This window comes from Flavobacterium sp. MR2016-29 (assembly GCF_015350695.1).
Taxonomy (GTDB): domain Bacteria; phylum Bacteroidota; class Bacteroidia; order Flavobacteriales; family Flavobacteriaceae; genus Flavobacterium.
Map to the genome: position 1 here is coordinate 1,095,755 of NZ_JADKPU010000001.1, position 229,659 is coordinate 1,325,413.

Consider the following 229,659-nt stretch of genomic DNA (forward strand, 5'->3'; position numbering starts at 1 on the left):
TAGAAAAATTAATGTCGGCGATTAAAGATGCCGAGACGGGCCAGAGAGGGTATATTATTACCCGAAATGGCAGATTTTTAAGTCCGTATCTTTATTCGCGCGACAAGGTAAACGCCTCTTTTATTACCTTAAAAAAATTAACTGCTGACAACCCTGTACAGCAGCAAAACTTGGAACGATTATTCAAATTGATTATTCAGCGATTCGTTTCTTTTGAGAATTGCCTAAAATATGCCGATCCTAAAACATACGATAAAAGAAAACTCGACAATCATATGTTTGGGGGAAGAATCCTAATGGAAAATATTCGCTTTCAGGTAGACAAAATGAATGATATCGAAAAGAAATATTTAGACAAAAGACTAAAAATTTATGATGAAGAGATCTCATTAAGTCCGGTCTTTTCTATTTCTTTATTTTTAACAGCTCTTCTTTTTATTTTATTAGCTTACAGACAAATCAGCAGAGATATTGAACGATTGAAAGTCTACAATAAAAAACTTTTAATTTCGAGCGGCTTAATGGCCGAATCTGAAATTATAGGTAAATTCAGTACTTGGCAGTGGGATTTAGATTCTGATAAAATCGATTACTCAGACAATCAATTTCGTTTACTGGGAGTTGAACCTGGCTCTTTTGTTCCAGAAAAAGAAAGTTTTCTAGATTTTGTACATCCTGATGACAAAGATGCTATTGCTAAGTCGATGGCAGGCATTATAGAAAAAAAACAATTGCCATTTATATACTATAAAGTTTCTCGTCCTGATCTTGAAATCAGATATTTTAAATCGACTGGAAAATTATTGACAGATCAGCAGGGGAGCAAAATCTTACTCGGAATTAATTTTGATATTACAGACGAGCATCTTTTAAATATTGAACTTCAGGAACGAAATAGAGAATTAGAAAAAAGCAATAAAGAACTCGCATCTTTTAATCATGTTGCAAGTCATGATTTGCAGGAACCGCTTAGAAAAATTCAGACTTTTATTTCGAGAGTTCCAGAAGCTGACAAAGCAGTTATGTCTGACAGTGCGCGCGATTATATTTCTAAAATTGAAGTATCGGCGAAGAGAATGCGTGTTTTAATTGATGACTTATTACTATTCTCGAGAACGAATACAACGAAAAAAGAATTCATAAAATCGAATTTGAATGAACTGTTCGAAAATGCTGAATCTGAATTAACAGAAATCATCCAAGAAAAAAAAGCGGTTATTCAAGTTTCAAAATTGCCAAAACTTTCGGTGATACCGTATCAAATTGAACAACTTTTCATCAACCTGATTGGAAATTCTTTAAAATACAGCCAGCCTAATACTATACCAGAAATTACGATTGAAAGTGAAAAAGTACTTTCTGCAGATTACCCTGATTTATTAGATCAGTCTGTGAAAAAATTTCATAAAATTATTTTTACAGATAACGGAATGGGTTTTGATCCTCAATTTAAAGAAACCATTTTTGTTTTGTTTCAGCGGCTGCATTCAAAAACAGATTACCCAGGAACCGGAATTGGTTTAGCGATCTGTAAAAAAATTGTCGAGAATCATAAAGGATATATTTTGGCAGACAGCACTATCGGAAAAGGGTCAATATTTACCGTTTTTCTTCCCGAATAAAACATAGAATTTGTAAGACAAGCGTTTACTGTTAAAGGAGTTATCTTTTAAAGTAAACGCTTTTTTTATGTATTAAAACCTACCTGAAAAAAAGCGTAAAAAGCGTTATATAAATCCATTATGGGAATTATATAACGTTTCTTTTTTATGCTGTAAAGCAAAAGAAGGTATTCGTTAGCATCTTTGTAATGTAATACTTTATGAAGTAATAATGAAAGCAATGCGCCTGTTAAGAGCAACTATTTTTAAAGTCCTTTTCTTATTGATTTTCGTATTTTCTTTTTCATGTAAAAGGAAAGAACATCAAAAGATAAACCCTTTAAAATCGGAAACTTTTAATAAGAATGATACAGAGCAAGCTGAAACTTATTTTTTTATAACAGTCGCAAATGTAAGTAATTCAATTATTTCAAAAAGTAAAATTGCACAACAAAAACGTTCAGAAAATTCGATACAGGAATTAAGCAAAAAAATTGAAAATCAACAGAATCAATTGCTGCAGACAGTAAATGAAATGGCTAATAAAAGGCTCATTATAATTACAGATATAAATGCAGCTCATAAAAGAGATTTATACAAATTGATTGATACTAATGATTCAAATTTTAATACCACGTTTCTTAATTTGATTTCAGAAGATTTATCAGAACAGATTAAAGTGTTCGAAAAAATTTCAACTGAAACTAATGATGAAACCATTTTAAAATTAGTGCTTCAATATTTGCCTCAACAGTACGAATTGATACGCGAAATTGAAACAATTAAAAACAGAGTTTAATTAAAAGCCTTTATACAAATTATTATTAACTAAATTTTTTAACTATGAAATTGCAATCAAATTTTTTATGCGCCTTAACCCTTTTTATGACAGCTTCATTTGGAATGCTTCACGCTCAGGACAATAATGTAAATACCGAGTTTGGTATAAAAGGAGGTTTTAATATGTCTAATTTTTTATCAGACGATGATGAAGCAACTGACGAAAATATTTTATATGGTTTTAATGCCGGTGTTTATGCCACATTGCCAGTATCAGATTTTGTCGCTATTCAGCCAGAAATTTTGTTTACCACAAGAGGTTCAAAATTAGAATATAACAATGATGCAGCTAGTGGAAACGCAAAATTCAAATTAAACTATATCGAAGTTCCATTATTAGTAAGAGTAAATATTACTAAAAACTTTAATCTTCAGGCTGGTGGATATGCATCTTACCTTGTAAGTTCTAAATTAACCGGAGACGGATCAGCTAATTTTGATGAGGATATCGATACAGATGACTTAAACAAATTTGATGCAGGTATTGTAGCAGGTGTTGGAGTAGATTTTAGTCCAGTTAGTATTGGTTTACGTTACAACTACGGATTAACAACTATTGGTAAAGAAAGAACTGTTCTAGGACAAACTTATACTTTTCCAGATGCTAAAAACAGCAACTTATCATTATACTTATCGTATAAATTGAATTAAGAATAATTAATTAACCCCTTAAAATATAAATACCATGTCAAATTTATTATATACAATCGCAGTGATTTTGGTTATACTTTGGGCCCTTGGGTTCTTCGTGTACAGCTTCGGAAGTATCATTCACATATTATTAGTAATTGCTATTATCGCAGTACTATTCAGACTTATCAAAGGTCGAGACATTTAAAAACAAATATTATTAAATAATTTATATTAATCACTAAATCAAATATTATGAAAACTAGTAACACAATTTTAGGAATTTTAGGAGCTGCAGCTGCAGGAGCATTTTTAGGTGTATTATTCGCACCAGACAAAGGGTCAAACACAAGAAAAAAAATCTCAGATAAATCTAAAGATTACGGAGATAATTTAAAATCAAAATTTGATGGAGTTGTAAGCACAATTACTTCTAGCGGAAAAGATATTATCGAAGAAGGAAAAGCAAAATTCAATCAAGCAAAAGAAGACTTCAACACTATTAAAGATGAAGCAAAAACTGTAAAATCGAACTATTAAAAAGTGAAATTTTTAAATCATAAATACCCTCTATTATGGAAACAAATGCAACAACAAACGACAATTTAAATCTTTATGAAAAAGCAGAGAATTATACTAAAACGAGTTTAGAATTACTTAAACTTAAAACAGTCTCTTCTGTAGCTGATGTTGTTTCATCACTAACTTCAAAGATAGCAGTTGGAGCTGTTGTTGCATTTTTCACCTTATTCCTTAACATCGGACTTAGTCTGTGGATTGGAAAAGAACTTGGAGAGTATTATTACGGTTTTTTTATCATGGCGCTTTTTTACTTAGTTGTGGCAATTGTATTGCTTAAAACACAGCATAAGCTAATAAAAACACCTCTTGGAAATATGATTATTTCCAGCATATTAAAAGAAACAAAAGACTGATTTAATAATTGATAAAAAAAGACTGTAATGGAAACTGTTTACACAATTGAAACATTAAATCAGCAAATAGCACTGTTAGAAACTAGGCAAGATGCCGAATGGTGCGCTATAAAGGATGAAATTGATGGCATTAAAGAGAATTTAAAACCTCTTAATCTTATCAGAAATACGGTTGAAGAAATTAATGAGACGGTAGGTTTTAAAAGTCATGTAGCCCAAACTGCAATAAGTATTGGATTAGGGTTTCTGGCAAAAAAACTAGTAGTAGGAAAAAGTGATTCAATGCTTAAAGGCGTTTTTGGTTCTCTTTTACAATTAGTTGTTACCAATTTGGTATCAAAACCGCATCATCAATCTCCTAACCAAGAATCATCACAACACGAATCATCAGAAGAGTAATTGTATAACTTTAATTTATTATGTATTATGGAAAAGTTTAGCGAAATAGTATTGAAAAATGGTGTATACGTTTACTCGAATCTATATAAATGTTTTGAATTTACACGAGTATTTCTAGGTATCTAACTTGCTTTATACGTTTTGAAAATTTTAAATTTAAACAACGGTTAAACAGTTAATATCCTTCACTATATTTTATCACAAAAAAGGTTCTAAGATACTAAGACACTAAGTTGCTAAGTTTAAAAAGCTTAAAGATTTACCTTAGTCTGAACCACAAAAGAGACTGTCTCACATTAGTGAAACAGTCTCTTTTCATTTAAATAATCTTACTAACCCAGTCACTAAGCTTCAGGATAGAAACTTAGTATTTCTAATTGTAATTTTGATAAATCGGAAGTTTTAATCCAACATACAAATTACAGGCTTTCGCATCATTTGAAAATAAATTAGAAATCAGTGAGCCAGAACCAATAAATATCGGACCCGCTCTAAAACCGGTTCCTACTTGAGTACCGCTGTATTCCATCCAGGTTACCGGAAGATAAAAACTAAACTGTCTTGTTTCATATCTTGGCGTAAACGAAACCGAATTGGCAATAGCGGTTGCATTTATTTTTTTCGCATCGACCAATCCGATATCTGTACTTAAATTCAAATAAAATCTATTATCAATATTCCAGTCAAAATTAGTGTGCAGGGCTGTTGGCAAATTCGCTTGAACTCCTTTTCTTGATGAAGTTTTGGTATAATGCGTATTAAAAAATTCGAAAATATCATCAGAACTGTCGATATCATCCTGCGTTACGCTTCCGGTTAGGTTATAGGTGTTTTCTATTGCATTTTTATAATTCAATTTTCCGATATCTGTTATAGAAACCGCTGCTTTCAATTTATATCGGTTTCCAATACACGTGTGGCAGTTTGTGCGGTATTCATACGTAAAACCCAAATCAACGCCTACTCCTGCAGAAGTCGCGTCAAACTCAGGATTTTTTCCGTTTTCATAATCATAACTTGCAGACGTTCTAAGCGTTCCTGTTGAGTAATATTGGCTCAAAGCTGGATTAGCATCATTTTTATTAAAAGCAATACTCAAATCGTTTCCGTTGATGTATCCATTGGTTCCTGCCATTAAATATTTTAAAGTAATACCGGCTTTTATAAAATGATCTTCGCGATCTAATAAGACGGTCGCATAGCTGGCGCCAATTTCAGCCCAAGAATTACTGACTGCATTCGGACTTCCACCTGTAAATAAAAAACTCTTAGATCCGTCGATATCCTGATTTACCTGATTAACAAGTTCTCCGTTTACATCCAATACATTGGTTACGCTGCGAACTCTCGAAAAGAGTGCAATAGCATGAGTCGGTGCCAGATTCAGCATAAAAGAAGGCCCTAAAATATCGGCATTAAAATTTCCTCTATTATTCGATTTAATGTGTTTGTTTGCATCCGTCTGCAAATCATAACTGCCGTCTAAAAGTTCTGGAAAATTAAGACCGTACAAATCATTTTGTACCGTCGCGCTTGCTGAAGCTACAGTTACATCGGCTTTGTATTTAGAATCTACGATCGCAGACGGGTTAAATAATACAGCCTGAATTCCAGCGTAATTATCATCTCTAAACCCAAAATACGATTGCCCGCGCGCATAAAAAAAGCTTCCAAAGAAGCAACATAATAATAAAGTTCTCTTCATAAATTTTAATTGGTTGGTTGGTTGATAAATTCTGTTACTAATAATAGAAAAGAACTTAACAACAAAAAAAGCAAAAAAAATACAACTTCCTAGAGATTTATTAGGATTTAATGTTAAAACGCTGATTTTCTTAAAATTTTTAAGAAGGTTCTTGCAAATTGGAAGGTATTGAGATACTGAGGTATTAAGTTTGCAAAAATAAAAAAATAAAAAAGCCGAACAAAAGTTCGGCTTAATAGTATCTAAAGTCTAAGAAGTCTGATATCTATAACTCTAAGAAGTCTAAAAAAAATTAGAAAACTTCAGACGCCTCTTTCAATTTCTCCATGTTGTTTACCAATTGTAATTCGGCAACAATTTTCTGAATGTCGCCATTCATGATATTTCCTAAATCGTATAAAGTCAAACCAACTCTGTGATCTGTTACACGACCTTGAGCGTAGTTGTATGTACGAATTTTAGCCGAACGGTCACCAGAACTTACCTGAGAGGTACGTTTTGTAGCATCTTCCGCTTCTTTCTTTGCCAATTCTTGTTCGTACAAACGAGAACGCAAAACGTTCAACGCTTTATCTTTATTTTTATGCTGTGATTTCTGATCCTGACATTGCGCGACCAATCCTGTCGGAATGTGCGTTAAACGTACTGCAGATTTCGTTGTGTTAACCGATTGTCCTCCAGGTCCTGATGAACAGAAGAAATCTACACGAACATCATTCATATCGATTTGAACATCAAACTCTTCTGCTTCTGGTAAAACCATAACCGTTGCTGCAGATGTATGCACACGGCCTTGCGTTTCTGTCTGAGGAACACGCTGTACACGGTGCACACCAGCTTCAAACTTTAAAGTTCCGTAAACATCTTCTCCAGAAACTTCAAAAATAACCTCTTTGAAACCTCCAGAAGTTCCTTCGTTCATATCGACAACCGAGGTTCTCCAACCTTGATTCTCGCAATATTTAGTATACATTCTGAATAAATCACCAGCAAAAATACTAGCCTCGTCCCCACCCGTTCCGGCGCGAATCTCAACCATAACATTTTTAGCATCTTCAGGATCTTTAGGAATCAACATAAATTTAATTTCTTCCTCAAGTTCCGGCAATCTTTCTTTTGCTTCGTCTAATTGCATTTTGGCCATTTCGGTCATATCTGCATCACTTCCATCCGCAATAATTTCGTTTGCCTCATCTATATTAGCCATCAAAAGCACATATTCATCACGCTTTTCAGCCAATGCTTTTAAATTTTTGTACTCTTGATTCAATTGCACATAACGTTTCTGATCAGAAATAACATCCGGCTGGATAATCAAATCTGAAATCTCGTCAAAACGTTGTTTTACTATTTGAAGTCTATCTAACATTTTATAATTCCTTTTATTGGAGTGCAAAATTACAAAAAAAAAGTAATCAGTTCACAGTTTCAAGTAATCAGATTACGATTATGATAATTTGTCGGGATTTTGTTGGTTTTAGCAGGCTGAATTCTCCCGAGACTTCGGGATCCGTTAAACACGAGCGATAGCGAACTGACGAAGTAATCTTTTATGCCGAACCCCGGCACAAAAGGATTTTCACTTCTATCAGGGCTAGGGAAATCGTTTTGAAAGAAAATATATAAAATTATTTATTGCATTTTGAAAATTTTAAAAGTTCTTAGTTTTAAAATCAGACTTAGTTTTAATTCTATTTTATACAAATACCGTATAAATACTCGCTATTTTTTTTTAATTATTATCTACACTTGTTGTAGGCATTTTTTACGTATTATGGATTTCCGTAAAATAATTGATAATTAAAGAGTAATCTTTGACAATTATAAAACAAATGATCTCGAATAGATGTGTCAAAGTTTCTATTAATCCTAAATAATAATTAACAGATTATGTTTGATCCTACAAATAGTCGTTATCGCTTTAATGAAATGAAAAGCAAGAAAATTTACCGACGATATAAACAAGAAGATAAAAGCATTAACTTAAATATATTAGAACCAATTACAATAGAAATACCATCACATGGTAGCTATGGTTCTTTATTATTTACTACTGAATGGAAAAATAAAAGAATTCAAATTCTTGATCGTGATCAAAAATGTCTAATTTGTTTTTCGATTGAAAATCTTCAAGTACATCATAGACAATATCACTTTATAGTTCGAGAAAATAAATTTAAACTTCCTTGGGAATACGACGAATATTTACTGATAACGCTATGTGAATCATGCCATAGACGTGGTCACTCAAAATATAAGGTACCAACAATAAACATTTAAATTTCAAAAATATGGGTCTATTTAATCTTTTCAATAGTAAACAAAATTCAAGTGGTAACTCAATGAATTATAAACAAGATAACTCGAATTCACTTGTAGAAATTCCGGAAAAAGTCTTTCTTGAAAAAGAAAAACTGACAACAGACTCAACTCAAACTGATCGTACAGTATCAAATTATGAAAATGGAATATCTCTATTATTTACTTTTATCGAAAAGAACTATGAAGGAAAAGGTTATGACGATGCCTTAATCAATCCTGATAATATACATTTAGAACAAAACATTGAGGCATTAAAAAATGATTTAGAAAGAACAATCAGAAAAATAAAAACATTTTATGAAGATTTTATCCGTGAAATAAATTTTCATATTGAAACCAGAAGCCGAAGTGGAATGGTAGATACTGTTGAAGAATTAACTGTAAAAAAAGATACAGCGGAAGAACACATAAATCAAATATTGGTAATTGAAAAAGATGCAAAAGAAAATAAAGGTATTGGCTATGGAATTATCTTAAGTTATAAAAGAGGATTTCATAATGGCTTAGCAGCAATTTCTCATCATTCTATAATGAAAAAGAGCTTTTAATTATGAAAAACATATGGGTAAGATTTGGTTGTTTCCTTACAGGATATAACTATGCAATTGTGCAGAATTGCAGTGAAATTTCAGTTAAGGCTGTAAAAAGATATACTTCTGCATTATTAATAGTTTGCCTTCTTTGGGCATTTATTGGATTTTCTTTTACAAGTAGATATCTTACGGGAAGTCTGGCTGCATCACTTTCTGGATCAATAATTTTTATAATAGTTATTATACAAATTGAAAGACAAATAATATTAGCAATTAATCCAAATAAATGGCTTTATTTAACTAGAGGGATAATTGCAGTAACCATGGCAATTATTGGATCAGTTATTCTTGACCAAATTATTTTTCAACAAGATATTGAACTTGAAAAAATCACCTTTATTGAAGCGAGAGTTAACAAAGTCTTGGATTCTAAAACTCGAGAACTGAGAACTCAAATTGATGATTTACAAAAAGCAATTATAAAAAAAGAAACTGAAAGAAAAAATTATATTACTGAAATTGCAAGAAATCCTACATCAATAATATATTCCACCACCTCCAGTAATCGAACTGAAAAAAATGTCACATTTGATCCAATAACTGGAAATAATGTCACAACTGAAAAATCAGTCCCTGTTAAAGTTATTAATAGTTCAAATATGCCCAATCCAAAAATTTCTATGATTGTTCCATTAGAAAAATCTATTAATGAATTAAATATTCAAAAATCAAAGAAAGAGTCTGCTCTTCTAAATATTCGTCCTCAATTAGAAAAAGATATTTCTAGTAAAATAGGTTTTTTAGATGAATTAGAAGTAATGTGGAGTTTAATTTCGAAATCTGGTGTTGCATTAGCAATATGGTTAATTTGGTTTGTACTTCTTTTTGGAATTGAAATGCTAGTTTTAGTAAGCAAACGTTTCGAGGATGAAAATGATTATGATCGAATTGTTAAGCATCATATGGTACTACAAATGAAAAAACTTGATTTATTTGAACAAATGGCTAAAAATTATACACGATAGCGCGTATTAAAATAAAAACAGTGCTATGCATTGTATATCCCCATTATCTTATCCAGTATATCAAAATATAAAAAAATACAATGCAAAAAATTTTATTTATAGCTTTTCTGTCTATATTTTTTTCAGTTAATGGACAAAATAGGATAAATGATAAATTGCCCATCATTTCAAAAAAGAATAATGCATTAATAAATGCTAATGGTTGGTTAAAAAATCAATCCGGGCAATGGATTAGTGGTAAAAATAAAATCCCGCAAGATTTAGGTGAAAATCAGAAACTACTTGGTAATTACGAAAGTTACGGCCTTGGTAGTGACAATTTTACATCACTTGAAATTAAAGATATTACTATTTCTGACAGTACGTATGCTATTTTAATAAAAAAATACAAAGATGGATTTTATACTTATTCATCAATACAAAAAGGTTGGAATAATCGTATCAGTTGTAAGTATTTTGTATTTTCAAAAAGCGAGCTACAAAAAATTAAGAGCATAAAAAATGATACTTTAAATAGAATATACTTCAAAATAATTTATCAAGGTGATTTGTTATTTACAAATCCAAATACATTTAACGATCTTGTCATTGCAAAAGATATTTTAAAACAAGTAAAGGATAAAACAAATTTTGACTATACAGAATTGTTGACTCAACAATTGGGAGTTAATATATATTATTTTAAAACCAAAAATATTGTACAATTTTATTTTTATGATGCATTCCGATATTTTCTGGAAGAAATGAACGAAAAAACAAATTTAGAAAAAGACGATGAAAATAAATATTATGAAATCGATGCAATAACTTTTAAAAAGTTTATAAACTTTTAAAATACACTAACCAGATCGCATGGATAATTTTTAAGTTCCATAACTTGGATTTACAACCAGATTGCGGATATCTTTTCACATTCGACAGCGCGGATTTGCAATCCGTGCCTACAACAATGAGATACAATATAATATTCTAAGTAAAAAAGCCGAATTCGTATCTTTTCTCTTTTATGTTATTCTATTATATAACTTGATTCGACCTGAACGTATCTCTTTTTACCATTCACATCTTTAACTAAAACTATGGTAAAATCCGTAAGGTATTTCCAAAGGGTATAATCATTTAATTTTGGGTTTTTGTTTTTATTATAAAACTTAGAAGAGCGTATAAATTTTTTAAGACAGATTTCCTTTGATTTTACACTTGGATTTTCCAAAGTTTTTATTTCAGTAAAATAAAAATTACCATTATTAGAACCGCCGCCATCTTTTATATAAAAATGATTTGGAATCTCAACATAGGTTTTAATATACTTATCATCGTAAGTGAAAAATAGTGTGTCTTTTGGTTTTTCTTGCGCCTTAATAAAGGTTGAAAATAGAGATAGTAAAATAATAATGGCTGTTTTCATATATGTTGAAACTGTTTTAGTAATTAACCAGATCGCGCGGATTGCAATCCGTGCCTACAATGAGATACAATATAAATATTTAAAGTAAAAAAGCTACAAAGATCATGTAGCTTTTTTATATTTATAAAAAATTAATCTTTGCGGGCACGGATTGCAAATCTGCGCTATCGAACTAAATGTCTTAATTCAAAACCAGCCAAATACAAATGAAAATTATCTACACTTTACTTTCGTTCTTTGTTTTACAAACTATTTTTTCGCAAGCTGCTATTAAATCTAAAAGTTATGGAACTTTAAAACTTAAAGAACTTGACTACGGCTTGGCAAAAGTCGAAGATGGCACAACGGAACAAGTTAACAATACTCCAACAGGCACTCATGGATGGTTAAAGGATTTTGTTATAATCAAAAATACCGATTCGATTAAGGCTATAAAAAAAGCAAATTTTGGAGTGGTTTATATCGTAAAAGCCAAAGACACTGTTAATCTAGCGATCGACATTGAAAGTAACAAACAATAAAGGAGAATAATTTAAAAGTATAAAATATACCACTCAAAGACCAACAAATATTCCTTCTGCTTCTTCTTACAGCTTAGACGAACCTTATGAGTTAATTAAAGGAAAATGGGAAATGAATCTTTATATCGAAAATAAACGTGTGTACAGCAAGACATTTATTTTGTACTAACAGATTTTGATTCATTAATGTAAGGTATCTTATTTAACGAAATCTATCAAAATACCTACACCACTAATTACCAATCATTTCATGAACTGGAAACGTATATTTAAATTACTCCTAACCCTATTTTTAATTTGGTTTATTGGCCACACCGTATTTATAACCGTTGATGGTTTGAGCGATAACGGAAAAAATGCTGATGTTGCGGTTATTCTTGGAAACAAGGTAAACGAAGACGGAACACTCTCAGAACGTCTTAAAAAGCGCTTAGAATGCGGACTCAGTTTATACCAAAATCACCGCATAAAAAAAATAATAGTAAGCGGCGGTTTAGGCAAAGAAGGCTTTTTTGAAGGAAATAAAATGAGAGCTTTTTTAGTGGCAAATAAAGTCCCTGATTCGTTAATTATTGTCGACAACTTCGGAAATAATACCCGCGCAACAGTAAATAATACAATGAAACTAAAAGATAGTCTGCACTTTAAAAGCATTATTGTCGTATCGCAATATTTTCATGTAACGAGAACAAAAATGTTATTTAAGAAACAAGGTTTTCAGAATGTGAGCAGTGCAAGTCCCAATTATTTTGAAATTAAAGATGTATATTCGATTATCAGAGAATTTGCAGGGTATTATACACAGTAATTTAAATAGCGCGGATTGGCAATCCATATTATCGAAACACAAAAATTATTAAACAGATATTATGGAAAAAATATACTTTAACTTTTTATTGCTTTTTATTCCCTTTTCTTGCTTTTGTCAGCAAAAACAAATTAATCCTTCGAATAAAAAGCTACAAAAATCATGTAGCTTTTTGTTTACATTTACCAGCAAAACAAACTTTGAAGGCATAGATTACAAATCCGGGCTATCGGAAATCCTATAATTAATAGTTAAATGAAACTAGAAGACCATCCATTTTTCAAAAAATATAGAGTTCTTAAATATATATTATTAGCTCATCTAGCATTTTCGCTTTTTATTTTTGTTTCACATTTAGTGCATGGCATTACAGACAAAGATATTTTAAGACCTTTTGAAATAACTTTTGAAAATTATAAAGCATTTCACGATCCTCAAAAATACCTCAAAAAAGAGTTTTTTGTGGTAGATACCGCTTTTATTGCCACAGAAACATCTTCGAGTCAGGGAAAATCTACTTTTAAAGATATTACAGTAATTAGAGGCAATCTATTGAATTCAACAAAGAAGCAAGAATTAATATATAGAGGATTCAATGGAAATTTCTTTAATGATAACAACATTTTTAACGAAAATATAAAAACCATTAAAGTGTGGAGAAACATTATTAATGATGAAGTTTTTTTAGGAAACGAACAGGAGTTTGAAAGGAAAAAAGATAGTGCTACTGGACTTATATACTTTTATTTTTCACTTATTCCACTTATTATAATTCTACTAATTTTAAAAAAGAAATCAGAAAAACAAGCCTGATGTATCCCCCGTGAGCTTGAGCGCCCCGCCCGCGCATGCAATGAAATATGACACAACAATAAAAAACAACTACCAGAGTTATCCTTTCGTTAGCGATAAAATCATTCCACATCCAAATAAGGATTTAAAACTTCGGCCAATTTATTCAGCCAATAAAAACTATTTTCCAGATTTGCTCTATTGTTTTGAAGGGTTTCATGTTCTCTCATGACTCCTAAAGAAACGATATAATTGAGCTGTCTTATTGCCTTTGCCATTACTTCCGGCTCAACAGATTTATTAAAAAAATCAATTAGTTTCTTTTCGGTTTCTTTTGAAAGAGTGTTTATGCTCATAATTCTAAATTTTGAAATATTAATTTCCTTTTTTCATGGCAACGAAATTATAAATAAGCGATTAGTTATATGTGATCGTATACGCCTGATTGTATACAACTGATGCCTTGTTTATGATTGACGAAAATCTTCATTTTTTTGTCATCCTGAGGAACGAAGGATCACACTAGAAATTCGACAAAGATTGGCATTCGCCGTTTTTCAAAAACCACAATTTTTGAATTGCTTTGTCGAAATACTTTGCGTAGTTTCTTGTGTGATCCTTCCTCCGTCAGGATGACAAATATTGTGTTGAGAATTTTTTTGCCGAGTTTCTTGTGTGGTCCTTCGTTCCTCAGGATGACAAATGTTTCGTTTTGAATTGCGTTTTGCGTTACTTTGCTGTAATTGTACTTTGTTCAGGATTGCAAAACCAAATAGCGGAGGCTTTCCTTACTTGCCTACAAAAATCATCAAAACAAAAAGCTTATATTGCATTGCATAAAACTTAAAAAATGAAAACGTACTTTGTAGACTCCTTTACGAATGAAAAATTTAAAGGAAATCCGGCTGCTGTCTGTTTACCCGACACAGAACTTGATAGTAAAACGATGCAAAGCATTGCAACAGAAATTGGCTTTTCTGAAACTGCTTTTATAAAACAAATCTCAGATAACGTTTACAGCATTCGTTTTTTTTCTCCAAAGACCGAAATTCCGTTATGCGGGCATGCTACACTGGCTTCGTCTAAAATCATTTTCAATACGACTTCATTTCAAAATATAAAATTCATCAACTGCAATAATGTTGAATTACGTATTGAAAAAGAAGGCAATAAAATCAAAATGCAATTTCCTGTTTACGAAACAGAAGAAATTGAGGTCCCTCAAAATATGCTGAAAGCACTCGGAATTGCTGAAATTGAAGACCGAAGATACAGCCCAAATAATAAAATCATTTTAATCGAAATTAAGAGTGCAGTTGAACTCGCTAATTTAAAACCAGATTTTACAGCATTGCTAAATTCGCACGCAGGAATTAGCGGAGTGCTTGTAACTGCTGTTTCAGACCATGAAAATTTCGATTTTCATTACCGTTATTTTTGGCCATGGGCCGGAACGAATGAAGATCCGGTAACAGGCGGTATTCAAACCTTTTTGACAAAATATTGGGCTAAAAAATTGAATAAAACAAAATTCAGAGCGTTTCAGTCTTCATTACGAACAGGAACAATGAGTACGGAACTTGTAGATGAAAAAGTTTTTATTTTAGGAGAAGCTGTAATTGTTTTGGAAGGGGAATTTGTTTTATAATTACGTTTGGTCTAAAAAACCATTTAAAAATAGAAAGACTTCTATGAACATCCAAAAACTAAAAATTCAACCTGACGAAAACTTTGATAATTTTAGAATTGCTCTTTTGAAAGAATTGAATTTATTTGATTATAATAAAAACTGTCTGCAGGATTTTGAGGACAGAATTGACAATTACTTTAAAAGAAATAAAAAACTGAAAGTCGAAATTGAAATTGACGCTGTAAGATTATTTGATGAAATTTACGAGAAAAAATTCTGGAATATAAAGGAATACAAACAAGAAATTCCAGAAGACTATCCGTGGGGCAGATCTAATATGGAAACTCAGAATTACGCTAATCCATATGTTGTCGATAATACATTTCGTGACAATCAGGAAAAAACAAAAAAGGAAACACAGCTACTTGTAGATTCAATTCTTAAAGAACTCAAAAAGCTGAATAAAAAAGAAAACATCGAAATAAAATTAAAAGGTAAAAACATAAATATAGAACCAATAAACCCAAAACAGCATTTTGAAATTCTCGACGGTTTAAGAGGAATCGCTGCTTTAGCCATTGTTGTTTTTCATTTTATGGAAATCGTTTATACGCCAGAAAAAAATTTTATTGCTCATGGATTTTTAGCCGTTGACTTTTTCTTTTGCCTTTCTGGATTTGTCATTGCGTATGCGTATCACGATCGTATTGCCAAAATGAAATTTACCGATTTTTTTAATTTCAGATTAATCAGATTGCATCCTTTGGTTATTTTTGGCTCGGTTTTGGGTTTGCTGGCTTTTCTTTTTGATCCGTTTGGCGGACATGCTCAAACGTACCAAACTGGTAAAATAGCATTGCTGTTTTTGAGTTCGATTCTCTTGATTCCGTTTCCGGTAATGGCAGATCGTTATTTCAATTTGTTTGGCTTAAATGCGCCTGCCTGGTCTTTGTTTTGGGAATATGCTGCTAATATTCTATACGCGGTTTTTCTTTACAAATTAAGCCGTCGTTCCCTATTTATATTAACTGTTTTTGCTGCAGTCGGAATTTGTTTTGTCAGCAATCGCGCAGGCGGTTCGTTATTGGGCGGTTGGAGCGGCGAAACCTTTTGGGACGGCGGAGCGCGAATTTCCTATTCTTTTTTAGCCGGTATGCTGCTTTACCGTTCTAATTGGATAATTAAATCAAAACTGGGTTTTATAGGTTTATCTGTATTGTTGCTCCTAGCCTTTTTACTTCCTTTTTCAAATTTGAATTGGCTGACAGAACCTGTAGTCGTTTTGCTCTATTTTCCATTATTAATTGCATTAGGAGCCGGAGCAAAATTAAGCAGCGGATTCAGAAAAATATGCGTCTTTTTCGGAAAAATATCATACCCGTTATACATGACGCATTATGCCGTCATGTGGATGTTTGCGAACTATTACGCAAAGTACAAACCAGATGCAAATCAACTGTTTTTTATTATAACTTTAGGCACAATTATCCTGCTTGGTTTTGCTTATTTAACCATGATTTTTTATGATATTCCAATTCGAAAATATTTAACAGAAAGAAAAAAGAAAGCTTAGTTTTATAAAATTCACGCTTAATCTTGTCATCCCAAGTAACGAGGGATGACATAAAATGGATATAATTAAAACCAATAAAAAACTGCTCTTTGCGGTAAAATCTACAACAACAATGAACAACCACTTCCATTACAGATTCATCGTGCCAGAAAAACCACTGGCTGACTTTGTAGAAAACATTGGAATGTTTCAGAATCTGTCAGATAAACCTAAAGAAGTCGTATTAATGCCTGACGGAAGAATTGATTTGTTTTTTCTGCAATCTGAAACAGCAGCTTTTCATGTCACCTTAATCGGATTAGAAACAGTTCCAGAACAACGCGCTATTCCGCCACACACCATTGCCTTCAAAGTCAGTTTTAAACCTTTGGGAGTTGAATATATTTTACAGACTTCTATTGCCGACATAGTAAACAGCGCAAAAAATCTCTCAACAGATTTTTGGAATGTTAATGTCAATGATTTAAAAGATTTTGATGCCTTTCATCAAAAAATAATCTTAAAACTAAGCGAACTTTTACCAAGCAAAATCGACGAAAGAAAATGCCAGCTTTTTGATTTAATTTACGCTTCAAACGGCGAAATCAAAGTACAGGAGCTTTCTGAAAAAATAGCTTGGAGCAGTCGAGAAATCAATCGTTATTTCAATAAGAAATTCGGACTTTCATTAAATGCTTTTTGTAAAATTCTACGTTTCAAAGCGTCTTTAGAACATATTGCTCAAGGCCGACTTTTTCCAGAATTAAACTTCGCAGATCAAAATCATTTCATCAAGGAAATCAAAAAATTCTCTGGCGTTGTACCGAGCGAACTGCTAAAAAATAAGGATGACCGATTTATACTATTATCCGTTCTAAAAGAGCAATAATTTTGTCCCGATACAAAGCTGAAAAGCTGACCGGATAAATTAAATCTAAAAAAAACGGAATGTTACTAGAAAATAAACAAGTCGCTATTATTGGCGGCGGTCCAGGCGGACTTACTTTAGCCAGACTTTTGCAATTGAAAAATGTAAATGTAAAAGTGTACGAAAGAGATTTAAATAAAGAAGCAAGAGTACAAGGCTCGCCATTAGATTTGCATGACGAATCAGGTTTGGCAGCGATTCGCAAAACCAATTTATTTAATGAATTTAAAAACAACTTTATGCCGGGTGCTGATAAAACATTGATTTTAGACGAACAGGCAAAAATATTTTACAGCGACCACGAAACAAATCTTGAAGAAGATTTTGACAATGAATATTTTCGTCCTGAAATTGACCGCGGTGTATTACGAAAAATTTTACTGGAATCCTTAAAACCCGAAACGATCATCTGGGACAGTCATTTTATTTCGATGGAAAAACAAAATGGAGGCTGGTTATTGCATTTCAAAAACGGCTCATCAGTTTATGCAGATATTGTCATTGGTTCTGACGGTGCCAATTCGAAAATTCGTCCCTACATTACTGATATCAAACCATTTTATTCAGGCATAACAATGCTGGAAGGCAATATTTATGAATCTAAAAAAACGGCACCGCATATCGATTCGTTGCTGAATGGCGGAAAAATAATGGCTTTTGGAAATGAGAAAAATATCTTGTTGGGACAAAAAGGAGACGGCGCTTTAGGTTTCTACGCCAGTTTTAAAGCCGATGAAAATTGGGTGCAGAACAGCGGTTTAGATTTTTCTGACAAATCTCAAATAGTAGAATGGTTTAAAAAAGTATATCCAGAATGGAGCAGTACTTGGTATGAACTTTTCGAAAATGTTTCTGCAGCGTATATTCCGCGTCCTATTTATTGCATGCCTTTAGATCAAAACTGGGAAACGCTTTCTAATACAACTATAATTGGAGATGCTGCACATGTTATGCCTCCTTTTGCCGGCGAAGGTGCTAATATGGCGATGCTGGATGCTTTAGAACTGAGTGAATGTCTTACATCTGATCAATATTCTACAATTCAAGAAGCTATTGCTGTTTATGAATCAAACATGCGTAAAAGAGCTTCAAAAGCAGCACAAGAGTCACTTGAAAATGGTGAGAAAATGCATTCGAAAGACTCATTAGAAACAATGTTGGCGTTTTTTAGCAGAGAATAAATAATAAAAGAAAAACTTTGCGCTTTTGCGAGATTATTTTTGCTTTAATCACAATGCACAATTTTCTCGCAAAGTCGCCAAGACGCTAAGTTTAAAATTAATAAGGGAAAACTTTGCGCTTTGGCATGAGCCCAAATAAACCTTTGTCCCTTTGTCCCTAAAAACCTTTGTCCCTTTTCTTATAAAAAATTCCTAATTTCGCCTTTAAATCAAAATAAGAAATGAAGGTCTGTATTGCCGAAAAACCAAGTGTAGCACGTGAAATAGCATCCGTTTTGGGCGCCAATACCAAACACGATGGCTATTACGAAGGAAACGGTTATGCCGTAACATATACTTTTGGACATTTATGTACCCTGAAAGAACCGAACGATTACAAACCACATTGGAAAAGCTGGGATTTAAATAATCTGCCTATGCTTCCTGAAAAGTTTGAGACAAAAGTGGTTCAAAATTCAGGAATCCAAAAGCAATTTAAAATTGTAAAAAGCCTATTCGACAAAGCCGAAGTCGTTATAAACTGCGGGGATGCCGGACAAGAAGGAGAATTGATTCAGCGTTGGGTGATGAATGAGGCGAATTATAAAGGCGAAGTACAGCGCTTATGGATTTCATCTCTAACCACCGAAGCCATAAAAGAAGGTTTTGAAAACTTAAAACCATCGAATAATTACGATAATCTCTTTTACGCCGGATTTTCGAGAGCGATTGGCGACTGGCTATTAGGCATGAATGCCACACGTTTGTATACCGTAAAACACGGCGGTTATAAACAAGTATTGTCTATCGGACGCGTGCAGACCCCAACATTAGCAATGGTTGTCGACCGTTTTAAAGAAATTGAAAATTTTAAGCCCCAACCCTATTGGGAATTACAGACTTTATATAGAGAAACACTTTTTAGTTATGAAGAAGGCCGTTTTTTAAATAAAGAAGATGGAGAAGTTTTAGCGAACAAAGTCAAAGAAAGCGATTTCGAAATTGTTTCAATTGATAAAAAAAACGGAAATGAATTTGCTCCAAAACTTTTTGATTTAACTGGCCTTCAAGTATATTGCAATACAAAATTTGGATTTTCGGCAGATGAAACGCTTAAAATTGCGCAATCGCTGTACGAGCAAAAAGTGGTAACGTATCCTAGAGTTGATACGACTTTTTTGCCAAATGATATTTATCCGAAAGTACCTGGAATTTTGCAAAAACTGACGAAGTATGCAGCTTTGACGCATCCCGTTTTAGAAAAGAAGATTAAAAAATCACCAAAAGTTTTTAACGATAAAAAAGTTACGGATCACCACGCTATTATTCCAACCGGAATCGAAAGCAATTTACCGTACAATCAGCAACAGGTCTATGATATTATTGTAAAACGTTTTATTGCCGTTTTTTATGATGATTGTTTGGTTGCAAATACAACAGTAATTGGAAAAGCTGACGATGTAATGTTTAAAGCAACGGGAAAAGAAATTCTAAAAAAAGGATTTCGAGTAGTTTTTGAAGATCCAAATGCCAAAGAAAAAGAAGCTGATTTATTGCCCAGTTTTGTTGTTGGAGAAAAAGGTCCGCATGAACCTTCATTTTTAGAAAAAGAAACCAAACCGCCAAATCAGTTTACAGAGGCAACTCTGCTACGCGCCATGGAAACCGCGGGAAAACAAGTTGATGACGAAGATTTGCGCGAACTAATGAAAGAAAACGGAATTGGACGTCCGTCAACACGCGCGAATATTATTGAAACGCTTTTTAAACGCCAATATATTGTTCGAAATAAAAAGCAGGTTTTGCCAACTCCAACGGGAATTCAGCTGATTGATACGATTCAGAATGAACTGATCAAATCGGCAGAACTTACAGGTTCCTGGGAAAAACAGCTAAAAGATATTGAAAAAGGTACTTTTACAGCCGGTGCGTTCATAAAAAACATGAAACGCATGGTAGAGGCTTTGGTAACAGAAGTTAGAAGTGAAACCCGACACGCCAATATTTCGCACGCTGCAACGATTCAAAAGCCAATCGTAAAAGCGGAGAAAAAGAAAGCTTCCGGAATTTTGGCAGAAACGTGTCCCAAATGTAAAAAAGGCAATCTGATAAAAGGAAAATCGGCTTTTGGATGCAGTGAATATAAAGCCGGTTGTGACTTTGTACTGCCGTATGTTTTTGCCGGTAAAAAAATCACAGAAAGTCAGTATTTAAGATTGGTTCAAAAAGGATCGACAGTAAACATAAAAGGTTTTAAAACCGATTCTGGAACTGTTGAGGGTTTGATTCGTTTTGAAGAAAACTATAAACTCAAATTAGAACCGAAGAAAACAGCAGTAAAACCAGCTCCGGCCTCAACATCAGATTCTTTAACTTGCCCTAAGTGCAAAAAAGGAACTGTTATGAAAGGAAAAACTGCTTATGGTTGTGGCGATTATAAATTAGGCTGTGATTTTAAAGTCACTTTTGATGATGTCAGGGCAAAACTTAAAGATCAAAAACCGACTAAAGAACTGGTGCATTCTATTTTACAGGAAAGCGTTTAATTTTTGGTTCAAGAATCAAAGTGATTTTTTTTCACGCAGATTTAAAAAGATTTAAGCAGATTCACGCTGATTATAATCAAAATTAAAATCTGTCTAAATCAGCAGCATGTGGTGGGAAAAATAAAAAATTAGCGTAATTACTGGCTAACTTTTTTTTCATACTTTAGTACTTCAGTTTAACATCAAAAAACCAAAAATATGTTTCAGAAAATAACTCTTTTAGCACTTGTATTGGCATTTGTTTCTTGTCAAAAAAAGGAATCTACAGAAAAAGATAAAATCAAAATAGCCGACTGGCTAATCGGAAATTGGGAAAATAAGTCAGATGATGGCGTACTTACCGAAAACTGGGAAAAAGTAAACGACAGTACTTTTAATGCGACTTCGTATTTTATAAGATCAAAAGACACTTTGCATTTCGAAAAAATAACTTTGTCTCAGCATGGCGAAATGCTAATGTACAGCGCAACTGTAAACGGACAAAACAATGACAAAGCAATCGATTTTCCATCTACTACAGAAACCGCAAACAAATTGGTTTTTGAAAATCCGTCACACGATTATCCTCAAAAAATAACGTATACAAAAGGGGCAAATAATACTCTAACAGCTGAAATTTCTGGGAATTTGCAAGGAAAAGTGACTAAGGAGAAGTTTGTTATGACGAAGAAGTAGATTATAGTATCTTAGCTTCTTAAAAAGTTCAAAAAAAAAAAAACTACTCATTCTCCCCGATCTTATTCACCATAAAAATCATCAGAATTCCTAAAATTGCCATAATTAAGAATGCCCATTTCATACTTAAATATTCAGAAATAAAACCAACCATTGGCGGCACCAATAAAAATCCTAAATAACCAATAGTTGATATCGATGTTAACGCAGAACCACTGCTTAATTTTGAAGATCTTCCTGCAATACTAAACACTAATGGAACCACGCAGGAAACTCCAAAACCAATTAAAACGTAGCCAAAAATCGTTGGGTAAGCATACGGCAGGATAAAACAAATGCCAAAACCAACAGTAATTAATATGCCGCTGTAAAGCAGAATTTTTTTAGTTCCAAATTTCATTACACCATAATCTCCAACCAGACGTCCTAAGGTTACAGCCGTTGCAAAAAATACAAATGCAGCACTAGTTAACTTTGGCGAAGCATGCAGTATATTTTTAAAATAAATACCGCTCCAATCGTACATCGTATTTTCGCAAGCCATAGAAACAAAACAAATCAGGGCAAATTTGATCAAGTTTTTTTCAGGCATCGAAAAGAATTTCTTTTTAACTGGTGTTGGTTCATTATGAATACTTAATGGATAAAAACAAGCTGTAAGCGCCATCATAAAAACACTTACTCCTAATAAATGATGAGATGGTGCAATACGTTGTGTCACCATTACATACCCTAAACCTGCTCCTGAGAAAACAGCAATACTCCAAACCGCATGAAAACGGGTTATAATAGATTTTGAATATAATTTTTGAACCTCGAGCGATTGTGCATTAATCGATAAATTGAAAATATTTCGAGAAGCTCCAAAGATTAAAAGTACAATTACAAGCTGCCATACAAAAGCAACTAAACCAGGCAACGATAGAACAATATTAAACATAATAGCACCCAACAGCATAATATAACGACTGCTGTACTTATTTAATAATCTTCCTGTAAAAGGCATTGTCAACATCAAGCCAATTGGAAATGCGAATAAAACAGCTCCAAATTCGGCTTCAGACAAATGCAATTGTGCTTGTATGTGCGGAATTCTCGAAACCCATGAAGAATATCCGAATCCGGACAGGAAAAAAAACACAGTATTTGCTATTCGGAAACCTCTTGGTGTATTTTGAATTCTTTTAAAGAAAGGTAAAATCATGAAGCCAATTTTTCAGATTGCAAATTTATGGTTTTTAAACCCAATTTTTAGCCTTTTAATTTTTTGTCTCATTTAATCAGAAACAGATTTTCAAGCAAATAGATAAATATCAGCACTTTATGCAAGAAGACTTTTATTAGAAACTTTCAACCCAGTTTTAATTCAGAAAAATTAATTTCGCATTAAATGCGTTTCTCAAAGAAATATTGGTTTTTTATTTTTAATTATTCTAAATAAGGCTTAAGTTTGCAAAAACAATCTCAATTTATTCAACTTAAACTTCATATTATGAAATCTAAAACTTTAAAAAAACTAGCATTTTTACTTTTAATGTTAGTTGCAACTCCACAACTATTTGCTCACGCCCTCTGGATAGAAACTAAAGCAACAGGAACAAAAGGAAAAGCACAGGAAATTTCAGTTTATTTTGGAGAATTTTCAGAGAATGATATTACGAAAGCGGACAAATGGTTTTCAGATTTAAAAGATTTTTCTTTGGTCGTAATCACTCCATCAAAAAAAGAAATCAAACTTACAGCAAAGTCTTTAGAGAATAAATACCAATCTTTTTTTACACCAGATGAAGATGGTGTTTATACAATAATTATGCATCACAAAGTAAAAGATGTTTACGGAACTATGGTTTTAGATTATAATTCTAGTGCTACCGTTACAGTTGGCAATGCGGCAAAAGGAAATGAAGCTGTAGCTAACTCAAACATTATTAGTTTATTTTCTAAAGATGTTTTAGCGGCGAAACAAAATACAAAAATTAGTGTAAATGCCTTGTATGATGGCAAAATCGCTAAAGAGCAAAAAATGAAAGTAATTGCTCCAAACGGATGGGAAAAAGAATTATGGAGTAACGAGAATGGGGAGGTTTCATTTACGCCAATCTGGCCCGGAAATTATATGGTTGAATTCGCGTATACAGAGAAATCATCTGGAGAACACAATGGTAAAAAATATGATGAAATCTGGAAAATGGCTACCTACCTGATTTCAGTAAAATAGTAATACCCTTTATTTAATACAATTGTTTAGTTAAAAAAAACCTTGTTCTTGAGCAAGGTTTTTTTATGGCAAAAGTTTAAAATTTAACATTCCTAGATTAAAAAAAACAAACAATAACGATATTTTTCTTACTAATTAAAAAATCAAAAAACTATTAATCAAACTGTTACATTATTAATAATAATTAATCTAAATAAACTTTGTTAAAAAGAATACAGCTATTTATCTTTGCGCCATTATTTTTAATTATTCTTAATAAACGATATGAAATACATTTTACTCATCTCAGTAGCACTTTTAAGTTTTACTTCATACAGTCAGGAATATTCAAGTACAGATAACGGAATTTCTATAAATGATACCGTAAAAAATAAAAAAGGAGAAACTCTTAACGAAGTTTTAATTACAGCGAATAAGCCTAAAAAACCAATTGAAGCCGCACGTTCAGGAATAAAAGTGATGGACTTGCCACAAAGCGTTCAAATAATTGGAAGCGAAGTAATAGAACAGCAACAAGCCATCAGATTAAGTGAAGTTGTAAAGAACTTAAACGGTGTTTATGTAGGATCTGCTCGTGGTGGTGCGCAGGAATCCTTCTTTTCGAGAGGATATGATATGTCGGCAAACAATATGTTTAAAAATGGTTTTCGTTATAACGCGGGTTCAATACCAGAAGTTTCATCTTTAGAAAAAGTTGAATTCTTAAAAGGAGGTTCAGCTTTACTATACGGAAATGTGGCACCGGGAGGTATTATGAACTTGGTTACCAAAACACCAAAATTTACAAGCGGTGGGGAAATTTCCATGCAAATGGGAAGCTACAATTATTACAAACCTTCTATTGACTTTTACGGACCTTTAAATAAATCAATAGCATATCGATTTACAGGATCTTATGAAAACTCAGAAAGCTTTAGGGATTTCGTGAAAAACGAACGTATTTACATCAACCCTTCGTTTCTTTTTCATATCTCAGATAAAACTCAAATTACATTACAAGGAGATTATTTAAGCGCAGACTGGACGCCGGATTTTGGTACGGGAATCTATGGAAAAACAATTTTAGACTTGCCTCGCAACGAATTCTTCGGAGCGCTTTGGTCGACAGCAAACACTAAATCTTCTAGTGCGTCTTTATTGTTTAATCACGATTTTAATAAAAACTGGAAATTAAATTTCAACTCTTCTTATCAATCTTACAGAAGAACACAAACCTCTACAGCGCAATTAAGTACAATTGAAACCAATGGAAACTGGAAACGCGGTTTAACAAAGTCTGATGGTGCCGAGCAAATTTTTGGTGATCAGTTAAGTTTGCAGGGAACTTTCAATACGGGAAGCATCAAACATCAAATCTTTACCGGAGCTGATTACGAAAATTCGATGGCTCCTAGTTATACGTATGGTTTTTATGCAACACCAACTGGTACAACTGCCATTACAACCGAAGCTACAGCAATAAATCTTTATACTTACGATTATAGTACACAAAGTCGTGTTATACCTTACCCAACAAGAGCAACGCAATTGGCTACTACCAATACACAGCGTTTTGGTGCTTATGCTCAGGATTTAATTTCGGTTACAAAGCATATTAAAGTTTTAGCCGGATTACGTTGGTCATGGCAGGAAAGTTATGTTACAACTTCTAAAGAAGTAGTTACAAAAGGGGTTATCACAACTTCGCTTGAAAATGCAGAAGCAGTAGAAGGACTTAAAACCGTAAACAAAGCTTTTTCTCCTAAAGCAGGATTGGTTGTACAGCCAACTAAAGATTTATCGCTGTTTGCAAGTTATTCCAACTCTTTTACCCCAAATACGGGAACTACAGCAGATTTAAAACCTTTAGACCCTTCGATTATTGATCAATATGAAGTGGGTATTAAAAAAGATTTCTGGAAAGGTTTATTGAGTACAAACGTAACCGTTTATCAAATAACGAATAACAATTTAGCGCAGACTGCACAATTTTTAGCAGATGGAGTGACGCAAAATGCTAATACTGCTATAAAAGAATTGGTAGGAGCTACAAAAGGAAAAGGGGTCGAAATAGACATTACGGCTACACCTGTTGAAGGATTGAATATTATGGCCGGTTATAGTTTTAATGAAACTAAAGTATCTAAATCATCCGGAACAAACGGAAGTCTTGTTGTTGGAGATGTATTGGCAAGAACTCCAAAAAACACTGCCAACTTAAGCTTTTTCTATAAATTACAAGACGGATTCTTTAAAGGAGTAACTTTTGGAGCTATCGGAAATTATGTTGGAGATCGTACAGGAGGCTGGAATGATGATTATTTATGGACTGCTGTTGTGCCTGCAACCAATCCGCCAACTTATACAGTAACGATTAGAGATCGCGATATTCCGTTGGAAGGATATGTTACAGTAGATGCTTCTCTTGGTTACGAATGGAAAAAATTCTCTATCCTTTGCAGATTATCAAACATTACAAATGAGCTGAATTATACTGTTCACGAAAATTATAGTGTGAATCCAATTGCGCCTCGTCAAGTCATGACAAGTTTGAGATATAAATTTTAAAATTTGAATTAGATTTTTTTTATTCCAAAGCTTTCTGCATTTCATTTTTGAAAAATAAAAGGAGTTTTGGTTTTAGATTCAAAAACCTCATTTAGCAATAGATGAGGTTTTTTGTTTTGATAAAAGAAAGTACTCTAATTATATTTACTTTTGTGACACCATTTCAATTCTAACAAAAACAAAATTCTACCTATGTCAGATTCCACAAAAAACCAATTAAAAAAAAGCCTAGGATTAAGTTTTAATATTGCAGTATTGATTGGAGGAACAATTGGAGTTGGAATTCTAAGAACACCCGGAAGTATTGCTGGTCTTCTAGAAAATTATTGGCTTATCATTGCTTCCTGGCTTTTTGGAGGTTTGTATATTTTAATTGGTGCTAATTCTTATGCTGAATTGGCTACAATGTTGCCAAAAGCGGGAGGATCATATAATTATATTAAAAGAGCTTTCGGAGATTATGCAGGATTTTTATCAGGTTGGTTTGATTATATCACAAATGTGATTCCGCCAGCTTTTTATTGCATTGTAATTAGCGAATATTTAATTATTCTGTTTCCAGATCTGCGCAACTACTCTACTGTAATGGCCATTTCATTATTAATTGCTTTTTTATTGCTGCATTTAAGCGGTGTAAAAAACGGAAGTGCTTTTCAGCAGATTACCAGTTTTATTAAAGTAATCTGTTTTGTTTGTTTAGTTGTGGCGTGCTTTATGTATTCTGGAGTAAAATTAGCACCAATTCAAACCGATAATTCCTTCTTTCAAATCGGATTAGTATTTGGATTTTTCAAATCATTGCAGCTTATCATCGGAACTTATAATGGCTGGAACAGCGTTTGCTTTTTTGCAGAAGAAAATGATGATCCGAGCAAAAATATTCCAAAATCATTATTTAGCGGTGTATTGCTTGTCATAGCGATTTATGTTTTGGTAAATGTTGCCTTTTTTTATGTGCTGCCTGTTGAAACTGTCGCTAAATCGAGCTTGGCCGCTGCCGATGTTGCTAAAATTCTTTTTGGCGAAAACGGAGCCATAATTGTAACGGTAATTTCTATTTTCTCTTTAATTAGTATTCTGAATGCTTTTATGATGATTCCGCCAAGAATTTTATACGGATTAAGCCGTGACGGATTTTTTATAGAAAAAGGAACAACAGTCAATAAAGGTGGAACTCCTATTGTATCGCTGTTAGTTTCAGCTTTTATCAGCTTATTATTAATAATCTGTATTGGTTCTTTTGAAGTCTTATTTTCATTTGCCGCTTTTATCTCTATTATTGTTTGGGGATTAGCGTATGCTTCGCTTTTAAAACTTAGAAAATCAGAACCTGAATTGGCAAGACCTTACCGCTCAGCCTGGTATCCGTGGACAACGATAATTGCTATTGTCGCTTCTATTGCTTTATTGATGGGATTTATTTACAGTGATCCTACCAGTTTTATTGTTATTATTGGAATTACGATTGTATCTTATCCTTTATTTTTGGTTTTGAAGAAGAAGAATAAAAGATAATTGTGTCATTTCCAGAAACTAGTAATAACACGCGAATTCAAGAAGGAGTGTCACCAATCTTTGTAGAGTTACTAGTGTGATTCCTCGTTCCTCGGAATGAAAAAACAAAAAAAGCTGTCCATTGGACAGCTTTTATAATAATAAAAATGTAAATCTAATTCTTACTTCAAACCAGCAATACTCTGCTCAATTGTAGCAATTTTTGCTAAAGCATCTGCTTCTTTTTGTTTTTCGTTTGCTAAAACTTTCTCTGGCGCTCCGGCAACAAATTTTTCGTTTGATAATTTTGCCTGAACCGATTTTAAGAAACCTTGCGTGTAAACCAACTCTGCAGTTAGTTTTGCAATTTCTGCTTCAACATCAATATTTCCTCCCGAAATCGGAATGAAATATTCATTTGATTTTACACGGAAAGATAACGCTCCGTCTACTTTAGCAGAAACATATTCGAAAGCTGAAATGTTTCCTAATTTCGTTACAATTGTATCAAAATAAGTTGAAATGTTCTCGCTGTTAATTGCTTTTAATTCGATAGCATCTTTAAACGGAATATTTTTATCTTTTCTGATCGTTCTAATTCCGGAAATTACTTCGATTGTATTTTCGAAATCAGAAATTAAGCTCGCGTTAAAAGGTTTTAATTCTGGCCATGTTGAAACGATTAAAGCTTCTTCTGCAGTTCTGTCAGCAATTAAATGCCAGATTTCCTCCGTTAAGAAAGGCATAAATGGGTGAAGCAATTTCAAGTTGCTTTCTAACATTTCGATTGCTTTATCAAACGTTGCTTTATCAATTGGCTGTTGATACGCCGGTTTGATCATCTCTAAAAACCAAGAACAGAAATCATCCCAAACCAATTTATAAATTGCCATAAGAGAATCTGAAATTCTGTATTTCTCAAAATTATCCTCAATATCAACTAAAGTCTGTTGTAACTTCGCTTCATACCACTCGATTGCTACTTTTGATGATTCAGGCTGTGCGATAGTTTCAGAAACTTCCCATCCTTTAATCAATTTGAAGGCATTCCATATTTTATTAGAGAACGCTTTTCCTTGGTTACATAATTCTTCATCAAACATAATGTCGTTTCCTGCAGAAGCGCTTAAAAGCAATCCTACACGAACACCGTCAGCTCCGAATTTATCGATCAAGTCTAAAGGATCAGGAGAATTTCCTAATGATTTAGACATTTTACGACGTTGTTTATCACGAACTAAACCAGTCAAATATACATTTGTAAATGGTTTTTCGCCTGCATATTCATAACCTGCGATAATCATTCTCGCAACCCAGAAAAATAAAATATCTGGACCTGTTACCAAGTCATTTGTTGGATAGTAATATTTGAAATCTGGACTTTCTGGATCCATAATTCCACCGAAAACTGACATTGGCCACAACCAAGATGAAAACCAAGTATCTAGAGCATCAACATCTTGTTTTAAGTCAGCTGTTGTAAGTGAGTTGTTAGATGTTTTTTCTTTTGCTAAAGCTAAAGCATCTTCGATATTTTCAGCCACTACAAAATCTTCTTTTCCGTCTCCGTAATAATAAGCCGGGATTTGTTGTCCCCACCATAATTGACGAGAAATGTTCCAATCACGAATATTATTTAACCAGTGCGCATAAGTGTTTTCAAAACGTTTTGGATGTAATTTAATATCTCCTGTTTCTAAAACAGACTTAATTGCCGGTTTTACCAATTCTTCCATTTTCAAGAACCATTGATCCGATAATCTTGGTTCGATTACAGCTTTTGTTCTTTCTGATGTTCCTACTTTATTCAAGTGGATTTCTGTTTTTGCTAAAGCTCCAATTTCTTCTAATTCTTTTGCAATTTCAGTACGAACTACGAAACGATCTTTTCCTTGATAATGCAATCCGAAACTATTTAAAGTTGCATCTTCATTAAAGATATCAACGATTTCAAGATTGTGCTTCTCTCCTAACGTTTTATCGTTCATATCGTGCGCCGGAGTTACTTTCAAACATCCGGTTCCGAATTCTACATCAACATATTCATCTTCGATAATCGGAATTACTCTTCCACAAATTGGAACGATCGCTTTTTTACCTTTTAAATGTGTAAAACGCTCATCGTTCGGGTTGATACAAATTGCAGTATCTCCGAAGATAGTTTCTGGACGTGTTGTTGCAATCGTCAAGAAATCTTCTGAACCTTCAATTTTATATTTTAAGAAAAATAATTTTCCTTGTTGTTCTTCGTAAATAACTTCTTCGTCAGATAAAGTTGTTTTAGCTTCTGGATCCCAGTTCACCATTCGGTATCCTCTGTAGATTAATCCTTTGTTGTATAAATCTACAAACGATTTAATTACAGATGCAGACATATCTGGATCCATTGTAAATTTGGTTCTTTCCCAGTCGCACGACGCTCCAAGCTTTTTAAGCTGATCTAAAATTACCCCACCATATTTATCTGTCCATTCCCAAGCGTGCGCCAAAAATTCTTCACGCTTTAAATCATTTTTATTGATTCCTTCTGCTTTTAATTTTGCTACAACTTTTGCTTCAGTTGCAATAGAGGCGTGATCCGTTCCCGGAACCCAGCAAGCATTGAAACCTTTAAGACGTGCACGGCGAATTAAAACATCCTGAATAGTATTGTTCAGCATATGTCCCATGTGCAATACTCCAGTGACATTCGGCGGTGGAATTACAATAGTATAAGGTGTTCTATGATCTGGCTCAGAATGAAAATAGTTATTTTTCATCCAGTAATCATACCATTTATTCTCGATCGTCTTAGCGTCAAATTGTGCTGGAATTGTCATTTTATAGTGGATATGTTTAATCGTTAATTTGTTGATTTGTTAATATCTGATTTGTTTATCAGTTCTTTATTAATCGTTATTTTGCGAATTAATAAAAAGACAAACAGTCAAACAAAATAAACCAAAAAAAACTTTGGTTCAATTTTTGTAATTATAATTGACAGCAAAAGTAAATAATTAAAGACACTATAAAAAGCGATTTAATAATTTGTGTGTTAATTAAAAGAATGTATATTTACTTACAACTTAAAAACAATTTCAAAATGAAAAATGTTGCCTCTTTTATTGCTATCGTATTGTTTAGTGCAATAGGTTATGCACAAAACGGCCCAAAAATTGAATTTGCAGCCCAAGATAATACTATTGATTATGGAAAAATTTCTAAGAGTGACAACGGAGTTCGCTCCTTTGAATTTACTAATACCGGAGATGCGCCTTTGCTTATCCTTGGTGCAGAATCAACAGTAAGTTCTATTATTGTTACAAAGCCTGCGACAGCTGTAATGCCAGGAAAAAAAGGAAAAATTGATGTTAAGTATAATATGGTTTCTGGTCCTATTCGCAAAACAATAACAGTTGAAACTAACGCTGTCAATTATCCTGACGGAAGAGTAGCCTTAAAAATTAAAGGTGAAGTTTTATAAAAAAATTAAAGTTTAAAATAGCAAAAGCCGTTTCTTGAATAAGAAACGGCTTTTTTTGTTTTTCTCTGATCCGTTTTTATTTTTCAACGCAATCAACAGTTTCAAATTTATATTTTACGCGGTCAAAATCGATAGGCTTATCTTTAACCAAATAAGTTACTCCCATAGTAGTCTGCATTGTTCCGTTTCCTAAAATAAGCTGTTTGTCTTTTTTAAGAAATGCCATTGGGTTCTTGAAGGTTTTATTTTTATTAGTTACTTCAATAAAAGTATAATCTACAAATAAGGTATCACCATGAAATTCTCCACTGATTTCACCAGTTTTCTCCGTTGCTGCAGCTGCCTTCATTACCATTTTTCCACTTATTTTACCGCTTTTTAAAGTATTCAATTTTAAATCAATAGTATCTTTTTCATAAATGGCTTTGTAACATTGGGTACTTACAACCTTTTCAGCATCGGCAGGAACAGCATCAACTTTTTGGCTTTGCTCTTTTTTACAGCTTTGAAATCCTATGCAAGCTAAAAGCAAACAAGGTATTACTAGATTTTTCATAATTTATTATTTTAAGTAGATTGTTATCTTATAAAATTAAATAAAAAAGAAGCCAAAAAAAAGGCTTCTTAATTAAAATCGTATTTTTTAATTCATTATAAATTTTTAATTACAAATTCACTTCTTCTGTTCAATTCGTGGTCTTCTTCAGAACAAGCATCATCTGTTTTGCATTTCACAATTGGCACTGATTCGCCATAACCTTTAGCAACAACTCTTTTTGCATTTATACCTGACTCTATGATAAATTCTCTGGTTGAGTTGGCTCTTTTTTGAGATAGATTTTCATTAAACTTAGCATTTCCACGTGAATCTGTGTGTGAGCCAATTTCAATAACCATATCAGGATATTTATTCATCAAAGCTACTACTCTTCCTAAAACCACTTTAGATTCTTTACGAATGTACCACATGTTGTAATCAAAATAAATAGGATCTGTTTTAATTATCAGCCTGTCTTTATTATCTTTTACTACATCTTTTTCCTGTGCAATAATTTGTTTTACTTTCTCTTTTTTCTTGGCTTCTGCCGCAACGATTTCATCTGCTTTTGCCTTTTTAGTTGCTTCATTTAAAGCAATAATAGCCAATGCATCTTTTTTCTTCTTTTCTTCTTCTAGAATAATTTCTTGTTTTCTTTTATTCTCAGCAATTTCTTTTTCTTCTAATTTTATTGCTTCTAAAGATTTCAATGCTAAAGAACCGTCATTCGTTACATTTCTAACTTTTCCTATTACAAAAGATTTAGATTCGTTAGTATATTTTTCTTTAAAAGCTACAACGCTATACGAACTTTCGCAGGCAACTGTAAAACTGAATTTTCCATCTGCCGAAGTTGTAATAGTATTTAAAGTATTTTTGTTTGCATCTTGTAAAATTACCGTCGCATTTTCTAGAACTAAATTAGTATCAACGTCTGAAATTGTACCAGCAATAAACTGTTTGCAGTCTTCTACAATTAAATCTTTAATTTCTTTAAATTGATAAATATCGTCTTTTCCCTTTCCTCCTTCTCTATTTGAAGCAAAATAGCCTTCTTTTGTATTTGAATCAATATTAAATGAAAAATCATCTAAATTAGAGTTTAGTGGTAAACCAATATTTACCGGTTCAGAATACTCATTCCCTTTTATATCAGAAACAAAAACATCAAGTGATCCGTACCCTAAATGTCCATCTGAAGAAAAATATAGCTTGTTGTCATTTGAAACAAACGGAAACTGTTCTCTTTTTTCTGTATTAACAATTGGCCCTAAATTTCGAGGCGTATCATATGCTCCTTTATTAATATTTACCGAGTAAATATCAAAAGAACCTATTGTTCCTGGCATATCAGAAGCAAAATACAATACTTTTTCATCAGCACTTAAAGCTGGGTGTTCTACAGAATAATTTGGACTGTTGAATGGAAGCGAAACAATATTTTTCCATTTTCCTTCAACCAACTCCGCTTTAAAAATTTGAAGATTTGAAACTTTTTGATCATTTCTTTTCTTCGTTCCGTTTTTAGAATTATTACGCGTAAAATAAACGGTCTTGCCATCTTTTGTAAAAACAGCGTTTGCTTCGTGCATTCCTGTTTTTAATTCATCAGCAAAATAACTAACAAGTACATCTGGAGTATTTATACTTTCAAGTGGAACTGAAACTAAATTCAAATATGTTTCATTATCCCATTTATATTTTTTATCAAACAATCCTGGTTTTAGCTTTACGCCAGCAAATACTAAATTGCCGTTAAACTTTACAGCTCCAAATTCAGAATTTGGTGTATTTATAGCCAGATTTTTAATCTCAAATCGATTTCCAATAGCCGAAACATTTTCAAGCTCTTTCAGTTCATTTCTAAAATAAATAGAGTCTTTGCTTGTAGTTGATTTTGCATAATACTCTTTTAAGACTGCATTTGCATCAGCATAACTATTGCTTGCTTTTAAAGTTTGAGCATATCTAAAATAGTATTCTCTATCTAAATTTTGATTGTAATTCTGAACTAAAAGACGATAATAACGCTGTGCCTTAATCAAATCATTTGTGTAATAATAAGAATCCGCCAAGTTTTTTATTACTTCTTGAGATGGACTTTCGTCAGCTAATTTTTGATATAAAAGAATAGCCTCACTGTAATATGTTTTATCAAAAAATCGCTTCGCTCTTGTTAACTCTTTGCTTTGGGCGTTTATAAACTGTATTGAAAATACGAATATAATAACTAGTAGTTTTTTCATATTTTTCATTTTAAAAGAATCTAGGTGATTTATCATATCCTTTTCCTAATAAATCTAAATCAAAAAGAAGCATAATTTCATGCGTTCCAGAATTAAACTGACCTAAGTTTGAAAGTGTATAATCGTATGCATAACCAACTCTCAAAGAAGGCGTAACATTGATATTTGCTAAAGCACTTATACCATCATTAATTCGATACGCTGCACCTAACTCAAATTTTTCATTGTATAAAACATTAGCCGTAATATCTACAGAAACCGGAGCACCTTTGACAAATTTTGCCATAGAAGCAGGTTTGAATTTCCACATATCATTAAGCTGAAAAACATATCCGGCGGTTAAGTAAGTATGAATTTCTTCAGATCCGTAAGCGTTTATTCCTGATTTTTCTTCAATTTGTTTTGATTTTAACAAATTGGGAGCTGATAATCCTACGTAGAAATTATCTCTAAAATAGTACGCGCCTATTCCAATATTTGGTTTAGTTACGTTGATATCTTCTGCAAAAGCTGCATCGGTTGCTGCGTTTCCGCTTTGGAGCACAAATCCGTTAAAATTAGTCTGCAAAGCTGAGAAACCTGCCTTAAGTCCGAGGGAAAGTTTATTTTTTCCGCCTAAATTCAGCACATAAGCAAAATCTGCATAGAAATTATTTTCTTTTTTGGCTCCGTCACCAATATCATCAGATACTAATGACAACCCCACTTCTATTTTTTCGCTTAAGGCAGTATGTCCGAAAAACGTGAAAGTCTTTGGTGCTCCAACTGCTCCAACCCATTGTGTTCTGTACAAGCCTCCAAAATTCATCATAGCCGGAGTTCCAGTCGCATACGCCGGATTTACAACACTCATATTATACATGTAGTGTGTATATTCAGGATCTTGCTGGGCGGAGGCTGTCGTTATGTAAAAAAGAAAACTTATAAAGAATATTATTTTTTTCATTTGAAAATTGTATTAAATAATGTAAAACGGAATTATCTATTTAAATAAAGGCGGCCTTGTTTAGGAGGCTTGTTATCTTTATTAAAATGGAGAACATAAAAATAAACTCCGTTTGGCGCAATTCCATGATTTAGGCCTTGCGTTTCATAATTTAATCCGTCCCAGCCTGGTTTATCTTTTCCGCCTCTGTACATCCCGTTTCCATATCTATTGAAAATTTCAATAATATAATCAGGATACAGAAAGTCAATATCCGGAATAACAAAAACATCGTTTACTCCATCTCCGTTTGGTGAAAATCCATCAGGAATAAAGAAAGTACTAGGCACTTCAGGACAATTAGTTAGTGAAACTATAACTTTCAGGCTATCAAAAGAACGACAGCTTGGTGTTGCTGTTGAAAAATCGTATCCAATATATTCCTTTTTATCAATTAGAGGATTTGTTGACGCCTGTAAAATTCCATTCGAATCGTACCAAACTATTGAAGATGATGCGTTTGTATTATTCGATAAATCGGCAATAGTTGGTGAGTCTAATCCGCAGAATTTTTCCCCATCCTGATTTAATTCAGGAGCCGGAATATCATTTAAAGTAACTGAAATTTTTGTTGCCTCAGATGTACATCCCAAAGCAGTTTCTTTCACATAATAATCTTCTGATTTTAATAGATAAGCACTTGCAAGAGGCGTTGTTGCAGTGGCAGAAATGTACCAGCTAAACTGCGCACCATTTGGCACTAAATTGGCAACGGTAGGGAGATCATATTTACAAAAAGATTGATTGACAGCAACTGGTGCAACTGGAATAGGATTCAATGAAAAAGGATCAGACGCTCCGGTAACATCAGCAGAACAGCCTGTAACATTGTTGATTAAATTTGTAACTGTAGCAGTTGTCAAGCCAGTATTTAGAAGCAAATTTGCTGGAATTGTAAAGGTAGCATTTCCGTTTACAGGACTTAAGTCAATTGTCTGCACCGTGGCTGTATTACTGCCAGAAAGGACATATGATAATTTTACATTCGTTAAAGTTCCTAATCCTGAAACTGAAGCGTTCACTGGAGATCCTAAGCAAATAGCATCAGGAATCTGTATTTTTACATTCGACGCATTTGGAAGTGAATTTACAAGCAAATCGCCTCTTATATTAGCGGTATTTGTACATCCTCTAATTCCAGAATCTACATGTGTTATATTAGTGATAACAATTACACTGCCACCACTTTGAGAAGTTAGAGAAGACGGGATCGTAAAAGGTGTGGCAATACCACCAGTAAAAGTAATTTGAGCTGAAAGTGAAGATCCATTATTGACCCCTGAAACATTATAAAGAATTTCATAAGTACCATCTCCCATTCTATTCGCATCATATATATTTACTGAAGGACTTGTGTTCTGGCAAGTAGTTACTGTTGCAATTTTAGCTCCTATTAAATCAGGAATTGGAACTATACTCAATACATCTGACAAATTCATTATATTTTGACATGCTTTAGCACTATCAGATAAATACATATTATAAATACTTACTGTATAATTTCCAATTTGTTGAAAATATTGAGACTTAATTGGAAAAATAAGAATTCCATTAGTAAAACTTGCTTCTATAATCTCTGAACCTCCATTTCTTCCAGAAACAGTAAAACCGACAATGTATTTTCCATCAGGAATTACAGCTGTTTTTCGATCAATTGTAACATAATAAGTAGCTGTTGCAATTTCAGTTTCACAGATATCAGAATTCACTTTAATAGTAGCCCCAGTAAAATCTAGCTTTTTTTCAATTATTATTTGAACAGTAGCTTCGTCATCTGAGCAAATAGAATTTTTTGTAGATAAAACTTTATATTTAAATCTATAAGTTCCTAATCCAAACTTGTTGAATATTTTTTGAGCATCAACAAAGTGATCTCCAGTAAAAGTTAGCTCGCCTGTACCGCTTTCATCTGTCCATGTACCATCAGGATCTTGTCCAGAAAGCAAACTTTCCAAATCTACATTCGTATAACCTGATAATCCGTCTGTGGAGCATAATAGTAAACTTGTTGCATCTCCCGCTTCAGGTGCTTCAAAAATAGATATTACCACACTTGATGAAACTGCTGGGCATGTACCAATAGCTGGCATTGTATAAGTAAATGGATAATCTCCTTCTTTTAATCCCTCAACATTAATATAGGATACACCCGGCGGCAAATCTTCATTTTTAGTATCATCATGCCATATTCCATTAGATTGGGCTCCTAAATAAAGACCGTTAAAAGCTTGAAAAAGATTATACATTTTAGTAGAAGTACAGACAACTGCATTAGAAGGAACTCCTGCATAACCACCTACTGTTACTGTTACTGTTGCGGCATTATCAGGACAAAGACCAATTCCGTCAACTGTATAGGTATAATGATATATACCACTTCTGCGGATTTGCTGTACATTTAAAACTCCTGTAGTACTATTTAGTCCCCCCGAGCTATTATCATCGTTCCAAATTCCTCCAGTAAGTGGCGATCCTGTTAATTTACTGAATAGATCAATTGTCTTACTGCTGGGATCTGTAATATTACAAACAGTAAATTGTCCGTCTTCACCTGCACATTGTGCAGACATAGTATTGGGCATTAAGGATAAAAAAACAAAAATTAAGGTTATTTGTAAGAAATTAATGTATTTTTTGGCCATAAAGTTATATTTTGCTATAAACTTAATAAATTAATACCGCTAGATAAACAAAAAAACGATTTTAACAGTTAAATTTTCACAAAATTTAATTAATATCAAAAATTAGCTCATAATATTAATTTAAAAATCAAAACAAGTTTTATATTAAAAACATCTTTTACAATTCATCTTCTAATTTAAATCTAAATTTTAAGACCAGACTATTTCTTTCTACTTCCATTGTTATCCAGACATCATCTTCTGATTTTAAGAGATTATTCAACTGTTGAAGAGAATATTTATAGGGCAAAGTATTGTTTATGCTTACTATAATATCTCCTTTTTGCAAACCACATTTTTCAGCAGTAGAATTTTTACGAATATTTACAATTTCGTATACTGGTTTTAATGAAAATTTGTATTTAAAATTATCATCATTTTTAGCATCATAACCCACATCTGACATAGAATTAACCACTTGTACTGTCTCTAAATGAACCGTTTCCTGTACCCACTGCAAACCATTATGCTGAATGGTAATCCCACTTTTATTATAAGTAAATGGTTCTGAAAATTTATTGTTTTTTTTGAGATAGAGTTTTTCGTCTGTGTAATCCAAAACTAAAGTGAAGCGTTTTAAAACTTCTCCTCCTATCGAACCTATTCGACCAGGAACCATTGCAACATTTCGGATAGAAGTCGAATCTGGAAAAGAAACAATCGGATTTTTAAAGTCGAATTCATCTATTGAAATTTTGGCAATCTTAGCCCGGTGACCTTCAATATCGCCACTAAAACCTTTTCCTAAAAAGTCAGGAAAATTCTTTTTAGGCAATTTGATTTTATTATTTTCGAAAATCCAAAACGCATCACTATTTCCAATATCAATAAGTAATTTAGCTGATACACTAACGCTATCCACAATTGCTGTAGTAGTGATGTAAGGCTTAGATTTTTCGATAGAAATTGGAACCGATTTGAATTTTTTTTGCAATTTTTCCTTAATTTTTCTATCGTTTTGATATACGTATACCTTTTTCTTTAGATAATTAATTTCTACCAAATTGTTTTTAAAAAATTTATACCCAATTATGCCGTTTACCGGAATTCCGATGTGTGATGATAAATTAAAATTTTGATCTAAAATAATATAGACCAAATGATTTTTAGAAATTAAACCATGCGTTTCTAAAATATTGTTAGTCGATTTCAACCCTTCTATTTCCTCTTCACTTCCTAAACCTCTTAATCTTATTTTTTCAACATTATTAAAGCTAACCTCTTGTTTTTCTTCCATACTAAACAAAATAGTTTCCTCTACACCAGAATCAAGTAAGAAATTCAATTCGACTCCATTTACTTTTATCGGAATAAAAACAAGATTATTTATCAATTTAAAAGGAATTGTAGTCTTAGTACTATAACCTGCAAGGTTAAAATCCTCTTGAGCATAACTGTTAAAAGACAAGAAAAGCCCAAAAAACAATACTAAATATTTTTTCATTTATGGTTTTTATTATAAAATTACTAAAAATAATGTTAATTGTTACATTTTTACGAGTACCTCTAATGTTTAGATTAAATTCGAAAAAAAAATGCAAATTTGCACTTCAATAATTTAATCTCATGCCAACAATTTCAAACAAAGGCAGAAACATGCCCGAATCTCCGATACGCAAGCTTGCACCTTATGCAGATATCGCAAAGCAAAAAGGACACAAAGTGTATCATCTAAACATTGGTCAACCGGATATCAAGACACCCGAAGTGGCCATCGAGGCGGTAAAAAATATTGATTTGACTCTTATAGAATACAGTCCATCTGCCGGATATGAAAGTTATAGAAAAAAATTAGCGAAATTTTACCAGCGCCAAAATGTAAACGTAAACGCAGAAGACATCATTATTACTACTGGTGGCTCTGAAGCCTTGTTGTTTGCACTGGCCACTATTACAGATCCTGGAGATGAAATCATTATCCCAGAACCTTTTTATGCTAATTATCATGCGTTTGCATCGTCAACGAGCGCAACAGTAATTCCTGTTATTTCTACAATTGAAAGCGGATTTGCCTTGCCAAGTATTGAAGATGTTGAGAAATTGATTACACCAAAAACTAAAGCAATTTTAATTTGCAATCCAGGTAATCCAACAGGTTATCTATATTCAGAAGCTGAAATTAAGCAATTGGCAAGCTTGATCAAAAAACACGATTTGTATCTAATTGCAGATGAAGTATATCGTGAATTTTTATATGATGGAGATGATGTGCACTATTCAGTAATGAATTTAGAAGATGTACAGCAAAATGTAATTATGGTAGACTCTGTTTCAAAACGCTATAGTATGTGTGGCGCAAGAATAGGCTGTTTAGTTACAAAAAATAAAGATGTGCTGTCAACCGTAATGAAATTTGCACAGGCTCGCTTGAGTCCACCAACAATTGAGCAAATTGCATGTGAAGCGGCTATAGATACACCTCAGAGTTATTTTGACGAAGTAATTGCAGAATACAAAAGCAGACGTGATACTTTAATTACAGAATTAAATAAAATCGAAGGCGTAATAGTTACCAAACCAAAAGGAGCCTTTTATTGCATTGCTCAATTGCCAATCGAAAATTCTGATTATTTTGCGCAATGGCTTTTAGAAAGCTACGATTTGAATGGAGAAACTGTCATGGTCGCTCCTGCAGCTGGTTTTTATTCCACTCCAGGAATGGGACTCAATCAAGTAAGAATAGCTTATGTATTGAATAAGCAAGATTTAACAACAGCTGTTAATATTTTAAAAGAAGCGCTTTTAGCTTATAAAAAAAGATAAAAGCTAACAAAATAAAATCTTAAAAGGCAATAATGTATTACCTTATTGCCTTTTCATGTCTAAAAAAACTTCCTTTTTATTTTATTTTAAATTATATCCTAAAAGGAGCAATTAAATAGTAAAAACCATAGAAAAGGTTTCCTTTTTATTAATTATCTTTACCGCCTTAAAAAGATATACCCATTATAATAGTAGTTTTTAATGATAAATAACGAAGATTTTTTAGACGAAATTGGTGACAGTCATTTCAGCAGCAACGCGAAAAACCCTGTAAGACAGGACGCTTTTGACTTAAGCGATGACGAAAAAATAGAAAAAATAAAAAAAGATGTCGAAAACATTCTCCAAACACTTGGAATGGATTTAACAGATGACAGCATAAAAGGTACTCCAAACCGAGTAGCAAAAATGTTTGTAAAGGAAATTTTTGGTGGTTTAAATCCTTCAAAACAACCAAAAGCATCAACTTTTGAAAATAATTACAAATACGGTGAAATGTTAGTTGAAAAAAACATTACCGTTTATTCTACCTGCGAACACCATTTACTTCCAATTATTGGAAGAGCTCATGTAGCTTATATTTCAAGCGGTAGAGTTATTGGTTTATCTAAAATGAACCGAATTGTAGAATATTATGCAAAAAGACCTCAAGTGCAAGAGCGCTTAACAATGCAGATTGTTCAGGAACTTCAAAAAGCTTTAGGAACAGAAGATGTTGCCTGCGTTATCGATGCAAAACACCTTTGTGTTAATTCAAGAGGAATTAAAGATATCGAAAGCAGTACAGTTACATCTGAATTTGGCGGAAAATTTAAAGACCCTCAAACTAAAAGAGAATTTCTAGATTACATTAAATTAGAAACTCAATTTTAGTTTATCTCGTTACCACCAACCAAATCAGATATAAACAATTAAACGATTAAACAGCAAAAATAAATATGCCTTTATATACAAGTCAACATCTAAAAATATACAATTCACTTTCGGGTGAAAAAGAAAATTTCAGCCCAATTCATGAAGGAAATGTTGGAATGTATGTTTGCGGACCTACGGTTTATAGCAATGTACACTTAGGAAATGTTAGGACTTTTATGTCTTTTGATGTAATATTCAGGTATTTTTTGCATCTTGATTATAAAGTCCGCTATGTTCGAAATATTACCGATGTTGGTCATATTGTAGACGATGTTGATGAAGGTGAAGACAAAATTGCAAAAAAAGCACGTTTAGAGCAGTTAGAACCAATGGAAGTTGTACAGCGATATACTGTTGATTTTCATGAAATCCTAAAAGCTTTCAACTTTTTACCGCCAAGTATTGAGCCAACTGCTACGGGACATATTATAGAGCAAATAGAAATTATCAAAAAGATTATTGATACCGGAATTGGCTATATTGCCAACGGTTCAGTTTATTTTGATGTGGTTAAATACAATGAAACAAACAATTACGGAGTTTTAAGCGGCAGAAATATCGAAGACATGCTTGCTAATACCCGTGATCTTGATGGCCAGTCTGACAAGAGAAACCCACAGGATTTTGCACTTTGGAAAAAGGCAGAACCAGAACATATCATGAGATGGCCTTCACCGTGGAGCGATGGTTTCCCTGGATGGCACTTAGAATGTACTGCAATGAGCACAAAATATTTAGGAAATCATTTTGACATTCACGGAGGCGGAATGGATTTAAAATTTCCTCACCACGAATGTGAAATTGCTCAAAACGAAGCTTGTACTGGTCAATCACCAGTAAATTACTGGATGCATGCCAATATGCTTACTTTAAACGGTAAGAAAATGGCAAAATCAACTGGAAATAATATTTTGCCAGGTGAAATCTTAAGCGGAGACAACAATATTCTAAGCAAAGCTTTTTCAGCTTCTGTAACACGTTTTTTTATGCTGCAGGCACACTACAGAAGTATTTTAGATTTTTCTGATGACGCCATTGTAGCTGCAGAAAAAGGTTATAAAAGATTGATGGAAGCTGTTGACGCATTACCTAGTATCTCAGCAAGTCCGACTAGCTCTCTAGATATTGCTTCTTGGAAACAGTTGTCTTACGATGCTATGAATGACGACTTTAATACACCTATTTTAATTGCACAATTATTTGAAGCAGTTCGATATATCAATTTATTGAAAGAAGGAAAAGAAACTATTTCTGCCGAAGATTTAAAAACATTTTCGACAACAGTAAATGCTTTTGTTTTTGATGTTTTAGGCTTGAGCGATGACAAGGCTTCTGACAGTCATAATGATAAATTAGAAGGCGTTGTAAACATGCTTATCGGAATGAGAAATCAAGCAAGAGCTGATAAAAACTTTGCCCTTTCTGATCAAATTCGTGATCAATTGATTGCTTTAGGCATTCAGCTGAAAGACGGAAAAGAAGGAACAAGCTTCTCTATATAATTTATTTAGCATCTAATAAACCATGAAAGCAACTACTCCATTTGTTTTATTAGTTCGGTTTTATCAAAATGCAATTTCGCCATTTACTCCCGCATCATGTCGCTTCGAGCCAACGTGTTCGAGCTATATGATTGAGGCACTGCAAAAACATGGGTTATTCTACGGAGGATACCTTGGAGTCAAGCGTATTTTAAGCTGTAATCCTTGGGGAAAAACAGGATATGATCCGGTTCCTGAGAAGAAATGTTCACATAAACATTAACTTTTTATAAAGACGAACTCTACTTTAAATATTTATTTTTACAACTAATAAAAAACATAATACTACATGGCACAAGCTTTAAACATCGTTTGGAATCCCTCAGAAGGAATCGATTTAGGATTTTTTATGATTCGTTATTACAGTTTAATGTTCGTAATCGCCTTTGGATTAGGATGGTTTATAATGAAAAAGATTTTCGAACGCGAAAATGAATCGATAGACAAATTAGATTCTTTATTTGTTTGGACTGTTTTAGCAACTTTGCTTGGTGCTCGTTTAGGACATGTTTTCTTTTACGATTGGGAATATTTTAGAAATCATCTGCTTGAAATCTTTTTACCATTCAAATTTGAACCTAAATTCGAATTTACAGGCTTTCAGGGCTTAGCAAGCCACGGTGCTGCAATAGCAATCATTCTTGCTATGTACTATTACAGCAAAATGATCTTAAAACGTCCTTTATTATGGATTTTAGACCGTGTTGTTATTCCAGTTGCAAGTGGTGCTATTTTTGTTCGTTTGGGGAATTTTTTCAATTCTGAAATAATTGGGCATGAAACTACTTCTGCATTTGGAATTCGTTTTTTACACGATCAATTTAGCAAAGCCGAAGCTGTAAATGCAACTCAGATAGCGAACCCAAAAGATGCATACACTGCTATTGCAACTGACCCTAAATTTGCTGATTTATTAGCACAAGTTCCCGCAAAACATCCTACTCAGTTATATGAAGGAATTTGCTACATCTTTGTATTTGCAATTTTGTATTTCTTATATTGGAAAACGAATGCAAGACTTAAATCAGGATTGTTATTTGGATTATTCTTAGTTCTTTTATTCGTAGTGCGTTTCATCGTAGAATTTGTAAAAGAAAGCCAAGGCGGTTTTGAAAACGAATTAGGTATTTTCTCTACGGGACAATGGTTAAGTATTCCTTTTATCATTATTGGCCTTTTCTTTATCATTAGAGCACAAAGAAATCCTTTAGCCACTTCTTAAAAACAGAATTCAAAAATAAAAGCGCCCAGTATCAAAATATGATATTGGGCGTTTTTTTTTACAATTATCTTAGGAGCAGAAATAGTCATTTCAAAAGAATGTTATGTCCCGCTGTACACTATATCTTTTTCTGTCTAAAGAAGCCAGAAAAAGGATACCGTTCCCATCGGGGCTAAATGAGAGAGTCTAATTTTCATAAGCTATTTAAAACCTTAAATCATGTCTTTAATTAAGTATAAAAATATTAGCAAACAAAATTATACAAACAGAAATATCTCAGTACAAAATCATTCAATTGGCGTTTTGAAGTATTATATCAATATTTCAAACCTTAGTTTAAAAAAAGTTAAAAAAAAAGATCCAACTTTCGTTGGATCTTTTTTAGTATTTAAATTGAAAGCAATTATGCTTTATTATGCTTGTCTTCAATTGTGTGTTTATCATCTTTAGAAATCGTATCAACCAATACTGGCGTTGCGATAAATAATGAAGAATAAGTTCCTACCACAATACCAATTAACATTGCAAAGATAAATCCTCTAATAGATTCTCCACCAAAGATAAACATCGTTAATAATACAATGATCATCATTAATGAAGTATTCAATGTTCTTGATAATGTAGTATTAATAGAAGCATTTACGATATCTTCAAAAGTTCCTTTACGGTTTCCGATGATGAACTCTCTAATTCTATCAAATACAATTACAGTATCGTTCATAGAGTAACCAATTACAGTAAGAATGGCAGCAATAAAGTGCTGATCCATTTCCATGTGGAAAGGCATGAATTTATAACATAAAGAGTAAATTCCTAATACAAAGATTACGTCATGCGCAACAGCTGCAATCGCACCTAATGAATATTGCCATTTACGGAAAGAGATCATTAAGTATAAGAAAATAACTCCCATCGCACCAAGAACTGCCCAGTATGAGTTTGTTTTAATATCTTCAGAAATAGAAGCTCCAACTTTAGAAGATTGTAAAACACCTATTTTTTTACCATCAAAAGTGTTCGTGAATTTATCATAAGTTACATTAGGGAAATACTTCGATAATGCAGCATATAATTTTTGGTTCACTTCCTCATCAACAGCTACACCATCTTCTTTGATTTTGTATTTAGTGGTGATTTTCAATTGATCATCATCACCTAAAATTTTAGCTTCAACTGGAGTACCAAAAGCAGCAGACAATTCATCAGAAATTACAGTAGCATCGATTGGTTTTTCAAATTTAACTTGAAAAGTTCTACCTCCAACAAAATCAACACCTTCATCTAATCCATTAACGAAGAAGATCGAAATTAAACTTACAACAACTACAATTGAAGAGAAGATGTAAGTGAACTTTTTGATTTTGATAAAGTCAAAGTGGAAATTAGTAAACCAGTTTTTAGTGATATTTGTAGAGAAAGTTAAATCACCTTTTCCAGCAATATTTCTGTCAATAAAAATTCTAGCAATAAAAATTGATGTAAACAATGAAGTTACGATACCAATAAGTAATGTTAAAGCAAAACCTTTAATTGGTCCTGTTCCAAAGATAAACAAGATTGCTCCAGTTAAAACGTGAGTTACGTTCGCGTCGATGATAGAACGCATTGCTCCGTGCCATCCGTATGAAGCAACAACTGCTTCTGATAATGACTTGCCTTCACGTAATTCTTCTTTTGCTCTTTCAAATATAATAATGTTGGCATCTACCGCAGTACCTAGTGTTAATACGATACCTGCAATACCTGGTAATGTTAATACAAAACCAAAACTTGCCATAATTCCGAATAAGAAAAGTAAGTTTAATAATAATGCAAGGTTAGCGTACCAACCTGCTTTACCATAATAGAAAACCATCCATAAACAAACTAATAAAAACCCTAATACAGATGAAACTGTTCCAGCATCAATTGCAGCTTGGCCCAAAGATGGCCCAACAACAGTTGATTGAATAATATCAGCAGAAGCTGGTAATTTACCTGCATTTAATACGTTAGCTAAATCTTTAGTTTCAGCAACATCAAAAGAACCTGTAATTTCAGATCTTCCTCCAGCGATTGGACCGCTTGTAACACCAGGAGCAGAATAAACAATATTATCTAAAACAATAGCAATATAACTTTTTTGAGAAAAAGCTCTACCTGTTAATTCTTCCCAGATTTTAGAACCTTGACTGTTCATTTGCATAGAAACAGCTGGTTTTCCTAATTGGTCGAAAGTATCTTTCGCATCAGTTACAACACCACCGCTCATTGCAGGAGAATTGTCTCTGTTACCTTTTAAAGCATATAATTCTACTGCTTCAACTTCTTTTCCTTTAGCATCTTTTAATGTAGTTGGCTTACTCCAAACAAATTTTGCATTGTGTTGGTCAGCAGCCAATAAAATTCTAATTTCTGGTCTTTTAAAATAAGCATTTACAGTTGCAGTATCTTTTGGTGCAAAATAACCTAAAACTGGTCCGCCACCTTGACCGATCATTTTGTCAAATAATGGATTGTTCCCTTTTTTAGTATCAACAGAATCTTTAGCATCAGTTAATAAAGCATTCAATGAATCTTTAGCAACAGTTTTAGTTTCTGTTTTTTTGATTTCAGTCTTTTTTAAAGCTTCATTAGTCGCTACTAAAAAATTTCCAATTTCTTCAATTTTAAAAGTTTCCCAAAACTCTAATTGAGCTTTTCCTCCTAATAATTTTTTAATTCTATCAACATCTTTAGCACCTGGAAGTTCTACTAAGATTCTTCCTGTTTCTCCTAATTTTTGAACATTTGGCTGTGTAACACCAAATTTATCGATACGCTCTCTTAGTACTTTATAAGCACTTTCAACAGACTCATCAACTTTTCTTTTAATTACTTTTTGAACTTGCGCATCAGACATTTGAAAATCGATTCCACCTTCTCCTTGTAAACTTCTGTTTGCAAAGATATCTGGCGAAGCTAATTTTGTAGTTCCGTTTGAGTTCGCTTCAAAAGCTTCGAAAAACTTATTTAAATAGGTTTTGTTTCCTTCTAAATTTGCACTTGCATCGGCTAATGATTTATTAAATACTGGATTTTTAGAATTGTTAGATAATCCCTTTAAAACATCTTTAATAGAAATTTGAAGAATAACGTTGATTCCGCCTTCTAAGTCAAGACCTTTATTAAGCTGTTTGTTTTTTACTTCATTATAAGTAAAATCCGTAAACCCAAGATTTACCACTTTTTCTTTACCAATAGAATCTAAATATTTTAGCTCTTTATCAGGATTGTCTCCTGCAAAAGCTTTAGCCTCACTTTTGACGTTATTTGCCACAAAAGTGAAAGAAAGTTGGTAAATACTTACCAATGCAAATAGAATTGCGAAAAATTTAATAAGTCCTTTATTCTGCATTATTACTAAAAATTAATTATGTTTTATTGTTTGTTTTTGTTTTAAAGTCCCATAAAATAAGCCCTGACATGAGTTTTTAAAACTAAAAAATCGAGATCACGAATTACCACATTTTTTTTAAACCGAGCAAATATATAATTAACGAAAAGATTAACCAATTTATTTATTAATTAATCTCAAAAAAAAGACTGCAAAAGTGCAGCCTTTCTCTTTTTTTTACCAAATCGTTATTATAAAATCGATTTTAAAGCATCATTCATTCCACGAACAGCATCTGCACTTTTAGCAAATAATGCCTTCTCCTGATCGTTTAACTGAATATCCAAAATTTCTTCAACTCCGTTTTTACCTATTATACAAGGTACTCCAATACAGATATCTTTTTGTCCATATTCTCCTTCTACAAAAACAGAACAGGCAATCATTTTCTTTTGATCATTTAAAATACTATCTACTAGATAAGCAACAGAAGCTCCTGGCGCATACCAAGCAGAAGTTCCTAAAAGACCTGTAAGAGTAGCTCCACCAACCATTGTGTCAGCAGCTACTTTCTGCAATACTTCTTCTGAAAGAAATTCAGTTACAGGAATTCCGTTATAAGATGCCAAACGTGTTAATGGAATCATAGTAGTATCACCATGTCCTCCTATAACCATTGCTGAAATATCGTTTGCTGGTTTATCTAAAGCCAAAGAAAGATAAGTTCTAAAACGAGAGCTGTCTAAAGCACCGCCCATACCTATAATTCTGTTTTTTGGCAATCCAGTTGATTTTAGTGCTAAATATGTCATAGTATCCATCGGATTCGAAACAACAACTATTATAGTATCAGGAGAATATTTCAATACATTTTCAGCAACTGTTTTTACAATTCCTGCGTTTATACCAATCAATTCTTCACGAGTCATTCCTGGTTTTCTTGGAATTCCAGATGTAATAACTACTACATCACTTCCAGCAGTTTTAGAATAGTCGTTAGTTACACCAGATACTTTGGTATTAAACCCAGTATTTGTTGCACATTGCATAATATCCAATGCTTTCCCTTCGGCAAAACCTTCTTTAATATCCAACAACACTACTTCGCTTGCAATTCCTCTATAAGAAATAACATCTGCACATGTAGCTCCAACATTTCCTGCTCCTACAATGGTAACTTTCATATTTTATACTTTATCGGTTATTAATTAGTTTGTTTATTTGATAAATCGACAATTCGTTTAATCGTTTAAGTAAATTTAAACAATTAAACGAATTGAAGGTTAAACTTTGTTATGCATCTATATTTGCGTAAACTGCATTTTTCTCAATGAATTCTCTACGTGGTGGCACTTCGTCTCCCATTAACATAGAGAAAACTCTATCAGCCTCAGCCAAACTGTCAATAGTTACCTGACGTAAAGTTCTGAAGTTTGGATCCATTGTAGTTTCCCATAATTGCTCCGCGTTCATCTCTCCAAGACCTTTATAACGTTGGATAGCTGCACTTCCTCCCATTCTTTCGTTAGCTTGATCACGCTGTACATCATTCCAAGCATATTCTTTTTTATTTCCTTTTTTAACTAAGTATAAAGGCGGCGCTGCAATATAAACGTGACCTTCTTCGATCAATTCTTTCATAAAACGGAAGAAGAACGTTAATATTAAGGTAGAAATGTGACTACCATCGACATCGGCATCACACATGATAATTACCTTATGATATCTTAGTTTCTCAAGATTTAAAGCCTTACTATCTTCTGCGGTTCCAACTGTAACTCCTAAAGCGGTGAAAATGTTACGAATCTCTTCGTTTTCGAATACTTTATGGTGCATCGCTTTTTCAACATTCAAAATCTTACCACGTAATGGCAAAATCGCTTGAAAATTACGGTCACGACCTTGTTTTGCTGTTCCTCCAGCCGAATCTCCCTCGACAAGATAAACTTCACATCTTGCAGGATCTTGTTCAGAACAATCAGATAATTTCCCTGGTAATCCTCCACCGCCCATAACGGTTTTACGTTGTACCATTTCACGTGCTTTTTTCGCCGCATGACGAGCCTGAGCCGCTAAAATTACTTTTTGAATAATGATTCGGGCATCATTTGGATTTTCTTCCAAATAATTTTCTAGCATTTCTCCAACTGCTTGAGAAACTGGAGAAACTACTTCTCTGTTTCCAAGTTTAGTTTTTGTCTGACCTTCGAATTGTGGTTCCGCAACTTTTACAGAAATAATAGCTGTTAAACCTTCACGGAAATCATCTCCTGCAATTTCGAATTTTAATTTATCCAACATTCCAGAGGCATCTGCGTATTTTTTAAGGGTTCTTGTTAAACCACTTCTAAAACCTTGTAAATGCGTTCCTCCTTCATGTGTATTAATATTATTTACGTATGAGAAAATATTCTCTGTATAACTTGTATTGTAAATTAAGGCAACTTCAACAGGAATTTCACCTTTTTCGTTATCCATGCTGATTACGTGAGAGATAATTGGCTCACGGTTTCCATCTAAATAACGGATGTATTCTTTAAGACCTTCATCAGAATGAAAAACTTCAACTTTAAATTCTCCTTTTTCGTCTACTTCTCTTTTGTCTGTAAATGTGATTGTTATTCCTTTGTTTAAGAAAGAAAGCTCACGCATACGAGCTGATAACGTATCATAAGAGAACTCTGTAGTTTGAGTAAAGATGGTATCGTCTGGGTAAAAAGTCTGACGTGTACCCCTTTTATCTGTTTCTCCGATTTGTTTTACCGGATACATTGCTTTACCTCTTTCGTATTCTTGCTCGTAGATTTTTCCGTCTCTGAAAACTGTCGATTTCATGTGAACCGAAAGTGCATTTACTACAGAAACCCCAACACCGTGCAAACCTCCAGAAACTTTATAAGAATCTTTATCAAATTTACCTCCGGCACCAATTTTAGTCATTACTACCTCAAGAGCAGAAACTCCCTCTTTTTTATGTAAATCAACTGGAATACCACGACCGTTATCTTCAACTGTTACCGAACCGTCTTCGTTAATTGCAACACCAATGGTATCACAATGTCCGCCCATCGCCTCATCAATAGAGTTATCAACAACCTCATAAACCAAATGATGCAGCCCTCGAACCCCCACATCTCCAATATACATCGACGGACGCATTCTTACGTGCTCCATTCCTTCTAATGCCTGAATACTATCTGCTGAATAATTGTTCTTCTTGATTTCTTCGCTCATATAATTTATTCTAAAAAATGTAATTATTGTCTAACACGCAAATATATAAAAACGCAAATTATATATCCGTTAAAATACGATTTAAAGCACTTAAGTTATTAACACAATTGTCTGAAAAACCAAAAAATAAATTCCAAATTCAAAAAATTGGTGTCTTTAAAAAACCAAATTCCAAATTCTTGCCAAAATTCCAAATTCATAAAGATAAAACAATATATAAAATCAAATAATGAAACTCCATTTTAAAAAAACAAAATCCGAAACAACCAAATGTCATTTCGGATTTTATATTTTAAAACTAACAAACAATGCAATCCAATTGGAATTTGGAAGTCACGATGTTTGGAATTTCTTTTTATTATCTTTTATTAAAATCTCCAGCGTAAACAGATGTCATTTTATCTAAGGTTAAATATTTCTTTAAAACAGCATTCACTTCTTCTACTTTTAATGCTTTAACTTTATTTTCTAAAGTATCATAATCTTCTAAAGGAATTCCGTATTCTAAATAAGTATTCACTAAATTCATCAAAGTGTCATCATTTCCTAATCTTGTTTTTCTTTCATTTTGCCAGCTTTTTAAGTTTGATTTTAGCTCTTCATCTGTAAAACCATCTTTTAGCGCTTTTGCAATTTCTTCTTTAGTCGCCACTTCTACAGCACTCTTTTTTGTCGGATTTAAAAAAGCATAATATTCCCAATACGCTACATCATTTGTAATAGGCACATCAATGAAAGAACCTGCTCCATAACTTATCCCTTCTTTCTCTCTCAACCTCATTGGAATTCTAGCACTCAGAAAACCACCGCTTCCTAAAATTTCATTTGCCATAACAAATGCAGGAAAATCAGCACTGTTTCTGTTCATTTTAAAACTTATTTTTCCTAACGCTACAGCATTTTCTTTGTCTGGCGTAACAAAATCTTTATCTAGTTTTTTAGTTTCAAAATAAGTAGGTTTCGCAAGTTCGTATTTTGATTTAGAATTCCACTTTCCAAAAGTATTTTCTAAAATTTGTACTGTAGATTTTGATTCTAAATCTCCAACTACACTTCCTACTCCGTTGTTTCCTCCTAAAATATTTGCATAAAAATCAACCAGCTCTGATTGTTTTATTTTTTTATAAGCATCTATTTGTTCCTGAACTGTCGATGTATAAAAAATACTTTCTTTAGGATACGAAGATGTTTGTCTTGCTATCTCATTTACAGCAATAGATTGCGGATCATTAAGATTAGCCTCAAGATAGGTATTGTATTCACTAATTGTTTTAGTTAATTCGTTTTGTGGAAAAGTTGAATTTACAAGCAAATCGCCTAAAATCTCCATCACTTCTTTAAAATTCTCCTTGTAAGTATTGATGCTAACACCTAAAACCTGCCCAGAATAACTAAAATAGATACTAGATTTTAATTGATCTAATCGATCCTGAATCTGTTCTTTGCTTTTCGTTTTAGTGCCTGTTTTAAGAAGCTGTGCCATGATAGCTCCAACATCTGTTTTTCCTTGTAAATCTTTTTCGTTACTTACTGGAAATTTAAAATTAGCCTGAACTTTCCCTCCTTTTATTTCTTTTTTAATCAATCCGTATTTTAAGCCATTGCTAAGTTTTCCTTCTGTTAAGTTTTGTTTTAGATTTTTGATCGAAGCTTCAAATGGAGCCGCTTCTTTCTCCAAAGCTTTTCCTTTATAATCTTTCGTTAAAGCCACAACTTGCTCATCTGTATACTCAATAGATTTTACTCTTTGTTCGTCTTTCGACGGAATAAATATTCCAACTGTTCTATTATTGCTTCTAAAATATTTCTCTGCAACTCGCTGCACATCTTCTTTTGTCAATTTTTCAACAGCATCTCTGTACAAATATCCCAATCTAAAGTCACCGGCACCAATAATTTCGGTAAGATTAATAGCAAAAGAAATGGTATTATTTTTTATTCCATCTATTTGTTTTATAAGCTTCGCTTTAGCTCTCTCTACATCTTGATCTGTGTATTTGGTCGTCGCAATTTTATCCAATTCTCCTCTCACAATATCTTTTGTAGTTCTAATATCCTTATCGTTTGGGACTGCAACTCCAAAATACATAAAACTTGCATCTCTAACATTTGGCTGCCATACATACAAACTTGAAACTTTTTGGGTTTCTACTAAAGCTTTATATAAATATCCTGATGGATCTGAGGTCAGAATTTCACCCAACGCATCAATCGCAGCAAAATCTTTATCTGCATACGGCACTGTATGGTATAAGGCTCCAACATTTTTGCTGTCTCCTGCTCTATTTAACTCTACAAATTTTTCTCCATCTTGTGCTGGTTCAATAGTATACGTTTTATCCAAAACTCTTTTAGGTTTCGGAATAGCTCCAAAATATTGCCCAACATACTGCAAAGCTTTTTGCTCATCAAATTTACCAGCAATTATTAAAGTCGAATTATCTGGCTGATAGTACTTTTCATAAAAAACTCTAAGTCTATTTGCTTTTACTCTTTCTATATCTTCTTTACTTCCAATGGTGCTTCTGCCGTAATTGTGCCATAAATAAGCTGCAGAAAGAATTCTTTCCTGCAAAACACCATCTGGATTATTTTCTCCTATTTCAAATTCGTTTCTTACTACTGAAAATTCTTTGTCAAGATCAGTTTGTAAAATAGTAGCATTAATCATTCTGTCAGCTTCCATTTCAAGGCTCCATTTTAAGTTCTCATCGCTTGACGGAAAAACTTCGTAATAATTAGTTCTGTCCAACCAAGTTGTTCCGTTGGCATTTCCTCCTTTGTCTGAGAGCATTTTTTTAATGTCACCTAAATTTTTAGTGCTTTTAAAAAGCATATGCTCTAACAAATGCGCCATTCCTTTTTCACCATATCCTTCATTTCGAGAACCAACACTATAAACAATATTGACTACCATATTGCTTTGAGAAGCATCTGGAATTAAAAGAACTTTCAATCCATTATTTAATGAATATTCTTTAACACCTTCGACATTTGTAATGTATTTGGGTGTTTCAGCTTTTTGCGCATAAACTGAACTCAACGAAACGAATGAGCAGTACAAAATTCCACTTAGTATTAGGTTTCTCATAGATTGTGTTTAATTATTTGGATTTAATTATTCTTGGTAATCAAATATAGTATTTTTCCTAAACACGCTAAACTGAAATTAACTTAGTTTTAATAATTTAGCTCAAAATAAAATGGCAATATTAAATTCTAATTTTTGAAATTCGAAATTCCAAAAATTGATTAAAAAAAAAATCCGAAACAACATTTCAAATGTTAGTTTCGGATTTTGTATTTCTTTCCTAATTGGGATTTGTAATTTAATTTTTTTTTAAATTTAATCTAAATGCTAATAATAGATTTCAAAGCATCAGCTCTTACGTGTGCAGCATTTGCTCTTCCGCTCGGATCAAGATTGTCTTGCCATTTCGGAATCCATTTGCGAACCGTTTGCGCCGCACTAACCTGTGGATAAAATTTATGAAAAATGGATCTGTATAAATAAGCTTCTTTTGTTGTTGGCGAATTATACGGAAATTCAGCAGCAGCGCCAGCCAATTGTTCATCTGAAACTTGAGAAGCACAATATTCGATCAATTCATCAACCCAGCTGTAACCAACTCCGTCAGAAAACTGCTCTTTTTGACGCCATAAAACTTCCGCCGGCAAGTACGGGTTTTCGGGTGTATCAAAAGCTTTTCTTAAGATATATTTTTCAATTCCATCATACGTTTTTGGCTGTTTCTCCTCTGTTTTAATTCGGATTGATACATCTAAAAAGGCTGCGTCTAAAAAAGGAGTTCTAGCTTCTAACCCATGAGCCATTGTTGTTTTATCCACACGCAATAAATCGGCAGTAAATAATTTTTGAACTCTTTCGATTGTTTCATCTTGAAATTCTTCTGTTGAAGGGGCGTTTCTAAAATACAAATGTCCTCCAAAAATCTCATCAGCACCTTCTCCAGATAAAACTACTTTTATTTCTTGTTCAGCAATCGCTTTAGAAAGCAAATACATTGGAACTCCCGATCTTACCGAAATAATATCATAAGTTTCTATATGATAAATTACTTTTTCTAAAATCTGGACCCCTTCTTCTACCGTAAAATGAACTTCATGATGTTCTGTTCCTAAAAACGCCGCTGCTATTCTTGCAGCTTTATTATCAGGAGCATCTGCATCTAAACCAATAGAAAACGAATGCAGCTTTTCGCCTTTATCTTTTAACAATCTCGAAGCAATTGATGAAATTAAAGAAGTATCTAAACCGCCTGATAACACAACTCCAACTGGAACTTCGCTCATTAAACGTTTACGAACCGCCTCGATTAAAGTTTCGCGTATTAAATCTAAATCAAGATTTTCAACCGCATTTCTGTGATCTTCGTATTCAGGCTGGTAATATTTTACAAAACCTGTTTTAGCAGTATAATAATGTCCCGGAGGAAAAGTCGAAAATGATTTACATTGATCTGCAATTGATTTCATTTCTGAAGAAAAATAAATTCTTCCTCTTTCATCTAAACCATAATACAAAGGCTTCACACCAATCGGGTCTCTTCCTGCAATATAATCATCACCGTCAATTATGACGAAAGCAAAATCTCCATCAAGTTTGTTACAGAAATTATAACCGAATTCCTCATACAAATGCACGATCACTTCAGAATCGGATTGCGTTCTAAATGTATGTTCTTTTAAAACCGTGTTTTTTAATTCCTGATAATTATAAATCTCACCATCGTGTACCATCCAAGCTCGGTTTGTTCCTTGAATTGGCTGTTTTCCAGAATGCAAATCAATAATTGATAAACTTTCATGGCAAATAACACTGCCGTTATCCATAATATGCAAGTCACGTTCATCAGGCCCTCGATGTGACATTCTGTTAGAAAGCTCTTTTACGAGTTGCGGGTCTTTTCCTTTACCAATAACGGCCAATAATCCAGACATACTCTTCTATTTTTTATTTATTATTTTTTTAATCGCTTCCCAAATAAAGCGAAGACTTATAAAACTGATTATAATTATGCAATATTTCGCAAAACTAATATTATTTTCTATTTTTCTTTACTATCAATATTATAATCTCACCGATTTAACTTTATTTAAGCAAATGCCAAATATAAAAAAGTAAAGCCAAATAATTGCCGAAAATTATTTTTAAGTAGTTGAAATAATAGAATTTAACAATTTAAGACACAAAAGACGTTCTCGAGGAGAACGTCTTTGCTTAATATATACTAAATTCAAAAATTAATTATTATACTTTGGCATAGGCATCGTCATGTACACTTGCTACAGCTCTGCCTGACGGATCGTTCATGTTTTTGAAAGCTTCATCCCACTCTAAAGCGATTTTTGTACTGCAGGCAACACTTGCTTCCTGAGGTACGCATAAAGCGGCCGCATCACTTGGGAAATGTTCAGCAAAAATAGAACGATAGTAATATTCTTCTTTAGAAGTTGGCGTTTGAAGCGGGAATTTATATCTCGCATTTGCCAATTGTTCATCTGAAACTTCTTTAGCTACAACTTCTTTCAAAGTGTCAATCCAGCTGTATCCTACACCATCAGAAAATTGTTCTTTTTGTCTCCATGCAACACTTTCTGGAAGCATATCTTCAAAAGCTTTACGAACTACCCATTTTTCCATCGGGTGTTCTTTGTTGATCATTTTATCTTGTGGATTGATGCGCATTGCAACATCCATAAATTCTTTGTCTAAGAAAGGAACACGGCCTTCGATTCCCCAAGCTGCTAAACTTTTGTTGGCACGCAAACAATCGTACATATGAAGTTTTCCTAATTTACGAACGTTTTCTTCATGAAATTCTCTAGCATTTGGCGCTTTGTGGAAATACAAATAGCCTCCAAATAACTCATCTGCGCCTTCTCCAGACAATACCATTTTAATTCCCATTGATTTAATAACTCTAGCCATTAACCACATAGGAGTTGAAGCTCTAACTGTAGTAACATCATACGTTTCTAAGTTGTAAATAACATCACGAACCGCATCTAAACCTTCTTGAATTGTAAATTTAATTTCGTGGTGAATCGTTCCGATATGCTTTGCAACAATTTGAGCAGCTGCTAAATCAGGTGAACCATCTAATCCAACTGAAAAAGAGTGCAATTGTGGATACCAAGCCTCTGTAGTATCATCAGACTCAATACGTTTTTGTGCAAATTTTTTGGCAACAGCCGAAGTGATAGACGAATCTAGACCTCCAGAAAGCAAAACTCCATAAGGAACGTCACTCATCAATTGTCTGTGAACTGCCGCTTCTAAAGCTTCTTTAATAGCAGGAATACTTGTTTCGTTGTCTTTTACAGCATCGTATTCTGTCCAGTCTCTTTTGTACCATTGTACAAATTCTCCGTCCTTGCTTGTCATATAATGTCCTGGAGGAAACAATTGAATTTTTGTGCAATATCCTTCTAATGCTTTTAGCTCAGATGCTACATAAAAAGTTCCATCCTGATCCCATCCAATATATAATGGAATAATTCCCATATGATCGCGGGCAATAAAATACTCGTCTTTCTCAACATCATAAATTGCAAATCCAAAGATTCCGTTCATTTCATCCACGAAATCAGGTCCTTTTTCTTTGTAAAGAGCCAAGATAACCTCGCAGTCGCTTTCAGTTTGAAAGTTATATTTTCCTTCAAATTGTTTACGCAATTCTCTGTGGTTGTAAATTTCACCATTTGCAGCCAAAACCAATTTTTTATCTTCTGTAAATAAAGGTTGTTTTCCTGAAGCTGGATCTACAATTGCCAAACGCTCATGAGATAAAATTGCTTTATCATTACTGTAAATACCGCTCCAGTCTGGTCCGCGGTGACGAATGATTTTAGACATTTCTAATACTTGAGGTCTTAAGGTTTCGGCTTTTTGTTTTAGATCAAAGGCACATACGATTCCACACATAACTATATATTTTTATTTTTAAATTTTATTTTGATAGGGCAAAGATGCAGTATTGGTTATAATTGAAAAACACAAATACGCATTTCAGTTATAATTTTAAATCATTGTTTTGTTTTTACATATAAAATGTAAAATTTTAACAGCAAAAAAAGCCTTGAACTTGAAAATTTCAATTTTCAGGCCAAACCACGAGTTAAATTGAAGGTTTTGAAGAAATCTTTGAATTAAATCTTAAGATTTAAAATAAACGGTAAAGAATTTTCAATAGGAAGGACAAATCTTATTTTGAAATTATTTTATGCTCAATATTTTCAAACTTGTCACAAGGTTAATTTAAACTATTCAATACTTTGAATAATGTAATGAGTCTTATTAATTTCGAATTGAAACCCAACTTTATTTCCCATTAAATGCGAACCCAAAGGAGATTGTGGAGAAAGTGCAATAACATTAATACCGTCAATGGTAATTTTTGGCAATGCTACACTTACATATAAATAAATTCCGTTAGCCTTAACCAAACTTCCAGAAATGATGTTTTCAGTAATTTTAGCATCATCTATTTTATCTAAAATTGCTTTTTGATTTATAGCTTCTTTTAGTTTATTTGTCAATTTTTCTTGTTCGATATGCATCATAGACAAAGCAGTTTCGTGTTTGTCTCCGGCAGAACCTTTTGCATCATTTTTAGAATCTTCTGTCAAAGCCGAAATCATGTCTCTAAAAACATCTATTCGATCTTGAACCATTTGCAAATAATAAGAATGTATTTTTTGTTTGAAAGTCATTTTTTTGAATAGTGAGGTTCTGAGTTACAAAGATGCAAAGGTTTTTGAGGATGCAAAAAAAAATAGCCACGAATTCACGAATTTACTCCAAAAAATTCATGAACTCATGGCTGAAAGGCACTTTTATAAAAAACTTTGTGCCTTAGTTTCTTCCTGGCAAAACCTTCTTAAAAATCGAATTTATAATTTCCTCCAACTAAAACTTGGAATCCTTGAACTGGGTAGTTCAACCATCTTTCGTAGGCTTGATTCCCAATATTATTCAATTTCAAAAAGAAAGTCAAACGTTCGTTATATTTGTATCCTAAATGTGCATTTGCATCAAAATAACTTTTTAAAGTAACCGGAACTCCAAGAGTTGCCACATCAAAATTAGTCTGCATATCTTTACGTTCTCCAACAAAGAAAACATTCAAACCAGCATACCATTGTTTTGTAATATTTACATCTAAATTTGAGCTTAATTTCATCGATGGCAAGTTCCAAGCTTCTAAACCGTCTGTTTTATAACTATTAAAAGTTCCGTTGATTCCGAAAGAAACATTTTGAGAGAAATCAGCTTTTAATTCTGCATAAAAACGAAGTGTTCTTACGTCATCATAAACCACTCCAAACGAGTTTCCAAAGGCATAATTTTGATTTGAAAAATCTTCTGTATAATCATTGCTTTTAAACAATGCTTTATCTTTTTCATTCAAATATGAACCTGTCAAATTATAACTGATATTATTGGCTAATTTTCCTTTTAATCCAGCAAAAACATTATATTGAGTACTGCTTGGTCTCATATTTAAAGTTGGAGATAAAAACGGATTGTCAGTAACAAAATCAGCATAAGAATTTTGATTTAAACTACCATTTACACCTGTGTAAAAAATCATTAAATCGCCTACTAATTTATACGAAGCATTTACTTTTGGATAAATATAAAATTTGTTGCCACTGTTCTCAGAATCTAAGCCGTAAAATAATCCAGCTCCTAATTCTAATGTCCAATCGTTTTCATGAACCACAAAACTTGGTTCAATTCCAAAATTAGTCAAACTGTATTTTACAGGTTCAATATTCGTTAAAGCATAATTATTTTCAAAAGATCCGCTAACGTGATCTACGATAATATTTGTGTTTATTGATTGATCCATTACATCCACTTTAAATGAAGGTTTCAAATAAAAACGATTTTCTGAAGAAGAAAAACTATCTGAAAAGTGTGTAAATCTGGTTGAAATTTTATTAAAAATCCCTTCATTAAATTCGATGTTTCCTCCTAATGAAATCGTGTTATAAGAATGATTTGGGTTAATTCCCCTAATTAAATCTTCCTGCTGTTCTGGTGGTAAAGTCATTCCGAAATCAGCCGGCAATCCGTACCAATTGTATATTTGATTTTGATAACCCAAATCGACACTCCATGACATATCACGATTGTTTACGCCATAACCAACATTTAAGGCAGTATCATAAAATTCGTCGTTTAGGTTCACATCTTTAATTCCGCCCTGAGACGAATGATGACGAAACATTCCAGCCACATAATCATTATTACCTAAATCTTGTGTTACAAATAATTCTGCATTCAGTGTTCCGTAATTTCCAACTCCTAAAGTAGCATAATTATTAAACAATCTTTCTTTTTTAGATTTTTCAACACCTTCAGCTTTCCCTTTTGAAGGGGTAAAAGTCGATGCAACAGGAACAGACAGAATACTATATTTAATAGTTTCTTTAGGCTGATTTCCTGAATCGTCAAGCGAAGGTGTTTCCTTTACTTTAAACGCATCAGATATTGTTGGCGAATATGGTTTTACTACGTTTACCGTTTCAGTTCCAATTGTTTCATTTTTCTTTTGAGAAAACGAAAGCTGAACAACAAACAACAGCAGTAAAATGATAATTTTATTTTGGCAATTAATTTTCATATTTCTTTATTTTTTTCAGAGAAAAGAAAATCGAATAAAGAGAATATACTTCTCTCTCTTTCTACAATTTTCTTATTTCTTGACTCTATTTTCTTTTTCTAAAATCTATATTCTATTTTCTAAAATCTTTGTTCTTGGCTCTATTTTCTAGTTTTCCCACTCGCCTTTTGCAACAAATTGCGCTTTTCCTCCAATTTCAATATCAAACAAATTGTCCTTTACTTTTCCTTTAAAATAAATTTGGGACGGACGATTTATATAATCTCCCTGATAATTGATTAATTCAAATTCAGGTTTATGATATTTTAATAGAAAAGCCTGAAGGCATGTACTGGCACTTCCTGTGGCGGCATCTTCTACTAATTGATTGTGCTCGATACACAACATTCTGCTAAACAATTTTGAGCCTTCTAAATAATAAAAATACAAGCCTCTGTGCGTTGTTTTACAATTCTTTTTCAGCCATTGATCTGTTTTATCTTTATCTAAAACTAAATTTTCGAGCGCTTTTTTATTGCTCAATCCAACCATTACAAAGGCACTCCCTGTTGTAACTTCCTGAATTGGAAATTGGTTTTCAAAATCTTCTTTTTTCAGATTACTGAATAACGTGAAATCTTCTTTCGAAAAAATATCCCAAAATTTCGGCTGTGCTGCTTTTAACCAAATTAAATCTTCCGTTTGATGAATTGGAATTTCTCCGATCGGAACATTCAATTTTATATTTTCAGGCGAGTTATCAAATATCTTATTAATCAAAACCCATGAAGTTCCAATTATCGGATGACCCGCAAACTGCATTTCTTGAGATGGTGTAAATATTTTAATCGCTGCTTTATTATTTTCCCTATCGAGTTTGGTAACAAAAGTGCTTTCTGCAAAATTAATTTCGCGAGCAATATTTTGCATTTCTTCTGAACTCAAATTTTCTGCATCCAAAAAAACGGCCAGCTGATTTCCAGCATATTTCTTATCAGCAAAAACATCAATTATATAAAAAGGTAAACTCATGATTTTTTTATTGGTGAAATGATTTTGTGAAATGTAAAATGTTTGTTTTGTATACATTTCACATTTTTACATCTCACATTTTACATCAGACTATTTATTAATAGACGAATTGGTTTTAGATTCTTCTAATTTAATAGCGCTTAATTCTTTTTTGGCTTCTTCAACGACATCTGGATAATCTGTAAAATTGTTTATTACGTTATCTAAAATATAAGTTGCCTGATAACTGTCTTTTAATCCGTAAAAGTTTTTCGCCATTAAAACTAAACTCTTCGCTCCGTAATATTTATAAGCCGAATAATTCTTTGCTAATTTTTGAACAGAAACATTCGAAGCATCAAATTTGCCTTCTTTTGTTTTAAAGTACGCGTCGTAATACAACGCTTCTGCCGCTAATTCTCCTTTTGAAGTTGCTGATAATTTAGCGTAAGCCGATTTAGCTTTATCTTCATCTCCAGTCTGCATTGCTGCGCGTGCTACAATAATCTGTGCATCTGCTTTTACATTCACATCGGCTTTTGGGTTCTGCAAAACCTTGTCTGCAAAAATTACTGAGTTGCTATAATCTTTCTTATCATAATAACATTTCATCAAATTAGCTTGAGCAAAGTTTTTATTTTGCGGAAAATCAGCTTCATTTTCTAAGCGTGTCAAGACCGGAATCGATTTGTCGCAATCTTTAGCTTTTAGGAAAATTTGAGCCAACCTATTTAATGATTGTTCTGTAAATTCATTTCTTGGCTGATCAATTACATATTGATAATTAGGCACTGATTTAGTTTCTGAACCTTCAGCATAATACAATTGTGCTAAGTAAAAATTAGCTTCTAAAGAATGCATTCCTGATGGAAATTTATTCACATAACCCATAAAACCTGTAATTGCAAGTTTGCTGTTATTTTGACTGTATTGTTTGAAAGCCGCATCATAAGTATCGTTATCTAACTCAGCATCTGTAACCGAAACAAAATCTAACGTACGCACCCAAGTTGCATATTCATCTACTTTTCCAGAATCAACATAAATTAATCTTGCTGTAGAAACTGCCTCTAAAGCTTCTGGAGTTTTTGGAAACTCAGCCGCTACTTTTTTGAATTTCACTAAAGCCTGCTCGTCACGATCTGAGTTGTAATAAATCAGACCTTGTTTTAAAATAGATTTTGAAGTAAATGATCCGTTTTTATACTCTGAAATCAGCTGATCGTACGTTTTAATCGCCTGATCGTTCTTTTTCTCTGCTACATACGTATTTCCTAATTCATACAAAGCATCATCACGATATTCTGATTTTTTGTACATCTGAAGAAAATTATTCAGTTCGTCAACTTTCTTGTCATTTTTAGACATAAAACCGTATGAAATTGCTTTTTGAAATTGAGCATAATCAGCATCAACTCCTTTTGCCTCAATCGCTTTTGCATAAGCTTCATTCGCCTGAGCATATTTTGCACTTACAAAACGGCAATCTCCTAAACGCAAATACGAATCATTTAAACGTACTTTGTCTTCTTTTGAATTGTCAATCTGAGCTTGAAAGGAGTTCGCAGCCTGATCGTATTCTTTCAATTTAAAATAGGTGTAGCCAATATTATAATTGATATTTTTATATTCATCAGTTGATTTGGCTGCTGCAAGTCCAGCAAACTGTTTGTAGCTTAATAAAGCATTCTGAAAGTCATCTGTAACGTATTCTGTTTCAGCTTTCCAAAAAGTAGCGCGAGCTGTAAATTCAGGTGTTTTTTGTTCGCTGACAGCGCTTTTAAACATTTTTCCTGCTTCTGAATAATTTGATTCATTATACAATTCTAAACCTCTGTAAAAAAGCACTTTTTGATAAGCTGCCTTATTTTCGGCAGATCTGTTTTTCTCTAATAAAATTAAAGCTTCTTTATAGTTTTTAGACGAAATATAAGAATCGACCAATAACTTTTCTATTTCAGATTTACTTGAATTGTTTGGATATTTTTTCAAGAAATCAAGCAAAATTCCAGGAACAGTTTGGTAAGCATTTCCTATTTCATAACTCAATTTTGCATAATTTAAAGCAGCATCTTCTTGAATCTGCGCATTAAATTCCATTTCAGAAGCGTTTTTAAATGCATTTAATGCTTCTTGTTTTTTACCGGTATTCAAATAACTTAAGCCTAAATGGTAGTAAGCATTTTGTGCAACGAAATCTTTTCCTTCAATAATTTTATTGAATTGAGAAATTGCTTTTTCATACTCCTTTTGCTCATAATAAGCATAACCTAATTGATAGAAATCAGTATTATTCCACTTTCCTTTTTTACCTTCGTATTGCTCTAAAAACGGAATCGCTTTTCCGTATTGCTTTAAATTGAAATAACTTTCTCCGATAATTTTATTAAGTTCTGATTTTTCAATCGCATTCGATTTAACCATTGCAGTTTGACCTAAATCAATAGCTTTTTGAAAATTTCCTAATTTGAAATTCATATCAGCCTGATAATACGAAAGCTTTTCTTTGTATTTTTCCTCGCCTGAAACTTCGTCAAAATATTTGGTAGCCTCTTTATAATCATCGCCTTCGTAAGCCATAAATCCTAAATAATACTTGGCTTGAGAACCAAATTCAGGAGAATTCACTACCTTGTTAAAATAAGTAGTCGCTTCTTTTTTCTTTTTGGCATTGAAATAACTGTAACCTTTTTGGAAATTAAATTTATCCGAATCCGATTTGCTCATGTAGCTTTCATCGACTTTATCAAACCATTGCAAAGCTTTTGGGTAATTTCCCTGCTCGAAGTAAAACTGAGCCACTTCGATGTAAGCTTGATTTTGCTTTGTACTTGTTGGATAATCATTTACAAATTTTTCCATCAAGGCATCGGCATTTGCCTTATTGGTTCTAATAGCACAATTGGCAATGTAATAAGCACAATCTGACTGAACTTCTTCAGTTGTTGCATTGTTTTTTACATGCTCAAAAATAAGTTGTGCCGAAGCATATTGTTTGTCATTATATAAAGTCAGTGCTTTGTCAAAATCCTTTAAGTCGTAAGTGTAAATAGCTGATTTTTGTGCCGAAACTGTGGTCGAAATAAGGATTATTTGGAATAAAAAGAACCAGGAAAATTTACGCATTGCAATTATATTTAGTATTCAAATGTATCATTTTATACCGTCTATAACGAAACGTTTCTGGCTTTTATTATAAACTTTTTTTTAAATAGTCGTGATTTTAGACCGTTCTTACAGATTAAGTTTAACCATTGAGGTCATTTAATTAATTATAAATTAGATGCTTCTATATTATTCTCTGATGATGAACTTAGATGACTTATATGGTTTGAAATTTTTATTCAGAAATGATTCAAATTTATTTTGAATCCAAGCGTTATCTTATTACTTTTACAAATCAAATCAATTTTACTATGTCACAAATCGTACTATCTCTTAAAGAAGTCACTATATATCAAGAAGGAAGAAAAATTTTATCTCATATTAATTTAGATGTTCAACACGGTGAATTCATCTATATTATCGGAAAAACGGGTTCAGGAAAAAGTAGTTTCATGAAAACTTTGTACGGAGATCTTCCTTTAACAGAAGGAGAAGGCCATATAGTTGAATTTGATTTGGCTGCTTTAAAAGAAAGTGAAATTCCGTATTTAAGACGTAAAATCGGAATCGTATTTCAAGACTTTAAATTGCTTCCAGACCGTTCTGTAAAAGACAACATGCTTTTTGTCTTAAAAGCAACTGGATGGTCTGAAAAAGAAGCAATGGAACATAAAATTGACGAAGTTTTGGATAAAGTAGGCATGAAAGATTTTGTAAACAAAATGCCTCACCAACTTTCTGGAGGAGAACAACAGCGTGTTGCAATTGCAAGAGCTTTGCTGAATGATCCTGAATTTATTTTAGCCGATGAACCAACCGGAAATCTTGATCCGCAAACGAGTTCTGAGGTGCTAGAAGTATTGAAAAAAATTAACGCCAACGGAAAAACGGTTATCATGGCGACTCACGATTATGCTTTGTTGATGAAATTCCCATCTAAAACTTTAAAATGTGAAGATGAAAGAATTTTTGAAGTAGTGCAAAGAAGCGTGTAATGCTTTCCATTTTAATTCCGGTTTATAATTATAATGCTTTACCGCTAGTTACTGAACTTGTAAAGCAATGTAATTTTAATGGAATTACTTTTGAAATTCTTTGCCAAGACGACGCTTCAAACTCTCAAGAAAACATTCTAAATCAAGAAATTAATCTTATTTCCAATTCTTCTTTTTTTGTAAATGAACGGAATTTGGGAAGAGGAAAAAATATCAACTCATTAGCGTTAAAAGCAAAATACAATTGGCTGTTAATTTTAGATTGTGATACTTTCCCGACTGCAAATAATTTTATTAAAAAGTATGCTGATTTAATTTCAACTGCAACTAAAAATATCTTTTTTGGCGGCATCATGTATGAAGATAAAAAGCCTGAAAAAGAACAGCTTTTACGTTGGATTTACGGGAAGAAAAGAGAAGCTGTTTCTGTTTTGACTTCTAATTTATTAATTAAAAAAGAAGTTTTTCTTCAATATCCTTTTGATGAATCGATCACAAAATATGGTTATGAAGATTTGCTCTTTTTTTCGGTTTTAAAATCAAATCATTTTCAATTTTTACAAATAGATAATCCCACTTATCATTTGAATTTAGAAACTTCCATTTTATTTTTAAAGAAAACTAAAACAGCTTTAGAAAACTTGGTTTTTCTTTATAATTCAAGGAAAATCTCCAAAGAAGAAAGTAAAATCATAAAAGCTTTTGAACTTTTAAAAAAGCTAAAACTAATTCGTTTTTCAGCTTTTCTTTTTAATACAAATCAAAAGAAAATCGAACGAAATTTGTTATCTCAAAAACCTTCTTTACTCCTATTTGACCTCTATAAACTGGGGTGTTTTTGCAATTTAAAAACTATTGCCAAGATTTAAATTTTCTAAAAAAGTTTCCCACTTCTTCATTACTTTATCAATATTAAATTGTTGTGAAGTTTTTTTCGCATTCAAACTAAATTTCGACCTCACTTCTTCATTTTCAATTAAAAAAGACAGCTTTTCTACAAACATTTCCTCATTATTATCAGGAATTAAAATACCATTTTCAGCATTTGTAATTATGGTTCTTGGGCCAATCGGGCAATCATAAGCAATACAAGGCAAACCCAAAGCCATAGCTTCTAACAAAACCATCGGAAAGCCTTCGGTTCTTGAAGTCATAGCGTAAATGGAAGCTTCTAGATAATTCTCTTCAATATTATTTACAAATTTGAAATAATTTATTCCAGATTTTATTCCCAAGCTAATTGCTTTTTTCTCTAAAGATTGGATATCATCTGTGTAAATATCCAAAGTCCAATCTGGGTGTTTTTCACCAGCTTTCTTCCAAATTAACAACAAACGGTCTAATCCTTTTTCATATGAATTTCGGGCAGCCGTAATCACTTTTTTATTTTTTAAATCAGAAAAATTTTCGGTCTGAATCCAAGACGGATTCGGAATTACAACGCCATTTTCAACATTCCATTCTTTTAAACTTTCATCAGATAAAGCTACTATTTTAGTAAATCTTCTAACTGCAAAATCTTTGAATCTATATTTTAATTTTTGAATTAATTTGGATAATAAATTAGTTTTCTGACTTTGTTCTTCAATAAATTTAGAACCGTGACATTCAAATACAATGGGAGTTTTGGTTTTGATTATAAATGGAAAAACAAAAGCTTTTAAACCATTATCTGCAACTAAAATTACATCTGGATTAATCTGTTTTATTTTTTGCTTTACTTCTTTCTTATATGATTTTAAAAACTGAAAAGTATTGCCTTTCAAAATCATATTATGAAATACAACTTTAGAACTAAAATTATAAAAAGACAAATCCGTTTCTTCGTTTTGAGATAAAATATGAACTTCATACCCAAAATTCTCTATAAAATAATTTGCTTTTATAGACAAAACCCTAGCCACTCCGCCAGCATTTTTTATTTTGGGAACAATGTAAAGGAGTTTCATTTTTTAGAAATCAAAAAAGTTCCAAAATCCCTTATATAATCTGTTTCTTCAAACACATCTGAAGCCAAAACCAGACAAACGGAGCCTGACGAAAAATTTTCTAATTCTCTCCAGATTCCTTGTGGCAAATGCAAACCTATATTGGGTTTATTCAATAAAAAGCTTCTTTTACTGGTTCCATCATTCACTTTCACCTCAAAACTGCCGCTTAAAGCTATTAAAACTTCGTGTTGTTCGATATGCGAGTGTCCGCCACGAAAAGCAGAACTCGGAACATCAAAAAGATAGTAAACACGCTTAAATTCAAACGGAAGAATATCGTTTTGAATGAACGCTAAATTTCCTTTCAAATCTTCTACAACCGGAATTTTAAGGACTGTTATATCTTGAATTGTAGTCATATTTTTAATTTGCTTTCATCAAATTTAACCATTGCTGTCCAACTTTTTCTAATAAAAAAGGCTGAATGCTTTCAAATGCATTTTGTTTGCAATTTTGATATAAAACTTCATCTGAAACAAATACATTCATTGCTTCAGTCAACTTCTCCCAATTTTGATTTTCTACTAAAATACCATTTTCTAAAGATGTAATTATATCTCTTGGTCCAAAATCGCAATCAAAAGAGACAACTGGAGTTTTGCAAGCTAATGATTCTAAAATAACATTCGGAAATCCTTCGTTTTTACTGCTTAAAACTAGAAATTTAGCTTTGCTTACATATTTAAAAGGATTGCTTTGATAGCCTAAAAGATGAACAAAATCAGAAACTTTATTCTCTAAAATTGCTTTTTTAAGTTTTGATTTATCTCCATTTCCCACAATAACGAAATGAATATTTTTTTGAGGCAAAATCGATTTTGAATAACTTGAAATTAATTGATCAAACTGTTTTATTTGATTTTCATATTGTCCTACGGCGATAATAAAATTGAAATTAAAATCTATATTTTCATTTTGCTTATTCTGAATTTCCTCTACATAAACAGGGTTATGAATCGTGACCACATTTTGTAATTGATGTTTGTTTTCAATCAGTGTTTTCATTTCATCAGAAATAGCAACATTTGCGTAACAATGATTATACATCAACCTTGTCAGCCGAGAATTGTTTGACATATAATGATCAATCAAAAAACTGTGAACCGTAAAGATTGTTTTGGTATTATAAATAAATCTCGCCAAAATAAGTTCCTGAACAATCTTGGTACGAAACCGAAAATCAATTATAAAATCAAATTTATTTTCGTTTAAATACTTCCATAAAGCCCATAATCTCTTAGCTTTATTAAAAAGTCCATTGCTTTTATTTTTAAGCAAACCAAGATTTACTAATTTTCCTGAATACGGAAAACTAACTTCGTCTAAAACAATAATTATATCCACTTCAAAACCTTGATTTTCAAAAAAAATAGACAAATTTGCCATAACTTTATCACTTCCGCCTCCGCTTAAGCGATAACCAATTAAAGCAATTTTATTTTTTTTGTGAGACAATATCATTCGTGATTTATTATTTTCGTATCAAATATATAACTCTTTAAAAACAATATGCAAGATAAATCATTAGTGACCATTATTTGCTTGTGTTACAATCAAGAAAAGTATGTTGTGGAGAGTTTGCTTTCGGCTGTAAATCAAGATTATCCGTTTATTGAATTGATAATTGTAGATGATTTTAGCACGGATAATTCTAAAGAAACAATTCAAAATTGGCTTGTCGATTATCCTGAAATTCAATTTATTGCAAACGAAACGAATTTAGGAAGCACAAAATCGTTTAATAAAGCTTTAAAATTAGCCAAAGGCGATTATATTATTGATCTGGCTTGTGATGATATTTTATTGCCCAATTGTGTTTCATTACAACTAAAAGCCTTTCAGCAAAACCGCTTTAAAAATTTGGGAATTGTTTACGGAAATGCCGAATTAATTAATGAAAAAGGTAATTTTTACTTTTATTATTTCCCAGTTGATGCTTCAAAAAAAACAATCGAAAAAAGACAAATCGGAGATATTTATTTGAGTGTTATTTCAGGAGGCAATAGCATTTGCTCAGTTTCTTCAATGGTTAAAAAAACTGTTTTCGACGATCTAAAAGGTTATGATGAAGATTTAGCTTATGAAGATTTAGATCTTTGGATTCGTGCTTCTCGCAAATATGACTTTGATTATATTGATGAAATTTTAATTAAAAAAAGAATCTCAACAACATCTTTTGGAACTCATTTTCATTTAAAAAATGATTCAAGATCTAAGAAAATAAATTATTCTACGTATTTGATTATTCAAAAAGCAATTCATTTAAATAGATCTAAAATTGAGCATAAAGCCATTTTAAAAAGAATGCATTTTGAAATGATTTTGGCTTATAAAACAGCAAATTATAATTTGTTATTCAAATATATTTTGCTGGAAATAAAACAGCGTTTCCGCATAATAAAAAAAGGCTTTAGCGAATCTGTATCATACGCGTTGCATTTTTAAATTGTCAAAAAATCATCTAACTGCTGTTTTTCTCCTTGCCAGTCTCTTGAAATATTAGACCGAATTAATTTTGCTGGAATTCCTCCAATCAAAATATTTTTACCTAAAGAAGTATAATTTTTTGTACACAAACTATTCGATGCAATTGTACAAAAATCAGATGTTTGAGTTCCTTTTAGAACTGAAACTCTATTGCTTGCAAAATTGTAATTTCCGATGAGAATTGGTGCTGATTTCTCAAGTTTTGCGCCTGTTTCTGTGTCAATTAAATCATGAAAATTAGTGTCTATGATTTGAGCTTCTGAACCAAAGCGTGCATAATCGCCCAAAACAATTTTTTCAGTACAAATTATTTTACCGCTTGATGCTATCGATGCCATATTTCCGAGTTCGCAATTTGCATTTTCGCCAACGAAAACAAAACAATCCTTACCAAATTGAAATTTTCCTTTAAACGTTAATTTTCCTAAAATAAAAATTTCTGAAATGCCTTTTTGAGCTTTATTCAATTCATACGGCTGACCAAAACCAATCATGCCCTTTTTAATATTTCCGTCAATTTTAATTTCGCCAGCTATTGAAGTAAATTTTACTCTTCCGTAAAAGAAAACAGGCAGTTTTTTAGCAATTTGAAAAGGGAATTTCTTAAAATTAAAATATAGCGTCTTTGTCCAGTTTACCGAATAGTAAAACTTGAGTGTGTGATAAAAAGACCGGCATTTTCTATAACTATTCTGAATCATTTTTATCCTTTTTTCTTTGAACAAATGACGTGAATATTTCCCTTAAATTCATCTTTTTATTAATTTGATAAAAACTGAAACTCAGAGAAATAAAAATCATTAAAGTCAATAAACTGTATTTTAGAGCTGAAATTTCAATATAACGAATTAAAAAAGTACTAATACAAATTAAAAAACAAACAAGATAAGTTTCGTAAAAATCTTTGTCAAAATAGAAATTATATCTTTTTTTAGTGATGATTTTTAATCCGATAAAATGAAATAAAAAATAAAGACAAAAACTAAAGCCCAGCCCCTCTAATCCGTAAAAATAATAGCAAAAAATATTCATTATCAAAGACAAAATATTGAAGCCAAAAGCAGTTTTTAGGAACATTTTAGAATCGCCTTTTGCAATTAAAATAAAGCCCATTGCCCAGGAAACTGCCCTGAATAACATTCCTAAAATTCCAAAACAAAGCATAGACGTTATTTCATTAAATTTTGGTGTGTAAATAACTTTAATTATCAATGAAATAAAAGTCAAAAACAAAACAATTATAGGCGTGATAATTAGGATTGATACAAAAGCTTGCTGAACAACACTGGACCTAATTTTTTTATTATCAGAATTTATCGAAGCTAATTTCGGAAAATAATCGGTACTCATAACGGTAAAAATAATTCCTACATACGAATTTAATAAAGTGAAACCTGCGTTATAAAAACCAACTTGTTCCAATCCTCCGTTTTCACCAATATAGATCTGAATTAAATACGTTGATAATAGTGTTAAAACACTGCTGATCGTCAGCATAAAACCCAATTTCACAATAGCTTTTCCTTCTTCTAAAAATACGGTTTTTGAAACTTTTTGTTTTTCAATTATTACTTTATTGGAATAATAAAAAGAGAAAATCAAAGCAGACAAAGAAGCAATTATAATTGTTGGAATTATGGCATCAATCTTTAAAAAATAATAAAGCGGAATCGAAAAAAGCAAACCAAATAAATTGCCGTACAAATTAGCTTTTGCTAAAAATTTCATCTGTCGCAAACCTTGCAGAACAGCCAATTGTCCAGATGATAATTGTTTGAATAATACTGTTATCGCCAGAAATATAAAGGTATAGGTTTGACTAGAATCTCCAAAAGTAATGATACTTAGTGCTTTTGAAAAAATCGTAACAAGCAGCATACCTAAAATTCCTGTAAAAAAAACAATCTTTTTTACAATTTGAACTGTTATAGAAACTGTTTTTAAATCTTCTTTTTTATAGTTTTCGGAGATGTTTTTTACGGCACTCGTTTCGATTCCTAAACCAGAAATTCCACTGACAAGACTCAAAGTTGAATTTAATAATGCTATAATTCCCATTCCGCTTGGGCCAATAAAAACAGCTATCAATTTGGTTCTGATAATCGAAACTAAAATCGTAAAAAACTGTACGCCACCAAAAATTGAAGTTGTTTTTAGGATTTCTTTATATGAAGTTTTGCTGTCAGACACGAATTAATATTGGTTTAAAATTTCGATGATAAAGCTAACTTCGTCATCTGTCAAAACTGGACTGATCGGCAAACTCAAAACTTGGTTGTGGATTTTCTCTGTAATTGGAAAAAGTAGATTCTTCCATCCCGAAGTCTCAGAAGAAAATGCTTTTTGTTTGTGTGGCGGAATCGGATAGTGAATTACAGTTTGAATATGATTATGAGTTAAATATTCTTGTAAACCTTCACGATTTTCAGTCCGAATTACAAATAAATGAAATACATGATTGTTCGAAAAATCCCAAAACGGAAGGATTATTTTGTCATTTTTAATTTCAGACAAATAACGTTTTGCAATAGCGCGACGTTTGTCATTGTCCCTATTTAAATTTGGTAATTTAAGATTTAAAAACGAAGCCTGAAGTTCATCTAATCTCGAATTTACGCCAATATATTCATTATGATATTTTTGTTCAGAACCATAATTGCGAAGCGAAAAAAGCACTTTTGCCAACTCTGAATCGTTTGTGGTAATCGCACCGCCGTCGCCTAAACAGCCCAGATTTTTTCCGGGATAAAAACTGTAAGCAGAAGTATTTTTTAAATTATTAATTATTAATTGTTCATTGTAAATTGCCCCATGTGATTGGGCAGCATCTTCTACAACAATCAAATTATTTTGTACTGCAATTTCATCTAGCCTTTCCATTTCAGCCAATTGTCCATATAAATGAACGGCTAAAATGGCTTTTGTTTTTGGCGTAATTTTCTCCTGAATTAAATCGGGATTTATGTTGTAGGTTTCTAATTTTGGTTCAATCAAAACTGGAACTAAATCGGCTTGCAGAATGGCTAAAATAGTAGCGATATATGTATTTGCAGGAACAATAACTTCGTCGCCTCTTTGAAGTTTTCCGAGTTGAATATATCCTTTAAAAATCAAAACTAACGCATCAAAACCATTCCCCACTCCAATGCAGTATTTGGTTTGGTTATATTCGGCGAAAGCTTTTTCAAATGTTTCCAGTTCTTTTCCTAAAATATACCAGCCATTATTTAAAACCAATTTCAGTTTTTCCTGAAATACAGTTTCATAAGGTTCGTTTATTTTTTTAAGGTCAAGAAATGGTATCATTTTATATCGAGTTTATAAAAATCCTGATTGTAAACGGAACAGCCCAATTCTTGTTTTTGTGTCAAAAGGCCCAAATCATACTCTTTTTCGTTATCTGAATTTACGATTCCCATATCAAAAAATAATTTACCTTTTCTTTTGTATTTATGGATCAAATTAATGAATAAAAAATCAACAGCACGCGCTTCTTCTCCTTGTTTAGAAGTAGCTGCATATTGTGATTTTATTACATTTTGGGTTTCAAAAATAGTTATTCCGGCAATAATCTTATCATTTTGGCGAACAGAATATTGTCTAATATTTTGAGGAAAATTTTGCTTCAACCAAGCCATTTCTTCTTTGGTATGAACTGGTTTCGCATCAAATTTTTCTAATAATCTCGGCTCTAAAATTTCATTCCAAAAAGGAGAAAAATGTTGTTCTTCTATAATGTCTAAATCAAGATTTTCAATTCTTCTGAAATGCTTCATTTTACTTTTCGAAATCTGCAAAGGCAATTGCAAATTAATGGCCAAATTCATTTCTTTTCGCTCTAAAACTGCTCCTCTTTTAAACAAGAAAAAATCTATTTCGTTGTTTCCTTCCGGAAAATAAAAACTCGGAATTGGCTTATAATAAAAAGTTTCGATTTGATTTTCATTAAAAAAAACTAAAATCGAATCTAAAATAGATTCCACTTTTTCACCTTTCAATTTAGAAGAAAAAACCAAACCTCCATATGTTAGACCTTGATGTGAGTAAACTGAATTTTCTTTTTTATTGGCAGGCAAAACTGCTTTTAATTTTTCACCTTCAAAAATCAAAAGCGAGAAATCTTCAAAACGATCTTGGTGATATTCCATAAAATCGCGATGAAATAAAAATGTGGCGTTTTTAGCTTGAGCGATAAATTCGTTCCAAGTTTTGTAATCGCTTTTATGGTATTTTTTTACGGTATACTTTGTCATTTTCTTGCCACAGATTTATTTGATTCCAATGATTTTTAATTCTAGCCAAAAAATCTTTTTTAATCTGTTAATCTGTGGCTAATATATTATTTTAAAATCTCATTTATGCTCAAATGCTGGTAAATACCATTTGAATTTTACCGCCATCAAACGTACAGTGATAATTACTATTGAAGTTAATAAATACAAAATATCGTCTTCTAAGTTTAGTTTTTTTAAGACAAAAAATACAATTCCGCCAAAAATGCAAATCGTGGCGTAAATCTCTCTTCTAAAAATAGTTGGAATTTCTGTACATAAAATATCTCTGATTACACCTCCAAAACAAGCCGTCATCGTACCTAAGGCAATGCAAATGACTGGATGCAAATCAATCGAAATTCCTTTTTCGAGTCCGATTAAAGTAAAAACGCCAAGCCCGATTGTATCAAACAAAAACAATGAAGTTCTGAGCCTGTCAAACTTTTTTCTAAAAAGAATAGCCAGAATAAAACCTAAAATAATTACATAAACATACTGAAGGTCAAGCATCCATCCTACGGGCGTCCTGCCAATCAATACATCACGAAGCGTTCCGCCGCCTACCGCAGTTACAAAAGCAATTATAAAAACCCCAAACGGATCTAGTTTTTTATGCATTGCCGTTAAAGCGCCAGACATAGCAAACGCCATTGTACCAATAAGATCTAATAAGTGAAACATTTTTTTAGGTTCAGAAAGGCAAAGGTACAAAGGTTTTTTTTCTATTAGGTACAAAGGTTCAAAGAGACAGAGCAACAAAGATTATATATGTCTTGATTCTTTATTCTTTATTCTTGTTTTTTGTTTCTATATTCTTTCTTCTTGGCTCTTTCTTCTTGTCTCTTTCTTCTTGCCTCTTTCTTCTTGCCTATTACCTTCTAAAAAAACCTACTTCTTCACATAAATCGGACTTCTTTTTAATAAATATGAGATAGAATCGATCCAGCTGTCTTTTAAGTTAAGGAAAGGTTTGCGGGTTTGTGAGTAAATTTTAGTATTATTTCGGTACATATCAAAATACACATTATAGTAATAATACATTTGTGAATTGGCAGTTGTTGTCGAATAATCATTTGACTTAATCTTTTTATCATTGTTACTTACAGTAGTGCTTCCGCTTCCGTAAGTTGATGCAGTTGAACTAGTTGACATTGTGTATGAAATTTTAGCAGCAACAATATTGTCTACCCCTAGAATTTTTTCAAGATCCTCAATTGGGGTTTCATCTATATTGTTATGATTTATTCCTGCTTTGTGCAAAAGGCTGTTAGTTGTTCTTAAATCCTGAACTGTTAGCGGAAAAATATTTGCCGATTTATCTAACAATTTATTATACAAATCGTTTTGAGCAAATTTAGCCATATCTTCCGAGCTTTCCTGAGTGTCTGAGTTTAAGTACGGCACGGGTAAAACAGCGATTGTATTGGGTTTCATTTCTGCAGTGGCTAAATCTTGTCCCGAATTATTTGCAGATGAGCTTGATGCTGAAACATCAAAAGTTTGCGAACGCCCGCTGGCAAAATCAATTCTCGCGATCTGAGAAACATCAAGAGAAATCAGCAAAGTTTCGCCGGGCAGAGAATATTCAACCGTTTTATCAGATATTTTAGAAATAGTTCCTTCAATTATCTGATAATCTCTTTTAATTATTTTATCTAATTTTTTTCCGCCTTGAGCGAAATTAAAAACAGAAAAAAGCAACATAATTATAACTGCAAAAGTTTTTTTAATTCTCATAGTATTTCTAATTAAGTTTTGTACTAGGTTTTTCAGTCTGCCATTTACGAGCAAATAATCTGTTAATTGTTCGCTTGTATAACAAAGTTAAGAAATCATCCAACGTTATTCTTGTAGAAAAGTATTTTTTTGTAAGAATTAGCACAAATTTAAAGAGGAGCTGTTTCCTGCTGTCCTCTATATCTTTTCCTGGCTAAAGAAGCCAGAAAAAGGATACCGCTCCCATCAGGGCTAGGCAATACGTTTTCAATTGATGAATTTAGAAAAGTAAAAATGTTTTTTTTTAGCAAATTTCATCTTAAAAAACTTTCTACATATTTTGAGTATAGTAGTTGTAATCTTTTAAAACCACGCGAATAAAATCACTGTTATCTCCAGATTGGTTTTTAATTCCTGTTACGCTTTCAATTTTGGCAACCAATTTATAAATGATTTCATGATCTTTTTTGGCTACAGCTTTTTTAAAGGTTTCTTTAATGATACGCATATCATTATCTGATAATTTAATAACCAAAGGATATGTGGGCACGTATGAAGTACCGATTTCCTCTAAAATAGTATGACTTATATTAATTCTGTTTTTTAAGGTAATCACAGCCGTTCCCGCTGCCATATCGCCCAAACGCTGTGTTTTTTTGCTAGAAACCATAGCGATGAGGCCAACAAGTCCGTACAATGCTGTAAAATCAATTATTCTAAAAAACCAGCGGATTAAATAATCTCCAAAACCGGCTTGATAACCATCTATTTTAACAACTTTTATTTTTATTAGTTTTTTGCCAAAGGTCTGGCCTTCAAAAATACTTTCTAAAGTTATCGAATATATTAAAATAGGAAAATACGCAATTATAACGAGTGCTCTTATCGTCCAAGAACCTGCTCCATTGAAAAATTTCCCTAAACTTAATACATAAAAAAATAGTCCGGTAAGTACCGCAACATAAGAGAATTTAATAAATAAATCGATAAAATAAGCACCTAGTCGTTCACCGACAGAAGCTGCGATAAAATTTATTTTAACATTTTGTGTTGTATTAATAGATAATTCTGACATATTTTATATTTTAGCCTGCAATGAGAGAAGTCGCCTTCATAAAACAAAATAAAGAAAAATGGCTGGAATTTGAGCTAGCTATTTTTGGTAAAGCTAAAAAAAATCCTGACGAGTTAGCTAATTTGTACATTCAAATGATGAATGATTTGTCGTATGCGCAAACGTATTATCCAAAAAGTAAAACAGTTATTTACTTGAACCACCTTGCGTCGCAGATTTATCAGAAGATTTACAAAACCAAAAGAACGGAGAAAAATAGAATCGTGGAATTTTTCGTTACTGAAGTTCCATTGCTTCTTTATGAATATAAACGATATTTGCTTTATGCCTTTATTCTTTTTGTTGCTCTAGTTTCAATTGGCGTCGTTTCTGCAAAATACGATCCAGATTTCGTTCGATTGATTTTGGGAGACGATTACGTAAACATGACTTTAGAAAACATCAAAAAGGGCAATCCAATGGCGGTTTATAAATCAGACACAAATTGGGGAAGTTTCGTCGGCATTACTTTTAATAACCTTTATGTAGGTGCAAAATGTTACTTTTTCGGAATTTTTGCCGGAATTTTGACTTTTTACATCTTCATGAGCAATTGTATTATGCTGGGTTCGTTTCAGTATTTCTTTTATGAACAGGGCGTTTTCTGGAAAAGTGTTCGAGGCATTTGGATTCACGGTTCTATGGAAATATTTGCCATTGTAATCGAAACTGCTGCCGGATTTATTCTTGGCGCATCTATATTGTTTCCAAAAACTTTTTCTAGATTAAATTCTTTTAAAATAGGTTTTAAAAACAGTTTTAAAATATATTTAAGTACAATTCCGTTTACTATAGCCGCCGGATTTTTAGAAGGTTTTATTACTCGATATGCTAACGAAATGCCAAATTGGTTAAGCGTGTCTATCATCTTATTTACATTAGGAATAATTTCATTTTATTATTTGGTTTATCCTTTTATTGTCCATAAAAAAATACAAAAACTATCAGCCTAATTGAATTAACTGGAAACCATAATGAATAGAATTTTCTTCATTTTTACTTTTCTTTTTTACTGCACTTTTTCAAATGCGCAGGATTCCTTGACGACTGAAGATCCGCCAAAAATAGATGCCGTAAAGTACACTGAAAAAGATATTCAAATCGACACAAGCACGACTGAAGCGAAAACCTTCGCTAAAGATTTCAAAAAAAAATATACCGATTCAGAATTTCAATACGAGCCAAAAAAGCCCGAAAGAACGTTTTGGGATGATTTTAAATCTTGGCTTGCAAGTATATTTAGAAAACTTTTTTCGTTCAGTAATCCACAGTCAGCAATAAACTTTGTTGGTATTTTACTAAGAGTATTGGCTGTATTGACTATTATGCTCGTTATATTCTTAATCGTAAAAGCGTTGATTAATAAAGAAGGACAATGGATTTTTGGAAAGAATTCTAAAAAACGTACCCTTTATTATTCTGATGCAGAGAAAAATATTCATCTTTTAGATTTCGAAAAATTAATAAAAGAGAGCATCCAGGCAGATGAAAAAAGAATTGCAATTCGTTATTATTATTTATGGCTGCTGAAAGTTATGGCGCAAAATAATTATATTGAATGGGATATCGAAAAAACGAATTCTGATTATTTATACGAACTTCAACGACCAATTCATAGAGAAGAATTTACTTATTTGTCGTACTTATACAATTATATTTGGTACGGAGAATTCGAAATTGATGAAGCTAAGTTCACCAAAACCGAAAACCGATTTAAAAAAGCAATAAAAACCTTTAGCAATGAATAAATCCATCAAAATTTATGTGGCTATTCTGGTTTTTGTTTTAGCCCTTATTATTATAACAGATCGCGATCAGCCAAAACCTATTGACTGGCGCCCAACCTTTTCTGTACATGATAAAATTCCGTACGGATTGTTTGTTTTTGACAAAGAAATCAAAGGACTTTTGAAAGGACAAAAAATAGAAAGAGTTTCTGCCGTTACGCCTTATGAATATTTAGATGCAAACTATAATTCTGATACTTTGGTAGAAGATTATAAAATAAAAGGAACCTTCTTTAATATTTCAGAATATGGTGCAATCGACGATCAGTCGGTAAAAGAGCTTTTTTATTTTGTTTCGCGCGGAAACAGCGTCTTTTTAAGCATGAGAAGTTTTCCACAGATTTTATTAGACAGTTTAAAACTAGATGTTCAGTCTAATTTACCAAGCTTAAACAGTACATCAATCTGGATGGCGAATAAAAAAGTCAGCACTAAAAAATATCTCTTTAAACAATCTGTAGAAGATTATTTTTCTAAAATTGACACTTTAAATACAACCGTTTTAGGCTATCAAAGCACAACGAAAAATGAGAAACATATAAATTTTATAAAAGTTCGTTATAGCGGAGGTTATTTTTATCTGCACACACAGCCCGCAGCTTTTACCAACTTTCATTTATTAAAAGGAAATCATTATCAGTATGCTGAAAATGTGCTGACTTATATTCCAAAAGGAAATGTTTTTTGGTATACGAAAGGGCAAAATGGTGAATCAATTTCAGGCTCGCCATTGCGTTATATTTTTAGTCAGCCTGGATTAAAATGGGCTTATTATTTTAGTATAATTGGCATTTTAATTTTTATGATTTTCAATGCCAAACGAAAACAGCGCATTGTGCCGATTATAAAGCCATTATCTAATTTGACCGTTGATTTTACAAAAACGATTGGAAATTTATATTATCAAGAAGGCGATCACGCCAATATTATAGATAAAAAAATTATATATTTCTTGGAGAAAATCCGAACGGAATATTTAATCGATACCACAAAACTGGATGACGATTTTATTAAAAAACTGCATCATAAAACAGGAAAAAATGAAACTGATATTCGAGAACTTGTATTTTTAATCAACGAACATCGAAATAGTTACCACGGAAGTCTCGAAGAAGATTTAATCCGAATTAATAATGCAATTGAAAAGATTTTACATTAAATAAAAACTGTCTGCTACAGATTAAAATAATTTTTAAATCTGTGAGAATCATTTAATCTGCGGCAGAAAAAAAATAAAATTCAACTTAAGAAACATACAAAACATGGATGATATTAATACCCCAGAAACCGAAATCACAAATGAAAATGTGAATTTTGAGACTAGAATAAATTTAACTCCTTTACTGGATCACATCAATATTATCAAAAAAGAATTAGAAACGGTAATTGTGGGACAGCATAAAATGATCGACCAGCTTTTGGTTGCTATTTTATCAAACGGACATGTTTTGCTTGAAGGTGTTCCTGGAGTTGCTAAAACTATTACAGCCAAATTACTTTCTAAAACATTGAATATTGGCTTTAGCCGAATTCAGTTTACTCCAGATTTGATGCCTTCTGATATTTTGGGAACTTCTATTTTCAACCTAAAAAGTTCAGAATTTGAGTTTAAAAAAGGCCCTATTTTCTCTAACCTGATTTTAATTGATGAGATTAACCGTGCTCCTGCCAAAACTCAGGCTGCACTTTTTGAAGTTATGGAAGAACGCCAGATTACGATTGATGGTTCTGCCTATCAGCTTGAAACGCCATTTTTAGTAATTGCAACTCAAAACCCAATTGAACAGGAAGGAACGTATCGTTTGCCAGAAGCCCAGCTAGATCGTTTTTTATTCAAAATCACAATTGATTATCCAAAATTAAACGAAGAAATTCTGATCATTCAAAGAGAACATTTATTGCAGGATCATGGCAAATTAGAATCCATTAAAACCGTTCTTTCTGCTGAAGAAATAAAAGGTTATCAAGCTTTAATAAAACAAATTAGAGTAGAACAAAATCTATTGGAATACATCGCTAGAATTGTGATCAATACTAGAGAAAATGCTTTTTTATATTTAGGAGCTTCGCCTCGTGCCTCTATCGCGATTTTGAATGCCGCTAAAGGTTTTGCTGCCATAAGAGGACGCGATTTTGTAACTCCAGAAGATATTAAGGAAGCTGCAATTCCGGTTTTACAGCACCGTGTTATTGTGGCTCCAGAACGCGAAATGGAAGGAATTTCGAGCACTGAAATTATCAAACAAATTCTTGAAACAGTAGAAATTCCGAGATAATTATTAATTGTAAATTTTTAATTATTAATACCATACAACCTTTTAAAAATGAGAGTATTTAAATTATTCTTTTTCTTCTTTATCGGAATTGTTTTGGTTGGTTTTAAACCAATTGAAAAAACAAATGCGTCAGTTTATTTCGCAAGCGACAAACAACAGCTCGAAATATTGATAAGAAAAGCGTATGAATGGATTGAGACTAAAAGCACGAAAACTGACTTTGACGTTGTGGAAAATAAAAAGGGCGACAAATATGTTGGACTAAATTTAAAAGCGCATAACAAAAAATTAGAGGAGCTTAAAAAAAGTAACTTTTTCTCCAAACAATTTCTTGATAATTACAATAAAATTGGATTGAAAATTGGCGACAATCTCAAAACTAATAAGATCGAATATTTTGTTGGCGACTTGCCTCCATATGGCAATGACACAAATTATTGGTGTGATTGTCAGGATAATCCGGAAGGATATTGGAAAACACTAAAAATAAACAATTTAAAAATTGAAACTAATAAAGCTAGTTTCTATTGGACATGGACGGAATGGAAAGAAACTCCAAAATATAAAGTAAAAGCCGTTAAGGAAAATGGAATCTGGAAAATTGATTATTTAGAGGGTTTGGATTATAACAGCCTGACTAAAGTATAAGCATTAAAACTTAAAATATATTTTAAATTGAAATTCATAAAAAGTCTATATCTCAATAACTTCTTCTTCTATGTGCTTTTGAGCATTATAGGCCTGTTTGTATGCGCATATATTTTTCCGAATTTATATAATGCCGTTTGGTTTGGTGTTTTGGTTTTGCTTACTTTTTTAGGACTTGATATTTTGCTTTTATACTTGTCAAGAAACGGAATTGAAGCTACGAGAACTGTACCTGAAAAACTTTCAAATGGAGATTTAAATCCGATTAGCATCAGCATAAAAAATCAGTATACTTTCCCTATTTTGGTTAAGATTATTGATGAAATTCCGGTGCAGTTTCAGGTTCGTGATTTTAAAATCGTAAAAACGATCAAAGCATCTTTTCAAGATGATCTTAAATATGAATTACGTCCGACAGAACGCGGTGAATATCATTTTGGTTATTTGAATATTTATGTTTCCTCTCCTTTGAGGCTGATTTCGAGACGGTTTGTTTTCGATCATGATCAAATGGTTCCAACTTATCCTTCTTACATTCAATTGAGAAAATATGATTTATTGGCTTTTTCGAATAATTTGCATCAATATGGAATCAAAAAAATTCGCCGAATTGGACATACAATGGAATTTGAACAAATTAAAGAATATGTTCAGGGCGATGATCTTAGAACTTTAAATTGGAAAGCGACCGCGAAGAAAAATTCGCTGATGGTGAATCAATTTCAGGATGAAAAATCGCAGTCGGTTTATATGGCAATTGACAAAGGACGCGTTATGCAAATGCCTTTTGACGGATTGAGTTTGCTTGATTATGCAATTAATTCGACTTTGGTTTTATCAAATGTTATTTTGAAAAAACAAGATAAAGCTGGAATTTTTGCTTTCTCTAAAAAGGTCGAAAACAGAGTGTTTGCTGAAAAAAGAGGTTCACAGATGCAAAAAATCCTTGAAACTTTATACAACATTAAAACTGATTTTTTCGAAAGCGATTACAGCCGCCTTTATGTTGATATCAAGAAAAATATCAATCAAAGAAGTTTGATTATTTTGTATACCAATTTTGAAACGATGGATGGTCTAAATCGTCAATTACCCTATTTAAAAGGAATTGCAAAGAGCCATTTATTGGTTGTTGTCTTTTTTCAGAATACAGAATTGAATGATATCATTAATAAAAAAACAGATACCATTCAGGAAGTTTACGATAAAGTTATTGCCGAAAAATTCATGTTTGAAAAAAGACTGATCGCCAACGAATTGAAGAAATATGGAATTCATTCGGTTTTAACGCAGCCTGAGAATTTGACTTTAGATGCTATTAATAAATATTTAGAAATTAAGGCGAGAGGTATTTTGTAAGGATTCAAATGTTTTTCGATTAAAAAACAAAAAAGTATGCGTAACGGTACAATTCCTATTCTTGTAATAATATCCATTTTATTGTTTCTTATTTACAATTCAAAAAATGAATATTATAAAAAGAGTAAAGAATTTCATGAGAAGACTTTGAATGGAGAGATTCTTGAAATCGCAAAAAGTCGTGGAACAAAGATCTACTATGACAGAAACGATTTTTTTTATCAGAGTGATTATGAAGGTCCGGAATTATTTGTGGGTGATGTAATTAGGAAAAATGGAAGTGAAATAATGATTCTGCGAAAAGACTCAAAAGGTGATTACATTGAAGTTGGCAAAGGAAAAAGTGTAGAGCCTGAAAAAAGTTATTTCAATTACTTTTTTGGAATTTAAAGTCTTCTTAAAGAAAACATTATTAAAACATCAAATGCCCGTTGTAAATTAGAATTGATAAAAAAACTTTAAACCTTTGTCTTGTAAACTTTGTAACATAAAAGGCCATGAAAAAAACATTCTTAATTCTATTCATTTTAATCCGTTTTGTTTCACACGCACAAAAAACTGAAAACATAATCATCATCACAACAGATGGTTTTAGATGGCAAGAAGTTTTTAAAGGAATGGATCCCGCGATTGCCAATGACAAAAAATTCAATCAGGGCGACAGTACTTACATTTATAAAAAATATTCAAGTGCTGACTTCAAAGAAAATCGTAAAAAACTTATGCCTTTTTTGTGGTCAGAAATTGCTTCAAAAGGGCAAATTTATGGAAACCGAGATTTAGGGAACAAAGTAGATGTTTCAAATCCGTACTGGTTTAGTTATCCTGGATACAGCGAAATTATGACCGGAAATGTCGATGTCGAAATTAACTCAAATGGTTATAAACCAAATCCAAATATAAATGTTTTAGAGTTTTTAAATCAACAATCAAAACTAAAGGGAAAAGTTGCCGCTTTTGGTGCCTGGGATGCTTTTGACCGAATTTTAAACGAAAAAAGAAGCGGATTTCCGGTAATCTCTGCCTTTGATAATGTTGGAGGAAATAAACCAACTCAAACTCAAAAGTTACTGAATGAAATGCGTGACAATTCGTGTAAGCCTTTTCATGAAGATGAATGCCTTGATGTTTTTACTCATTATGAAGCATTAAATGAACTAAAAACCAATAAACCAAAAGTACTTTATATCTCATACGGCGAAACGGACGAATGGGCTCACGCTGGACACTATAGATCGTATCTTGATGCAGCAAATCAGGTTGATAAGTGGATTAAAGAAATTTGGAATTTTGTGCAAAATGATCCTCAATACAAAAATAAAACTACATTGCTGATTACCGTAGATCACGGACGTGGCGACAAAACCAAAACACAATGGACAGATCATGGCGCTAATGTTGTAGGCGCATCAGAAATTTGGTTTGCTGCAATCGGACCAGAAATTGCTCCAAAAGGCGAAATCAAAACAGAATCTCAATTGTATCAAAAACAATTTGCTCAAACTATTTCTAAAATTATGGGATACACTTTTACAGCACCACATCCTGTGGCTCCAGAAATTTCAGAAATCTTTCAAAAATAAACCAACAACCTTAAATAATTAACCATTTAAAACCAATCTATTTTAATGAAGAAAATTCTACTTACGTTATTTTTATCTGCTGTTTTTATTCCGAAAATAATAGCTCAAAAAAGTGACACTACTGCTGCATATTATGATAATATCGAAAAATCGATGAAGTACGAATCCGGAAAAATTAATTTAACCGAAGGAGACGGAACGCTAAATATTCCGAAAGGATTTAAATTTCTAAATGCAGAACAAACTCAAAGTGTTTTAACCAATTTATGGGGAAACCCAGAAGATAAAAGCGTTTTAGGAGCACTTGTTCCCGATGGAAAAGGCGTAACTCATAGCAACAGCTGGATGTTTATTATTACATATCAAGGAGATGGCTATGTAAAAGATGACGATGCTGACGATATTGATTATGATGATTTGCTGAAAACGATGAAAGAAGATACTCAGGTAACAAATGAGGAAAGAAAAAAAGGAGGTTATCCTGAAGTTCAATTAGTTGGATGGGCATCAAAACCTTATTATGACAGCAACTTAAAAGTACTGCATTGGGCAAAAGAATTAAAATTCGGCAAAGATGAAGTGAATACTTTAAATTATGATTTAAGAGTTTTAGGTAGAAAAGGAATGTACAATATTTCTGCCGTTGCCAACATGGGCGAACTTGCAGAAGTAAAAGCCAGTATTCCTGGAATTGTAAAAAGTGTAGAATTCAACGACGGAAACAAATATTTAGATTTCGATGCGGATACAGACACTGTTGCCGCTTGGACTATTGGAGGATTAGTGGCCGGAAAAGTTTTGGCTAAAGTTGGTTTCTTTGCTATTCTGGCAAAATTTGGAAAAATCATTGTCGTTTCACTTATTGCAGGATTTGCAGCTGTCAAGAAATTCCTTTTCGGAAAAAAAGATCAAGTTGTAACAAGGCCTGTTGAAGAAGAAACTGCTCTTTTAGAAGAAAACAATTCGACTGAAGAATAATTTAGCCCCCACGAATTTCATAAATTTTCACAAATAGTTAATTGCTTTTATGCAGTAAAAATTAGTGTGAATTCGTGAAATTCGTGGTTGTTTTTTTTTAAAAACCTCTGAACCTTTGCCACTCTCAGGCTTTGCCTCTATTTTAAAAAAAATCTCAGTACCTTAGCGCCTCAGAACCTAAGTACCTTTAAAAAAAATGAAACAAATAACTTCAATACAAAATCCGTTTATAAAATCGCTTGTTTTACTTCAGGAAAAGGCAAAAGCCCGCAAGCAGACTGGAACATTTTTGATTGAAGGTTTACGTGAAATCTCATTAGCTATAAAAGGCGGTTATGAAATAGAAACCGTTTTATTTTTAGCAGAATTGGTTACTGAAAATGAAATTAACAAACTGGTTAAAACACCTGTCCAATTAATTGAAATCAATAAAGAAGTTTATCAAAAATTAGCATATCGCGATACTACTGAGGGAATTTTGGCCATAGCCAAAACCAAATCGATGCAATTATCAGATTTAAATCTATCTGAAAATCCGCTGATTTTAGTGGCAGAAGCTCCAGAAAAACCAGGAAATATTGGCGCGCTTTTACGTACTGCTGATGCTGCAAATCTCGATGCTGTTTTAATCGCAAATCCTAAAAGTGATTTATACAATCCAAACATTGTGCGTTCGAGCGTGGGCTGTTTGTTTACCAATCAAATTGCAACTGGAACGACAGCAGAAATTATTGCTTTTTTAAAAGAAAAAAAAATCAATTTTTATTGTGCGACCTTGCAAAATTCAACTTCATATCATACACAAGATTTTACCACTCCAACAGCTTTAGTTGTGGGTACAGAAGCAACCGGACTTACACAGGAATGGCGTGATGCTGCCACACAAAATATCATTATTCCGATGCAAGGAGAAATAGACAGTATGAACGTTTCTGTTGCTGCAGCTATTTTAATTTTTGAAGCAAAAAGACAGAGAGGGTTTTGATTCTAGATTTTTAGATTTTTAGATTTTTAGATTTTTAGATTTTTAGATTTTTAGATTTTTAGATTTTTAAAAAATCGCTTCGCTCTTTTTTGTTGGAATTTTAAATCTTTAAATTTATTTTTAAATAAACATTTATTTAAGCAGACGGAGCGAAGTCGAAGTCTTTTTACACCTCAAAAAATCTGAAATCTATCCTGTCCCGAAGTTTCGGGATCTGGACTAAAATCAACAATCTTAAACCTTGCGTATATTCAAACTTATTCTTATTTTTAGTACTTGAACTATGCCGTTATGATAGAAATAGATATTGAAAAAGAAAACAAAGCAATTGCGCACGAATACAAAGAATTACTTCGAATAAGTTATCAGACTTTAAGCCCTGCTGATAAAAAATTAATCCGGAAAGCTTTTGATGTTGCTGTCGATGCTCATAAAGAACAAAGACGCAAATCTGGAGAAGCCTATATCTTTCATCCTATTGCAGTTGCGAAAATTGTTGCCTCAGAAATTGGTTTGGGAGCGACCTCTATTGCTGCGGCTTTATTGCATGATGTTGTCGAAGATACTCCAATAACGGTTGAAGATATTGAGCGTTTATTCAACCCAAAAGTGGCACAATTGGTTGAAGGTTTGACTAAAATTTCGATGGTTCAAAAAGATCTGAATGCATCCATGCAGGCAGAGAATTTTAGAAAAATGATCCTTACATTGAACGATGACGTTCGTGTAATTCTAATAAAATTAGCCGATCGTCTGCACAACATGCAGACAATGGACTCAATGGTCGAATACAAACAGACAAAAATCGCCTCTGAAACACTTTATATCTACGCGCCTCTCGCCCATCGTTTAGGACTTTACAATATTAAAACTAAGTTGGAAGATTTAGGATTAAAATATACTGAACCGAACGTTTATAATGATATTGTAAGCAAAATTCGAGAAACAAAAGAAGAACAAGATGCTTATATCAAAGATATTTCAGATGTTTTGAAAAAATCTTTAGACAATGAAGGCATCGATTATATCATAAAAGGACGTCCGAAATCTATTTATTCGATTCGACGAAAAATGCGCGCTCAAAATGTGAGTTTTGATGAAGTGTATGATAAATTCGCTTTAAGAATTGTCTATAAATCAGATCCGCATGACGAAAAATTTGTGGCTTGGAAAATATATTCAATCGTAACAGATCACTACAGACCGAGTCCGAGTCGTTTGCGTGACTGGATTTCATCACCAAAATCAACTGGTTATGAAGCTTTGCACATTACCGTTATGGGACCAAAAGGCCGTTGGGTCGAGGTACAGGTTCGAAGCGAACGTATGGATGAAATTGCTGAAAAAGGTTATGCCGCACATTACAAATATAAAAATGGAGCAACAGAAGAAAGCGGTTTGGATGTTTGGCTAAATTTACTTCGTGAAGCTTTAGAAAATCAAGAAACTAATGCGGTAGATTTTGTGGAAGATTTTAAAATGAATTTATATTCAAAAGAAATCTTTGTTTTTACACCGAAAGGAGAAATCAAATCCTTGCCAAAAGGAGCAACATCGCTGGATTTTGCTTTTAGCATACATTCAGAAATTGGAATTAAAACCAGAGGAACTCGTGTAAACGGGCGCTTAGTTCCGTTAAATCATGAATTAAAAAGTGGCGATCAAGTTGAAGTTATAACTTCTGCCAACCAAAAACCAACTGTAAACTGGCTGGAATATGTTACGACTTCGAGAGCAAAAAATAAAATCAAAAACGTTCTTAATGAGAACACTAAAAAAATTGCCGAAGAAGGAAAAGAACTTCTTACCAGAAAACTAAAACACTTAAAAGTAACTATAAGTGAACAAGTTATAAACGAATTAGTGAACTTCTTCAAACTAAAAACCAGCTTAGATTTATTTTACAGAGTTGGAATTGGAGCAATTGAAAATCAGCAATTGAAAGATTATGCTGCTCAAAAAAGCAATTCGTTTATCAATTTCTTCAAAAATAAAATCAAAAGAAATAAAGATACAACTACTGCTGCAGAAGATATTCACAAACCGGTCATCAGCAGTAATTATGATATGTTGGTTTTTGGAACCGAACATGACAAACTCGATTACAAACTTTCGCAATGCTGTAACCCAATTCCGGGAGACGACGTTTTTGGTTTTGTAACGATTAATGAAGGAATAAAAGTCCATAAAAAAGATTGTCCAAATGCAATCGGAATGCAGTCCAATTACGCGTACCGTATTATGAGTGCCAAATGGATTGATTCTTCTCAAGAAGAATTTAAAGCCATTATAAATATTACAGGAATGGATGTTCTAGGTCTTACAAATCAATTAACGAAAGTAATTTCGAACAATATGAGCGTTAATATCCAGAGTATTTCTTTAAGTACCGATGCTGGAATTTTTCATGGTCAGATTGCCGTAATTGTAAAAAATAATACCATTTTGAAAAAAATGATCAATGCGATCAAAAAAATTGACGGCGTTGATAAAGTAACCCGAGAATACAGAACGTAAGCTCTTTTTTTCTTTAAAAAAATAATTATGAAAACAGATTCTATAGAAATTCCTAAAATCAATTTTGATGAAAACGGAGCACTTTCAATTGTCGCTTCGGAATCTTCATCAAAAGATGATTTTGATTTTTTTCAGGGAAAATCTGTTATTCGGAATAAAAAATTAAAACAACGATTTGCAAATTCGAATGAATGGATTGAATTTCCGTCAACTCAGGAAATGTATAAGATTCTAAACGGAATTGGAAACATCGATAATTTTCTTGCCACTTTTGACGGAGAACCATTCGAAGGCATGACGGTTCGCCTTTTTAATCCGAAAACAAAATTGTGGAGCATTTATTGGGCTGACTCAAACACTGGAATTTTAGACAAACCCGTAGTAGGTTCATTTGAAAACAAAGTTGGGCATTTTTTTTCTAAAGATATTTACGAAGGCAAAAATGTGATTCAAGTTTTCCGCTGGGATGCCAGAGATGAAAAAAATCCGGTTTGGAGCCAGGCAATGTCTGATGATCAAGGGAAAACGTGGGAATGGAACTGGTATATGTACATGACAAAAACCGAATAAAAATTTGTTAGTTTTATCATAAATAAAAATAATTATGTTAATTAAGTTCTTCTAAAATTAATCGAATTAATTGTTCTCAAACCTTGTATTTGGTGCATTATTAGTAATCAAATCAAAATTTGAACGTTAAAGTTTAAACCCGAAACTTTTATTCATTAAAAATAAAAAATTATCTTTGCCGGATATGACACTCATTTCAACTGACAACACTAGAAATCAAGAAATTGTAAAAAATGTTTTTACAATGTATCTTGAACAAAAAGGGCATCGCAAAACTCCTGAGCGTTATGCTATACTTCAGGAAATTTACGATAGCGAAGAGCATTTTGACATAGAAAACCTTTATATCAAGATGAAAAACAAAAACTATCGTGTGAGTAGAGCAACTTTATACAACACGATTGAGTTATTGTTAGACTGCGCATTGGTTAGAAAACATCAATTTGGGCAAAATCAAGCTTACTACGAAAAATCATATTTCGACAAACAGCACGATCATATTATTATGACTGATTCTGGTGAAGTAATTGAATTTTGCGACCCAAGAATTCAAACCATCAAAAAAACAATCGAAGAAATATTTGATATCGAAATTACGAATCATTCACTTTATTTCTACGGAAACAAAAAACAAAAACAATAATCCAGAAAGGCATTATTCAAAAAATAAAAAAAAGAAAATTAACTACATTAATCAGTAGGGCAACTCAAATTGCCTCAACGCAAATTAAAACAGAATGACCGTAGATTTATTACTAGGATTACAATGGGGAGATGAAGGTAAAGGAAAAATTGTTGACGTTCTTACCTCAAATTATGATATTATTGCACGTTTTCAAGGAGGACCAAATGCAGGGCATACATTAGAATTTGACGGAATAAAACATGTACTTAGAACCATTCCTTCTGGAATTTTTCATAAAGATTCAATAAACATCATCGGGAATGGTGTTGTAATAGATCCGGTAGTTTTTCAAAAAGAAATTGAAGGTTTAGCAAAATTTAACCTTGACATCAAAAACAAGTTGATTATTTCAAGAAAAGCACATTTAATTTTACCAACACACCGTTTATTAGACGCAGCATCTGAAGCATCTAAAGGAAAAGCCAAAATTGGTTCTACTCTTAAAGGAATTGGTCCAACTTATATGGACAAAACCGGCAGAAACGGATTGCGTGTTGGAGATATCGAATTAGAAGATTTTAAAGAACGTTATAGAGCTTTAGCAGACAAACACGAAGCGATGATTGCCTTTTATGACGTTGCAATTCAATACAACTTAGCGGAACTTGAAAAAGAGTTTTTTGAAGCTATCGAAGAATTAAAAAAATTAGATTTTATTGACAGTGAAGAATACATGTACCAAGCTCAAAAAGCGGGTAAATCTATTCTATGCGAAGGAGCTCAAGGTTCTTTATTAGATGTTGATTTCGGAACTTATCCTTTCGTAACTTCATCAAATACTACTGCTGCCGGAGCTTGTACTGGTCTAGGAATTGCTCCTAACAAAATTAAAGAAGTATACGGAATTTTCAAAGCTTATGTTACTCGTGTTGGTAGTGGTCCTTTCCCAACTGAACTTTTTGACGAAGTTGGTGCTACAATGGCAAGAGTGGGTAACGAATTTGGATCTGTTACAGGAAGACAAAGACGTTGCGGATGGTTAGACATTGTAGCTTTAAAATATGCTGTTCAAGTAAATGGAGTAACACAATTGATGATGATGAAAGGCGATGTTCTTTCAGGATTCGAAACTTTAAAAGTTTGTACAGAATATAACTATAAAGGACAAAACATTTCTCACTTTCCATATAATATCGAGCCAGAAAATGTAACTCCTATTTATAAAGAATTTAAAGGATGGAAAGCTGATTTAACTGGATTGACAACTTACGATCAATTGCCAGTTGAGCTAAAAGAATATATTGAATTTATTGAAGCTGAAGTTGGCGTGCCAATTAAGATCGTATCTGTTGGACCAGACAGAAAGCAGACAATAACAAAATAACAATCTCTAAACGCTCTGATAATCAGGGCGTTTTTTTATATAAATATTTACGCCATGAAAAATCCGGAAATTAAAATCACCGAAACTTCTTTACTATCAGACAATTGGTACATCCTAAACAAAGTCACTTTCAATTACCAAAAAGAAAATGAAAAAATTCAAACACACGTTCGTGAAGTTTACGATCGCGGCAATGGAGCTGGAATTCTATTATACAATAAAACTAAAAAAATGGTTATTTTAACGCGTCAGTTTCGTTTGCCAACTTTCCTTAACGGAAACAAAACTGGAATGATGATCGAAGTATGCGCTGGACTTTTAGACCAAGATAATCCGGAACAAGCTATTATTCGTGAAACCGAAGAAGAAACGGGCTACCGCATTCAAAAAGTTGAAAAAGCATTTGAAACGTATATGTCTCCCGGAGCTGTAACAGAAATTTTGTATCTGTTTACAGGCGAATATGATGAAAGTATGAAAGTGAGTGAAGGTGGTGGATTAGCCTCTGAACAAGAAAATATCCAGGTTTTAGAATATACTTTTGATGAAGCTTATGCGATGATTGAATCTGGCGAGATTTCTGATGCGAAAACTATTTTGCTGTTGCAGCATGCTAAAATAAAAGGACTGATTTAGTCAGTTCAAAATATACGGTTATGATTGAAAATTCTAAGACAAAATTAATTTTTGGGAAGAATTCGCAAAAGAAAATAACGGCGTTTTTAAAGTAGGCTATTCTTGGATTTCTGATTCAGCAGAAATTGAATACAGAAAATGGAAAATTACTTTTGATAATTTTACTTTATGGTTGGAATTTTGTTTAAGATGAATACTATTAGTAAATGAAAATCAAACAAACAATTCCAGAAATTCTGTAATTCTTTTGAAGGGGTATTAAAATAACTTTACATCAATAAAAAACCAGTTTATGAAAAAGTTATATTACATATCAAATATCCTCCTTTTAGTAGTTTTAGTTGTGTTAGGTTCTTGCAAAAGAAACGAAACTGTTGCCAGAACCGAAAAAGCAACCCCTAAGAAAACAATTGAATATAAAAAGCCAGAATCATCTATTAGTTTTCATTTTGTAAAAACAAAACAATGGCTTGACTCTATAAAAAGTGATTCAACTAAACTAGATATAGCGTACGCTGTAAATAGAACTGACAAGGCGAATTTTGCCAAAATGGATTCAGTTGTAATTCCATCTGATCTAAGTGGTGATTTAGTTTATTATTTACCATTTCCTTTGCACGTTTCTGCTTTAGAAGATGTATCGAAAGTTTTAATATTTTCATATCCTACTCAAACTTTTGCTGCATATGAAAACGGTGAATTAGTTTATACAGGCCCAACTAATATGGGAAGAAAAAAAGATCAAACGCCAACTGGATTATTTTTTACCAATTGGAAAGCAGAAAAAACAACCAGTACGTTTAATGACGAATGGGACTTAAAATGGAATTTCAATATCGAAAATAAACTAGGTGTTGGTTTTCACCAATACGAATTGCCAGGTTATCCTGCTTCTCATTCTTGCTTGCGTTTATTAGAAAAAGATGCTAAATACCTTTACAAATGGGCAGACGAATGGATCTTAAAAGATGCAGAAAATGTAAAAGTAAAAGGAACTCCAGTTATCGTTTTTGGAAGCTACAATTTTGACGGACCAAAACCTTGGTTTGAATTAGTTAATGATCCTAAAGCATTAAATATCTCTGAAAGTGAATTAGAAACTCAAGTACAGCCCTTTGTTCAGAAGATATTAGAAAATCAAAAAGTAAGAGATACAGAAAAACAAACTGCTGCTCTTTAGAAAATATATTTTAAATAAAAAGGCGTAAGAATTTAGATTCTTACGCCTTTTTTTATGCAGAAAAACTAAAAATTATCTAGAATAATTTGGAGCTTCTTTTGTAATCGTTACGTTATGTGGATGGCTTTCAGTAATACCGCTTGACGTAATTCTAACAAAACGTCCCGTTTCTTGTAAAGTTGGAATATCTTTTGAACCACAGTATCCCATTCCGGCACGAAGACCTCCAATAAATTGAAGCATACTTTCGTTCAATTCGCCTTTGTAAGGAACACGGCCCACAATTCCTTCTGGAACTAATTTTTTAACATCATCTTCAACATCTTGAAAATAACGATCTTTTGAACCTGTTTGCATAGCTTCAACAGAACCCATTCCGCGGTAAGATTTGAATTTTCTTCCTTCGAAGATAATTGTTTCTCCTGGAGATTCTTTTGTTCCTGCTAATAATGAACCCAACATTACACAGTCAGCACCTGCAGCGATTGCTTTAGGAATATCACCTGTATAACGAATTCCACCATCAGCAATAACTGGAACACCAGTTCCTTTAATAGCTGCAGCTACTTCAAGAACAGCTGAGAATTGAGGAAAACCAACCCCTGCAACGATACGAGTTGTACAGATAGAACCAGGTCCGATTCCAACTTTTACACCATCAGCACCATTTTCTACTAAGTATTTAGCAGCTTCTGGTGTTGCAATGTTTCCAACAATAACATCTATTTGAGGGAATCTTGATTTTACTTCTTTTAATGTATTAACCACACCTTCTGTGTGTCCGTGTGCTGTATCGATAATGATTGCATCTACACCTGCAGCAACTAAAGCAGCCGCTCTTTCGACAGCATCACCAGTTACTCCAATTGCTGCTGCAACTCTTAAACGACCAAAAGTATCTTTATTCGCGATTGGTTTTTGAGTCAGTTTTGTAATATCTCTGAAAGTAATTAAACCAACCAATTCGTTTTTAGCATTTACAACTGGCAGTTTTTCGATCTTATGACCTTGTAAAACTACCTCAGCTTGTTCTAATGACGTTCCTTCGGCAACAGTAACTAAGTTTGTACTTGTCATTACCTCAGCAATTGGTCTTGCCCCATTTTTTTCGAAACGCAAGTCACGGTTTGTAACGATTCCTTTTAAGATTTTGTTTTCGTCAACAATTGGAATTCCGCCAATTCCGAATTCTTTCATGGCATTTTTTGCATCTGCAATAGTTGAATTCATCGGTAAAGTTACGGGATCGATAATCATTCCTGATTCAGCGCGCTTAACTTTTCTAACCTTCGCCGCTTGCTGTTCGATGGTCATGTTTTTATGTAAAACACCAATTCCGCCTTCTTGCGCCATAGCAATTGCCATTGCACTTTCAGTAACAGTATCCATAGCAGCTGATACTATAGGAACATTTAGTGTTATATTTCGTGAAAATTTTGATTTGATACTCACTTCGCGAGGAAGCACATTCGAGTAGTTAGGTACTAATAATACATCGTCGTAAGTTAAACCTTCGCCGATAATCTTGGAGTTGTGTGCTATCATGTTGCAATTTCTAGTTGAATTGCGTGCAAATATAGTGAATAAATTGCAAACTTGAATACTAACTTTTTCTTAAATTTCTCATTATAAGAAAGGTATTACAAAAGTATATTTCAATTTTTTAATTTGAATTTTAAAAATTTAATCTTTACTGTCTTGAAAAATAAAATTGAGTCCGAATTGAAATGCTAGACTATTGGCCTTCGAGACATCTTTATATTCGAAAACATTATCAACTAATGCATAAATATTAAATTTCCCGATTGTTCCTGAAAGCCCTAATCCGATATTAGTTTTTGAATAAGAATCGAATGTATAAGTCGCTTTAACATCAAGTTTTTCTAAAAGACTGCGCTGATAAAAAGCTGTTAAAGCCACAAAAGGTTCATTTGGCATTGTCATTGCAAACAATTGTCCGCCGACTTTATTTATATACTTTCTTTTGATTGATCCTTTGCAATTGCATTCGTCGTCTGATCTTGCTTCTCCAAAAGAATATTGTATTGAGGAATATAATTTTGTTGGACGCCAAGTAGTGTATTTATTATAAAGCGTATCACGCGGAATTGCTTTTTCGAAATCATCAATTACATTTTCCGGCTCATTTGTAAAGTCAAAACTAGGGTTTACACCTTCGTATCTATATTCGCCTTTGTATGTTATAGTTTCAATATCTTTAGACTGATTTATAAATCCGAGATCAATAATACTGGCCGTAAATTGAAGATTTTCTTTAAAATAGTATGTAATTCCAGCATCTATTCCCAAACCTAAACTTCCGTTAAAAAAGGTGTTGTGTGCGATATCACTAGCAATATCTCCTTCATATTCATCTTTTGTAAACTTGGCAATTCCAGAAGTTTTAATTTCTAGATTTGATGAAATTACTTGTGTATAAATATTAGGAGTTCCAGCATTTTGAGCAGTATAAACAAAACCCGAATTTCGAGTAGAAGTGGCATTTGCCCCACTGGAATAAAGTTTAGCACGACCGCCTAAAACGAGTTTTTCATTTAACTTTTTATGAAATCCGACGTGTAATACTGATAGTACTTCTGCCCTTACATTTATATCCGCTAAATTGAATGATTTACCAATATAATCTCTATTTCCGTCTAAGGCAAAAATGGCAGGATCTTTTGGAACGTACGTTAGAAAATCAAATTCCTGATAGGCTCCAAATGAAATATACGATTGACTTTCCTTTCCTCCAACTCTAAAACCACCTGAAAATAATTCGAGCTGTTCATTTACCTGAGCCTTATCTTTGCTGGACGATTTGTTTATAATGTTTCTGACTTTATCATTAAAATCAACTCCATTATCTGCAAATAAATCATATGCTGAAAAACTGCTTGATCCTAAATTTGCTGAAATTCCAGATAAAATTGGCACTCCAAAATAAAACTTGTACGAAACATCGGCACCGGGATTTACCAATGACGATTGCGGAATTGCTGTAAAATTATACAGTAATTGTTTGTTTTGCGAAAAACAGATAAGCTGTAAAAACAGCATTAAAACCAGGCTGACTTTTTTCATTCAATCTCCATATAAACGGTTGCACTTGATCGTAATTTTAAATTACCTGAACTATTCGCGTTTATTGGAGGTCCAGATGCCATTCTAACAAAAAAACCAACTTTTGTAGTTTGTTTTAAAAGTGCTAATCTTTGGTTTTCAAAAACCTCTGTAGGATATTTTATAACATTAGAACTTCCTGAATAAGCCGGAACTTCAAAAGTTAAGGTTTGAAGAATTTCATCATTATCATTTAAAAGCAATAAATTAAGGGTAAAAGCTCTAGAAATAGTATTTTCTATTTCAAAATCCATTTCTGCCTTAACCAAGTTATCTCTGAAGAATTTCTTTTTAAAGGCATCAAAGTCTTGTACATCAAATGCAATTTGCTGTTCAGCTCCATTATCGTAAAACTGATTGGCAGGAACATTAAAATAAGCCAGATTCGCTACAAAAACGGGTTCTAATTTTAGATCGTTAACCTGATCAAAATCTAAATCACTCGAGCATGAAAAAAACAAGCATGCAAATACTAAAATTTTAATTCTATTTAAGAAGTTTGCGCTCATAATTAATAAATTAAACGTCAGTGGTACCGTTTTTTATTGAAGATTATTACATAAGATAATAAATATACTGCTTTTTAATGAAACTTTCCGAACAATTTTGATGCTTCGTTGTAAGCGCTTTCAAAACTTAACGAATTTAAGCCCGTTGTTTTTTTATTGGCTGTAAAATAAGAGATAAGTTTCTCCGTAGGCATATTTCCCGTCAATTTATCAGTCGCCATTGGGCATCCGCCAAACCCTTGAACAGCACCATCAAATCGCGTACATCCTGCTTTATGTGCTGCATCTATTTTTTCGAACCAACTGTTTGGTGTTGTATGCAAATGTGCGCCAAATTCAATCTGAGGATATTTCGGAATTAAATTTGAAAATAAATACGTAATAACTTCCGGTGTAGAACTTCCAACAGTATCTGAAAGCGACAATATTTTTACGCCCATTTTAGAAAGTCTTTCTGTCCATTCGCCCACAATTTCAACATTCCACGGATCTCCATACGGATTACCGAAACCCATTGAAAGATAGGTAACTACTTCTTTGTTTTTTTTATCGGCGATTTCAAGAATTTCCTGAAGTGTTACTAAAGATTCAGCAATTGTTTTATGTGTATTTCGCATCTGAAAGTTCTCAGATATCGAAAAAGGAAAACCTAAATATTGAATTGGCTCATGTTCTGAAGCCTGCGCAGCGCCTTGCGTATTGGCAATTATAGCCAGCAATTTGCTTGTAGTCTGCGAAAGATCAAGCTGTGCCAAAACTTCGGCAGTGTCCTGCATTTGCGGAATCGCTTTTGGAGACACAAAACTTCCAAAATCAATAGTATCAAAACCTACTCGTAGCAAAGCTTGTATGTACGAAACCTTATTTTTAGTCGGAATAAAAGTTTTGATACCTTGCATGGCATCCCGCGGACATTCGATAATTTTGATTTCTTTATTCAAAGCTTATTCTTTAGTGAAGGCTAAGTTAGTTTCTTTTTTAAAGAAATAAAAGCTATAATTTTCATAAATTGAAATATTACCAAATATCGTAATACAAATAATTATTACTGAAAACCGTAATAAATATAAGTATTACTGAAAACCGTAATAATTAATTTTATTACGTATATTTGTAATATCAAAACTTAATTTATTTTTAATTATATTTGAAACTATGACAAGCGTAATTACTGGTGATATCATCGATTCGAGAAAACAAAAATCAAAAGACTGGGTAGAAGATTTAAAGAAAATCTTATCTCCGTTTGGCGAAACACCTAGTCAATGGGAAGTTTACAGAGGTGATGAATTTCAAATCGAAATAAAAAATCCTCAAGAAGCATTGTTGTCTGCTATTTTAATAAAAGCGCATTTAAAAGCAAAAAAATTAGATGCCCGAATGAGTATTGGGTTTGGAGATAAAACACACAGCGCCGAAAAAATATCTGAAAGCAATGGAACAGCCTTTATACATTCAGGAGAGCTTTTTGAAACTTTAAAAAAACAAAAAGTAACGTTGGCAATGAGAACTGGCGACTATAGTATTGATGAAAAAATAAACTTAATGCTCCAGCTGGCATTAACTTTTATGGACAGCTGGCTTGTGCAAGCAGCAGAATTTGTAGCTGTTGCCATAGAAAACCCAACTTTATCGCAAGAAGAATTGGGACAAAAATTAGGCATTAATCAGGCTGCAGTGAGCCGCAGACAAAAACGCGCGCAGTTTGATTTGGTTATGAATTTAGATCGTTATTTTAGAGCACAAATAAAACAAATTACAGCCTCATGATTTTATTTATAAAACTGCTTTTAGCTCATTTATTAGGAGATTTTATCTGGCAGCCCAACTCTTGGGTTGCTGATAAAGAAACAAAAAAATACAAAAGTATTTACTTGTATCTTCATATTTTATTGCATGGTGTTTTAGCTGCAGTTTTAGCTGGAGAAATCGAGTTTATTCCCTATGCGATTTTAATTGCCGTTACGCATGGCATTATTGATTTAATCAAATTAAATTTTCAGAAGAAAAAAACAAAACGCACTTGGTTTGTGGCAGATCAAATTGCACATATTTTGATTTTAATTGGAATTGTATTACTCTATCAAAACAAAGGCATTATCTATTTTTGGCAAGATAACGAATTTTGGATTTTAGCAACTGGAATTTTATTGGTTACAAAACCAACTTCAATTTTTATTAAAACCATAATTTCAATCTGGAGTCCTGAAAACGAAAATAGCCACAAGGACAACTCGCTTGCCAGCGCAGGAAACTACATTGGCATATTAGAACGTTTATTCGTATTCGGTTTTATCTTGACCGGGCATTTTGAAGCAATCGGATTTTTATTAGCTGCTAAATCTATTTTTAGATTTGGAGATTTAAAAGAAGCCAAAGACCGAAAACTGACCGAATATGTTTTGATTGGTACTTTAATCAGTTTTGGAATCGCAATAGTTGTTGGATTAATTGTTCAGGCACTGCTTTTACAATTGCCCTAAAACTTTTTTATTTATCGCCTTAATCAACGCTGGACCTTCATAAATAAATCCTGTATACAATTGTACTAAACTTGCACCAGCGTTTAGTTTTTCGATAGCATCATCTGCAGAATGAATTCCTCCTACTCCAATAATTGGGAATGCTCGATTACTTTTTTCCGAAAGAAAACGAATTACTTCTGTAGAACGTTTTGTTAATGGTTTTCCAGATAATCCACCCATTTCTGATTGGTTTTGAGATTGTAAACCATCTCTTGAAATTGTTGTATTTGTAGCGATTACACCTGCAATCTGAGTTGTTTTTACAATATCAATAATATCTAATAATTGCTCGTCTGTAAGATCTGGAGCAATTTTTAAAAGAATCGGCTTTATTTTTTGAGTACTTGTTTTTTGCTTTTCTACATTTCTATTCTGCAATGTTTGAAGTAAAGTTGTCAAAGGTTCTTTGTCTTGTAGTGCTCTTAAATTTGGTGTATTTGGAGAGCTTACATTTACTACAAAATAATCTACATGATCGAAAAGCGCATCAAAACAAATTACATAATCGTCTACGGCATTTTCATTTGGAGTCACTTTGTTTTTTCCAATATTTCCTCCAATCAAAATTCCTGAATTCTTTTTCAAACGTTCTACAGCTTCCAAAACGCCACCGTTATTAAAACCCATTCGGTTAATAATTGCCTGATCTTCTTTTAAACGAAATAAACGTTTTTTAGGATTTCCTTCTTGACCAACAGGCGTTACGGTTCCTATTTCGATAAAACCAAAACCAAAATCAGAAAGTTCTTTGTACAGCTTGGCATCTTTATCAAATCCTGCCGCAAGTCCAACTGGATTTTTAAATTTAATTCCGAAAACTTCTCTCTCTAATCGAGAATCTTTAACATCATAAATAGATCTTATGATTGAGGAAACGCCAGGAATTTTTGAAATGAATCTAACAAATGAAAAAGTAAAGTAATGTACTTCTTCTGGATCAAACCAAAAAAGTATCGGACGAATTATCAATTTATACATAAGAAAGCTGTGTTGTTTTTTCGGTTGCAAATTTAATTATAATACTTGAAAGACACTCGTTTTTATAAAAACAAATTATAAGACGTTGCAAATTATAAAATGAAACAAAGTCAAACCTTTACAAAGACTTGTAAAATCTATTTATACCTAATTTTGAAATATTTAAGAAAAAATTTATTTCAATTGCGTGTGATTTAAATAGTGAATTGCTTTTGAAGCAAAAAAATTACGAAGGAAATAGAAAATAAATTTAAAGTAAGAATATGTATAAAACCAGCATATTAATTCGTATTTCAAAAAATCTTCTGTCAGTCTTAATACTGCTATTAAGTCAAAATGGATGGACACAGCTGGAAAAAGACACAACCAAATTAATCAATGTCAGTTATGGAAGTAAGGGAATTGAACTGAGAACCAAAGACAATAAATTTCTTTTTCAATTACAAAGCCGATTGCAGTTTCGATTTTCTACGCCAAATGATACAGATCCGTTAACGTATGATGATTATAGTCAGGATAAAAAAACAACTTTTAAAATAAACCGCGCGCGACTAAAAGTAGGCGGCCACGCATTTGAACCTTGGCTGAAATATTATTGGGAATATGAACTCAGTCAATCTAATTTGCTTGATTTTAGAATTATGGTCGAAAAATGGGAATGGTTAAGTTTTAAAGCCGGCCAATGGAAAGTCGAATTTACCCGTGAACGTTTTATCAGCAGCGGTGAACAGCAAACCGTAGATCGATCTTTAATTAATCGCCCTTTTACGGCAGACAGACAAATGGGCGTTGAAATATACGGTCATCTTAAAGGAAGCGGTATTACTGATTTTAATTATTGGGCTGCCGCCTTAACGGGAACCGGAAGAGGAAATACCGCAAATGACGACAATAACCTAATGTATTTTGGAAGAGTACAATGGAATTTTTTAGGAAGATTTCTTGACTTTGAAGGGAGCGATATAGAATTTCACGAAAAACCAACTCCAATTATTGCCTTTTCGGCACTGACAAACCGAAGTCCATATACTCGATTTTCGCAATCTGGAGGAGGTTCGCTGGAAGGTTATGAAAATGGTTCACCCGGTCAATATCGCGTTAATCAGTGGAATTTTGAAACTGCTTTTATGTACCGTGGCTTTTCGTGGCAAAGCGAATGGCATACCAAATACATCATTGATAAACTGGATAACGATAAGACTACCACCTTAAAAGGATATTATGCTCAAGCTGGTTATTTTTTTCACAATACCTTTAACTGGTGGCCCAAACATTTAGAAATGGCCGGAAGATTTGCTACTTATAGACCGAATAATGACATAAGAGATAATCTGCAAAACGAGAGTACTTTAGCCTTTAACTGGTTCTTTAAAGGCCACAAAAACAAACTCACTTCAGAAGTAAGCTATTTTGATTATCAGGATAAAACGCTGCCACTTGCTCAAGGATGGCGTTTTAGAATACAGTGGGATATTTCACTATAGATAAACAATTAAAAATCAAATTATTAAAAACAAAATGGTATTGTATTTGCAACAATTATAATAGAATTTTTATCATTTAGTATGAAATGATTTTGGATTTTTATAAAGCATTCTTATTTTTTTTTAATAATTTTAATGAACATAAAACACTGAAAATGAAAAACATAAAAAAAACTCTTAGAAAAACAGCACTTATATGCTTTGTGGGATCATTTTTTTTGATTTCAATTGATAGTATAGCACAACATCGAGGCGGAGGCGGAGGTGCACGTAGAGGCGGAGGCGCAGTATCAAGGCCGGCTGTACAATCAAGACCTGCTGTAAGCAGACCGTCTGGCAGTTCAGGTATTAACAGACCAACTACAGCAAATAGACCTGGATCAAATGGATCTGTAACCCAAATTACTAGACCCTCTACAGGCTCTAACTCTAAAATTGCAAATAACAACAGAAACTCAAATAATGTAAACAGAAACAACACCGGTAATAGAAACACTAATATTAGTAGCAATACTGTTAATAGAAATAACATTAATGTTGACAGAAGCCGAGACATTACTATTAATAACAATCATAATACGGTAGTCAGAAGAAACACTGTAATATACACACGTCCTCCTTATAGATATGGCGGTTATAGATATAATACATTTCATCCCTACTATTTTCATCCTTACCATCCTTATTATTGGGGACCAGTTTGGCATCCTTGGGGATTTTTTGTTGCTACTTTAGCCGTTACAGCAATTGTAGTTAGCGTAGAAAGCACACAATATCATTATGATCAAGGCGTTTGGTATGCTCCATCAAATGGAGGTTACACAGCTGTACCCGCACCAGTTGGAGGAACAGTCAATAATATTCCGAGCGGGGCTGAAACGGTCAATACTGGAACCGTCAATAATTATTATTATGGAGGCACCTATTACGAAAAAGACGGAAGCTCCTACAAAGTCGTTCCTCCAACAGCAGGAACTATTGTAGAAAATTTACCCGAAGGAGGTAAAGAAGTAACTATTGGAGATGTCAAATACGTAAAATTTGGTGAAACCTACTACCAGCCGATTCAAGTTGATGGTAAATCTAAATATGAAGTTGTTCTCGTAGAGGAAGATAAATAAAACAATAGTAACCTTATCAAATAAATAGAGTTTGATAAGGTTATTTTTTTTAATTTTATCTTATTAATTGACAACCACTACTCTATAAAATAAATCTACAATGAAAACTAAAACTTATTGGATTTTTGCAATACTTACAATCTCCATTATAACTATTGCTTACAGTTATACTAAACTTATTGTTCCTAAACAAAAGTTAGCAGCAATGGATTGTGCAGAAACTCCAAATACTTCAGGATCTTCTTTGTTTAAACCTACAATCGAAAATAAAAACATTCCCGCCGGAAAAGCGCCAAAGGGAATGGTTTGGATTCCTGGCGGCGAATTCTCAATGGGAAGTAATGTGGAAGATGAAAGTTTATGCAGCATAAAAGGCGTTACAAAAGATGCAGCACCAATACATAGGGTTTATGTAGATGGCTACTATATGGATAAAACAGAAGTTACAAACGATCAGTTTGAAGCTTTTGTGAAAGCAACAGGCTATGTAACATTAGCTGAAAAAACACCTACACATGAAGAATATCCTGATGCTCCTTTAGAAAATTTAGTAGCCGGATCAGCCGTTTTTACTCCTACTCCTGCAAAAGTAGATCTGAATAATTATATGCAATGGTGGACTTATGTAAAAGGTGCCGACTGGAGACATCCTGAAGGGGCTGGAAGTTCTATAAAAGGCAGAGGCAATTATCCTGTAGTCCAGGTGTCTTATGATGATGCAGCGGCTTACGCTAAATGGGCCGGAAAAAGACTGCCGACAGAAGCAGAATGGGAATTTGCAGCTCGAGGCGGAAAAACTGGAGAACTGTACGCGTGGGGAAATACTTTAAAACCTAAAGGAAAATTTCAAGCTAATATTTATCAAGGCCATTTTCCGATTGAAAAAGGAGATACTGGTGAGGATGGTTATATCGGAATTGCACCAACAGCACAATTTGCACCAAATGGTTATGGCCTTTATGATATTGGGGGAAATGTTTGGGAATGGACAAATGACTGGTACACTGCTGATTATTACACTGTTTCAAGCCAAAATGGTGAGGTTGTAAAAAATCCTAAAGGCCCAGAATCTTCATACGATCCGGGTGAACCCAATCTTCCTAAAAAAGTACAGCGGGGCGGATCATTCTTATGTACAGATCAATATTGTACCCGTTATATGGTAGGCACAAGAGGAAAAGGAGATTATAAGTCGCCTGCGAATCATATTGGTTTTAGATGCGTGCAATAAACTATTCTATAATTTGAAGCTTAAAAACGCCTGGATATTTGTTTATATTTGCCTAAAAAATAAAAAATGCAACATATTATAGATCGATTTATCAGTTATGTAACAATTGATACTGAGTCAGACCCAAATTCTAAAACTACACCAAGTACTGAAAAACAATGGAATCTTGCCAATAAATTAGTTGAAGAGCTAAAAATAATTGGTTTAGAAGATGTTACTATAGACGACAAGGCTTATATCATGGCGACTTTGCCAAGTAATGTTGATCATGAAGTCCCTGTAATTGGCTTTGTTTCACATTTTGATACTTCTCCAGATTTTTCAGGAGCAAATGTAAAGCCTCAAATTATTGAGAATTATGACGGAAAAGATATTATTTTAAATGCTGATAAAAACATTATTTTATCTCCAAATTATTTTAAAGATTTACTGCAATACAAAGGACAAACCATTATTACAACAGACGGAACAACTTTATTAGGTGCCGATGATAAAGCGGGAATTACAGAAATTGTTTCAGCAATGGAATATCTAATTCATCATCCTGAAATCAAACACGGGAAAATCAGAATAGGTTTTACTCCTGATGAAGAAATTGGACGAGGAGCACATCATTTTGATGTTGAAAAATTTGGTGCACAATGGGCTTACACAATGGATGGAAGCCAGATTGGCGAATTAGAATATGAAAATTTTAACGCCGCTGGAGCTAAAATCACATTCAAAGGAAAAAGCGTTCATCCGGGTTATGCCAAAGGAAAAATGATCAATTCATTATTGATTGCTAATGATTTTATCAACGAGCTTCCAAAAGGAGAAACGCCTCAGGAAACAAAAGGCTATGAAGGATTTTTCCACGTTCACCATTTGACGGGAAGCATCGAAGAAACAGTTTTAGAATTGATTATTCGCGATCACAATAAGATTAAATTCGAAAAAAGGAAAGATCTAATTGAAAAAATTGCTAAAAAAATCAATAAAAAATATGCCAAACAATTTGGCGAAGATATTGTAATTACTGAAGTTAAAGATCAGTATTACAACATGAAAGAAAAAGTGCTTCCTGTAAAACATATTGTAGATATTGCTGAAAAAGCAATGCGTGAGTTAAACATTAAACCTATTATCAAACCTATTCGTGGCGGTACTGATGGCTCACAATTATCCTTTATGGGATTGCCTTGCCCGAATATTTTTGCCGGTGGTCATAACTTTCATGGAAAATACGAATATGTTCCCGCAGAAAGTATTCAAAAAGCAACTGATGTTATTGTAAAAATTGCCGAATTGACTGCAATTTCAGGCATTTTTGATGCTAGCGAAAAACCTAAAAGAAAAAAATAATTGGAACCAACTTCTGACAAAAAACACGTTTGGAATAAAGTCAATCAATGGGAAGAAGAACTTCTTTACCTGAAAGCAATTATTGACAAAACCGAACTTATTGAAACCATAAAATGGGGCGGTCCTGTGTATGTTTACAACAAGAAAAATGTGATTGGAATTGGAGGTTTTAAAGATTATTTTACCATTTGGTTTTTTAACGGAGTTTTTCTGAAAGACGAAAAAAAGAAGCTCATTAATGCTCAGGAAGACAAAACAAAATCTTTGCGTCAGTGGCGATTTACATCCAAAGAAGAGATTAATGAAAAAGACGTTTTAGAATATATAGCGGAAGCAATCGAAAACGAAAAACAAGGAAAAATCATAAAACCTGCAAAAAAAGAAGCCATAGTTTCTGAACTTCTTGAAAATGAAATGAATAAAAATCCAGCTTTAGCAGAAGCTTTTCAAAAATTCAGCGCTTACAAACAATATGAGTTTTTAGAATATATTGAAAGTGCCAAACAGGAGAAAACCAAATTAGCAAGAATCGAGAAAGTGATTCCGATGATATTAGCAAATATTGGTCTGAATGATAAATACAGATAGTTTTATTCAAGTCTAGCGATCATCTGTCACATCGAGTGGACAAATATTAACAACAAAAGTTTTTTTACGCTTTTTTTGTCATCCTGAGGAACGAAGGATCACACTAGAAGCTCGACAACGTTTTTCGACAATCTTTGAGGAATTCCTTGTGTGATCCTTCGTTCCTCAGGATGACAAGATTGGTTTAATACTTTGCAAATACTTCCTAAATCATTACAACAAGATTAATAAAAAAATCCCAAATTCTAAATTAGAATTTGGGATTTTAAATTTTATTGAAATTGAAAAAATTAAGCCTTTTTCAAAGCAGCACTCATTTCCATAGAAATTGCTGAACGCTCGATTTTTAATTTTCCAGACATTGTTTCGATGATTGCACTTGTTTCAGCAAGTTCAACGATTTTACCATGAAAACCACTTTTAGTGATTATTTTATCACCTACTTTTAGGCCGCTTTCAAATTCTTTCTCGTTTTTTGCTCTTTTTTGTTGTGGTCTGATCATGAAGAAATACAACACTACAAACATTAGTAAATAAGGAGCAAATTTCATTAAATCTTGCATAGTATTCAGTTTTTATTTTTGTTATTAAATTTGTTTTTGGCTTTTTAAAATATTACATCAAACCTCTTCCTACTTTAACCATCTTTTTATTGGCTGTAAGTTCCTTAACAAGGTTATCTAAAATACCGTTGATAAAAATACTGCTTTTTGGCGTAGAATATTCTTTAGCAATTTCTAAATATTCGTTTAATGTTACTTTTACTGGAATAGAAGGGAATTTTAAAAATTCGCAAATAGCCATTTTCAAAATAATGGTATCAATTTCAGCAATTCTTTCGCTGTCCCAGTTTGGCGTTTTATCATCGTATTCTTTTGCCAAGATTGATTCGTTTAAAACTGTTCTTCTGAACAAATCTTTAGCGAAATCTTTATCTTCAACATCTTTGTACAATTTTGGCACTCTAAAATCGTCTGGATCTTCAGTTTTTATTGCTTTTAATTGCTTAACAATATGTGTATTTACAACCGGAATATCATCAACCCAAGTCAATTTATCATCTTCTAAATACTCATATAATTTTTCGTTTGGAACAATTACTTCCGCGAACAAATCAATTATAAATTGTCTGTCTTCTTCAAAAGTATTAGTGGAAGTTGTCATGTATTTTGCATACAATTCGCTTGACTTGATATCATTTAAAAGCAATAAAATATAATCATCATTTAATGACCAGTTATTGATTTTACGATTTTCTAGAGCGATACTAAGGGAATTGCTTTCGGCAAGAAGTTGAAAAATTTTGTTTTTGATAAATTTTTCATTCGGATTACGTTCTGCAGCAGTTGCAAGATGTTTTTTGCTTGAAAGATGTAAAAAAACAGATTCTTTTTTGCAGATTTCAATCAATGAAGAAAGCATTATAAGATATAAATCCTGAATATTATCAATACTGTAAAAAAGAAATTTCTCTTCTTTTTCCATATTATCAGAACCGCTTTGATGCATTGCATAAATGGATTGCATTACTTTAACGCGTATGTGTCTTCTATTTACCACCTTGTAAGAACATTTAAAAATTAGTCTGCAAAATTAGGAATTTCAATCCTTAAAATAAAATTAAATCGTAAAAAAGTCGCAGTTTTCAGTCTCAGTTTTTAGTTTTAACTCAATAAATAAAAAAGTCTCAGTTTTCAGATAAGCTGAAAACTGAGACTGAGACTGTAAACTAAAAAAATTATTTCTTAGCAGCGTTTTCAATTCTTCTTGCATCAATACGATTTTGAGCAATTGTAAGCGCAGCTTTATGTGTTGTCATTCCGTTTTTCACAGCGTAATCGATAATTTCTAAAGTTGTGTTATAGATATTTTCGGTCTTACTCATGATTTCAGCTTTTCCGTAGTGCTCTAATTCAGCATACACATTAATGATTCCACCAGCATTGATCAAGAAATCTGGAGCATATAAAATACCTCTTTCCTGCAATCTTGCACCGTGAATGTTTTCATCCGCTAATTGATTGTTGGCAGCACCAGCAATAACCTTAGCTTTAATTTTATTAACTGTATTATCATTGATTGTTGCTCCCATTGCACATGGTGCATAAATATCAACATCCGCACTATACAAATCTTCACCTGTATAAATTGTTGCGTTGTATTTTTGAGCAACTTCATATAATTTTTCTTCGTTGATGTCAGCAATAGTAACCTTTGCTCCTTCTTTAGTTAAATATTCAACCAAAGCTTCACCAACGTGGCCAATTCCCTGAACCAAAACTTTTTTACCATCTAGAACATCAGAACCAAACTGGCTTTTTGCAGCCGCTTTCATTCCTAAATATACACCGTAAGCAGTTACAGGAGAAGGATTTCCAGAGCCACCTCTTTCTTCAGAAATACCCGTTACATAAGGCGTAACATCTCTTACAGTATCCATATCTTTAGTTTCCATTCCAACATCTTCAGCAGTGATATATCTTCCGCTTAAAGAGTGCACAAATTCACCAAACTTACGCATCAATTCTGGTGTTTTTTGCGTTTTTGCATCACCAATAATTACTGCTTTACCACCACCAATATTTAAACCAGTAATAGCAGATTTATATGTCATACCTCTAGAAAGACGCAAAACGTCGTTTAACGCTTCCCATTCCGTATTATAATTCCACATTCTAGTTCCTCCTAAAGCTGGACCCATAACCGAATTATGAATACCAATAATTGCTTTTAAACCCGTATCTTTGTCATTGCAAAAAACAATTTGTTCGTGATCGTCAAAAGATAATTGACCAAAAACAGGGTCCATTTTTTGAAGTTCCTTTCCAGTTGCGAAAGTTGCATCCATAGTGATAGTATTTATTAGTTATAAATTATGAATTTGTCAAAAAGACATCTCAAACTTAAACAAAAAATATATATGTGCTAATTTTTTATCTTTAAAATAACAATTTTACAATATAATTGTTTTGATTAAATTACATTTTATTATACTTTTAATTAAGAATAATTCATAAAATTCGATCAAGTCAATATTGAATCTCTTAAAAAAATGAAAGAATTAAGCTATTTAAACAAATATTTCATTAAATATAAATACAGTTTCTCCTTAGGAATTTTAATAACCATAATCGCACAAATATTCTCTTTATTTACTCCTAAGCTCATCAGCAAGTCATTAAACGCTATCGAAAAGTTTGATAAACTTCCTGAAGCACAACAAACTTCTCAAGTTATAATCGATTCTTATCGTCAAGATTTAATTCATAACGTACTGCTAATCATAGCAACTACAATTGTAGCCGGGTTTCTAACTTTTTTAATGCGCCAGACTTTAATCGTCATGTCACGCCATATTGAGTTTGACTTAAAAAATGAGGTTTTTAAACAATATGAAAACCTTTCACAGAACTTTTACAAACAAAACCGTACTGGAGATTTAATGAACAGAATAAGCGAAGATGTTTCAAAAGTTCGTATGTATGTGGGTCCGGCCGTAATGTATACCATAAACACGTTTATTCGTTTTGCCATTGTTATTATATATATGTATAGCGTTTCGCCTTTGCTGACATTATATACAATTTTGCCTTTACCAATTTTATCCTATTGTATTTTTAAATTGAGTTCAGAAATAAATAAGCGAAGCACAACTTTTCAACAATATTTATCGAAGGTTTCAAGTTTCTCACAGGAAATATTTTCAGGAATTCGCGTTATAAAAGCCTATTCATTAGAAAATCAGCATCAGAATAATATGGTGGCTCTTGCTGATGAAAGCAAAAAGAAAAGTTTAGATTTAGCCAAAGTACAATCATTATTTGGTCCTTTGATGATTGCGCTTATCGGAATCAGTAATTTGGTTGTCATTTATTTTGGAGGTGTTATGTACATTAACGGAACGATCCAAAATATTGGTACGATTGCCGAATTTATTTTATATGTAAACATGCTGACTTGGCCGGTCGCTTCTTTAGGCTGGGTTTCATCAATGGTACAGGAAGCAGAAGCTTCGCAAAAACGATTGAATGAATTTTTGAAAATCGAACCAGAAATTAAAAACAATAATCACGGTTCATCCGATATTCAAGGCTCAATTGCTTTTGAAAATGTAAGCTACACTTATGAAGATACTAATATTGAAGCTTTAAAAAATGTGACTTTTACAGTTAAAAAAGGAGAAACACTCGCCATTTTAGGAAAGACAGGTTCTGGAAAATCGACTATTTTATCTTTAATTTCGCGATTATATGATGTTACTGATGGAAGAATCGCGATTGACCAAAATGAAATAAGTACTTTAAATTTAAATGATTTAAGAAACAACATCGGAATTGTACCTCAAGATGCTTTTTTATTCTCAGACACTATTAAAAACAACATCAAATTTGGCAATCAAAATGCTTCTGATGAAGAAGTAATCGAAGCGGCTAAAAATGCTGTAGTTCATGATAATATTATTGCTTTCAATAAACAATATGACACCATTTTAGGAGAAAGAGGAATTACACTTTCAGGCGGACAAAAGCAGCGTGTTTCTATTGCGAGAGCGATTATTAAAAATCCAGCCATCTTGCTTTTTGACGATTGTCTTTCTGCAGTTGATACTGAAACAGAAGAAACAATCCTTAATAATTTGTTCGAAATCTGCAAAGACAAAACTACAATTATTGTGAGTCACCGAGTGTCTTCTGCTAAGAATGCAGACAAAATAATCATTCTAGAAGATGGCAAAATCATTCAACAAGGTTCTCATAATCAATTAATAAATCAGGACGGTTATTATTCATCGTTATATTTAAAACAACTTTCGGAAAAAGAATTACTTTAAATGTTGCGTAATAGATTATTTTTTATGATTTTTGAGTACTATTAATTCCAAAAATGATAGAACGTATTATGAGAGAAAATGACATGTTAGAAAAAGAAGAGATTTTTTCTAAAGTATTACGAGCAGGAAGAAGAACTTATTTCTTTGATGTGAGAGCTACTAAAGCTGACGATTATTATATCACTATTACAGAAAGCAAAAAATTTACTGAAGAAGATGGTTCTTTTCATTTTAAAAAACACAAAATTTACTTGTACAAAGAAGATTTTAGTGCTTTTGCTGAAATACTAGAAGAAATGACTTCATACGTCTTGAACCACAAAGGCGAAGAAGTAATCTCTGAAAGACACCAAAAAGATTTTAAAAAAGAATACGGTTCTGATAAACCTGAAGGACAAAGATCTAGTTTTACTGATATTGATTTTGACGATATTTAGTCCCAAATAACTTTTTGAAAAGTACAAGTCCAATATGTCCAGCATTTTGGACTTTTTTTATATATTTATTTCATTGTGAAATGTTATTTGTAAAATGTGAAACGAAACAAAAGAATTTAAGATGCTTCTTTTTCACATTTAACATCTTACCTAAAACTTCTAACAAACTAAAAATGAAAAAATTAATTCTTTTTCTTTGTTTCTTTTTTATCTGCATGAATTCATTTTCGCAGAAATTAGAATACGAAACAAAATCAAACATTCAATATTATAACGCAGCAACAAACAAATCTGACAGTTATATAAACGAAAGATGTGTTTTAGATATTTATTATCCAAAAAACGCAAAAGGTTTTGCAACAATTGTTTGGTTTCACGGCGGTGGATTAACCGGCGGAAGCAAAGAAATTCCAGAGGCATTAAAAGACAAAGGTTTTGCCATTATTGGCGTAAATTACAGACTATCACCAAAAGTAAAAGCTGCAAAAGCTATAGATGATGCTGCTGCAGCCGTTGCTTGGGTTTTTAATACTATTTCAAATTACGGGGGCGATACTTCTCAAATTTTTGTCTCAGGACATTCTGCGGGAGGCTATTTAGGTTTGATGATTGGTCTGGACAAAAAATACCTTCAGAAAGAAGGAATTGATGCGAATAAAATTGCAGGACTTATTCCGTTCAGCGGTCAATGTATTACGCATTTTGAAATCAGAAAAGAAAGAGGAATCCCTGATACACAGCCAACAATAGATGAATTTTCACCTTTATTTTACGTTCGCGCAGATGCTCCCCCTCTTTTATTAATTACGGGCGACCGCGAATTAGAAATGCTGGGCCGTTATGAAGAAAACGCATATATGGCAAGAATGATGAAATTAGTTGGCCACAAACAAACTAAACTATATGAATTAGACGGATATGGCCACGGCATGACTGAACCAGGTTTTCCGTTGCTTGTAAACGAAGTAAACCGAATTTTAAAAGAGAAACAATCTAAAAAATAAACATAAACTCCACGGCAATGGAAATTCAACTATTCATTTTACCCGGCTTAGGAAATTCTGGTGAGAAACACTGGCAAACCTTTTGGCATAAAAAATTCGAAAACTCAATTCGTTTAGTTCAAGACAATTGGGATGAACCTATTCGCCAAGAATGGCTTGAAAGATTAAATGAAGAAATTGCTAAACTAGACAAGCCTACTATTTTAATAGCACACAGTTTAGCTGTCTCATTAGTTTTGCATTGGGCCGAGTCAAACCATAACAAAAATATTATTGGCGCTTTACTAGTGGCTCCAGCTGATGTAGATTCACCTCAGCATACTCCAGAAATTATACGCAATTTTGCACCAATGCCTATTTATAAATTACCATTTCCGTCGATACTTGTGGCAAGCGAAAATGATCCCTATGCTTCATTTGAAAGAAAACAGTATTTTGCCGAAAAATGGGGAAGTGATTTTGTAAACGTCGGAAAAAAAGGCCACATCAACTCTGACTCTGACTTAAAATATTGGGAAGAAGGACAAGTGATTTTACAGCATTTGATTGATAAAGTAAAGTAGTATTCAGTCTCAGTTTACAGTCTCAGTCTTCTGTTGATACTGAAACTGTAAACTGTAAACTGAGACCGTAAACTAACCTATACGAAGTCCATTCGGTATCTTAAAATCAGGCGCCAATAAAATAACATCTCCCTCCTCACCTACAACACCTAAAACGAGGCATTCGCTCATAAATTTTCCTATTTGTTTTTTAGGAAAATTTACAACTGATACGATTTGCCTGTTTAACAAATCTTCTTTTTGATAACGTTTGGTAATCTGAGCCGATGATTTTCTTATTCCTATTTCAGCCCCAAAATCAATTGTGAGCTGATAGGCTGGTTTTCTGGCTTCGGGAAAATCATTTACCTCTATAATAGTTCCTACACGCATGTCGGTTCTTTCAAATTCATTCCAAGTTAAATCCATTTGTTTTGAAAATAGGTTATTTACAAACCTATTAATTTTGTAATTATAAATACTAATTCTATAACTGATTTTTTTAGTACTGCTTCTAATTTTACATATACTACACATTCTAACTAAAAAAATGTAAAATGGAAAATAGTCTTATTAATACAGCCCAATCTTTGAGAGATTCAGATTTTGATGTTCAAGAGCAAAATACTGATAAATATATAGAAACTGCAAAAAACGTAAAACTCTACGTAAGAGATTACGGAAAAGGAAAACCTGTAATTTTAATTCACGGGTGGCCATTATCTAATGAGATGTGGGAATATCAAATAGACTTTTTAGTACAAAATAATTATAGAGTAATTGCTTATGACCGACGTGGTTTTGGAAAATCATCTCAGCCTTGGAACGGTTATGATTACGATACACTAAGTGATGATTTAAGTGAAATCATTGAACAGCTGCAATTAGAGAATGCAACTCTTGTAGGTTTTTCTATGGGAGGCGGCGAAGTTGTACGCTATTTCAGTCGTCATGGAGGAAAAGGCGTTACAAAAGCAGCATTAATTTCATCAATCATCCCTTTTCTTTTAAAAACTGAAGATAATCCAGAAGGACGTCCGAAAGAAAAAGGAGAAGCAACTGCGGCTGCAATTAATGAAGACAGAATAGGATTTCTAGAAAATTTTGGCAAAACCTTTTTTGGAGTTAATATTATAAACAAACCCTTAAGTACGCCTTTGTTAGAATATTACAGAATGTTATGTTCATTTGCATCGCCTAGAGCTACGCTAAAATGTTCAGAAGCTTTAACGAATACTGATTTTAGAGATGAGCTTCATACTATTAAAGTTCCAACTTTAATAATTCATGGAGATGATGATAAAAACGTTCCTATTGAATTAAGTTCAGAAAAAACTGCTGCCGCTATAGCAAACAATACTTTCCTTGTTTATGAAGGTGCACCACACGGGCTATTTTACACTGAAAAAGACAAATTAAATCAAGATTTACTTGAGTTCTTGAATTCATAAATTTAATATACATATCCAAAGAGTTTAATAATTTCGAGTAAAATTCTCTTTGGATATTTTTTTTTCTGCTTGTGCTGTTCTTTTTCCAGAATTTAAAAGTTATTTTTGAGTAAATAATTCTTTAAAAATGGCACGAACTCCTTCAAATATGGTTCCACTTGGAACTCTTGCTCCAAACTTTAAGCTTCAGGATACCAATTCTAATAATGCTTTTTCATTTGAAGATTTAAAAGGAGCAAAAGGTACGCTTGTCATTTTTATGTGTAATCATTGCCCTTTTGTACTTCACGTAATCAAAGAAATTGTTATGATTGCCAATGATTATCGCGTACAAGGACTTGGGGTTGTTGCCATTTCGAGTAATGATATCGAAAAATTTCCACAGGATTCACCAGAATTAATGACAGAATTTGCATTTCAGAATAAAATAGATTTCCCGTATTTATTCGATGAAAATCAAGAAGTTGCTAAAGCTTATGATGCTGCCTGCACGCCAGATTTTTATTTATTTGATAATCAGAATCGATTGTTTTACCGAGGTCAATTAGACGATTCTAGACCTGGAAACGGAATTCCGTTAAGCGGAAGTGATTTAAGAAGCGCCATTGACGCCTTAATTTACAACCGAACTCTAAATGAAATTCAGAAACCAAGTATTGGCTGTAGTATCAAATGGAAATAAGGTTTTCTATATTTTAGAAAAATTTTCCTACCTTTGTATTTCAATAATCAATTCTCATAGTGAGCACTATAACAATAATTACAGTTTATATCCTGTTGTTTTCTTTAAAAAGAAAACCAATTATTGGTGCCTTTATATCACATAGCAAGGCCTTTATTAATTAGGCCTCCGTCTGTTTCAATATCTTCTTAAGGCGGAGGATTTATACCACATTTTAATTTTTATTTTATTTGGAGCTGCTTGCTTTCGAATAAATATTATCCTTACTCATCCTTATTTTCCAACTGACATTCTATTTTTAAATAGAGACAGTTGCCAATGTCATTCATATAAATTAGGAAAAAAATATTCAATATTAATAAATACAAATAGATATGAAACCAATACCAACTTTCTGTAAAACAGATTATCAATTTTTAAGAGAATTGATATTAAAAAGCAAAAATTCAACAAATGCAAAAGAAGCAAATCAGCTTTCGCAAGAATTAGATCGTGCTGTCATTAGCAAGGAAAGCGATTTAGACAGTTCAGTTATCAGGATTAATTCTTTTGTAACAATTGAAGATGTAAACGCAAAAAAACAAATGAAAATTCAAATCGTTTTACCTTCATATGCAGATCTAAAACAATCTAAAATTTCAATTCTAGCACCTTTAAGTGTTGCTATTATTGGTTTTAAAGAAAATGACGAAGTAGATTGGGAATTACCGGCAGGTATCAAAACTTTAAAAGTAATTGCTGTAGATAATTCGGCTGTATATCATTCTTAACTTTTTAAACACCTCATTTTGTGAAGGTGTTTTTTTTTATCTTCTTTAAACATAAAAAAAACTATTCAATATAATTATTGAATAGTTTCATTTAAATCTGCTTTCTAAACTTATTATAATTGAGAAGTAATATAATTTGAAATTGATGCCATTTGAGTGTCATCTAAATGTGCTTTTTTCTGCATTCTTGTCAAAATTGGCTTCCATTCTTCTTGAGAGAATTTCTTTGGCTCATATAATTTATGACATCTTGCACAACTATTTTCATACAAGTTTTTGCCTGCTGCCAATTCTGGAGTTAATTCTGTGGCTTTTACTGTTTCAGTTACTGCTGGAGCAACTGGGGCTGTTGAAGCAGTTGGCGCTTTCTTAGTACCGCACGAAACTAAAAGCATCGTTACGGCAGTTAGAGTTAAAATTTTTGATTTCATTACTTTGCTTTGTTTTATTTTGAGTAAATATAAAAAAAATCCCATTCGACAAGCGAATGGGATTCTTATTTAAAACAAAACTAGATTGCTCTAATTCCTTATTTTACTTCCATTAATTCAACGTCGAAAATCAAAGTTGCGTGTGGTGGAATAACGCCTCCTGCTCCAGAAGCTCCGTATGCTAAATCAGAGGGAATTACAAAACGAGCTTTGTCTCCAACTTGCAATAAAGCAATACCTTCGTCCCATCCTTCGATAACTTGACCTTGACCTAATCTAAATTCGATTGGTTTTTTACGTGGATAAGACGAATCAAAAACTTTTCCGTTTTCTAAAGACCCTTCGTAATGAACCGCAACTGTTTTACCAGCTTCTGCTTTTTTACCATCTCCTTTGTTAATCATTTTATAACGTAATCCGCTTTCTGTTTTATCAAAACCAGCAGCTAATTGCTCCATTTTTGCTTCAGATTCTGCTTTCAAAGCTGCGTCTCTTTTTAGACGTGCACCTTTTAAACCAACAAAAGCTTCGATAGCGTTAAATTTTTCAGCTTCTTCTCCAACTCTAATAATTTCTACAGTTTGCAAAGCATCACCTTGAGCAACAGCATCAACAACATCTTGACCTTCGATTACATGACCAAAAACAGTGTGCTTTCCGTCTAACCAAGAAGTTGGTACGTGAGTAATGTAAAATTGAGAACCGTTACTTGCAGGTCCTGAATTTGCCATTGCTAAAACTCCTGGACGATCGTGTTTTAAACTTGGGTGAAATTCATCATCAAATTTATATCCTGGGTCTCCAGTTCCAGTTCCCTTAGGACATCCACCCTGAATCATAAAATCAGGAATTACTCTATGAAATGTTAATCCGTCGTAGAATTTTTGTCCTTGAGGTTTTACTTTATTTTCCATATTTCCTTCTGCAAGAGCTACAAAATTCCCTACGGTTCCTGGTGTTAAATCGTGTGTTAGTTTTACTAAAATCGAACCTTTGCTTGTGTTGAATTTAGCGTATATTCCGTTTTCCATTGTTGTAATTTTTAATTTGAATGCAAATTTACAAATTAATTCTATATCAATTTGTGTTTTCTATTTGTTAGTCCCGACGTTTCGAGATTGATTTATAAGTAAGTCCATAAACTGTAAATGCCAATACTGACAGCCCAACACATCCGATAGTTACAGCGTGCCATCCGCCCAATTTCCAAAGTAATAATCCGTAAGCAGATCCTGCTGCAGTTCCTAAGAAGCTAAATGACATAAATACCGTATTTAATCTGTTTCTGGCTTCTGGCAATAACGAATACACACGTGTTTGATTGGAAATATGAACACCTTGAATTCCTATGTCAATAAATACAATTCCAATCGCAATTCCGATTACACTTTCTATTGAGAAATAAAAAATCAAAAAACTGACTAAAATTAATAAACAGCCGTAACCAACTGCAACTCTAGAACCTCCCTTGTCTCCCATTTTACCAACTAATGGTGCTGCTAAAGCTCCAGAAGCTCCTACAATTCCAAATAAACCAATTGTGGCACTGTTAAAGTGAAACGGTTCTCCTGAAAGCAACAAAACCATTGTAGTCCAGAAAGCACCAAATTGTGCAAAACTGAATACATTAATCAAAGTTGCTTCGCGCAAAACAGGCTGTGTTTTTATTAAAGTAAAAAGAGATTTAATTAATTGTCCATAAGTTCCTTGAAACTGCGGTTTGTTTATTGGAAATTTATTTTGAATGACGAAAAAAATCAAAAGACAAATTCCAGATGCTATATAAAACATTGATCTCCAACCTAAAACCTGACCGATAAAGCCACTTAAAGTTCTAGAAAGTAAAATTCCGACCAATAATCCGCTCATGATTGTTCCCACTACTTTTCCTCGCTGTTCCGGCGCACTTAAAGAAGCTGCCAAAGGCAAAATAAGCTGTGGTACAATTGATGTAATTCCGATTAATAAAGAAGCAATTTGCAAAAGGAAAAAACTTTTTGCCGTTGCTGCAAGAATTAAAGCAATTACAGAAGCGAAAGTCGTTATTAGAATTTGTTTTTTGCGTTCGATTTTATCACCCAAAGGCACCATAAAAAACAGTCCGATTGCATAGCCAGCTTGTGTTAGATACGTTATTGTTCCGGCACTGGCTTCGGGAATTTTAAATTCGTTGGCGATTAAAACAATTAAAGGCTGGCAGTAATAAAGATTTGCAACTATAAGTCCAGTGCAAGCTGCCATAAATAAGACATTCGTTTTGGATAAATTCATTTTACAAAAATACTACTCTAATTCGAATCAAATCTTTAAAAATTGTATTAATTTTAAAAACTTAAGTCTAAATTGTACCTATTTACTGTGAATTATACTGATTTTTAAAACCTTATTGTTTCATAAAATCTTCTCGAATAGGGCTAAATACATCTGTCAAAAGACCACTTTCCAAACAAACAACGCCATGAATTGCGTGTGGCGGAATATAAAAACTATCGCCTTCTTTTAATGTTTGGGTAACTCCAGAAATAGTAACATCAAATTTACCGCTCGAAATATAAGTAACCTGCGAATGATAATGTTCGTGTAAAACGCCAATTCCACCTTTTTCAAAATGAACATTTACCAACATGATTTTATCATCGTAGGCCATGATTTTTCGTTTTATTCCTTCTCCAACCACTTCCCACTCCAGCTCATCTCCTTTTATAAATTCTTTGCTTGTTCCAAAACTTTGCATGTCTACTTTATTTAATTCTTTACAAAAATAGTATTTAGATGATTATTTTAGAGCAATTCTTTTGAAATAAAATCAGAACTGGCTTTAATAGAAGCAAAAGAATTTACGGCAAAATTGTTTTCCTGTTCTACAAAAAAGTGTTTCATTCCAGATAATTGTGCTTCTTTAAAAATCGTTTTAAAATCGATAGAACCGGAACCAACTTCTGTATTTAGGGAAGGATTTATTTTATCCATATCTTTTACATGCCACATTTTAAAACGGCTTTGATTTTCTCTAAATAGTTTAAGTGGATCATTTCCAGAACGGACAACCCAGTATAAATCCAACTCAAATGAAACTAAATTTTTATCCGTTTCTTTTAATAAAATCTCGTAACCCGTTATGCCGTTATGTTTTTGGAATTCAAAATCATGATTGTGATACGCCAGTTTTAAACCAGCATTTTTACATAATTTTCCTGCTTCATTAAGTCGAGAAGCAATCTTTTTATAATCTTCTGTATTTTTTCTGAAAGTTTCATCGACCCAAGGAATCGTAAGAAATTCATTTTTTAGTGTTTTAGCAGCTTCAATCGCAGCCATAAGTTCTGCTGTATTTCCATCCGCTAAAAAACTTCCTAAATTATAATGTCCGCTGATTGCTTTTAAATGATTAGCATCTAAGATTTTTTTAAGCTCAATGGGAGTCAATCCCCAAAATTGATCTTTTATCGAAAATCCGTAAGTTTCAACTATAGTATAACCCGCCGCGGCAACTTTTTCTAAAACAACATTTACATCTTTAGATATTTCGTCACGCAGCGTATACAATTGCAGACCAATTTGTTTTTTATTCATAGTAAACGCTAATGAAGGCATAGCTAGAACGGCCGTTGCAGCTAAACTGGTATTTATAATAAAGTTTCTTCTAGTAACCATTTTTATCTTAAAATCGAAAAGTAAAGCTACTCTTTTTATTGAAATACTTTATAAGATACATTCAAAATTGATTTTAAAAATCTGTAAAAGATTCAAAATGAATTATTATTAAACAATTATTTTGACGTCAATAATTTCATATCAACCATTTTATTAGAATCTATTGCTTGTGGAGGATAATTTTGTTTTTCATTTCTAAAAGAAGAAACTTTTCCTTTTTTATCTACATATATATATCTGTAGTTCCAATAATTTGTGCCTGCCATTCTAGAATTATGATTTCTGTCTGAGCCATCATAAACTTGATCTGCATACACAAGTATTTCGCCATCCTTATCATTATCAAGGGTTCTAATTGGTGTGCCCCAATTTTTAATAAGACTTTGTTTTGTCTTTCCGATCCAGTTTTCGCTTATGTTTTGAGAACTTGAGCAAGCATAAAAAGCAAGTATAGCTATTAATGGTATAATTTTTTTCATAGCGTAAATATTTATGTTTTTGGTGAATTATTAATGCAAAAAATAATTCTGTAATGGTAGTTCAATTTAATGATAAAATATTTACATAACAAAATTAATATGTTATATAATTATTACTTTTCAACATGCAACACACTAGATACTAATACATTATATCTTTAAAAGAGAAAATGCTTTTTGAGTTTTGTTTTTAAATTTCACAAATATTTACTTTGTATATTTGCCTTCAAACTTTTGAAGAAGAAAAATGCGAATTGACATTATAACAATTTTACCAGAATTATTGAGAAGTCCGTTTGAGGCTTCGATTATGAAACGTGCTATCGACAAAGGTTTAGTTGAAGTACATTTTCATAATTTACGCGACTATACTACCAATAAACAAAAAAGTGTTGATGATTATCCTTTTGGAGGAGGTGCAGGAATGGTAATGACGGTACAGCCTATTGATGATTGTATTACCCATTTGAAAAGCCAGCGCGAATATGACGAAATTATTTATATGTCGCCTGACGGAGAAACATTAAATCAAAAAATGGCCAATACTATGTCAATGTATGAAAATATCATCATTTTATGCGGACATTATAAAGGTGTAGATCAACGCGTGAGAGATCATTTTATAACTAAAGAAATTTCCATTGGTGATTACGTTTTATCTGGCGGAGAATTGGGTGCTCTAGTTTTATCCGATGCTTTAATCCGATTAATACCTGGTGTTTTAAGTGATGAAACATCAGCTTTGACAGACAGTTTTCAAGATAATTTACTTTCAGGCCCAATATATACAAGACCCGCAGATTATAAAGGATGGAAAGTTCCAGAAGTTTTAACCAGCGGTCATTTTGCTAAAATTGATAAATGGCGCGAGGATATGGCGTATGAACACACGAAGAATAGAAGGCCAGATCTTCTTGAATAAATTCAAATTTATAATTCCAAATTCCAATTGATCAACTACTTAAAAAATTAGAATGTTGATTTTCTTTTATTGGAATTTGCAATTTATTTATTTTGGAATTTCATTTTTTTAATTACCTTTGCACCCGAATTAGACTAACCTCTGGCGAGATCCGTGAATGTTGCTCTATATAAAAACCATAATTATAAGATATCATGGCAGATTTAATGAAATTCGTTCAAACCGAATTAGTTGCTAAAAAAGATTTCCCTGTTTTTGGAGCTGGAGATACTATCACAGTTTTCTACGAAATTAAAGAGGGTGAAAAAACAAGAACTCAGTTTTTTAAAGGAGTTGTTATTCAAAGAAGAGGTTCTGGTAACACAGAAACTTTTACTATTCGTAAAATGTCTGGAGCTATTGGAGTTGAGCGTATCTTCCCAGTAAACTTGCCAGCTTTGCAAAAAATTGAAATCAACAAGAAAGGTGCTGTACGTAGAGCTAGAATTTTCTACTTCAGAGAACTTACTGGTAAAAAAGCTAAGATTAAAGATAAAAGAAGATAATCATTTATCTCTTTGTTATAAAAAACTCGTTTCAAGTAATTTGAAACGAGTTTTTTTTTGTGCCTAATTTTTAAAATAACAAAACTGCAATATTTTAATACCAAAATCATCGATTTAGCAATTTAAAGAGCTCGAAATAACAATCTGATAATTCCGGTATTTGTCTGGAAAACTACACCGTTTTCGAACTGATTTTATTATATTTGCTCCGCTCATTTTGAGCCGACTATACCATTTACATCGTTATTCCTTGACGATACGATTATAAAAAAAAAAAAAAATGACACAGAATTCAAAAATTTTTTACACCTTAACTGATGAGGCGCCTCTATTAGCGACTTATTCTTTATTACCAATTGTTCAGGCATTTACTGCTACTGCTGGGATTGCTATTGAAACCAGAGACATTTCGTTAGCAGGTAGAATTTTATCTAATTTCCCTGAAGTCTTAACAGATGCTCAAAAAACTGGAGATGCATTAGCTGAATTAGGCCAATTGGCAACAAAACCTGAAGCGAACATCATCAAATTACCAAATGTTTCTGCATCTGTACCACAATTAAAGGCAGCTATCACTGAATTGCAGTCACACGGTTACAACATTCCTAATTTTCCTGAAGATCCGCAAAATGATGCTGAAAAGGAAATTAAAGCAAAATATTCTAAAGTTTTAGGTTCTGCTGTAAATCCAGTTTTACGTGAAGGAAACTCTGATCGTAGAGCTCCAAGAGCAGTTAAAAACTTTGCAAAAGCAAATCCACACTCAATGGGTGCTTGGTCTGCCGACTCAAAAACTAAAGTAGCTTCTATGCCAAACGGCGATTTCTACGGAAGTGAAAAATCACTTACCGTTGCAGAAGCAAATGATGTAAAAATCGAATTTGTTGGAAAAGACGGAACAATAACTGTTTTAAAAGCAAGTACTCCTCTAAAGGCAGGTGAAATTATCGACAGTTCTGTATTAAACTTAAAAGCTTTAAAAAGTTTTATTGCTGATGCGATTGCTGATGCAAAAAAAGAAGGTATTTTACTTTCTGTGCACTTAAAAGCTACAATGATGAAAGTTTCAGATCCAATTATCTTTGGCGCTATCGTTGAAGTATATTTTGCTGATCTTTTCAAAAAATACGAAGCTTTATTTAATGAATTAAACATTGACACTCGCAATGGTTTAGGTGATATTTATGCGAAAATTGCCGGAAGACCTGAGCAAGCTCAAGTTGAAGCTGACATTACTAAAGCTATCGAAAACGGGCCAGCTTTAGCAATGGTAAATTCTGAAAAAGGAATTACTAACTTACACGTTCCTTCTGACGTTATTGTTGATGCTTCTATGCCAGCAATGATTCGTACTTCAGGACAGATGTATAACAAAGAAGGAAAACAACAAGATACTCTTGCTGTAATTCCAGATCGTTCTTACGCTGGAATTTATACAGCAACTATCGATTTCTGTAAAAAACACGGTGCTTTTGATCCTAAAACAATGGGAAGTGTTCCTAACGTTGGATTAATGGCTCAAAAAGCAGAAGAATACGGATCTCACGACAAAACTTTTCAAATGAAAGCTGATGGTGTTGTTCGTGTTGTCGATACAAACGGAAACGTTTTAATGGAACAAAACGTTAAAACAAATGACATTTTCAGAATGTGTCAAGCAAAAGATGCTCCTATTCAGGACTGGGTGAAACTAGCTGTAAACAGAGCTCGTTTATCTGATACTCCTGCTGTTTTCTGGTTAGACGAAAACAGAGCGCATGACAGAGAATTGATAGCAAAAGTTCAAAAATATTTAAAAGATTACGATACAACTAATTTAGATATTCGTATTTTAAACCCAGTTGCTGCAACTGAATTTACTTTAGACAGAATCATCAAAGGTCTAGACACTATCTCTGTAACAGGAAACGTTTTACGTGATTATTTAACTGACTTATTTCCTATTTTAGAATTAGGAACTTCAGCTAAAATGTTATCAATTGTTCCGTTAATGAATGGTGGTGGATTGTTCGAAACTGGTGCTGGAGGTTCTGCTCCTAAACACGTTGAGCAATTTACGGAAGAAGGCTATTTACGTTGGGATTCATTAGGAGAATTTTTAGCACTAGGTGCTTCATTAGAGCATTTAGGACAAACTTTAGATAATTCTAAAGCTATTGTTTTAGCTGAAACTTTAGACCAGGCTAATGACAAATTCTTAGCTAACGATAAGTCTCCAGCGCGTAAAATTGGTCAAATTGACAACCGTGGTTCTCATTTCTATCTTGCATTTTATTGGGCTCAAGCTTTAGCGGCTCAAAATAAAGATGCTGAATTGAAAGCGATCTTCACTCCTATTGCTGCTGAATTTGAAGCTAACGAAGCTAAAATTGATGCTGAATTAATTGGTGCTCAAGGAAAACCGCAAAACATTGGAGGTTATTATCAGCCAACTCCTGAATTAGTAAGCAAAGCAATGCGTCCTAGTGCAACATTCAATGCAATTCTTGCTAAAATAAAATAACAGAAAGCATTTATGCACTACAAATAAATAGTAAAAAGGACAATCTAAAACGGTTGTCCTTTTTTTATCTTAACTAATGTTTAACAATCGTTCCGCATCAAAGTTTAGTAAGAATTCTTAACTATGTAAATCAAAATAAAGACAATGATTCCAAAAAAAATTAGCTTTCTTATTCTTTTAATTTTTACTGCATTTACTTCATTTTCTCAAGAAAAATTTACACTAAGCGGGACTATAACCGACTTCAAAAGCAATGAAACTCTAATTGCTGTCAATATTTACATTCCGGCTTTAAAAATCGGAACCACAACAAACGAATATGGTTTTTATTCCCTTACAATTCCGAGTGGTGAACATCAAATTGAAATTAGTTATGTTGGCTATCAAACGATTCAAAAAACAGTAGTTTTAAATCAAAACACTAAGATAAATTTTAACTTAAACGAAGGTGGCGGTGAGGAACTTCAAGAAGTTGTAATTACAGATAACAAAGGCAAAGTCAATATCAAATCACCAGAGATGAGCGTTAACAAACTCTCCATCTCAACCATAAAAAAAATGCCTGTAGTTTTAGGCGAAGTTGATGTTTTAAAATCAATTTTATTACTGCCAGGTGTTACTAATGCGGGCGAAGGTGCATCAGGATTTAATGTACGCGGCGGCGGCGCAGATCAAAATTTGATTTTATTAGATGAAGCTACTATTTTTAATTCTTCTCACGTATTTGGTTTTTTCTCCGTTTTTAATCCAGACGCTATTAAAGATTTAAAATTGTACAAAGGTGGGATTCCAGCTCGTTACGGCGGAAGAGCCTCTTCTGTTTTAGACATTTATCAGAAGGATGGAAACAGCAAAAATTTTCATGTAAATGGAGGCATCGGACTAATTTCCAGCCGAATTTTAGCAGAAGGTCCAATTGTAAAAGATAAAGGTTCATTTCTAATTGGCGGACGTGCTTCTTACGCTCACTTATTCTTGAAATTTTCAGAAGATAACAAGGACAACTCTGCGTACTTTTATGATTTAAATACCAAATTAAGTTACAAACTAAACGACAATAACAGTTTATATTTATCCGGATATTTTGGACGCGATGTCTTTAGCTTAAATAAAAGTTTTACCAATATTTATGGAAATTCTACTTTAAATCTTCGTTGGAATCATCTGTACTCAGATAAACTGTTTTCAAATTTATCTTTGATTTATAGTGATTACTATTACGGACTCGATTTAGATTTTGTAGGCTTTAAATGGGATTCTGGAATTAAAAACTACAATATCAAATACGATTTCAAAAACTATATTTCAGATAAATTCAAATTGAATTATGGTTTGAACGGAATTTATTATGAGTTTAATCCCGGAACGATTAAACCAAGTGACGCATCATCTGGAATTAATCCTGATCAATTGGATAAAAAATACGCTTTTGAACCTTCCATTTATATTGATGCCGAAAATCAGATTTCAAAAAAAATCACCGTTTCTTACGGATTGCGATACAGTTTATTTTACCGTTTAGGAGCTTCGACAATAAATTTATATGAAAATAACAATCCTGTTATATTTAATACTGATTTGCAGATTTATGAAAAAGCAACTCCAATTGGAACAGAATATTACAGCAAAAACAAATCGATTAAAAATTATAATTATCTAGAACCTCGATTTGCAATTTCGTATCAATTAAATGATGATCAGGCGATAAAAGCCAGTTATAATAGAATGGCGCAATATCTTCAATTGATTTCGAATACCTCTTCTCCTACTCCGCTGGATGTCTGGATGCCAAGCGATAACTACATCAAACCACAAATTGCTGATCAGGTTGCGCTGGGATATTTTAGAAATATTAATAATGGCGCTTATTCTGTAGAAGTCGAAACTTATTATAAAGAAATACAAAACCGACTCGATTATATTGATGGAGCCGATTTGATTGCGAATAATGCCATTGAACAAGTTATTTTGAACGGACAAATGCGTGCATATGGTTTAGAAATTATGGTTAAAAAAAATGAAGGCAAATTTAATGGGTGGATTTCGTATACTTTATCAAAGTCGCAACAACAGACTCCTGGAAGAACGCCGGAAGAAACTGGCATTAACAACGGACAATGGTACAATTCAGCTTATGACAAAACACATAATTTGGCGATAACTTCGGCTTATAATTTAAATGAAAAATGGTCATTTGGCGCTAACTTTGCCTTACAGTCCGGACAGCCTGTTACTTATCCAAACGGTCAATATGAATATTTAGGAATTACTGTTCCCAGTTATGGTTTACGAAACGAAAACCGTTTACCTGCTTATCATCACTTAGATGTTTCGGCAACGTTGACTCCGAGAAAAAATAAAGACAGAAACTGGAAAGGCGAATGGGTTTTTAGTATTTACAATTTATACAACCGTAAAAATGCGGCTTCGATAAATTTCCGCCAAAATGTAGATACGGGCGAAAATGAAGCAGTTAAAACATCTATTTTCGGAATTGTGCCTGCGGTAAGTTATAATTTTAAATTTTAAGAACTACTTTCTCTCAAAAGAAACAAAAGATATATTATGAAAAAAGCAATCTTATTAATCGTATTTTTTATATCCATTTTCTTTACAAGCTGTGAAGAAGTTGTCGACGTCGATTTAGATACTGCTCCTCCAAAATTGGTAATCGAAGCCGCTATAAACTGGCAGAAAGGGACAAACGGCAGACAACAAACTATAAAACTGACGACAACAACCGGTTATTTTGAGAATGTTATTCCAACAGTTTCTGGGGCAACAGTATATATAAAAAACAGCCAGAACCAACAATTTAATTTTATTGAAGTTCCCAAAACAGGCCGTTATGTCTGCACTAATTTTAGGCCGGTAATTAATGAAAAATATAGTTTAACCGTAATAAACAATGGCGAAACTTACACTGCTGATGAAACTTTTCAGTCTGTGGCTCCAATTACACGAATAGAGCAAAATAATGAAGGCGGTTTTACAGGAAAAGACATTGAAATAAAAGCTTTTTATAACGATCCGGCAGATGCTGATAATTTTTATCTGTACAAATATGTGTATTCAAATAAGATAAAATCAAACTATTACGTTGATGAAGATAAGTTTTTTCAAGGCAATGAATTTTTTAGTATTTCGGATGATGACGAATTAAAAATTGGAGATGAAATTGAAATCACGCACATCGGAATCTCAAAACAATATTACAATTATATGAGTATTTTAGTCAGTATTGCGGGCAATAATGTTGGCGGACCATTTCAATCTCCTCCAGCAACAGTAAAAGGCAATATTATTAATACAACAAATAAAGCAAATTATCCGCTTGGGTATTTTTCGCTTAGCGAAACTGATTTAAGAAAATATACTATTCAATAAAATTACTAAATGGAAGCCCAGATCAGAACTTTAGCCGAGAAAAAATTAATCGGAAAACATATTATAATGTCATTTACTGAGAATAAAACTTTTCAATTATGGAGCGGTTTTATGCCAAGGCGAAAAGAAATCAAAAATACAGTCGACACTATTTTATACTCTCTTGAAGTTTTTAAAGAAGGCCATTTCGACAATTTTAATCCCGAAAAAACTTTTCAGAAATGGGCTGCAGTAGAAGTTACAGACTTTAAAGACATTCCTTCTGAAATGGAAACCTTAGTAATTCCGACTGGTTTATATGCCGTTTTCATGCATTACGGACCAGCGACTGACGCGCATAAAACGTATCACAGTATTTTTACAGAATGGCTTCCAAATTCTGAATATACTGTAGACGATAGACCTCATTTTGCCGTCATGGATGAAAGATATAAAAAAGACGATCCAGCTTCTGAAGAAGAAATCTGGATTCCGATAAAAAATAGAGCTTAATTTAAATACACTGAATCATGTTAATTGAAACTCTAAAAACGCTTTTTAACAGAGATCTCCACAAATTAAAAGTTGAAATTGAATCTTATCAAAACGAAAGTCAGATTTGGGCAATTGATAAAAACATTTCAAATTCAGGAGGCAATCTTTGTTTGCATCTTATCGGTAATATTAATACTTATATTGGAGCCGAAATCGGAAAAACAGGCTATATTAGAAATCGTCCTTTAGAATTTTCTCTGAAAGATATTCCACGATCAGAATTAATCAATAAAATTGAAGAAACCATTTTAGTTGTAAATAACGTTTTTAATACTTTGACAGAGGCTGATTTAGAAAAAATTTACCCGCAAATCGTTTTCGAAAAAGAAATGACAACTGGTTTCTTTTTAGTTCATCTTTCTGCACATTTAGGCTATCATTTAGGGCAAATTAATTACCATAGAAGATTGGTGATTTAAGATTTTTGAGTAACGATTTAAGATTTAGGATATATATCGTTTTAAAAAATCAAAAATCAAAAATCGTTAATCATCATTCATAAATCCTATCGTACATTTGCAAGCACATAAAAAATAATTCAATGTCATCACATCACATAGTTCGCGACGATCAGGAACCCGCTTTAATTATTGCCAATGGAGCGGCATGCAATCCTGAATTATTAGGACAATTGCTCGAGTGGTCGCCGCTTGTTGTTGTACTTGACTCGGCTATAGAAAGAGTGATTGAATTGGACATTAAAGTAGATGTTCTATTAGGTGACTTCGATCGTGGCTTCGATCCTGAAATTTACAAAACTTCACAATATCCAATAGAAATTGTGCACACTCCAGATCAGGATAAAACAGATCTTGAAAAAGCTTTTGATTATTTGATAGCCAGAAAAATTCCTGCTGTAAATGTAGTCTGGGCAACCGGAAAACGCGCTGATCATACCATTACAAATCTTACCAATATTGTTCGTTATCGCGATTTATTAAAAATTGTAATTCTCGACGATCACTCCAAAATATTTTTGCTACCCAACAAATTTGAAAAATGGTATACGGCAAAAACGCCAATTTCTTTAATTCCAATTGGTGTTGTAAACGGTATTCATTCTACTAATCTAGAATATCCCTTAAAAAATGACACGCTGACAATGGGATACAGAACCGGAAGCAGTAATGCAGTTGCAAAAGATGGTCTTGTTACAATCGTACATGATAATGGTGATTTGCTGTTAATGGAATGTGTTGATTAAAAGTCACCCCTATTTTCTGGAATTTGGAATTTTAAAATTGGAATTTCTAGAAGCTCTACTGAACATTTTTTTTATTACCGTTTCCTCCAAAAGGAATGACTATCTTTGCACGGAAATTCAAAAAAATGAAAACAATAGACAATTCTGAAAAAACCAATTTACATCCTCGAAATCTTCATCGTTCACGCTATGATTTCGAACTTCTTATTACGAATTGTCCTGAGTTAAAATCGCATGTTGCAATCAACACTCACGGAATTGAAACTATTGATTTCAGTAATCCCATTTCAGTAAAAATGCTTAATAAAGCTTTATTACAAACTTATTACGATATTCAAAATTGGTCTATTCCTAAAAATTACCTTTGTCCGCCAATTCCCGGAAGAGCAGATTATATTCATTATTTAGCTGATTTACTGGCTGAAACTAATAGCGGAATCATTCCGACAGGTTCAGATGTTCTAGGTTTAGATGTAGGAACTGGCTCTAATTGCATCTATCCGATTTTAGGAAATGCTATTTACGACTGGAGTTTTGTTGGAACCGACATTGACCTTCAAGCGATTCAAAACTGCAGTAAAATTATCGAAGCCAATCCTAAATTAATTGACGCTATAAGCTTACAGCAGCAAACGGAATCGAGATTTATTTTCAAAAATATTATTACGCCCGAAGACCGATTTACATTCACGATCTGTAATCCTCCTTTTCACTCTTCTGCCGAAGATGCTAATCAGAGCACTGTTCGTAAAGTTTCTAATTTAAATCCAAAGGAAAAGAAAAAGACTAATCCCGTTTTAAATTTTGGAGGTCAAAATACCGAATTATGGTGCGATGGCGGCGAAATTGGTTTTATAACGCAAATGATTTACGAAAGCGCAAAATATGCCATGCAGTGCTTATGGTTTACTACTTTAGTTTCTAAAAAAGAAAATCTTTCGAGTATTTATAAAACTTTAAATAAGGTAAACGCAGCTTCTATAAAAACTATTGATATGGCTCAAGGCCAAAAAACTAGCCGTATTGTTGCTTGGACATTTTTGAGTGAAGCACAACAGAAAAATTTTAAATTATAATAAAATTCTTTCAATAAATTAATTTTTGATTTATTTTTATTATCTTTGTTTATATAAATAGGTAATTCCTGATTGTACGTGGCGGTGAAACATCTACCATAAATGTATTATCAATACATCGTATTCGGGGGCTATTTTAAAAATACCAAAGGGCTATAAAGCCCTTTTTTTTATGCCGAAAAATGAAAATATACATTGATGAGAGCGGAGATTTAGGCTGGAAAATGGAGAAACCTAATAGATATGGTGGGTCAAGTAAATTCATTACAATTACTGGATTTATTATATCTAAAGATGAAGAAAAGTATATTTCGCGCTTTATTTCAGACATTTATAAAAAATACAATCTAACTCCAAATGTTAAAAAAAAGGAGCTAATTTTATACCAGAACATTCTTCTTTTATTACTTCTCAATTAACTAATAAGATAATTAATAAAAAGTACTTCATTCAAAATTATCTCTATTACTGTAAATAAAAGCAAAGTCTTTGATTCATTAAAAAAAGACAAAAATATATTTTACAATTATGTTCTTGGGCTATTATTAAAACCCGGGATAATTAAATTTGAAAGTGTTGAAATTATTCTTGATAAAAGAACGATAAAAGTTAGTCATGGGGAAAGTTTTCCGGATTATATTAAAACAGAAATTTGGGGAAATGGATTTGACATGACTATTTCTTGTAACTTTTTAGAAAGCACAAATAATAAAATGATTTGGTTTGCAGATTGGTATGCTAATTTTATTTGGAGATATCACGAAGACAAAGAATCCAGTTCTTATAATCAGATCATAAATCTTCCACAAGAAAGATTTTCAGAAAAAAGGCTATTTTTCTAATTATACTAAAGATTATAATTATGATACTTTAAAACAAAATTCTAATACTTTTTCCGCGTGCCATTATCGTACCTTTAAAGTAAATAGAATTTTATGACTCCAACTAAAATATTCGTTCGATTAGTATTGTTTCTTGCATTGGCAAGTTGTGCTTCTTCTAAAAAAGCAAAATTTGAAGACTATGTTTTTGAAACAAAAACTGAAAAACAAGCTTACTTAAATTCATACGATAAAGCATTAAAACTTTGGGATATTCCTTATACGGAAGAAAACATTCAAACTAGTTTTGGAACAGCACATATCATTATTGCAGGACCAAAAAATGGAAAAGATTTAGTTTTACTTCACGGAATGGACGCTACATCAACAATGTGGTATCCTAATATTAAGTCTTTAGCCAAAAATCATAGAATTTATGCCATCGATTTTTTGATGGAACCTGGAAAGTCAACACTTACAGCCAAACCTCTTTCTTCTGAAGAAATTGTAATTTGGTACAATGAAATTTTCAAACATTATAAATTAAAGAAATTTGATATTGTGGCTGCTTCTCGCGGAGGCTGGATTGCAACTTTATTAGCGATACAAAAAGAAGATTCAATTGATAAAATAGTCCTTCTAAGCCCGGCTCAAACTTTTAAATTTATTGATAAAATGGGAAAAACAACAACGGCATTAATGTTGAAACTTTTTCCAAGTGAAAAGAAATTTGGAAAAACATTAAAGACCTTTTCAACACATCCTGAAAAAATTAGTCCTATTTATAAAAGACAATTTTATTTAGCCAATAAATATGCAAAATCGAATTCGAGTATGCTAAAAATGACGCCTTTCTCAGATGATGAATTAAAGTCGATTACAAATCCAGTTTTAGTTTTAATTGGTGATAAAGATGTAATTAATTCTGACGAAAGTTTAGAACGTGCAGAAAAATATCTAATTCATGTCAAAACAAAAAAAATACCAGATGCAGGCCATTTTTTAACTATAGATCAGTCAAAAATTGTCAACGATGCAATTGCTGATTTTTTAAATTAGATCAATTTGTAATTTCTCAAGTTACACACTTTTAAAGCTTTTTTAAAGGATTCAAACTTTGTATCTTTACAAAACAAATATTTTATCGCGTAAAAATGAATTTTCAAGTATCCTCAGAATATAGTCCAAAAGGTGATCAGCCACAAGCTATTGAAAAGCTTTCGCAAGGAATTGTAGATGGTGAAAAATATCAAACTTTATTAGGAGTTACCGGATCTGGAAAGACATTTACAGTTGCCAATGTTATTCAGGAAGTGCAAAGGCCAACTTTAGTTTTGGCACACAACAAAACATTAGCTGCGCAGTTATATTCAGAATTCAAACAGTTTTTTCCGAACAATGCTGTTGAATATTTTGTTTCCTACTACGACTATTATCAGCCAGAAGCTTTTATGCCTGTAACTGGGGTTTTCATCGAAAAAGATTTATCTATCAATGAAGAGCTTGAAAAAATGCGTTTAAGCACAACTTCTTCTCTCCTTTCAGGAAGAAGAGATATTTTAGTTGTGGCATCAGTTTCGTGTTTGTATGGTATTGGAAATCCCGTTGAATTTAAGAAAAACGTAATTGCGATAGAAAGAGACCAAGTACTTTCCCGAACTAAATTTTTACACAGTTTGGTGCAAAGTTTATACGCCAGAACTGAAGCTGATTTTAATCCCGGAACTTTTAGAATTAAAGGTGACACGGTTGAAGTTTACCCAAGTTATGCTGATGATGCGTATAGAATTCACTTTTTTGGGGATGAAATAGAAGAAATAGAATCTTTCGATGCTAAAACTTCTCAAGTTATTGAAAAGTTTAAAAAGCTGACCATTTATCCAGCCAATATGTTTGTAACGTCGCCAGATGTTTTACAAGGCGCGATTTGGGAAATTCAGCAAGATTTAGTGAAACAAGTTGATTATTTTAAAGAAATAGGAAAACATCTTGAAGCAAAACGCCTTGAAGAACGCACGAATTTCGATCTTGAAATGATTAGAGAATTAGGCTATTGCTCCGGAATCGAAAATTACTCTCGATATCTTGACGGAAGAGAAGCTGGAACAAGACCTTTCTGTTTACTAGACTACTTTCCTAGCGATTATTTAATGGTGGTTGATGAAAGTCACGTAACCGTTTCACAGGTGCATGCTATGTACGGAGGCGATCGCAGCCGTAAAGAAAACTTAGTTGAATATGGTTTCCGTTTACCTGCCGCAATGGACAACCGACCTTTGAAATTTGAAGAATTTGAAGCCTTGCAAAATCAGGTAATTTACGTGTCAGCAACTCCGGCAGATTATGAATTGCAAAAAACGGATGGGATTTATGTGGAACAAATTATTCGTCCAACCGGATTATTAGATCCTATTATTGAAGTACGCCCAAGCTTGAATCAGATTGATGATTTAATTGAAGAAATTCAAGTTCGTTGCGAATTAGACGAAAGAGTTTTAGTGACCACTTTAACCAAAAGAATGGCCGAAGAATTAGCCAAATACTTAACTAAAGTGGGCGTTCGCTGTCGTTATATTCATTCTGAAGTAGACACTTTAGAACGTATCGAAATCATGCAGGATTTGCGAAAAGGTATTTTTGATGTTTTAATTGGAGTAAACTTGCTTCGTGAAGGTCTTGACTTACCAGAAGTTTCGCTTGTAGCAATTTTAGATGCAGATAAGGAAGGTTTCTTGAGAAACCACAGATCGCTTACGCAGACAATAGGACGTGCGGCTAGAAACCTAAATGGAAGAGCAATTTTGTATGCTGATAAAATTACAGGAAGCATGCAAAAAACAATTGATGAAACCAATTATCGCCGTACAAAACAGATTAATTACAATACTGAAAACAACGTTGTACCACAAGCCCTAAATAAAAAAATCGAAAGTGCATTTACTAAAAATCCTTTGGTAGAATATGAATTAGGACATACTTTATCTATTGCAGCTGAGCCAGAAACAAAATATTTATCTAAAGCCGAATTAGAAAAAATGATTCGCGAGAAAAGAAAATCAATGGAAAAAGCCGCAAAAGAATTAGACTTCCTGCAAGCTGCTAAACTTCGCGATGATATTAAAAAATTGCAGGAACAATTGGCTTAATTATGCTGTTCCTGAAAAACTTTCAATAAAACTTTAGGATCGATCATAGCGTTTGATGATTTTTTCATTAAATCGAGAACGCGTTTTACAGCACTTGGATTCAACCCCATTTCAATCGCAATTTGCTGAATGGCTTTTGCTTCTTTTTCGTGTAGAACCCCGTCACAATGCATGATCAGCGCTAATCTGTAAAATTGCTGAATGCGCTGAAACTCTGATTTTACAACTTTAGTGATGTGTTCCTGATGAAATAAATCCTGAAAAAGAGTCTTATCAATATTGAGTTCTTGCGCAACAAGCCATAAAAATTCTAGCTCGCGTTTGTGCAATTCACCATCAACAGTTGAGAAAGCGATCATTTCTAAAAGTAAACTTCTCTTTTCTTCTTCGGAATTCATCAAATTTGTTATTTTTAGCTAAAATATCATATTTAAATCTAAAACACAAAACAACTGATGATTAGAGGACTTTTCTTTTTTATTTTTCTGTGGATGGCCAACATTGGAAACGCACAAGAAAGCACAGCTTCAAAAAACGTGTCGACTTTTACTATTGAAGCTCCTCAACTCAAAACCACAAAAAAAATCTGGATTTATTTACCAGAAGGCTATTCGGCTTCAGCCAAAAAAAAATACAGTGTAATCTATATGCACGACGCTCAAAATTTATTTGATGCAAAAACTTCTTTTGTGGGGGAATGGAATGTAGATGAAAAACTTGACAGTTTAAGAGCACCGGTAATTGTCGTTGGAATCGAACATGGAAATGATAAACGAATTGACGAATTGACGCCATTTAAAAATGAAAAATACGGCGGAGGAAATGCAGATAATTATCTTGAATTTATTGTAAAAACTTTAAAACCATACATAGATAAAAATTACAGAACCAAAACCAAAGCCAAAAACACTACTATAATGGGAAGCTCGCTTGGCGGTTTAGTATCGTATTATGCAATTCTTAAATATCCGGAAGTTTTTGGAAAAGCGGGTGTGTTTTCGCCTTCATTTTGGTTTTCTAAAGACATTTACTCTTACGCAGAAAAAGTTCCTAAAATCAAAACCAAAATTTATTTTTTATGTGGAGACAAAGAAAGTGATGACATGGTAAAAGATTTAAGTAAAATGGAACGTTTATTAGATACCAAAAGATGTTATTGCCTTCATCTTAATAAAACCAAAATTGTAAAAGGCGGCGAACACAATGAAAAATTATGGCGCGACGGTTTTGTAAAAGCAGTACTTTGGCTAGGCTATTAAAAATATCAAAAAAAATAATCATATAATTATGAAACTAATTTTAAGAGAATACAACTTAAAACTAAAACACACTTTCACCATTTCGAGAGAATCAATCGATGTACAGCCTTCGCTGATTGTTGAATTGCAAAGTGAAGGATTTTCTGGTTTTGGAGAAGCAACTTCAAATCCGTATTACAAAACAACAGTTCCGATAATGATGGCAGATTTAGAAAAAATCAGAGCCATTATCGAAACTTCAGAAAATGAAACTCCAGAAGTTTTTTGGGCAAAAATATATCCGTATTTAAAAGAAGATATGTTTGCTTTATGTGCGCTAGATTTAGCCTACAATGATTTATATGCTCGTAAAAAAGGCAAAAAATTATACGAATTATGGAATTATACTACCGAAAGAAACCCATTAACTGATTACACAATCGGTATTGCTTCTATAGAAAAGATGGTTTCTAAAATGCAGGAACTTCCTTGGCCGATTTATAAAATTAAATTAGGAACCAAAGAAGATATTGCAATCGTAAAAGAACTCCGCAAACATACCGATGCCATTTTTAGAATTGATGCCAATTGTGGCTGGGGCGTAGACGAAACGATAAATAACGCAATTGAATTAAAGAAATTAGGTGTTGAATTTTTAGAACAGCCTATGAAAGCTGATAACTGGGAAGCGCATAAAGAGGTTTTTAAACATTCTGTTCTTCCAATAATTGCAGACGAAAGCTGTATTATCGAAGAAGATGTTGCTAAATGTTTTAACCATTTTCATGGAGTAAATGTAAAATTGGTTAAATGTGGTGGTCTGACTCCTGGAAAGCGCATGATAGAAGAAGCTAAAAAATTAGGCTTAAAAACTATGGTTGGATGTATGACAGAATCTACGGTGGGAATTTCTGCAATTGCTCATTTACTGCCTCAGCTTGATTATGTCGACATGGATGGCGCATTGCTTTTGGCTGAAGATATTGCAACTGGAGTAACTATTAAAAATGGTATTGTTTCTTATTCAGCTCTTAACGGAACTGGCGTTACTTTAATCTAATCAAAATGAACGTCAACCAATTTCCTGACAGAGTTATCGAAATCGACCAAGAACAGTATCTGTATTTTGGAGGAACTGCTTATTTGGGTCTGCCAACCAATATAGCTTTTCAGGAATTGGTTGTCAAAAATATTTTAAAATGGGGAACGACTTACGGAAGCTCTAGAAGTGCCAATATAAAATTGACAGCTTATGAAAATGGCGAAAATTTTTTAGCCAAATACATAAAAGCTGAAGCTGCTGTTACCGTTTCATCAGGCATGCTGGCCGGAAAACTGGTGATCGATGAAATAAAAAAAGCAACAGATTCTTTCTTCCATTTTTCAGATATTCATCCTGCTATTCAAACCAGTAATAGTATACCGATTTTTATAAATGGCGAAATAAATCCGCTTTTGACAGATTCAAAATCAGAGAGAATTACTATTTTGGCGGATGGAGTTCCTTCTTTTGAAACCAAAGCGATCGACTTATCTATTTTGAAGAAAATTCCAAATCATAAAGAAATTACTTTAATAGTTGATGAATCGCATTCGTTGGGAATCTTAAATAAAAATGGCTGTGGAATTTACGCTGAAATTAATTTTCCTATAAAAAGAAAAATCATGGTTTCATCTTTAGGAAAAGCTTTTGGCTTAACGGGCGGTGTTATTGCGAGCGATGCTATTTTTATAAATCAAATAAAAAAACTGGATACTTTTGTTTCTGCTGCTGGAATGAATCCTGCTTTTGTACAGACTCTTGCTGATGCTGCAGAAATTTATCCAAAACAACATCAAAAATTACTCGATAATTTGGATTATATAAATCACAAATTGATTAAAAATGATGCCATTAAATTTGATAAATACTATCCGCTGATTTATCTTAGAGATGATAATCTTATCGAAATTTTAAAAGCAAATAAGATTATTATTGCGAGTTTTAAATATCAGGAAAATTCAAATAATTTAAATAGAATTGTAGTCACAGCCAATCATCTTCATGAAGATTTAGATAAACTGATATCCGTAATAAATAAATATTATGCTTAAAAGAGGCAAAAAAACTTAACATATTTGGCTGCAATTTTAAGTGTAATTGCTTTTAAAACGTACCTTTGTAAAAAATTAAACGATGACGAACAACGATATATTAAAAAAACTTCGCGTGGCTTTGATGCTCCGTGACGATCAAATAGTTGAAATTTTAGAATTAGTAGATTTTAGAATTACAAAATCAGAATTAGGAGCTTTTTTTAGAGCCGAAGATCATGAAAATTACATGGAATGCGGTGATCAGGTATTACGTAACTTCTTAAACGGATTGGTAATTCATTTAAGAGGAACAAAAGAAAATCCTAAAAACCCGAATGATGTTTTAGCAAAACACAAAGCAGAAATTCCAAAAAAAGAGAGCACGAAAGAAAGACCTGAATTTAAAGCAAGCCCAAAAGATGCCGAAAAATCAAGAGGCGACCAAAGGCCATCAAAATCTGGAACTGCTGCTAAAAAACCTTTCAAGAAAAACAATTCTAAAGCGACACCAAAAATTCAGGTAGTAGAAAAAGTAATTTACAAAAATGGTAAGAATAAAAAATAATCTATATTACGAGTTATAATTTCATAAAATCCCTTCGAATATTCTAAGGGATTTTTTATTACACATCATTCATTCTCTATGATATACATCTCTAAAAAATATTCTCAAACGGAATACTTTACGTAATTACAAACAAAAAATCCCTCCGAATATTCGAAGGGATTTATTATATAATTGAAATCTTATTTTATTAAGATAATGCAGCTTTAACTTGATCAGCAGCTTCTTGAAATTGAACAGCTGATAAAATTGGCATACCAGAATTGTCAATTAATTCTTTTGCAATTTCAGCATTTGTTCCTTGCAAACGAACGATGATTGGCACCTTGATCGCGTCTCCCATGTTTTTGTAAGCATCAACAACACCTTGAGCAACACGGTCACAACGAACGATTCCTCCGAAGATGTTAATCAAAATAGCTTTTACGTTTGGATCTTTCAAGATAATTCTGAAAGCAGTTTCAACACGTTTAGCATCAGCAGTTCCACCAACGTCTAAGAAGTTTGCAGGCTCAAAACCAGCGTATTTAATTAAATCCATAGTTGCCATTGCAAGACCTGCTCCGTTTACCATACATCCTACAGTACCGTCAAGATCTACATAGTTCAAACCTACTTCTTTCGCTTCAACTTCGATTGGATTCTCCTCACGGATATCTCTCATTTCAGCATATTTTGGTTGTCTGTATAAAGCATTATCATCGATATTTACTTTAGCATCAACAGCCATAATTTTATTGTCTGAAGTTTTCAAAACAGGATTGATTTCAAACATAGAAGCATCAGAACCAATGTAAGCATTGTATAATGAATCGATGAATTTTACCATTTCTTTGAAAGCATTTCCAGAAAGACCTAAGTTAAAAGCAATTCTTCTTGCTTGAAAACCTTGTAATCCAACAGAAGGATCAACTTCTTCAGTAAAAATTAAATGTGGAGTGTGCTCAGCAACTTCTTCAATATCCATTCCACCTTCAGTAGAATACATAATCATGTTGCGTCCTGTAGCTCTATTCAATAAAACAGAAACATAAAACTCAGAAGTTTCACTTTCACCAGGATAGTAAACATCTTCAGCAACTAAAACTTTGTTTACTTTTTTACCCTCAGCAGAAGTTTGAGGCGTAATCAATTGCATTCCGATAATTTGTCCTGCAATTTCTTCAACTTGCTGCAAGTTTTTAGCCAATTTAACTCCTCCGCCTTTTCCACGACCACCTGCGTGAATTTGCGCTTTTATTACGTGCCATCCTGTACCAGTTTCGGCAGTTAATTGTTTTGCAGCAGCTACAGCTTCAACTGCATTATTAGCCACAATTCCGCGTTGAATGCGTACTCCGTAACTCGCTAAAATTTCTTTTCCTTGATATTCGTGTATGTTCATAATATAGAATTTGTCTGGTTCTGAATTTATTTCAGAATAAAAGTGCGACAAAAGTAGCAAAATTCAACTTAAAAGTAAAATCTTTTTCAATTAAAAAACGTGTGTGATATATATTGAAGGAATATTCTATTTTAAAGAAAACTAATCGTTAAACTATTGCATGTAAATTGTTAACTAAAAAACACTATTTCGTTTGAAATTTAACAAAAACTCCAATGATTTCAATAGCTGAGAAAGGATTTTTACTAAAATAATTTAAAACATATTGTGATTTTATCATTTCGCAATGCTTTCTACGAAATTATTATCATTTAAGAATCGTTTTTCTAATATTACAACAAAAATGTAAGCCAAATTACAATTTCACTACATTATGTTTAACGAAATCTCTATTTTTGTAGAAAAAATATCAAGAATGAAAGTTAAAGAACAAGGGCTTTATTTGCCTGAATTTGAACACGACAATTGTGGTGCAGGATTTATTTGTAATTTGAATGGTATTAAATCTAATGATATCATTCACAAAGCATTGGACATCTTAATAAAATTGGAACATCGTGGTGCAGTTAGTTCTGATGGAAGAACTGGAGACGGAGCTGGAATTTTATTCGACATCCCACACGCTTTTTTTAAAAAAGTATGTGATTTTGAAATCCCTGAAACGCGTGAATATGCAGTAGGAATGGTTTTTTTACCAAAAAGCAAAAACCAGGTTTCTTTTTGTATCAACGCTTTCGAAGCAACTATTAAAGATCAGAATTTAAAGATCTTAGGTTGGAGAGACGTACCTGTTGAAGTAGAAAATTTAGGGCAGATTGCCGCAGAAAAAGAACCTACAGTTAAACAAGTTTTTGTTAGCAAAAACGGTCAGGATTTAACTGAACAAGAATTTAATGCAAAACTTTTTGCAGCTAGAAAAATTGCTGAACATGCCATAAGGGGATCTAAAACCTCTGAAAGTCATATGTTTTACTTCTCTAGTTTATCGACAACTACCATAATATATAAAGGTTTATTGATGCCGGAAGACATCAGCCGTTATTATGTTGACTTAAAAGATCCAGATTTAGTGACTCGTTTGGCGTTAGTTCACCAGCGTTTCTCAACAAATACTTTCCCTTCATGGGAATTAGCACAGCCATTTAGATATATGTGTCATAATGGTGAAATCAATACACTTCGTGGAAACGTAAGCCGTATGCGTGCTCGTGAAGAGCTTATGCAAAGCAAGGTTTTTGGCGATGATATCAAAAAATTATTCCCAATTATCTTAGAAGGAAAATCAGATTCTGCTTCTATGGATATGGTGGTAGAACTTTTATTAATGACTGGCCGTTCATTGCCAGAAGCGATGATGATGGTGGTTCCTGAAGCTTGGGAAAAACACCAAACTATGTCTCCAGAAAAGAAAGCTTTCTACGAGTTTAATGCTTGTATTATGGAGCCTTGGGATGGTCCTGCTTCTATTCCGTTTACAGATGGAAACGTAATTGGCGCTTTATTAGACAGAAACGGACTTCGCCCTTCTCGTTATACATTAACAAAAAGCGGTTTCGTAATCATGTCATCAGAAATTGGTGTTCTTGATATCGATCCTGAAGATGTAATTCAGCACGGTCGTTTAGAACCAGGAAAAATGTTCTTGGTTGATATGAACGAAGGCCGTATTATTGAAGATGATGAAGTTAAAAAAGCAATTGTAACTAAGCGTCCATATAAAGAATGGCTAGATGCAAATCTATTGCCTTTATCTAAAATTCCGTACACTAATAATCCTACTCCAATTGAAAAATTAGATTTTCAAACAAGACAAAGATTATTTGGATATACGATTGAAGATTTAAAAACAATCATTAATCCAATGGGAGGCCAAGGAGCTGAAGCAATCAGTTCTATGGGTAACGATACGCCTTTAGCAGTATTGTCAGACCAGCCTCAATTGCTGTACAACTATTTTAAACAATTATTTGCTCAGGTTACTAATCCGCCTTTGGATGGTATTCGTGAGGAAATTATTACTGATATCAGTTTAGCGGTTGGTGGCGATTTCAATATTTTTGAAATTGAATCTAAACAATGCAAAAAATTAAAAATCCAAAATCCAGTTATTTCAAATGAGGATTTAGATAAAATAAGAAACATTGATCACGCAGATTTTAAATCTGCTACTATTACTACTTTGTATAAAATAGAAAAAGGAGTTAATGGTTTAGAGCGCGCGCTTGAAAAATGTGTTCAGGCAACTTACAAAGCTGTTTCTGAAGGATGCAATGTAATCATATTATCAGACAGAGGCGTAAGCGAAGAATTAGCTCCAATACCAATGTTATTGGCTTGTTCTTATATTCACCACTCTTTAAACATTTTACAGGTTCGTTCTAAATTCGGAATCATAATCGAATCTGCAGAACCTCGCGAACCACATCATTTTGCTTTATTATTCGGATACGGTGCGAGCGCCATCAATCCTTACATGGTAAATGAAATCATTCACGATCAGGTAAACCAAGGATTTATTAAAGGTGTAAAAGCAGATTATGCAATTGTAAATTATAACAAAGCGATTGCAAAAGGAATCGTTAAAATAATGAATAAAATTGGTATCTCTACTTTGCATTCGTACAGAGCTGCCCAAATTTTCGAGATTCTAGGTTTAAACAAAACATTTACTTCTAAATATTTCCCGTACACGCCTTCTAGAATTGAAGGAATTGGTTTGATGGAAGTTGAAAAAGAAGTTAAAAAACGTTTCCAAAAAGCATTTCCAAATTCAAAAGTGGCAAGTTTGCTTCCTTTAGAAATTGGGGGTATTTACAGATGGAGACGCGGTGGAGAAAAACACATGTTTAATCCAACAACAATTGCTAAATTACAGCAGGCCGTTCGCTTGAACAGCCCTGAAAGTTATAAAGAATACTCTAACATGGTCAATGAGCAAAGCTCTAACTTAATGACTATTAGAGGAATGTTTGAATTCAATAATTTAGATCCAATTTCTATTGATGAAGTAGAACCTTGGACCGAAATTGTCAAGAAATTCAAAACGGGTGCAATGTCTTATGGATCTATCAGTAGAGAAGCACACGAGAATTTAGCCATTGCAATGAACAGAATTGGTGGAAAAAGTAACTCTGGAGAAGGCGGAGAAGATCCTAAACGTTTCCAGAAAGAAATTAACGGAGATTCTAGAAACAGTGCAATCAAACAAGTTGCTTCGGGACGTTTTGGTGTTTCGATTAACTATTTGACAAACGCTAAAGAGATCCAGATTAAAATGGCTCAGGGAGCAAAACCTGGTGAAGGCGGACAATTGCCTGGAGAAAAAGTGGTGCCTTGGATTGCTGAAACAAGAAACTCTACACCTTATGTAGGTTTAATTTCCCCTCCTCCACACCACGATATTTATTCTATTGAGGATTTATCTCAGTTGATTTTCGACTTAAAAAATGCCAATCGTGAAGCACGTGTAAACGTAAAATTAGTTTCTGAAGTTGGAGTTGGAACAATCGCTGCCGGTGTTGCCAAAGCAAAAGCTGACGTGATCTTAATTTCTGGTTATGACGGAGGAACAGGTGCTGCACCATTAACTTCACTACAACACACAGGTATTCCTTGGGAACTTGGTTTAGCGGAAGCACAGCAAACTTTGATATTAAATGATTTAAGAAGCCGTGTAGTTTTAGAATGTGACGGACAATTGAAAACAGGTCGTGACGTTGCAATTGCTGCATTATTAGGAGCAGAAGAATTTGGTTTTGCAACTGCACCGCTTGTAGCTTCTGGATGTATCATGATGAGAGCTTGTCACTTAAATACTTGTCCGGTTGGTATTGCAACTCAGGATCCAGAATTGAGAAAAAATTTCAAAGGAACTCCAGAGCACGTAATCAACTTCATGTATTTTATTGCTGAAGAGCTAAGAGAAATCATGGCACAATTGGGTTTCAGAACTTTGAAAGAAATGGTAGGTCAGTCACAAAAATTAAATGTGAACAAAGCCATCAAACATTATAAAGCAAATGGTTTAGACTTATCATCAATTCTGTACAAACCGGAAAAAGCTAAAACTGAGCCAAATCATAATACAACTACGCAAGATCACCAACTTGAAAACGTATTGGATTTTGACATCATAAAAGAAGCAATTCCGTCAATCTATAGAAAAGAGAAAACAAGAGTAACTTTTAAAATTAAAAATACAGACCGTTCTGTAGGTGCGATTTTGAGTAACGAAATCTCAAAAATATATGGCGCACAAGGTTTACCTGAGGACACTATTTTAGTTGATTTTGAAGGTTCTGCCGGACAAAGTTTTGGTGCTTTTGCAACAAACGGATTGTCGTTTAAAATTCACGGAAACTGTAATGATTATTTAGGAAAAGGTCTTTCTGGAGGAAAACTAATTGTAAAAGTACCTCCTACTGCAACCTTCAAACCTGAAGATAACATCATTATTGGAAACGTTGCCCTTTACGGAGCTATTACCGGAGAGGCTTATATTAATGGAATGGCCGGTGAGCGTTTTTGTGTAAGAAATTCTGGGGCAACAGCAGTTGTGGAAGGAATTGGAGATCACGGATGCGAGTACATGACCGGTGGTACAGTAGTAATTTTAGGAAAAACAGGAAGAAACTTCGCGGCTGGTATGAGTGGCGGTGTGGCTTATGTTTACGATCCAAATCAAAGATTCGATTCGACTTTATGTAACATGGAAATGGTTGCATTTGATCCGATGGAAGATGAAGACGTTATCAAACTAAGACGATTGATCAAAAATCATTCATTGTACACCAGCAGTCCATTAGCAAAAAGAATTTTAGCAGACTGGGAAAATGAACAAAAGCACTTCGTAAAAGTAATGCCAACTGATTACAAAAAAGCATTACAACGAATTGCAGAAGAGAAAAAAATAGAAGAATTAATAGCTGATTAAAAGGTTCTGAGTTACAAAGGTGCAGAGGTACTAAGGTTGAGTTTATCAACTCACTTCTCACATTTCACATCTCACAACTAAATTTAATAAAAATGTCATGGGTAAAATAGGCGGATTTAAAGAATATAACAGAGCCGACGAAAGTAATTTAGCAGTAGCAGAACGTGTTTCGAACTACAACGAATTTACTATTCCGTTAGCAAAAGATAAAGTAAAAGAACAAGGTTCAAGATGTATGGATTGTGGTATTCCTTTTTGCCACAGCGGTTGTCCGTTAGGAAATTTAATTCCGGACTTCAACGATATGGTACATCAGGAAGAATGGCAGGGTGCATTAGAGATTTTGCAGTCTACCAACAACTTTCCGGAATTTACAGGCCGCTTATGCCCTGCTCCATGCGAAAAAGCATGTGTATTGGGAATCATAAAAGATCCTGTATCTATCGAAAATATCGAAAAAAACATTGTTGAAATTGGTTTTGCAGAAGGATGGATCAAACCTCAAACTCCAAAAACAAGAACAGGAAAAACAGTTGCTGTTATTGGTTCAGGACCTGCGGGACTTGCAGCAGCACAGCAATTAAACAGAGCCGGACATACGGTTACGGTTTTTGAAAGAGACAATGCAATTGGCGGTTTATTACGTTACGGAATTCCGAATTTCAAATTAGAAAAAGAAATTATCGACAGACGTGTAGCTATTCTTGAAGCAGAAGGAATCACTTTCAAAACAAACGTAAATGTTGGAATTAATTTTAGTGTAGCAGAATTGAACGTTTTTGATTCTATCGTTTTATGCGGAGGAGCAACAGAAAGAAGAAGCTTGCCAACTAAAGGAATCGAAAGTAAGGGCGTTGTTCAGGCAATGGATTTCTTAACACAGCAAACTAAAGTTTTATTTGGAGAATCTATTCCAGACCAAATTAAAGCAACTGGTAAAGATGTAATCGTTATTGGTGGTGGAGATACAGGTTCTGACTGTATTGGAACTTCAAACAGACACGGAGCAAAATCGGTAACTAACTTTGAGATTTTACCAAAACCTCCAGTTGGAAGAAGCGAATCAACTCCTTGGCCTTTCTGGCCGCTGCAATTGAAAACATCATCTTCTCACGAAGAAGGTTGCGACAGAAACTGGTTAATCAACACTAAAGAATTCATTTCTAACGATAAAGGCGAATTAACCGGATTAAAAACGGTTGAAGTAGCATGGAAAATGACTCCAGGTCAGCGTCCTGAATTAATCGAAAAAGAAGGTTCTGAGAAAATCTGGCCTTGCGATTTAGCTTTATTAGCTTTAGGATTTACAGGTCCGGAAAAAACATTAAGCGAACAATTAGGAATCGAAACTGATTTTAGAAGCAACTATAAAGCACACAATTATCAAACAAATGTTCCTCACATTTTCACTGCCGGTGATATGCGAAGAGGACAATCATTAATTGTTTGGGCAATTTCTGAAGGCCGTGAAGCCGCAAGAGAAGTAGATTTATTTTTAATGGGTTCAACCAACTTGCCAACAAAAGGAAACGGAGATTTACCGAGTTTGTAAACTAAGTTCCTAAGATACTAAGTCGCTAAGGTTCTAAGTTTTAGAAAAAAGGCACTGAGATACTAAGTCTCTAAGATTCTAAGTTTATTTTTCTTGGAATTTTAGAGACTTTTTTTTACTTCGTTAAGAATTGTACTAAAAACTTAGTAACTTAGTCTCTCAGCAACTTAGAAACTTTAAAAAAGATTTACAAAAATCTTTTTTTAGTCGATTTTTGTTTAAAAACAAACAATTTGTTACAATTTGTTATTTTTCTGCAAAAAATTTGTAGTTACTCAAAAGTGTAATAACTTTGCTCAAAATAGTTTAAAAATGCAAGCAAAAGATTTACTGCAGTTAGCAGACCAATTTGGAAGTCCATTATATGTTTATGATGCCGAAAAAATCCAATCTCAGTACAATAGGTTAACTAAAGCTTTCTCTAAGGTAGAAAACTTAAGAGTTAATTACGCCATGAAGGCATTGTCAAACGTTGCGATTCTTCAGTTATTAAAGAACATGGGGTCTGGTTTAGACACTGTATCGATTCAAGAAGTTTTATTGGGACTTCATGCTGGCTATGATCCTGACAAAATTTTCTTTACACCAAACGGAGTTTCTCTAGAAGAAATTGAAGAAGTTGCTGCAATGGGTGTTCAAATCAATATTGACAACTTATCTATTCTGGAGCAATTCGGAACAAAATATCCACAAATTCCGGTATGTATTCGTATCAATCCGCACGTAATGGCGGGTGGAAATGCTAACATTTCTGTTGGACATATCGATAGTAAATTCGGTATTTCTGTTCACCAAATTCCGCATATCTTAAGAATTGTAGAGAACACAAAAATGAGTATTGTTGGAATTCACATGCACACAGGATCTGATATTTTAGATATCGAAGTATTCTTGTATGCTGCTGAAATTTTGTTCGATACAGCAAAACATTTCAAAGATTTGGAATTCTTAGATTTCGGAAGCGGATTCAAAGTTCCTTACAAAAAAGACGATATCGAAACAGACATCGAAGAATTAGGTAAAAAATTATCTAAAAGATTCAATGCTTTCTGTGCAGAATATGGTAAAGATTTAACGTTGATTTTCGAACCAGGGAAATTCTTGGTGAGCGAAGCAGGTTTCTTCTTAGCAAAAGTAAACGTAGTAAAACAAACAACATCAACCGTTTTTGCTGGCATTGACAGTGGTTTCAACCATTTAATCCGTCCGATGTTTTACGGTTCACAACATTATATCGAAAACATTTCAAACCCAAAAGGAAAAGAGCGTTTTTACTCGGTTGTGGGATACATTTGCGAAACGGATACTTTTGCCAACAACCGCAGAATTTCAGAAATTACTGAAGGAGACATTTTAGCTTTCAGAAACGCCGGAGCGTATTGCTTCTCAATGGCATCAAATTACAATTCAAGATACAAACCAGCTGAAGTTTTATGGAAAGACGGAAAAGGAATCTTAATCCGTCAGCACGAAACTTTTGAAGATTTGCTTAAAAATCAAATTCCGTTGCCAGAAGAAGTTGCTGCAACAGTTTAAAATAAAAAAAAAGAGAATATCTACGAAGTCCCGTTTCTTAATTGAAGCGGGATTTTTTTTGTTTTTTTGTTTCACGCAGATTTTGCAGATTGAGCAGATTTTATTTTTGAATAATGTCAAGCTGGGCGAAGTCAAAGACTTTAATACAATCTTATTGTAGACTTCGGTAATTCTTAAGACTATAAAGTTGAGTTTACTGTCGCAAAATAAAACTCGATAGCTTAGATTTATAATCTTCCCCAGAAAAAGAATCTTTACTAGCGCAAACATCAAAGCTGTCATGAGCGAGAGACTCGCACTAGCATATGAATAAATCTTTAGTTTTTCTACACAAAAATGAACCTTAATTAACTCAAATAAAAATATTATTTTAGCAAAGTTCAAATTCAATTACTTTAGCAAGAAAGCTAGTAATTCAGAAATTTATTAAACAAAAAACTAACCTTTAAAAATGAAAAAATATCTTTTTATCTTATCGATCTTATTATTTTCTAATCATATCATTTCTCAAGAAATTAATCAAAAAAATATAATTGGAAAATGGAAAGTGATTAAAGTTTTAAAGAAGATTGACAATCCAAATCTAAAAGATATAGTTAAAGGTTTTAGTACCGCAACATTTGAGTTTAAGCAAAACTCAGATTTTAAATTAACAACAGAGAACGATTCAAAATCATTTTCAATGATTGCGAATATGACTAAAAATTCTAAATGGTTATTAAACAAAAACAATTATGTCATTCATATTGGCGAGAATATTTTAAAAATAATTATAACTGAAGTCAATGGTAAAACAATTTTCCATTTGAGCGAAACAGAACTTGATTTAGAAGTAAAAAAAGAATAAAAAAGACCAAAAACCAAACCTGAAAACCAATGAAACTCACCATTCCCCTATCAACACTCCTCCTACTTCTTACCACAAATTCATTCAGCCAGACCATTGCTGATTTAAAATTAAAACCTAAAGAAATTCCAAAAGGCTACACCTTAAGCGACGGTCAAATTTGCGTTACGAATGCGGCTTGTAATTTTTACACTGATATTGCCACTTACAGCAACATTATTGGAACCGTAAAAAGCAAAGCAATTCAGAGTTTTAAAAATAGAGCAGATAGCGGAAGTATTATGTATATTGAATTTGAAAACAGATTTAAAGGCGATAGATTTCTGCAAGGATTGCTTTGGGGAAAAGACGGTCAGCCAACAGACGAGCATCCGGAAGAATATCTTGCATTGGGAAAATTTCTGATTATATGGAGTTTTCATCCGGACAGTCCCGTCAAAGAAAAGTCAGAAACCAAAATAGAGGCGATTTTGCAATAATCAAAAAACATATTTCAGAAACTTCTTTTATTGTTTTTAAGTAACTTTACTGAAAAAATCATAATGAAACCACAAATACGAATTCTGCTTTATTCTATATTATTCTTTTTATACCTGATCTCAACGTCATTTTTACTGACAATAGGCGAAAAATTAAAAACAGATCCGTATATCACTTTGGGCTGTGGTTTTGCTTTTTTCAATCTCATTTATGCTTTCATGGCGCTAAAATGGAATGTTTTGTTAAATATCATCTGCTCTGTTGCAATTGCAGCATTAGCCTTGTTTTTAGCTTTGAAGTTTACAAATTTACATCTGCTTTTAAAGTACGATCCCTATCAGGTTAAAACTGCCATATTTGCCAATGCCATTTTTTCGATTATTTTTTGGGAAATTGTGTATCAGGTGAAAGTTAGAAAAAAATGAAACGCCTACCTTCAATAGATATAGTCCGTGGGATTGTAATGATCATTATGGCTTTAGATCATGTTAGAGATTTAATGCATATCGATTCAATTACTCAAGGTCCGACAGATTTGGCGACAACCACGCCTCTATTGTTTTTTACGCGCTGGATCACGCATTTGTGTGCACCTACTTTTGTTTTCTTGGCAGGAACATCCGTTTATCTTTCTTTAAAAAACAAAAATAATTTACAAGAAACGAGACAGCATTTACTCAAAAGAGGCTTGTTTTTATTATTGCTAGAATTTACTGTTTTCAATTTTGGATTGTTCTTCGATATTGGCTTTCATACACTTTTGTTTGAAGTAATAGCCACGATAGGTTTTGGATTTATTGTTTTAAGCTTCTTACTAAAAGTCCGTTCTCAAATATTGGGCAGTATTGGACTCGTAATTATTTTTTGCCATAATCTTTTAGCGCTTATTCCGTTTTCAGAAAATTCAGTTTTAAAAACCATTTTATCGCCTTTATTTGGTCCTGTCGTCTTTCCGTTTTCTGGAAGAGTATTTATAATGGGCTATCCTCCTATTCCTTGGCTTGGAATTATGCTTATTGGTTTTGCAGCAGGGAAATTCTTTGAACTCGCAGAAGAACAAAGAAAAAAAATATTCGCAAAAGTCGGTTTGAGTGCTTTAGCTTTATTTGTTGTACTTCGTTTTATAAATGTTTACGGCGATCCTGCTTTATGGGCTGTGCAGAAAAATGCCATATTTACCTTTTTATCTTTCATGAATGTAAACAAATATCCGCCATCGCTCTTGTTTGGTTTGATTACTTTAGGCATTATGCTTTTATTGCTTGCTTTCGCAGATCAATTAAATAATGGAATTAAAAAAGCAACTTCAGTCTACGGAAAAGCACCTTTGTTTTACTTCATTGTTCATTTTTATGTCGTTCACATTTTGACTCTTATTATGCTGTTTATGCAAGGTTTTAATTGGTCGCAATTCGAATTTGCAACTGGAACCTTTGGACGTCCAAAAGATTTGGTAAGCGGTGTTGCACTTTGGGCAATTTATCTAATTTGGATTTTTGTAGTTACTTTACTTTATAAACCATGCCAATGGTTTGGAAATTATAAAGCACATAATAAATATTGGTGGCTGCGTTATATATGATTTAAACTTTTTTTCTAAATTCATTAGACAAAATACAGTCCAGCTCTCTATTTTACTAAATCGGATAAAAAAAATCGCAAAACCGTTTTACGGAAATAAAAGTTATGTATATTTGCAACTGATTAGTTGCGTATTTAAATAAATCAAAATGAAACGAGATATTTTTCAAGCTATTGCAGACCCCACCCGAAGAGCGATTTTAGTATTAGTAGCTACAAATGCTTTGACACCAAATGCTATTGCAGAACAGTTTAATACCACGAGACAAGCTGTGTCTAAACACATTAAGATTCTCAGCGAATGCGAATTATTAGACGAACAAAAAGTGGGAAGAGAAATTTATTATCAACTTAAAATTGACAAAATGAAAGAAGTTGACAAATGGCTGGAACAATTCAAAAAAATATGGGAAAGCCGTTTTAGCCAACTGGATCAAGTATTAATAAATCTAAAATCTAAAGAAAATGAAATCTAATCTTTTAATGAATTTTACTGTAGACAAAGAAACGAGTACTGTTAATGTAAAACGTGAATTTAATGCACCGCTTTCGGCTGTTTGGTCGGCTTGGACAGAACCTGAAATATTAGACCAATGGTGGGCGCCATCGCCGTGGAAATCTAAAACAAAAAAAATGGATTTTACAGAAGGTGGGCGAAGACTTTACGCCATGATTGGACCAGAAGGTCAAGAACATTGGGCAATTGCTGATTTCACCTCTATAACACCGAAATCAAATTTTAAATATTTAGATGCTTTTTCAGACAGCGAAGGCAATTTAAATATTGATTTCCCACGTTCTGACTGGAATGTCAATTTCTCTGAACAAGGAAATTCTACTATCGTAGATATTGCCATTAAACACGATAAACTTTCTGATTTAGAAAAGATAATAGAAATGGGCTTTAAAGAAGGTTTCACCATTGCCATGGAAGGTTTGGACAAAATATTTGCTTCCAAAGACAAATAATTTTTTTTTCAATATCATAAAAAATCCCGTTTTCAATATAATCGGGATTTTTTGTTTTAAATCTAATTCAATTTCTGTACTTTAAATTTGTATTTTAGATCATCAGAAATATCATTTCTAATACGTAACTCAAGTTAATATCATCGTAAAAAACACTAAAGGAGATTTAGGCAAATCGTCTGATCCTGTTTTAATGAAAGCATTAACATTGGCGTAAAATAATTTTATACGAGATACTATTCATGGAAAAACAATCCGAGACAAAATTGGATAATCCGATTTGGAATGCACTTGCAGAAACTCATTCGGCATTTGCAATTGATTATGGAAATACAAAGTTTTACAATCCTGATTATTGTCCGTTTGGAGGTTTTTCGGAATTAGAAAGCACTTTTGATGCAACACGTCAATATGCGTCTTTAACTGAAAGTTTTTTTATTGTTGGAGAAAAACCTTCTCTTCCAGATTCGTTGAAAATTGAAAAAGAATTAGTTTGTCTTCAAATGATTGTTTACAACAAAATAGAACAACCCATAAATAATGAAATTGTAAAACTTACTCAAAAACACAATGATGATTTAGTTCATTTGGTAAATTTAGTACAGCCAGGATATTTCAAAAATAAAACGGCATCACTAGGAAATTATTACGGCATTTTCAAAGACAATCAATTAATTGCTGTAACTGGAGAACGAATGAAAATGAATGACTTTACAGAAGTAAGTGCCATAATCACACATCCTGACCATACCGGAAAAGGCTATGCAAAACAATTAATAGCTCATTGTGTAAATACTATTTTTGAGCAAAATAAAATTCCTTTTCTACATGTTGTTGAAAGCAATGTAGGTGCAATCGCTTTATATGAAAAACTAGGTTTTATAACCCGAAGAGAAATGAGTTTTTGGAATATTAAATAGTTACAATTAACAATTAACAATTAACAATTATCAATTAACAATTATCAATTATCAATTATCAATTAATTTACCCCAGCCACCCATCACGATCCAAACTTCTGTATTGAATTGCTTCGGCAATATGCTGTGAAACTACGGTTGGCGCTGCATCTAAATCGGCAATTGTGCGGGCGACTTTCAAGATTCTGTCATATGCTCTGGCAGAAAGATTTAAGCGTTCCATTGCAGTTTTCAGCAATTCTTTTGATTGTTCGTCGAGCGCGCAAAACTCCCGAATCAATTTACTGCTCATCTGTGCGTTATAATGTATATTTTCAATTTCTTCGAATCGTTTGGTTTGAATTTCACGAGCTGCGGTAACACGTTTTCTGATTTCGACACTGCTTTCGGCTTTTCTGTCATCTGCTAATTTCTCGAAAGGAACGGGAGTTACTTCAATATGAATATCAATTCGGTCTAATAAAGGTCCAGAAATCTTGCTCATATAACGCTGCATTTCATGTGGTGATGAAGTATTCGGCATGCTCGGATCATTAAAAAATCCGCTCGGACTCGGGTTCATACTTGCCACCAACATAAAAGAGGACGGATAAGTCACCGTAAATTTAGCGCGAGAAATCGTCACTTCACGATCTTCCAAAGGCTGTCGCATTACTTCTAAAACATCACGTTTAAATTCTGGCAATTCATCTAAAAATAAAACTCCGTTATGCGCCATCGAAATTTCGCCAGGCTGCGGATAACTTCCACCGCCAACAAGTGCCACATTCGAAATAGTATGATGCGGACTTCTAAAAGGTCTTTGATTCATCAATCCAACTTCTTTTAATTTTCCGGCAACACTATGAATTTTAGTTGTTTCTAATGCTTCGCGCAAAGTCATGGGTGGCAGAATACTCGGTACACGTTTGGCAAGCATTGTTTTTCCTGCTCCCGGCGGTCCAATCAAAATAATGTTGTGACCTCCAGCTGCTGCAATTTCCATACAGCGTTTTATACTTTCTTGACCGCGAACATCAGAAAAATCAAATTCAGGAAAATCTAAGGTTTTGTAAAACTCGGCTCGCGTATCAATAACAGTAGGTTCAAGCGTGCCTTTTCCTGCAAAAAAATCGATAACTTCCTGCAAGTTTGTAACGCCATAAACATCAAGTCCAGCAACAATGGCTGCTTCTTTTACGTTTTGAATTGGGAGAAAAAATCCTTTATAACCTTCTTCTTTTGCTTTTATGGCAATTGGCAAGGCACCGCGAATAGGCTGTAAACTTCCGTCAAGCGAAAGTTCTCCCATAATAATATATTCTTCAATTGCCGGCGCTTTTATTTGGTCAGAACCTACTAATATTCCCATTGCCAAAGGCAAATCGTATGCAGAACCTTCTTTTCGAAGGTCGGCTGGCGCCATATTGATTGTGATTTTTTTTCCCGGCAAACTTAAACCGTTGTTTTTAAGTGCGGCTGCAATTCGGTAACTGCTTTCTTTAATTGCATTATCTGGCAATCCAACTAAATGATAACCAATACCTTTATCCATATGAACTTCGACTGTAATCGTCGTTGCTTCTACTCCAAAAACAGCACTTCCGTAAACTTTTACTAACATAATAATTCTTTCATTAATTGTTTTTAAAACTAATGAAAAAATAATTATTGTAAATATTTTATTACAAATAAATTTAAATTAAAATGAAAGTCGAATCTCAATTTTAATCTTCTCCACAATCTTACTTAAATCCAAATTGTGATGTTAATTAATTATTGGTGTTAAACATTTTAAATGTTAGCCTTAGCATTTAATAATATTCGATATACAACAAATCTTTATTTATATTTTTTATTTCTGTATGAAATTGCTTCATTATTTTATTTATGTTTATAAAATAATTATAGCACTATTAATTATATTGTAAACCCTATACAAGGAAACTCTAATCAACAATTAGTTTAATGGAAGGAATTGAATTGATAAAATTTTTCAATGAGAATAGCAACGGAATTACAGCATTTGCTGCAATCGGTGCTTTAATTATTTCCGCAATGGCAATTAAAAGAGCAACAAATGACAATCGAAAACAAGTCCTCGCACATAAGATTGAAGAAATCTACGAATTATTAGTATCGTTAACAGCAGAATACGTTTCGTTATATTCAGTTTATAAACATTTAGAAGCATCAAATAACATCGAGCTTGAAAGTAAAGCACGATTTAATCTAAGAGCCCATTTTTTCGACTTAAATGGAAAGCTAAAAGAAAAAATTAATTTGGATGATTTGATAAAAAAATCAAGAAGATTAAATATTCTAGCAAATACCTATTTGAACGGTGAAACAAAATTTGATGTAATATGTTATTCACAAATTTTGATTGCAATTCTTTTCGTACTTAAATATGAAAACATTAAACAAAGAGAGCCAGAATTTAATGAACCTTTACCAAATGAAGATACAATGTATAATTTGAGCGAAGGACTTACTCAAAAGCTTATAGTAGAAATTGGATATGGGAATGTAAACAAAGATTTTTTGACGTATAGGAACACAACATTTAAAGATAAAATAAAAGAGATTAGTCAAGCAATATCAATAAATCAAACAACCACACATTAAATAAGTACAAAAGTACTAAATGTGGTTTACGATTATATTTTGGTGGCAACAATCAACTTCCTTAATCAATTGCTAAAATCTGTTTATTAGTTACAGAATAGGAATTCCTACCCAATGTATGACAAGCATTATTACAACTGTTATTCCAAAACTACACAAACTAAGAATACGCCAATATGTAGACCTTCCATTGCCAAATCTCCATATTCTTTCACCCATTTCTTTTCTGTTGGATTTCAAAGTATATTTCGCCAATAAATATGTCGAAACAACGTAAATAAAAATTGCAATTATCCAAAATATTAACATAATTTAATTTTTTAAAATATTTTTAAAGTTATGCATTTTTTAAAATTACCGCCAACTTATTATCTATAATTTATTAACTATAATTTGGGTAAAAATTCCATTGTAAATATCAGTAATCTAAACCATTAATTTTAATTTACATACCAACAATTAAATAAACACAACAATTTTTAAAGGTAGTCTAGGGTTAAATTAAAAGCTATTTTGACTCTTTCATATTCTTTTGCGAGTAGATTGTTGCTTTACAACTGATTTATAAATAACAATCACTTTATATCAAATATATTATTTTCTTTTTTCACATTAGAAAAGTACTCTTCCTTAATTAAATTGATAATCACATTACGTAAAACTTAACCCAATCTTATTTTTAATTTCCTCCACAATCTTACTCAAATCCAAACTATTCTCATGTGACCAAAGTGTACTTTCGATTTGATTGTTTCTAATGCATTGATGGCATTCAATCGCTTCATGCGTATAGCCTTTTCCCAAATTTGGCAAACTAAAATTTTCTTCTTTTCCATCTTTAAAAATAGAATATCCATCGGCAATGTACCATGGAGCGTTCAATTCAATTCGACCTTTATTTCCAGAAATTGCTGCTTTCATATCAGAATCAGAAACGATAGAAGCCTGCAAAACAGCTTGTGCATTTTCGTATTGCAAAATCATTGAAGTCTGCAAATCGATTCCGTTTTTATGAAAAATTGATTTCGCTACAATTTCTTTTGGAATCCCAAGCAGTATATAAGAAAGAAATAAGGGATATACTCCAATATCAAAAAGAGCACCTCCACCCAAATTTTTATCAAAAAGCCTTCCTCCTTCTATCTCATTTCCGTAAAAAGCAAAATCAGCCTTAACCGATTTAATATCACCGATTATTCCTCCATCTACTTTTTCTAAAACTTCACGAACCGTCGGAATAAATCTTGTCCAGAACGCTTCCATAAAAAATCTATTGTGCTTTTTAGACGCTTCAATCATTCTTAGTGAATCTTCATACGACAATGCCATAGGTTTTTCGCATAAAACATGTTTGCCATGTTCTAAAGCTTTAATAGCTAATTCGGCATGCGAATCGTGCGGCGTTGCAATGTAAACAATCTCAACTTGATCATCGGCAAAAAGTGCATCGTAAGAATCATATGTTTTTGAGCAACTGTATTTTTGGGCAAACTCATTTGCTTTGAAAATATTTCGAGAGGCAACTGCCACTAAATCCGCATCTTCCAATAATACTAAGTCGGCAGCAAATTGATTCGCAATATTTCCTAAGCCAACGATTCCCCATTTTATTTTATCTAAATTTCTCATACTGTTATTTTTAACGTTTTAATCAACGTTTTAGTAAAAACTTTAGTCAAAATAAAGAAAAAACATTTTAAAAAAATAAAAGCAGTATAACATATATTTCATATTTTTAGCAACAAATTAGCAAATACCATATGAAAAAAGCCCTACTACTACTCTTTTTGAGTGTTTTTTTAACAAAAACATACGCTCAAGATTATTTTCCTGTTAATGAAAGTGTACATAACAAAAGCAAAAATTACACTGTTTTTACAAATGCCACGATTTATGTAACCCCAACTCAAAAAATCGAAAAAGGAACTTTACTTATTCAAGACGGTAAAGTCGTTGCAGTTGGAACAACAGTTGCAATTCCTAAAAACAGCATTACAATTGATCTGGCAGGAAAAACAATTTACCCATCATTTATTGATATTTACACCAATTTTGGAATTGAAAAACCAAAAATGAACGCTACACCTGGACGTAATCGTAACCCGGTATACGACACAAAAAGAACTGGCTATTACTGGAACGAAAGTGTAAGACCAGAAGTTAACGGTTACGAAACTTTTAAATACGATCAGCCAAAAGCCGACGAGCTTTTAAAAGCTGGCTTTGGTGTTGTGGGAACTCATATTCCTGACGGAATTGCTCAAGGAACCGGAGCTTTGGTTGCCTTAAACAATGAAGACAATAGCAAACAAATTATTGCGAACAAATTAACAAATCACTTCGCATTTTCAAAAAGCGCACTTACTAATCAAGCATATCCAAGCTCTTTAATGGGGATGATGGCACTTTTGCGCCAGATGTATTTAGACTTAGACTGGTACAAAAAAGGAAATTCTGAAACTAAAGACTTATCATTAGAAGCATTAGCAAATAATGAAAAACTAGTTCAGATTTTTGCTTCTGAAGATAAATTAAACAGTTTGAGAGCAGCTAAAATCGCTAAAGAATTTGGTTTGAATTATGTTTTAAAAGGAAGCGGAAATGAATTTGAAAGAATCGAAGAAATTAAAGGAACGAATGCTAAATTCATCATTCCGATAAGTTTTCCTGAAGCTTATGATGTTTCAAATCCGTACTTGTCTAACCAAATTGAATTGGCAGATATGCGTTTCTGGAATCAGGCGCCAACAAACTTAAAAGTACTTTCGGATAACGGAATTGTTTTTGCCTTGACAACAGACAAATTGAAAAAGATTGAAGATTTTAAACCCAATCTTTTAAAAGCCATTAAATATGGTTTTGATAAAACAAAAGCTTTAGAAGCTTTAACCACTGTTCCGGCTGCAATACTTGGAAAAAGTGACGAAGTTGGAAGTTTAAAAACAGGAAGTTATGCCAATTTCATCATTACTTCTGGAGAAATTTTTGACGAGAAAACAGTTTTATACGAAAACTGGGTTCAAGGTTCTAAATTTATCGTAACAGATATTAACGCAAAAGATATTCGCGGCAACTACGACTTAACAGTTGGAAAAGATACGTATAAATGGAAAATTGACGGAACTCCGGAAGCTCAAAAATCTGACATAACTACTGTTGATGCTAAGAAAGTAAAAAGCACTTTTTCTATTTCTAAAAACTGGATTTCATTGGTTATCAAACCAGCAGATACCATCAAATCGAATTTTACACGTTTGACTGGATTTGTAGAAAAAGCAGAAAATTTATCCGGAAAAGCAGTACTATCAAACGGAGACGAATTAGTTTGGACAGCTGTAAAAACGAGTCCGTTTGTTGCTGTAAAAGATTCTTCTAAAGTAGAAAAACCAAATCCGATTATGCCTGTAACGTATCCGAACGTTGCTTTTGGTGATACAAAAAAACAGACTGCTCAGACTTTATTATTTAAAAACGCTACTGTTTGGACGAATGAAAAAGACGGAATTTTAACTGATACTGATGTTTTAATTAAAAACGGAAAAATCGCTGCTGTAGGCAAAAATCTTGCTGATGCCGGTGCAACTGTTATTGATGCAAAAGGAAAACACATTACCAGTGGTATTATTGACGAACACTCTCACATCGCGATTTCTAAAGGTGTAAACGAAAGCGGACACAACTCAACTGCTGAAGTTACAATTCAAGATGTTGTAAACTCAGAAGACATTAATATATACAGAGATTTAGCGGGCGGTGTAACTATTTCGCAATTATTGCACGGATCTGCAAACCCAATTGGCGGTCGTTCTGCGATTGTAAAATGGAAATGGGGTTCTTCTGCAGATGAAATGTTATATAAAAATCAGCCTAAATTCATCAAATTTGCTTTGGGTGAAAATGTAAAACAAGCAAATTGGGGAATTGATAATCCGACTCGTTTTCCACAGACAAGAATGGGTGTTGAACAAGTTTTTACTGATTATTTTCAGCTTGCAAAAGAATATGATGAAAGCTGGAAAAAATTCAACGCAGGTTCTAAAAAAGGAAAAGCCCCAAGAGTGGACTTAGAATTACAGACTCTTGCTGAAATTTTAAACAAAGAGCGTTTTATTACTTGTCACTCTTATGTAGAGTCTGAAATTTTAATGTTGATGAACGTTGCTGAAAAATTCAACTTCAGAGTAAATACTTTCACTCACATTTTAGAAGGTTACAAAGTGGCTGATAAAATGAAAGAGCACGGAGTTGGAGCTTCTACTTTCTCTGACTGGTGGGCTTATAAATTTGAGGTTAATGATGCAATTCCGTATAACGGACCAATCATGCATAACGAAGGTTTAGTTGTAGCTTATAACTCTGATGATGCAGAAATGTCTCGAAGATTGAATCAAGAAGCGGCAAAAGCAGTGAAATACGGAAACATTTCTGAAGAAGATGCGTGGAAGTTTGTAACACTGAATCCTGCAAAATTATTACACATTGATGATAAAGTAGGAAGTCTTAAAGTGGGCAAAGATGCCGATGTTGTTTTATGGAGTGAAAACCCATTGTCTATTTATGCTAAAGCAGAAAAAACAATTATCGAAGGTGTTGTTTATTTTGATATCGAAAAAGATGCTCAAAAACAATTGGCTGTTACTAAAGAAAGAAGTGCTTTGATTGGACAAATGCTGCAGGAAAAAAACAAAGGAAACAGCACGCAACAGCCAACTAGAAGAGAGAAAAAAGAATATCACTGTGATACTTTAGAGCAGTTATAAAAACTTTAGAAAACTCATAATGATAAAAAAAGACAACATGATAAATAAAAACATATATAAATTACTGCTGCTGTTTTGTGCTTCTGTACAAATAAATGCACAGCAAATACCGGCTCCAAAACAATCCAAATCGGTTTTGATTTTAAATGCGACGGCACACTTGGGGAACGGAACTGTTATTCAAAATAGTGCAATTGGATTTAAAGACGGGAAATTAACTTTAGTAGCCGATGCATCAACAATTAGATTGGCTGATGGCGCATACGACACCACTATTGATGCAACTGGAAAACATGTATATCCCGGATTTATTGCTTCTAACTCAACTTTGGGATTGGTAGAAATTGATGCCGTAAAATCATCAGATGACGAGGAAGAAATTGGAAGTTTTAATCCAAATGTAAGAAGTATTATTGCTTATAATTCTGAATCGAAAGTAGTCGAAACTGTTCGTCCGAATGGAATTTTAATTGCTCAGGTTACACCTCGTGGCGGAAGAATTTCTGGAACTTCTTCTGTAGTTCAACTAGATGCTTGGAGCTGGAAAGATGCTATCTTAAAAGAAAATGACGGAATACACCTTAACTTTCCATCAAATTTTAAAAGATCAGGAACTTGGTTTGAGCCTGGAGTTATTGAAGCAAACAAAGATTATCCGAAACAGGTTGAAGAAATAAATGCTTTTTTAATCAGTGCAAAAGCCTACAATCAAACTGCTCCTAAAGATAGAAATCTAGTTTTAGAAGCTACAAAAGGATTGTTTGACGGAACACAAACACTTTATGTTCACGCCGATGAAGAAAAGCAAATTGTAGATGCGATTCAATTAGCAACAGACAATCAAATCAAAAAGATTGTTATTGTTGGGGGATTTGAAGCTTACAAAGCAACAGCTTCATTACAAAAATATAATGTTGGCGTTTTATTAAGACGTGTACACGACATGCCGACAAGCGATGATCAAGATGTAAACTTGCCTTATAAAATGGCAAAATTGCTAGTTGACAAAGGTATTGTTGTTGGTTTGGAAAACAGTGGAGAACACGAACGTATGAGCGTGAGAAATCTTCCTTTCTTAGCAGGAACCTGCGCTGCTTTTGGCTTAGACAAAGAAGTTGCTGTACAGCTAATTACTTTAAATCCTGCAAAATTACTAGGAATTGATGCAACCTGTGGTACCTTAGAAACTGGTAAAGATGCAACTTTGTTTATATCTGAAGGTGATGCGCTAGACATGAGAACAAATAAATTGACTACTGCGTTTATTCAAGGAAGAGCAATCAATTTAGATACTTTTCAAAATAAGCTGAACAGAAAATTCAAAGAAAAATACGGTCAAAAATAGGTATTAAACTAGTTTTATTTTTTTATAAAAAAGGCATCATTTGAAAATTCATTTGATGCCTTTTTATTTGAAAACAAAATCATTTTAAGAATTTTATCAATTATTTAAACACAATTACTCTTAAATTTAAAATTATTTAACAAGTTTTTTATCAAGAACACTTCGAAATATTTCTATTTATAGTTTCAAGATTAATAAAAACCAAATTTTAAGTCCATTTTAACAAATACACGCAAATTAGAGGGGGTTAAATTTAAAAATTAACAAAAATTAAACATTAGACTCTATTTTTAATAGGGGTGTCGAATGATTTTATATTTTTATAAAAAATTTAAAACTAAATAACTATGCGAAAAATTATTTTAAGTGTGATACTCATCACAATTTTATTACTATCTATTTTTTCTCTCTCATTTGTTACTGAGTCAAAAACATTAGGCGCACACGTTGTCGAATTAAAACTTGACACCGGAGATACTGCTTGGATGGTTGTTGCAACCGCTTTTGTATTATTAATGACTCCAGGATTAGGATTTTTCTATGGAGGTATGGTAGGCAAGAAAAACGTAATTAGTACTATGCTTCAAAGTTTTATGGCAATGGTAATTGTTACAGTTCTTTGGGTAGTAATTGGTTTCGGATTGTGTTTTGGGCCGACAATTGGCGGCTTCATCGGAGATCCTTCATCAAATATATTTTTTCAAGGAGTAAGTGCCAACACTGCTTGGGAATTAGCACCAACAATCCCAATGATTCTTTTTGCTTTATTTCAAGCAAAATTTGCAATCATTACTCCAGCATTAATAACAGGAGCTTTTGCTGAACGTGTACGTTTCTGGGCTTACTTATTATTTATGGTTTTATTTATCATTTTCATTTACGCTCCGTTATGTCATATGACTTGGCATCCTGACGGAATGTTCTTCAAATGGGGAGTACTTGACTTCGCTGGTGGAACTGTAGTACACATGAGTGCTGGTTGGGCTGCATTAGCTGGAGCAATCTTCTTAGGAAAACGTAAAGTACAAAAAGTTAATCCTGCTAGAATTACGTATGTATTATTAGGTACAGGTTTATTATGGTTTGGATGGTTTGGTTTCAATGCAGGTTCTGCTGTCGGAGCCGGAAGTCTTGCTGCACAAGCTTTAGGAACTACTACAATCGCTGCTGCTTCTGCTGCTATGGCTTGGGTTTTCCTTGATAAAATATTAGGACACAAATTATCTGCTATGGGTGCTTGTATTGGTGCTGTTGTAGGTTTAGTTGCGATTACACCTGCTGCAGGTTTCGTTAGTATTCCTCACGCTCTGGCAATTGGTATTATTGCTGCAGTTATAAGTAATCTTGTAGTAAGCAAATTCCCTAAAGGAAAAATCGATGATGCTCTTGACGTTTTTGCTTGTCACGGTGTTGGTGGAATGGTCGGAATGCTATTAACTGGTGTATTTGCTTCTAACGCGGTAAACTCAGTAGTTGGTGAGCACCAAGGTTTAATTTTTGGTGATGCTACTTTATTCTTAACACAATTAAAAGCATTAGTACTTGTTTCAATCTTTGCTTTCGTAGGTTCTTACATTTTATTCTTTGTTGTAAACAAAATAACTCCTCTAAGAGTTACTGAAGAAAAAGAAGAATTAGGACTAGATATCTCTCAACACGGAGAATACTTATAAGAATTAATTTCCATTATTTGCCATTATAAAAAAAGTCCTCTAAGCATAAAAAACTTAGAGGACTTTTGTTATTGCAGAGTTAGATTGGAGATTTTAGAATTTAGATTTCAGAGTGTAATTCTGACTTATTCATATAACTAATAACTCATAATTCAATAGTTAACTTACTTGAAATTAGAGATCCCTTCTTTAAGCCAATTTAAATATTCTTCTGTACTTACATAACTAATGGTAGGCTTAGAATTGTTTAAATTCTTTCCTTCTAAATCAGTTATAACATATAAAGGCTGTGTATTTGTTTTGTATTTTGAGATCATAAAATCGGTCCATTTATCACCAACTGTTTCTATTTTATCTCCCGCTGCAGTTACAAATTGTTCTTCTTTTGGTAATTCTCTTTTATCATCAACATAAAGCGAAATCAAAACAACATCATTTTTTAATATTGGTAAAACCGTTGGATCAGACCAAACATTGTTTTCCATTTTTCTACAATTTACGCATGCGTAACCAGTAAAATCAAGCATAATTGGCTTATTAATTGATTTTGCAAAAGCCAAACCATCTTCATAATCGTGAAAAACCATAATACCATGTGGCCCTAATTCTGCACCTTCTGGCATACCTTTTATATCTCCATTAACAGTTGCATTGCTTGAACCTCCTACTCCAAACGGACTTTCGCTATATGTTGGCGGAGGCGGAAAAGCACTGATTAACTTTAATGGTGCTCCCCAAAGTCCTGGAATTAAATACACCGTAAACACAAGTGTAAGTAATCCTAAATACAATCTTCCAACAGAAATATGCTGTAGCGGGCTATCATGTGGCAAAGTAATTTTTCCAAATAAATAAAGAGTTAAAGCAGCAAAAATGGCAATCCAGATTGCAATGAAAACTTCTCTTTCTAATAAATGCAATTGTAAAACTAAATCGGCATTTGATAAAAATTTGAACGCTAAAGCCAATTCTAAAAATCCTAAAACAACTTTTACTGTATTTAACCAGCCACCTGATTTTGGCAATGAATTTAACCAGCCTGGGAACATAGCAAATAACATAAATGGCAAAGCCAATGCTGATGAAAACCCAAGCATACCAACAACTGGAGCAATTCCTCCGTTCGAAGCGGCTTCAACCAGCAAAGTTCCAACAATTGGCCCAGTACATGAAAATGAAACAATAGCCAAGGCCAAAGCCATAAACAATATTCCAATTAATCCACCTTTATCTGCCTGTTGATCTGCTTTATTTGCCCATGAATTTGGAAGCATAATTTCGAAAGCACCTAAAAATGAAGTTGCGAAAATGATTAATATTATGAAGAAAATCAAATTAAACCAAACATCTGTAGACAATGCATTTAACGCATCGGCTCCAAACACTTTCGTAACTATTAAACCTAATATTACATAAATTGCAATAATCGAAAGTCCATAAAAAATAGCATTACGAATACCTTTTGCTCTGCTTTTGCTTTGTTTGGTAAAAAAACTTACCGTCATTGGGATCATCGGAAAAACACAAGGCGTCAGCAAAGCGGCAAAGCCAGAAATAAAAGCGATAAAAAAGATCGACCATAAACTTCTTGAAGGCGCTGGTGCGGGCATATCATCTTTTGATATTGGCGCATCTGCAGTTGTTTTTACAACTTGTTTTTGAGCTGTATCTCCAGCTTTTTTTACCGTATCAATTGCCAAACCAGCAACTTTTGTTTCATCTAATTTCGACTCAACTATAGCTGGAACAGCAGACATTTTAAACGTTGACGGAATCGAGATGGAGAATTTTTTATTCGAATTGATACAAACTTCTTTACAAACCTGAAAATCAAAATCAACATCAACTGTTTTTAAATTTGGGTTGATGATCGTGATTTCTTGTTCGATGTGTGCTTTTCCTTCGAAGAAAGTTTCGTTTACTCCAAAAACATCATTAAAAGCCGTTTTGGTTTTTCCTTCTTTGGCTTTTCCAACCAATTCGTAATTCCCTTTTTGATTCTTAAATGCAATTTCCAGTGCGAGCGGTCCGCCATCTGGCGTAAATTGCGAATACATATGCCAGTCTTTTTCAATCGTTCCATCAAAAATTAAAACGGCATTATTTCCTGCTTTTTTTTCAATTTTAGCGGTCCATTTTACTGGCTCTAAAATTTGAGCATTGCCTTTTGCAAACGCAAAAAAGAAAAACAGTAAAAATAAAATGGATTTACTCCAAACACTTCTTGGCACTATCGCCTGACGGTCTTGATTAAAGTTCATTATTGTAGTTCTATTTTAAGTATTTTATTTGTGGTATTTTCGATTCTAAAACGTTCATCCTGTCTAATGCCGACAATCCAAACTATTTGATTATCAGAAGATAAAATCCAAGTCTTTTCTTTCTCAATCAAAGACAATTTTTCGTCTTTAAAGAGTTTGCTGACTTTTTTAGATTTTCCCTGCATTCCAAAAGGATGAAAAACATCTCCCTCATTCCATTTACGTAAAACTAACGGAAAATGGATTTTTTCAGCGTCAACAAATATAGCCTTATTTGAATCTATTGTTATATGATCTACTTTACAAAGGCTCAATTTTAAGGGAAAATTAACTTCTGTTTCGTTTTCTCTAATTTCGAATTCGTCTTTTTCTGACATTTCAGAAATCGGACTTAAAATCAATACATTTCTGTTTTTCAGCAATCTAAACTCAGTAGAAAAAACTTGTTTTCCCGACTGTCCTTCAACTAAATCATAGATATCATTCCATGCCAAAAAACCAAATTCATTCAACCATTGGTACAAATACGATTTATAATTGGGTAATTTTTTAAGTTGGTTTAGATCAAAATGAATATCTTCTTCCACTTCTTTCGCTACTTGCTGATAAATCATAATCGATGCATCTTCAACCATTTCTTTTGATTCTTGGAGATACAATTGCGTTTTTTGAAAAGCATTCAAAAAGTTCGGATTGATTTCTTTTAAAATCGGAACTAAATCATGACGAATTTTATTTCGGAGGTATTTATTCGAAGCATTACTGCTGTCTTCTCTCCACTTGATATTATTTTCTTGAGCATATTTCAGAATTTCTTCTCTTGAAAAAGGCAAAAGCGGACGGATAATTTTATCATTTTGTTCCAGAATTCCAGTTAATCCTTCTAAACCCGTTCCGCGTGTTAAATTGATAATAAAAGTTTCAAGATTGTCATCAGCGTGATGAGCCGTCAAAACATAATCAAAATTTTTGGTTTCTAAAAGTTCGTAAAACCAGCTGTATCTTAATTCGCGTGCGGCAACTTGGGTAGATAATTTATAATCTTTTGCAAAAGCTTCGGTATCAAATTGCGTGGTAAAAACTGAAATATTATTTTGATCGCAATATTCCTGAATAAAATTCTGATCGCCAAAACTTTCTAAACCGCGCAATTGAAAATTACAATGCAAAACTGCAATTTCATAAGGTAATTGATTTAACAAATGCAATAAAACCATGCTGTCTAAACCTCCGCTAACAGCTAAAAATAGTTTTTTCTCTTCCAAAAATGGAAATCTAGAAGTGATGTGATTTTTAAATTTTGAAAGCATTTGATAAATGTAAAAAATTAAACTCTATCTATTTTTAAATGAAATGTTAACCGTGTCTTTTTTTTGCTCCGAATATTTTCACGCAGATTCTGCACTAATTTGCAGAATCTGCGTGAAAAAAAACTTACTGCAAAACTTCGTGCATTGCTTTGGCTTTCAATAAGCATTCTTCATATTCTTTTTCAGGGATGGATTGCGCTGTAATCGCACTTCCGACAGAAAAAGAAACGTATTTATTTTCCTGATTGTACAAGATACTTCTGATAACTACATTAAAATCAAAATCACCTTCTGGAGTAAAATACCCAACTGCTCCGCTATACAAGCCGCGTTTGGTTTCTTCGAGATTTTCGATGATTTTCATTACCGAAATTTTTGGCGCTCCTGTCATACTGCCCATTGGGAAAGTAGTTCTTAGAACATCTATTGGTCCATATTGAGGATCTAATTTTGAAGTTATGGTTGAAATCATTTGATGAACTTGCAAAAAAGAGTAAATTTTGCAGAGTTCAACTACTTCTACAGAGCCTTTTTGTGCAGTATGCGATAAATCATTGCGAACCAAATCAGTAATCATGATATTTTCAGCACGCTCTTTTGAATCAGATTCTAAAAATTGTTTTGATTTTTCATCTTCAATCGAATCTTGAGATCGTTTTGAAGTTCCTTTTATTGGCTGCGAAATAATCTTATTCTCAATTTTCTTCAAGTAACGTTCAGGTGAAGCCGAAAGCAAATATTGTGTATGATTTTTAAAGAAAACTGAAAACGGCGCCTGTGAAATAGCATTTAGTTTTTGGAATTTCTCTAACGGATTTATTTCAGCATTTTCAGCAAAAAATTCCATACAGAAATTCGCTTCGTACATATCACCTTTATGAATATGCTCCAACATTATAGTTACTTTTTCAACATATAATTCTTTTGAAATTCGCTGTTTAATTTTCAGAGATGTTGTGTTTTCAACTTTTGTATCTAGACTACGGAATTGACTTTCAACTATTTCTTTGAAATCATCTTCGACCTCATCATCACAAAGCAATAAATATTGAATTTCGAGTTCATCTCCCTTTAATAAAAATATTTTTTTAGGCTGAAAGAAGAATAAATCCGGGAAGCCTAATCCATCAAAATTAGAGGATTCCAGTTCTTCTACATCATTTTTTAAATCATAAGAAAGACAACCAAAAAGCCAGTCTTTAGTTGTTTGCTGATATTGTTTTAAATCATCAAAAGCATTTTGAAAATCGGTTTTTAAAGACGTAAAAGCATCTACAGCTAATAAAAAGTCAAAGCTCGAATATTCTTGCGGATAGGAATTGCTATCTAAAAAAACGATTTCTCGAAACTGCTGTGACCAGCCTAAAAGCTGCTGTTTAAATTGTTCTGGATTTGAAATCTTTTTATGAATGGAAACTCTCAAAAATGAATGGATTTTAGACTTCAAAATTACGACAAAAAAAATCCTTCAATAAAAGAATCCTAAAAAAAATATTGGCACACTTTTTAGTACATCGAGTTTATATCAATTAATAAAAACAATTTAACAACAAAAACATATTTACATCGCGTAAATATTCTATTTATTAATCAAATTTTTAAAAATTTATGAAAACAATTGCAAAATTAGGCTTGACTACCTTAGTAATTATCGCATTACTATTTTCTTGTAAAAAAGCAGATTATGCTACTAGCAAAGAATCAGCAGATTACGCATCCGCAGCAGACAGCACTGCAGTATCTTCATCGGCAGCGGTGGAGAAAAAAGACAGCAAACAAAAATTCATTCGAACTGCTGATATTAAATTCAAGGTTAAAAACGTCGTCAAATCTACTTATGCAATTGAAAATGCTACCCAAAAATTCGGTGGTTTTGTTACTTATACCAATTTGCAAAGCAATATTCATGATCAGATTAAAACTAAAATCAGCCAGGACAGCACTTTAGAAACTACTAAGTATTCTGTCGAAAATAATATTACGATTCGTGTGCCTAATACCCAGCTCGATACCGTAATAAAAACAATTGCAAAACAAATCGATTTTCTTGATTTCAGAATTATCAAGGCAGATGATGTTTCTTTGAAGTTATTAGCCAATCAGCTTTCGCAAAAAAGAAGTAAGGTCAGCGAAAAAAGAGTCGAAAAAGCAATTGATGCTAAAGGCAAAAAAATTAATGATATTATCGAGGCTGAAAACTCTTTGGATGACAAAAAAGAAGCCAATGACAATCGCACTATTGATAATCTATCAATGCAGGATCAGATTAATTTCAGCACAATTAGTTTACAGCTTTATCAAAACGAAACCATCAAGCAGGAAATAACTGCCGGAGAAAGAGACAGTGCGTTTTACAAACCTAATTTAGGAATTCAAATTGTTGATTCTTTAAAAACTGGCTGGTACATTTTGCAGTCGATCTTGGTTTTCTTTCTTAACCTTTGGCCGATTATTCTAATTATTCTAGGCAGCATTTTTGTCTATAAAAAATACGGAAAGAAATAAGAAAAGTGTTAATAAAATAGCAATATCGTAAGTAAAAATTCGTTATATTTGATATAGCATTCAATTAATCCCAAAATAGGACAGTATTGATTGTATTATCCTCAATAAAATGGCTTTTAAAGTTGAATTTCATTTTATGAGAAGTTCAGATTATAATATTCTCAGCACATAAATTATATTTTTAACCTATTAAAATCCTAAATATTATGAAAATTGCTACTATTATTGTCCGCGTTTTAATTGGCCTCTTATTGCTTTTTGCCTCGATTAGTTATTTTTTCCATCTAATGCCAGAACCAGAAACGACAGGGAATTTTAAAGCCTTTAATGTCGGTTTAATGGCTTCAACTTATTTAATGCCTTTGGCAAAATCAATCGAATTGCTTTGTGGCATTGCATTTGTAACTGGGCGTTATGTTACATTGGCTAATATTTTGATCTTACCTATCACAGTAAATATTTTATTTATCAACTATTTCTTAGCTCCAGAAGGTTTGCCAATTGCGGCACTATTATTTGCTGCTAACTTATTTTTGATTTACAGATATTGGAATAATTATAAAAGTGTTTTCACTGCATAAAATCATAATCAATTAAAAAAAAACAAACCCGGCAGCTTTTAAACTGTCGGGTTTATTTTTTTAATTGGTTTTATCATGTTTGACCCAAACTAGATCGGTAACATTATAACCAATTTCTTGTGCTTTAATAAGATAATCTGCTTTTACACTTTCAGGAATTGTAACTTCTCTTGAAAGAATCCACATGTATTTTAGGTTTTCTCCCGCTACAAGTGCATATTTATAATCCGGATCAATGGCAATGACATTATATCCTGAATAAAAAGGACCAAAAAATGAGACTTTTAGCATTCCAACATCGTCCTTTTTGACAAACTTGGCTTTCCCAATGCTTTCTTCCCATTTGTCTTTTTTGACATTATAGCCCTTATTATCTACTTTTATTGTGCCGTTATCGTTTAGAGAATATTCGGCAGTTACATTGTCTAAATTCTTTTCCCATTTATAATCTAATCTGGCAATTTCAAACCATTTTCCCAGATATTTTGCTTTATCAAATTTTTTGACAGCCGCAGCTTTCTTCGGAATTGTTGATCCGCAAGAATAAAGTACAAACGCAATTCCTGCCCCAAGAAGAATTGGAGCTATATATCTATTTTTCATAACGTTATCTTTTAAAAAAAGTAAAGATAACACGAGATTGGCACATCTAATTTACAAAATTTTTATGAATTTTTACATTTTTACAAAGATTAAATTTCTTGAACAAAAAGAAAAAACCGCCAATCCCAAAATTATGGAAATGGCGGTTTAAAATATAATTTAAACGTAGATTATATGTGTAATGCTCTATTATCAGTAGCTGCTAATGCTGCTTCTTTTACTGCTTCGGCAAAAGTTGGGTGTGCGTGGCTCATTCTTGAAATATCTTCAGCAGAAGCTTTAAATTCCATCGCAGTAACTGCTTCCGCAATTAAATCTGCTGTACGAGCTCCAATCATGTGAACACCTAAAACCTCATCCGTCTTTGCATCAGCAATTATTTTTACGAATCCGTCTAAATCTCCGCTTGCTCTTGCACGACCTAAAGCTTTGAAAGGAAAACTTCCTACTTTATATTCTGTTCCTGAAGCTTTCACCTGCTCTTCAGTTTGTCCAACTGCAGCAACTTCAGGCCAAGTGTACACTACACCAGGAATTAAGTTATAATCGATATGTGGTTTTTGTCCAGCTAAGATTTCAGCAACCATAGTTCCTTCTTCTTCTGCTTTGTGTGCCAACATTGCGCCACGAACAACATCTCCAATTGCATAAATGTTTGGAACATTAGTTTGCAAATGATCGTTTACTTCAACTTGTCCTCTGTCAGAGATTTTAACTCCTGCCTTATCAGCATTTAATCCGTCTGTGTACGGACGACGACCAACAGAAACTAATGAATAATCTCCTTCAAGAGTAATTGTTTCTCCTTTTGCATTTTCAGCCTGAACTACAACAGCATCGCCGTTTCTTTCTACTGATTTTACTTTATGAGATACGTAGAATTTCATTCCTTGTTTTTTCAATACTTTAGTCAATTCTTTAGACAATGAACTATCCATTCCTGGAATAATTCTGTCCATAAATTCAACTACAGAAACCTGAGCTCCTAAACGCAAGTAAACTTGTCCAAGCTCGATTCCGATGACGCCACCTCCAATAATTACTAAGTGTTTTGGAACTTCTTTTAAAGCTAAAGCCTCAGTAGAAGTGATAATTCTTTCCTTATCGATCTTGATGAAAGGCAAAGAAGATGGTTTTGAACCTGTAGCAATTACAGCATATTTAGTTTCAATAGTTTCAGATGTTCCGTCAGCTTTTGCCACTGCAATGTGTGTTGCGTCTACAAAAGAACCTAAACCAGTGAAAACAGTAATTTTATTTTTATCCATTAAGTAGTTGATTCCACCTACGGTTTGATCTACAACTGCTTGCTTGCGCGCGATCATTTTCTCTAAATTGATTTTCACATCTCCAGAAACTTCAATTCCGTGATCTGCAAAATGTGCAATTTCTGCATAGTGATGAGAAGAAGATAATAAAGCTTTTGAAGGAATACAACCTACGTTAAGGCAAGTGCCGCCTAGAGAGTTATACTTTTCTACAATTGCAGTTTTGAAACCTAATTGTGCGCAACGAATTGCTGATACATATCCGCCAGGACCTGAACCTATAATGACTACGTCAAATGAACTCATAGTTTGTCTATTTTATTTTTAGCGATACAAAATTAAGGAATAAAGTTTTGTTTAAAGTTTAAATCTCAATGTTTTTTGTGTGAAATTTTGGAGGAAGGTTTTACCGCAAAGGGCGCTAAGAATTACGCAATCCCGAAGCCTCGGGACGCAAAGTTTTTTTTAAAATTAAAATGAATTGCATCCAGCTTTAGCTGGATGAGAAAAAAATTACAAACTCTTAGGCTTTAGCCAAACTTTGCTTTTTGGCTAAAGCCTTTTCTATATCAAATCTTAATTCCTCCAGCTAAAGCTGGAGGCAATTCAAAGTAGCTTTGCGTCTTTGCGACTTTGCGAGATTAAAAACTTAGAACCTTAGTAACTTAGAATCATAGTCTATCTTTTTTTAAAACCTTTGAACCTTTGTTTCTTTGAACCTTTGAACCTCCTAAAAAGAAATCACCGTCGAATTCTTCACCTCACTAATCATAAACATACTTTGCGTACTGCCAATATGTTGAAGCGAAGTCAATTTGGTAACCAAAAATTCTCTATACGCTTCCATATCTTTTACTAAAACTTTCAAGATATAGTCGTAATCGCCGCTTACATGATGGCATTCTAAAACTTCGTTTAGCTTAATGACTTCGCTTTCGAATTTTGTTAGGAATTCTTTGGTATGCTGAATTAATTTTAGATGACAGAAAACCACAAACCCCTTTTCGATTTTGGATTTATCGACTAGTGCCACATAGTTTTTAATGATCCCTTCTCGTTCTAGTTTTTTTATTCGTTCGTAAGCTGCGGTTACAGAAAGATTGAGTTTTAAAGATAATTCTTTGGTTGTTTTTTTACTGTCGGTTTGAAGTAAAACAAGGAGTTTTTTATCGATGGCATCAAGAGTCATATTTACGTCATTGCGAGGAACGAAACAATCTCATCCTCTGGTTAACATTTATTGTCTTTTTTGAATAGAAAGAAAATCTATTGAACTAGATCTTTAATGCCAAAATTAGATAAAAAATCATAGTAAATACATTTTTATAGTTTTAAAATCTAATTATATAATTTATAATTGATTAATTTTCTAATTAAACCTTATTTTGAATAGAATTTCTTAAAAATGAGCTTACTCGCTCTCAACTTGAAACCTGAAACTTGAAACAAACAAAAAACTAAACATATGAAAAACTTTAACCCAGCAGATAAAATTCAGGATTTGCAATACTTTGGTGAATTTGGCGGTGTGAATCCGTCGATTTCTGATTCTTCGACTTATACTTTTCTTTCGGCTAAAACCATGTTTGACACTTTTGAAGGCAATATGGAAGGCTGTTATTTGTATTCGCGTCATTCCTCACCCAGTAATTTGTATTTAGATCAGGCTTTGGCTGCAATGGAGGGAACAGAAACGGCTAATGTTTCGGCTTCGGGAATGGGTGCGATTACGCCTACTCTATTGCAGTTGTGTGGCGCGGGCGATCACATTGTGTCGAGTCGAACTATTTATGGCGGAACATACGCTTTCCTAAAAAACTTTACACCAAGATTCGGAATTGAAACTACGTTTGTTGATATTACGAAATTGGATGTTGTGGAAGCAGCCATTACGCCAAAAACTAAAGTTTTGTATTGCGAAACGGTGAGTAATCCATTATTGGAAGTGGCTGATATTGCAGGTCTGTCTAAAATCGCTAAAAAACATAATTTGAAATTGGTTGTTGATAATACATTTTCACCCTTATCTGTTTCTCCCGCAAAATTAGGTGCTGATATTGTCATTCATAGTTTGACAAAATACATTAACGGAAGCAGCGATACTGTCGGAGGTGTGACTTGTGCGTCTAAAGAATTTATTAATTCCCTGAAAAATGTAAATTCTGGTGCGAGTATGCTTTTAGGTCCAACGATGGATAGTTTACGATCTGCAAGTGTGATGAAAAATCTTCGCACGCTTCACATCCGAATTAAACAGCACAGTCATAATGCGCATTATTTGGCGGATCAATTTGAGAAAGATGGCTTAAAAACGGTTTATCCAGGATTGAAAAGCCATCCGAGTCATGAATTGTATAAAACGATGATTAATCCAGAATATGGTTTTGGAGGAATGCTGACGATTGACGTTGGCACTTTGGCGAAAGCCAATGAATTAATGGAGTTAATGCAAGCGAGAAACTTAGGTTATTTAGCAGTAAGTCTAGGTTTTTATAAAACGTTATTCAGTGCGCCTGGGACGTCAACTTCTAGTGAAATTCCGTTGGAAGAACAAAAAGAAATGGGGTTAACAGATGGCTTGATTCGTTTTTCTATTGGTTTGGATAATGATATTCAGCGTACTTATGAGATGATGAAGGCTTGTATGGTGGAACTTGAGGTTTTAAAGGGTTCATTTCACGGAGATTCACAGAGAGCTTTCGCAGAGAATCACTAAGAGTTTTTGTTTCTCTCGCAGATTTAGCAGATAATGCAGATTATTTTTTTAAAGATCGGCTAAATCTGCGAGAGACAAAATTTTTTTATCATTTCAATCTGTGACAAAATAAAAAAACCGTTCTGGTTAATCTCAGAACGGTTTCTATAATTTAATTTTGCTCAAAATGCCTAAAAGACTGCCAGTATTTGTCTTTGTAGATTTCATAACTTATCTCCAAAGAACCGCTGTATTTTTTAATTAATTGATCTGCTGTTTTTGATGGTTTTCTGAAGTCTTTACAAGCGAAAAAGATTTCCCTTTTGCTGTCTGCAGTTTCTCTTCCTATATTTAAATAACCTTCCAAATCTTTAAGATCCAATCCTATTTCATCTTCAATTTCATTTAATAATTGATAGGCTTCGTTATCTGGCATTCCATTATTATTATTTCCATCAAACGGAATCGTAACAATAAATACCCACGGATGAGACGCTTTTTTATCCCATTTTAAAAGATCTGTATTTAATATTGCAATAACAACTCCTCCATCTTTTGTAGTGGCCTCGTAACTTGAATAATTATCAGTATCAGTATTATGTCTAGTGCCTTCGTATTTTTCGACAAATTCTTTTTCTCTCCAAATTAAATAATCTTTCAATTTTTCAATCGGAATTAATTCTTCAGAGGTTTCATTTAGCCCCACTACCTTCATATTATCAATTAAAGTAACAGAATGTAGTTCACCTAGAAAATTATCCAGAAAAATATAAACTCCATTTGTCACCAATTGTTTTTTATCTTCTGTGAAATGGTTGTAAACAATGGTTAAATCAATTTCATCAGGATAACCGGTATGAATGTTAGGATAGAATTTTAAATTATCTTTATTAAATTCAAAATTCTCATAATTTATTCCAACATCTGTAATAGCTGATGCTGGTTTAAGAGCAGTAAATTTCCAGCCTTCCATTTTTGGAGCAGTATTGACTAACTCTTCTATTACATAAATATTTTTAATGGCTCCATCAGGTGTTAGAATAAGTTCGGCTGTTTGATCATTAAACATTCCAGTGAGAAAATAAATTCCATCGTGAATTTCGTCTAGTTTTGGTCCCAGTCTATTAAAAAAATCTTTATGTATATTTTTTCCGTTTTGAACAATCTTAAAAAACTCTTTTTCGTTTTTCAAAAACCAATTCCAAAAATCACTGTAGGATTGTATTGGAGATTCCTTTTTACCCAATATTTTATCAAGAAAGCCCATGTATTATAAATTAAATCTAAAATTTTTCTGAAACAAACTTAAGGAAAAGTGTTTTTAAAACATAAGAATATTTCTATAAACATTAAAAATAAAAAAGCCGCTCTGAGATTATTCTCAGAACGGCTTTTCACATATAACCTTTTACTTCTAACTCACAACTTGAGTATTTAGTTTACTATTTTTTCTGCTATAAGTAAAGTAAATCAATAGTCCGATTAATAACCAGATGGTAAAATAAATCCAGTTCCAAACGCTTAATTCCGCCATCATGTATAGACAGCAAATTAATCCTAAAAGCGGAATTAGAGAAAGATTTTTTCTGAAAGCCCAAACCGCTAATCCAACTAAAACAAATAAGAAAATCCACATCGGAATTTTGTGTTTGAACAAGCTGAAACCTGATTCGTATTTTAGTGAGTCATTGATTGGCAAACCTTTTACAACTTCGGCATATTTAGTGTCATCATCTTGATATTGGCTTAATAAATGCTCTAAATCTGAAGTTTCGGCAGTTTTATTTTTTACGTCAATACTTTCTAAATAATTGAAAACTTTTGCAGATTCTTCTTTATCTAAAGAAGTAATAATTGTCGTAGCATCATTTGTCTGTGCTTCGTTATTTATAAAAGCCATTGTTGCTTTATTGTTGAAAGCAAAAGCATAATACAATCCGGCAATCATTAAAACTGGCAATATATATTTTGAATTGACATAAGGCGTTTTGAATTTTCCTCTTGGAATTTCAGGTTTATTCTGCAGCACTAAAACTCCTGCACAAACTAATACAAAGGCAAATAAAGTCCCAATACTGCACAGATCCGTTACCATTGTCAAGTTCAAGAATAAAGCGGGAATCGCAACCACAAAACCGGTTACAATTGTAGCGAAAGAAGGTGTTTTGAATTTTGGGTGAACCGTAGAGAATTTCTTTGGCAATAAACCATCACGGCTCATGCTCATCCAGATACGAGGCTGTCCCATTTGGAAAACCAATAAAACACTCGCCATTGCAATTACAGCACTTACTGCAATAATTCCAGACATCCATTTTAGGTTTAATTTATCGAAAACAAACGCTAAAGGATCTCCAACATTCAATTCGTTATAACGCACCATTCCGGTTAAAACCAAGGCAATTGCAATATATAAAAGTGTACAAATTATAATTGCCCACATCATACCGCGCGGCAAATCTCGCTGTGGATTTTTACATTCTTCAGCAGTAGTCGAAATCGCATCAAAACCTATATAAGCAAAGAAAACAGCTGACACTCCTTTTAAGACACCGCTAACTCCATTTGGTGCAAACGGATCCCAATTGGCTGTATCTACATAAAATATTCCAACTGCGATTACTAAAAGCACGATACAAAGTTTTACAACAACCATTATATTACTCGCATTACGAGATTCTTTCATTCCTCTGTAAACCAATGCTGTAATTAAAACAATAATAAAAAGAGCTGGTAAATCAGCCACAAAGTGAAAAGAGCCAATCGTTGGCGCTGTTGTCCAAGCCGTATATGCTGCCTGTAATCCTGCACCTAAGTTTTCGTATGTTTTTCCGCCCTGCATTAAAGCAGTTGCATCTTTAAATCCGTTTGAAGCAGTTAAATAATCCATCTGAATCCATTGCGGTAAATGAATTCCGCCGCTCTGGAGCAGTCCTGTAAAATAATCACTCCATGAAATTGCCACGGTTATATTTCCAACAGCATATTCCATAATCAAGGCCCAGCCAATTATCCAAGCGATAATTTCTCCAAAAGCGACATAAGAATACGTATAAGCACTTCCGGAAACGGGAACCATTGAGGCAAATTCGGCATAAGCAAAAGCTGCAAAACTACACGCTAGTGCAGTAAATAAAAACAGAAAGATTACGGCTGGTCCACCGTCGGCACTTGCTTTTCCGATCGTACTAAAAATTCCTGCACCTACAATTGCTGCGATTCCAAAAGCTGTTAAATCTCTGGTTGTTAAATGCTTTCCTAATGCATTATGACCATCTGCTTCGTTCTTTGCAACTTGCTTCAGAATATCTTGTACCGTTTTTTTTCGGAATAAACCTGATAATGCCATATGTGGTTTTGCTTTTATAAATTAATATATTTAGGACTTTGTGGTTTTATTTTGCAAATAATGCAAAAATTATCCTGATTTCAAATATATAAAACCATTTTGTTTTAATGGGAATTATTTTTTGCTGTGAAGCCACTAGGACAAGAAGTGTTTTTGTCTCGAATTTCTCGAATTTCCGCAAAATTTTTTTGCCAATCGCAGGAATTATTTCTCACGCAGATTCGGCAGATTGAGCAGATTTTTCTCCGCCACTAGTAAAAAAAACAAAATTCATACAATATCAAAAAAAAGAATCTGCAAAATCTGCGATAAACAAAAAAGTCAGAATCAATCTACCCAACTCCGCCTCATCAGCTTGCCATCTTTTCAGCATAATACATTTAAAACAAACACAAATGTAACATTTATCAAAAAGAGCTTACTAATAAATTGATATTTAACTTAAAAGATAAACGATATGGAAAAAATTACAAGAAGATCCTTTGTGAATAAATTTGGAGTTGGGGTTGGTGCTTCGGTTATTATTACTACTCTTCCTTCTTTTTTATCGGCAACCGAAGAGAATAAAATTCCTTATACCGGAAAAAAATTGAATATCGCGCTTTGCGGTCTTGGCAATTACGCCTCTATGTTAGCAGAAGGAATTCAAGCTTCTGAATATTGTCAGCTTGCAGGAATAGTTACAGGCACTCCTGCAAAAGCTGAAAAATGGAAAACCCAATATAACATACCCGAAAAGAACATTTATAATTATCAAAACTTCGACGAGATTGTAAAAAACAAAGATATAGACTTGGTTTATGTTGTCGTTCCAAATGGTTTGCATAAGGAATTTACTATTCGTTCAGCAAAAGCTGGAAAACATGTTATTACCGAAAAACCAATGACCATAACTGTGAAAGACTGCGAAGAAATGATAAAAGCCTGCGAAGACAATAATGTGCAATTAGCGATTGGTTATCGTTTGCATTATGAACCAACTCATTTAGAAATTAAGCGATTAGGCCAAGAAAAAGTTTTTGGACAAGTCCGTTTTATTGAAGCTTCTCTTGGTTACAAAATACATGATCCTCTTGATACTAAAAGTACTATCAATAAAAACGACCGAAATGAATGGAGGCTTAACAAAAAGTTATCTGGAGGCGGTCCGTTAATGGATTTAGGAGTTTATTGCATTCAGGCTAGCCGTTACGTTTTGGGCGAAGAGCCAATTGCTGTTACGGCACAATTGGGCAAAGTGTATAACGAACAAATTTTTTCTGAAACAGAGGAAAGTATTTCCTGGCAGATGGAATTTCCGAGCGGTGCCGTATCAAATTGTACGACTTCTGTGAATTTTAATACGGATCGATTTTACGCTTCCGCGGATGAAGGTTCTTTTGAATTAAGTCCGGCTTTGAGTTATGGTCCGTTTCAAGGAAAATCTACAAATGGCCCTTTAAAATTTCCTGTTATAAATCAACAGCAAACGCAAATGGATGAAATTGCGAAAATACTATTAGAAAATAAAAAACTGCCCAATCATATTACTGGAGAAGAAGGGCTGAAAGATATTAAAGTAATAAATGCGATTTATAAGGCTGCAGAAACCGGCAAGAAAATTATAGTGTAATAGTTTTTTTATAGCTATTAGAATGATTTACACACATTTTTAAAATTTTCATTTCACGCAGATTTAAAAAAGATTTAAGCAGATGCGAGCAGATTTATTTATTTCTAAATTTAAATAAATCTGCTAAAATCTGCCAAATCTGCGTGAAACAAAAAATCATTTCAGGCAATTCCTCAAAATACTAACCGGATGCTGGGCTTCACGTTTTGTTCCGTCAAAAATTTGATGACGGCAACTGGTTCCTGCAGCCGCGATTTTCACATTTTCTGAAGTGGCACGCACTTTTGGAAATAAAGTATCCTCTCCCATTTGCATGCTTACCTGATAATGTTCTTTTTCATAGCCAAATGATCCTGCCATTCCGCAACAGCCTGAATTGTAAATTGTAACTGTATTATTGGTTGGTAAATTCAGCATTGCAAAAGTTGCTTCGACAGAACTTAACGATTTTTGATGGCAGTGCCCATGAATTTTGATTTCTTTCTTTTCTTCTGAAAAAGCATCAGGTTTGATTTTCCCGTCGATGATTTCTTTTTTGAAGAATTCTTCTATTGTAAAGGCACTTTGCGCTACTTTTTCAGCCGCTTCCTTATCATCTGCCAAACGTAAATATTCATCTCTGAAAGTCAGGATTGCAGAAGGCTCGATTCCGATTAATGGCGCTTTCGCGGAAATTAAAGCTACAAAAATATTGACATTGATATTGGCGATTTTTTTTGCTTCTTCTAGAAATCCTTTTGATAAATAGGTTCTGCCACTTTCTTCGTGATCTACAATTAAAACTTCGTAACCTAATTTTGTCAATAATTCAAAAGCGTCAATTCCGATATTTACGTCGTAATAATTCGTGAATTCATCGTTAAACAAATACACTTGTCCGTTCGGGAAATTGTTGTTTTGTGGTTTCTGATTTTCATACCATTTTTTGAAAGTCTTTTTTGCCAATAACGGCACTTGTCTTTCTGGTGCAATTCCCATGCTTTTTTTAACGAGCGACTGATTCGAAATAAAATTGGTAATAGACGGAAACAAGCTTCCCATTTTATTCAGTTTTGCGTTGTGTGCAAAAATCTTATTTCGGGTTGAGAAACCGTTTGCTTTTTGATATTGGTAGAGAAATTCGGCTTTTAAAGTTGCAACATCCACATTACTTGGACATTCACTGGCGCAGGCTTTACAGCTTACACACAACTCAAAAACTTCGTATAATTCTTTTTGGTCAAATTTATTTTCTTTTTCAGAATACGTTAAATATTCTCGCAACGCATTGGCTCTTGCACGCGTAGTTTCTTTTTCGTTTTTGGTTGCACGGTAACTCGGACACATCGCTCCGCCTGCCGATGGCAATTTTCTGCAATCACCGGATCCGTTGCATTTTTCAGCAGCACGCAAAATTCCTAAACTGTCTGAGAAATCCTGAAACGTTTTAATATCTGGTTCTACTCTGCCCGAAATTACTCGATGATTTTCGTCCATTTTTAAGGCGTTTACAATCTTCCCGATATTCAAAACCGAATTCGGGTCAAACGCCAATTTGATTCTTTTCAGCAATTCGTAATTCGTTTCGCCAATCATAAACGGAATAAACTCACCGCGCACAATTCCGTCGCCGTGTTCCCCGCTTAACGAACCTCTATATTTCTTTACCAAAATTGCCACATCAGTAGCGATGGTTCTAAACAATTTTAAATCAGAAGTTTTTTTCAAATTCAAAACCGGACGCAAATGCAGTTCTCCCGCGCCCGCATGCGCATAGTAAATCGCACTTTGCCCGTGGCGTAACATCATTGCCGAAAACTCTGCAATATAAGCCGGTAAATCGCTCAATTCTACTGCTGTATCTTCAATAGAATCAGCTGCTTTGTCGTCGCCAACAATACTTCCTAAAAGTCCGAGACCGGCTTTTCTAAGTTCGTTTACTTTTTCAATATCAGCTCCGTAAATTTTTACGAGCGCATAACCAAAGTTGTTTTTTTCTAAATCCGCAACCAAGGCATTTGCTTGACTTTCAGCATCGGCTAAATCATGCGAAGCAACCTCAAACATCATAATCGCTTTTGGTTCGCCAACCAAAAAGAATCTGTTTTTTATGTGTTCCCGATTGGTTTTAGTACAATCTAAAATCGTGTCGTCGATCATTTCGCAAGTGTACAAATGATGTTTCATTGCGACTACAACAGATTCTAGCGATTCCTGAATGCTATGATAATGCGCTACAACCATAATATTATGAGCTGGTGGCAAATCGTCAACTTTTAAGGTAATTTCGGTTGTAAAAGCCAAAGTTCCTTCGCTTCCGCAAAGTAATTTTCCGACGTTAATTGTGGGTTCCGTTCCGCCAAACAAATCTGATTTCAACAGAATATCGACGGCATAACCTGTATTTCTTCTGTGAATTTCCGGTTTCGGAAACTCTTTTATAATTTCATCCTGGGTAGCTTTTACCGAAAGTTCGTTGTAAAGGCTTTTGTATATTTTATTTTCTAAAGAATCGCCCTTGGTTTTTTCTATAAATTCAGCCGAAGTCAGTTCCTTAAAAACCGCTTCAGAACCGTCGCTTAAAATTGCTTTTATTTCTACAATTTTATCGCGCGTAACACCATAACGAATCGACGTGGTTCCAGAAGAATTATTCCCTACCATTCCGCCAATCATACAGCGGTTTGAAGTCGAAGTATTTGGTCCGAAAAACACACCGTGAGGTTTCAGAAATAAATTCAGTTCGTCGCGAATCACGCCGGGCTGTACCGTAACTGTTTTTTTAATCGCGTCGAAATTCAGGATTTTAGTAAAGTTTTTCGAAACATCTACCACAATTCCGTCGCCAACGGTTTGTCCGGCCAAAGAAGTTCCGGCAGTTCTTGGCGTAATCGAAATATGATGCTGCGACGCAAACCGAATCAGTTTACTAATATCTGCTATAGTTTTAGGCACGGCAACCGCTTTTGGTTTGATCCTGTATACCGAAGCATCGGTCGAATAAAGTGTTTTATGAAGATCATCGTATAAAAGTGTTCCTTCTAATGATACTGCTAATTGTTCTAAATCCTTAAGTATTGACATTTTTGCTGAATATGATTTCACAAAAATAGTTATTTTTTTAAGGTTCAAAGATGCAAAGGGACAAAGGTTGGAAGGTTTTTTTTTTTACGATTGTCATCCTGAGCATATCCTCCCGAAGTTTCGGGATCGGGAGAAGGCTTTGAAAATGTAAAAAATTGGGATTTATTTATTGGGATTTTCAGAAGCTGTTCCTTGTGTCCTTCGAAATCTTTTGTTGTGAACCACACAACAAAAGGATTTTCCTCCCGACACTTCGGAACCATCAAGGCTAGGAGACACTTTTTTAAAAGAAGTTTTATTGGTTTTGAAACTAAAAATGTAAAATTTGATAAACTAATTTTTCAACTCATTATATTTTGCAAAAAACAGATCTAGTTTTTCAGGATCAATTTTAAACTCCTTAGTAATAACATTATTATTTAACATGGCAAAAAACAGGTCTGATCTGCCAATAATTTTTGCATTTGAAAACTTCTTGTTTTCTGCAACAAATGTAATTACACTACTAAATTTACCATCGCCAAGAGAAGTAATATCTCCAATAATTAATTCATTATTGTTTAAATCTAAAACTAAGAAATGGTTTCCATCTTTTCTATAATTAAAAGCCTCTTTCTTTTCTAAAAGAATCTTATCCGATTTAAACTCTACTTCATTTATTATTCGCTCTACTTGCTCTTGAGCAGATATATTTATTGTAGCTAAAAAAGTCATAACAAAGAAAAAGCGCGTTATTTTCATGTATTTTTTTATTTTAAGTTTAAAATATAATTTCTACTCCTTTCCCCAAATCCTAGTATTCAAATCCAGTTCATGAACAATATCATGCATGAACTGAACTATCGAAAGATCGTCTGTAAGCAAATCTGGAACTAAAAGCGAAGAATGAATTGGCGGTTCAAAGTAATTGGTGCTTAACGGAAAAGCAACATACATTTTAGAATTTATAAACGAGAGCGAAATGGTATCTTCTGATTTGTTGTTTAAATCCAGAATTCTTTCCATCATGGCGGGCGTTAAAATGTATCTCGCTTCGATTTGGTTTTTGGAATACGTAACAAAAATATCATCAAAAATGGTGTTTTCTAGTTGAATAACTTCGGTATTTCCAAAACTGAAAACGTTTTTAGAAAACCACGCGCCAATTGCTGCGCCTACACCTTTTGGGCGAACAACTGTCGAAACTTCAAAGTTTTTATTAAAATCGGCCACAAAAACAATTCCTTTAAAAATCGTATGCCATTCTGTGCGCGTTCCGTTTTTAGTGCGCGTTTCCGTTTTGTATTCGGCGTGAACTTCGGCAAACCAAAAAGAAGTTTTATCTGCTTTTCCGCTTACTAAATCTTGGGTTTTATAGCGATCCGGATCGGTTGTAAAAAGTTCAGAACTTATAAATTCATATTCTGGAAGTCCGCTTTGAGGCGTAATCGTTAAAGTTTCGTTTATTCCTTTTAATGCCGATGCAACAACATTTGTTTTATAAGTCGTTTTGTATTGTACAACATCGTCATCAATCATGTAATACATGATAATCCCTATAAGTGCAGACACTAAACCGCCTATAATTCCTAAAACCGGAAAGCTGAGCAGCAGACCAACAATTAAGATTACAACCGCAAGACCAAATAATATGTAGCAGGTTGTGTGGGTATCTGCTATTTTTTTACGATCAACTTCTAATGTATTCAAAACCTCTTGCAAGGCTGTATTATGGGTAATTTCTGAATCCATTAATTATTAAAAAGCTCTTTTGCACTAATATTTTTACGCTCTTCTTCTGGTGTTTCCAGCACATCAATTTTAGCATAATTGAGCATGCCTGCAAACATATTTCCAGGAAACATCATGATAGCATTATTATAACTCGTAACCGAAGCGTTATAAGTTCTTCTTGCAGCAGCAATTTGTTCTTCGCTTTCTGTCCAAGTAGATTGCAAATTCAAGAAATTTGTGTTGGCTTTTAAATCTGGATAATTTTCAACAGTTACCATTAAACCTTTTACCGCGGTACTTAATTCAGTATCTAAACTTGCTTTTTCAGCATCTGTAAGCGAACCTGAACCTGCTTTTGCACGAAGTTCTACAATTTTAGTTAAAGTACTTTGTTCATAATTAGTGTATTGTTTGACAACCTCAACAAGATTCGGAATCAAATCAAAACGTTTTTTCAACATTACATCAATAGCTGAATAAGCATTGGTTACGTGATTTCTTTTTTCTATAAGAGAATTATAAATAAATACGCCAATTGCTATAAAAACACCAAGGATTATAATTATAATCATAACTTAAAAATTTAACTGGTTTGAAAGCAAATATATAGAAAAGGAAATAGGTTTTTATTTTTTTGTCAGATATATCACATTAGTAAAAACCGCATAAAAATGCATTTACACCTAACTTACAACACTTTAATTCCAGAATCGACAAAATTCTGAATTTTCGGACTATCAACATTTAGATCGGTTACAACAGCGTAAAGCTTGTCAAGATCACAAACTTTATGTGGCATTTTACTGTTCATTTTTTCAGAGGTTAAAAGCGCTATTACCTTGTCTGACGCTTTAATCATCTCTTTTTTAATTACTGAAACTTCGTAACCCATTTCGGTAAGACCTTGATTTACATCGATACTGCTGACACCCATAAAACATATATCAGCCTTGATTTTAGAGAGTACCTGAACCACATCGATACCAATGGTTACCATTGCCTGCTTTTGCAATTTTCCTCCAATAAAAATCAATTCTATATTAGGATGCTGCGATAACTGCATGGCAATTGGGAGACTATAAGTATAAATTGTAGCGGTAAAATTTATCGGAATGAATTTGCAGAAAGTCAAATTTGTTGTTCCGCCACTCATGATAATTACTTGTCCTTCACTCAAAAAAGAAAGTGCTTTTTTAGCCACCCTTATTTTCTTGTCTTCATTTACAATAGTAATATCAAAAACATTTTTATGATTGTTTTTGGCTAAAAATGCACCACCATACACTTTATTTATTAGCCCTTTATCATTTAATTCAATAAAATCTCTGCGAATGGTGTCTTCAGAAATATTCAATTCTAAAGCTAAGTCGATCGTATTTATTCTTTCGGCCTGTTGAAATTTATTCATAATAAATTGCTGTCTTTCCTTTTTGAGCATAAGATCTTCTTTTTTACAAATTTAGAAAAACATCGCAGTTATGAAAATGTGCCAAATGAAACTTTTTACGATTTACATATTACCAATTAATTGAAAAGAAATTATGCGTTTTTATGCATTATTGAATAGAATTTGTATAAATACCACATAATGTTGCATTTTTTTTAAAAATTATTTATACATTTCAAGTCTCTAACCAAAACAATTAACCCTTATGAAAAAAAAGTATTTAATTCTTCTACTTTTCTTTTTTGGAATGCTCGCAGGTTATTCCCAAAACACCACAGTAAAAGGTAAGGTAACAGATGGCGGCGGCAACACGCTTCCAGGCGCGAACATACTCGTTCAAGGCACTAAAGATCAAACCTCAACGGGATCTGATGGAACTTTCTCTATCAAAGCGCGTCAAGGCGATATTCTTTTAGTCTCTTATATCGGGTTTAACACCAAAGAAGTTATTGTAAACGGAACCGATTTGAAAATCGTTATTTCTGAAAGTGCCCAAACCTTAAACAATGTAACTATTGTAGGTGCTATGGGAATTGTGCGCAACAAATCTTCTTTAGGATATGCTGTACAAGAAGTAAAAGGTAAAGAAATCGCAGACACACAGCGTCCGAACTTTGCAACTGCACTTCAAGGCCGTGTTGCAGGTTTGACTGTTACCAGCACTTCTGGTGCTCCGGGAGCTTCTGCTGCGATTCAGTTAAGAGGTGTAAATTCGCTTAGCGGCAGCAACTCACCTTTGTATGTTGTTGACGGATTACCAGTCAGCAACGAAACAATGAACCAAGGTTTAACGATTTCTGATGCACCTAACAGAACGCAGGATTACACCAACAGAGGTGCCGATATTAACCCAGACGATATCGAATCTGTGGTTATCTTAAAAGGCCCTGAAGCGGCTGCACTTTACGGAATGCAGGCTGGAAACGGTGCAATCGTGATTACGACTAAAAAAGGCAAAAAAGGAGTGGGCAGACTTACCTACTCTACCAATACAAGATTCGACAATTTATACCGTTTTCCAGAAACTCAAAAAGTATATCAAAGAGGTTCTGACGGCGTAAACAATCCAGATTACAGAAGACAATTTGGAACAGCTTACGAACCGGGAACTAAATTTTATAATAATGTTGAAAATTTCTTTCAAACTGGAGTTTCAACCAATCATAATTTGTCGTTTGAAGCTGGTACAGAAACCACTTCATACCGTTTGTCTATTGCGAACTTAGAGCAAGAAGGTGTTGTTCCGAATACTGGATACAGCCGTTTGACTGCTAATTTGAATGCAACTGCAAAATTATCTTCAAAATTAAGATCTGAGGCTAGTTTTAATTTTACAAAATCAGACAATCAAAAAGCAGCAAAAGGAGCTGGATCTGCTGTACAGATTCCGGGTGTAACAAATGCAGGTTATCTGCTTTCATTATTAACTTGGCCGGCAAATGATGATGCCAGTGTTTATCTTAATCCTGACGGAACAAGACGAAAAATAACAAGCGGTGCACTAGATACTGAAACCGATAATCCATATTGGGAGGTAAACAAAAATTTATCTGAAGATTTTAATAATCGTTTTATAACCAATGTTGGCTTAGTTTACGATCCGTATTCTTGGCTTAATTTGACTGGACGTGTGGGCTGGGATGTAAATTCTGCTCAAGGTTACAGAGCCATTCATCCTGAATCTGCCGCGGGAATTTCTTCTGGCGGTTATATTGAATCTTACTATTCTAATACAAGTAATTTAAACACGACTTTATTAGTTACAGCTAAAAAATCTTTCGGAAAATTCAATACCAAACTTATGGTAGGTAATTCGGTTAACGATAATGATTATAAAATATTATCTACAACAGGAAGCCGATTTTTTGACCCTAACTTCTACTCGATCAATAATACAGATGCTACAACGCAAAGATCACAAGAGAGAATTATTCAAAGCAGAATCATTGGTTTCTTTTCTGAGATGAGTTTAGATTATGACAAAATTGTTTATTTAACTTTAACTGGACGTGAAGACTGGACTTCTGTATTACCAGATCCGTTTTTCTATCCTTCTGTTTCAACGAGTTTTGTTTTTACCAACCTAAACGGATTGAAAGACAAAGAAATTCTTTCTTACGGTAAATTGAGAGCTTCTTATGCTGAAGCGGCAAATATTCCTTCGCCTTATTCTGCAGAACCAGTTTTTAATCCACAATTGACTACCGATGGAGGTTATGCGTATGGTGTTACCGGTGCAAATCCGAATTTGAAACCAGAATTCCGTAAATCATTTGAATTAGGTACAGAATTAAAATTCTTTAAAAACCGAGTTGGATTAGACGTTGCGGTTTACAGCACCAAAACAATCGATCCTATTCTTAAAAATATGCGTTTAAGCTACGGAACTGGATTCGTTGTAACTTCTGCAAACTTTGGAGATTTACAAAACCAAGGTTTAGAGGTTACTTTAAACGGAACTCCAATTCAAAAAGATAATTTCTCTTGGAATGTTAGTGCGAACTTCAGCAAAACGCGTTCGAAATTATTAAATCTTCCTTCTGTAGTTTCTGAATATTATGTTTCAGATACTTGGCTTTACGGAAATGTTCGCGGCGGGGTAACAGTTGGAAATCCGCTGACAACTTTAACTGGAAATGATTATTTAAGAAATAATGCCGGCGAACCTTTAATTGACCCCAATACAGGATTTGCTTTAAAAGATCCAAACTTTAAAATTATTGGAGACCGAAATCCAGATTTTATGTTGGGTTTACAAAATACATTTACATACAAAAACCTTGCTTTATCTTTCTTGTTAGACATTAGAAAAGGCGGTGATATTTACAACGCAACCGAATTCTATTTATATCAAAACGGATTGTCTACTAAAACATTAGACCGTGATCAAACCAGAATTGTAAAAGGTGTATTGAGAGATGGTCTAGAAAATTCGGCTACCCCGACACAAAATAATATTCCGGTAAGACCAAGTGTTCAAAACGAATATTACAGAACTGGCGCTATTGATGCTGATTTTGTCGAAAAAGACATCAATTGGCTGCGAATGAGAGATATTACTTTAAGCTATCAAATGCCTTCAGAAATCTTGAAAAAAACATTCATAAACAATCTTTCGCTTTACTTAACGATGACCGACGTTTTCATTATTACCAATTATACTGGAGCAGATCCTTCGGTTAACGGAACTAATGCTTCAACTGGAGGTGCTGGAGGAACAGGTTTTGACTTTGGAGTAGTTTCTACACCAAGAGGTTTGAACTTAGGATTGAAAATCGGACTTTAATTAATTGACCATGAAAAACATAAAAACATATATAGCAGCATTAGGTCTTGTAACCACAATGATTTCTTGCAACGATTTAGAAGATATAAACGTAAATCCAAGTTTTCCTGTTGATGTTTCTGCAACAGCTTTAATGCCGCCAATCGAACAGCAAATGGCAGTTGGGCTACAATTTGACAACAGATGTTTAGGACGTTACATTCAAAATTTTAGTATTGCTACAACTGGCGCAGTGGGCAGCGAATGGGATCGTTTTGGCTATCAGGCAAACAGTGATACTGGTGGCGAAATCTGGAAAATGGCGTATTTTGCCATTGGTTTAAATTTAACCAAACTGCAGGAAAAAGCTGCAGCAGAACAACGTCATGATATTACTGGAATCTCAAAAGTAATCAGAGCTTGGTCTTGGCAGGTTGCAACAGATTATCATTCAGAATTGATTGATTTTGACCAGGTTTTCACACAACGTCTTTCTTTTGATTATGTTTCGCAAGAAAAAGTATATGCAGAAGTTGTTCGTTTGTTAGATGAAGGCTTAATAGACTTAAATCGTACAGACGGAAATGTGTCGCAGACTTACACGGCTGCAGGCGATAAAATGTATGGAGGAGACCGTTCTAAATGGATCAAATTTGCGTACGGCGTTTTAGCAAGAAACTTAAATAATCAAATCAATAAAGCTTCTTACGATCCTAACAAAGTAATTGAATACTGCGATAAATCACTTGCTTCTAATGCAGACAATGCGTTGATCAGATACAACGGAACAGTATCTGCCGATATCAATTTTTACGGTCCGGGAAGAAACAACTTCAGCACATATCGTCAAACTGATTTCGCCGTAAGAACAATGGATGGAACTATTTTTGGAGGCGTTAAAGATCCTAGAATTTCTAGAGTTTTAGCTCCTTCTGTAGGTCTTTCTGAAACTGCTCCGGCTTCTGCTGCAAATCCAGATCCTAGTAAATATACTTTTAATGGAAATCCGCTGAATACTACAGCTTCAACAGTTGCTACAAACGTAAGCCGAATCCCAAATATTTACGGAACCTATGCCGCAGGAACTATTACAACTCCGGGAAGATATATTTTTAGAGACAAAGCGAATTTTCCTTTAATGACCTATTCTGAAATTCAATTTATTAAAGCTGAAGCTGCTTTTATAAAAGGAGACAAAGCGATGGCTTTAGATGCTTACAAAAAAGCAATTGACGCTAACATTGATTTTGTAAATGCAAATACGGTTGTAAGTACTACTTTCCCTATTACCTCAACAATTACAGCTGCTGAAAAAACAGCCTTTTTAACGGATGTAAATATCGTTCCAGCTGCTGCAAACTTGACTATCAGCCATATTATGCTTCAAAAATATGTCGCCTTATTTGGTTATGGAATGTTAGAGACTTGGACAGACTTGCGTAAATATCATTATGATAATACGAATGTGTACAAAACAATGACTTTTGCCCCAAACGGAGGTTTATTTGTTGACAACAATGGAAAGTTACCCTACAGAGTTCGCCCGAGATTTAACTCCGAATATGTTTGGAATTTTGACGCTTTAAAAGCCATTGGAGCTGATAAAGTAGATTACCATACTGTCGAAATGTGGTTTTCTAAACCGTAATTTTTTATGAATTAAAAATCTAATCAGATGAAAAATATATTTAATCATTTTAAAAAGTTAATCATTCCTGCTTTAGGACTTCTTGTGTTTACGTCCTGCGGAGATGAGAACGATCAAACTCCTTACCAGACTAAGGATGGAATTGCAAATGCTTCTAACGTAAAATTTGTTCATGCGGCAGTTGGCCCAAACGGAACTAATTTTCAAATCAATTACTTTACAGGAACAGAAAAAATATCAGCAGTCGGCGTTACAACTGGAGTTCCTATTGGTATGAGTTATGGTGCTCAATATCCAATTCCAATCAATTATGTTTTAATGAAGCCTGGAACACAGCCTTTGAAAATTGTAACTCCTACAACGCCAGCAGTTACTATTTTTGACGGAAATATAGTTACCGAAACAGGAAAATATTACACCAGTTTCTTGCTGTCAACGCCGCCGTCTGTTACGCCTCCAGTATATTCTGTTTATCAGTTAAATGATGATTTATCAGTTGCCGATTTAGACAAAACTAAGGCTTACATTCGTTTTATAAATGTCATCAGTAATTCTGTTCCTGCAGGTTATGATTTAGGATTAATAAAAGAAACGTCAATTGCAGGTGCAACACCTGTGACTACACAAGAAATTTATACTTACAGAAATGTAACCTTTAAAGGTGGCAGTGAGAAATACATTGCGATTGAACCACAAGATCCAAAAGATACAAGAGGATATCAATTGCAGGTTCGTGTGGCTGGTTCTCCAACAAATGTACCAGGAACAATTACGGGAACTACAATTGCCAATCTTGCCAATTCACCAGCTAGTGCAGCTTTTATTCCTAGAGCGGGAAGGGTTTACACCATTTATTGCAGAGGAATTATAGGCGGATTACCAACGGCGACCTTAAACGCTCCATCGGTTACTTTCATCACGAATAAATAAGCCTTAAAAAATCGAACCACTTCAATCTAAAAGTGGTTCGATTTCATTACCTAATTTCGTTTTTTGTCCTTTATTAAACGTAATTTTAATCGTAATTTAAACTTTTGTGTTATGTTTCAATCCTTTAAAAAAATCGCTTTTATTTTATTTTTGATCATTTCAAGTGCGTCGAATGCCAATTCTTCAACAGAAATCATTCAAAATAAAATCAATGGCAGTAATGAAATTAAAACAGGAGCTGATAATTTCGAAAAATATCTTCCTTTATTAAAAGACAAAAAAGTTGGCATTGTAACCAATCAAACTGGAATTTTATCCAACAAAAAACACTTGGTTGATTTTTTATTAGAGAAAAAAATAAATATCAAAACCATTTTTGCTCCTGAGCACGGTTTTAGAGGAACTGCAGATGCAGGCGAGCATGTTGTTGATGGAAAAGATGCCAAAACCGGACTTTCGATTGTTTCGCTTTATGGAGAAAATAGAAAACCAAAAAAAGAACAATTAGCTGGAATTGATGTAATAATTTTTGATCTTCAAGATGTTGGTGCTCGTTTTTACACTTATATTTCATCTTTGCATTATGTTATGGAGGCTTGTGCAGAAAACAATATACCGCTTGTCATTTTAGACCGGCCAAATCCAAACGGAAGAATTACCGATGGCCCTTTGCTCGAAAAAGAATTCACGAGTTTTGTGGGCATGCACCCAATTCCGCTTTTGCACGGCATGACAATTGGTGAATACGGGCAAATGATTAATGGAGAAAAATGGCTTAAAGATGGTGCACAATGCAAATTAACCGTAATTCCATGTTTAAATTATAAACGAGAAATGAGTTACAGCCTTCTTGTAAAACCTTCACCAAATCTTCCTAATGATCAAGCTATAAATTTATATGCAAGTTTATGTTTATTTGAAGGAACCACCGTGAGCGTTGGCCGAGGAACCGAAAAACAATTTCAAATCTACGGTTCTCCTTATTTGCCAAAAGGAAATTTTTCTTTTGTTCCGAAACCAAATTTTGGTGCAAAAGATCCTCTTTATAATGGCAAAGAATGTTTTGGAGAGGACTTAACTGCTTATCCAAAACTGAATCAGCTCGAATTGAAATGGCTCATTAAAGCGTATCAAAATACTTCTGACAAATCTAAATTCTTTACTCCGTTTTTTACAAAATTGGCTGGAACAAAAAAACTGCAACAGCAAGTAGAAGCCGGAACTTCAGAGAAAGAAATTCGAGAAAGCTGGAAAAAAGATTTAGAAAACTTTAAAAAAATAAGAAAACCCTATTTGCTTTACTAGCAAAGGTGGTCATCAAAATAAACTTCCTCAAAACTGCCTATTCTTTTTATAAAATAGAACTTAACCTATTATTAACAATCGAAATTCTGAATCAGAAAAGTTTTTGAATTTCACGCATACCGCCTACAAAAAAAAGAAAAAATGAAAAATAAAAATCCTGAAACTGAGCAAGAATCTTTATACAAAGATTTAGATCAAATGAGCGTTAAGGAACTTCTCCTTAACATCAATACAGAAGATAAAAAAGTACCGCATATTGTTGAGCTGCAAATTCCGAAGATTGAGAAATTAGTAAAATCGATAGTGAAAAAGATGCAGCTCGGAGGCAGATTATTTTATATTGGAGCAGGAACTTCTGGCCGAATCGGAATTTTAGACGCTTCTGAATGTCCGCCAACTTTTGGAGTTTCACACGATATGATTATCGGAATTATTGCTGGAGGTGACACAGCGATCAGAAAAGCGGTTGAAAATGCAGAAGATGATACCGAACAAGCTTGGAAAGATTTAGCTAAATTTGAAGTATCGAGCTTGGATTTTATTATCGGAATTGCAGCTTCAGGAAATACGCCTTATGTTTTGGGAGGATTGAAAAAAGCAAAAGAAAACAACATTAAAACAGGAAGTATTTCTTGCATCAGCAACGGACTGATTGCTCAAGTTGCAGACCATCCGATCGAACTTATTGTTGGACCGGAGTTCCTTACCGGAAGTACAAGAATGAAATCAGGAACGGCACAAAAATTAGCTCTAAACATGATTTCGACAGCTGTAATGATAAAACTAGGAAAAGTAAAAGGCAACAAAATGGTAGACATGCAGTTATCCAACGAAAAATTAGTAAAACGCGGTATCAAAATGATAATGGAAGAATTGGAAATTGAATATGATCTAGCTGCCGAATTATTGCAAAAACACAAAAGCGTGCGTGCTGTTTTATCAGAAAACAGTTTAAAAAAATAACCAAAAACAACCTGATAACTAAACCAAAAACATAATGTCTTCAAGTACTATTTTAATTTTCATCTTTGTTTATTTTGGGCTTTTACTGCTCATTTCAAACATTACAAGCAAAAAAGGTCAGGACAATGATTCTTTTTTCAAAGCAAATAAAAATTCTAAATGGTACTTAGTTGCTTTTGGTATGATTGGCACCGCGCTTTCGGGCGTAACTTTTATTTCTGTACCGGGAGAAGTTGGTTCGCCAAACGGAGAACAATTCAAATATTTTCAGTTTGTATTAGGAAACGCAATCGGATTTATCATAATTGCTAAAGTCTTGCTCCCACTCTATTATCGAATGAATCTGACTTCGATTTATAGCTATATTGAGCAGCGAATGGGCGCAAACAGCTACAAAACTGCCGCTTCAATATTCTTGATTTCACGAACAATCAGTTCCGCTTTTAGGCTTTATTTGGTTGTCATTGTTTTACAGCGCTATGTGTTTAACTATTATCATATTCCGTTTCCACTGACAGTATTTTTAGCACTTACACTCATCTTTTTATACACTTATAAAAGCGGACTGAAAACTATTATTATAACAGATACGCTGCAGACATTTTTCTTGGTGACTTCTGTTTTTATCACCATTTATTTTGTCTGCGACAGTTTAGATTTAACAATTATTGAATCGATTTCCACCATTCAAAAAAGCAATTATTCTAAAGTATTTTTCTTTGATGATTTCTTTAGCAATAAATATCATTTTGTAAAACAAATTCTTGGCGGCATGTTCGTGACAATTGCAATGGTTGGGCTGGATCAAGATTTAATGCAGAAAAACCTGAGCTGCAAAAACATCGGCGAGGCACAAAAAAACATGTTTACGTTTACCGGAATTTTTGTTTTAATCAACATCATTTTTTTAAGTTTAGGCGCATTATTATACATCTACGCTAATCAAAATCATGTTGCAATTCCGTTAGATTTGGTAACAAATAAACCTCGAACCGATTTGCTTTTTCCAGAAATTGCCTTAAATCATTTATCTATTATTCCGGCTTTTGTTTTTCTTTTGGGAATTATAGCAGCAACTTTTGCCACAACAGATTCGGCTTTAACGGCACTCACAACTTCTTTTTGCGTTGATTTTCTCGGAATGGATAAATCTGAAAATTTAACCAATACAAACAATATTAAGAAAAGACATTTTGTGCATTTTGGATTTTCAATCTTGCTTTTTTTAGTAATTATTGTGCTGAATTCTTTTAACGACAGTTCTGTTGTAGCCCTAATTTTTAGAGCCGCATCTTATACTTACGGACCACTATTAGGATTATATGCTTTCGGATTATTGCAAAAATTAAGAAGAGTAAACGACAAATTGATTCCTATAATCTGTCTTATTTCTCCAATACTAACTTATTTTTTAAGCGAAAATTCAGCTCAATTGTTAGGATATACTTTTGATAACGAATTAATTATAATAAACGGATTATTTACTTACATCGGAATTTACTTTACCAGCAAAACTTCTGACGAAAAAATATCTTTTTAAAAACATGAAAAACAGCAATACAAATTCATTTAATTGATATTCTATTGCCAAAAAATAATTCAATGAAAAATTCAATTATAAAAATAGGCCTCTTTTTAGCTGTCCTTTTTTTAATTATAAACTGTGGCGTTTCTAAAAAAAATAAAACAAAAGCTATTGTTGACAAATCAATTTCAACAGAAAAAAAAGAAACCTACATTGCCAAAAACAAATCAGAAAGAAAGTCTTTTTTAAAAGACTCTGATGCTGAAAATCGTTGGGCAGACAGCATTTATTCTAAAATGGATTTAGATGAAAAACTGGGACAGTTATTTTTTGTTTCGGCTTATTCAAACAAAGATTCCGTTCATGAAAATAAAATAAAAGCTTTGGTTGAAAATTATAAAGTTGGCGGGATCATTTTTTTTCAAGGCGGTCCGGTTCGCCAGGCAAAATTGACCAATGTTTATCAGGCAAAAGCAAAAGTTCCTATGTTTATAGGACTAGATGCCGAATGGGGCTTGAGCATGCGCTTAGATTCAACATACCGTTATCCTTGGAACATGACTTTGGGCGCGATTCAGGATTTAAATTTAATTGAAAATGTCGGTAAAAATATGGGCGCCGAATGCAAGCGAATGGGAATCCACTTTAATTTTGCGCCAGTTTTAGACATCAATACAAATCCGCTGAATCCTATAATTGGCAATCGTTCTTTTGGAGAAAACAAAGTAAATGTGGGCAATAGAGCCGTTGCTTTAATGAAAGGAATTCAAAGTCAAGGCGTTCTTTGCACAGGAAAACATTTCCCCGGACATGGCGACACTTCTTCAGATTCGCATAAAACATTGCCAATCGTTTCTTTTTCTAAAGAACGTATTGACGAAGTTGAATTATATCCGTACAAACAATTGTTTGATGAAGGTTTAGCATCTGTAATGGTGGGTCATCTTAATATTCCGAGTTTAGAACCACGCGAAAATTATCCATCTTCTGCCTCTTATGAAGTGGTAACAAATCTGCTTCAAAAACAAATGGGTTTTGACGGACTAATTTTTACAGATGGTTTAGGCATGAAAGGCGCAAGCAATTTTAAAGGCGTTGGCGATCTTGAATTAGCCGTTTTACAAGCCGGAAATGATATTTTTCTCTGTCCAGATGATGTACCAACGGCAGTAGAAAAACTAAAGAGTTTTTACGCAGATGGTCAAATTACAGAAGATCGTTTGGCACATTCGGTTAAAAAAATTCTTCATTATAAATACAAGGCTGGCTTAAACAAATACAAACCTGCTGATTTACAAAATTTACAGCAAGATATTAACGGTCCGCAAAATGATGCGCTTCATTATAAATTATATGAAAATGCCATTACCGTTTTAAAAAATGAAAAAGAAATTCTGCCAATAAAAAATCTAAATCAAAAAATTGCTTACGTAAAATTAGGCGACGATGATAACAGCGATTTTATAAATGCATTAAAAAAATATACCGAAATCACTGAAGTTGCGAATACCAACGTCGACACTTTAAACGCAGAATTAAAAAAATACGATCTCGTAATAATTGGTTTTCATAAAATCAATAAACCTTGGGAAAAGCAAGATTTTACAGAAATGGAATTATTTTCGCTTCAAAAAATTGCCGAAAATAATAAAGTAATTTTAGATGTTTTCGCTAAACCATATTCACTGCTGCCAATACCTAATTTTGATGATATTGAAGGGGTAATTGTTTCGTATCAAAATGCAGCGATTTCTCAAATTGTCTCTGCCGAAATTTTATTTGGAGCAAAAGAGGCAAAAGGAAAACTTCCGGTTTCTATTAATGAAAATTTTAAAGTTAATGAAGGTTTAACAACTCAAAAAATAGATCGCTTAGGTTTTGAAACACCAGAAAACGTGGGAATGAATTCTGCTATTCTTTCTAAAATTGATGCCATTGCACAAAAAGCAATTGATGGCAAAATGGCGCCAGGAATGCAGGTTTTAGTGGCCAGAAAAGGAAATGTCGTTTTTCAGAAATCGTACGGATATCATACGTACGATAAAGATGTAAAAGTATCGAATACTGATTTATTTGATGTCGCATCGATTTCTAAAATGATTTCGACACTTCCAAATGTCATGCAGTTGTATGATAAAAACAAAGTTGCTTTAGACACAAAACTAGGAACAATGCTGCCTCTTTTTGCAAAATCAAATAAAAAAGATATTTCGTTTAAAGAGCTATTAAATCATTATGCCGGACTTATTGCCTGGAGTCCGTTTTACAAATCTACAATTGATGCGAAAGGTTATCCGCTGGCTAAATATTACAGAAAAATTCCAGAGAAAAATTTCACCACAAAAGTAGCTGACAGCCTTTTTATTCGAAATGATTATCACGACACGATCATGAAATTTATCGCCGACTCTCCAATTTCAATTAAAAAAGAATACAAATACAGCGATTTTACTTTTATCATTTTAAAAGAATATTTAGAAAGAGCAACGCACGAAAAATTGGAAGATTTAAGCAAAGAGAATTTCTACAACTCAATCGGAATGAATTACACTACATACAATCCGCTGTCGAGATTTGATAAAAATGCAATTGCTCCAACTGAAATCGATACTTATTTTAGACATCAGGTAATTCAGGGTTATGTGCACGATATGGCTGCGGCTATGGAAGGCGGCATTGCTGGTCACGCGGGAATTTTCTCGAATGCAATGGATGTTGCTAAAATGATGCAACTATTTTTGCAAAAAGGAAGTTATGGAGGCAAACGTTATTTTTCGGCTGCTACCTTCGATACTTTTAATACTTGTTTTTATTGTGCCGAAGGCGTTGAAAGAGGTTTAGGTTTTGATAAAAGAATGGGAAAAGATGGCCCGACTTGCCAATGCACATCACCTTCTAGTTTTGGACATACCGGATTTACTGGAAACATGGCTTGGGTTGATCCCGAAACTGAAATTGTATACGTTTTTCTGTCTAATAGAACCTATCCTGAAGTTGGCGAAGAAGGAAATAAATTAGCCAAAGAAAAAATTCGGGAAGATATTCAGAAAATAATTTATGAATCTATAATAAAATAATTTTGCCCTGTTAGGTTTTATTAAACCCATAGAAACATAGATTTTATATTTTGAATAAAAAAGTGTACGAAAAGAAACTATTTTCTAACACATAGAGCTATCTACTTTATTTTTAGTGAAAGGATTTTTATAAAGCTAATAAAATCTATGTCCTTATTTGTTAGAATTAATTGCCCCCAAGTGGTTAACTTTAGCATTTTAAATGAACTTTTATGAACAAAAACATTAAGGCACTTTATAAAATTGCCCAAAAGCAAACTCGAAAAATTATTGGGCTTATGTCCGGAACTTCTCTTGACGGCCTCGATATTGCGTTATGCGAAATCTCTGGTTCAGGCGAAAACACTGACGTGAAAATTATTCAGTTTGAAACCATTGATTATTCTGAGGAAATTAAAATTGAAATTCGAAAAGTTTTTGCTCAAAAAAATATCGACTTTCAACATTTGGTGCTGATTAACGAATGGATTGGTTTGCTTCATGCCGAAATGATAAACGAAAGCCTAAAAAAATGGAAAATTTCATCGGATGAAGTCGATTTAATTGCATCGCACGGACAAACTGTTTTACATGCGCCAAAATTTCTTCACAAGCAGGAAAAGTTCCCAAACGCTACTTTACAAATTGGCGACGGAGATCATATTGCGGTAAAAACAGGCATCATAACATTATCTGATTTTAGACAAAAACATATTGCTGCAGGTGGTGAAGGTGCTCCATTAGCCGTTTATGGCGATTATTTTTTATTCGGAAAAAAAGGAGAAAATCGTATTATGCTGAATATGGGAGGAATTGCCAATTTCACTTATTTGCCAGCGACTTTAAATGCCGAAGAAACTTTTGTAACCGATTCTGGTCCCGGAAATACTTTAATCGATCTTTTTGTAAAACAATATTATCCTGAAAAAAGCTATGATAAAGATGCAGAAATAGCCAAACAAGGAACTGTAAATAAATTGCTTTTGCAGCATTTAAAAGACAATGATTTCTTCAAAAAAAGTTTTCCAAAAACAATCGGCCAAGAATTATTTGGCGCCAATTATGTAAATACTGCTCTGGAAAAAAGCAACGTTCAGAATATTCCAGCTCCAGATTTATTGGCAACCTTAACGCGATTTAGTGCCGAAACTATTGCAGAAGCCATTCAATACGCTGTAAAAAACACTTCATATAAAATTGAAGATTTCAAAATCTATATGTCTGGCGGCGGAACAAATAATCCGTTACTGGTAAGCTGGCTAAAAGAATTATTGCCATGTCAATTTTATAAAAGCGATGATCTAGGTATTTCCAGCGATGCCAAAGAAGCTGTTTTATTTGCCGTTTTAGCCAATGAAACAGTTGCTGGAGGAGATTTTAATTTTGGTTCGCAAAAAATTCCATCTGTAACTATGGGGAAAATTTCGATGCCTAATTAAACCAAAAAAAGACTAACAAACCAAAATCTAACCACAAACCAAAAAAAAATGAAAGACCGCATCATCTCAGTTGATGTTTTAAGAGGACTGACTGTCTTATTAATGACACTTGTAAACAATCCAGGAAGCTGGAGTTATGTTTACCCGATTTTAGATCACGCAAAATGGAACGGCTGTACGCTAGCCGATTTAGTTTTTCCAACTTTCATATTTATCGTTGGGATCGCAATTCCTTTGGCTATGCCAATAAAAAAAGACGATCCTGAAAACTTCCTTAAAATAATAACACGCTCTCTAAGAATCATTTGTTTAGGAATGTTTCTCGGCTACTTCTATTCCATCTATTTTTTAGGATTACAGCCCGGATTGCTTCTTTTAAGTATCCGTTTGTTTTTTACCATTTTGGTGGGTTACTGTTTAATTGGAAATTTCAAACTCAAAACAAAAACCATTTTAGCAGTTTTAATTTTTATCACTCTTTTAGGATTAGCTTACAGCGGTCACGAAAACTTTGCTAAAGTTCGATTATTTGGCGTCTTACAGCGTATAGGAATTGTCTATTTTTTTGTCTCGCTTATTTATTTAAAAACAAATATCAAGACACAAATTATTTTAAGCGCCTCAATTTTATTGGGTTATTGGGCATTGATGACTTTAATTCCTGTTCCCGGCATTGGCTATGCAAATCTTGAACCGGTTACTAATTTGGCATCTTGGCTGGACAGTGTTTTGCTTGAAAATCATATGTATATCGAAACTAAAACCTGGGATCCCGAAGGTATTTTAAGTACTTTGCCTGTTATTGCAAATGGCGTGATTGGTTTATTAATTGGGCAATTGCTTATCAAGCCTTTGCCAAAATTACAAATTACCAAAACAATGGCAATTACAAGTATTGGTTTGATCGCTTTAGGACTGCTATGGTCTTTGGCTTTTCCTATAAACAAATCGATCTGGACCAGCTCGTACGTTTTATTCACATCCGGAATTGCTCTTTTAATCCTTTCTATAATTTATTATATTATTGATGTTCTCAGCTATAAAAAATGGACGCCTTTTTTATTGTCTTGGGGCGTTAATCCAATGATTGTGTTCTTTGTTTCCGGAATTTTACCGCGTGCGCTTACCATGATTAAAATTCAAGATCCTGAAAATATTGGAGATACAATCAACGTTAGAGATTATGCTTATCATTTCTGGATTAGTCCACTTTTTGAAAACCAAATGGTATCATCTTTGTTGTACTCAATACTATATATAATTTTATGGAGTTGTGTATTATGGTATTTTTATAAAAAAGGACTAATTTTTAAAGTATAAGACAGCCTCAAAATATAAGAACACTATTATAAAATTATAATTTCTTATACTCATCTAAAAAAACTATTTTTGGTTTTTGTTTAAAAAAGATTACAATGCATAAAAATCAGCAACTATTATTCTCTATCATACTTTTATTGTTCCTTGGATGGAGCGTTAACGCACAGGAAAAAGCACTTTATCCTAAAAACGAATTTAGAGGTGTTTGGATTGCAACCGTCGTAAACATTGACTGGCCAAAAACAGCAACAGATGGTGTTGAGAAAGAAAAAGCTGATTATCTTGAAATTTTAGATACTTATAAAAAACTAAATTATAACGCTGTAATTGTACAGGTAAGAAGTGTTGGCGATGCTTTTTATCCTTCTGAACTGGCACCTTGGTCTCGCTTTTTAACTGGGAAAGAAGGTCAGGCTCCAACTCCTTATTATGATGCACTTGCATGGATGATTGAACAGGCGCATGCGAGAGGTTTCGAATTTCACGCTTGGCTTAATCCGTATCGTGCGACTTTCGATTTGAATAAAAATCTGTTAAGTCCAAATCATGATATTTTCAAACACCCAGAATGGATGATTGAATATGGCGGAAAATATTACTACGACCCTGCTTTGCCTGAAGTTCAGGAACATTTAACTAAAGTAGTAAAAGAAGTTGTTGATAAATACGATATCGATGCGATTCATTTTGATGATTATTTCTATCCGTACGCAGTTCCAGGAAAAGTATTTAACGATACAGCATCTTATAAAAAATATGGTTCTGGTTTAAGCATTGGCGACTGGCGCCGTGCCAATGTGAGCAACTTTGTGCACACGATTTCTACTACCATCAAAGCAAGCAAACCTTGGGTTCAATTCGGAATTAGTCCATTTGGCGTTTGGAGAAATAAATCACAAGATCCGAAAGGTTCTGAAACACAGTCAACTTCAAACTACGACGATTTATATGCCGATCCTGTTTTATGGATGGACCAAAAATGGATTGACTACATTATGCCGCAATTGTACTGGAGTATGAATAATCCGAGAGCTTCTTATTCTAAATTGGTAAAATGGTGGGCAGAAAATTCTAATAATACTGCAGTTTATATTGGTCACGCTTCTTATAAAATTAGAGGCGACAGCGATAAAAGCTGGAACTTTGCAAGCGAAATTCCAACACAGATTGATTTTGCCAGAAGTTTCAAAAAAGTAGGCGGGAGTGCTTATTTCAGTGCCAAGTGGTTCATGACTAAAAACTTTGACATTGTAAGACTAATACAAGAAAATCAATACAAATATCCTGCACTTACGACTGCAGTTCCAAATTTAAAACACGTTATTATAGATACGCCGGTTGTAAATGAATATGCAAAAGACAGCATTCATTATACTTTTACCATTAAATCTCCGTACAATACAAAAGTCCGTTATATGGTAATTTACGGAGCAGATCATATTTCAAAGATTGATATTAACGATGCTAGGCAAATTGTTCAGAAAGTGTTAGTACGTGATAACGCTGAAACAATTGCATTTTCTATCCCTGCAGAAAAAATGAATCAGTATAAAGCTTGCGCTGTGACATTTATTGATTATTTTGCAAACGAAAGTACACCAACTATTATCGACTTAAAAAAGACATTTAAAATCTATTCCCCTGCTCAGCCTAATGAAAACAGATAATAAACCTTGGTATTGGATTCCGCTTCTAAATTTTGCTTCTGGCCTGCCTTACGCCGTAATTATTTCGGTTTCGGTAATCATGTACAAAAAACTTGGAATCTCTAACAAAGACATTGGTCTTTATACCAGTTTATTGTATCTGCCTTGGGTAATCAAACCACTTTGGAGTCCTTTTATCGAATTAATCGGAACAAAAAGAAAATGGTTTTTATCGATGCAATTGCTTATTTCAATTGCCTTTTTATTAGTCGGATTTACAATTCCAACAAGTGGTTTTTTCATGATGACCTTGGCCATTTTTTGGGTTGCCGCCTTTGCTTCAGCTTCAAATGATATTGCCAGCGATGGCTTTTATTTATTGGTTTTGCCTGAAGACAAACAATCATTTTTTATTGGAATAAGAAGTACTTTTTATAGGCTCGCAATGTTGGCCGGAAACGGATTAATTGTTTTATTAGCTGGATATCTGGAACACAAATATGGAGACAATACTAAAGCTTGGTCTTACACCATGATTGCTGTTGGTTTCTTAATGACTTTTATAACCGTATACAATTTTTTCTCCACACCAAAAACTGAAATAAACGCAGGCGAAAAACCTATAGATACAAATAAACAAAGCTTTGCAAGTATTTTTGCAAGTTTCTTCAAGAAAAAACAAATTCTTATAGTCCTTGCTTTTATCTTATTATTCAGATTAGGAGAATCGCAATTAATTAAAATGCTGACTCCTTTTTTAGTAGATCCAATTAAATATGAATTAGTTGAAACAGGATTGGGATTAGACGAAGGTCAGATAAAGGCATTAGAATTATACAATTCAAAGGTTAAAAACGGTGAAAGGTTATCGGATTTAGAACTACAATCGCTTTATTCTAAACTGCCTATTTTAGTGCAGATGAGAGATGAGACGAAACCGTTGGAAGAAGTAAAAAATAAAGATAAGGAAGAATATAAAAATGCAAATAAAGCCAGAATTGACTTTGTAAATTTATTGATTACTAATAAAGGAAATCAAAAAACAATCAAAAAAGGCGGTATGGGACTTGAAACCGAAGATATTGGTTTGATTTATGGAACTTTTGGATTAATTGCTTTAACCTTAGGTGGCATTTTAGGCGGAATTGCAATTTCAAAACAAGGTCTGACAAAATGGATGCTTCCCATGATTTTAACCATGCATTTGCCGATAATTGGTTTTATCATGTTAGCACATTTTCATCCGGCTTCTATTTATTATATTTATGCTGTTGTAATAATTGAACAATTTGGTTACGGTTTTGGTTTTGCTGCTTTTATGATGTATTTGATTTATGTGGCTGAAGGAGAATCTAAAACTGCACATTATGCACTTGCAACCGGTTTTATGGCAATGGGAATGATGTTGCCGGGAATGGTAAGTGGTTACATTCAGGAATATTTAGGTTACGGAAATTTCTTTATTTGGGTATTTCTGGCTACAATTCCTGGTATTATTTTATCACGTTTTTTAATTTTCCCGAAAGATTTTGGGAAAAAATCAGAAGAAGTTTAACCCCAAATCAAACATCTTACCTATGGAAATCAATGAAAATTTGCAGGCCGAACGCAACTTGAAAGGAGTTGAATTCGAAAAAACCGGAAATCTTGAAAAAGCAATTGAATTATATGAGGAAAATGTCGCGGAAAGCTTTAAAGGAAATCATCCTTACGATCGACTGGCTACAATCTACAAAAATCAACTCGATCTCGACAATGAAATTCGGGTTTTAGAAAAAGCAATAATTGTTTACGAAGAAATTACAATCGAAGACCGAATTGAAGGTTTGCCAAAACTTTTTCGTTTTAAAAACCGATTAGAAAAAGCACTTCAAACTAAAACTCAGCTTGCTAAACAAAAGAAAAGCAAACTCAAATAACAGCATAAATCTTAGCGCATTTAATCATGAGCAGCATAAAAAGAACAAACTCTGACGATAATGATTTCAAAAATCTGGTTGTTTTATTAGACCAAGATTTAGCAATTAGAGACGGAGATGATCACGCATTTTATAATCAGTACAATAAAACAGACAAAATAAAACACGTTATTGTTTTTTACGAAAATGACGTTGCAGTGGGCTGTGGCGCTTTTAGAGAAAAAGAACCGCAAACAGTCGAAATCAAGCGTATGTTTGTGCATCCAGATTATCGAAAAAAAGGAATTGCTTCAAAAGTTTTAGATGCTTTAGAAATTTGGGCAGGTGAATTAAATTATCCTTACACGGTTTTAGAAACAGGAAAAAAACAGCCAGAAGCCATTAACTTGTACCAAAAACTAGGTTATTCTATTATACCCAATTACCCTCCTTACGAAGAGATGGAAAACAGTGTTTGCATGAAAAAGATTTTATAATAATGAAAATGACGACTCAAGATTTAAAACAAAAGGTGGGACAATTTTTTTTCCCAGCTGTTTTTATAAATGACACCGAAGAAAACATTCAAGAAACGGAGCGTTTAATAAAAGAATATAACATTGGCGGATTGACTTTTTTTCACAGTCGTGCCAGTGCTGCAACGAACTACGAAAGCAAGAAAAAAGTTGTTTTTAATGATGATAGTTATCAAAAAATCAAAGATTTGATTATTCGTTATCAACAAGCCGCTTCTACTCCACTCTTAATAAGTATTGATGCCGAATGGGGTTTGGCAATGCGAATTGAAAAAACACCGCAATATCCGTATGCGATTACGCTTGGTGCTTTACCAGAAAATAAATCATACTTGGTTTATGAAGTTGGAAAACAAATTGGCTTAGACTTAAAAGCTGCCGGAATTCATTACAATTTATCGCCTTTGGCAGACATTAATAACAATCCGAATAATCCCGTTATTGGTTATCGCTCTTTTGGTGAAAACAAAGAAAAAGTAGCCAATTTTGCTGTTGAATATTTAAAGGGAATGTCTGAAGTTGGTATTTTAGGCTGTCTCAAACACTTTCCAGGACACGGAAATACGAATGTCGATTCGCATTTAGGATTGCCTGTTTTAAATGAAACGCTAGAAGAATTATTAGAAAACGAATTATATCCATTCATCAAAGGAATTGAAAATAATGTCGACTCGATTATGATCGGACATTTGGCTGTTCCTAGTTTAAACGACGGAAAAGATACATCTGCAACTTTATCAAAAGCGGTTATTCAAACACTTCTGCGCGAGAAATTAGGCTATGATGGTTTAGTGATTTCTGATGCCTTAAACATGCACAGCGTTTCTAAATTATACGAAACCAAAGGAGATTTAGAATGGGAAGCTTTCAATGCTGGAAATGATGTTTTATGCTTTGCTGAAAATGTTCCAGAAGGAATTGAAGCAATTCTTAAAAAAGCTTCTCTGGAACGCATTGAAGAAAGTTTCAATCGAATTATGAAAGCCAAAGAAAAAGTTGGAATTCTTTCTCAAAATAATTTTACTTCAGGAACATTAAATTTTGAAAAAGCATCAGAATTAAACTTTAAAATTGCTCAAAATTCAATTACAAAAATTATAGACAATTCGAATACAGAATTGGCTTTTGAAGCTCAAAAAAATAATCAATTAGCAAAGTTGAGTTTATATAAAAGTACTGAAAATACTTTTTTTGCAACTTTAAATTCAAAATTGCCCTCTCCTGAATTTGCTTTTGAAAATTTAGAAATTTCAGATAGTAAATCAATTGAAAAAGAGCTTGAAAATTTTGAAACCATAATTATTTCATTATTTGTTCCAAAGGCAAAACCATTGAATAATTTTGAAGTTAATGATGAAGTTTTTGCTTTGGTTTCAAATTTATTGCAAAATAAAAAATGTGTCCTCTATGTTTTCGGAAATCCGTATGTTTTACCTTTGATTCCGAATCTGAAAAAGGCTTCTGGACTTATACAAGTTTATCAGGACTTTGAAGAGTTTCAAAAAAATGCGGGAATTCAATTCTTAGAAAATAAAACTTGTAACGGATTATTACCAGTAAATATTGACCTTCAATAACTTACAAAACTCACAATCTAAGTCATAACTAAATACTATCACTAAATAAATATTAATAATCACATCTTATTGTGAGTAGCCCTACTTATGCCCTACTTTTGCAGCAGAAATAAATTTTTAACGTAAAACGAAAAATATGTCTTTAGTAGGAAAAAAATTCCCAAGTATTGCAGTAGATGCCATCTCAGAAATGGGTGATAACTTAAAAATCAACATTTTTGACGAAGCAGTAAACAACAACAAAAAAGTATTATTGTTTTGGTACCCAAAAGATTTCACTTTTGTATGTCCAACTGAATTACACGCCTTTCAATCTGCATTACCAGAATTTGAAAAAAGAAATACTATCGTAATCGGAGCTTCATGTGACACAAACGAAGTACACTTTGCTTGGCTAAACACTCCAAAAAACAATGGTGGAATCGAAGGTGTAACGTACCCAATCTTAGCAGATACAAACCGTAACTTAGCTAACATTTTAGGTATTCTTGATATCGAATCTACAGAATACAGCGAAGAAACTGATTCAGTTATTATCGAAGGTTCAAATGTAACTTACAGAGCTACTTACCTAATTGACGAAACCGGAAAAATCTTCCACGAAAGTGTTAACGATATGCCATTAGGACGTAACGTAAACGAATACCTTCGTATGGTTGATGCTTACACACACATTCAAGAAAAAGGAGAAGTTTGTCCTGCAAACTGGGAAGCTGGTAAAGAAGCTATGTCTGCAGACAGAGTTAGTACTGCTGAATACTTAAGCGCTAATTAAGCTGCTAAGATACTAAGATTCTAAGATGCTAAGTTTTTTAACTAAACTTTTGAATCTTAAATACAATTCTACAATAAAAGTCAAGAGATTCTAAGATTAAACTTAGATCTTAGAATCTCAACAACTTAAAAAACATCAAATAAATCCACACAAAGTTATTCGGTTCTAGAGCAAACTTAGCATCTTAGAACCTTAGCAACTTAGTGTCTTAAAATAAAAACTATGTTAATCGACTTAAACGAAGATACGTTAGCAGATTTAGTTGCTAAAAATGAAAAAGTAGTAGTACAATATTCAGCTTCATGGTGTGGAAATTGCCGTATTATGAAACCAAAATTCAAAAAATTAGCAACAGAAAATGAAGCTATCACTTTTGTTTTGGTTGATGCTGAAAATTCTCCTGAATCAAGAAAATTAGCCAATGTAAGCAACTTGCCAACATTTGCAACTTTCGTAAACGGACAATTAGTTGGCGAAACTCAAACCAACAAACAAGAAGTTTTAATCGATTTGGTAAACGCAATTGCTTAATTTAGATCAATTAGACTTGCTTAGATTTTTAGACATCTTAGATGATGTAAAAAATTAAAGAAAGTCTAAGAAGTCTAAGAATGTCTAAAAATCTAAGAAGTCTACAATTATGAAATTACCTGTAATAAAGCAATTGACCCAATTTATCGAAGAAAACGATCAGGATTATATCATTGAAACGATTGAAGTTCTAGAAGCGATGACTGAAATTCCGTCACTAAAAGATGAAGAATTAGATGTAATTGGCGAATTAATTTCGAATATGTATGGTGCACTTGAAGTTCATAAAATGGTAGTTCAAGGCACAGATAAAAAAGAAGCTTTGAATGCGTTTATGAAACGCGTTTTAGGTTCTATCGATAAATAACCTACCTATTTCCTGAGAAATAAAAAACATGACTAAAGAAGCGTTTCTGAATAAGAGGCGCTTTTTTTATGTCTGATTATCTGGGCGAGCCACCATTAGAAAAAGGGGCTAATATACCTTGCCTACATTTGCCCCTTTCCCTAATGCTGTCGGGCTGTCCGCGCTACTTCGGTAGCCTGCTCCCATCCCTCTCGCGGGCAAAACAAATTCCTGTCTTAAACTATACTTAAACCCGCAACAAATACTTTTAGATTCAAATATTAATCCTTACTTTTGAGCCTCATTAAATTAAACAAAAATCATGGCTTCAATAACATTAGGAGGAAATCCAGTTCATACATCAGGCGAATTACCAGCAGTTGGATCTCAACTTGCTGATTTCAAATTAGTACAAAACGATTTATCAGTTGCTTCATTAAGCAATTTCGCTGGTAAAAAACTAGTTTTAAACATTTTTCCAAGTGTTGATACAGGAACTTGCGCAACATCTGTTAGAAAATTCAACGAAAGTGCAAGCGGATTAGAAAATACTACCGTTTTATGTATTTCTAGAGATTTGCCTTTTGCTCAAAAACGTTTTTGTGGAGCTGAAGGGCTAGAAAATGTTGTTAATTTATCTGACTTTAAAGAAGGAAGTTTTGGTAAAGCAAACGGACTAGAAATTGTTGACGGACCTTTAGCCGGCCTACATTCAAGAGCAATTATTGTAGTTGATGCTGACGGAAAAATCACTCATACAGAACAAGTTGCAGAAATTGCAAACGAACCAAATTACGAAGCAGCTTTAGCAGCACTATAATATTTTCCTATAAATGGAGTTTCAAAAAGATAATACTTTTGTTACGGGCCGGTTAAAAAGCATGACGTATGCTTTTAACGGCGCTGTAAAACTTATTAAAACAGAACACAGCATTATGGTTCAATTCTCATTGGGGATTTTCATGACTATTGCTGGGTTCTATTTTCATATTTCACAAACCGAATGGCTATGTCAAACCTTAGCCATTGGTTTAGTTTTAAGTGTAGAAGGGCTAAATACTGCAGTAGAAAAAATTGCAGATTTTATTCATCCTGACTACAGCAAACGAATCGGATTTATTAAAGATATTGCAGCTGGGGCGGTATTTTTTGCCGCATTGACAGCTATAGCAATAGGCTTGATTATTTATATACCAAAATTTATTTAGGCAATAGTAAACGCAAGAATGGCAAAAACAACCAAAAAAGAAACTGTAGATAAAAAAAAAGAGCCAAAAACTGAGACTTTAAGATCTTGGAAAATAACTAAACAACAAAAATTTGTTTTAGGTTGCCTTTTGGTACTCTTTTCTATTGCATTATTAGTTGCATTTATTTCTTTTTATGTCAACGGTCAATGGCAGACAGATCAAAGTGCGGTAAGCCAGCTTGGCGATCGCACGGAAGAAGTACAAAATTGGCTTGGAAAATTTGGAGCTTATCTTGCCGATCTTATTGTTTATAGAGGTTTCGGTCTTGCTTCTTTTATATTAGTCCGTTTATTTTTCTTGACCGGACTATTTCTGGCTTTAGAAATGTCAACCAAAAGACTTAAAAGCATTTGGTTTTGGGACTTATTTGCCATTATTATCGTTTCTGTATTGTTTGGCTTTTTTGCTACTTCAGCTCCAGAATTAGGTGGCACAATTGGGTATGAACTTAATTTATTCCTTCAGGATTACATTGGAAAAACAGGTACACTACTAACCTTGCTTTTCGGAATAATTATTTATGTAATTTTTAAAATTAAATTATCTCCTGAAAAAATTCAATCTTATTTTCATTCGACTAAAGATCAATTTAAATCAGAATTGAATGCTATAAAAACACCTCAACAGCCTGAAAGTGCTTATAATTTAGAAGAATTTGCTATTGAGGAAGAAGATCCAGAATTAGACAATATCCATCTGAAAACAGAAGACACTCAATTCGAAATCAATAAGGAAGCTTTAAAACCAACGATTTCAAATCCGTCAGAAATTGATTTGAATCCGGTTTTAAAACCAGTGCAAATGAATATTAATCCAGCAACACCAGTAACCGTTCCAGTTCATACTGAAGAATTTGTTATTGAAAAAGCAGAAGAAGAAGATATCATTGAAGAGAATCTTGCTTCTCGCCTCGTTGCAGATTTTGGATTGTTTGATCCAACTTTGGATTTATCGAATTACAAATTCCCTACAATTGATTTATTAAAAGAATATTCGACTGGCGGAATTACAATTAATCAAGAAGAATTAGAAGAAAATAAAAACAAAATTGTAGATACACTTCGTAACTACAAAATTGAAATTGCTCAAATTAAAGCTACAGTTGGTCCTTCTGTAACACTATATGAAATTGTACCGGAAGCCGGAATCAGAATTTCTAAAATTAAAAGCTTAGAAGATGATATTGCTTTGTCATTATCAGCGTTAGGAATTCGTATTATTGCTCCAATTCCAGGAAAAGGAACAATTGGTATCGAGGTTCCGAATAAGAATCCTACTATGGTTTCTATGAAAAGCGTTATTGGTTCAGCAAAATTTCAGGAAGCTGAAATGGAACTCCCAATTGCTTTAGGAAAAACAATTTCGAATGAAACTTTTGTTGTCGATTTAGCTAAAATGCCTCACTTACTGATGGCGGGTGCGACTGGACAAGGAAAATCTGTCGGATTAAATGCTGTTTTGACTTCTCTTTTATATAAAAAACATCCTGCAGAAGTAAAATTTGTTTTGGTCGATCCTAAAAAAGTAGAGTTAACATTATTTAATAAAATTGAAAGACATTATTTAGCTAAACTTCCTGATACTGAAGATGCAATTATTACAGATAATGCTAAAGTTGTAAATACTTTAAATTCACTTTGTGTTGAAATGGATAATCGTTACTCTTTACTAAAAGATGCGATGGTTCGTAACATTAAGGAATATAATGATAAGTTTAAAGCTCGAAAATTAAATCCTGAAGCTGGACATAGATTCTTGCCTTACATTATATTGGTTGTCGATGAGTTTGCGGATTTGATTATGACAGCGGGTAAAGAAGTCGAAATTCCGATTGCTCGTTTGGCTCAGCTGGCCCGTGCTATTGGTATTCACTTAATTATTGCCACACAAAGACCATCTGTGAACGTTATTACAGGTTTGATTAAAGCGAATTTCCCTGCGAGAATTGCTTTTAGAGTAACCTCTAAAATTGACTCAAGAACAATTCTTGACACACAAGGAGCCGATCAGTTGATTGGGCGAGGAGATTTATTATATACGAATGGAAATGATGTTGTTCGTGTACAATGTGCTTTTATTGACACTCCAGAGGTCGAAAAAATTACGGATTTTATTGGTTCGCAAAAAGCGTATGCCACAGCTTATTTGCTTCCAGAGTTTGTTGGAGAAGAAACTGGCATCAATCTTGATATGGATATTTCCGAAAGAGATACCTTATTTAGAGAAGCTGCTGAGATTATTGTAAATGCACAGCAGGGTTCTGCTTCATTACTGCAAAGAAAATTAAAATTGGGTTACAACAGAGCCGGTCGTTTGATTGATCAGCTGGAAGCAGCAGGAATTGTTGGCCCCTTTGAAGGCAGTAAAGCGAGAAGTGTGAATATTTCAGATCTGAGTGCTCTTGATCAATTTTTTAATAATGAACAAAATTAACCCCATCATGAAAACAAAAATTCAGGAAATCAGAAACAATTCTATCACAAACATGACTAAAAAGTGTCTTCAAATGGCAGTTATTTTGCTTTTGAGCTTCACTTCTATTCAAGCTCAAGATAAAAAAGCCAAAGATTTATTGAACGAAGTAACTGCTAAAATAAAAAGTTACGATAACATTGTGATCGATTTTAAATATTCTTTGAATAATGCAAAAGAAAACATAAATCAGGATAGCAAAGGAAATGTAACTATGAAAGGAAATCAATATGTTTTGAATTTCATGGGCGTTACAAAAATATTTGATGGTCAAAAAACATACACAATTGTTCCTGAAGATGAAGAAGTTACTGTATCTAAAGTAAACGAAAAAGACGACAATGCTATTACGCCTTCAAAAATGCTTACTTTTTTTAACTCAGGATACAAATATAACATGGACATCGTTCAAAATGTTAAAGGAAGAAAGATTCAATACATCAAATTAGCACCAACTAATGCTAAAGATCAAAGAAAAGAAATTCTTTTGGGCATTGATGTTCAGACAAAACACATTTATAATTTGATTGAAACTGGTAAAAATGGAACAAAAACCACTTTAACCGTTAATTCTTTTAAAACCAATCAGCCTTTATCAAAAAATCAATTTACCTTTGTAGCGAGCAAATATCCAAAATACTACATCAACAAATTAGATTAAACCAAGGTTGAAAATTTTAGACAAATACTTACTAAAAACATTCCTGATTACATTTACTACGGTATTTGTAATCCTTTTTTTTATATTCATACTCCAGACAGTCTGGCTCTTTATCTCTGAACTTGCAGGGAAAGATCTAGATTTAATGCTGATTGTGAAGTTTCTTTTATTCTCAATGCCTCGAATAATTCCGCTGGTTTTACCGCTGTCTGTTCTATTGGCTTCAATTATGACATTTGGAAATCTTGCTGAGAATTATGAATTCGCAGCAATGAAATCTTCAGGAATATCATTACAAAGAGCCATGCGCGTTTTAATCGTTTTTATTTTTGTATTGAGTATTGTTGCATTTTGGTTTGCTAATAATGTGATTCCTTACGCAGAATACAAGTTTGTCAATTTCCGAAAAAATATTGCTCAGGCAAAACCAGCCATGGCAATTGCGGAAGGTCAATTTAATGATGTTGGAACTTATAATATTAAAGTAAATAAAAAATCAGGCGAAAACGGAAATATCTTAACCGGAGTTACCATTCATGAAAAAGCCAATAACGTTGGAGAAAATAAAACTGTTATTAAAGCAAAAAATGGTAAACTGATCAGTAATGAAAAATCAAGTATTTTAAAACTGGTTTTAAACGACGGTTATTACTACCAAGATGTCACCCCTAAAAAATATGAAGATCGTGCGAAATTGCCATTTGTAAAAGCGGCATTTAAAAAACAGATCATCAATATAGATCTTTCTGAATTAAATAAAGTTGATGAAGACAAAGAAAATGTAGGAAGTACAAACGGAATGTTAAACGTTAATGAGCTTCGCTATACTTTAGATTCATTAAACAAAAATTTAGATACTGAAATTCTATCTTTTTCAGAAAATATTAATCAGCGTGTTGGAATTAAAAAATCTCCAATCGAATCAAAAACAGATATAAAGAAAAAATCGTTGCCGAACGATCTTTTATCAATGTACACAAACAAACAAAAAGCGGATGTTTTAAGAATGGCCAGCGGAAACGTAACCAGTAACATTTATTCGATAGAAGCCACTCAAAAAGATTTAAAAGACAAGCAGCGTGACATTAACAAACACCTCAGCGCCTTATATGAGAAATTTGTAATTGCTTTTGCGTGTTTTTTAATGTTTTTTATCGGAGCTCCGCTTGGTGCTATTATTCGTAAAGGTGGTTTAGGACTGCCAATTGTATTTGCAGTTTTGATTTTTATTACCTTTCATTTTATCAATACATTTGGAAAAAGACTTTCTCAAGAAGGCGGAATGACCCCTTTTATGGGATCATGGATGTCCTCTTTTATATTATTGCCGTTAGCTATATTATTAACGTATCGTGCAACAAACGATAACGGATTAATAAACTTTGACGCGATTACAACACCAATATCACAATTCTTTCAAAAAATTTCCGAGCGCTTTTTTCCCGCTCAAAATCAACAATAATTATGTCAACAACAAAAATACAACTAAACACCATTGAAGAAGCTATAGAAGATATTCGTCAAGGTAAAGTAATCATTGTAGTAGATGATGAAGATCGTGAGAATGAAGGCGACTTTTTGGCGGCAGCCGAAAAAGTAACGCCAGAGATGATCAATTTCATGGCTACTCACGGACGCGGATTGATTTGTGCACCACTAACTGAAAGCCGTTGCAAGGAATTAGACCTAAGACCAATGGTTACCAATAATACAGATCATATGGAAACTGCTTTTACAGTTTCTGTTGATTTAAAAGGACACGGTGTAACGACAGGAATTTCTGCAGCAGACCGATCTAAAACTGTTTTAGCATTAACAGATTCGAGTATTAAACCACATGAATTAGCAAGACCTGGGCACATTTTCCCGTTAGTAGCTAAGCAAGGTGGTGTTTTAAGAAGAACTGGTCATACAGAAGCTGCAATTGACTTTGCAAGATTAGCCGGTTTTAAATCAGCAGGTGTTATCTGCGAAATTTTAAATGAAGACGGTACAATGTCTCGTTTGCCTGAATTGGCAAAAGTAGCTGAGAAATTTAATTTAAAATTAGTTTCGATTGAAGATTTAGTTGCTTACAGAATGCAGCACGATAGCTTGATCGTTAAAAAAGAAGATTTTGATATCGAAACTCGTTTTGGAACTTTTAGACTGAGAGCTTACGAGCAAACAACAAATAAACAAATTCATATTGCCTTAACAAAAGGAACCTGGAATCTTGGAGAACCGATATTAACTAGAATAAATTCTTCTCAGGTAAATAATGATTTATTAGGTACCTTAACTAACAATGCTGAACAGCAATTAGACGACATGTTTAAAGTAATTAATGAAAATGGCAAAGGCGCTGTTTTATTTATCAACCAAGATATGTCTGCTGTTAATTTGTTAAATAGAATTGCAGAACTTAAAACATTACAGGCAGAAGGTACAATGAAAGCTCCAAAGGTAATCATTGACAGCAAAGATTACGGAATTGGCGCTCAAATCTTACATGACATTGATATCTCTAAAATTAGATTAGTATCGAATACTGAGCAAACGAAACGTGTCGGAATGATTGGATACGGACTTGAAATCACCGAATATGTAAGCTACTAATATGGGTACAATCGAAGAAAGAATTATAAAATCTGAAACGCACATTTTTAAAGCCGTTTTTCCGAGTACAACGAATCATTATGACACTTTATTTGGAGGAACTGCACTTCATCTTATGGATGAAGTTGCTTTTATTTGTGCGACGCGTTTTAGCCGAAAAAAAGTGGTTACAATATCGACTGGCCAAATTGATTTTAAAAAAGCAATTCCAGCCGGAACTTTAATTGAATTAGTTGCAAAAGTGATTAATGTCGGAAGAACCAGCTGTAAGATTCATGTTGATATTTTCATGGAACAAATGTATTCAGAGCTTCGCGAAACTGTAGTTTCAGGAACTTTTTCGTTTGTTGCCGTTGATGAAAACAAAAAACCTGTGCCAATTTTAGACGATTTAAAATAATTTTCAAGAAATATCTTTTTCAGGAATACTGATAATTAAGCACTTGAAAATTTCTTAAAAAAAGTTTCAAAAAAAGTCCTGAAAAAGTTTTGATAACCGAAAAACCGTCTTATATTTGCACTCGCAATCAGCAAATGATCGCAACATACTGGAGAAATGGCAGAGCGGTCGAATGCGGCAGTCTTGAAAACTGTTGACTGTAACAGGTCCGGGGGTTCGAATCCCTCTTTCTCCGCGAAGGCCCGAAAACAAAGAAAAAATAAAATTTTCAAAAAAGGCCAAAAAGAGCGGTAAACCCTGCAAATCCAACGATTTGCAGGGTTTTTTCTTTTATTTCAAATTGTACGATTCGAAATCCCTTCTGTATGCAAAAGTCACAAAACTTTATCTTGCTTACAGCCAAAATAAATCTTGATTTAACTTTTGCAAACGAATTCATCACCGCGACAACCAAACACCTGATACAGATAATCCAAAGATTAAATAATTGCATTTTAATATCATTTTTAATATATTTATATGGATAAAAAACATTTACCGACTTAGATAAATTGATAAATAATACAGAAGACTAAGCAGTAACTTATTATAATTGAAACTCCTTCGACTACGATATTTATAATCCAGTTTGGCAATAACACAAAAAAATGTAAAAAATGATGAAACTAAAAATAACTTTAAGCATTATTATTGTGCTACTTAATATTATCTTAAGTAATGCGCAGGAAAAGAATAAGACTTCTGCAAGCGACTTTAAATTATTGGTTGGCAATTGGCAAGGTACTCTGACATATCTAGACTATTCATCAGGCAAACCTTATACGATGTCAGCAGAACTGGAAATTAAAAGGCTTGATAAAACAAATAAATTTATTTTTTCAAATATTTATCCAAAAGAACCTAGTGCAAATTCAGTTGATACTCTAACAATTTCATCTAACGGTGAATATATTGACAATGAATTAATAAAATTAAGGAAAAAACTAGAAAATGGCGAAATTGAAATTATTACCGAAAAACCAGGTAAAGATGGAAACGATAATAAACCAGCGATATTGAGATACACTTATACTATTAGTAAAACAGCTTTCAAGAAAAGAAAAGATGTCCAGTTTATAGGAGAGACTAAATGGATAAACAGGCATGAATATTCATATAAATTAAAATCCAGATCATAAACGGTTTGCAATATCAAAATACCTCTTTGCATAAACACCAAAACTTATCTGTAAATTAAAATTGTAAAATTTTGCATTCTATATTTGGTGTGTGAAAACAACATATCAATTATGGAATTACGCTTTTATTACAAAAATTAAGATTTTTTTTCTGTTATTTTTATAAAAAACAACTATATACCTTACTTAACAAACACTCTCCTTTTTTGCAGATCCTGACAGCAATACTATTGTTCAGGTCATGATAATGATTTATTTCCGCAAAAGGTTAATCATCAGCATCCCAAAAATGAATATCTTTGAGATTTATCTACTCAGATGATAACACCAAAATATAAAAGATATATTGCACGCATTTTACCATTTGGTATCATATGGCTTGTATTTAGTTTGATTTACACTATCCTTGAACGAGGACTTTTAGGTGAACTTAACTTTTATCCCTCATCGGGTAATGAATATATTTTTGGCCGAAATATTATAGTCATTCCACTGCTGGCTACTTTATTTGGAACCATAATTGGTATACTTGAAATCCTTTATTTTAAAAAATACTTCATCCATATTTGCTTCACAAAAAAGATTTTATATAAATCGTCTGTTTACCTGCTTATCATTATCTTCCTTCTCATCATAATATTTCTGACAACCGCTAAAGAAATGCCAACAGCAATTTACAGCAAGGGCTTTTGGCTTGTGATGTGGGCCTTCTTTAATGATTATTCCTTTCTTGGAATCCTAACGTACATTGCCAGCATTATTCTTATAGCCCAGTTCTATACCGAGGTAAGTGAAAGTATGGGTACTGGCCTTCTTACTAATTTTTTTCTCGGAAAATACTACAAGCCTGTAGAAGAAGAGAGGATATTTATGTTTCTGGATATGAAATCCTCTACACAGATTGCAGAAAAACTAGGACATGTAGTATATTTTCAGATGCTCCAACAGTATTTTTCAGATCTGAGCGACCCTGTAATTGAGTATTCCGGTGAAATATACCAATATGCAGGTGACGAGATGATTATATCTTGGAGATTGGAAAAAGGTCTTAAAAACAATACTTGTATACGCTGCTTTTTTGCTATGAAACAATCCTTGCTTGACAAATCAGCTGGGTATAAAGAAAAATATGGATTATCACCACAATTTAAAGCAGGAATGCATTGTGGAAAAGTTACAACGGGAGAAATTGGAGTATTAAAAAAAGAAATTATTTTTACCGGCGATGTACTTAATGCAACAGCACGAATTGAAGGACTTTGTAATCAATATAATGTTGATATTCTTTTATCTGGCCTGCTTGCTGAAAAGCTTGACCTTAATACATACTATAAAGTACAATCACTAGGAAAAAACACTTTGAGGGGCAAGGACGAGCAATTTGAATTATTTACTTTGAATTAAAAATAATTAAATTTGTATACTCTTACCTGACAATATTTAAAAGCTCTAAAATCAATTGATTTTGGAGCTTTAATTTTTGTGATCTATACTCTTCATTTTATGTTTAAAAAGAAATCCCTTTTTTCAACATTGCCCTTACTTCATGCTCCCTGCCAGTTAAGCAATGTTGTAAAACACAAAGACAGGGGATAATATTTTCTGCTTTTTTATTTAAAATTGTTTATTATTGTGCTCACTAATGAGATTATATTATGAACTGATACAATATTACAAACTATAAATCACTTACACTGGAAAGAAGGAGGCTTGTCTCAAAATTATACACCCTTGGTATTCCGGTTGCAATATTTACTTTAACAATCTCAAGTGGATTTATATTTTCAAGGTACATCATTAAGGATCTTAAACTGTTGCCATGAGCTACCAGTAATACATTCTCTCCTTTTTTTAATTTAGGCTCTATTTCTAATTTATAATAAGGAACTACACGGTTGTAAGTGTCTAAAAGGCTTTCTCCTCCGGGAGGACATATATCGTAACTTCTTCTCCAGATATCCACTTGGCCCAAACCATATTTTTGTGCTGTTTCATCTTTGTTTAGCCCTTGCAAAGTGCCGTACATACGCTCATTAAAAGCTTTATTTTTAACAATAGGAATCGTTGCCTTCATTTCATTCAGGATAATCTGCAGGCTCTCCTGTGCTCTTGTAAGCATCGAAGTGTATGCTATATTAAAAACATAACCTATTAATTTTTGTCCTGCCTGTTTTGCCTGTTCTTTTCCAAGATCAGTGAGTGGAATATCTAGAATTCCTGTAAAACGATTCTCTAAATTATAAAGCGATTGTCCATGTCTGACAAAGATTAATAGTGCCATTTTTTTTCTTTAAAACTAATATCAAAGCTAACGTAAAAATAGCTAAAAAAAAGTGTTCCAGATCACTTATTGCAATGTTTATGATCATTTCTCAATTGGTTGTTTTGGGTCAAATTTGCTAGACAGATTTAAAAATTCAATATTCTAAAAATTACAATCATGAAAACATTATTCGCACTTATCGCACTGGCCGCTTTGACAGCCACTATTCTTATGGATACTGTAGGCAGAAGAGTCAAACCCAGCTAAAACCAATAATTAACTCTATTTCCTTATGTGTTTTTCTGCTACAGCCAGTTTCACTGCTGGGATCGTCCTTTCAGTTATTGAGGTTGTCTCCATAAAAAAATACAACATCGCTCACTAGCTACAGCTGTTTATACCTAATAAAAATGGTCCTACATGCAAACCAGTATCACTTATTTTTATTTGATTATTGCACAAATTATATGGCCGGTCTGGGTTCAGAGTGCCATACTGCTAACTGACACAGTTCCTGCAACAGCAGATTTTATGCGTAAAGTAAATGAAATTCATAAATAAAAAAGTACCCAAAAGATGAAAAAACTGAACCCCTTCATTGCTGTCATTTTTGTAATCTCGATAAGTATAATTCTGCTCAACCGCTATACCCAGTTTAATATTAATGATTATCGGGTACATTTCTTTTTTTTGTTTTTTGCCACGTCATCATTGGTAATCATTATTGGTCAATTCTTTAAAAAATTACAAACCAACTGGTCTATTATTTCTGTAGCTATAATTATTGGTATCTTATGTGTACTCAAAGCTTTTTTTACATGGGGAGGAGACTGGAAAACTCAAACAGTGCTTTACAGCAATATCGACAATCCAGCTAAAACCATTAATTATCAGCTTAGAGGAGACCGATTTGCATTTGGCTACAAAAAACGTGTTGTCAGTATTTATCGTTTAGCACCTTTTATAGAGTGGACAACAGATATAGATACGCTTCATTTAGACAAAACAAAATGGAAAAAACTAAATCTAAAACTCAATGAAATGAAGCTCAAATAAAAAAATCATACTCTAAAAACTACTGAAATAAATTTAGATATACCTCAAAATTAAAATTTAAGTTTTAAAGTAAATACCATGATAAAATTACTTGTTACCACCGATTTCTCAAATATCTCAAGAGCAGGTATACGATTTGCCATCCAATTTGCTTCTCAAACTCCATGTGAACTCATATTTTATAGCGTAAACACAAAAACCTTTGAGGATAATATCGATAATTATTATAAAAAAACCACGCAGGATTATAAACTTAAAAAATTCATACTATCTATTTACAAAACAACTAAAAAAGAAGTTGGCAAAGTAGAATTTGTAACTGAGAACAATACTCAAGTGGACACGACCATTATTGCTTATGCTGAAAAATGCCATGCCGATTTTATTTGTATTAATACATCAGGTCCCGGAATATTTAATCATTTGATAGGAACTACTGCTGCAAAACTGGTTACTACTTCCCCTATTCCAGTTTTGCTTGTCCCTTATACCTATCGCATGAAGCCAATAAATCTTTTATTGTATGCCTCAGATCTTGTAAAACTAGGTGTTGAACTCCCTTTTGTTAAAAAATTCGCCACTCTGTTTGCTGCAGAGATTGCAGTGTATCACTACAATGATTTATTAGATCAGGGTGATTTTAAGGAAAGCTTTAATCAGATTGCACAAAACTATAAATCAGAAAAAGTCTCGTTTAATTTTAAAAAATTAAATATTGAATATTCTTTACTCAATCATTTAAAAGTAGATATCCTCAAGGTAAAACCCTCAATAATTGTGATGTTTACCAAACAAAACCGTGATTGGTTTGAACGTCATTTTCTATCGAGTAAAACCAAGGAATTGGGTTTTGACACACATACTCCTATTCTTGTTTTCAGAAAGTAAAAAAAGCAGCTTAATGATGATTACAAACAAATTCAATACAGATGGTTTAACAACTGCTCAAGTACTTGCGGCAAGAAAGAAATATGGTCAAAATGTATCTTTATATAAAAAGACGAACCGTTATACTCTTGCGATGATTCGAATAATAAAGGAACCCATGATGATACTGCTTTTCATTGCATCAAGCATTTATTTTCTTAGCGGAAAACTTGCTGATGGTTTCTTTTTAGCCTCAGCAATTGTTTTGATTGCGGCTATTTCATCTTATCAAAATGCCAGAAGTCGAAATGCTTTAGAGCAGTTGAAAAATTTCACCAGACCCAAATGCAAAGTCATTAGAAATGGTAATTCAGTAGAAATAAAAACAGAAGAGATTGTTATTGGAGACAGTCTTCTGGTAGAAGAAGGCATTTTAATTGCTGCCGATGGAATTATATGTCATTCTAATGATTTTTCTGTAAATGAATCGATTCTTACTGGAGAATCTATGGCAGTCAGCAAAGATAAAGCAACCGACGACAATGCAATCTATCAAGGGACGACTGTTGTAGGCGGATTAGCCATTGCAACGGTTACTGCCATTGGAAGCGAAACCAAACTGGGCAAAATAGGCAAAAGCCTGGAGGCAATAAAAGAAGAAAAAACACCTTTAGAAATTCAGATTAGCAATTTCGTAAAAAAAATGGCTCTCGCCGGAGCCATAGTTTTTTTTATTGTATGGGGGATCAACTATTTTCACACTTTTAATGTATTCGACAGTTTGCTAAAAGCGCTTACCTTGGCGATGAGTATCCTGCCTGAAGAAATCCCAATCGCTTTTACCACCTTTATGGCTATTGGCGCATGGCGAATGATGAAAGAAGGAATTATTGTCAAACAAATGAAAACAGTCGAAACATTAGGGAGTGCGACCGTAATTTGTATTGATAAAACAGGCACCATTACACAAAACAAAATGAGTCTGGCTAAAATTTTTTCTTTAAAATCAGAGAAAATTACAGACTTAGAGGGCTCAATATCTGAAGAGGAGAAAAAATTAATTACCCTATCAATGTGGGCAAGTGAACCCATTCCTTTTGACCCTATGGAAATCGCACTTCATGAAGCATATTCGAAAGTAATTGAAAAAGACCAGAGACCCGATTTCAAACTGGTACATGAATATCCTTTGTCAGGAAAGCCACCTATGATGACGCATATTTTTGAAAATAAATCAGGTACTAAAATCATCGCTACAAAAGGAGGCGCAGAAGCATTAATGAAATTATCCGTAATTACTTCAGATAATAAAACAATAATTCTAAAAGCAATACAAGAATTATCACAGGAAGGTTATCGCGTTCTGGCAGTAGGAGAAACTCACAATACCACTTCGCATTATCCTAAAACCCAACAGGAATTTAAATTTGAATTCATAGGATTATTAGCCTTTTATGATCCTCCAAAAAAAAATATCAAACTCGTTTTACAGCATTTTTATAGAGCTGGAATCAATGTAAAGATCATTACTGGAGACAATTCTCTGACTACTTCATCTATCGCTCAACAAATCGGTTTTAAAGGATATGAAAAAAGCATTTCTGGAGATGAGCTGATGAAACTCACTAACAAAAAACTCAAAAAATGCGTTAGAGACACTACTTTATTTACCAGAATGTTTCCTGAGGCTAAACTGAAAATTATCAATGCGCTGAAATCAAATAAGGAAATTGTTGCTATGACAGGTGATGGAGTAAATGATGGTCCGGCACTAAAAGCCGCTCATATCGGAATTGCCATGGGCAAAAAAGGAACTGAAATTGCCAAGCAGGCAGCGTCCCTTATTTTGGTCAATGATGATTTATCGAAAATGGTGCATGCCATTGCCATGGGAAGAAAGATTTATGCGAACATAAAAAAATCAATTCAGTTCATTATCTCAATACATATTCCAATTATACTTACTGTTTTTATTCCACTAGTAATGGGATGGCGATATCCTAATATACTTTCCCCTATTCACATTATCTTTTTAGAATTGATCATGGGTCCAACCTGCTCCATTGTATATGAAAATGAGCCAATGGAAAAAAACACTATGGCACAGGAACCAAGACCTTTCACTTCTACATTTTTTAATTGGAAGGAACTCTCCACCAGTATAATTCAAGGATTGATGATCACTATCGGAACACTGTTTACCTATCAATATTGTATCTATAATGGATATAACGAACAGTATACCCGGACTATGGTTTTTATTGTATTGGTAACTGCCAATATCTTTTTGACATTAATGAATCGCTCTTTTTATTATTCCATTTTTACAACATTACTTTACAAAAATAATTTAGTTCCATTAATTATAAGTATTACTATTTTCATTACCGGAATATTGCTTTACATAAAACCATTTGCAAAATTCTTTGCTTTCGAATCTCTTAGTATTCCTTTGCTGTGTATGGCAATTGGGGTAGGTTTTTTATCTGTAATCTGGTATGAATTGGTAAAATTATGGAAACGGAATTTTAAGGAATTCAAAGCCTGAGTTATTTGACTTTGAATTGTATTAGATGTCTGTAATTTCGAGTAAAACAGCATTTCATTGGCACCTTCTAAACTATTTAAGAAAAGGAATAAATAATACAGTAAAACCAATAATTGTTCCTGCATATGAATGCTGTTGAAGATATGAGTCGACTTGTTTTTAAATAACTTCTTTAGAATTTAGGACAAGAAATTCTAAATATCTAAGGTATTTCTATTTGCAGAATAATTTGCACAAAATTGTGTCGAATATCCAAAAGAGAACAGCCTATTAAAAAAGGGTTCAGCTAAATATATCAAATGCTCACAAATACTTTATACTCTAATTATGAATATGTTAAATAAACTTTATACATTTATATACTCTTAAAACTAATAAAATGATAAAGAACGGTAATATTCTAATAATAGAAGATGATGCAGATGACAAGGAGATTTTAGAAGATGTAATTGTATCTCTTGGCAACACTAACAAAATCGTCTGGAAAACTAATGGAGAAGAAGCACTTTCTTACTTATGTACAAGTAATGAAAAAATGCTGATTATTTTTTGCGATGTGAACATGCCAATTATGAATGGTCTGGAATTAAAGCGACTAATAGATGCTGAACCGGTTCTTAGAAAAAAAAGTATACCGTTCGTTTTTTATTCAACCGCCGCAACGGAAAATGCTATCGAAGAAGCTTATACTACACTTAGTATTCAAGGTTTTTTTAGAAAAGAAAATGACTATCATAAAACAAAATCAATTGTCAATACTGTACTTGAATATTGGAAAAACTGCGTTCATCCAAATACATAAATTTGCTGCTTTAAATATTCTAAAAGTGCTGCGTTTATCTAGAATATTAATCATTGCTTTCAATATCGCATTTATCTGCACACGTTAATCATACAATAATAAACAACAAGCTTTACAGAAGACAAAACTTTGAATCCTTTGCATTATCACAAATCATTTGTCTATATAAACTTAAAATCAAAATCTCAAAAAAATATCAAACGGGTTTAATCTTAATAGAAGTTGTTTATTTAATTTTAAAAACTAAAATTCCTTTTTAATAAAATTCGTGCACTTAATATTCATTAAAAATTTTAATTTTTTATAAGTAAATTCGCATTACTTTTTAGTAATTTATTTTATTAAAGGAATAAAAACATATACCTGATTCAGTTGAACATGAATGATAAACAGATCGAATTTATTCAATTAAACATACAAGAAATAAACGATGTTAATTTCAGCTTAAGCAGCAAAGAAGGATTAGCATTATTTGGCTCAATAACAAACTTAAAAACCTTTTTGAAAGGATATTTTATCACAAGATTAAATGAAGGTGAATTTAGTAAACAACTTATAAAAGAATTTACAGATAAGCATTTTGTAAAAGCCAAAATAACCGAAATTGCTAACCTGCATTTAATAGCAAAATCAGATCTGCAATCTTTTTATGATGAAGTACTTCAGAGCACTTTAATCAACGAAATAAACAAAGATGAATTCATTATTAACGCTTTGAATTTTATTCAAAACAGTATTTCAAATCAACATCAATTCGCATATACAAAAACTTCTTTAAGAAAAATATTAGAGAAACAATATGATTTCATTTTCTCAAACGGATTTCCAACAAATCTCTTAAATATAAATACAGGAGTGATGACGGCTAATGCTGGAGACAGTGCACAATTTTTATTTTTGGCAAGGGCAATTCTGGCTGGATATAACTGCTCGAATGTGGACGTTCGTTCTAGCAGATATGATGCTGTCGTCGATTTTAATAATGTTTTATTACGACTTCAAATTAAAGGTGTTTCAAGCAGTAATGCTATAAGTTTTAAAGACAGGGATCGTGGCGGACAAGGCATCGACCATACACATATAACAAACAAAGGAAAGCGAATTACTTCTGCAGATTGTGATATTTATGTTGCTGTAGATAAAGAAATTGGAATTTGCTATTTAATTCCGATGAGTCATGTAGATAGTCTAGACGAAAGCGAAATTACCAGCATAAATCTAAACACTTTAATACAATACAAAGAAAACTGGAATATAATAGCAGAAGTTGCAGAAACTAGAAAATTATGAAACTAGATTTTCAAAAAAAACTAGATGCTGATTATTACACTGTTAATAATCGAAAACCTTTTAAAGGCAGCCAAATAGATAAAACTGATTTAGAAAAAGTTTTAAACTTTGCTTATGAAATGTGCTTTGGAGCAGGTCATCACAGATCAACCAGAACTGGTGGCCAGTATGGAAGGAAAAATGGAGAAAAATTTTGCAATACTTTTCAGGGGAAATTAGCAGAAGTTATATTATACAATTATTTTAAATCAAACGCTATTAAATCTAGCGAGCTAGACTTTGGGATATATAAAGAAGGGATATGGGATGATTCTGATTTAACAATTAATGATAAAAAAATCAATGTGAAATCTGCAGCATTCCAATCTAATCTTTTATTGCTTGAAACTAAAGACTGGAACACAAAAGCACAATACATTCCAAACCTTAATACCGGATTAACATCTTCATATGACTATTTTATTCTAGTGCGCATTAATCCTGATATAAAAAGATTATTCCGAAACAAACGGCTAATATTCAATGACAGTATTCCGAAATCTGATATTCAAGAACTAATCTTTGCCTCAACTTGGATATACGATATTGCAGGATATTGTACCACAGATGATTTAATACAAACAATTTCAGATAACAATATATTGCCTCAAAATTCCATTTTAAATCAAAGTACTAAAATGGATGCTGAAAACTACTATATACAATGTGGATATATGAAAGACATTGAAGAACTTATAAAAACTCTTCAATAAAAAAATTATTTAATAGATTTTAGAACCTTCATTATATTTTTTGACACTGCTTCTATCACAGGTACACTAACCGAATTACCCGCTTGTTTATACAAATGTGAATTTGCAATTTTAGGAATTTTGAAGGTGTCAGGAAAACCTTGAAAACGTAAGCATTCTCTAGGTGTTAATTTTCTAAAGCCAAAATCTGTTTTTATCAAAGGGACATTATGTCCGCCTGTACCCATATTAGCCGTTAACGTAGGACAAACATTTGATTTGTTCTCCCTTACATATTGTCTTCGGAATTGATAAACTGTTTTATCAGAAGTCATTTCTTTTTGAAGCATATCAAACATGTAACGATCTTCTCTATAATAAAAATCATCTTCTACTTTTTCATTGATAACTAAATCCTTTATGGTTTTAGTTAATTTATCCTCTTTAGGAAATTCAAAAATGGCTTCTGGATTTTCAATTGCTAATGTGTCAAAGGCAACCATAAAAATACGCTCTCTATTATGAGGAATATTTCCATAATCCTTAGTATTCAAAACTTTAGATTGAAAAGAGTATTTCCTGTCTCGCAAAGATTTTTCAATAACTTTCATCGTATTCCCATGGTCATGAGTAACAAGATTTTTTACATTTTCTAAGAATACAACTTTTGGCCTCATAGTATCTACAAAGTCTAATATTCTAAAAAAATGATTTCCTCTGTTATCGTCAAAACCTTTTCTGTATCCAGCAACCGAGAAAGGCTGACAAGGAAATCCTGCTGTCAATACATCAATTTTAGGAATTCCATCGACATCTAATTGCAATACATCACCTTCAATTAAATTATGCTTAAAGTTTTCTCTATACGTAATACATGCACTTTTATCATATTCATTTGCCCAAAGTAAATCAAAACCTGACTTTTTAAATCCTAAACAAATTCCACCAATCCCTGCATATAGACTTCCAACAGTAAATTTATTGCTCATTTTATATATTGCTAATTATAGTATGCGACTCTAATTGTACGTAATCATTTTTACAAAGATAGCTATTCAAAATCGAATAAAATATTGCTTTTTAAAATTCAAAATAAAAACGATTTCAACTTTATAAAATAATATTTTTTAGCTAAAATATATTTTGAAAGTTCTTAATTCAGAAAATGCAGCCTTTACAGCCTTTAACATAATAACTTATATGTTTAATTCGTACTTTAGTTTTAAATAAATGCAGAAAGTAATAATCTTTAATTCTAAAAATATGCGTCGCATTCTACTTCTATCAGCAATAATATTAACTGCTTCATGTAAAAAAGAAAGCCAATCTGTTACATTGCCAGAATATTTTACCTACGAAAAAAATGGAAATGTAGAATCTGCAGGAGTTAAAATGATCCCAATAAAGACTCCAGTTGGCGAGTTTAAAGTTTGGACAAAACGTTTTGGAAATAATCCAAAAATTAAAATACTTTTATTACACGGCGGCCCTGCCATGACCCATGAATATATGGAGTGTTTTGAAACATTCTTTCAACGTGAAGGTTTTGAATTTTATGAATACGACCAACTAGGATCTTACTATAGCGATCAGCCAAAAGACAGCACATTATGGACAACAGAGCGTTTTGTCGAAGAAGTTGAACAAGTCCGTAAGGCAATAGGAGCTGATAATAATAACTTTTATGTATTAGGAAATTCGTGGGGCGGAATTCTTGCAATGGAATATGCTTTAAAATATCAACAAAATTTAAAAGGATTATTAGTTTCTAATATGATGGCAAGTGCCCCCGATTACGGAAAATACGCTAATGAAGTATTATCAAAACAAATGAAACCAGAGATACTCGCAGAGATAAGATCTCTCGAAGCAAAAAAAGATTTCAACAACCCAAGATACATGGAATTATTGATTCCAAATTTTTACAAGGAGCATCTTTGTAGATTAAAAGAATGGCCAGATGGACTAAATCGAGCCAGTAAACATGTTAATGGTGAAATTTATACCATGATGCAAGGACCAAGCGAGTTTGGAATCAGTGGACGCTTAGCAAAATGGGACATTAAAAATCGTTTACATGAAATAAATATACCAACATTAATGATTGGTGCAAAATATGACACTATGGATCCGAAAGCTATGGAAGAGCAGAGCAAATTAGTCAAAAAGGGTCGCTTTTTGTATTGCCCAAATGGGAGTCATTTAGCAATGTGGGATGACCAAAAGATATTTATGAATGGCGTTATTGATTTTATAAATGATGTTGACTCTAAGAAATTTTAAAACTACATAAAAAACAATCAACTCATTATCAAGAATATAAACCAAAAAAAAAAAAAAACTATATTCTCTTACCAATTATCTTTCTTCAGCATTCCGTCTTATTGAAAAAATAAAGGAAGATTAGAGATTCTAAAAAGCTTGCAATAAATGAAATTTTTTCTTTCAAAACATTTTTCACTTCAGCAGGTCCTGCCGGAGTATTTCTCAGGCATTATTTTTAGAAGAGTGTGCAAAACG

General features: G+C 33.2%; 195 protein-coding genes and 1 tRNA gene (1 of these 196 running past the window's edge). 131 read left to right on the forward strand and 65 right to left on the reverse strand.

The features are described 5' to 3' along the window. From IR010_RS04960 to IR010_RS04990, 7 genes are all read left to right on the forward strand, one after another. Nucleotides 1-1,622 carry the 3' portion of a CHASE3 domain-containing protein gene (locus IR010_RS04960; protein WP_194602077.1) on the forward strand. It extends 163 nt beyond the left edge of the window, so the window shows 1,622 of its 1,785 coding nt (coding positions 164-1,785); the start codon falls outside the window, past its left edge; its stop codon occupies nt 1,620-1,622. Nucleotides 1,623-1,833: 211 nt separating this feature from the next. After that, the gene (locus tag IR010_RS04965; protein ID WP_029268872.1) at nt 1,834-2,400 is read left to right on the forward strand and encodes a DUF4142 domain-containing protein; all 567 of its coding nucleotides are present in this window, start codon (nt 1,834-1,836) and stop codon (nt 2,398-2,400) included. Between the two features lie 86 nt (nt 2,401-2,486). Beyond that, the gene (locus IR010_RS04970; RefSeq protein WP_228515091.1) at nt 2,487-3,092 is read left to right on the forward strand and encodes a porin family protein; all 606 of its coding nucleotides are present in this window, start codon (nt 2,487-2,489) and stop codon (nt 3,090-3,092) included. Between the two features lie 34 nt (nt 3,093-3,126). After that, nucleotides 3,127-3,279, forward strand: a complete 153-nt coding sequence (locus IR010_RS04975; protein ID WP_157494936.1) for a lmo0937 family membrane protein — start codon at nt 3,127-3,129, stop codon at nt 3,277-3,279. A gap of 47 nt (nt 3,280-3,326) precedes the next feature. Further along, entirely contained in the window at nt 3,327-3,611 is a 285-nt protein-coding gene (locus IR010_RS04980; protein ID WP_029268868.1) for a YtxH domain-containing protein, read from the forward strand. A 35-nt stretch (nt 3,612-3,646) separates the two neighbouring features. Then, entirely contained in the window at nt 3,647-4,006 is a 360-nt protein-coding gene (locus IR010_RS04985) for a hypothetical protein (protein ID WP_029268865.1), read from the forward strand. A gap of 27 nt (nt 4,007-4,033) precedes the next feature. Next, nucleotides 4,034-4,405: a hypothetical protein gene (locus IR010_RS04990; protein ID WP_029268863.1), complete on the forward strand. Its 372-nt coding sequence runs from the start codon at nt 4,034-4,036 to the stop codon at nt 4,403-4,405. Between the two features lie 373 nt (nt 4,406-4,778). Here the strand turns inward: IR010_RS04990 and IR010_RS04995 are convergent, their stop codons facing one another. Then, nucleotides 4,779-6,110, reverse strand: a complete 1,332-nt coding sequence (locus IR010_RS04995; protein ID WP_194602083.1) for a DUF5723 family protein — start codon at nt 6,108-6,110, stop codon at nt 4,779-4,781. Nucleotides 6,111-6,402: 292 nt separating this feature from the next. Continuing rightward, nucleotides 6,403-7,479, reverse strand: coding sequence for a peptide chain release factor 1 (gene prfA / locus IR010_RS05000; RefSeq protein WP_026981929.1), 1,077 nt, complete (start codon nt 7,477-7,479; stop codon nt 6,403-6,405). 521 nt (nt 7,480-8,000) lie between these two features. Here prfA and IR010_RS05005 point away from each other — a divergent pair. The 4 genes from IR010_RS05005 (at nt 8,001) to IR010_RS05020 (ending at nt 10,823) form a co-directional block, all read left to right on the forward strand. Then, nucleotides 8,001-8,390: an HNH endonuclease gene (locus IR010_RS05005; protein WP_194602086.1), complete on the forward strand. Its 390-nt coding sequence runs from the start codon at nt 8,001-8,003 to the stop codon at nt 8,388-8,390. Between the two features lie 11 nt (nt 8,391-8,401). Next, nucleotides 8,402-8,980 carry a hypothetical protein gene (locus tag IR010_RS05010; protein WP_194602089.1) on the forward strand — a complete coding sequence of 193 codons (579 nt, stop codon included), beginning with the start codon at nt 8,402-8,404 and terminating at the stop codon, nt 8,978-8,980. A 2-nt stretch (nt 8,981-8,982) separates the two neighbouring features. Then, a complete protein-coding gene (locus IR010_RS05015; protein WP_194602092.1) occupies nt 8,983-9,990 on the forward strand; it encodes a DUF4407 domain-containing protein in 1,008 nt (335 codons plus the stop codon). A gap of 80 nt (nt 9,991-10,070) precedes the next feature. Further along, nucleotides 10,071-10,823: a hypothetical protein gene (locus IR010_RS05020; protein WP_194602095.1), complete on the forward strand. Its 753-nt coding sequence runs from the start codon at nt 10,071-10,073 to the stop codon at nt 10,821-10,823. A gap of 176 nt (nt 10,824-10,999) precedes the next feature. Here IR010_RS05020 and IR010_RS05025 read toward each other — a convergent pair whose 3' ends face one another. Then, on the reverse strand, nt 11,000-11,398 hold the full coding sequence (locus tag IR010_RS05025; RefSeq protein WP_194602098.1) for a hypothetical protein: 399 nt from the start codon (nt 11,396-11,398) through the stop codon (nt 11,000-11,002). Between the two features lie 206 nt (nt 11,399-11,604). On the opposite strand from IR010_RS05025, the gene IR010_RS05030 reads away from it, so the two are divergent. The 3 genes from IR010_RS05030 (at nt 11,605) to IR010_RS05045 (ending at nt 13,540) form a co-directional block, all read left to right on the forward strand. Then, nucleotides 11,605-11,919, forward strand: a complete 315-nt coding sequence (locus IR010_RS05030; RefSeq protein ID WP_194602101.1) for a hypothetical protein — start codon at nt 11,605-11,607, stop codon at nt 11,917-11,919. Nucleotides 11,920-12,169: 250 nt separating this feature from the next. After that, a complete protein-coding gene (locus tag IR010_RS05040) occupies nt 12,170-12,727 on the forward strand; it encodes a YdcF family protein (protein WP_194602104.1) in 558 nt (185 codons plus the stop codon). Nucleotides 12,728-12,982: 255 nt separating this feature from the next. After that, nucleotides 12,983-13,540, forward strand: a complete 558-nt coding sequence (locus tag IR010_RS05045; RefSeq protein ID WP_194602107.1) for a hypothetical protein — start codon at nt 12,983-12,985, stop codon at nt 13,538-13,540. Between the two features lie 101 nt (nt 13,541-13,641). On the opposite strand, the gene IR010_RS05050 is transcribed toward IR010_RS05045, so the two are convergent. After that, on the reverse strand, nt 13,642-13,875 hold the full coding sequence (locus tag IR010_RS05050; protein WP_194567090.1) for a hypothetical protein: 234 nt from the start codon (nt 13,873-13,875) through the stop codon (nt 13,642-13,644). A 494-nt stretch (nt 13,876-14,369) separates the two neighbouring features. On the opposite strand from IR010_RS05050, the gene IR010_RS05055 reads away from it, so the two are divergent. The 6 genes from IR010_RS05055 (at nt 14,370) to IR010_RS05080 (ending at nt 22,010) form a co-directional block, all read left to right on the forward strand. Further along, nucleotides 14,370-15,167: a PhzF family phenazine biosynthesis protein gene (locus tag IR010_RS05055; protein ID WP_194602110.1), complete on the forward strand. Its 798-nt coding sequence runs from the start codon at nt 14,370-14,372 to the stop codon at nt 15,165-15,167. A gap of 43 nt (nt 15,168-15,210) precedes the next feature. Continuing rightward, nucleotides 15,211-16,722, forward strand: coding sequence for an acyltransferase family protein (locus IR010_RS05060; protein ID WP_228515092.1), 1,512 nt, complete (start codon nt 15,211-15,213; stop codon nt 16,720-16,722). 55 nt (nt 16,723-16,777) lie between these two features. After that, the gene (locus tag IR010_RS05065) at nt 16,778-17,590 is read left to right on the forward strand and encodes a helix-turn-helix domain-containing protein (protein ID WP_228515094.1); all 813 of its coding nucleotides are present in this window, start codon (nt 16,778-16,780) and stop codon (nt 17,588-17,590) included. A gap of 59 nt (nt 17,591-17,649) precedes the next feature. After that, entirely contained in the window at nt 17,650-18,810 is a 1,161-nt protein-coding gene (locus IR010_RS05070; RefSeq protein ID WP_194602113.1) for an FAD-dependent oxidoreductase, read from the forward strand. 221 nt (nt 18,811-19,031) lie between these two features. Next, nucleotides 19,032-21,335 (forward strand): type IA DNA topoisomerase, encoded by a 2,304-nt coding sequence (locus IR010_RS05075; protein ID WP_194602116.1) that lies wholly within the window; start codon nt 19,032-19,034, stop codon nt 21,333-21,335. 198 nt (nt 21,336-21,533) lie between these two features. After that, nucleotides 21,534-22,010, forward strand: a complete 477-nt coding sequence (locus IR010_RS05080) for a DUF6265 family protein (RefSeq protein WP_194602119.1) — start codon at nt 21,534-21,536, stop codon at nt 22,008-22,010. A gap of 43 nt (nt 22,011-22,053) precedes the next feature. Here the strand turns inward: IR010_RS05080 and IR010_RS05085 are convergent, their stop codons facing one another. Next, nucleotides 22,054-23,214, reverse strand: a complete 1,161-nt coding sequence (locus tag IR010_RS05085; protein WP_029268830.1) for an MFS transporter — start codon at nt 23,212-23,214, stop codon at nt 22,054-22,056. A 288-nt stretch (nt 23,215-23,502) separates the two neighbouring features. Here IR010_RS05085 and IR010_RS05090 point away from each other — a divergent pair, with 288 nt between their 5' ends. The 3 genes from IR010_RS05090 to IR010_RS05100 all read left to right on the forward strand — a co-directional run bounded on the left by IR010_RS05090 (nt 23,503) and on the right by IR010_RS05100 (nt 28,290). Further along, complete coding sequence (locus IR010_RS05090; protein WP_194567103.1) at nt 23,503-24,228, forward strand: DUF4198 domain-containing protein; 726 nt, start codon at nt 23,503-23,505, stop codon at nt 24,226-24,228. Between the two features lie 264 nt (nt 24,229-24,492). Then, nucleotides 24,493-26,775 carry a TonB-dependent siderophore receptor gene (locus IR010_RS05095; RefSeq protein WP_194602122.1) on the forward strand — a complete coding sequence of 761 codons (2,283 nt, stop codon included), beginning with the start codon at nt 24,493-24,495 and terminating at the stop codon, nt 26,773-26,775. Nucleotides 26,776-26,967: 192 nt separating this feature from the next. Beyond that, nucleotides 26,968-28,290 carry an APC family permease gene (locus tag IR010_RS05100; RefSeq protein ID WP_194602125.1) on the forward strand — a complete coding sequence of 441 codons (1,323 nt, stop codon included), beginning with the start codon at nt 26,968-26,970 and terminating at the stop codon, nt 28,288-28,290. A 161-nt stretch (nt 28,291-28,451) separates the two neighbouring features. Here IR010_RS05100 and IR010_RS05105 read toward each other — a convergent pair whose 3' ends face one another. Beyond that, a complete protein-coding gene (locus IR010_RS05105; RefSeq protein WP_194602128.1) occupies nt 28,452-31,088 on the reverse strand; it encodes a valine--tRNA ligase in 2,637 nt (878 codons plus the stop codon). 263 nt (nt 31,089-31,351) lie between these two features. Here IR010_RS05105 and IR010_RS05110 point away from each other — a divergent pair, with 263 nt between their 5' ends. Then, nucleotides 31,352-31,732: a DUF1573 domain-containing protein gene (locus IR010_RS05110; protein ID WP_194602131.1), complete on the forward strand. Its 381-nt coding sequence runs from the start codon at nt 31,352-31,354 to the stop codon at nt 31,730-31,732. A 76-nt stretch (nt 31,733-31,808) separates the two neighbouring features. Here the strand turns inward: IR010_RS05110 and IR010_RS05115 are convergent, their stop codons facing one another. The 5 genes from IR010_RS05115 to IR010_RS05135 form a co-directional block, all read right to left on the reverse strand. Next, on the reverse strand, nt 31,809-32,288 hold the full coding sequence (locus tag IR010_RS05115) for a hypothetical protein (RefSeq protein WP_194602134.1): 480 nt from the start codon (nt 32,286-32,288) through the stop codon (nt 31,809-31,811). A gap of 95 nt (nt 32,289-32,383) precedes the next feature. Then, entirely contained in the window at nt 32,384-34,516 is a 2,133-nt protein-coding gene (locus tag IR010_RS05120; protein ID WP_194602137.1) for an OmpA family protein, read from the reverse strand. A gap of 10 nt (nt 34,517-34,526) precedes the next feature. After that, entirely contained in the window at nt 34,527-35,462 is a 936-nt protein-coding gene (locus tag IR010_RS05125; protein WP_035666693.1) for a type IX secretion system membrane protein PorP/SprF, read from the reverse strand. Between the two features lie 32 nt (nt 35,463-35,494). Continuing rightward, nucleotides 35,495-38,071 carry a gliding motility-associated C-terminal domain-containing protein gene (locus tag IR010_RS05130; protein WP_228515096.1) on the reverse strand — a complete coding sequence of 859 codons (2,577 nt, stop codon included), beginning with the start codon at nt 38,069-38,071 and terminating at the stop codon, nt 35,495-35,497. A gap of 229 nt (nt 38,072-38,300) precedes the next feature. Continuing rightward, on the reverse strand, nt 38,301-39,626 hold the full coding sequence (locus tag IR010_RS05135) for a PDZ domain-containing protein (protein WP_029268805.1): 1,326 nt from the start codon (nt 39,624-39,626) through the stop codon (nt 38,301-38,303). A 122-nt stretch (nt 39,627-39,748) separates the two neighbouring features. Here IR010_RS05135 and IR010_RS05140 point away from each other — a divergent pair, with 122 nt between their 5' ends. From IR010_RS05140 to lgt, 5 genes are all read left to right on the forward strand, one after another. Beyond that, complete coding sequence (locus IR010_RS05140) at nt 39,749-40,945, forward strand: pyridoxal phosphate-dependent aminotransferase (RefSeq protein ID WP_194602142.1); 1,197 nt, start codon at nt 39,749-39,751, stop codon at nt 40,943-40,945. Between the two features lie 201 nt (nt 40,946-41,146). Then, nucleotides 41,147-41,818, forward strand: coding sequence for a GTP cyclohydrolase I FolE (gene folE, locus IR010_RS05145; protein WP_029268801.1), 672 nt, complete (start codon nt 41,147-41,149; stop codon nt 41,816-41,818). 65 nt (nt 41,819-41,883) lie between these two features. After that, a complete protein-coding gene (gene cysS / locus IR010_RS05150; protein WP_194602145.1) occupies nt 41,884-43,362 on the forward strand; it encodes a cysteine--tRNA ligase in 1,479 nt (492 codons plus the stop codon). 22 nt (nt 43,363-43,384) lie between these two features. Continuing rightward, on the forward strand, nt 43,385-43,624 hold the full coding sequence (gene yidD, locus IR010_RS05155; protein WP_082447120.1) for a membrane protein insertion efficiency factor YidD: 240 nt from the start codon (nt 43,385-43,387) through the stop codon (nt 43,622-43,624). A 66-nt stretch (nt 43,625-43,690) separates the two neighbouring features. Beyond that, on the forward strand, nt 43,691-44,623 hold the full coding sequence (gene lgt / locus IR010_RS05160) for a prolipoprotein diacylglyceryl transferase (RefSeq protein ID WP_194567118.1): 933 nt from the start codon (nt 43,691-43,693) through the stop codon (nt 44,621-44,623). A 403-nt stretch (nt 44,624-45,026) separates the two neighbouring features. On the opposite strand, the gene secDF is transcribed toward lgt, so the two are convergent. The 10 genes from secDF to IR010_RS05210 form a co-directional block, all read right to left on the reverse strand. Beyond that, entirely contained in the window at nt 45,027-47,999 is a 2,973-nt protein-coding gene (secDF, locus tag IR010_RS05165; RefSeq protein ID WP_194602148.1) for a protein translocase subunit SecDF, read from the reverse strand. Nucleotides 48,000-48,229: 230 nt separating this feature from the next. Then, nucleotides 48,230-49,162 (reverse strand): malate dehydrogenase, encoded by a 933-nt coding sequence (gene mdh / locus IR010_RS05170; protein ID WP_029268795.1) that lies wholly within the window; start codon nt 49,160-49,162, stop codon nt 48,230-48,232. 109 nt (nt 49,163-49,271) lie between these two features. Next, nucleotides 49,272-51,212: a DNA topoisomerase (ATP-hydrolyzing) subunit B gene (gyrB, locus tag IR010_RS05175; protein ID WP_029268794.1), complete on the reverse strand. Its 1,941-nt coding sequence runs from the start codon at nt 51,210-51,212 to the stop codon at nt 49,272-49,274. 358 nt (nt 51,213-51,570) lie between these two features. Next, entirely contained in the window at nt 51,571-54,303 is a 2,733-nt protein-coding gene (locus IR010_RS05180; protein ID WP_194602151.1) for a M16 family metallopeptidase, read from the reverse strand. Between the two features lie 260 nt (nt 54,304-54,563). Continuing rightward, nucleotides 54,564-56,174 (reverse strand): asparagine synthase B, encoded by a 1,611-nt coding sequence (gene asnB / locus IR010_RS05185; protein WP_194567123.1) that lies wholly within the window; start codon nt 56,172-56,174, stop codon nt 54,564-54,566. A gap of 310 nt (nt 56,175-56,484) precedes the next feature. Next, the gene (gene asnB, locus IR010_RS05190) at nt 56,485-58,161 is read right to left on the reverse strand and encodes an asparagine synthase B (RefSeq protein WP_194567125.1); all 1,677 of its coding nucleotides are present in this window, start codon (nt 58,159-58,161) and stop codon (nt 56,485-56,487) included. A gap of 338 nt (nt 58,162-58,499) precedes the next feature. Beyond that, nucleotides 58,500-58,949, reverse strand: coding sequence for a hypothetical protein (locus IR010_RS05195; protein ID WP_194602154.1), 450 nt, complete (start codon nt 58,947-58,949; stop codon nt 58,500-58,502). Nucleotides 58,950-59,116: 167 nt separating this feature from the next. Beyond that, nucleotides 59,117-60,868, reverse strand: a complete 1,752-nt coding sequence (locus IR010_RS05200; RefSeq protein WP_029268782.1) for a hypothetical protein — start codon at nt 60,866-60,868, stop codon at nt 59,117-59,119. A gap of 147 nt (nt 60,869-61,015) precedes the next feature. Next, nucleotides 61,016-61,879, reverse strand: coding sequence for a PhzF family phenazine biosynthesis protein (locus IR010_RS05205; RefSeq protein WP_194602157.1), 864 nt, complete (start codon nt 61,877-61,879; stop codon nt 61,016-61,018). 90 nt (nt 61,880-61,969) lie between these two features. Further along, nucleotides 61,970-64,984, reverse strand: a complete 3,015-nt coding sequence (locus IR010_RS05210; RefSeq protein ID WP_194602160.1) for a tetratricopeptide repeat protein — start codon at nt 64,982-64,984, stop codon at nt 61,970-61,972. Between the two features lie 290 nt (nt 64,985-65,274). On the opposite strand from IR010_RS05210, the gene IR010_RS05215 reads away from it, so the two are divergent. Together IR010_RS05215 and IR010_RS05220 are read left to right on the forward strand one after the other, a co-directional pair. Then, nucleotides 65,275-65,958, forward strand: coding sequence for a cell division ATP-binding protein FtsE (locus IR010_RS05215; RefSeq protein WP_029268776.1), 684 nt, complete (start codon nt 65,275-65,277; stop codon nt 65,956-65,958). Next, nucleotides 65,958-66,827: a glycosyltransferase family 2 protein gene (locus tag IR010_RS05220; protein WP_194602163.1), complete on the forward strand. Its 870-nt coding sequence runs from the start codon at nt 65,958-65,960 to the stop codon at nt 66,825-66,827. Before IR010_RS05215 ends, IR010_RS05220 begins: the two co-directional genes overlap by 1 nt. Here the strand turns inward: IR010_RS05220 and IR010_RS05225 are convergent. From IR010_RS05225 to IR010_RS05235, 3 genes are read right to left on the reverse strand one after another with little or no spacing between them, the layout of a single operon-like run. Then, nucleotides 66,804-67,907, reverse strand: coding sequence for a glycosyltransferase family 4 protein (locus IR010_RS05225; protein ID WP_194602165.1), 1,104 nt, complete (start codon nt 67,905-67,907; stop codon nt 66,804-66,806). The two genes, IR010_RS05220 and IR010_RS05225, sit on opposite strands and share 24 nt — an antisense overlap. Next, nucleotides 67,904-68,308, reverse strand: coding sequence for a sugar 3,4-ketoisomerase (locus IR010_RS05230; protein ID WP_194602168.1), 405 nt, complete (start codon nt 68,306-68,308; stop codon nt 67,904-67,906). Before IR010_RS05230 ends, IR010_RS05225 begins: the two co-directional genes overlap by 4 nt. 4 nt (nt 68,309-68,312) lie before the next feature. After that, the gene (locus IR010_RS05235; protein WP_194567139.1) at nt 68,313-69,404 is read right to left on the reverse strand and encodes a glycosyltransferase; all 1,092 of its coding nucleotides are present in this window, start codon (nt 69,402-69,404) and stop codon (nt 68,313-68,315) included. 54 nt (nt 69,405-69,458) lie between these two features. On the opposite strand from IR010_RS05235, the gene IR010_RS05240 reads away from it, so the two are divergent. Continuing rightward, on the forward strand, nt 69,459-70,394 hold the full coding sequence (locus IR010_RS05240; RefSeq protein ID WP_194602171.1) for a glycosyltransferase: 936 nt from the start codon (nt 69,459-69,461) through the stop codon (nt 70,392-70,394). On the opposite strand, the gene IR010_RS05245 is transcribed toward IR010_RS05240, so the two are convergent. The 7 genes from IR010_RS05245 to IR010_RS05275 all read right to left on the reverse strand — a co-directional run bounded on the left by IR010_RS05245 (nt 70,391) and on the right by IR010_RS05275 (nt 77,501). Next, entirely contained in the window at nt 70,391-71,137 is a 747-nt protein-coding gene (locus IR010_RS05245) for an acyltransferase (protein WP_228515098.1), read from the reverse strand. The two genes, IR010_RS05240 and IR010_RS05245, sit on opposite strands and share 4 nt — an antisense overlap. Further along, nucleotides 71,124-72,626: an O-antigen translocase gene (locus IR010_RS05250; protein ID WP_194602174.1), complete on the reverse strand. Its 1,503-nt coding sequence runs from the start codon at nt 72,624-72,626 to the stop codon at nt 71,124-71,126. Before IR010_RS05250 ends, IR010_RS05245 begins: the two co-directional genes overlap by 14 nt. A gap of 3 nt (nt 72,627-72,629) precedes the next feature. Then, nucleotides 72,630-73,742: a DegT/DnrJ/EryC1/StrS family aminotransferase gene (locus IR010_RS05255; protein WP_194602177.1), complete on the reverse strand. Its 1,113-nt coding sequence runs from the start codon at nt 73,740-73,742 to the stop codon at nt 72,630-72,632. After that, complete coding sequence (locus IR010_RS05260) at nt 73,739-74,689, reverse strand: FemAB family protein (RefSeq protein WP_194602180.1); 951 nt, start codon at nt 74,687-74,689, stop codon at nt 73,739-73,741. Before IR010_RS05260 ends, IR010_RS05255 begins: the two co-directional genes overlap by 4 nt. A 99-nt stretch (nt 74,690-74,788) precedes the next feature. Next, a complete protein-coding gene (locus tag IR010_RS05265; RefSeq protein ID WP_194602183.1) occupies nt 74,789-75,391 on the reverse strand; it encodes a trimeric intracellular cation channel family protein in 603 nt (200 codons plus the stop codon). A 207-nt stretch (nt 75,392-75,598) separates the two neighbouring features. Next, nucleotides 75,599-76,447 (reverse strand): hypothetical protein, encoded by an 849-nt coding sequence (locus tag IR010_RS05270; RefSeq protein ID WP_194602187.1) that lies wholly within the window; start codon nt 76,445-76,447, stop codon nt 75,599-75,601. Between the two features lie 310 nt (nt 76,448-76,757). Next, nucleotides 76,758-77,501 carry an RDD family protein gene (locus IR010_RS05275; RefSeq protein ID WP_029268750.1) on the reverse strand — a complete coding sequence of 248 codons (744 nt, stop codon included), beginning with the start codon at nt 77,499-77,501 and terminating at the stop codon, nt 76,758-76,760. A gap of 20 nt (nt 77,502-77,521) precedes the next feature. Here IR010_RS05275 and IR010_RS05280 point away from each other — a divergent pair, with 20 nt between their 5' ends. From IR010_RS05280 to IR010_RS05355, 16 genes are all read left to right on the forward strand, one after another. Then, nucleotides 77,522-78,493 carry a stage II sporulation protein M gene (locus IR010_RS05280; RefSeq protein ID WP_194602189.1) on the forward strand — a complete coding sequence of 324 codons (972 nt, stop codon included), beginning with the start codon at nt 77,522-77,524 and terminating at the stop codon, nt 78,491-78,493. Nucleotides 78,494-78,514: 21 nt separating this feature from the next. After that, nucleotides 78,515-79,288 (forward strand): DUF4129 domain-containing protein, encoded by a 774-nt coding sequence (locus IR010_RS05285; protein WP_194567152.1) that lies wholly within the window; start codon nt 78,515-78,517, stop codon nt 79,286-79,288. Continuing rightward, the gene (locus IR010_RS05290; protein WP_194602192.1) at nt 79,281-80,486 is read left to right on the forward strand and encodes a DUF4350 domain-containing protein; all 1,206 of its coding nucleotides are present in this window, start codon (nt 79,281-79,283) and stop codon (nt 80,484-80,486) included. The genes IR010_RS05285 and IR010_RS05290 overlap by 8 nt, the downstream gene beginning before the upstream one ends. Before the next feature lie 103 nt (nt 80,487-80,589). Beyond that, nucleotides 80,590-81,603: an AAA family ATPase gene (locus IR010_RS05295; protein WP_194602195.1), complete on the forward strand. Its 1,014-nt coding sequence runs from the start codon at nt 80,590-80,592 to the stop codon at nt 81,601-81,603. Between the two features lie 48 nt (nt 81,604-81,651). After that, the gene (locus tag IR010_RS05300; RefSeq protein ID WP_194567156.1) at nt 81,652-82,251 is read left to right on the forward strand and encodes a hypothetical protein; all 600 of its coding nucleotides are present in this window, start codon (nt 81,652-81,654) and stop codon (nt 82,249-82,251) included. A 27-nt stretch (nt 82,252-82,278) separates the two neighbouring features. After that, nucleotides 82,279-83,610 carry a DUF58 domain-containing protein gene (locus IR010_RS05305; protein WP_029268740.1) on the forward strand — a complete coding sequence of 444 codons (1,332 nt, stop codon included), beginning with the start codon at nt 82,279-82,281 and terminating at the stop codon, nt 83,608-83,610. 36 nt (nt 83,611-83,646) lie between these two features. Further along, entirely contained in the window at nt 83,647-84,000 is a 354-nt protein-coding gene (locus IR010_RS05310; RefSeq protein WP_194602199.1) for a hypothetical protein, read from the forward strand. Between the two features lie 107 nt (nt 84,001-84,107). Next, nucleotides 84,108-85,193, forward strand: a complete 1,086-nt coding sequence (locus IR010_RS05315; RefSeq protein WP_194602202.1) for a phosphoglyceromutase — start codon at nt 84,108-84,110, stop codon at nt 85,191-85,193. A gap of 45 nt (nt 85,194-85,238) precedes the next feature. Next, the gene (locus tag IR010_RS05320; RefSeq protein ID WP_194602205.1) at nt 85,239-86,171 is read left to right on the forward strand and encodes a DUF2167 domain-containing protein; all 933 of its coding nucleotides are present in this window, start codon (nt 85,239-85,241) and stop codon (nt 86,169-86,171) included. A gap of 196 nt (nt 86,172-86,367) precedes the next feature. Continuing rightward, on the forward strand, nt 86,368-87,156 hold the full coding sequence (locus tag IR010_RS05325) for a TrmH family RNA methyltransferase (RefSeq protein ID WP_194602208.1): 789 nt from the start codon (nt 86,368-86,370) through the stop codon (nt 87,154-87,156). A gap of 291 nt (nt 87,157-87,447) precedes the next feature. Beyond that, nucleotides 87,448-89,673 (forward strand): RelA/SpoT family protein, encoded by a 2,226-nt coding sequence (locus IR010_RS05330; RefSeq protein WP_029268730.1) that lies wholly within the window; start codon nt 87,448-87,450, stop codon nt 89,671-89,673. Between the two features lie 27 nt (nt 89,674-89,700). After that, a complete protein-coding gene (locus tag IR010_RS05335) occupies nt 89,701-90,243 on the forward strand; it encodes a hypothetical protein (RefSeq protein WP_194602211.1) in 543 nt (180 codons plus the stop codon). Between the two features lie 184 nt (nt 90,244-90,427). Further along, on the forward strand, nt 90,428-90,886 hold the full coding sequence (locus IR010_RS05340) for a Fur family transcriptional regulator (RefSeq protein ID WP_029268726.1): 459 nt from the start codon (nt 90,428-90,430) through the stop codon (nt 90,884-90,886). A 94-nt stretch (nt 90,887-90,980) separates the two neighbouring features. Next, nucleotides 90,981-92,252, forward strand: a complete 1,272-nt coding sequence (locus IR010_RS05345) for an adenylosuccinate synthase (RefSeq protein WP_029268723.1) — start codon at nt 90,981-90,983, stop codon at nt 92,250-92,252. Nucleotides 92,253-92,306: 54 nt separating this feature from the next. After that, complete coding sequence (locus tag IR010_RS05350; protein ID WP_194602214.1) at nt 92,307-92,888, forward strand: NUDIX domain-containing protein; 582 nt, start codon at nt 92,307-92,309, stop codon at nt 92,886-92,888. Nucleotides 92,889-93,180: 292 nt separating this feature from the next. After that, on the forward strand, nt 93,181-94,068 hold the full coding sequence (locus tag IR010_RS05355; RefSeq protein WP_029268720.1) for a L,D-transpeptidase: 888 nt from the start codon (nt 93,181-93,183) through the stop codon (nt 94,066-94,068). Nucleotides 94,069-94,140: 72 nt separating this feature from the next. Here the strand turns inward: IR010_RS05355 and guaB are convergent, their stop codons facing one another. The 4 genes from guaB to IR010_RS05375 all read right to left on the reverse strand — a co-directional run bounded on the left by guaB (nt 94,141) and on the right by IR010_RS05375 (nt 98,641). After that, complete coding sequence (gene guaB / locus IR010_RS05360) at nt 94,141-95,613, reverse strand: IMP dehydrogenase (RefSeq protein ID WP_194567167.1); 1,473 nt, start codon at nt 95,611-95,613, stop codon at nt 94,141-94,143. A gap of 138 nt (nt 95,614-95,751) precedes the next feature. After that, nucleotides 95,752-97,152, reverse strand: a complete 1,401-nt coding sequence (locus tag IR010_RS05365) for a DUF5723 family protein (protein WP_194567169.1) — start codon at nt 97,150-97,152, stop codon at nt 95,752-95,754. Then, nucleotides 97,149-97,700, reverse strand: a complete 552-nt coding sequence (locus tag IR010_RS05370; RefSeq protein WP_029268713.1) for a hypothetical protein — start codon at nt 97,698-97,700, stop codon at nt 97,149-97,151. Before IR010_RS05370 ends, IR010_RS05365 begins: the two co-directional genes overlap by 4 nt. A 74-nt stretch (nt 97,701-97,774) precedes the next feature. Continuing rightward, nucleotides 97,775-98,641: a hydroxymethylglutaryl-CoA lyase gene (locus IR010_RS05375; RefSeq protein WP_194602217.1), complete on the reverse strand. Its 867-nt coding sequence runs from the start codon at nt 98,639-98,641 to the stop codon at nt 97,775-97,777. Between the two features lie 214 nt (nt 98,642-98,855). Between IR010_RS05375 and IR010_RS05380 the strand changes: the two genes are divergently transcribed. Further along, entirely contained in the window at nt 98,856-99,470 is a 615-nt protein-coding gene (locus IR010_RS05380) for a SatD family protein (protein ID WP_029268711.1), read from the forward strand. Further along, on the forward strand, nt 99,467-100,183 hold the full coding sequence (locus IR010_RS05385; RefSeq protein ID WP_194602220.1) for a DUF3307 domain-containing protein: 717 nt from the start codon (nt 99,467-99,469) through the stop codon (nt 100,181-100,183). The genes IR010_RS05380 and IR010_RS05385 overlap by 4 nt, the downstream gene beginning before the upstream one ends. Here IR010_RS05385 and IR010_RS05390 read toward each other — a convergent pair. Then, the gene (locus IR010_RS05390) at nt 100,169-101,203 is read right to left on the reverse strand and encodes a quinone-dependent dihydroorotate dehydrogenase (protein ID WP_194602224.1); all 1,035 of its coding nucleotides are present in this window, start codon (nt 101,201-101,203) and stop codon (nt 100,169-100,171) included. The genes IR010_RS05385 and IR010_RS05390 overlap by 15 nt on opposite strands. A gap of 263 nt (nt 101,204-101,466) precedes the next feature. Here IR010_RS05390 and IR010_RS05395 point away from each other — a divergent pair, with 263 nt between their 5' ends. From IR010_RS05395 to IR010_RS05415, 5 genes are all read left to right on the forward strand, one after another. Then, nucleotides 101,467-102,687, forward strand: a complete 1,221-nt coding sequence (locus IR010_RS05395; RefSeq protein WP_194567175.1) for an OprO/OprP family phosphate-selective porin — start codon at nt 101,467-101,469, stop codon at nt 102,685-102,687. A gap of 155 nt (nt 102,688-102,842) precedes the next feature. Then, on the forward strand, nt 102,843-103,808 hold the full coding sequence (locus IR010_RS05400; protein ID WP_194602227.1) for a DUF6515 family protein: 966 nt from the start codon (nt 102,843-102,845) through the stop codon (nt 103,806-103,808). 100 nt (nt 103,809-103,908) lie between these two features. Then, on the forward strand, nt 103,909-105,039 hold the full coding sequence (locus IR010_RS05405; RefSeq protein WP_194602229.1) for a formylglycine-generating enzyme family protein: 1,131 nt from the start codon (nt 103,909-103,911) through the stop codon (nt 105,037-105,039). Nucleotides 105,040-105,105: 66 nt separating this feature from the next. Continuing rightward, on the forward strand, nt 105,106-106,383 hold the full coding sequence (gene pepT, locus IR010_RS05410) for a peptidase T (RefSeq protein ID WP_194602231.1): 1,278 nt from the start codon (nt 105,106-105,108) through the stop codon (nt 106,381-106,383). After that, on the forward strand, nt 106,384-106,971 hold the full coding sequence (locus tag IR010_RS05415) for a YdeI/OmpD-associated family protein (protein WP_194602233.1): 588 nt from the start codon (nt 106,384-106,386) through the stop codon (nt 106,969-106,971). A 290-nt stretch (nt 106,972-107,261) separates the two neighbouring features. Here IR010_RS05415 and yajC read toward each other — a convergent pair whose 3' ends face one another. The 3 genes from yajC to IR010_RS05430 all read right to left on the reverse strand — a co-directional run bounded on the left by yajC (nt 107,262) and on the right by IR010_RS05430 (nt 109,819). Beyond that, nucleotides 107,262-107,534: a preprotein translocase subunit YajC gene (gene yajC, locus IR010_RS05420; protein ID WP_026981843.1), complete on the reverse strand. Its 273-nt coding sequence runs from the start codon at nt 107,532-107,534 to the stop codon at nt 107,262-107,264. Between the two features lie 52 nt (nt 107,535-107,586). Further along, entirely contained in the window at nt 107,587-108,498 is a 912-nt protein-coding gene (gene nusB / locus IR010_RS05425; protein WP_029268695.1) for a transcription antitermination factor NusB, read from the reverse strand. Between the two features lie 211 nt (nt 108,499-108,709). After that, on the reverse strand, nt 108,710-109,819 hold the full coding sequence (locus tag IR010_RS05430) for a Glu/Leu/Phe/Val family dehydrogenase (RefSeq protein WP_194602234.1): 1,110 nt from the start codon (nt 109,817-109,819) through the stop codon (nt 108,710-108,712). A 204-nt stretch (nt 109,820-110,023) separates the two neighbouring features. On the opposite strand from IR010_RS05430, the gene IR010_RS05435 reads away from it, so the two are divergent. The 4 genes from IR010_RS05435 to IR010_RS05450 all read left to right on the forward strand — a co-directional run bounded on the left by IR010_RS05435 (nt 110,024) and on the right by IR010_RS05450 (nt 113,806). After that, nucleotides 110,024-111,802, forward strand: a complete 1,779-nt coding sequence (locus tag IR010_RS05435) for an ABC transporter ATP-binding protein (protein ID WP_194602236.1) — start codon at nt 110,024-110,026, stop codon at nt 111,800-111,802. Between the two features lie 68 nt (nt 111,803-111,870). Then, nucleotides 111,871-112,239, forward strand: coding sequence for a PUR family DNA/RNA-binding protein (locus tag IR010_RS05440; protein ID WP_029268690.1), 369 nt, complete (start codon nt 111,871-111,873; stop codon nt 112,237-112,239). A 173-nt stretch (nt 112,240-112,412) separates the two neighbouring features. Continuing rightward, nucleotides 112,413-113,243 carry an alpha/beta hydrolase gene (locus IR010_RS05445; RefSeq protein ID WP_194602238.1) on the forward strand — a complete coding sequence of 277 codons (831 nt, stop codon included), beginning with the start codon at nt 112,413-112,415 and terminating at the stop codon, nt 113,241-113,243. Nucleotides 113,244-113,260: 17 nt separating this feature from the next. Further along, on the forward strand, nt 113,261-113,806 hold the full coding sequence (locus IR010_RS05450; RefSeq protein ID WP_194602240.1) for an RBBP9/YdeN family alpha/beta hydrolase: 546 nt from the start codon (nt 113,261-113,263) through the stop codon (nt 113,804-113,806). A gap of 72 nt (nt 113,807-113,878) precedes the next feature. Here IR010_RS05450 and IR010_RS05455 read toward each other — a convergent pair whose 3' ends face one another. Beyond that, the gene (locus IR010_RS05455; protein ID WP_194602241.1) at nt 113,879-114,214 is read right to left on the reverse strand and encodes a tRNA-binding protein; all 336 of its coding nucleotides are present in this window, start codon (nt 114,212-114,214) and stop codon (nt 113,879-113,881) included. A gap of 128 nt (nt 114,215-114,342) precedes the next feature. Here IR010_RS05455 and IR010_RS05460 point away from each other — a divergent pair, with 128 nt between their 5' ends. From IR010_RS05460 to IR010_RS05470, 3 genes are all read left to right on the forward strand, one after another. Then, nucleotides 114,343-115,236, forward strand: coding sequence for an alpha/beta fold hydrolase (locus tag IR010_RS05460; RefSeq protein WP_029268684.1), 894 nt, complete (start codon nt 114,343-114,345; stop codon nt 115,234-115,236). Between the two features lie 127 nt (nt 115,237-115,363). Next, nucleotides 115,364-115,918, forward strand: a complete 555-nt coding sequence (locus IR010_RS05465; RefSeq protein WP_029268683.1) for a thioredoxin family protein — start codon at nt 115,364-115,366, stop codon at nt 115,916-115,918. 374 nt (nt 115,919-116,292) lie between these two features. Further along, entirely contained in the window at nt 116,293-116,688 is a 396-nt protein-coding gene (locus IR010_RS05470; protein WP_194567189.1) for a GreA/GreB family elongation factor, read from the forward strand. Between the two features lie 113 nt (nt 116,689-116,801). On the opposite strand, the gene IR010_RS05475 is transcribed toward IR010_RS05470, so the two are convergent. The 6 genes from IR010_RS05475 to IR010_RS05500 form a co-directional block, all read right to left on the reverse strand. Then, nucleotides 116,802-117,119, reverse strand: a complete 318-nt coding sequence (locus IR010_RS05475) for a cytochrome c (RefSeq protein ID WP_194602244.1) — start codon at nt 117,117-117,119, stop codon at nt 116,802-116,804. 98 nt (nt 117,120-117,217) lie between these two features. Beyond that, nucleotides 117,218-118,150 (reverse strand): peptidylprolyl isomerase, encoded by a 933-nt coding sequence (locus IR010_RS05480; protein ID WP_194602248.1) that lies wholly within the window; start codon nt 118,148-118,150, stop codon nt 117,218-117,220. A gap of 67 nt (nt 118,151-118,217) precedes the next feature. After that, nucleotides 118,218-119,360 carry an MFS transporter gene (locus IR010_RS05485; RefSeq protein WP_228515099.1) on the reverse strand — a complete coding sequence of 381 codons (1,143 nt, stop codon included), beginning with the start codon at nt 119,358-119,360 and terminating at the stop codon, nt 118,218-118,220. A gap of 142 nt (nt 119,361-119,502) precedes the next feature. Further along, complete coding sequence (locus tag IR010_RS05490; RefSeq protein WP_194602250.1) at nt 119,503-119,853, reverse strand: cupin domain-containing protein; 351 nt, start codon at nt 119,851-119,853, stop codon at nt 119,503-119,505. 47 nt (nt 119,854-119,900) lie between these two features. Then, nucleotides 119,901-120,773 (reverse strand): sugar phosphate isomerase/epimerase family protein, encoded by an 873-nt coding sequence (locus tag IR010_RS05495; RefSeq protein ID WP_194602253.1) that lies wholly within the window; start codon nt 120,771-120,773, stop codon nt 119,901-119,903. Between the two features lie 116 nt (nt 120,774-120,889). After that, nucleotides 120,890-121,252, reverse strand: a complete 363-nt coding sequence (locus tag IR010_RS05500) for a hypothetical protein (RefSeq protein ID WP_194567198.1) — start codon at nt 121,250-121,252, stop codon at nt 120,890-120,892. A 247-nt stretch (nt 121,253-121,499) separates the two neighbouring features. On the opposite strand from IR010_RS05500, the gene trmD reads away from it, so the two are divergent. From trmD to uvrB, 12 genes are all read left to right on the forward strand, one after another. Beyond that, a complete protein-coding gene (trmD, locus tag IR010_RS05505) occupies nt 121,500-122,174 on the forward strand; it encodes a tRNA (guanosine(37)-N1)-methyltransferase TrmD (RefSeq protein ID WP_029268668.1) in 675 nt (224 codons plus the stop codon). 194 nt (nt 122,175-122,368) lie between these two features. After that, nucleotides 122,369-122,719 carry a 50S ribosomal protein L19 gene (gene rplS, locus IR010_RS05510; RefSeq protein WP_007804248.1) on the forward strand — a complete coding sequence of 117 codons (351 nt, stop codon included), beginning with the start codon at nt 122,369-122,371 and terminating at the stop codon, nt 122,717-122,719. 280 nt (nt 122,720-122,999) lie between these two features. After that, nucleotides 123,000-125,222 carry an NADP-dependent isocitrate dehydrogenase gene (locus IR010_RS05515; protein ID WP_194602256.1) on the forward strand — a complete coding sequence of 741 codons (2,223 nt, stop codon included), beginning with the start codon at nt 123,000-123,002 and terminating at the stop codon, nt 125,220-125,222. A 144-nt stretch (nt 125,223-125,366) separates the two neighbouring features. After that, nucleotides 125,367-127,751: a TonB-dependent receptor gene (locus IR010_RS05520; RefSeq protein ID WP_194602260.1), complete on the forward strand. Its 2,385-nt coding sequence runs from the start codon at nt 125,367-125,369 to the stop codon at nt 127,749-127,751. A gap of 36 nt (nt 127,752-127,787) precedes the next feature. Beyond that, entirely contained in the window at nt 127,788-128,609 is an 822-nt protein-coding gene (locus tag IR010_RS05525; protein ID WP_194567204.1) for a DUF4249 domain-containing protein, read from the forward strand. Between the two features lie 9 nt (nt 128,610-128,618). Continuing rightward, a complete protein-coding gene (locus IR010_RS05530; RefSeq protein WP_194602263.1) occupies nt 128,619-129,101 on the forward strand; it encodes a GyrI-like domain-containing protein in 483 nt (160 codons plus the stop codon). Nucleotides 129,102-129,118: 17 nt separating this feature from the next. Beyond that, nucleotides 129,119-129,562, forward strand: coding sequence for a DinB family protein (locus IR010_RS05535; RefSeq protein WP_194602266.1), 444 nt, complete (start codon nt 129,119-129,121; stop codon nt 129,560-129,562). A 122-nt stretch (nt 129,563-129,684) separates the two neighbouring features. Then, nucleotides 129,685-130,347, forward strand: a complete 663-nt coding sequence (locus IR010_RS05540) for a thiamine diphosphokinase (RefSeq protein WP_194567210.1) — start codon at nt 129,685-129,687, stop codon at nt 130,345-130,347. Between the two features lie 125 nt (nt 130,348-130,472). Beyond that, the gene (gene rlmF, locus IR010_RS05545) at nt 130,473-131,423 is read left to right on the forward strand and encodes a 23S rRNA (adenine(1618)-N(6))-methyltransferase RlmF (protein ID WP_194567215.1); all 951 of its coding nucleotides are present in this window, start codon (nt 130,473-130,475) and stop codon (nt 131,421-131,423) included. Between the two features lie 182 nt (nt 131,424-131,605). Further along, nucleotides 131,606-131,842: a DUF3800 domain-containing protein gene (locus IR010_RS05550; RefSeq protein WP_194602269.1), complete on the forward strand. Its 237-nt coding sequence runs from the start codon at nt 131,606-131,608 to the stop codon at nt 131,840-131,842. Between the two features lie 516 nt (nt 131,843-132,358). Further along, nucleotides 132,359-133,303, forward strand: coding sequence for an alpha/beta fold hydrolase (locus tag IR010_RS05555; protein ID WP_194602272.1), 945 nt, complete (start codon nt 132,359-132,361; stop codon nt 133,301-133,303). Nucleotides 133,304-133,398: 95 nt separating this feature from the next. Next, complete coding sequence (gene uvrB, locus IR010_RS05560) at nt 133,399-135,390, forward strand: excinuclease ABC subunit UvrB (protein WP_029268645.1); 1,992 nt, start codon at nt 133,399-133,401, stop codon at nt 135,388-135,390. Here the strand turns inward: uvrB and IR010_RS05565 are convergent. Then, nucleotides 135,387-135,788: an excinuclease ABC subunit B gene (locus tag IR010_RS05565; RefSeq protein WP_194567221.1), complete on the reverse strand. Its 402-nt coding sequence runs from the start codon at nt 135,786-135,788 to the stop codon at nt 135,387-135,389. The two genes, uvrB and IR010_RS05565, sit on opposite strands and share 4 nt — an antisense overlap. Before the next feature lie 57 nt (nt 135,789-135,845). Between IR010_RS05565 and IR010_RS05570 the strand changes: the two genes are divergently transcribed. The 4 genes from IR010_RS05570 to IR010_RS05585 all read left to right on the forward strand — a co-directional run bounded on the left by IR010_RS05570 (nt 135,846) and on the right by IR010_RS05585 (nt 139,269). Then, the gene (locus IR010_RS05570; RefSeq protein ID WP_194602275.1) at nt 135,846-136,649 is read left to right on the forward strand and encodes an alpha/beta hydrolase; all 804 of its coding nucleotides are present in this window, start codon (nt 135,846-135,848) and stop codon (nt 136,647-136,649) included. Between the two features lie 28 nt (nt 136,650-136,677). Beyond that, nucleotides 136,678-137,688, forward strand: a complete 1,011-nt coding sequence (locus tag IR010_RS05575) for a dipeptide epimerase (protein WP_194602277.1) — start codon at nt 136,678-136,680, stop codon at nt 137,686-137,688. A 5-nt stretch (nt 137,689-137,693) separates the two neighbouring features. Further along, the gene (locus IR010_RS05580; protein WP_194567227.1) at nt 137,694-138,722 is read left to right on the forward strand and encodes an aminotransferase class I/II-fold pyridoxal phosphate-dependent enzyme; all 1,029 of its coding nucleotides are present in this window, start codon (nt 137,694-137,696) and stop codon (nt 138,720-138,722) included. 82 nt (nt 138,723-138,804) lie between these two features. After that, complete coding sequence (locus IR010_RS05585) at nt 138,805-139,269, forward strand: DUF1456 family protein (RefSeq protein WP_194602280.1); 465 nt, start codon at nt 138,805-138,807, stop codon at nt 139,267-139,269. Between the two features lie 190 nt (nt 139,270-139,459). On the opposite strand, the gene sucC is transcribed toward IR010_RS05585, so the two are convergent. Further along, nucleotides 139,460-140,653, reverse strand: coding sequence for an ADP-forming succinate--CoA ligase subunit beta (gene sucC, locus IR010_RS05590; RefSeq protein ID WP_029268636.1), 1,194 nt, complete (start codon nt 140,651-140,653; stop codon nt 139,460-139,462). A 415-nt stretch (nt 140,654-141,068) separates the two neighbouring features. Between sucC and gltB the strand changes: the two genes are divergently transcribed. From gltB to IR010_RS05640, 10 genes are all read left to right on the forward strand, one after another. Further along, complete coding sequence (gltB, locus tag IR010_RS05595; protein WP_029268635.1) at nt 141,069-145,586, forward strand: glutamate synthase large subunit; 4,518 nt, start codon at nt 141,069-141,071, stop codon at nt 145,584-145,586. A 97-nt stretch (nt 145,587-145,683) separates the two neighbouring features. Further along, nucleotides 145,684-147,138, forward strand: a complete 1,455-nt coding sequence (locus tag IR010_RS05600) for a glutamate synthase subunit beta (protein ID WP_194602283.1) — start codon at nt 145,684-145,686, stop codon at nt 147,136-147,138. Nucleotides 147,139-147,450: 312 nt separating this feature from the next. Then, a complete protein-coding gene (gene lysA / locus IR010_RS05605) occupies nt 147,451-148,674 on the forward strand; it encodes a diaminopimelate decarboxylase (protein WP_194567232.1) in 1,224 nt (407 codons plus the stop codon). 451 nt (nt 148,675-149,125) lie between these two features. After that, nucleotides 149,126-149,521 carry a DUF5004 domain-containing protein gene (locus IR010_RS05610; protein WP_194602288.1) on the forward strand — a complete coding sequence of 132 codons (396 nt, stop codon included), beginning with the start codon at nt 149,126-149,128 and terminating at the stop codon, nt 149,519-149,521. A 29-nt stretch (nt 149,522-149,550) separates the two neighbouring features. Next, entirely contained in the window at nt 149,551-150,000 is a 450-nt protein-coding gene (locus IR010_RS05615; protein WP_194602291.1) for a hypothetical protein, read from the forward strand. A 63-nt stretch (nt 150,001-150,063) separates the two neighbouring features. After that, on the forward strand, nt 150,064-150,426 hold the full coding sequence (locus IR010_RS05620) for a hypothetical protein (protein WP_194602294.1): 363 nt from the start codon (nt 150,064-150,066) through the stop codon (nt 150,424-150,426). After that, nucleotides 150,423-151,583 (forward strand): DUF1624 domain-containing protein, encoded by a 1,161-nt coding sequence (locus IR010_RS05625; RefSeq protein ID WP_194602297.1) that lies wholly within the window; start codon nt 150,423-150,425, stop codon nt 151,581-151,583. Before IR010_RS05620 ends, IR010_RS05625 begins: the two co-directional genes overlap by 4 nt. A gap of 148 nt (nt 151,584-151,731) precedes the next feature. Beyond that, nucleotides 151,732-152,058, forward strand: a complete 327-nt coding sequence (locus IR010_RS05630) for an ArsR/SmtB family transcription factor (RefSeq protein ID WP_029268623.1) — start codon at nt 151,732-151,734, stop codon at nt 152,056-152,058. Next, the gene (locus IR010_RS05635) at nt 152,048-152,551 is read left to right on the forward strand and encodes an SRPBCC domain-containing protein (protein WP_029268622.1); all 504 of its coding nucleotides are present in this window, start codon (nt 152,048-152,050) and stop codon (nt 152,549-152,551) included. Before IR010_RS05630 ends, IR010_RS05635 begins: the two co-directional genes overlap by 11 nt. 242 nt (nt 152,552-152,793) lie before the next feature. Further along, nucleotides 152,794-153,471 (forward strand): GNAT family N-acetyltransferase, encoded by a 678-nt coding sequence (locus IR010_RS05640; protein ID WP_194602300.1) that lies wholly within the window; start codon nt 152,794-152,796, stop codon nt 153,469-153,471. 67 nt (nt 153,472-153,538) lie between these two features. Here IR010_RS05640 and IR010_RS05645 read toward each other — a convergent pair whose 3' ends face one another. Continuing rightward, nucleotides 153,539-155,074: a YifB family Mg chelatase-like AAA ATPase gene (locus IR010_RS05645; protein ID WP_029268618.1), complete on the reverse strand. Its 1,536-nt coding sequence runs from the start codon at nt 155,072-155,074 to the stop codon at nt 153,539-153,541. A 344-nt stretch (nt 155,075-155,418) separates the two neighbouring features. Here IR010_RS05645 and IR010_RS05650 point away from each other — a divergent pair, with 344 nt between their 5' ends. After that, nucleotides 155,419-156,078 carry a hypothetical protein gene (locus IR010_RS05650; protein WP_194602303.1) on the forward strand — a complete coding sequence of 220 codons (660 nt, stop codon included), beginning with the start codon at nt 155,419-155,421 and terminating at the stop codon, nt 156,076-156,078. A 651-nt stretch (nt 156,079-156,729) separates the two neighbouring features. Here the strand turns inward: IR010_RS05650 and IR010_RS05655 are convergent. Next, on the reverse strand, nt 156,730-157,707 hold the full coding sequence (locus tag IR010_RS05655; protein ID WP_194602306.1) for a Gfo/Idh/MocA family protein: 978 nt from the start codon (nt 157,705-157,707) through the stop codon (nt 156,730-156,732). A 131-nt stretch (nt 157,708-157,838) separates the two neighbouring features. Between IR010_RS05655 and IR010_RS05660 the strand changes: the two genes are divergently transcribed. The 3 genes from IR010_RS05660 (at nt 157,839) to IR010_RS05670 (ending at nt 163,856) form a co-directional block, all read left to right on the forward strand. Further along, nucleotides 157,839-160,838, forward strand: coding sequence for an amidohydrolase family protein (locus IR010_RS05660; protein WP_194602309.1), 3,000 nt, complete (start codon nt 157,839-157,841; stop codon nt 160,836-160,838). A gap of 37 nt (nt 160,839-160,875) precedes the next feature. Then, nucleotides 160,876-162,183, forward strand: a complete 1,308-nt coding sequence (locus tag IR010_RS05665) for an amidohydrolase family protein (RefSeq protein ID WP_194602312.1) — start codon at nt 160,876-160,878, stop codon at nt 162,181-162,183. Nucleotides 162,184-162,530: 347 nt separating this feature from the next. Next, entirely contained in the window at nt 162,531-163,856 is a 1,326-nt protein-coding gene (locus IR010_RS05670; RefSeq protein ID WP_029268605.1) for an ammonium transporter, read from the forward strand. Between the two features lie 164 nt (nt 163,857-164,020). Here IR010_RS05670 and IR010_RS05675 read toward each other — a convergent pair whose 3' ends face one another. The 3 genes from IR010_RS05675 to IR010_RS05685 all read right to left on the reverse strand — a co-directional run bounded on the left by IR010_RS05675 (nt 164,021) and on the right by IR010_RS05685 (nt 168,850). Then, nucleotides 164,021-166,117, reverse strand: coding sequence for a protein-disulfide reductase DsbD family protein (locus IR010_RS05675; RefSeq protein WP_194602315.1), 2,097 nt, complete (start codon nt 166,115-166,117; stop codon nt 164,021-164,023). Further along, entirely contained in the window at nt 166,117-167,427 is a 1,311-nt protein-coding gene (gene tilS, locus IR010_RS05680; RefSeq protein ID WP_194602318.1) for a tRNA lysidine(34) synthetase TilS, read from the reverse strand. The genes IR010_RS05675 and tilS overlap by 1 nt, the downstream gene beginning before the upstream one ends. 124 nt (nt 167,428-167,551) lie before the next feature. Beyond that, the gene (locus IR010_RS05685) at nt 167,552-168,850 is read right to left on the reverse strand and encodes an anthranilate synthase component I family protein (RefSeq protein WP_194602321.1); all 1,299 of its coding nucleotides are present in this window, start codon (nt 168,848-168,850) and stop codon (nt 167,552-167,554) included. A gap of 185 nt (nt 168,851-169,035) precedes the next feature. On the opposite strand from IR010_RS05685, the gene IR010_RS05690 reads away from it, so the two are divergent. After that, the gene (locus IR010_RS05690; protein WP_194602325.1) at nt 169,036-169,932 is read left to right on the forward strand and encodes a DUF4349 domain-containing protein; all 897 of its coding nucleotides are present in this window, start codon (nt 169,036-169,038) and stop codon (nt 169,930-169,932) included. Between the two features lie 206 nt (nt 169,933-170,138). Further along, complete coding sequence (locus tag IR010_RS05695; protein WP_029268596.1) at nt 170,139-170,513, forward strand: DoxX family membrane protein; 375 nt, start codon at nt 170,139-170,141, stop codon at nt 170,511-170,513. Nucleotides 170,514-170,573: 60 nt separating this feature from the next. Here the strand turns inward: IR010_RS05695 and IR010_RS05700 are convergent, their stop codons facing one another. The 3 genes from IR010_RS05700 to IR010_RS05710 all read right to left on the reverse strand — a co-directional run bounded on the left by IR010_RS05700 (nt 170,574) and on the right by IR010_RS05710 (nt 173,573). Then, a complete protein-coding gene (locus IR010_RS05700; RefSeq protein ID WP_194602327.1) occupies nt 170,574-171,116 on the reverse strand; it encodes a lipocalin family protein in 543 nt (180 codons plus the stop codon). Between the two features lie 170 nt (nt 171,117-171,286). Then, nucleotides 171,287-172,690: a dihydrolipoyl dehydrogenase gene (gene lpdA / locus IR010_RS05705; RefSeq protein WP_194602330.1), complete on the reverse strand. Its 1,404-nt coding sequence runs from the start codon at nt 172,688-172,690 to the stop codon at nt 171,287-171,289. 424 nt (nt 172,691-173,114) lie between these two features. Continuing rightward, complete coding sequence (locus tag IR010_RS05710) at nt 173,115-173,573, reverse strand: Lrp/AsnC family transcriptional regulator (RefSeq protein ID WP_194602333.1); 459 nt, start codon at nt 173,571-173,573, stop codon at nt 173,115-173,117. 276 nt (nt 173,574-173,849) lie between these two features. Between IR010_RS05710 and IR010_RS05715 the strand changes: the two genes are divergently transcribed. After that, entirely contained in the window at nt 173,850-175,100 is a 1,251-nt protein-coding gene (locus tag IR010_RS05715; RefSeq protein ID WP_194602336.1) for an aminotransferase class I/II-fold pyridoxal phosphate-dependent enzyme, read from the forward strand. Nucleotides 175,101-175,251: 151 nt separating this feature from the next. On the opposite strand, the gene IR010_RS05720 is transcribed toward IR010_RS05715, so the two are convergent. Together IR010_RS05720 and IR010_RS05725 are read right to left on the reverse strand one after the other, a co-directional pair. Next, nucleotides 175,252-176,346 carry a DUF695 domain-containing protein gene (locus IR010_RS05720; protein WP_194602338.1) on the reverse strand — a complete coding sequence of 365 codons (1,095 nt, stop codon included), beginning with the start codon at nt 176,344-176,346 and terminating at the stop codon, nt 175,252-175,254. Nucleotides 176,347-176,493: 147 nt separating this feature from the next. Next, the gene (locus IR010_RS05725) at nt 176,494-178,428 is read right to left on the reverse strand and encodes an amino acid permease (protein ID WP_194602341.1); all 1,935 of its coding nucleotides are present in this window, start codon (nt 178,426-178,428) and stop codon (nt 176,494-176,496) included. A gap of 457 nt (nt 178,429-178,885) precedes the next feature. Between IR010_RS05725 and IR010_RS05730 the strand changes: the two genes are divergently transcribed. Continuing rightward, nucleotides 178,886-180,040 carry a Gfo/Idh/MocA family protein gene (locus IR010_RS05730; RefSeq protein WP_194602346.1) on the forward strand — a complete coding sequence of 385 codons (1,155 nt, stop codon included), beginning with the start codon at nt 178,886-178,888 and terminating at the stop codon, nt 180,038-180,040. Between the two features lie 156 nt (nt 180,041-180,196). On the opposite strand, the gene IR010_RS05735 is transcribed toward IR010_RS05730, so the two are convergent. From IR010_RS05735 to IR010_RS05755, 5 genes are all read right to left on the reverse strand, one after another. Then, nucleotides 180,197-183,103 (reverse strand): FAD-binding and (Fe-S)-binding domain-containing protein, encoded by a 2,907-nt coding sequence (locus tag IR010_RS05735; RefSeq protein ID WP_194602349.1) that lies wholly within the window; start codon nt 183,101-183,103, stop codon nt 180,197-180,199. Between the two features lie 333 nt (nt 183,104-183,436). Then, a complete protein-coding gene (locus IR010_RS05740) occupies nt 183,437-183,844 on the reverse strand; it encodes a hypothetical protein (protein WP_194602353.1) in 408 nt (135 codons plus the stop codon). Nucleotides 183,845-183,877: 33 nt separating this feature from the next. Then, entirely contained in the window at nt 183,878-184,834 is a 957-nt protein-coding gene (locus tag IR010_RS05745) for a DUF3137 domain-containing protein (protein WP_194602356.1), read from the reverse strand. Beyond that, nucleotides 184,834-185,388 carry a LemA family protein gene (locus tag IR010_RS05750; protein ID WP_194602359.1) on the reverse strand — a complete coding sequence of 185 codons (555 nt, stop codon included), beginning with the start codon at nt 185,386-185,388 and terminating at the stop codon, nt 184,834-184,836. The genes IR010_RS05745 and IR010_RS05750 overlap by 1 nt, the downstream gene beginning before the upstream one ends. Before the next feature lie 116 nt (nt 185,389-185,504). Next, nucleotides 185,505-186,254 carry a DeoR/GlpR family DNA-binding transcription regulator gene (locus IR010_RS05755; RefSeq protein WP_194602362.1) on the reverse strand — a complete coding sequence of 250 codons (750 nt, stop codon included), beginning with the start codon at nt 186,252-186,254 and terminating at the stop codon, nt 185,505-185,507. A gap of 214 nt (nt 186,255-186,468) precedes the next feature. Between IR010_RS05755 and IR010_RS05760 the strand changes: the two genes are divergently transcribed. The 27 genes from IR010_RS05760 to IR010_RS05890 all read left to right on the forward strand — a co-directional run bounded on the left by IR010_RS05760 (nt 186,469) and on the right by IR010_RS05890 (nt 218,986). Further along, nucleotides 186,469-189,549, forward strand: a complete 3,081-nt coding sequence (locus IR010_RS05760; RefSeq protein ID WP_029268566.1) for a SusC/RagA family TonB-linked outer membrane protein — start codon at nt 186,469-186,471, stop codon at nt 189,547-189,549. Between the two features lie 10 nt (nt 189,550-189,559). Next, nucleotides 189,560-191,176: a SusD/RagB family nutrient-binding outer membrane lipoprotein gene (locus IR010_RS05765; protein WP_194602365.1), complete on the forward strand. Its 1,617-nt coding sequence runs from the start codon at nt 189,560-189,562 to the stop codon at nt 191,174-191,176. A 27-nt stretch (nt 191,177-191,203) separates the two neighbouring features. Next, nucleotides 191,204-192,106: a hypothetical protein gene (locus IR010_RS05770; protein WP_194602368.1), complete on the forward strand. Its 903-nt coding sequence runs from the start codon at nt 191,204-191,206 to the stop codon at nt 192,104-192,106. Nucleotides 192,107-192,217: 111 nt separating this feature from the next. Further along, nucleotides 192,218-193,411 (forward strand): exo-beta-N-acetylmuramidase NamZ domain-containing protein, encoded by a 1,194-nt coding sequence (locus tag IR010_RS05775; RefSeq protein ID WP_194602371.1) that lies wholly within the window; start codon nt 192,218-192,220, stop codon nt 193,409-193,411. A 141-nt stretch (nt 193,412-193,552) separates the two neighbouring features. Continuing rightward, complete coding sequence (gene murQ, locus IR010_RS05780) at nt 193,553-194,374, forward strand: N-acetylmuramic acid 6-phosphate etherase (RefSeq protein WP_194602374.1); 822 nt, start codon at nt 193,553-193,555, stop codon at nt 194,372-194,374. Between the two features lie 34 nt (nt 194,375-194,408). Beyond that, nucleotides 194,409-195,914, forward strand: coding sequence for a sodium:solute symporter (locus IR010_RS05785; RefSeq protein ID WP_194602377.1), 1,506 nt, complete (start codon nt 194,409-194,411; stop codon nt 195,912-195,914). A 62-nt stretch (nt 195,915-195,976) separates the two neighbouring features. After that, nucleotides 195,977-198,976: a glycoside hydrolase family 3 N-terminal domain-containing protein gene (locus IR010_RS05790; protein ID WP_194602381.1), complete on the forward strand. Its 3,000-nt coding sequence runs from the start codon at nt 195,977-195,979 to the stop codon at nt 198,974-198,976. 212 nt (nt 198,977-199,188) lie between these two features. Beyond that, a complete protein-coding gene (locus IR010_RS05795) occupies nt 199,189-200,394 on the forward strand; it encodes an anhydro-N-acetylmuramic acid kinase (protein ID WP_194602386.1) in 1,206 nt (401 codons plus the stop codon). 48 nt (nt 200,395-200,442) lie between these two features. Further along, nucleotides 200,443-201,714 (forward strand): acyltransferase family protein, encoded by a 1,272-nt coding sequence (locus tag IR010_RS05800; protein WP_194602389.1) that lies wholly within the window; start codon nt 200,443-200,445, stop codon nt 201,712-201,714. 95 nt (nt 201,715-201,809) lie between these two features. Further along, nucleotides 201,810-203,381 carry a glycoside hydrolase family 10 protein gene (locus IR010_RS05805; protein ID WP_194602392.1) on the forward strand — a complete coding sequence of 524 codons (1,572 nt, stop codon included), beginning with the start codon at nt 201,810-201,812 and terminating at the stop codon, nt 203,379-203,381. Further along, the gene (locus tag IR010_RS05810) at nt 203,368-204,915 is read left to right on the forward strand and encodes an MFS transporter (protein WP_194567294.1); all 1,548 of its coding nucleotides are present in this window, start codon (nt 203,368-203,370) and stop codon (nt 204,913-204,915) included. Before IR010_RS05805 ends, IR010_RS05810 begins: the two co-directional genes overlap by 14 nt. 22 nt (nt 204,916-204,937) lie before the next feature. After that, nucleotides 204,938-205,279 (forward strand): hypothetical protein, encoded by a 342-nt coding sequence (locus tag IR010_RS05815; RefSeq protein WP_029268541.1) that lies wholly within the window; start codon nt 204,938-204,940, stop codon nt 205,277-205,279. A gap of 26 nt (nt 205,280-205,305) precedes the next feature. Beyond that, the gene (locus IR010_RS05820) at nt 205,306-205,755 is read left to right on the forward strand and encodes a GNAT family N-acetyltransferase (RefSeq protein WP_194602395.1); all 450 of its coding nucleotides are present in this window, start codon (nt 205,306-205,308) and stop codon (nt 205,753-205,755) included. 8 nt (nt 205,756-205,763) lie between these two features. Then, complete coding sequence (locus IR010_RS05825) at nt 205,764-207,371, forward strand: glycoside hydrolase family 3 protein (protein ID WP_410505232.1); 1,608 nt, start codon at nt 205,764-205,766, stop codon at nt 207,369-207,371. Nucleotides 207,372-207,507: 136 nt separating this feature from the next. After that, nucleotides 207,508-208,146, forward strand: coding sequence for a peroxiredoxin (locus IR010_RS05830; protein WP_194567300.1), 639 nt, complete (start codon nt 207,508-207,510; stop codon nt 208,144-208,146). 222 nt (nt 208,147-208,368) lie between these two features. Further along, nucleotides 208,369-208,677 (forward strand): thioredoxin family protein, encoded by a 309-nt coding sequence (locus IR010_RS05835; RefSeq protein WP_007805605.1) that lies wholly within the window; start codon nt 208,369-208,371, stop codon nt 208,675-208,677. 109 nt (nt 208,678-208,786) lie between these two features. Next, a complete protein-coding gene (locus IR010_RS05840) occupies nt 208,787-209,044 on the forward strand; it encodes a DUF6952 family protein (protein WP_017495510.1) in 258 nt (85 codons plus the stop codon). Between the two features lie 301 nt (nt 209,045-209,345). Continuing rightward, nucleotides 209,346-209,843, forward strand: coding sequence for a thiol peroxidase (tpx, locus tag IR010_RS05845; RefSeq protein WP_194602401.1), 498 nt, complete (start codon nt 209,346-209,348; stop codon nt 209,841-209,843). Nucleotides 209,844-209,856: 13 nt separating this feature from the next. After that, the gene (locus IR010_RS05850; protein ID WP_029268526.1) at nt 209,857-210,231 is read left to right on the forward strand and encodes a diacylglycerol kinase; all 375 of its coding nucleotides are present in this window, start codon (nt 209,857-209,859) and stop codon (nt 210,229-210,231) included. Between the two features lie 18 nt (nt 210,232-210,249). Further along, entirely contained in the window at nt 210,250-212,706 is a 2,457-nt protein-coding gene (locus IR010_RS05855; protein WP_194602404.1) for a DNA translocase FtsK, read from the forward strand. A 7-nt stretch (nt 212,707-212,713) separates the two neighbouring features. Beyond that, nucleotides 212,714-213,406 carry a LolA family protein gene (locus IR010_RS05860; protein WP_051662694.1) on the forward strand — a complete coding sequence of 231 codons (693 nt, stop codon included), beginning with the start codon at nt 212,714-212,716 and terminating at the stop codon, nt 213,404-213,406. Between the two features lie 7 nt (nt 213,407-213,413). Beyond that, nucleotides 213,414-214,868, forward strand: coding sequence for an LptF/LptG family permease (locus tag IR010_RS05865; protein ID WP_194602405.1), 1,455 nt, complete (start codon nt 213,414-213,416; stop codon nt 214,866-214,868). A 2-nt stretch (nt 214,869-214,870) separates the two neighbouring features. Beyond that, nucleotides 214,871-216,004 (forward strand): 3,4-dihydroxy-2-butanone-4-phosphate synthase, encoded by a 1,134-nt coding sequence (gene ribB / locus IR010_RS05870; protein ID WP_194602407.1) that lies wholly within the window; start codon nt 214,871-214,873, stop codon nt 216,002-216,004. Nucleotide 216,005: 1 nt separating this feature from the next. Further along, complete coding sequence (locus IR010_RS05875) at nt 216,006-216,404, forward strand: acyl-CoA thioesterase (RefSeq protein WP_029268515.1); 399 nt, start codon at nt 216,006-216,008, stop codon at nt 216,402-216,404. 150 nt (nt 216,405-216,554) lie between these two features. Next, nucleotides 216,555-216,639, forward strand: a tRNA-Ser gene (locus IR010_RS05880). A 421-nt stretch (nt 216,640-217,060) separates the two neighbouring features. Beyond that, complete coding sequence (locus tag IR010_RS05885; RefSeq protein ID WP_194567309.1) at nt 217,061-217,582, forward strand: hypothetical protein; 522 nt, start codon at nt 217,061-217,063, stop codon at nt 217,580-217,582. Nucleotides 217,583-217,900: 318 nt separating this feature from the next. Next, nucleotides 217,901-218,986, forward strand: a complete 1,086-nt coding sequence (locus tag IR010_RS05890) for an adenylate/guanylate cyclase domain-containing protein (protein ID WP_194567311.1) — start codon at nt 217,901-217,903, stop codon at nt 218,984-218,986. 274 nt (nt 218,987-219,260) lie between these two features. On the opposite strand, the gene IR010_RS05895 is transcribed toward IR010_RS05890, so the two are convergent. Next, the gene (locus IR010_RS05895; protein ID WP_194602409.1) at nt 219,261-219,863 is read right to left on the reverse strand and encodes a 2,3-bisphosphoglycerate-dependent phosphoglycerate mutase; all 603 of its coding nucleotides are present in this window, start codon (nt 219,861-219,863) and stop codon (nt 219,261-219,263) included. Between the two features lie 402 nt (nt 219,864-220,265). Here IR010_RS05895 and IR010_RS05900 point away from each other — a divergent pair, with 402 nt between their 5' ends. The 7 genes from IR010_RS05900 (at nt 220,266) to IR010_RS05930 (ending at nt 227,160) form a co-directional block, all read left to right on the forward strand. After that, the gene (locus tag IR010_RS05900; RefSeq protein WP_194567315.1) at nt 220,266-220,406 is read left to right on the forward strand and encodes a hypothetical protein; all 141 of its coding nucleotides are present in this window, start codon (nt 220,266-220,268) and stop codon (nt 220,404-220,406) included. A gap of 15 nt (nt 220,407-220,421) precedes the next feature. Then, nucleotides 220,422-220,901 carry a hypothetical protein gene (locus tag IR010_RS05905; protein WP_194567317.1) on the forward strand — a complete coding sequence of 160 codons (480 nt, stop codon included), beginning with the start codon at nt 220,422-220,424 and terminating at the stop codon, nt 220,899-220,901. A 78-nt stretch (nt 220,902-220,979) separates the two neighbouring features. Next, entirely contained in the window at nt 220,980-221,789 is an 810-nt protein-coding gene (locus tag IR010_RS05910) for a universal stress protein (RefSeq protein WP_194602411.1), read from the forward strand. 13 nt (nt 221,790-221,802) lie between these two features. Then, entirely contained in the window at nt 221,803-224,316 is a 2,514-nt protein-coding gene (locus IR010_RS05915; protein ID WP_228515100.1) for a cation-translocating P-type ATPase, read from the forward strand. Between the two features lie 379 nt (nt 224,317-224,695). Further along, nucleotides 224,696-225,118, forward strand: coding sequence for a response regulator (locus tag IR010_RS05920; RefSeq protein WP_029268399.1), 423 nt, complete (start codon nt 224,696-224,698; stop codon nt 225,116-225,118). A gap of 378 nt (nt 225,119-225,496) precedes the next feature. After that, nucleotides 225,497-226,408: a group I intron-associated PD-(D/E)XK endonuclease gene (locus IR010_RS05925; protein WP_194602412.1), complete on the forward strand. Its 912-nt coding sequence runs from the start codon at nt 225,497-225,499 to the stop codon at nt 226,406-226,408. Continuing rightward, entirely contained in the window at nt 226,405-227,160 is a 756-nt protein-coding gene (locus tag IR010_RS05930; protein ID WP_194602414.1) for a hypothetical protein, read from the forward strand. Before IR010_RS05925 ends, IR010_RS05930 begins: the two co-directional genes overlap by 4 nt. Nucleotides 227,161-227,165: 5 nt before the next feature. Here IR010_RS05930 and dcm read toward each other — a convergent pair whose 3' ends face one another. Then, nucleotides 227,166-228,128 carry a DNA (cytosine-5-)-methyltransferase gene (gene dcm, locus IR010_RS05935; protein ID WP_029268392.1) on the reverse strand — a complete coding sequence of 321 codons (963 nt, stop codon included), beginning with the start codon at nt 228,126-228,128 and terminating at the stop codon, nt 227,166-227,168. A 274-nt stretch (nt 228,129-228,402) separates the two neighbouring features. Between dcm and IR010_RS05940 the strand changes: the two genes are divergently transcribed. Continuing rightward, nucleotides 228,403-229,422 (forward strand): proline-specific peptidase family protein, encoded by a 1,020-nt coding sequence (locus IR010_RS05940; RefSeq protein ID WP_029268386.1) that lies wholly within the window; start codon nt 228,403-228,405, stop codon nt 229,420-229,422. Nucleotides 229,423-229,659 lie beyond the last annotated feature (237 nt).

Coding starts and splice junctions, on each gene's coding strand:
- IR010_RS04965 (WP_029268872.1), top strand. CDS start 1,834: ATGAAAGCAATGCGCCTGTTAAGAGCAACTATTTTTAAAGTCCTTTTC.
- IR010_RS04970 (WP_228515091.1), top strand. CDS start 2,487: ATGACAGCTTCATTTGGAATGCTTCACGCTCAGGACAATAATGTAAAT.
- IR010_RS04975 (WP_157494936.1), top strand. CDS start 3,127: ATGTCAAATTTATTATATACAATCGCAGTGATTTTGGTTATACTTTGG.
- IR010_RS04980 (WP_029268868.1), top strand. CDS start 3,327: ATGAAAACTAGTAACACAATTTTAGGAATTTTAGGAGCTGCAGCTGCA.
- IR010_RS04985 (WP_029268865.1), top strand. CDS start 3,647: ATGGAAACAAATGCAACAACAAACGACAATTTAAATCTTTATGAAAAA.
- IR010_RS04990 (WP_029268863.1), top strand. CDS start 4,034: ATGGAAACTGTTTACACAATTGAAACATTAAATCAGCAAATAGCACTG.
- IR010_RS04995 (WP_194602083.1), bottom strand. CDS start 6,110: ATGAAGAGAACTTTATTATTATGTTGCTTCTTTGGAAGCTTTTTTTAT.
- prfA (WP_026981929.1), bottom strand. CDS start 7,479: ATGTTAGATAGACTTCAAATAGTAAAACAACGTTTTGACGAGATTTCA.
- IR010_RS05005 (WP_194602086.1), top strand. CDS start 8,001: ATGTTTGATCCTACAAATAGTCGTTATCGCTTTAATGAAATGAAAAGC.
- IR010_RS05010 (WP_194602089.1), top strand. CDS start 8,402: ATGGGTCTATTTAATCTTTTCAATAGTAAACAAAATTCAAGTGGTAAC.
- IR010_RS05015 (WP_194602092.1), top strand. CDS start 8,983: ATGAAAAACATATGGGTAAGATTTGGTTGTTTCCTTACAGGATATAAC.
- IR010_RS05020 (WP_194602095.1), top strand. CDS start 10,071: ATGCAAAAAATTTTATTTATAGCTTTTCTGTCTATATTTTTTTCAGTT.
- IR010_RS05025 (WP_194602098.1), bottom strand. CDS start 11,398: ATGAAAACAGCCATTATTATTTTACTATCTCTATTTTCAACCTTTATT.
- IR010_RS05030 (WP_194602101.1), top strand. CDS start 11,605: ATGAAAATTATCTACACTTTACTTTCGTTCTTTGTTTTACAAACTATT.
- IR010_RS05040 (WP_194602104.1), top strand. CDS start 12,170: ATGAACTGGAAACGTATATTTAAATTACTCCTAACCCTATTTTTAATT.
- IR010_RS05045 (WP_194602107.1), top strand. CDS start 12,983: ATGAAACTAGAAGACCATCCATTTTTCAAAAAATATAGAGTTCTTAAA.
- IR010_RS05050 (WP_194567090.1), bottom strand. CDS start 13,875: ATGAGCATAAACACTCTTTCAAAAGAAACCGAAAAGAAACTAATTGAT.
- IR010_RS05055 (WP_194602110.1), top strand. CDS start 14,370: ATGAAAACGTACTTTGTAGACTCCTTTACGAATGAAAAATTTAAAGGA.
- IR010_RS05060 (WP_228515092.1), top strand. CDS start 15,211: ATGAACATCCAAAAACTAAAAATTCAACCTGACGAAAACTTTGATAAT.
- IR010_RS05065 (WP_228515094.1), top strand. CDS start 16,778: ATGGATATAATTAAAACCAATAAAAAACTGCTCTTTGCGGTAAAATCT.
- IR010_RS05070 (WP_194602113.1), top strand. CDS start 17,650: ATGTTACTAGAAAATAAACAAGTCGCTATTATTGGCGGCGGTCCAGGC.
- IR010_RS05075 (WP_194602116.1), top strand. CDS start 19,032: ATGAAGGTCTGTATTGCCGAAAAACCAAGTGTAGCACGTGAAATAGCA.
- IR010_RS05080 (WP_194602119.1), top strand. CDS start 21,534: ATGTTTCAGAAAATAACTCTTTTAGCACTTGTATTGGCATTTGTTTCT.
- IR010_RS05085 (WP_029268830.1), bottom strand. CDS start 23,214: ATGATTTTACCTTTCTTTAAAAGAATTCAAAATACACCAAGAGGTTTC.
- IR010_RS05090 (WP_194567103.1), top strand. CDS start 23,503: ATGAAATCTAAAACTTTAAAAAAACTAGCATTTTTACTTTTAATGTTA.
- IR010_RS05095 (WP_194602122.1), top strand. CDS start 24,493: ATGAAATACATTTTACTCATCTCAGTAGCACTTTTAAGTTTTACTTCA.
- IR010_RS05100 (WP_194602125.1), top strand. CDS start 26,968: ATGTCAGATTCCACAAAAAACCAATTAAAAAAAAGCCTAGGATTAAGT.
- IR010_RS05105 (WP_194602128.1), bottom strand. CDS start 31,088: ATGACAATTCCAGCACAATTTGACGCTAAGACGATCGAGAATAAATGG.
- IR010_RS05110 (WP_194602131.1), top strand. CDS start 31,352: ATGAAAAATGTTGCCTCTTTTATTGCTATCGTATTGTTTAGTGCAATA.
- IR010_RS05115 (WP_194602134.1), bottom strand. CDS start 32,288: ATGAAAAATCTAGTAATACCTTGTTTGCTTTTAGCTTGCATAGGATTT.
- IR010_RS05120 (WP_194602137.1), bottom strand. CDS start 34,516: ATGAAAAAACTACTAGTTATTATATTCGTATTTTCAATACAGTTTATA.
- IR010_RS05125 (WP_035666693.1), bottom strand. CDS start 35,462: ATGAAAAAAATAATATTCTTTATAAGTTTTCTTTTTTACATAACGACA.
- IR010_RS05130 (WP_228515096.1), bottom strand. CDS start 38,071: ATGTCTGCACAATGTGCAGGTGAAGACGGACAATTTACTGTTTGTAAT.
- IR010_RS05135 (WP_029268805.1), bottom strand. CDS start 39,626: ATGAAAAAATATTTAGTATTGTTTTTTGGGCTTTTCTTGTCTTTTAAC.
- IR010_RS05140 (WP_194602142.1), top strand. CDS start 39,749: ATGCCAACAATTTCAAACAAAGGCAGAAACATGCCCGAATCTCCGATA.
- folE (WP_029268801.1), top strand. CDS start 41,147: ATGATAAATAACGAAGATTTTTTAGACGAAATTGGTGACAGTCATTTC.
- cysS (WP_194602145.1), top strand. CDS start 41,884: ATGCCTTTATATACAAGTCAACATCTAAAAATATACAATTCACTTTCG.
- yidD (WP_082447120.1), top strand. CDS start 43,385: ATGAAAGCAACTACTCCATTTGTTTTATTAGTTCGGTTTTATCAAAAT.
- lgt (WP_194567118.1), top strand. CDS start 43,691: ATGGCACAAGCTTTAAACATCGTTTGGAATCCCTCAGAAGGAATCGAT.
- secDF (WP_194602148.1), bottom strand. CDS start 47,999: ATGCAGAATAAAGGACTTATTAAATTTTTCGCAATTCTATTTGCATTG.
- mdh (WP_029268795.1), bottom strand. CDS start 49,162: ATGAAAGTTACCATTGTAGGAGCAGGAAATGTTGGAGCTACATGTGCA.
- gyrB (WP_029268794.1), bottom strand. CDS start 51,212: ATGAGCGAAGAAATCAAGAAGAACAATTATTCAGCAGATAGTATTCAG.
- IR010_RS05180 (WP_194602151.1), bottom strand. CDS start 54,303: ATGAGAAACCTAATACTAAGTGGAATTTTGTACTGCTCATTCGTTTCG.
- asnB (WP_194567123.1), bottom strand. CDS start 56,174: ATGTCTGGATTATTGGCCGTTATTGGTAAAGGAAAAGACCCGCAACTC.
- asnB (WP_194567125.1), bottom strand. CDS start 58,161: ATGTGTGGAATCGTATGTGCCTTTGATCTAAAACAAAAAGCCGAAACC.
- IR010_RS05195 (WP_194602154.1), bottom strand. CDS start 58,949: ATGACTTTCAAACAAAAAATACATTCTTATTATTTGCAAATGGTTCAA.
- IR010_RS05200 (WP_029268782.1), bottom strand. CDS start 60,868: ATGAAAATTAATTGCCAAAATAAAATTATCATTTTACTGCTGTTGTTT.
- IR010_RS05205 (WP_194602157.1), bottom strand. CDS start 61,879: ATGAGTTTACCTTTTTATATAATTGATGTTTTTGCTGATAAGAAATAT.
- IR010_RS05210 (WP_194602160.1), bottom strand. CDS start 64,984: ATGCGTAAATTTTCCTGGTTCTTTTTATTCCAAATAATCCTTATTTCG.
- IR010_RS05215 (WP_029268776.1), top strand. CDS start 65,275: ATGTCACAAATCGTACTATCTCTTAAAGAAGTCACTATATATCAAGAA.
- IR010_RS05220 (WP_194602163.1), top strand. CDS start 65,958: ATGCTTTCCATTTTAATTCCGGTTTATAATTATAATGCTTTACCGCTA.
- IR010_RS05225 (WP_194602165.1), bottom strand. CDS start 67,907: ATGAAACTCCTTTACATTGTTCCCAAAATAAAAAATGCTGGCGGAGTG.
- IR010_RS05230 (WP_194602168.1), bottom strand. CDS start 68,308: ATGACTACAATTCAAGATATAACAGTCCTTAAAATTCCGGTTGTAGAA.
- IR010_RS05240 (WP_194602171.1), top strand. CDS start 69,459: ATGCAAGATAAATCATTAGTGACCATTATTTGCTTGTGTTACAATCAA.
- IR010_RS05245 (WP_228515098.1), bottom strand. CDS start 71,137: ATGATTCAGAATAGTTATAGAAAATGCCGGTCTTTTTATCACACACTC.
- IR010_RS05255 (WP_194602177.1), bottom strand. CDS start 73,742: ATGATACCATTTCTTGACCTTAAAAAAATAAACGAACCTTATGAAACT.
- IR010_RS05260 (WP_194602180.1), bottom strand. CDS start 74,689: ATGACAAAGTATACCGTAAAAAAATACCATAAAAGCGATTACAAAACT.
- IR010_RS05265 (WP_194602183.1), bottom strand. CDS start 75,391: ATGTTTCACTTATTAGATCTTATTGGTACAATGGCGTTTGCTATGTCT.
- IR010_RS05270 (WP_194602187.1), bottom strand. CDS start 76,447: ATGAGAATTAAAAAAACTTTTGCAGTTATAATTATGTTGCTTTTTTCT.
- IR010_RS05275 (WP_029268750.1), bottom strand. CDS start 77,501: ATGTCAGAATTATCTATTAATACAACACAAAATGTTAAAATAAATTTT.
- IR010_RS05280 (WP_194602189.1), top strand. CDS start 77,522: ATGAGAGAAGTCGCCTTCATAAAACAAAATAAAGAAAAATGGCTGGAA.
- IR010_RS05285 (WP_194567152.1), top strand. CDS start 78,515: ATGAATAGAATTTTCTTCATTTTTACTTTTCTTTTTTACTGCACTTTT.
- IR010_RS05290 (WP_194602192.1), top strand. CDS start 79,281: ATGAATAAATCCATCAAAATTTATGTGGCTATTCTGGTTTTTGTTTTA.
- IR010_RS05295 (WP_194602195.1), top strand. CDS start 80,590: ATGGATGATATTAATACCCCAGAAACCGAAATCACAAATGAAAATGTG.
- IR010_RS05300 (WP_194567156.1), top strand. CDS start 81,652: ATGAGAGTATTTAAATTATTCTTTTTCTTCTTTATCGGAATTGTTTTG.
- IR010_RS05310 (WP_194602199.1), top strand. CDS start 83,647: ATGCGTAACGGTACAATTCCTATTCTTGTAATAATATCCATTTTATTG.
- IR010_RS05315 (WP_194602202.1), top strand. CDS start 84,108: ATGAAAAAAACATTCTTAATTCTATTCATTTTAATCCGTTTTGTTTCA.
- IR010_RS05320 (WP_194602205.1), top strand. CDS start 85,239: ATGAAGAAAATTCTACTTACGTTATTTTTATCTGCTGTTTTTATTCCG.
- IR010_RS05325 (WP_194602208.1), top strand. CDS start 86,368: ATGAAACAAATAACTTCAATACAAAATCCGTTTATAAAATCGCTTGTT.
- IR010_RS05330 (WP_029268730.1), top strand. CDS start 87,448: ATGATAGAAATAGATATTGAAAAAGAAAACAAAGCAATTGCGCACGAA.
- IR010_RS05335 (WP_194602211.1), top strand. CDS start 89,701: ATGAAAACAGATTCTATAGAAATTCCTAAAATCAATTTTGATGAAAAC.
- IR010_RS05340 (WP_029268726.1), top strand. CDS start 90,428: ATGACACTCATTTCAACTGACAACACTAGAAATCAAGAAATTGTAAAA.
- IR010_RS05345 (WP_029268723.1), top strand. CDS start 90,981: ATGACCGTAGATTTATTACTAGGATTACAATGGGGAGATGAAGGTAAA.
- IR010_RS05350 (WP_194602214.1), top strand. CDS start 92,307: ATGAAAAATCCGGAAATTAAAATCACCGAAACTTCTTTACTATCAGAC.
- IR010_RS05355 (WP_029268720.1), top strand. CDS start 93,181: ATGAAAAAGTTATATTACATATCAAATATCCTCCTTTTAGTAGTTTTA.
- guaB (WP_194567167.1), bottom strand. CDS start 95,613: ATGATAGCACACAACTCCAAGATTATCGGCGAAGGTTTAACTTACGAC.
- IR010_RS05365 (WP_194567169.1), bottom strand. CDS start 97,152: ATGAAAAAAGTCAGCCTGGTTTTAATGCTGTTTTTACAGCTTATCTGT.
- IR010_RS05370 (WP_029268713.1), bottom strand. CDS start 97,700: ATGAGCGCAAACTTCTTAAATAGAATTAAAATTTTAGTATTTGCATGC.
- IR010_RS05380 (WP_029268711.1), top strand. CDS start 98,856: ATGACAAGCGTAATTACTGGTGATATCATCGATTCGAGAAAACAAAAA.
- IR010_RS05385 (WP_194602220.1), top strand. CDS start 99,467: ATGATTTTATTTATAAAACTGCTTTTAGCTCATTTATTAGGAGATTTT.
- IR010_RS05390 (WP_194602224.1), bottom strand. CDS start 101,203: ATGTATAAATTGATAATTCGTCCGATACTTTTTTGGTTTGATCCAGAA.
- IR010_RS05395 (WP_194567175.1), top strand. CDS start 101,467: ATGTATAAAACCAGCATATTAATTCGTATTTCAAAAAATCTTCTGTCA.
- IR010_RS05400 (WP_194602227.1), top strand. CDS start 102,843: ATGAAAAACATAAAAAAAACTCTTAGAAAAACAGCACTTATATGCTTT.
- IR010_RS05405 (WP_194602229.1), top strand. CDS start 103,909: ATGAAAACTAAAACTTATTGGATTTTTGCAATACTTACAATCTCCATT.
- pepT (WP_194602231.1), top strand. CDS start 105,106: ATGCAACATATTATAGATCGATTTATCAGTTATGTAACAATTGATACT.
- yajC (WP_026981843.1), bottom strand. CDS start 107,534: ATGCAAGATTTAATGAAATTTGCTCCTTATTTACTAATGTTTGTAGTG.
- nusB (WP_029268695.1), bottom strand. CDS start 108,498: ATGCAATCCATTTATGCAATGCATCAAAGCGGTTCTGATAATATGGAA.
- IR010_RS05430 (WP_194602234.1), bottom strand. CDS start 109,819: ATGGATGCAACTTTCGCAACTGGAAAGGAACTTCAAAAAATGGACCCT.
- IR010_RS05435 (WP_194602236.1), top strand. CDS start 110,024: ATGAAAGAATTAAGCTATTTAAACAAATATTTCATTAAATATAAATAC.
- IR010_RS05440 (WP_029268690.1), top strand. CDS start 111,871: ATGAGAGAAAATGACATGTTAGAAAAAGAAGAGATTTTTTCTAAAGTA.
- IR010_RS05445 (WP_194602238.1), top strand. CDS start 112,413: ATGAAAAAATTAATTCTTTTTCTTTGTTTCTTTTTTATCTGCATGAAT.
- IR010_RS05450 (WP_194602240.1), top strand. CDS start 113,261: ATGGAAATTCAACTATTCATTTTACCCGGCTTAGGAAATTCTGGTGAG.
- IR010_RS05455 (WP_194602241.1), bottom strand. CDS start 114,214: ATGGATTTAACTTGGAATGAATTTGAAAGAACCGACATGCGTGTAGGA.
- IR010_RS05460 (WP_029268684.1), top strand. CDS start 114,343: ATGGAAAATAGTCTTATTAATACAGCCCAATCTTTGAGAGATTCAGAT.
- IR010_RS05465 (WP_029268683.1), top strand. CDS start 115,364: ATGGCACGAACTCCTTCAAATATGGTTCCACTTGGAACTCTTGCTCCA.
- IR010_RS05470 (WP_194567189.1), top strand. CDS start 116,293: ATGAAACCAATACCAACTTTCTGTAAAACAGATTATCAATTTTTAAGA.
- IR010_RS05475 (WP_194602244.1), bottom strand. CDS start 117,119: ATGAAATCAAAAATTTTAACTCTAACTGCCGTAACGATGCTTTTAGTT.
- IR010_RS05480 (WP_194602248.1), bottom strand. CDS start 118,150: ATGGAAAACGGAATATACGCTAAATTCAACACAAGCAAAGGTTCGATT.
- IR010_RS05485 (WP_228515099.1), bottom strand. CDS start 119,360: ATGGCAGCTTGCACTGGACTTATAGTTGCAAATCTTTATTACTGCCAG.
- IR010_RS05490 (WP_194602250.1), bottom strand. CDS start 119,853: ATGCAAAGTTTTGGAACAAGCAAAGAATTTATAAAAGGAGATGAGCTG.
- IR010_RS05495 (WP_194602253.1), bottom strand. CDS start 120,773: ATGGTTACTAGAAGAAACTTTATTATAAATACCAGTTTAGCTGCAACG.
- IR010_RS05500 (WP_194567198.1), bottom strand. CDS start 121,252: ATGAAAAAAATTATACCATTAATAGCTATACTTGCTTTTTATGCTTGC.
- trmD (WP_029268668.1), top strand. CDS start 121,500: ATGCGAATTGACATTATAACAATTTTACCAGAATTATTGAGAAGTCCG.
- rplS (WP_007804248.1), top strand. CDS start 122,369: ATGGCAGATTTAATGAAATTCGTTCAAACCGAATTAGTTGCTAAAAAA.
- IR010_RS05515 (WP_194602256.1), top strand. CDS start 123,000: ATGACACAGAATTCAAAAATTTTTTACACCTTAACTGATGAGGCGCCT.
- IR010_RS05520 (WP_194602260.1), top strand. CDS start 125,367: ATGATTCCAAAAAAAATTAGCTTTCTTATTCTTTTAATTTTTACTGCA.
- IR010_RS05525 (WP_194567204.1), top strand. CDS start 127,788: ATGAAAAAAGCAATCTTATTAATCGTATTTTTTATATCCATTTTCTTT.
- IR010_RS05530 (WP_194602263.1), top strand. CDS start 128,619: ATGGAAGCCCAGATCAGAACTTTAGCCGAGAAAAAATTAATCGGAAAA.
- IR010_RS05535 (WP_194602266.1), top strand. CDS start 129,119: ATGTTAATTGAAACTCTAAAAACGCTTTTTAACAGAGATCTCCACAAA.
- IR010_RS05540 (WP_194567210.1), top strand. CDS start 129,685: ATGTCATCACATCACATAGTTCGCGACGATCAGGAACCCGCTTTAATT.
- rlmF (WP_194567215.1), top strand. CDS start 130,473: ATGAAAACAATAGACAATTCTGAAAAAACCAATTTACATCCTCGAAAT.
- IR010_RS05550 (WP_194602269.1), top strand. CDS start 131,606: ATGAAAATATACATTGATGAGAGCGGAGATTTAGGCTGGAAAATGGAG.
- IR010_RS05555 (WP_194602272.1), top strand. CDS start 132,359: ATGACTCCAACTAAAATATTCGTTCGATTAGTATTGTTTCTTGCATTG.
- uvrB (WP_029268645.1), top strand. CDS start 133,399: ATGAATTTTCAAGTATCCTCAGAATATAGTCCAAAAGGTGATCAGCCA.
- IR010_RS05565 (WP_194567221.1), bottom strand. CDS start 135,788: ATGAATTCCGAAGAAGAAAAGAGAAGTTTACTTTTAGAAATGATCGCT.
- IR010_RS05570 (WP_194602275.1), top strand. CDS start 135,846: ATGATTAGAGGACTTTTCTTTTTTATTTTTCTGTGGATGGCCAACATT.
- IR010_RS05575 (WP_194602277.1), top strand. CDS start 136,678: ATGAAACTAATTTTAAGAGAATACAACTTAAAACTAAAACACACTTTC.
- IR010_RS05580 (WP_194567227.1), top strand. CDS start 137,694: ATGAACGTCAACCAATTTCCTGACAGAGTTATCGAAATCGACCAAGAA.
- IR010_RS05585 (WP_194602280.1), top strand. CDS start 138,805: ATGACGAACAACGATATATTAAAAAAACTTCGCGTGGCTTTGATGCTC.
- sucC (WP_029268636.1), bottom strand. CDS start 140,653: ATGAACATACACGAATATCAAGGAAAAGAAATTTTAGCGAGTTACGGA.
- gltB (WP_029268635.1), top strand. CDS start 141,069: ATGAAAGTTAAAGAACAAGGGCTTTATTTGCCTGAATTTGAACACGAC.
- IR010_RS05600 (WP_194602283.1), top strand. CDS start 145,684: ATGGGTAAAATAGGCGGATTTAAAGAATATAACAGAGCCGACGAAAGT.
- lysA (WP_194567232.1), top strand. CDS start 147,451: ATGCAAGCAAAAGATTTACTGCAGTTAGCAGACCAATTTGGAAGTCCA.
- IR010_RS05610 (WP_194602288.1), top strand. CDS start 149,126: ATGAAAAAATATCTTTTTATCTTATCGATCTTATTATTTTCTAATCAT.
- IR010_RS05615 (WP_194602291.1), top strand. CDS start 149,551: ATGAAACTCACCATTCCCCTATCAACACTCCTCCTACTTCTTACCACA.
- IR010_RS05620 (WP_194602294.1), top strand. CDS start 150,064: ATGAAACCACAAATACGAATTCTGCTTTATTCTATATTATTCTTTTTA.
- IR010_RS05625 (WP_194602297.1), top strand. CDS start 150,423: ATGAAACGCCTACCTTCAATAGATATAGTCCGTGGGATTGTAATGATC.
- IR010_RS05630 (WP_029268623.1), top strand. CDS start 151,732: ATGAAACGAGATATTTTTCAAGCTATTGCAGACCCCACCCGAAGAGCG.
- IR010_RS05635 (WP_029268622.1), top strand. CDS start 152,048: ATGAAATCTAATCTTTTAATGAATTTTACTGTAGACAAAGAAACGAGT.
- IR010_RS05640 (WP_194602300.1), top strand. CDS start 152,794: ATGGAAAAACAATCCGAGACAAAATTGGATAATCCGATTTGGAATGCA.
- IR010_RS05645 (WP_029268618.1), bottom strand. CDS start 155,074: ATGTTAGTAAAAGTTTACGGAAGTGCTGTTTTTGGAGTAGAAGCAACG.
- IR010_RS05650 (WP_194602303.1), top strand. CDS start 155,419: ATGGAAGGAATTGAATTGATAAAATTTTTCAATGAGAATAGCAACGGA.
- IR010_RS05655 (WP_194602306.1), bottom strand. CDS start 157,707: ATGAGAAATTTAGATAAAATAAAATGGGGAATCGTTGGCTTAGGAAAT.
- IR010_RS05660 (WP_194602309.1), top strand. CDS start 157,839: ATGAAAAAAGCCCTACTACTACTCTTTTTGAGTGTTTTTTTAACAAAA.
- IR010_RS05665 (WP_194602312.1), top strand. CDS start 160,876: ATGATAAATAAAAACATATATAAATTACTGCTGCTGTTTTGTGCTTCT.
- IR010_RS05670 (WP_029268605.1), top strand. CDS start 162,531: ATGCGAAAAATTATTTTAAGTGTGATACTCATCACAATTTTATTACTA.
- IR010_RS05675 (WP_194602315.1), bottom strand. CDS start 166,117: ATGAACTTTAATCAAGACCGTCAGGCGATAGTGCCAAGAAGTGTTTGG.
- tilS (WP_194602318.1), bottom strand. CDS start 167,427: ATGCTTTCAAAATTTAAAAATCACATCACTTCTAGATTTCCATTTTTG.
- IR010_RS05690 (WP_194602325.1), top strand. CDS start 169,036: ATGAAAACAATTGCAAAATTAGGCTTGACTACCTTAGTAATTATCGCA.
- IR010_RS05695 (WP_029268596.1), top strand. CDS start 170,139: ATGAAAATTGCTACTATTATTGTCCGCGTTTTAATTGGCCTCTTATTG.
- IR010_RS05700 (WP_194602327.1), bottom strand. CDS start 171,116: ATGAAAAATAGATATATAGCTCCAATTCTTCTTGGGGCAGGAATTGCG.
- lpdA (WP_194602330.1), bottom strand. CDS start 172,690: ATGAGTTCATTTGACGTAGTCATTATAGGTTCAGGTCCTGGCGGATAT.
- IR010_RS05710 (WP_194602333.1), bottom strand. CDS start 173,573: ATGACTCTTGATGCCATCGATAAAAAACTCCTTGTTTTACTTCAAACC.
- IR010_RS05715 (WP_194602336.1), top strand. CDS start 173,850: ATGAAAAACTTTAACCCAGCAGATAAAATTCAGGATTTGCAATACTTT.
- IR010_RS05720 (WP_194602338.1), bottom strand. CDS start 176,346: ATGGGCTTTCTTGATAAAATATTGGGTAAAAAGGAATCTCCAATACAA.
- IR010_RS05725 (WP_194602341.1), bottom strand. CDS start 178,428: ATGGCATTATCAGGTTTATTCCGAAAAAAAACGGTACAAGATATTCTG.
- IR010_RS05730 (WP_194602346.1), top strand. CDS start 178,886: ATGGAAAAAATTACAAGAAGATCCTTTGTGAATAAATTTGGAGTTGGG.
- IR010_RS05735 (WP_194602349.1), bottom strand. CDS start 183,103: ATGTCAATACTTAAGGATTTAGAACAATTAGCAGTATCATTAGAAGGA.
- IR010_RS05740 (WP_194602353.1), bottom strand. CDS start 183,844: ATGAAAATAACGCGCTTTTTCTTTGTTATGACTTTTTTAGCTACAATA.
- IR010_RS05745 (WP_194602356.1), bottom strand. CDS start 184,834: ATGGATTCAGAAATTACCCATAATACAGCCTTGCAAGAGGTTTTGAAT.
- IR010_RS05750 (WP_194602359.1), bottom strand. CDS start 185,388: ATGATTATAATTATAATCCTTGGTGTTTTTATAGCAATTGGCGTATTT.
- IR010_RS05755 (WP_194602362.1), bottom strand. CDS start 186,254: ATGCTCAAAAAGGAAAGACAGCAATTTATTATGAATAAATTTCAACAG.
- IR010_RS05760 (WP_029268566.1), top strand. CDS start 186,469: ATGAAAAAAAAGTATTTAATTCTTCTACTTTTCTTTTTTGGAATGCTC.
- IR010_RS05765 (WP_194602365.1), top strand. CDS start 189,560: ATGAAAAACATAAAAACATATATAGCAGCATTAGGTCTTGTAACCACA.
- IR010_RS05770 (WP_194602368.1), top strand. CDS start 191,204: ATGAAAAATATATTTAATCATTTTAAAAAGTTAATCATTCCTGCTTTA.
- IR010_RS05775 (WP_194602371.1), top strand. CDS start 192,218: ATGTTTCAATCCTTTAAAAAAATCGCTTTTATTTTATTTTTGATCATT.
- murQ (WP_194602374.1), top strand. CDS start 193,553: ATGAAAAATAAAAATCCTGAAACTGAGCAAGAATCTTTATACAAAGAT.
- IR010_RS05785 (WP_194602377.1), top strand. CDS start 194,409: ATGTCTTCAAGTACTATTTTAATTTTCATCTTTGTTTATTTTGGGCTT.
- IR010_RS05790 (WP_194602381.1), top strand. CDS start 195,977: ATGAAAAATTCAATTATAAAAATAGGCCTCTTTTTAGCTGTCCTTTTT.
- IR010_RS05795 (WP_194602386.1), top strand. CDS start 199,189: ATGAACAAAAACATTAAGGCACTTTATAAAATTGCCCAAAAGCAAACT.
- IR010_RS05800 (WP_194602389.1), top strand. CDS start 200,443: ATGAAAGACCGCATCATCTCAGTTGATGTTTTAAGAGGACTGACTGTC.
- IR010_RS05805 (WP_194602392.1), top strand. CDS start 201,810: ATGCATAAAAATCAGCAACTATTATTCTCTATCATACTTTTATTGTTC.
- IR010_RS05810 (WP_194567294.1), top strand. CDS start 203,368: ATGAAAACAGATAATAAACCTTGGTATTGGATTCCGCTTCTAAATTTT.
- IR010_RS05815 (WP_029268541.1), top strand. CDS start 204,938: ATGGAAATCAATGAAAATTTGCAGGCCGAACGCAACTTGAAAGGAGTT.
- IR010_RS05820 (WP_194602395.1), top strand. CDS start 205,306: ATGAGCAGCATAAAAAGAACAAACTCTGACGATAATGATTTCAAAAAT.
- IR010_RS05825 (WP_410505232.1), top strand. CDS start 205,764: ATGACGACTCAAGATTTAAAACAAAAGGTGGGACAATTTTTTTTCCCA.
- IR010_RS05830 (WP_194567300.1), top strand. CDS start 207,508: ATGTCTTTAGTAGGAAAAAAATTCCCAAGTATTGCAGTAGATGCCATC.
- IR010_RS05835 (WP_007805605.1), top strand. CDS start 208,369: ATGTTAATCGACTTAAACGAAGATACGTTAGCAGATTTAGTTGCTAAA.
- IR010_RS05840 (WP_017495510.1), top strand. CDS start 208,787: ATGAAATTACCTGTAATAAAGCAATTGACCCAATTTATCGAAGAAAAC.
- tpx (WP_194602401.1), top strand. CDS start 209,346: ATGGCTTCAATAACATTAGGAGGAAATCCAGTTCATACATCAGGCGAA.
- IR010_RS05850 (WP_029268526.1), top strand. CDS start 209,857: ATGGAGTTTCAAAAAGATAATACTTTTGTTACGGGCCGGTTAAAAAGC.
- IR010_RS05855 (WP_194602404.1), top strand. CDS start 210,250: ATGGCAAAAACAACCAAAAAAGAAACTGTAGATAAAAAAAAAGAGCCA.
- IR010_RS05860 (WP_051662694.1), top strand. CDS start 212,714: ATGAAAACAAAAATTCAGGAAATCAGAAACAATTCTATCACAAACATG.
- ribB (WP_194602407.1), top strand. CDS start 214,871: ATGTCAACAACAAAAATACAACTAAACACCATTGAAGAAGCTATAGAA.
- IR010_RS05875 (WP_029268515.1), top strand. CDS start 216,006: ATGGGTACAATCGAAGAAAGAATTATAAAATCTGAAACGCACATTTTT.
- IR010_RS05885 (WP_194567309.1), top strand. CDS start 217,061: ATGATGAAACTAAAAATAACTTTAAGCATTATTATTGTGCTACTTAAT.
- IR010_RS05890 (WP_194567311.1), top strand. CDS start 217,901: ATGATAACACCAAAATATAAAAGATATATTGCACGCATTTTACCATTT.
- IR010_RS05895 (WP_194602409.1), bottom strand. CDS start 219,863: ATGGCACTATTAATCTTTGTCAGACATGGACAATCGCTTTATAATTTA.
- IR010_RS05900 (WP_194567315.1), top strand. CDS start 220,266: ATGCAAACCAGTATCACTTATTTTTATTTGATTATTGCACAAATTATA.
- IR010_RS05905 (WP_194567317.1), top strand. CDS start 220,422: ATGAAAAAACTGAACCCCTTCATTGCTGTCATTTTTGTAATCTCGATA.
- IR010_RS05910 (WP_194602411.1), top strand. CDS start 220,980: ATGATAAAATTACTTGTTACCACCGATTTCTCAAATATCTCAAGAGCA.
- IR010_RS05915 (WP_228515100.1), top strand. CDS start 221,803: ATGATGATTACAAACAAATTCAATACAGATGGTTTAACAACTGCTCAA.
- IR010_RS05920 (WP_029268399.1), top strand. CDS start 224,696: ATGATAAAGAACGGTAATATTCTAATAATAGAAGATGATGCAGATGAC.
- IR010_RS05925 (WP_194602412.1), top strand. CDS start 225,497: ATGAATGATAAACAGATCGAATTTATTCAATTAAACATACAAGAAATA.
- IR010_RS05930 (WP_194602414.1), top strand. CDS start 226,405: ATGAAACTAGATTTTCAAAAAAAACTAGATGCTGATTATTACACTGTT.
- dcm (WP_029268392.1), bottom strand. CDS start 228,128: ATGAGCAATAAATTTACTGTTGGAAGTCTATATGCAGGGATTGGTGGA.
- IR010_RS05940 (WP_029268386.1), top strand. CDS start 228,403: ATGCGTCGCATTCTACTTCTATCAGCAATAATATTAACTGCTTCATGT.